At 70.1% G+C, this 228513-nt stretch carries 199 protein-coding genes, 4 tRNA genes, 2 rRNA genes and 5 pseudogenes (1 of these 210 only partly in view); 114 read left to right on the forward strand and 96 right to left on the reverse strand.

The genetic code is table 11. From position 1 onward, the window contains the following. The 4 genes from AC21LY_RS10705 to AC21LY_RS10720 all read left to right on the forward strand — a co-directional run. Window positions 1-1383, forward strand: a 23S ribosomal RNA gene (locus tag AC21LY_RS10705); the annotation flags it as partial. Between the two features lie 150 nt (window positions 1384-1533). Continuing rightward, window positions 1534-1650: ribosomal RNA gene (gene rrf / locus AC21LY_RS10710) — 5S ribosomal RNA — on the forward strand. 177 nt (window positions 1651-1827) lie between these two features. Beyond that, entirely contained in the window at window positions 1828-2523 is a 696-nt protein-coding gene (nucS, locus tag AC21LY_RS10715; RefSeq protein ID WP_489046456.1) for an endonuclease NucS, read from the forward strand. Then, a complete protein-coding gene (locus tag AC21LY_RS10720; RefSeq protein WP_489046457.1) occupies window positions 2523-2816 on the forward strand; it encodes a hypothetical protein in 294 nt (97 codons plus the stop codon). Before nucS ends, AC21LY_RS10720 begins: the two co-directional genes overlap by 1 nt. On the opposite strand, the gene AC21LY_RS10725 is transcribed toward AC21LY_RS10720, so the two are convergent. Further along, window positions 2817-3947 carry a hypothetical protein gene (locus AC21LY_RS10725; protein ID WP_489046458.1) on the reverse strand — a complete coding sequence of 377 codons (1131 nt, stop codon included), beginning with the start codon at window positions 3945-3947 and terminating at the stop codon, window positions 2817-2819. A 75-nt stretch (window positions 3948-4022) separates the two neighbouring features. After that, a complete protein-coding gene (gene mce / locus AC21LY_RS10730; protein WP_489046459.1) occupies window positions 4023-4526 on the reverse strand; it encodes a methylmalonyl-CoA epimerase in 504 nt (167 codons plus the stop codon). 52 nt (window positions 4527-4578) lie between these two features. Between mce and AC21LY_RS10735 the strand changes: the two genes are divergently transcribed. From AC21LY_RS10735 to AC21LY_RS10765, 7 genes are all read left to right on the forward strand, one after another. Beyond that, window positions 4579-5805, forward strand: a complete 1227-nt coding sequence (locus tag AC21LY_RS10735) for an acetyl-CoA C-acetyltransferase (RefSeq protein ID WP_489046460.1) — start codon at window positions 4579-4581, stop codon at window positions 5803-5805. A gap of 8 nt (window positions 5806-5813) precedes the next feature. Further along, on the forward strand, window positions 5814-6173 hold the full coding sequence (locus tag AC21LY_RS10740) for a DUF3817 domain-containing protein (RefSeq protein ID WP_489046461.1): 360 nt from the start codon (window positions 5814-5816) through the stop codon (window positions 6171-6173). 68 nt (window positions 6174-6241) lie between these two features. Next, entirely contained in the window at window positions 6242-9187 is a 2946-nt protein-coding gene (locus AC21LY_RS10745; RefSeq protein WP_489046462.1) for an alpha/beta fold hydrolase, read from the forward strand. 57 nt (window positions 9188-9244) lie between these two features. Continuing rightward, window positions 9245-10222, forward strand: a complete 978-nt coding sequence (locus tag AC21LY_RS10750) for a tetratricopeptide repeat protein (protein ID WP_489046463.1) — start codon at window positions 9245-9247, stop codon at window positions 10220-10222. 56 nt (window positions 10223-10278) lie between these two features. Then, a complete protein-coding gene (locus AC21LY_RS10755; RefSeq protein ID WP_489046464.1) occupies window positions 10279-11535 on the forward strand; it encodes an ABC transporter substrate-binding protein in 1257 nt (418 codons plus the stop codon). After that, complete coding sequence (locus tag AC21LY_RS10760; protein ID WP_489046465.1) at window positions 11535-12476, forward strand: carbohydrate ABC transporter permease; 942 nt, start codon at window positions 11535-11537, stop codon at window positions 12474-12476. Before AC21LY_RS10755 ends, AC21LY_RS10760 begins: the two co-directional genes overlap by 1 nt. After that, a complete protein-coding gene (locus AC21LY_RS10765) occupies window positions 12473-13297 on the forward strand; it encodes a carbohydrate ABC transporter permease (RefSeq protein ID WP_489046466.1) in 825 nt (274 codons plus the stop codon). Before AC21LY_RS10760 ends, AC21LY_RS10765 begins: the two co-directional genes overlap by 4 nt. Before the next feature lie 68 nt (window positions 13298-13365). On the opposite strand, the pseudogene AC21LY_RS10770 reads toward AC21LY_RS10765, so the two are convergent. The 6 genes and pseudogenes from AC21LY_RS10770 to AC21LY_RS10795 form a co-directional block, all read right to left on the reverse strand. Beyond that, window positions 13366-14691 (reverse strand): annotated as a pseudogene (locus tag AC21LY_RS10770) (amidase family protein); the annotation flags it as partial. 44 nt (window positions 14692-14735) lie between these two features. Continuing rightward, on the reverse strand, window positions 14736-16217 hold the full coding sequence (locus AC21LY_RS10775; protein WP_489046467.1) for a flavin-containing monooxygenase: 1482 nt from the start codon (window positions 16215-16217) through the stop codon (window positions 14736-14738). Continuing rightward, window positions 16214-16495: an acyl carrier protein gene (locus AC21LY_RS10780; RefSeq protein WP_489046468.1), complete on the reverse strand. Its 282-nt coding sequence runs from the start codon at window positions 16493-16495 to the stop codon at window positions 16214-16216. The genes AC21LY_RS10775 and AC21LY_RS10780 overlap by 4 nt, the downstream gene beginning before the upstream one ends. Beyond that, entirely contained in the window at window positions 16492-17226 is a 735-nt protein-coding gene (locus AC21LY_RS10785; protein ID WP_489046469.1) for an O-methyltransferase, read from the reverse strand. The genes AC21LY_RS10780 and AC21LY_RS10785 overlap by 4 nt, the downstream gene beginning before the upstream one ends. Window positions 17227-17251: 25 nt before the next feature. Beyond that, the gene (locus tag AC21LY_RS10790; protein WP_489046470.1) at window positions 17252-18301 is read right to left on the reverse strand and encodes a type III polyketide synthase; all 1050 of its coding nucleotides are present in this window, start codon (window positions 18299-18301) and stop codon (window positions 17252-17254) included. Window positions 18302-18331: 30 nt separating this feature from the next. Next, window positions 18332-20047 (reverse strand): AMP-binding protein, encoded by a 1716-nt coding sequence (locus AC21LY_RS10795; protein ID WP_489046471.1) that lies wholly within the window; start codon window positions 20045-20047, stop codon window positions 18332-18334. Between the two features lie 451 nt (window positions 20048-20498). On the opposite strand from AC21LY_RS10795, the gene AC21LY_RS10800 reads away from it, so the two are divergent. Beyond that, complete coding sequence (locus AC21LY_RS10800) at window positions 20499-21929, forward strand: acyl-CoA synthetase (protein WP_489046472.1); 1431 nt, start codon at window positions 20499-20501, stop codon at window positions 21927-21929. A 107-nt stretch (window positions 21930-22036) separates the two neighbouring features. Next, window positions 22037-22483, forward strand: coding sequence for a lipoprotein LpqH (locus AC21LY_RS10805; RefSeq protein WP_489046473.1), 447 nt, complete (start codon window positions 22037-22039; stop codon window positions 22481-22483). Between the two features lies 1 nt (window position 22484). Here the strand turns inward: AC21LY_RS10805 and AC21LY_RS10810 are convergent, their stop codons facing one another. From AC21LY_RS10810 to AC21LY_RS10840, 7 genes and pseudogenes are all read right to left on the reverse strand, one after another. Then, entirely contained in the window at window positions 22485-23822 is a 1338-nt protein-coding gene (locus tag AC21LY_RS10810) for a CHAT domain-containing protein (protein ID WP_489046474.1), read from the reverse strand. Continuing rightward, entirely contained in the window at window positions 23819-25456 is a 1638-nt protein-coding gene (locus AC21LY_RS10815) for a hypothetical protein (RefSeq protein WP_489046475.1), read from the reverse strand. The genes AC21LY_RS10810 and AC21LY_RS10815 overlap by 4 nt, the downstream gene beginning before the upstream one ends. After that, window positions 25453-26487, reverse strand: a complete 1035-nt coding sequence (locus AC21LY_RS10820; protein ID WP_489046476.1) for a hypothetical protein — start codon at window positions 26485-26487, stop codon at window positions 25453-25455. The genes AC21LY_RS10815 and AC21LY_RS10820 overlap by 4 nt, the downstream gene beginning before the upstream one ends. Then, window positions 26484-27773 (reverse strand): serine/threonine-protein kinase, encoded by a 1290-nt coding sequence (locus AC21LY_RS10825; protein ID WP_489046477.1) that lies wholly within the window; start codon window positions 27771-27773, stop codon window positions 26484-26486. Before AC21LY_RS10825 ends, AC21LY_RS10820 begins: the two co-directional genes overlap by 4 nt. A 525-nt stretch (window positions 27774-28298) precedes the next feature. Further along, window positions 28299-28766 (reverse strand): hypothetical protein, encoded by a 468-nt coding sequence (locus AC21LY_RS10830; RefSeq protein ID WP_489046478.1) that lies wholly within the window; start codon window positions 28764-28766, stop codon window positions 28299-28301. A 439-nt stretch (window positions 28767-29205) separates the two neighbouring features. After that, window positions 29206-29610: a hypothetical protein gene (locus AC21LY_RS10835; RefSeq protein WP_489046787.1), complete on the reverse strand. Its 405-nt coding sequence runs from the start codon at window positions 29608-29610 to the stop codon at window positions 29206-29208. Between the two features lie 141 nt (window positions 29611-29751). Further along, window positions 29752-30744: pseudogene (locus tag AC21LY_RS10840) on the reverse strand (matrixin family metalloprotease); the annotation flags it as partial. Window positions 30745-31096: 352 nt separating this feature from the next. On the opposite strand from AC21LY_RS10840, the gene AC21LY_RS10845 reads away from it, so the two are divergent. After that, on the forward strand, window positions 31097-31990 hold the full coding sequence (locus AC21LY_RS10845; RefSeq protein WP_489046480.1) for an MspA family porin: 894 nt from the start codon (window positions 31097-31099) through the stop codon (window positions 31988-31990). A 43-nt stretch (window positions 31991-32033) separates the two neighbouring features. Here the strand turns inward: AC21LY_RS10845 and AC21LY_RS10850 are convergent, their stop codons facing one another. After that, a complete protein-coding gene (locus AC21LY_RS10850) occupies window positions 32034-32324 on the reverse strand; it encodes an AbrB family transcriptional regulator (RefSeq protein WP_489046481.1) in 291 nt (96 codons plus the stop codon). A gap of 34 nt (window positions 32325-32358) precedes the next feature. On the opposite strand from AC21LY_RS10850, the pseudogene AC21LY_RS10855 reads away from it, so the two are divergent. Together AC21LY_RS10855 and AC21LY_RS10860 are read left to right on the forward strand one after the other, a co-directional pair. Next, a pseudogene (locus AC21LY_RS10855) lies at window positions 32359-32577 on the forward strand (malate:quinone oxidoreductase); the annotation flags it as partial. A gap of 106 nt (window positions 32578-32683) precedes the next feature. Further along, entirely contained in the window at window positions 32684-33133 is a 450-nt protein-coding gene (locus AC21LY_RS10860; protein ID WP_489046482.1) for a lipoprotein LpqH, read from the forward strand. Here the strand turns inward: AC21LY_RS10860 and AC21LY_RS10865 are convergent. The 5 genes from AC21LY_RS10865 to AC21LY_RS10885 form a co-directional block, all read right to left on the reverse strand. Beyond that, window positions 33120-33860 carry an MBL fold metallo-hydrolase gene (locus AC21LY_RS10865; RefSeq protein WP_489046483.1) on the reverse strand — a complete coding sequence of 247 codons (741 nt, stop codon included), beginning with the start codon at window positions 33858-33860 and terminating at the stop codon, window positions 33120-33122. The two genes, AC21LY_RS10860 and AC21LY_RS10865, sit on opposite strands and share 14 nt — an antisense overlap. Further along, complete coding sequence (gene glgB, locus AC21LY_RS10870; protein ID WP_489046484.1) at window positions 33860-36070, reverse strand: 1,4-alpha-glucan branching protein GlgB; 2211 nt, start codon at window positions 36068-36070, stop codon at window positions 33860-33862. Before glgB ends, AC21LY_RS10865 begins: the two co-directional genes overlap by 1 nt. 42 nt (window positions 36071-36112) lie before the next feature. Next, a complete protein-coding gene (locus tag AC21LY_RS10875) occupies window positions 36113-38113 on the reverse strand; it encodes an alpha-1,4-glucan--maltose-1-phosphate maltosyltransferase (RefSeq protein WP_489046485.1) in 2001 nt (666 codons plus the stop codon). A gap of 120 nt (window positions 38114-38233) precedes the next feature. Next, the gene (locus AC21LY_RS10880; RefSeq protein WP_489046486.1) at window positions 38234-40285 is read right to left on the reverse strand and encodes an ATP-dependent DNA helicase; all 2052 of its coding nucleotides are present in this window, start codon (window positions 40283-40285) and stop codon (window positions 38234-38236) included. Window positions 40286-40434: 149 nt separating this feature from the next. After that, window positions 40435-41085: a GntR family transcriptional regulator gene (locus AC21LY_RS10885; protein ID WP_489046487.1), complete on the reverse strand. Its 651-nt coding sequence runs from the start codon at window positions 41083-41085 to the stop codon at window positions 40435-40437. 170 nt (window positions 41086-41255) lie between these two features. Here AC21LY_RS10885 and AC21LY_RS10890 point away from each other — a divergent pair, with 170 nt between their 5' ends. Next, the gene (locus tag AC21LY_RS10890) at window positions 41256-42425 is read left to right on the forward strand and encodes an MFS transporter (RefSeq protein WP_489046775.1); all 1170 of its coding nucleotides are present in this window, start codon (window positions 41256-41258) and stop codon (window positions 42423-42425) included. Here AC21LY_RS10890 and AC21LY_RS10895 read toward each other — a convergent pair. Continuing rightward, a complete protein-coding gene (locus tag AC21LY_RS10895; protein WP_489046488.1) occupies window positions 42341-43297 on the reverse strand; it encodes a LysR family transcriptional regulator in 957 nt (318 codons plus the stop codon). The two genes, AC21LY_RS10890 and AC21LY_RS10895, sit on opposite strands and share 85 nt — an antisense overlap. 71 nt (window positions 43298-43368) lie before the next feature. On the opposite strand from AC21LY_RS10895, the gene AC21LY_RS10900 reads away from it, so the two are divergent. Next, on the forward strand, window positions 43369-43743 hold the full coding sequence (locus AC21LY_RS10900) for a nuclear transport factor 2 family protein (protein ID WP_489046489.1): 375 nt from the start codon (window positions 43369-43371) through the stop codon (window positions 43741-43743). 46 nt (window positions 43744-43789) lie between these two features. Here the strand turns inward: AC21LY_RS10900 and AC21LY_RS10905 are convergent, their stop codons facing one another. The 8 genes from AC21LY_RS10905 to uraD all read right to left on the reverse strand — a co-directional run bounded on the left by AC21LY_RS10905 (window position 43790) and on the right by uraD (window position 51975). After that, entirely contained in the window at window positions 43790-44914 is a 1125-nt protein-coding gene (locus tag AC21LY_RS10905; RefSeq protein WP_489046776.1) for a glycerate kinase, read from the reverse strand. Between the two features lie 24 nt (window positions 44915-44938). Next, entirely contained in the window at window positions 44939-46759 is a 1821-nt protein-coding gene (gene gcl / locus AC21LY_RS10910) for a glyoxylate carboligase (protein ID WP_489046490.1), read from the reverse strand. A 34-nt stretch (window positions 46760-46793) separates the two neighbouring features. Next, a complete protein-coding gene (locus tag AC21LY_RS10915; protein WP_489046492.1) occupies window positions 46794-47675 on the reverse strand; it encodes a 2-hydroxy-3-oxopropionate reductase in 882 nt (293 codons plus the stop codon). A 50-nt stretch (window positions 47676-47725) separates the two neighbouring features. Then, window positions 47726-48565, reverse strand: coding sequence for a hydroxypyruvate isomerase family protein (locus tag AC21LY_RS10920; protein ID WP_489046493.1), 840 nt, complete (start codon window positions 48563-48565; stop codon window positions 47726-47728). 243 nt (window positions 48566-48808) lie between these two features. Further along, complete coding sequence (locus AC21LY_RS10925) at window positions 48809-50185, reverse strand: nucleobase:cation symporter-2 family protein (protein WP_489046494.1); 1377 nt, start codon at window positions 50183-50185, stop codon at window positions 48809-48811. 13 nt (window positions 50186-50198) lie between these two features. Further along, window positions 50199-51104: a factor-independent urate hydroxylase gene (pucL, locus tag AC21LY_RS10930; protein WP_489046495.1), complete on the reverse strand. Its 906-nt coding sequence runs from the start codon at window positions 51102-51104 to the stop codon at window positions 50199-50201. 5 nt (window positions 51105-51109) lie between these two features. After that, a complete protein-coding gene (gene uraH, locus AC21LY_RS10935; RefSeq protein WP_489046496.1) occupies window positions 51110-51457 on the reverse strand; it encodes a hydroxyisourate hydrolase in 348 nt (115 codons plus the stop codon). Beyond that, the gene (uraD, locus tag AC21LY_RS10940; RefSeq protein WP_489046497.1) at window positions 51454-51975 is read right to left on the reverse strand and encodes a 2-oxo-4-hydroxy-4-carboxy-5-ureidoimidazoline decarboxylase; all 522 of its coding nucleotides are present in this window, start codon (window positions 51973-51975) and stop codon (window positions 51454-51456) included. The genes uraH and uraD overlap by 4 nt, the downstream gene beginning before the upstream one ends. A gap of 112 nt (window positions 51976-52087) precedes the next feature. On the opposite strand from uraD, the gene AC21LY_RS10945 reads away from it, so the two are divergent. From AC21LY_RS10945 to AC21LY_RS10960, 4 genes are all read left to right on the forward strand, one after another. Continuing rightward, window positions 52088-52330 carry a thiamine-binding protein gene (locus AC21LY_RS10945; RefSeq protein WP_489046498.1) on the forward strand — a complete coding sequence of 81 codons (243 nt, stop codon included), beginning with the start codon at window positions 52088-52090 and terminating at the stop codon, window positions 52328-52330. Continuing rightward, window positions 52323-52712, forward strand: a complete 390-nt coding sequence (locus tag AC21LY_RS10950) for a helix-turn-helix domain-containing protein (RefSeq protein WP_489046499.1) — start codon at window positions 52323-52325, stop codon at window positions 52710-52712. Before AC21LY_RS10945 ends, AC21LY_RS10950 begins: the two co-directional genes overlap by 8 nt. An 82-nt stretch (window positions 52713-52794) precedes the next feature. Continuing rightward, a complete protein-coding gene (locus tag AC21LY_RS10955; protein WP_489046500.1) occupies window positions 52795-53082 on the forward strand; it encodes a type II toxin-antitoxin system Phd/YefM family antitoxin in 288 nt (95 codons plus the stop codon). A gap of 5 nt (window positions 53083-53087) precedes the next feature. Then, window positions 53088-53534 carry a type II toxin-antitoxin system VapC family toxin gene (locus AC21LY_RS10960; RefSeq protein ID WP_489046501.1) on the forward strand — a complete coding sequence of 149 codons (447 nt, stop codon included), beginning with the start codon at window positions 53088-53090 and terminating at the stop codon, window positions 53532-53534. 3 nt (window positions 53535-53537) lie between these two features. On the opposite strand, the gene AC21LY_RS10965 is transcribed toward AC21LY_RS10960, so the two are convergent. Together AC21LY_RS10965 and AC21LY_RS10970 are read right to left on the reverse strand one after the other, a co-directional pair. Continuing rightward, window positions 53538-54113, reverse strand: coding sequence for an isochorismatase family protein (locus AC21LY_RS10965; RefSeq protein WP_489046502.1), 576 nt, complete (start codon window positions 54111-54113; stop codon window positions 53538-53540). After that, on the reverse strand, window positions 54110-55411 hold the full coding sequence (locus tag AC21LY_RS10970; protein WP_489046777.1) for a nicotinate phosphoribosyltransferase: 1302 nt from the start codon (window positions 55409-55411) through the stop codon (window positions 54110-54112). The genes AC21LY_RS10965 and AC21LY_RS10970 overlap by 4 nt, the downstream gene beginning before the upstream one ends. 51 nt (window positions 55412-55462) lie before the next feature. Between AC21LY_RS10970 and clpS the strand changes: the two genes are divergently transcribed. From clpS to trbK, 11 genes and pseudogenes are all read left to right on the forward strand, one after another. Beyond that, window positions 55463-55795 carry an ATP-dependent Clp protease adapter ClpS gene (gene clpS, locus AC21LY_RS10975; protein WP_489046503.1) on the forward strand — a complete coding sequence of 111 codons (333 nt, stop codon included), beginning with the start codon at window positions 55463-55465 and terminating at the stop codon, window positions 55793-55795. After that, a complete protein-coding gene (locus tag AC21LY_RS10980; RefSeq protein WP_489046504.1) occupies window positions 55796-56404 on the forward strand; it encodes a DUF2017 domain-containing protein in 609 nt (202 codons plus the stop codon). Window positions 56405-56447: 43 nt separating this feature from the next. Next, window positions 56448-56855: pseudogene (locus tag AC21LY_RS10985) on the forward strand (M67 family metallopeptidase); the annotation flags it as partial. 6 nt (window positions 56856-56861) lie between these two features. Beyond that, entirely contained in the window at window positions 56862-57134 is a 273-nt protein-coding gene (locus AC21LY_RS10990) for a MoaD/ThiS family protein (protein ID WP_489046778.1), read from the forward strand. Beyond that, window positions 57131-58099, forward strand: coding sequence for a PLP-dependent cysteine synthase family protein (locus AC21LY_RS10995; RefSeq protein ID WP_489046505.1), 969 nt, complete (start codon window positions 57131-57133; stop codon window positions 58097-58099). The genes AC21LY_RS10990 and AC21LY_RS10995 overlap by 4 nt, the downstream gene beginning before the upstream one ends. A 34-nt stretch (window positions 58100-58133) precedes the next feature. Next, window positions 58134-58790, forward strand: a complete 657-nt coding sequence (locus tag AC21LY_RS11000) for a rhomboid family intramembrane serine protease (RefSeq protein WP_489046506.1) — start codon at window positions 58134-58136, stop codon at window positions 58788-58790. A gap of 28 nt (window positions 58791-58818) precedes the next feature. Beyond that, complete coding sequence (locus AC21LY_RS11005; protein ID WP_489046507.1) at window positions 58819-59580, forward strand: cyclic nucleotide-degrading phosphodiesterase; 762 nt, start codon at window positions 58819-58821, stop codon at window positions 59578-59580. 34 nt (window positions 59581-59614) lie between these two features. Beyond that, on the forward strand, window positions 59615-60397 hold the full coding sequence (rph, locus tag AC21LY_RS11010; protein ID WP_489046508.1) for a ribonuclease PH: 783 nt from the start codon (window positions 59615-59617) through the stop codon (window positions 60395-60397). After that, window positions 60394-61038 (forward strand): RdgB/HAM1 family non-canonical purine NTP pyrophosphatase, encoded by a 645-nt coding sequence (gene rdgB, locus AC21LY_RS11015; RefSeq protein ID WP_489046509.1) that lies wholly within the window; start codon window positions 60394-60396, stop codon window positions 61036-61038. The genes rph and rdgB overlap by 4 nt, the downstream gene beginning before the upstream one ends. A gap of 9 nt (window positions 61039-61047) precedes the next feature. Beyond that, window positions 61048-62286 (forward strand): LCP family protein, encoded by a 1239-nt coding sequence (locus tag AC21LY_RS11020; protein ID WP_489046510.1) that lies wholly within the window; start codon window positions 61048-61050, stop codon window positions 62284-62286. 68 nt (window positions 62287-62354) lie between these two features. Then, window positions 62355-62636 (forward strand): entry exclusion lipoprotein TrbK, encoded by a 282-nt coding sequence (gene trbK / locus AC21LY_RS11025; RefSeq protein ID WP_489046511.1) that lies wholly within the window; start codon window positions 62355-62357, stop codon window positions 62634-62636. A gap of 63 nt (window positions 62637-62699) precedes the next feature. Here the strand turns inward: trbK and AC21LY_RS11030 are convergent, their stop codons facing one another. After that, on the reverse strand, window positions 62700-63056 hold the full coding sequence (locus AC21LY_RS11030) for a hemophore-related protein (RefSeq protein WP_489046512.1): 357 nt from the start codon (window positions 63054-63056) through the stop codon (window positions 62700-62702). 598 nt (window positions 63057-63654) lie between these two features. On the opposite strand from AC21LY_RS11030, the gene AC21LY_RS11035 reads away from it, so the two are divergent. Beyond that, window positions 63655-63864 (forward strand): cold-shock protein, encoded by a 210-nt coding sequence (locus AC21LY_RS11035; protein ID WP_489046513.1) that lies wholly within the window; start codon window positions 63655-63657, stop codon window positions 63862-63864. A gap of 62 nt (window positions 63865-63926) precedes the next feature. Here AC21LY_RS11035 and AC21LY_RS11040 read toward each other — a convergent pair. Beyond that, window positions 63927-64008 (reverse strand) — tRNA-Leu (locus AC21LY_RS11040). An 87-nt stretch (window positions 64009-64095) separates the two neighbouring features. Between AC21LY_RS11040 and AC21LY_RS11045 the strand changes: the two genes are divergently transcribed. Continuing rightward, window positions 64096-64545, forward strand: coding sequence for a transcriptional regulator (locus AC21LY_RS11045; protein ID WP_489046514.1), 450 nt, complete (start codon window positions 64096-64098; stop codon window positions 64543-64545). Then, complete coding sequence (locus AC21LY_RS11050; RefSeq protein WP_489046515.1) at window positions 64542-64919, forward strand: DUF3817 domain-containing protein; 378 nt, start codon at window positions 64542-64544, stop codon at window positions 64917-64919. The genes AC21LY_RS11045 and AC21LY_RS11050 overlap by 4 nt, the downstream gene beginning before the upstream one ends. A 67-nt stretch (window positions 64920-64986) precedes the next feature. Here the strand turns inward: AC21LY_RS11050 and AC21LY_RS11055 are convergent, their stop codons facing one another. Beyond that, window positions 64987-66765, reverse strand: coding sequence for an AMP-dependent synthetase/ligase (locus tag AC21LY_RS11055; RefSeq protein ID WP_489046516.1), 1779 nt, complete (start codon window positions 66763-66765; stop codon window positions 64987-64989). 106 nt (window positions 66766-66871) lie between these two features. Between AC21LY_RS11055 and AC21LY_RS11060 the strand changes: the two genes are divergently transcribed. The 3 genes from AC21LY_RS11060 (at window position 66872) to AC21LY_RS11070 (ending at window position 74136) form a co-directional block, all read left to right on the forward strand. Continuing rightward, complete coding sequence (locus AC21LY_RS11060; RefSeq protein WP_489046517.1) at window positions 66872-68677, forward strand: DEAD/DEAH box helicase; 1806 nt, start codon at window positions 66872-66874, stop codon at window positions 68675-68677. 108 nt (window positions 68678-68785) lie between these two features. Beyond that, window positions 68786-73003, forward strand: coding sequence for an AAA domain-containing protein (locus AC21LY_RS11065; protein ID WP_489046518.1), 4218 nt, complete (start codon window positions 68786-68788; stop codon window positions 73001-73003). A gap of 122 nt (window positions 73004-73125) precedes the next feature. After that, window positions 73126-74136 carry a PDDEXK nuclease domain-containing protein gene (locus AC21LY_RS11070; protein ID WP_489046519.1) on the forward strand — a complete coding sequence of 337 codons (1011 nt, stop codon included), beginning with the start codon at window positions 73126-73128 and terminating at the stop codon, window positions 74134-74136. Between the two features lie 6 nt (window positions 74137-74142). Here AC21LY_RS11070 and AC21LY_RS11075 read toward each other — a convergent pair whose 3' ends face one another. The 3 genes from AC21LY_RS11075 to AC21LY_RS11085 all read right to left on the reverse strand — a co-directional run bounded on the left by AC21LY_RS11075 (window position 74143) and on the right by AC21LY_RS11085 (window position 76001). Further along, window positions 74143-74949 (reverse strand): shikimate 5-dehydrogenase, encoded by an 807-nt coding sequence (locus tag AC21LY_RS11075; RefSeq protein WP_489046779.1) that lies wholly within the window; start codon window positions 74947-74949, stop codon window positions 74143-74145. Between the two features lie 72 nt (window positions 74950-75021). Then, window positions 75022-75624 (reverse strand): DUF3558 domain-containing protein, encoded by a 603-nt coding sequence (locus tag AC21LY_RS11080; RefSeq protein WP_489046520.1) that lies wholly within the window; start codon window positions 75622-75624, stop codon window positions 75022-75024. After that, a complete protein-coding gene (locus tag AC21LY_RS11085) occupies window positions 75621-76001 on the reverse strand; it encodes a hypothetical protein (RefSeq protein WP_489046521.1) in 381 nt (126 codons plus the stop codon). The genes AC21LY_RS11080 and AC21LY_RS11085 overlap by 4 nt, the downstream gene beginning before the upstream one ends. Before the next feature lie 123 nt (window positions 76002-76124). Between AC21LY_RS11085 and AC21LY_RS11090 the strand changes: the two genes are divergently transcribed. After that, complete coding sequence (locus AC21LY_RS11090; RefSeq protein WP_489046522.1) at window positions 76125-77405, forward strand: hypothetical protein; 1281 nt, start codon at window positions 76125-76127, stop codon at window positions 77403-77405. Here AC21LY_RS11090 and AC21LY_RS11095 read toward each other — a convergent pair. Further along, complete coding sequence (locus AC21LY_RS11095) at window positions 77380-78198, reverse strand: SIR2 family NAD-dependent protein deacylase (RefSeq protein WP_489046523.1); 819 nt, start codon at window positions 78196-78198, stop codon at window positions 77380-77382. The genes AC21LY_RS11090 and AC21LY_RS11095 overlap by 26 nt on opposite strands. A gap of 307 nt (window positions 78199-78505) precedes the next feature. Between AC21LY_RS11095 and AC21LY_RS11100 the strand changes: the two genes are divergently transcribed. The 3 genes from AC21LY_RS11100 to AC21LY_RS11110 all read left to right on the forward strand — a co-directional run bounded on the left by AC21LY_RS11100 (window position 78506) and on the right by AC21LY_RS11110 (window position 93731). Next, on the forward strand, window positions 78506-87811 hold the full coding sequence (locus AC21LY_RS11100) for a fatty acid synthase subunit beta domain-containing protein (RefSeq protein WP_489046524.1): 9306 nt from the start codon (window positions 78506-78508) through the stop codon (window positions 87809-87811). Between the two features lie 17 nt (window positions 87812-87828). Next, on the forward strand, window positions 87829-88212 hold the full coding sequence (gene acpS / locus AC21LY_RS11105; RefSeq protein ID WP_489046525.1) for a holo-ACP synthase AcpS: 384 nt from the start codon (window positions 87829-87831) through the stop codon (window positions 88210-88212). Window positions 88213-88277: 65 nt separating this feature from the next. After that, complete coding sequence (locus AC21LY_RS11110; protein ID WP_489046526.1) at window positions 88278-93731, forward strand: ATP-binding protein; 5454 nt, start codon at window positions 88278-88280, stop codon at window positions 93729-93731. Between the two features lie 63 nt (window positions 93732-93794). Here the strand turns inward: AC21LY_RS11110 and AC21LY_RS11115 are convergent, their stop codons facing one another. Continuing rightward, window positions 93795-95090: an MFS transporter gene (locus AC21LY_RS11115; RefSeq protein ID WP_489046527.1), complete on the reverse strand. Its 1296-nt coding sequence runs from the start codon at window positions 95088-95090 to the stop codon at window positions 93795-93797. Continuing rightward, entirely contained in the window at window positions 95087-96277 is a 1191-nt protein-coding gene (gene argE, locus AC21LY_RS11120) for an acetylornithine deacetylase (RefSeq protein ID WP_489046528.1), read from the reverse strand. The genes AC21LY_RS11115 and argE overlap by 4 nt, the downstream gene beginning before the upstream one ends. 122 nt (window positions 96278-96399) lie before the next feature. Here argE and AC21LY_RS11125 point away from each other — a divergent pair, with 122 nt between their 5' ends. After that, the gene (locus AC21LY_RS11125) at window positions 96400-97437 is read left to right on the forward strand and encodes an Lrp/AsnC family transcriptional regulator (RefSeq protein ID WP_489046529.1); all 1038 of its coding nucleotides are present in this window, start codon (window positions 96400-96402) and stop codon (window positions 97435-97437) included. Window positions 97438-97561: 124 nt separating this feature from the next. Here AC21LY_RS11125 and AC21LY_RS11130 read toward each other — a convergent pair whose 3' ends face one another. The 3 genes from AC21LY_RS11130 to AC21LY_RS11140 are packed head-to-tail and all read right to left on the reverse strand — an operon-like array spanning window position 97562 to window position 100091. Continuing rightward, window positions 97562-98707 (reverse strand): acyl-CoA dehydrogenase family protein, encoded by a 1146-nt coding sequence (locus AC21LY_RS11130; RefSeq protein WP_489046530.1) that lies wholly within the window; start codon window positions 98705-98707, stop codon window positions 97562-97564. 17 nt (window positions 98708-98724) lie between these two features. Continuing rightward, on the reverse strand, window positions 98725-99198 hold the full coding sequence (gene bcp, locus AC21LY_RS11135) for a thioredoxin-dependent thiol peroxidase (protein WP_489046531.1): 474 nt from the start codon (window positions 99196-99198) through the stop codon (window positions 98725-98727). A gap of 17 nt (window positions 99199-99215) precedes the next feature. Further along, complete coding sequence (locus AC21LY_RS11140) at window positions 99216-100091, reverse strand: LysR family transcriptional regulator (protein ID WP_489046532.1); 876 nt, start codon at window positions 100089-100091, stop codon at window positions 99216-99218. Between the two features lie 122 nt (window positions 100092-100213). Between AC21LY_RS11140 and AC21LY_RS11145 the strand changes: the two genes are divergently transcribed. Further along, on the forward strand, window positions 100214-101524 hold the full coding sequence (locus AC21LY_RS11145) for an NAD(P)/FAD-dependent oxidoreductase (RefSeq protein WP_489046533.1): 1311 nt from the start codon (window positions 100214-100216) through the stop codon (window positions 101522-101524). Here AC21LY_RS11145 and AC21LY_RS11150 read toward each other — a convergent pair. After that, window positions 101465-102679, reverse strand: a complete 1215-nt coding sequence (locus AC21LY_RS11150; RefSeq protein WP_489046534.1) for a L,D-transpeptidase — start codon at window positions 102677-102679, stop codon at window positions 101465-101467. The genes AC21LY_RS11145 and AC21LY_RS11150 overlap by 60 nt on opposite strands. 102 nt (window positions 102680-102781) lie before the next feature. On the opposite strand from AC21LY_RS11150, the gene AC21LY_RS11155 reads away from it, so the two are divergent. The 5 genes from AC21LY_RS11155 (at window position 102782) to AC21LY_RS11175 (ending at window position 108147) form a co-directional block, all read left to right on the forward strand. Then, entirely contained in the window at window positions 102782-103027 is a 246-nt protein-coding gene (locus AC21LY_RS11155; RefSeq protein ID WP_489046535.1) for a hypothetical protein, read from the forward strand. A gap of 221 nt (window positions 103028-103248) precedes the next feature. Continuing rightward, the gene (locus AC21LY_RS11160; protein ID WP_489046536.1) at window positions 103249-104727 is read left to right on the forward strand and encodes a serine/threonine-protein kinase; all 1479 of its coding nucleotides are present in this window, start codon (window positions 103249-103251) and stop codon (window positions 104725-104727) included. A gap of 1326 nt (window positions 104728-106053) precedes the next feature. Beyond that, window positions 106054-107019 carry a DUF2971 domain-containing protein gene (locus tag AC21LY_RS11165; RefSeq protein ID WP_489046537.1) on the forward strand — a complete coding sequence of 322 codons (966 nt, stop codon included), beginning with the start codon at window positions 106054-106056 and terminating at the stop codon, window positions 107017-107019. A gap of 152 nt (window positions 107020-107171) precedes the next feature. Then, complete coding sequence (locus AC21LY_RS11170) at window positions 107172-107828, forward strand: hypothetical protein (RefSeq protein WP_489046538.1); 657 nt, start codon at window positions 107172-107174, stop codon at window positions 107826-107828. A 19-nt stretch (window positions 107829-107847) separates the two neighbouring features. Next, entirely contained in the window at window positions 107848-108147 is a 300-nt protein-coding gene (locus AC21LY_RS11175; RefSeq protein WP_489046539.1) for a hypothetical protein, read from the forward strand. Window positions 108148-108219: 72 nt separating this feature from the next. On the opposite strand, the pseudogene mihF reads toward AC21LY_RS11175, so the two are convergent. The 4 genes and pseudogenes from mihF to AC21LY_RS11195 form a co-directional block, all read right to left on the reverse strand. Continuing rightward, window positions 108220-108529 (reverse strand): annotated as a pseudogene (mihF, locus tag AC21LY_RS11180) (integration host factor, actinobacterial type). A 62-nt stretch (window positions 108530-108591) separates the two neighbouring features. Then, window positions 108592-108762: a hypothetical protein gene (locus AC21LY_RS11185; protein ID WP_489046540.1), complete on the reverse strand. Its 171-nt coding sequence runs from the start codon at window positions 108760-108762 to the stop codon at window positions 108592-108594. 113 nt (window positions 108763-108875) lie between these two features. After that, window positions 108876-108948, reverse strand: a tRNA-Lys gene (locus AC21LY_RS11190). A 104-nt stretch (window positions 108949-109052) separates the two neighbouring features. Continuing rightward, window positions 109053-110222, reverse strand: a complete 1170-nt coding sequence (locus tag AC21LY_RS11195) for an acyl-CoA dehydrogenase family protein (protein ID WP_489046541.1) — start codon at window positions 110220-110222, stop codon at window positions 109053-109055. Between the two features lie 59 nt (window positions 110223-110281). Here AC21LY_RS11195 and AC21LY_RS11200 point away from each other — a divergent pair, with 59 nt between their 5' ends. Further along, window positions 110282-110806, forward strand: a complete 525-nt coding sequence (locus tag AC21LY_RS11200) for a PH domain-containing protein (protein WP_489046542.1) — start codon at window positions 110282-110284, stop codon at window positions 110804-110806. Continuing rightward, complete coding sequence (locus AC21LY_RS11205) at window positions 110793-112289, forward strand: PH domain-containing protein (protein ID WP_489046543.1); 1497 nt, start codon at window positions 110793-110795, stop codon at window positions 112287-112289. The genes AC21LY_RS11200 and AC21LY_RS11205 overlap by 14 nt, the downstream gene beginning before the upstream one ends. On the opposite strand, the gene AC21LY_RS11210 is transcribed toward AC21LY_RS11205, so the two are convergent. Together AC21LY_RS11210 and AC21LY_RS11215 are read right to left on the reverse strand one after the other, a co-directional pair. Then, complete coding sequence (locus tag AC21LY_RS11210) at window positions 112276-112755, reverse strand: nitroreductase/quinone reductase family protein (protein ID WP_489046544.1); 480 nt, start codon at window positions 112753-112755, stop codon at window positions 112276-112278. The genes AC21LY_RS11205 and AC21LY_RS11210 overlap by 14 nt on opposite strands. 39 nt (window positions 112756-112794) lie before the next feature. Continuing rightward, on the reverse strand, window positions 112795-113460 hold the full coding sequence (locus AC21LY_RS11215; protein ID WP_489046545.1) for a chymotrypsin family serine protease: 666 nt from the start codon (window positions 113458-113460) through the stop codon (window positions 112795-112797). Here AC21LY_RS11215 and AC21LY_RS11220 point away from each other — a divergent pair. Together AC21LY_RS11220 and putP are read left to right on the forward strand one after the other, a co-directional pair. Then, window positions 113453-113722 carry a hypothetical protein gene (locus AC21LY_RS11220; protein WP_489046546.1) on the forward strand — a complete coding sequence of 90 codons (270 nt, stop codon included), beginning with the start codon at window positions 113453-113455 and terminating at the stop codon, window positions 113720-113722. The genes AC21LY_RS11215 and AC21LY_RS11220 overlap by 8 nt on opposite strands. A gap of 172 nt (window positions 113723-113894) precedes the next feature. Further along, a complete protein-coding gene (gene putP / locus AC21LY_RS11225; protein WP_489046547.1) occupies window positions 113895-115394 on the forward strand; it encodes a sodium/proline symporter PutP in 1500 nt (499 codons plus the stop codon). 141 nt (window positions 115395-115535) lie between these two features. Here the strand turns inward: putP and AC21LY_RS11230 are convergent. Continuing rightward, a tRNA-His gene (locus AC21LY_RS11230) sits at window positions 115536-115608 on the reverse strand. 101 nt (window positions 115609-115709) lie between these two features. Continuing rightward, window positions 115710-116306 (reverse strand): oligoribonuclease, encoded by a 597-nt coding sequence (orn, locus tag AC21LY_RS11235; protein ID WP_489046548.1) that lies wholly within the window; start codon window positions 116304-116306, stop codon window positions 115710-115712. 33 nt (window positions 116307-116339) lie between these two features. On the opposite strand from orn, the gene AC21LY_RS11240 reads away from it, so the two are divergent. Further along, window positions 116340-117884, forward strand: coding sequence for a helicase HerA-like domain-containing protein (locus AC21LY_RS11240; protein ID WP_489046549.1), 1545 nt, complete (start codon window positions 116340-116342; stop codon window positions 117882-117884). A gap of 96 nt (window positions 117885-117980) precedes the next feature. On the opposite strand, the gene AC21LY_RS11245 is transcribed toward AC21LY_RS11240, so the two are convergent. The 4 genes from AC21LY_RS11245 to AC21LY_RS11260 form a co-directional block, all read right to left on the reverse strand. Then, window positions 117981-119096 (reverse strand): hypothetical protein, encoded by a 1116-nt coding sequence (locus AC21LY_RS11245; RefSeq protein WP_489046550.1) that lies wholly within the window; start codon window positions 119094-119096, stop codon window positions 117981-117983. Between the two features lie 139 nt (window positions 119097-119235). Then, complete coding sequence (gene cmrA / locus AC21LY_RS11250; protein ID WP_489046551.1) at window positions 119236-120042, reverse strand: mycolate reductase; 807 nt, start codon at window positions 120040-120042, stop codon at window positions 119236-119238. Between the two features lie 80 nt (window positions 120043-120122). Continuing rightward, the gene (locus AC21LY_RS11255) at window positions 120123-121277 is read right to left on the reverse strand and encodes an MFS transporter (protein ID WP_489046552.1); all 1155 of its coding nucleotides are present in this window, start codon (window positions 121275-121277) and stop codon (window positions 120123-120125) included. A gap of 92 nt (window positions 121278-121369) precedes the next feature. Further along, window positions 121370-121699, reverse strand: coding sequence for a carboxymuconolactone decarboxylase family protein (locus AC21LY_RS11260; RefSeq protein ID WP_489046553.1), 330 nt, complete (start codon window positions 121697-121699; stop codon window positions 121370-121372). Between the two features lie 137 nt (window positions 121700-121836). Between AC21LY_RS11260 and AC21LY_RS11265 the strand changes: the two genes are divergently transcribed. Further along, window positions 121837-122709, forward strand: a complete 873-nt coding sequence (locus AC21LY_RS11265) for a helix-turn-helix transcriptional regulator (RefSeq protein ID WP_489046554.1) — start codon at window positions 121837-121839, stop codon at window positions 122707-122709. Between the two features lie 187 nt (window positions 122710-122896). Further along, complete coding sequence (locus tag AC21LY_RS11270; RefSeq protein WP_489046555.1) at window positions 122897-123634, forward strand: LmeA family phospholipid-binding protein; 738 nt, start codon at window positions 122897-122899, stop codon at window positions 123632-123634. Window positions 123635-123731: 97 nt separating this feature from the next. Here the strand turns inward: AC21LY_RS11270 and AC21LY_RS11275 are convergent, their stop codons facing one another. Beyond that, entirely contained in the window at window positions 123732-124745 is a 1014-nt protein-coding gene (locus AC21LY_RS11275; RefSeq protein WP_489046556.1) for a zinc-binding dehydrogenase, read from the reverse strand. A gap of 130 nt (window positions 124746-124875) precedes the next feature. On the opposite strand from AC21LY_RS11275, the gene AC21LY_RS11280 reads away from it, so the two are divergent. Beyond that, window positions 124876-126336, forward strand: a complete 1461-nt coding sequence (locus AC21LY_RS11280) for an aldehyde dehydrogenase family protein (RefSeq protein WP_489046557.1) — start codon at window positions 124876-124878, stop codon at window positions 126334-126336. A 101-nt stretch (window positions 126337-126437) separates the two neighbouring features. Here AC21LY_RS11280 and AC21LY_RS11285 read toward each other — a convergent pair whose 3' ends face one another. From AC21LY_RS11285 to AC21LY_RS11315, 7 genes are all read right to left on the reverse strand, one after another. After that, window positions 126438-127406, reverse strand: a complete 969-nt coding sequence (locus tag AC21LY_RS11285; protein ID WP_489046558.1) for an aldo/keto reductase — start codon at window positions 127404-127406, stop codon at window positions 126438-126440. 7 nt (window positions 127407-127413) lie between these two features. After that, entirely contained in the window at window positions 127414-127755 is a 342-nt protein-coding gene (locus AC21LY_RS11290) for a carboxymuconolactone decarboxylase family protein (protein WP_489046559.1), read from the reverse strand. Between the two features lie 8 nt (window positions 127756-127763). Further along, window positions 127764-128309, reverse strand: coding sequence for a cupin domain-containing protein (locus AC21LY_RS11295; RefSeq protein WP_489046560.1), 546 nt, complete (start codon window positions 128307-128309; stop codon window positions 127764-127766). A 92-nt stretch (window positions 128310-128401) separates the two neighbouring features. Next, complete coding sequence (locus tag AC21LY_RS11300; protein WP_489046561.1) at window positions 128402-128788, reverse strand: cupin domain-containing protein; 387 nt, start codon at window positions 128786-128788, stop codon at window positions 128402-128404. 13 nt (window positions 128789-128801) lie between these two features. After that, window positions 128802-129782 (reverse strand): alpha/beta hydrolase, encoded by a 981-nt coding sequence (locus AC21LY_RS11305; protein ID WP_489046562.1) that lies wholly within the window; start codon window positions 129780-129782, stop codon window positions 128802-128804. Between the two features lie 75 nt (window positions 129783-129857). Beyond that, complete coding sequence (locus tag AC21LY_RS11310; RefSeq protein ID WP_489046563.1) at window positions 129858-130730, reverse strand: NAD(P)-dependent oxidoreductase; 873 nt, start codon at window positions 130728-130730, stop codon at window positions 129858-129860. Between the two features lie 60 nt (window positions 130731-130790). Continuing rightward, complete coding sequence (locus tag AC21LY_RS11315; RefSeq protein WP_489046564.1) at window positions 130791-132074, reverse strand: NAD-dependent epimerase/dehydratase family protein; 1284 nt, start codon at window positions 132072-132074, stop codon at window positions 130791-130793. Here AC21LY_RS11315 and AC21LY_RS11320 point away from each other — a divergent pair. Next, window positions 132054-133517: an aldehyde dehydrogenase gene (locus AC21LY_RS11320; RefSeq protein ID WP_489046565.1), complete on the forward strand. Its 1464-nt coding sequence runs from the start codon at window positions 132054-132056 to the stop codon at window positions 133515-133517. The genes AC21LY_RS11315 and AC21LY_RS11320 overlap by 21 nt on opposite strands. Before the next feature lie 85 nt (window positions 133518-133602). Here AC21LY_RS11320 and AC21LY_RS11325 read toward each other — a convergent pair whose 3' ends face one another. Together AC21LY_RS11325 and AC21LY_RS11330 are read right to left on the reverse strand one after the other, a co-directional pair. Further along, window positions 133603-134592 carry an aldo/keto reductase gene (locus AC21LY_RS11325; RefSeq protein ID WP_489046566.1) on the reverse strand — a complete coding sequence of 330 codons (990 nt, stop codon included), beginning with the start codon at window positions 134590-134592 and terminating at the stop codon, window positions 133603-133605. Window positions 134593-134604: 12 nt separating this feature from the next. After that, the gene (locus AC21LY_RS11330) at window positions 134605-135795 is read right to left on the reverse strand and encodes an acyl-CoA dehydrogenase family protein (RefSeq protein ID WP_489046567.1); all 1191 of its coding nucleotides are present in this window, start codon (window positions 135793-135795) and stop codon (window positions 134605-134607) included. Between the two features lie 78 nt (window positions 135796-135873). Here AC21LY_RS11330 and AC21LY_RS11335 point away from each other — a divergent pair, with 78 nt between their 5' ends. The 12 genes from AC21LY_RS11335 to AC21LY_RS11390 all read left to right on the forward strand — a co-directional run bounded on the left by AC21LY_RS11335 (window position 135874) and on the right by AC21LY_RS11390 (window position 146268). Beyond that, window positions 135874-136617, forward strand: coding sequence for an SDR family NAD(P)-dependent oxidoreductase (locus AC21LY_RS11335; protein WP_489046568.1), 744 nt, complete (start codon window positions 135874-135876; stop codon window positions 136615-136617). Between the two features lie 3 nt (window positions 136618-136620). Next, window positions 136621-137841: an acetyl-CoA C-acetyltransferase gene (locus tag AC21LY_RS11340; RefSeq protein ID WP_489046569.1), complete on the forward strand. Its 1221-nt coding sequence runs from the start codon at window positions 136621-136623 to the stop codon at window positions 137839-137841. Between the two features lie 5 nt (window positions 137842-137846). After that, the gene (locus AC21LY_RS11345) at window positions 137847-138668 is read left to right on the forward strand and encodes an aspartate/glutamate racemase family protein (protein ID WP_489046570.1); all 822 of its coding nucleotides are present in this window, start codon (window positions 137847-137849) and stop codon (window positions 138666-138668) included. A gap of 15 nt (window positions 138669-138683) precedes the next feature. After that, window positions 138684-139040, forward strand: a complete 357-nt coding sequence (locus tag AC21LY_RS11350; RefSeq protein WP_489046571.1) for a carboxymuconolactone decarboxylase family protein — start codon at window positions 138684-138686, stop codon at window positions 139038-139040. 109 nt (window positions 139041-139149) lie between these two features. Continuing rightward, complete coding sequence (locus tag AC21LY_RS11355) at window positions 139150-139926, forward strand: SDR family NAD(P)-dependent oxidoreductase (protein ID WP_489046573.1); 777 nt, start codon at window positions 139150-139152, stop codon at window positions 139924-139926. A gap of 70 nt (window positions 139927-139996) precedes the next feature. Next, a complete protein-coding gene (locus AC21LY_RS11360; protein WP_489046574.1) occupies window positions 139997-140785 on the forward strand; it encodes an SDR family oxidoreductase in 789 nt (262 codons plus the stop codon). Between the two features lie 4 nt (window positions 140786-140789). Continuing rightward, entirely contained in the window at window positions 140790-142400 is a 1611-nt protein-coding gene (locus AC21LY_RS11365; RefSeq protein WP_489046575.1) for a class I adenylate-forming enzyme family protein, read from the forward strand. A 1-nt stretch (window position 142401) separates the two neighbouring features. Beyond that, window positions 142402-143232 (forward strand): enoyl-CoA hydratase/isomerase family protein, encoded by an 831-nt coding sequence (locus AC21LY_RS11370; protein WP_489046576.1) that lies wholly within the window; start codon window positions 142402-142404, stop codon window positions 143230-143232. A gap of 87 nt (window positions 143233-143319) precedes the next feature. Beyond that, window positions 143320-143886 (forward strand): GNAT family N-acetyltransferase, encoded by a 567-nt coding sequence (locus AC21LY_RS11375; protein WP_489046577.1) that lies wholly within the window; start codon window positions 143320-143322, stop codon window positions 143884-143886. Beyond that, window positions 143883-144854: an alpha/beta fold hydrolase gene (locus AC21LY_RS11380; protein ID WP_489046578.1), complete on the forward strand. Its 972-nt coding sequence runs from the start codon at window positions 143883-143885 to the stop codon at window positions 144852-144854. The genes AC21LY_RS11375 and AC21LY_RS11380 overlap by 4 nt, the downstream gene beginning before the upstream one ends. Before the next feature lies 1 nt (window position 144855). After that, window positions 144856-145176 (forward strand): hypothetical protein, encoded by a 321-nt coding sequence (locus tag AC21LY_RS11385; protein ID WP_489046579.1) that lies wholly within the window; start codon window positions 144856-144858, stop codon window positions 145174-145176. Beyond that, complete coding sequence (locus AC21LY_RS11390; RefSeq protein WP_489046581.1) at window positions 145177-146268, forward strand: alpha/beta fold hydrolase; 1092 nt, start codon at window positions 145177-145179, stop codon at window positions 146266-146268. Between the two features lie 80 nt (window positions 146269-146348). Here AC21LY_RS11390 and AC21LY_RS11395 read toward each other — a convergent pair whose 3' ends face one another. Then, entirely contained in the window at window positions 146349-147812 is a 1464-nt protein-coding gene (locus AC21LY_RS11395; RefSeq protein WP_489046582.1) for a 3-hydroxyacyl-CoA dehydrogenase, read from the reverse strand. Window positions 147813-147963: 151 nt separating this feature from the next. Between AC21LY_RS11395 and AC21LY_RS11400 the strand changes: the two genes are divergently transcribed. The 7 genes from AC21LY_RS11400 to AC21LY_RS11430 are packed head-to-tail and all read left to right on the forward strand — an operon-like array spanning window position 147964 to window position 155247. Then, entirely contained in the window at window positions 147964-148734 is a 771-nt protein-coding gene (locus AC21LY_RS11400; RefSeq protein WP_489046583.1) for an enoyl-CoA hydratase-related protein, read from the forward strand. Next, complete coding sequence (locus AC21LY_RS11405) at window positions 148731-149663, forward strand: acyl-CoA dehydrogenase family protein (RefSeq protein WP_489046584.1); 933 nt, start codon at window positions 148731-148733, stop codon at window positions 149661-149663. The genes AC21LY_RS11400 and AC21LY_RS11405 overlap by 4 nt, the downstream gene beginning before the upstream one ends. After that, window positions 149653-150882 carry a CaiB/BaiF CoA transferase family protein gene (locus AC21LY_RS11410; protein ID WP_489046585.1) on the forward strand — a complete coding sequence of 410 codons (1230 nt, stop codon included), beginning with the start codon at window positions 149653-149655 and terminating at the stop codon, window positions 150880-150882. The genes AC21LY_RS11405 and AC21LY_RS11410 overlap by 11 nt, the downstream gene beginning before the upstream one ends. Beyond that, a complete protein-coding gene (locus tag AC21LY_RS11415) occupies window positions 150870-151649 on the forward strand; it encodes an enoyl-CoA hydratase/isomerase family protein (protein WP_489046586.1) in 780 nt (259 codons plus the stop codon). The genes AC21LY_RS11410 and AC21LY_RS11415 overlap by 13 nt, the downstream gene beginning before the upstream one ends. After that, a complete protein-coding gene (locus AC21LY_RS11420; RefSeq protein WP_489046587.1) occupies window positions 151646-152812 on the forward strand; it encodes an acyl-CoA dehydrogenase family protein in 1167 nt (388 codons plus the stop codon). Before AC21LY_RS11415 ends, AC21LY_RS11420 begins: the two co-directional genes overlap by 4 nt. Further along, window positions 152809-154020 carry a CoA transferase gene (locus AC21LY_RS11425; RefSeq protein ID WP_489046588.1) on the forward strand — a complete coding sequence of 404 codons (1212 nt, stop codon included), beginning with the start codon at window positions 152809-152811 and terminating at the stop codon, window positions 154018-154020. Before AC21LY_RS11420 ends, AC21LY_RS11425 begins: the two co-directional genes overlap by 4 nt. 54 nt (window positions 154021-154074) lie before the next feature. Beyond that, the gene (locus tag AC21LY_RS11430; RefSeq protein WP_489046589.1) at window positions 154075-155247 is read left to right on the forward strand and encodes an MFS transporter; all 1173 of its coding nucleotides are present in this window, start codon (window positions 154075-154077) and stop codon (window positions 155245-155247) included. Window positions 155248-155377: 130 nt separating this feature from the next. On the opposite strand, the gene AC21LY_RS11435 is transcribed toward AC21LY_RS11430, so the two are convergent. From AC21LY_RS11435 to AC21LY_RS11445, 3 genes are all read right to left on the reverse strand, one after another. Beyond that, a complete protein-coding gene (locus AC21LY_RS11435; RefSeq protein WP_489046590.1) occupies window positions 155378-156775 on the reverse strand; it encodes an MFS transporter in 1398 nt (465 codons plus the stop codon). 105 nt (window positions 156776-156880) lie between these two features. Continuing rightward, window positions 156881-157867, reverse strand: a complete 987-nt coding sequence (locus tag AC21LY_RS11440) for an NAD-dependent epimerase/dehydratase family protein (RefSeq protein ID WP_489046591.1) — start codon at window positions 157865-157867, stop codon at window positions 156881-156883. Window positions 157868-158007: 140 nt separating this feature from the next. After that, entirely contained in the window at window positions 158008-158730 is a 723-nt protein-coding gene (locus AC21LY_RS11445; protein ID WP_489046592.1) for a FadR/GntR family transcriptional regulator, read from the reverse strand. A gap of 204 nt (window positions 158731-158934) precedes the next feature. Here AC21LY_RS11445 and AC21LY_RS11450 point away from each other — a divergent pair, with 204 nt between their 5' ends. From AC21LY_RS11450 to AC21LY_RS11515, 14 genes are all read left to right on the forward strand, one after another. Next, window positions 158935-159927: a MaoC family dehydratase gene (locus tag AC21LY_RS11450; RefSeq protein WP_489046593.1), complete on the forward strand. Its 993-nt coding sequence runs from the start codon at window positions 158935-158937 to the stop codon at window positions 159925-159927. Continuing rightward, entirely contained in the window at window positions 159924-160790 is an 867-nt protein-coding gene (locus AC21LY_RS11455; RefSeq protein ID WP_489046594.1) for an HpcH/HpaI aldolase/citrate lyase family protein, read from the forward strand. Before AC21LY_RS11450 ends, AC21LY_RS11455 begins: the two co-directional genes overlap by 4 nt. Before the next feature lie 171 nt (window positions 160791-160961). Further along, window positions 160962-162623 carry an AMP-binding protein gene (locus AC21LY_RS11460; RefSeq protein ID WP_489046595.1) on the forward strand — a complete coding sequence of 554 codons (1662 nt, stop codon included), beginning with the start codon at window positions 160962-160964 and terminating at the stop codon, window positions 162621-162623. Window positions 162624-162766: 143 nt separating this feature from the next. Further along, complete coding sequence (locus tag AC21LY_RS11465; protein WP_489046596.1) at window positions 162767-164014, forward strand: MFS transporter; 1248 nt, start codon at window positions 162767-162769, stop codon at window positions 164012-164014. 81 nt (window positions 164015-164095) lie between these two features. After that, on the forward strand, window positions 164096-167497 hold the full coding sequence (locus AC21LY_RS11470) for a pyruvate carboxylase (RefSeq protein ID WP_489046597.1): 3402 nt from the start codon (window positions 164096-164098) through the stop codon (window positions 167495-167497). Between the two features lie 221 nt (window positions 167498-167718). Then, on the forward strand, window positions 167719-169707 hold the full coding sequence (locus tag AC21LY_RS11475; RefSeq protein WP_489046598.1) for a beta-glucoside-specific PTS transporter subunit IIABC: 1989 nt from the start codon (window positions 167719-167721) through the stop codon (window positions 169705-169707). Window positions 169708-169720: 13 nt separating this feature from the next. After that, a complete protein-coding gene (locus AC21LY_RS11480) occupies window positions 169721-171136 on the forward strand; it encodes a glycoside hydrolase family 1 protein (RefSeq protein WP_489046599.1) in 1416 nt (471 codons plus the stop codon). A gap of 20 nt (window positions 171137-171156) precedes the next feature. Further along, on the forward strand, window positions 171157-172023 hold the full coding sequence (locus AC21LY_RS11485) for a PRD domain-containing protein (protein WP_489046600.1): 867 nt from the start codon (window positions 171157-171159) through the stop codon (window positions 172021-172023). Between the two features lie 113 nt (window positions 172024-172136). Then, window positions 172137-173210, forward strand: a complete 1074-nt coding sequence (gene surE / locus AC21LY_RS11490) for a 5'/3'-nucleotidase SurE (protein WP_489046601.1) — start codon at window positions 172137-172139, stop codon at window positions 173208-173210. A gap of 160 nt (window positions 173211-173370) precedes the next feature. After that, a complete protein-coding gene (locus AC21LY_RS11495) occupies window positions 173371-174954 on the forward strand; it encodes an MFS transporter (protein ID WP_489046602.1) in 1584 nt (527 codons plus the stop codon). 247 nt (window positions 174955-175201) lie between these two features. Beyond that, window positions 175202-175822: a class I SAM-dependent methyltransferase gene (locus AC21LY_RS11500; protein WP_489046603.1), complete on the forward strand. Its 621-nt coding sequence runs from the start codon at window positions 175202-175204 to the stop codon at window positions 175820-175822. 68 nt (window positions 175823-175890) lie between these two features. After that, window positions 175891-177270, forward strand: coding sequence for an NAD(P)/FAD-dependent oxidoreductase (locus AC21LY_RS11505; protein WP_489046604.1), 1380 nt, complete (start codon window positions 175891-175893; stop codon window positions 177268-177270). Between the two features lie 279 nt (window positions 177271-177549). Further along, window positions 177550-177672, forward strand: coding sequence for a hypothetical protein (locus AC21LY_RS11510; RefSeq protein ID WP_489046605.1), 123 nt, complete (start codon window positions 177550-177552; stop codon window positions 177670-177672). A 299-nt stretch (window positions 177673-177971) separates the two neighbouring features. Continuing rightward, on the forward strand, window positions 177972-178460 hold the full coding sequence (locus tag AC21LY_RS11515) for a DoxX family protein (protein ID WP_489046606.1): 489 nt from the start codon (window positions 177972-177974) through the stop codon (window positions 178458-178460). A 6-nt stretch (window positions 178461-178466) separates the two neighbouring features. Here the strand turns inward: AC21LY_RS11515 and AC21LY_RS11520 are convergent, their stop codons facing one another. Both AC21LY_RS11520 and AC21LY_RS11525 read right to left on the reverse strand, forming a co-directional pair. After that, entirely contained in the window at window positions 178467-180497 is a 2031-nt protein-coding gene (locus AC21LY_RS11520; protein WP_489046607.1) for a 2,4-dienoyl-CoA reductase FMN-binding domain-containing protein, read from the reverse strand. 10 nt (window positions 180498-180507) lie between these two features. Then, the gene (locus AC21LY_RS11525) at window positions 180508-181068 is read right to left on the reverse strand and encodes a PadR family transcriptional regulator (protein ID WP_489046608.1); all 561 of its coding nucleotides are present in this window, start codon (window positions 181066-181068) and stop codon (window positions 180508-180510) included. A gap of 49 nt (window positions 181069-181117) precedes the next feature. On the opposite strand from AC21LY_RS11525, the gene AC21LY_RS11530 reads away from it, so the two are divergent. Then, window positions 181118-181783 carry a hypothetical protein gene (locus AC21LY_RS11530; protein ID WP_489046609.1) on the forward strand — a complete coding sequence of 222 codons (666 nt, stop codon included), beginning with the start codon at window positions 181118-181120 and terminating at the stop codon, window positions 181781-181783. A 52-nt stretch (window positions 181784-181835) separates the two neighbouring features. Here the strand turns inward: AC21LY_RS11530 and AC21LY_RS11535 are convergent, their stop codons facing one another. From AC21LY_RS11535 to AC21LY_RS11545, 3 genes are read right to left on the reverse strand one after another with little or no spacing between them, the layout of a single operon-like run. Further along, entirely contained in the window at window positions 181836-182426 is a 591-nt protein-coding gene (locus tag AC21LY_RS11535) for a gamma carbonic anhydrase family protein (protein ID WP_489046610.1), read from the reverse strand. Beyond that, the gene (locus AC21LY_RS11540) at window positions 182413-183876 is read right to left on the reverse strand and encodes an MFS transporter (protein WP_489046611.1); all 1464 of its coding nucleotides are present in this window, start codon (window positions 183874-183876) and stop codon (window positions 182413-182415) included. Before AC21LY_RS11540 ends, AC21LY_RS11535 begins: the two co-directional genes overlap by 14 nt. A 1-nt stretch (window position 183877) precedes the next feature. After that, window positions 183878-184759, reverse strand: coding sequence for an acyl-CoA thioesterase (locus AC21LY_RS11545; RefSeq protein WP_489046612.1), 882 nt, complete (start codon window positions 184757-184759; stop codon window positions 183878-183880). A gap of 58 nt (window positions 184760-184817) precedes the next feature. On the opposite strand from AC21LY_RS11545, the gene AC21LY_RS11550 reads away from it, so the two are divergent. Beyond that, on the forward strand, window positions 184818-185312 hold the full coding sequence (locus AC21LY_RS11550) for a winged helix-turn-helix transcriptional regulator (protein ID WP_489046613.1): 495 nt from the start codon (window positions 184818-184820) through the stop codon (window positions 185310-185312). Window positions 185313-185428: 116 nt separating this feature from the next. Then, window positions 185429-185505, forward strand: a tRNA-Arg gene (locus AC21LY_RS11555). A 16-nt stretch (window positions 185506-185521) separates the two neighbouring features. Here AC21LY_RS11555 and AC21LY_RS11560 read toward each other — a convergent pair. After that, window positions 185522-185848: a protease inhibitor I42 family protein gene (locus tag AC21LY_RS11560; RefSeq protein ID WP_489046614.1), complete on the reverse strand. Its 327-nt coding sequence runs from the start codon at window positions 185846-185848 to the stop codon at window positions 185522-185524. A gap of 83 nt (window positions 185849-185931) precedes the next feature. Then, window positions 185932-186747: a C1 family peptidase gene (locus tag AC21LY_RS11565; protein WP_489046615.1), complete on the reverse strand. Its 816-nt coding sequence runs from the start codon at window positions 186745-186747 to the stop codon at window positions 185932-185934. Between the two features lie 270 nt (window positions 186748-187017). On the opposite strand from AC21LY_RS11565, the gene AC21LY_RS11570 reads away from it, so the two are divergent. Continuing rightward, entirely contained in the window at window positions 187018-187284 is a 267-nt protein-coding gene (locus tag AC21LY_RS11570; protein ID WP_489046616.1) for a hypothetical protein, read from the forward strand. Window position 187285: 1 nt separating this feature from the next. Next, window positions 187286-188974 carry a redoxin domain-containing protein gene (locus AC21LY_RS11575; protein ID WP_489046617.1) on the forward strand — a complete coding sequence of 563 codons (1689 nt, stop codon included), beginning with the start codon at window positions 187286-187288 and terminating at the stop codon, window positions 188972-188974. A 12-nt stretch (window positions 188975-188986) separates the two neighbouring features. Here the strand turns inward: AC21LY_RS11575 and AC21LY_RS11580 are convergent, their stop codons facing one another. Then, a complete protein-coding gene (locus tag AC21LY_RS11580) occupies window positions 188987-189385 on the reverse strand; it encodes a hypothetical protein (protein WP_489046618.1) in 399 nt (132 codons plus the stop codon). A 76-nt stretch (window positions 189386-189461) separates the two neighbouring features. On the opposite strand from AC21LY_RS11580, the gene AC21LY_RS11585 reads away from it, so the two are divergent. From AC21LY_RS11585 to AC21LY_RS11595, 3 genes are all read left to right on the forward strand, one after another. Then, the gene (locus tag AC21LY_RS11585) at window positions 189462-191087 is read left to right on the forward strand and encodes a sensor histidine kinase (RefSeq protein WP_489046619.1); all 1626 of its coding nucleotides are present in this window, start codon (window positions 189462-189464) and stop codon (window positions 191085-191087) included. Further along, complete coding sequence (locus AC21LY_RS11590) at window positions 191080-191739, forward strand: response regulator (RefSeq protein ID WP_489046620.1); 660 nt, start codon at window positions 191080-191082, stop codon at window positions 191737-191739. Before AC21LY_RS11585 ends, AC21LY_RS11590 begins: the two co-directional genes overlap by 8 nt. A gap of 91 nt (window positions 191740-191830) precedes the next feature. Continuing rightward, a complete protein-coding gene (locus AC21LY_RS11595) occupies window positions 191831-193015 on the forward strand; it encodes an alpha/beta hydrolase family protein (protein WP_489046621.1) in 1185 nt (394 codons plus the stop codon). A gap of 47 nt (window positions 193016-193062) precedes the next feature. Here AC21LY_RS11595 and AC21LY_RS11600 read toward each other — a convergent pair whose 3' ends face one another. The 3 genes from AC21LY_RS11600 to AC21LY_RS11610 form a co-directional block, all read right to left on the reverse strand. After that, window positions 193063-194280: a Fic family protein gene (locus AC21LY_RS11600; protein ID WP_489046622.1), complete on the reverse strand. Its 1218-nt coding sequence runs from the start codon at window positions 194278-194280 to the stop codon at window positions 193063-193065. Window positions 194281-194417: 137 nt separating this feature from the next. After that, window positions 194418-195296, reverse strand: a complete 879-nt coding sequence (locus AC21LY_RS11605; RefSeq protein WP_489046623.1) for an ABC transporter permease — start codon at window positions 195294-195296, stop codon at window positions 194418-194420. Beyond that, window positions 195293-197746 (reverse strand): alpha/beta fold hydrolase, encoded by a 2454-nt coding sequence (locus tag AC21LY_RS11610; RefSeq protein WP_489046624.1) that lies wholly within the window; start codon window positions 197744-197746, stop codon window positions 195293-195295. Before AC21LY_RS11610 ends, AC21LY_RS11605 begins: the two co-directional genes overlap by 4 nt. A 367-nt stretch (window positions 197747-198113) precedes the next feature. On the opposite strand from AC21LY_RS11610, the gene AC21LY_RS11615 reads away from it, so the two are divergent. Next, entirely contained in the window at window positions 198114-198779 is a 666-nt protein-coding gene (locus AC21LY_RS11615; RefSeq protein ID WP_489046780.1) for a slipin family protein, read from the forward strand. On the opposite strand, the gene AC21LY_RS11620 is transcribed toward AC21LY_RS11615, so the two are convergent. Next, window positions 198760-199143 carry a MarR family winged helix-turn-helix transcriptional regulator gene (locus AC21LY_RS11620; protein WP_489046781.1) on the reverse strand — a complete coding sequence of 128 codons (384 nt, stop codon included), beginning with the start codon at window positions 199141-199143 and terminating at the stop codon, window positions 198760-198762. The two genes, AC21LY_RS11615 and AC21LY_RS11620, sit on opposite strands and share 20 nt — an antisense overlap. 109 nt (window positions 199144-199252) lie before the next feature. Between AC21LY_RS11620 and AC21LY_RS11625 the strand changes: the two genes are divergently transcribed. Then, window positions 199253-199897, forward strand: coding sequence for a maleylpyruvate isomerase family mycothiol-dependent enzyme (locus tag AC21LY_RS11625; protein ID WP_489046625.1), 645 nt, complete (start codon window positions 199253-199255; stop codon window positions 199895-199897). A 9-nt stretch (window positions 199898-199906) separates the two neighbouring features. Here the strand turns inward: AC21LY_RS11625 and AC21LY_RS11630 are convergent, their stop codons facing one another. The 4 genes from AC21LY_RS11630 to AC21LY_RS11645 all read right to left on the reverse strand — a co-directional run bounded on the left by AC21LY_RS11630 (window position 199907) and on the right by AC21LY_RS11645 (window position 204559). Next, window positions 199907-200932, reverse strand: a complete 1026-nt coding sequence (locus AC21LY_RS11630; protein ID WP_489046626.1) for an Atu2307/SP_0267 family LLM class monooxygenase — start codon at window positions 200930-200932, stop codon at window positions 199907-199909. Window positions 200933-201100: 168 nt separating this feature from the next. After that, entirely contained in the window at window positions 201101-202315 is a 1215-nt protein-coding gene (locus AC21LY_RS11635) for an SfnB family sulfur acquisition oxidoreductase (RefSeq protein ID WP_489046627.1), read from the reverse strand. Then, window positions 202312-203421 carry a dimethylsulfone monooxygenase SfnG gene (gene sfnG / locus AC21LY_RS11640; protein ID WP_489046628.1) on the reverse strand — a complete coding sequence of 370 codons (1110 nt, stop codon included), beginning with the start codon at window positions 203419-203421 and terminating at the stop codon, window positions 202312-202314. Before sfnG ends, AC21LY_RS11635 begins: the two co-directional genes overlap by 4 nt. A 19-nt stretch (window positions 203422-203440) precedes the next feature. Beyond that, window positions 203441-204559, reverse strand: coding sequence for an LLM class flavin-dependent oxidoreductase (locus tag AC21LY_RS11645; RefSeq protein WP_489046782.1), 1119 nt, complete (start codon window positions 204557-204559; stop codon window positions 203441-203443). A 231-nt stretch (window positions 204560-204790) separates the two neighbouring features. Between AC21LY_RS11645 and car the strand changes: the two genes are divergently transcribed. Further along, window positions 204791-208126 carry a carboxylic acid reductase gene (gene car / locus AC21LY_RS11650; protein ID WP_489046629.1) on the forward strand — a complete coding sequence of 1112 codons (3336 nt, stop codon included), beginning with the start codon at window positions 204791-204793 and terminating at the stop codon, window positions 208124-208126. Here car and AC21LY_RS11655 read toward each other — a convergent pair. Beyond that, window positions 208081-208431: a hypothetical protein gene (locus AC21LY_RS11655; protein WP_489046630.1), complete on the reverse strand. Its 351-nt coding sequence runs from the start codon at window positions 208429-208431 to the stop codon at window positions 208081-208083. The genes car and AC21LY_RS11655 overlap by 46 nt on opposite strands. A gap of 145 nt (window positions 208432-208576) precedes the next feature. Here AC21LY_RS11655 and AC21LY_RS11660 point away from each other — a divergent pair, with 145 nt between their 5' ends. Further along, a complete protein-coding gene (locus tag AC21LY_RS11660) occupies window positions 208577-209467 on the forward strand; it encodes a LysR family transcriptional regulator (RefSeq protein WP_489046631.1) in 891 nt (296 codons plus the stop codon). Between the two features lie 28 nt (window positions 209468-209495). On the opposite strand, the gene AC21LY_RS11665 is transcribed toward AC21LY_RS11660, so the two are convergent. The 7 genes from AC21LY_RS11665 to AC21LY_RS11695 all read right to left on the reverse strand — a co-directional run bounded on the left by AC21LY_RS11665 (window position 209496) and on the right by AC21LY_RS11695 (window position 216753). Beyond that, a complete protein-coding gene (locus tag AC21LY_RS11665; protein ID WP_489046783.1) occupies window positions 209496-209825 on the reverse strand; it encodes a DUF1214 domain-containing protein in 330 nt (109 codons plus the stop codon). Then, a complete protein-coding gene (locus AC21LY_RS11670; RefSeq protein ID WP_489046632.1) occupies window positions 209750-210799 on the reverse strand; it encodes a DUF1254 domain-containing protein in 1050 nt (349 codons plus the stop codon). The genes AC21LY_RS11665 and AC21LY_RS11670 overlap by 76 nt, the downstream gene beginning before the upstream one ends. Further along, window positions 210796-211701: a TetR/AcrR family transcriptional regulator gene (locus tag AC21LY_RS11675; protein WP_489046633.1), complete on the reverse strand. Its 906-nt coding sequence runs from the start codon at window positions 211699-211701 to the stop codon at window positions 210796-210798. Before AC21LY_RS11675 ends, AC21LY_RS11670 begins: the two co-directional genes overlap by 4 nt. After that, window positions 211698-213893 carry an arylsulfatase gene (locus tag AC21LY_RS11680; protein ID WP_489046634.1) on the reverse strand — a complete coding sequence of 732 codons (2196 nt, stop codon included), beginning with the start codon at window positions 213891-213893 and terminating at the stop codon, window positions 211698-211700. Before AC21LY_RS11680 ends, AC21LY_RS11675 begins: the two co-directional genes overlap by 4 nt. Before the next feature lie 149 nt (window positions 213894-214042). Further along, window positions 214043-215017, reverse strand: coding sequence for an ABC transporter substrate-binding protein (locus tag AC21LY_RS11685; RefSeq protein WP_489046635.1), 975 nt, complete (start codon window positions 215015-215017; stop codon window positions 214043-214045). A gap of 55 nt (window positions 215018-215072) precedes the next feature. After that, on the reverse strand, window positions 215073-215855 hold the full coding sequence (locus AC21LY_RS11690; protein ID WP_489046636.1) for an ABC transporter ATP-binding protein: 783 nt from the start codon (window positions 215853-215855) through the stop codon (window positions 215073-215075). A gap of 40 nt (window positions 215856-215895) precedes the next feature. After that, window positions 215896-216753 (reverse strand): ABC transporter permease, encoded by an 858-nt coding sequence (locus tag AC21LY_RS11695; RefSeq protein WP_489046637.1) that lies wholly within the window; start codon window positions 216751-216753, stop codon window positions 215896-215898. A gap of 296 nt (window positions 216754-217049) precedes the next feature. Between AC21LY_RS11695 and AC21LY_RS11700 the strand changes: the two genes are divergently transcribed. From AC21LY_RS11700 to AC21LY_RS11745, 10 genes are all read left to right on the forward strand, one after another. Continuing rightward, complete coding sequence (locus AC21LY_RS11700) at window positions 217050-219386, forward strand: sulfatase-like hydrolase/transferase (RefSeq protein WP_489046639.1); 2337 nt, start codon at window positions 217050-217052, stop codon at window positions 219384-219386. A gap of 266 nt (window positions 219387-219652) precedes the next feature. After that, window positions 219653-220009: a helix-turn-helix domain-containing protein gene (locus AC21LY_RS11705; protein ID WP_489046640.1), complete on the forward strand. Its 357-nt coding sequence runs from the start codon at window positions 219653-219655 to the stop codon at window positions 220007-220009. Between the two features lie 35 nt (window positions 220010-220044). Further along, entirely contained in the window at window positions 220045-220335 is a 291-nt protein-coding gene (locus AC21LY_RS11710; protein WP_489046641.1) for a hypothetical protein, read from the forward strand. A 121-nt stretch (window positions 220336-220456) separates the two neighbouring features. Next, window positions 220457-221980: an AMP-binding protein gene (locus AC21LY_RS11715; RefSeq protein WP_489046642.1), complete on the forward strand. Its 1524-nt coding sequence runs from the start codon at window positions 220457-220459 to the stop codon at window positions 221978-221980. Window positions 221981-222010: 30 nt separating this feature from the next. Next, window positions 222011-223450, forward strand: a complete 1440-nt coding sequence (locus AC21LY_RS11720; protein WP_489046643.1) for a WS/DGAT/MGAT family O-acyltransferase — start codon at window positions 222011-222013, stop codon at window positions 223448-223450. Next, the gene (locus AC21LY_RS11725; protein ID WP_489046645.1) at window positions 223447-224232 is read left to right on the forward strand and encodes an esterase/lipase family protein; all 786 of its coding nucleotides are present in this window, start codon (window positions 223447-223449) and stop codon (window positions 224230-224232) included. Before AC21LY_RS11720 ends, AC21LY_RS11725 begins: the two co-directional genes overlap by 4 nt. A gap of 156 nt (window positions 224233-224388) precedes the next feature. Next, a complete protein-coding gene (locus tag AC21LY_RS11730) occupies window positions 224389-224952 on the forward strand; it encodes a single-stranded DNA-binding protein (RefSeq protein WP_489046646.1) in 564 nt (187 codons plus the stop codon). 199 nt (window positions 224953-225151) lie between these two features. After that, entirely contained in the window at window positions 225152-226564 is a 1413-nt protein-coding gene (locus AC21LY_RS11735) for a nitrate/nitrite transporter (protein ID WP_489046647.1), read from the forward strand. A gap of 29 nt (window positions 226565-226593) precedes the next feature. Beyond that, entirely contained in the window at window positions 226594-227721 is a 1128-nt protein-coding gene (locus tag AC21LY_RS11740) for a uroporphyrinogen-III synthase (protein WP_489046648.1), read from the forward strand. 1 nt (window position 227722) lies between these two features. Continuing rightward, window positions 227723-228439 (forward strand): sirohydrochlorin chelatase, encoded by a 717-nt coding sequence (locus AC21LY_RS11745; protein WP_489046649.1) that lies wholly within the window; start codon window positions 227723-227725, stop codon window positions 228437-228439. A gap of 19 nt (window positions 228440-228458) precedes the next feature. Here AC21LY_RS11745 and AC21LY_RS11750 read toward each other — a convergent pair whose 3' ends face one another. After that, on the reverse strand, window positions 228459-228513 hold the 3' portion of the coding sequence (locus tag AC21LY_RS11750; RefSeq protein WP_489046650.1) for a protein kinase family protein. Its footprint extends 566 nt past the window's final position; only the last 55 of its 621 coding nucleotides appear in the window; its start codon lies off the right edge, out of view; the stop codon is at window positions 228459-228461.

Here is a 228513-nt window from a genome sequence, read left to right on the forward strand (position 1 = left end):
TGAGAGGTGATGCGTAGCCGTTGCGGTGAATTCCATGATCCTATGCTGCCGAGAAAAGCCTCTAGCGAGATCTGATGTGGCCCGTACCCCAAACCAACACAGGTGGTCAGGTAGAGAATACCAAGGAGATCGAGAGAACTGTGGTTAAGGAACTCGGCAAAATGCCCCCGTAACTTCGGGAGAAGGGGGACCTCGCATGGTGACCGGACTTGCTCCGTGAGCTGTGGGGGGTCGCAGAGACCAGAGAGAAGCGACTGTTTACTAAAAACACAGGTCCATGCGAAGTCGTAAGACGATGTATATGGACTGACGCCTGCCCGGTGCTGGAAGGTTAAGAGGACCGGTTAGCCGTAAGGCGAAGCTGAGAATTTAAGCCCCAGTAAACGGCGGTGGTAACTATAACCATCCTAAGGTAGCGAAATTCCTTGTCGGGTAAGTTCCGACCTGCACGAATGGCGTAACGACTTCTCTGCTGTCTCAACCACAGACTCGGCGAAATTGCAGTACGAGTAAAGATGCTCGTTACGCGCGGCAGGACGAAAAGACCCCGGGACCTTCACTATAGCTTGGTATTGGTGTTCGGTTCGGTTTGTGTAGGATAGGTGGGAGACTGTGAAGTGGGCACGCCAGTGTTCGTGGAGTCGTTGTTGAAATACCACTCTGATCGTATTGGATACCTTAACCTCGGACCATGATCTGGTTCAGGGACAGTGCCTGGTGGGTAGTTTAACTGGGGCGGTTGCCTCCCAAAATGTAACGGAGGCGCCCAAAGGTTCCCTCAGCCTGGTTGGCAATCAGGTGTTGAGTGCAAGTGCACAAGGGAGCTTGACTGTGAGACTGACAGGTCGAGCAGGGACGAAAGTCGGGACTAGTGATCCGGCACCGGCAAGTGGAAGCGGTGTCGCTCAACGGATAAAAGGTACCCCGGGGATAACAGGCTGATCTTCCCCAAGAGTCCATATCGACGGGATGGTTTGGCACCTCGATGTCGGCTCGTCGCATCCTGGGGCTGGAGTAGGTCCCAAGGGTTGGGCTGTTCGCCCATTAAAGCGGCACGCGAGCTGGGTTTAGAACGTCGTGAGACAGTTCGGTCTCTATCCGCCGCGCGCGTTAGAAACTTGAGGAAGGCTGTCCCTAGTACGAGAGGACCGGGACGGACGAACCTCTGGTGTGCCAGTTGTTCCACCAGGAGCACGGCTGGTTGGCTACGTTCGGAAGGGATAACCGCTGAAAGCATCTAAGCGGGAAGCCTGTTCCAAGATTAGGTTTCTCACCACCTTGAGTGGGTAAGACCCCCTACAGACTATGGGGTTGATAGGCCAGAACTGGAAGCGCAGTAATGCGTGTAGGTGACTGGTACTAATCGGTCGAGGGCTTACCACACACATAACATTCGCCAAAACGAACACCCCAAGCAGGGTGTTTGCGCAACGAACAAGCGTGTAACATACTACAGAAACCAGCTTGCTGCTGGTTCGCGTCCACTATGCAATGTCTGAGACAACACACCACTGTGTGGTTGTTTCGCAGTGTTACGGCGGCCATAGCGGAGGGGAAACGCCCGGCTCCATTCCGAACCCGGAAGCTAAGCCCTCCAGCGCCGATGGTACTGCACTCGTGAGGGTGTGGGAGAGTAGGACACCGCCGGACTACAATTAGATACAGGATGAAGGCCCCCGAGGCCGGTGAGCACACACAGAGTGTGCTCCCGGCACGGGGGCCTTCTCTGTATCCGGGTACAGGCAAACACCCGTCGCACCGCCCAGCCACCGAGCCCGGCAGCCGGCCCGGCCGGCACCGTCGAACCGGTGCCGTAAGGTGGAGTGCGTGCGTGTCGTGATTGCCGAATGCCAGGTCGACTACGTGGGCCGGCTGACCGCCCATCTCCCCATGGCCCGGCGCCTCATCCTGGTGAAGGCCGACGGTTCCGTCAGCATCCACGCGGATGACCGTGCCTACAAGCCCCTGAACTGGATGAGCCCGCCGTGCTGGCTCGAGACGGCACCGTCGGAGAGCGAGACCGAGGGGCTCCCCGAAGGGCATCAGTTGTGGATCGTTCGCAACAAGACCGACGAGCAGCTCCGGATCCTCATCGGCGAGGTCGAACACGACAGCAGCCACGACCTGGGCGTCGACCCGGGCCTCGTCAAGGACGGCGTGGAGGCGCATCTGCAGGAGCTCCTAGCGGAACACACCCACACGTTCGGGGAGGGCTTCACGCTCATCCGGCGCGAGTACATGACGGCCATCGGCCCCGTCGACCTGCTCTGCCGGGACGCGGACGGCGGCACCGTCGCGGTGGAGGTCAAGCGCCGCGCCGAGATCGACGGCGTCGAGCAGCTCACCCGCTACCTCGAGCTCCTGAACCGGGATCCGCTGATCGCGCCCGTGACGGGCATCCTCGCGGCCCAGCAGGTCAAGCCCCAGGCCCGTACCCTCGCCGAGGACCGGGGCATCCGGTGCGTCACCGTCGACTACGACGTGCTGCGCGGCACCGAAGACACGTCGTACAAACTCTTCTGATGGGCCGCAGGCCCGTCTCCCGGAAACGCGCGGCGGCGCGGGACGGGCACCGTCCGCTCAGCGCCGGGGGCTTCGGCTCTCGCGTGGAGTTGGGCGACGGGGCCTTCCAGGTGCGCACCGTCACGGGCGCGGGCGCGGTGAAGGACTACCGCTGCCCCGGTTGCCACCAGGTGATCCCGTCGGGAACGGCGCACAAGGTGGTGTGGCCCTCCGCGGAGAGCGGCGGCGTGGCCGACCGGCGACACTGGCACAGCGGATGCTGGGCGCGGGAGGCCGGCCGGCGGGCGCGGTGACTACCGCTTGACGGTCTCGATCGCGACGGTGTCCTGCGTCGCGGTGGTGTCCTCGGGCGGCGTCGAGGAGGGAGCGGGGCGGCCGGGCCCCGTCGTGATGGCGACGGTGTCGGCGGAGGCGAAGTCGTTCGAGCCCAGGACCTGTTCGGCCCGCTGCGCGGCGGTCGGGCCGTCGTCGGTGAGGTGCTCGGCCCGGGGCGCGGGAGCGGAGGTGTACGGCGCCGGATCGATGCGCTTGTCGACGACCTCGGACTCGTCGTCGCCGGTCGCGAGCGCCTCCGGCACCAGCGAGAGCTGGCGGCGGACCGTCTCGAGCTGATCCAGGATGGATGCACGCAGGGCCTGCATGTCCTCGGTGATCCGCCGGGCGTTCGCCACCTGGGTCGCGATGCGGGTGTTCGTGTCCTCGAGCTTCTGCTCTGCGGTGGCGTTCGCGGTGTTGAGCGTCTGCTCCGCCCGCTCGTTCGCCGAATCGATGCGCTCGCGCGCCTCGTTCTTCGATGCCTCTTCGAGCTCGGTGATGGTGCGGATCGCCTTGTCGCGCCGCATCGACATCGCCATGTCGAAGTCGTTCTGGACCCGCTCGCGGTTGTCCGCGGCCGACTGGGCGAGCCTGTCCGCCTCGGCCTGAGCCTCCGCCCGGATCCGCTCGGCCTCCTCGTGCGCCTGCGTCATCGTCTTCTCGTGCTCGCGCTCCATGGCCTCCCGACGGGCGGCCATGTCGGCGCGGAGCCGGTCGGCCTCCCGACGGGTCGCCTCCGCCTCCTGGCGCGCCAGGGAGCGCATCTCGGCGGACTCGCTCTCGGCGGCCGCCCGGATCTCCGAGGCCTCGTCCGATGCGAGCCGCATCATGCGGGCGATCCGGTCGCTCATGCCCTCCGCGCTGGTGGGCGGGACGCTCAGGCGGTCGACCTCGCGGCGCAGGTTGTCGATCTCGTCCTGCGCCTCGTCGAGCAGGTCCGTCAGCTCACGGGCGTGCGCGGATGCCGCATCGCGGTCCGCGGCGAGAACTCGCAGTTCGGCCTGGTACCGGTGGAACTGCGCGCTGACCTGCTCCCGGTCGTACCCGCGCAGGACCACCGCGAACGGTGCGGGCGCCGGGCCACCCGATACGTTGTCCGAATTCGCCATGCTCCGATGGTACGTGGATAGTCCGGGTGGGCGGCGTCAGCTCTGGTACAAGGTCCGATTCGGGAGCCGTGCCGGTCAGGAGGCGGGTTCGACCAGTTCGACCAGGATGCCGCCGGCGTCCTTCGGGTGCAGGAAGTTGATCCGCGATCCCGCGGTGCCGCTGCGCGGGGCGTCGTAGAGCAGGCGCACGCCCTGCTCCCGCAGGTGCTCCGTGACGGCCTCGAGGTCGGAGACCCGGTAGGCGAGCTGCTGCATGCCCGGGCCGTTGCGGTCGAGGAACTTCGCGATGGTCGACTCGGGGGTCAGGGGCGCGAGCACCTGCAGCTGGGCCGCGCTCGACGGTGCGCCGCCGCCGGCCAGGAGCGAGGCGGGGGAGAGCATGCCCTCGCGGACGCCCTGCGCCTCGTTGATCTCCTCGTGGGTGCACACCATGCCGAGGACGCGGGCGTACCAGTCAAGGGCCGCATCGAAATCGGACACTGCGACACCCACGTGGTCGATGCCCAGCAGGTATTCGGCGGGGACCGCGTGCGCGGACGGGGCGGTGTGCTCGGCGGGAAGCGATTGGCTCTCTGTCATACCTCGAATGTAGCTTTGAGGTGGAAGACCCATGCCCACGAGGAGGAACTAAGTGGCTCCGTCCGCATCTCATCAGGATCCCAGTAACGATCCGACGGTCATCGTCGCCGGCGCTCGGACGCCCTTCGGCAAGCTGCTCGGCTCGCTCAAGTCGCTGTCCGGTACGGACCTGGGCGCGGTCGCCATCCGCGGCGCGCTGGAGAAGAGCGGAGTGGACCCGCAGGCGATCGACTACGTGATCATGGGCCAGGTGCTCACCGCCGGTGCCGGGCAGATGCCCGCCCGCCAGGCCGCGATCGCGGGTGGCGTCCCGTGGGATGTGCCCACTCTCACGATCAACAAGATGTGCCTGTCGGGCATCAACGCCATCGCCCTCGCGGATCAGCTGATCCGCGCCGGTGAGTACGAGGTCGTCGTCGCCGGCGGCCAGGAGTCGATGACGCAGGCGCCGCACATCCTCAAGGGCAGCCGCGAGGGCCACAAGTACGGCAGCGTCGAGATGCTCGACCACACCGCCTACGACGGGCTGCACGACGTCTTCACCGACCAGCCCATGGGCGGCCTCACCGAGCAGCTCAACACCACCGACACGGTCACCTACTCCCGCGAGGAGCAGGACGCCTTCGCCGCGGCCTCGCACCGCAAGGCCGCCGAGGCGTGGGCCGCCGGCAAGTTCGCCGACGAGGTCGTCCCCGTCGAGATCCCGCAGCGCCGCGGCGAGCCGATCCGCGTCACGGAGGACGAGGGCGTCCGCGGCGACACCACCGCCGAGTCCCTCGCCAAGCTGCGCCCGGCCTTCGCCAAGGACGGCAGCATCACCGCCGGCAACGCCTCGCAGCTCACCGACGGTGCCGTCGCCGTCGTCGTGATGCGCAAGAGCAAGGCCCAGGAGCTGGGCCTGGACTACCTCGCCGAGATCGGCGCGCACGGCGTCGTCGCCGGCCCGGACTCCTCGTTGCAGCACCAGCCCTCCAACGCCATTAAGAAGGCCTGCGAGAAGCAGGGCATCACGCCCGCCGACCTCGACCTGCTCGAGATCAACGAGGCCTTCGCGGCCGTCGGCCTCGCCTCCACCGCGGACCTCGGTGTCGACGCCGAGAAGGTCAACGTCGACGGTGGCGCGATCGCCATCGGTCACCCGCTCGGCGCGTCCGGCGCCCGCATCGTCCTGCACCTCGCCCTCGAGCTCGCCCGTCGCGGCGGCGGCATCGGCGCCGCCGGCCTGTGCGGCGCGGGCGGCCAGGGCGACGCGCTGATCATCACCGTCCCCGGGAAGTAGAGAAGAGCATGAACGAATCCCTCGCGTCCAAGATCGTCACCGCCTTCAAGGTCGTCGCCTTCGTCGAGGCGCTCACCTGGGTGTGGCTGCTGATCGGCATGTACGGCAAGTGGGTCGGCGGAGACGTCACCGCGGTCCGGGTGCCGGGCATGACCCACGGCATCGTCTTCATCGCGCTGGTCGTCCTCACGCTCGCGGTGGCGCGGGTGCGCGCCTGGGACGTCAAGACCGTGGTCCTCGGCTTGGCCGCCTCGGTGCTGCCGTTCTGCTCGGTGGTCTTCGAGGTCTGGGCGCAGCGCGCGGGCAAGCTCGACGCGCCGGCGGTCGCGGCGCGCGCGGACGAGCCGGCCGACGCGATCGGCGGTTAATCCGGCATGGCGCCCCGCCTACAGGTACGTTGATGCGCTGACCGGCGCGAAGGAGAGGTGGGGCACACATGGTGGACATCCTGGGCGGGCTGCCCGGCGGGAGGACGCTCGAGGCGTCGGTGAACCGCCTGGCCGCGACCGCGCGCAACGGATTCGAGGTGCTCACCCAGGGCGGCCTCGAGACCGGCGCGAAACCGTCGCAGTTCACCGTGGTCGAGCGCTCGCCGATGTACCGGCTGCGTCGCTACTTCGCGGACGCGGCGCCGCCCCCGGCGCAGGACGAGCGCCCGGTGATCCTGCTGGTGCCGCCCATGATGGTCGATGCGAACGTCTTCGACGTCACGCAGAACAACGGCGCCGTCTCGGTGCTGCACCGGGCGGGCCTCGACCCGTGGGTGATCGACTTCGGCGCGCCCGACCGCGAGGAGGGCGGCCTCGAACGCAACCTCGCGGACCACGTCGTGGCCATCTCCAAGGCGATCGATCAGGTGGCGGCGCTGCGCGGGCGCGACGTGCACATCGGCGGGTACTCGCAGGGCGGCATGTTCTGCTACCAGGTGGCGGCGTACCGGCAGTCCCGGTCGATCGCGAGTGTGGTGACCTTCGGCAGCCCCGTCGACATCTCCGCCGGCCTGCCCCTCGGCGCGCCGCCCGCCCTGGTCAACAAGGGCGCCGAGTTCGTGGCCGACCACGTCTTCAACCGCTTCTATCTACCGAGCTGGATGGTGCAGCGCGGGTTCGAGATGCTAAACCCGGTCAAGGCGGTGCGCTCGCGGCTCGATTTCGTGCGCCAGTTGCACGACCGGGACGCGCTGCTACCCCGGGAGGACCAGCGCCGGTTCCTCGAGGCCGACGGCTGGGTGGCCTACGCCGGCCCCGCGGTGGCCGACCTGCTCAAGCAGTTCGTGGTGCACAACCGCATGCTCACCGGAGGTTTCGCGATCGATGGTGACGCGGTCTCGCTCGCGTCGATCACCAGCCCGGTCCTGGCCTTCGTCGGCCTCTCCGACCAGATCGGCCGGCCCAGCGCGGTGCGCGGCATCCTGCAGGCCGCCCCCAAGGCGACGGTCTACGAGGCGCAGGTCTCGGCCGGGCACTTCGGTCTCGTGGTCGGCAGCAAGGCCGGCAGCGTCACCTATCCGACGGTCTCGCAGTGGATCCACTGGCTCGAGGGGAGCGGCGAGCGGCCCGAGAACGTCGACGAGATGCAGCCCGACGACGGCCGCGGGGTCGGCGTCAACCCGCTGGTCGCGGGGCTGGGCGGGATCGCGACGGTCGGCTTCGTCGCCGCCCGTGACGTCCTCGACGCGGCGTCGGGCGCCGCGGCCGGCGCCTCCGCCGTGGCCCGTGAGGTCACCCGCGGCCTGCCCAAGTTGGCCCGTCTCGGTCAACTGCAGGCGCACACCCGCGTCTCGCTGGGCAAGCTGCTCGCGGAGCAGGCGGCGAGCGATCCGCACGGGGAGCTGTTCCTCTACGAGGACCGGGTGCACACCAAACAGGCGGTCAACGAGCGCATCGACCGCGTGGTCAGCGGCCTGATCCAGGTCGGGGTGCGGCAGGGCGAGCACGTCGGCGTGCTGATGCACACCCGCCCGTCCGCGCTGGTCGCGATGGCCGCGCTGTCCCGGCTCGGCGCGGTCGCGGTCCTGCTGCCGCCGGGCACCGACTACGCGGCGGCTCTGCGCCTGGGGGAGGCCACGGCGATCGTCACCGACCCCGAGCACGCCCGGGACGCGGTGGCCGTCGCGGAGCGCGTCTTCGTCGTCGGCGGTGGTGACCGCCGCGACCGGCCGGGTGCCGCTCGGCAGGACCTCGGCGCGGAACTGGTCGACCTCGAGCAGGTCGACCCCGACAACGTGCGGATCCCCCGCTGGTACCGGCCCGATGCCGGTCTGGGCCGGGACCTGGCGTTCGTGATGTTCTCCGAGGTGGGCGGGCGGCTTCGGGCCAAGCGCGTGACGAACGGCCGGTGGGCCCTGTCGGCCTTCGGTACCGCGTCGGCGGCGCGGCTCTCGCAGAGCGACACCGTGTACTGCCTGACCCCGCTGAGCCACAGCTCCGGCCTGATGACGAGCCTGGGCGGTGCGCTCGCAGGCGGCTCGCGCATCGCGCTGACCCGCGATTTCGACCCGGACCGGTTCATGGCCGAGGTGCAGCGCTACGGGGTGACCGTGGTCTGCTACACGTGGAATCTCATGCGGGCCGTGCTCGACGCCCCCGGCCTCGAGATCCCCCGCTACCACCCGGTGCGTGCCTTCATCGGCTCCGGCATGTCGGCGGAGCTCGCCCAGCGCGTGGGGGAGGCCTTCGACGCGCAGGTCATCGAGTTCTACGCCTCGACCGAGGGGGAGATCGTGCTCGCCAAGGTGCGCGGCGGCAAGCCGGGCGCGAAGGGCCGGCGGCTGCCGGGCACGGCCGAGGTCGCGCTGGTGGACTACTACGTCGACACCGGCCGGTTCGTCGAGGACGGCGACGGCTTCCTGCAGGAGGTCGCACAGGGCGAGGTCGGCGTGCTCATCGGCCGCGCCGACCCGGACGTGACCCACCTCGACGTGCTCCTGAGGGGCGTCTTCCGGCCGGGCGATGCGTGGTTCTCGACGGGGCACCTCTTCCGCCGCGACGAGGACGGCGACTTCTGGCTGGTCGACGACGTCCGGACGGTCGCGCTCACGGATCGCGGCCCCGTCTACTCGATCCCCGTCGCGGACGTGCTCGAGCAGCTCGGACAGGTGGAGCAGGCCGTCGTCTACCAGGTACCCGCTGACGAGCCCGGAGGTGCGCCGCGCGTGGTCGCCGCCGTCACCCTGCGGGGCGACGCGGAACTGACGGCGGACGACATCACCGACGCCTTCGCCGGCCGGCACGGCCAGTACCCGGACGCGGTGCACGTCGTCGACGACGTACCGCTCACCAGCTGGTACCGGCCGCGACGGCGCGCGCTCGCGGCGGCGGGCATGCCGGAGCCGGGCCCGGCGTCGTGGCGTTTCGATCCGGAGCAGCAGCGCTTCCACTGATCCGCCACCGGTGGTCGCCGCGGGCGGCGGCCGGAACGGGCGTGTCAAGATGGAGGGGTGACGACACCTCGAGGCGCATCCAGGCAGGCACAGGAACAGGCGCTGCGCACCGCCGCGGCGATGGCGGGCGCGGTCGATCTCTCGGGCCTCAAGGCCCGCGCGGAGGCGAAGGCCGCGCAGCAGGCGCGCCCGGCACCGTCGGGCGAGGCCGGGGCGGCGGGCGGCGCGCCCGGCCCCGGGGTCGTGGACGTGACGGATCAGAGCTTCCCCGTCGAGGTCATCGACCGATCCGCCGACCAGCTCGTCGTTGTGCTGCTGGCGGCGTCGTACAGCGAGCAGTCGCAGGCGATGTCCGCGGTGCTGGAGAAGCTCGCCGCCGCCGACGGTGGGCGGTGGACGCTGGCGCGAGTGGATGTCGACGGTGCGCCGGGCGTTGCCCAGGCCTTCGGGGCGAAGTCGGTGCCGATGGTGATCGCGGTCGCCGGCGGCCGCGCGGTCACCGCCTTCGCCGGTGCCCAGCCGGAGCCGGCGGCGCGGCAGTGGCTCGACGATGTGCTCGCCCAGCTCCCGCCTGAGTTCGGTGGCGGCGGTGCGGCGGCCGGGGCACCGTCGGACCCGCGGCGGGAGGCGGCCGAGCAGCTCGCGGGTGAGGGGGACTACGAGGGCGCCCGCGCGGCCTACGAGGCGATTCTGCACGCGAACCCGGGCGATGCCGAGGCCGCCGCCGCGGTCAAGCAGATGGCCTTCTTCGCCCGCGCGACGAAGGCGGAGCCGGGTGCGATCGAGCGGGCGGACGCCGCCCGGGGCGCGACGGGACCGGAGGCGGTGGAGCTCGCGCTCGCCGCGGCCGACGAGGAACTCCTGGCCGGGACGCCCGCACGGGCCTTCGAGAGACTGATCACCACGATTCGAACCTCCTTCGGCGACGACCGCACCGCGCTGCGCACCCGCCTGATCGAGCTGTTCGACCTGTTCGACCCGGCTGACCCCGCCGTGGTTCAGGCGCGCCGCGACCTCGCCGCCGCACTGTTCTGAGGCGGGCCCGTCCGGCCCGGACCGCGTCGGCGCCCCGGGTTTGCGATACTGAGCCGGTGTCCGATCATGGTGTCTCCCGGCGGGCGTTGCTGGCGGGCCTGGGCGGCCTGGGCATCGCGGGCACGCTCGCGGCGTGCGGCGACAACACCGGACGCGGCGGCAGGGGCGGGGACCTGCGTGCCTGGTACCACCAGTACGGCGAGCAGGGCGCCTCCGAGGCGCTCGCCCGCTATGCAGCCCAGTATCCCGGCCACGGTGTGCGGGTGGACTCCTTCCCGGGCGACTTCGACCAGAAGATCTCCTCCGCGCTGGTCAGCGGTGACGGGCCCGACGTCTTCGAGTTCGCGAACGGCCCGACGATCGACATGATCGAAGCGGGTCAAGTCGCCGATCTCACCGACCTGCTGGGCGACGCGCGGTCCGACTTCACCCCGGCGCTGCTCGACCGGATGACCCACGACGGCCGGGTGTACGGGATCCCACAGGTCACGGACATGCAGTTGCTGGTCTACCGGCGTTCGCTGCTGGAGCAGGCCGGGGTCGTGCCGCCCCGCACCCTCGACGAACTGGTCTCGGCCGCGCAGGTGCTCTCGCGGGGCACGATGAAGGGCCTGTTCCTGGGCAACAGCGGCGGCGCCGATGTCCTCGGCGGCGTCCTGCTGTGGTCCGCGGGCCACGACTATCTGACGCCGGACCGCCGGCCGGGCTTCGTCGACGAGGAGGTCGCGGCGGGGCTGCGCGTCATGCGTGGGCTGTTCACGTCGGGCGATCTGCTGCTGGGCGCCCCCCAGGACTGGTCCGACCCGGGTGCCTTCATCGCGGGCCAGACCGCGATGCAGTGGACGGGGCTGTGGGCCCTGCCGGCGATCCGGGCGGCGCTGGGCGACGACGTCGGCGTGCGGCCCTTCCCGGCCATCGGCCGCAACGGTGGTACGAGCGTCCCGTTCGGTGCCTACGGCGCGGCGGTCAACGCGGCGGGCGACGTGGACCGGGCGAAGAAGTTCGTGCAGTGGCTGTGGGTGCAGCGCACCGACCTGCAGCTCGACTGGGCGCAGAGCTACGGGCTGCACGTCCCCGCGCGCCGGTCGCTGATCCCGCAGGCCACGAAGCTCGCGACCGGCCTGTACAACGAGGCCGCCGATCTGGTGAACACCGTCGGGCATCCGCAGAGCCCGCTGCTGTGGACCCCGCGCAGCGCCACCGCCTACCGCGACGCGCTGGACCGGGTGATCCGGGCCGGTGCGGATCCGATGACGGAGCTGAGGGCCGTCGCAGCGGTGGTCGAGAAGGAACTCGAGCGGTTCCCGAACTGATGTCCGTCCTCTCGGATCGGCCCGCCCGGACCCGTGCGTCCGTGCGGGATTCCCCGCACCTGTGGTTCTGGGTGATGACGGGGCCCTTCCTGGCCGGACTCGGGCTCTTCGTCGTCGTGCCGATCGGCTGGAGCGTGTGGCTCAGCCTGTTCGACGCCCACAACACGGTCACCCCGACGGACTTCGTGGGGCTCGACAACTATCGGGACATGCTGGGGGATCCCGCGTTCCGGTCGAGTCTGCTCACCTTCGTGGTCTTCGCCGCGATCGTGGTGCCGCTGACCTTCGCCGGCTCGCTGGCCCTGGCGGTCCTGGTGAACGGGGTCCGGCGCTTGCAGCCCTTCTTCCGGTCGGTCTTCTTCCTGCCGGTGGCGTGCAGTTACGTCGCGGCGTCCTTGATCTGGCGGGGCGCGATCTTCCCCGGCGTGCCGACGGGGGTGGCCAACGCGGCGCTCCGCGGGGTGGGCGCCGAGCCGATCGCCTGGCTGTCGGTGGTCGATCCGCCCTGGTACTGGCTCGTCCTGGTGACGCTGCGTCTGTGGTTGCAGCTCGGCTTCTACATGATCCTGTTCCTCGCGGCGCTGCAGCGCGTGCCCCGGGAGCTCTACGAGGCGGCGGCTCTCGACGGCGCGTCCGCGTGGACGGTCTTCGCGCGGATCACCTTTCCACAGCTCCGGGCGGTCTCGGTGGCGGTGCTGCTGTTGGCGACGGTGAACGCCTTCCAGGCCTTCGACGAGTTCTACGGGGTGATGGCCACGGCGCAGGGCTATCCGCCGTACGCCCGTCCGCCGCTGGTCTACCTGTACTACGTGGCGGTCGGCAACGGCCAGGACTTCGGGCACGGCGGCGCGGGCGGGGTGCTCCTGACGGTGCTGATCGGGCTCGTCGCGCTCGCTCAGGGGCGGCTCACGGGCGCCCTCCGCCGGAGGGAGTCGCGGTGAGCGGCGCGGCGGCGGTGCGCGCGGGCCGGTACCTGCTGCTGGCGGGGCTGACGGTGCTCTTCCTGCTGCCCGGGTACCTCCTCGTGCGGGGCGCGATCGGCACGTCGTTGGACGTCGCGACGGGGGACTGGCTGCCCCGCGCGCCGGGCGGCGACGCCTTCCGGCGGATCTTCTCCGACGATGCCCGGCCGCTCGGCCGGGCCCTGCTCACGTCGACGACGGTGGCTGTCCTGCAGACCGCGGGGACGATCGCCGTCGCTCTGCCCGCCGGCTATGCCTTCGCCCGCATCCGGGTGGCGTACGCGGGCCGGGTCTTCGCGCTGGTGCTCGCGACGCTGCTGGTCCCCGCGGCCGTGACCTTCGTCCCGACCTTCGTCATGGTCTCGACGCTGGGCTGGGTCTCCTCGCTGCGCGGGCTGGTGATTCCCGGCCTGTTCCAGGCGACGGCGGTCTTCCTGTTCCGGCAGCACTTCCTCGGCTTCCCCCGGGAACTGGAGGAGGCCGCCCTGCTCGACGGTGCCGGGCCGGGCCGGATCTTCGCCGCGGTGGCGCTGCCGGGGGCGGGCCCGGTGACGGCCGCCGTCGCGACGATCACCTTCGTCGGGAGCTGGAACGCCTTCCTGTGGCCGCTCGTGATCGCGCAGGATCCGCAGTCCTGGACGGTGCAGCTGGTGCTGTCGAGCTACGTCACGGCCCAGTCGGTGGACGTGCCCGCGATGTTCGCGGCCGCGGTCGTGTCCATCGCACCGCTCCTGGCGTTCTTCCTGGTGGCGCAGCGGTGGATCGCCGCGGGCGTGGAGCGGACCGGCATCTCCGGCTGAGCGTCCGGGCGCCACCGGTCCCACCGGACGACGGTCTCCACCGCGGCCACCACGGAGAGCAGGTCCGCGTCGGATCCCGCGCGCGACCACAGCTGGGTCCCCACCGGGTGCCCGAGCGGGCCCTCCCGGAGCGACGGTGTGCTGACGGCGGGCGTCCCGGTGACGTTCGCGAGGGAGACCAGTGGACAGGCGAGCATCGTCGCCAGCAGGTGCTCGCGGCCCGAGAGGCCGCCGTCGAGCGCGGCGGGCGGGATCGCCGGCACGGCGTGGTCGGTGGTGACCGGGCTCACGACCACATCGACCTCCTCCACCGCGGCCAGCACGTCGCGGCCGATCTCCGCGAGGCGGTCGAGGCGGTCCAGGTAGCGCCGCTCCGGGATCCCGCGTCCGTAGTCGTCGATCGCGATGATCCGGTCGCTGAGGACGGTCGCCGGATCATCGACGGCCAGATCGTCCACGGTGCGCCGGATCTGGGTGGCCCAGACGTCGACGAAGGCGTCCAGGTACTCCGTCCACGGCACCGGCAGGCGCACCCGCGCGGCGCGCACGTCGTAGCCCAGCGCGGCGAGCGTCTCGACGGTGTGCGCGGCGGCCCGGGCGCAGGCGTCGTCGGGCGTACGGGGCAGGGCCGACGAGTCCACTGCCGCCACGGTGCGGAGACGTCCGCGGCCGTCGCTCGGCGCCGCGGCGACCGACTGCGGGGAGAAGGCCCTGAGCAGCCGGAGCGAGTCCCGTGCGGTCCGGGTGAGGAAGAACTGTTCGGCGAAGCCGCAGAAGGGCGCCGGGTCCGGTGCGGAGGAGAGCGTGCCGCGCGTGGGCTTGAGCCCGACCAGGCCGCACCGCGCGGCCGGGACGCGGATGGATCCGGCGGCGTCGGTCGCGTGCGCGATCGGTACCGCCCGGGCCGCCACGAGCGCTGCGCTGCCGCCGCTCGAACCGCCCGGACTACAGCGCAGGTCGTAGGGGTTGCGGGTCGGCCCGTGGGCCGGACTGTAGGTGGCGACGTCGGCGGCCAGTTCGGGCACGGTCGACCGGCCCAGGACGACCGCGCCGGACGCCAGTAGCTGCGAGAACAGCGCCGAGTCCGAGGCCCCGGACCGGCGCGGGAGCGGCGGCAGGCCGTCGCCGGCGGGGAACCGGGCGCTGTTCGCCCCGAGGTCCTTGAGCACGATCGGCACCGCGCGCAGCGGCGCGTCGGACCGGAGCGGGGCGGCCCGTGCGTCGGCAGTGACGGGCGGTGCGTAGCGCCGGGCGAACGCGTTCATCTCCGCGGCATCGTCGATCGCGGTCAGCGCGGCGGCCAGCACGGCGTCGGCGGCGAGGCCTCCGCCGGCGACCCGCCCGGCGATCGCGGTCGCGTCGAGCGTGCGGTACTCGGCGGCGTCGAATCCCATGGCGGATGGTGCCTTCCGTGCGTGGTCGGGCGGGGTGAGCCGGGCTACCGAGGCCCGGGTGGGAGGCGGTGGTGGTCGGACGGGTGGTAGCGGGAGAGCATCGACCGGTAGCTCCGCGCCGATCCGGGGAAGACGAGGGTCTCCTCGGTGCTGTCGCGGCGGAACCAGGATGCGCAGCCGCTGAGGAACGTGGTGCGGCGCAGGCCCGCGGTCATCGCGTCCACGTGCCGCCGCGTCGCCCGGTGCGTGACCTCGGCGACGGCGCCCGCGCACTCGCGGACGGCGCGCACGATGTACTCGGCCTGGGCCTCGATGAACAGCAGCTCGGAGCTGTGGCCGAAGGATCCCGGCCCCATCATCACGAAGAGGTTCGGGAAGCCGGGGACCTCGACGCTGCGGTAGACGCCGTCGGTGCGCGCGGCGTCGCCGAGGCGTCGCCGGTCGCGCCCGGTGACGGGGAACTCGGCGAGCCGGTCCAGCGCGCGGTAGCCGGTCGCGAGCACGAGGCAGTCCAACTCGTGCGCCTGCCCGTCGCGGGTGATCGCCCACGCGGGGCCGAACCCGACGATCGGCTCGTCGACGACGGTGCACGCGGCGTCCGCGAGGGCCCGGAGGAAGTCGTTCGACGACAGGGGCCGCTTGCAGCCGATCCGGTACCGCGGAGTGAGCTTGCGCCGCAGGACGGGGTCCTGCACGGTGCGGCGCAGGTGCACGGACGCGATCAGCTCGAGCAGCCGGGTGAGCGCCGTGGGCTCGATCAGCGCGTAGGACACCAGCTCCCAGGTCCGGAAGCAGAGCGCGCGGGCGGCGCGCTGGGCCCACGGATGGGCGGCGAAGGCGCGCCGGATGTTCCCCGGGATCGGCGCATCGAACCGGGGGAGCACCCAGCTTGGGGTTCGCTGGAAGACGACGAGCCGGTGACCCGCCGCGAGCAGTTCCGGGACGAGTTGCGCTGCGCTCGCTCCCGTTCCGATCACGCCGATGGTGCGCGGTGACCGCGCCACCTCCTCGAATCCTGCGCGGTCCCAGCGCGCGGCGTGGAAGACGGGACCGCCGAAACCGTCGATCCCGGGAACGCCGTCGGTGTTCGGGTTCGACAGCAGTCCGGTCGCGTGGACGAGGAACCTTGAGCGCCAGCAGGTTCCGTCTGCGGTCCGGGTCTCCCAGCACCGGAGACGGGCGTCGTAGTCGCAGGCCACGACCTCGGACCGGAGCCGGATCCGCTCCTGGACGGCCGATCCGGCCACCACCGCGGTGATGTACTCGAGGATCTCCGCCTGGCCGGCGTTGACCTGCGTCCACTCGGCGTTGGGGGCGAAGCTGAGGCTGTAGAGCACCGAGGGCACGTCCACCGCGGCGCCCGGGTAGCGCGCGTCGCGCCAGGTGCCACCGACGTTCTCGCCCCGTTCCAGGACCACCACGTCCTCGATCCCGGCCTCGTGCAGGCGGATCGCGGCCGTGATCCCCGCGAAGCCGGCGCCGATCACGACGACCGCGTGGGGCTCGGCCGCACCGCCGGAGGTCATGCGCCGGCCTGTCGTGTCCGACGGATCCGGCCGAGAACCGTCGCCACGAGCGCGCCGACGGTGGTGACGCCCATCAGCTCGCCCTCGGCGAAGGGGGCCAGGCCGTACCGGTCCTCGAAATCGATGAGCAGTTCGAGCACGCGCAGGGAGTCGAGGCCGAGGTCGTCGACCAGGCGGGTGTCCGCGGCAACGTCGGCCGTCCGGACGGGGGATTTCAGGCGGATCGCCTCCGCGACGTCGAGCGCGACGTCGTGCGTGAGGTCCGGATCGGAGGTCATGCCGCGTCTCCTTCCCCGGCCACGTACTCGGAGACGAGCACGACGTCGCGCAGCGCTGGCGCCGCGGTGTGCGGCAGGCGGTGCTCCGCCGACCTCCAGTCGATCCCCTCGTGCTCCTGCATGAAACGCCGGTACTCGGGCGCACCGGGGAAGCGAATGTTGTCCGCGACGACGGTCGTTCCGGTGCCGACGATCCCCGTCGCCACCAGAGTCAGCAGGTCGGCGAGGTAGCAGTCCTTGTCATGGTCGAGGAGCACCACGTCGACCGGGGCGCCCGCCAGTTCGGAGCGGATCGCCGCGATGGTCGGCGGGTCGGCGAGGCGACCGCGGAGGAGGGCGATGTTCTTCGCGGTGGCGCCGGCGTGGGCCCAGACCTCGCGGGCGACGTCGCCGTAGGTCTCGTGGGGTTCGATCGAGAGCACGGTGGCAGCGGGCGCAGCCTGGGCGACACCGAGCGCGCTGTATCCGCAGTAGGCGCCGATGTCGAGGACGGTGCTCGCGTTCTTGCGGGCGACGATCTCGGCGACGAACTCGCGTTTGGCCCTGCCCATGATCATCAGGAAGAGCCGGGTGCGGGAGAAGGATTCGATGGCGCTCAGAATGGCGGCGCTGTCGTCGAGCGTCCGCGGGGTGAGGGTGGCGTCGGCCATGGCGACGACCCGGCCGTCGTCGTCCCGGCCGGCGAGAGCCGTGTAGACGGAGAGGGTTCGCGTGACGGTGTGCTTGAACATCGCGGGCTTCCTGAGGTCGTGGTGGTCATCGGATGCTGAAGGTGAAGGTCTCCGCGGCGAGCCCGGGGCCGAAGCCCATGGCGCACCCGTCGCGCACCGTCCGTCCCTGGGCGAGAATGGAATCCAGGACGAAGAGGATGGTCGCGGAGGCCATGTTCCCGTAGTCGGCGAGCACCTTCCGGGAGACGGCGAGATCGTCCGGGGTGAGCTCGAGGCTCTCCCCGACCGCGTCGAGGATGGAGCGTCCGCCCGGGTGGATCGCCCAGCAGGTGACGTCGCGTACCGAGGATCCACCCAGGATCTGTTTCTGCAGTGCGGGATCGGCGAGCGCCCGGCCCAGCGCGATCGGGACCTGGCCGGAGAGGAACATCTGGATCGTCTTGTCGCCCACGTTGAGGGTCATGAGCTCCTCGCTGTCCGGCAGCAGCGCGCTCCGGAAGGCGTCGAGCGCGATCCCGGTGGGGGAGGCGGAGACGATCGCGGCGGCGGCGCCGTCGCTGAAGATCAAGTAGGAGAGCAGTTCCTCCAGGGACTCCGAGCGCTTGAGGTGCAGTGAGCAGATCTCGAGGGTGAGGACCAGCACCATTGCAGCCGGATCCGAGCGCACGATGTGGTGCGCCGCGCGGAGCCCGTTGACGCCGGCGTAGCAGCCCATGAACATGATGTCGGTCCGTTCGACGTCCGGCGACATCCCGTACCGCTTCATGAGGTGGACGTCGAGGCCGGGGGTGAAGAAGCCGGTCGACGAGACGACGATGACGTGGGTCACCGCGTCGAGGTGCACCACGTCGGCGAGTCGGTCGACGGTGGCGTCGGCCAAGGGGATCGACTGCCTGCGGTACTCGCGGATCCGCTCGTGCAGGCCCACGGAATCGGGGTCGTCGTGGTAGAACGCGTGCAGGTCGGGCATCCCGGCCCAGCGGTGGGCGATGCGGGACCGCTCCACCATGCGCTCGAAGACCCTGCGTTGGGAACCGCCGAGATTCGTCACGGCGTACTCGACGAAGGCGGCGTGCACGTCGTGCTCGGGAACGGTGGTCGTGATGTGGTTGATGTACGCGGTGGGGGCTTGCATGGTGGTGGGCCTTTCGGTGCCGCCTGCGGGTCAGTCGCGGCGGAAGACGGTTCTGGAGTCGAAGGGGTTCTCGGACCGGAGCATCTGCCACATGACCGCGCGGCGGGGCTTGCCGCTGGACGTCCTGCGGATCGTTCCGGCGGGTACTTCGAGGATGCGCAGGGGTAGTGGCTCGGGCACGGTGAGATCGATCGCGCCGACGACCGCGTCGACCAGATCCTCGGTCGTCGAGGTCTCGAGGAGCACCACGATCTCGGGGGCACCCGCCGGGGCGCCGAGCAGTACGGCAGTTTTTCCCGACGGGGCGGGGCTGCGGTTGCGGACGGCCGCTTCGACGTCCTCGGCGAACAGTGCCTTGCCCCGGATCTTGACGCTGTCGCCGGCGCGCCCCAGGACGTACAACTCGTCGTCGTGGACGAAACCGATGTCGCCGGTGCCGAGCCGGCCCGAGGGCGCGATGCGGGTGGCGATCCGGTCCGGGCTGGCCGTGTGGTACCCCGGTGCCACCGTGGGGCCGGCCACGTGGATCTCGCCGATGTGCTCGTCAGGCAGCGGATCGCCGGACTCCGCACGGATCGAGACCTCCGTTCCCGGTGCGCTGGTGCCGCACGAGGCCACCCAGACCGCGTTGTCCGCGGTTTCCAGGTCGGGGCTGAGCAGTCCCTCGGCGGTGATCCGTACGGGCTCACCGAGCCCGGTGCGCGTGGTGTCGATCGCGGCGAAGCGGATCGGTTGTCCTCGACGGGTCGCGGTGACGGTGAGCGTCGCCTCGGCGAGGCCGTACGCCGAGGCGAAGGCGGTCGTCTGGAATCCGAGGGGCTGCGCGAACGCCAGGAACCGCTGCAGGGCGCGGGGATCGGTCCGCTCGGCCGCGACGATCGCGGCGCCGCAGCGCCCGAGGTCGAGTTCCGGGCTGAACTCGTGGGTCCGGAGCCTCCGGGCGGCGTAGCCGTACCCGAAGCTGGGCGCGGCGGTGTAGGTCGGTGGTCCCGGGGCGCCGAGAGCCTCCAGCCAGGTCTGCGGATGGCGCAGGAACTGCGCGGGCGTCATGAGCCGGATCGAGTGCCCGGCAGTGATCGGGGCGAGCAGCATGCCGATCAGGCCCATGTCGTGGTAGTGGGGCAGCCAGGTCACGGCCACCTGTTCTCGTGGTCCGGCCAGCATGGCGAGATTCGACCGGGTCATCTCCCAGAGGTTCGCCACGCTCACGCGGACCCCCTTCGGCGTGCCGCTCGAACCCGAGGTGAACTGCAGCAGGCCGATGGCGGACTCGTCCTCCTGCGCCGTGGACGGCAGGGGGAGGCCGCCGGCCGGGCGCTCGGTGAGGTCCGATGCGCACAGGAGCGGGCCGTGGCGGCCGCTCAGCGCGGCCTCGAGTCCCGGCCGGTGCTCGTCGTCGACGATCGACGATCCCGGCAGGATCCGCTCCGCGAGCGCGGTGATGTGGGCGCGATGCGCCTCGGGACTGGCGAAGGTGAGCGGGGTCGCCAACGGGCACGGGACCCCGCCGGCGGCGAGCGTGGCGTAGAAGGCGGTGAGGAACTGCAGGGGCTGCGCCGCCAGAATGAAGACGGGGGCGCCGGTCCCGCGCTCGGCGAGGACCTCGCGGAGACCATCGGCGGCCCCGGTGATCCTGGCCGCCAGGCTGCGATAGCTCACGAACCGCCACGCGGTGGTCGAATCGCGGTCGAGGAGGTGCACGCCGTGCTCGTCGTCGGCGTTGTGCGTCCATTCCAACAGTTTCATGACGACTCCTAGGGATCCCGTCGAGGTGGTTCGGTTCCTTCGTGTCTTGAAATCTGAAGCTACGCGCAATCTTTCGGTTGTTCCCGTGAGCTGCGTCACCGCCGGTGTTACCAGAACGTTAAGCGAACTAACGACTTATCTGAACGGCGCCGCCCGAGGTCGAGGGCGAGCGGCTCCCCGGGTGCGAGGGCTCGGAGCCGGCGTGCGCGACACGATTTCCCGAACGGCCGACGGCGGGGTGGCGCAGCGGTGCGGCGATGCCGCGAATGCGCGCCGCGGGCCGCGCCGTCCCCCCGCTGCCACTCCGCCCCGGCGCGCGGGCGAATCGTCCGGTTAACCGTCGCGACACCTGCGCGTCCGCGCGCCGGCCGGACGTGCGGTTGTGGGCTTGGTCACGCGGGCCCGCCGGAGTGCGTCCGACGGGCCGCGCGTTCGGCCTACGCTGAAGGTCATGCTGCTGCCTCACACCATGACCCCCGTCCCGCCCGGCTCGGACGGTGCGCCGGCCGTCACCGTCGGCGGACGGACCCTCTCGCGGACGGAACTGATCGGCGCCACGACGGCGGTCGCGGAGCGGCTCGGCGGCCTGGGTGTGCGCGGTCCGGTCGCGGTGTGGGCGGAGCCGACGCTCGCCACCGTGATCGCGATCATCGGCGGGATCCGTGCCGGCGTCCCCGTCGTTCCCGTCCCGCCGGATTCGGGGAGTACCGAGATCGCCCACGTGCTCACCGATTCGTGGGCGCAGGCCTGGCTCGGCGCCACACCGGCCGATCCCCACGGGCTGCCCGCGGTCCCCGTCCGCGAGCACGCCCGCGGCTGGCACGCGCTGCCCGAGCCGCCCGCGGCGGCGACCGCGCTGATCATGTACACCTCCGGCACGACCGGCGCCCCGAAGGGGGTCCCGATCCGCAGGGAGGCGATCGCCGCGTGCATCGACGGCCTCGCGGAAGCGTGGGCCTGGACCGCGAACGACACGCTCGTGCACGGCCTTCCGCTCTTCCACGTCCACGGGCTGATCCTGGGCGTCCTCGGACCGCTGCGCGTCGGCAGCCCGCTGGTGCACACCGGCAAGCCGACGCCCGAGGCCTACGCCGCCGCGGCCGGGACGATGTACTTCGGGGTGCCGACGGTGTGGTCGCGGATCGCCCGCGATCCGGAATCCGCAGCGGCGCTGCGCGATGCTCGACTGCTCATTTCGGGAAGCGCGCCCCTGCCCGCCCCCGTCTTCGAACGGATCCGCGAGCTCACGGGCCACGAGATCGTGGAGCGCTACGGCATGACGGAGACCCTGATCACCGTGAGCGCCCGCGTCGACGGCGAGCGTCGCCCCGGCTGGGTGGGCCTGCCCATCGCCGGCGTCGAGTCCCGGATCCTCTCCGAGACGGGGGAGCCGGTCCCGCACGACGGCGAGTCCATCGGCGCGCTGCAGATCCGCGGCCCGATGGTGGGCACGCAGTACCTGAACCGGCCCGACGCCACCGCCGAGGCCTGGGTGGGCGAGGGCTGGTTCGACACCGGCGACGTCGCGGTGATCGACGCCACCGGCTTCCACCGCATCGTCGGCCGCGCCTCCACCGACTTGATCAAGACCGGCGGCTTCCGCGTCGGCGCCGGCGAGATCGAGGCGGCGCTGCTCGGCCACCCGGACGTTCGTGAGGCCGCCGTGGTCGGACTGCCCGACGAGGACCTCGGGCAGCGACTGGTCGCCTTCGTCGTCCCCGACGGTGCGCCGCCCGCGGACCCCGACGCTGCCGCCGCCGCGCTGATCGAGTTCGTCGGCGCGACCCTCTCGAAGCACAAGCGTCCGCGCGAGATCCGCTTCGCCCCGGACCTGCCGCGCAACCCGATGGGCAAGGTGCAGAAGAAGCTGCTCCTGGGCTGATCGGCGCCGTCGCGGCCGACAAAGCTGTGATCGGTAGGCCGGCCCGGGGCGATGTGATGGTTCCAGCGCCGCACCAGACGAGGTGCGGCAGAGGAAAGGACATCGCCATGAACCGTTCGCTGATCGCCGCCGTCACCGTTCTCGCCGCCGGCTCCTTCGCCCTGACCGCCTGCGGCGGCTCGGACGCGACCCCGTCCGCGACGACGGGCGGCGCCGCCACCGTCAAGGTCGACGGCAAGGACCTGCCCGGCCTGGACCTCGGGAGCGTCACCTGCGTCAAGTCCGGCGGCAAGATCACCATCGGCAGCGCCGCCATCGGCGGCCAGCAGGGCGTCGGCATCGTGATGACCGACGCGAAGCCGCCGAAGGTCGAGTCGCTCGGCATCGTCTTCGACGGGACCGCCCTCGCGGTCACCCAGGGTGTGGGGAAGGCCGAGGTCAAGGTCGACGGCTCGCGCTACACCGTCACGGGCGAGGCGCAGGGTGCGAGCATGAGCAACCCGATGGCGGGCATGGTGAAGAAGAGCTTCGAGGTCGCCGTCACCTGCAAGTAGCTCATCGGGGCAGGCCGACGGGCGGCGCGGGTGACCAGGTGGTCGCGAACGCCGCCCACAGGACGGGGGAGAACCGGGGATCGCCGGTCGAGGTCCAGCGGCGCCGCCGAGCGCGCTGCCAGTCGCCCAGCGCGCGCACGGGATCCGGCGCCCGCTGGACTGCGTCCACCGCGACGACGACCTCGGCGAGCATCCCGTCCGCCCGGTCGCTCAGCGCCGGGTGGAGGCGGCGCAGTCCGGCGTCGGTGGGGAGGGTCCACCGCGTCGCCGTGACGTACTCGGCGCCCCGGTGTGCGAACGCCGAGACCAGGCCGGTGGGTTCGGCGAAGCGGAGATCGCCGCCGGAATCGCAGGCGACGAGGGCCACGCGATGGGGGGAGTCCATCGGCTCCGAGTCGGGCGAGCCGAGCGCGATGTCCGCGGCGGAGAGGGGCCGGTGCGGACCCGCGGCGATCGCGCGCCCGGGGGTCGCCGCGGTATCGCACAGGTGCATCCGAGCGTCCAGGGCGTGCGTCGACGAGGTCACGTGACCCACGTAGAGCAGTCGCGAGGCACCGCGCAGAGCGTCCGCGACCGCCGTCCGGCCCAGGTCGGTACGGCGGAACGCGGCCGACGGGGTCGCCGCGCGGGGGCGCAGGCGGTCGCCGAGCCCGGCGACGAGGGAGGCGAGCGGGGAGTCGTCCGCGACGGGGCCGAGGACGCTGCCGAGCGCGCCGTGCGCCGGATGCCCGGGGATCGCGGGGTCGAGGACGGCCACGACCGGGCCGTCGGGGTCCCAGGGGGCGACGGTGCGGCGCGGGTCGTTGCGGAGCGACGCGGGCAGCAGCAGGGAGAGGTCCACCGCGTCGACGATCCGCTCCGTGCCGGACGTGCCGAGCAGCTCCCACGGGACCTGCGCGGTGCTCGGTGAGGGCTGGATGCGCAGGTGGGCGCGGTGCCCGGCCGCCTCGAGGGCGTTGAGCTCGAGCCCGAGCCACTGGGGGATCAGGGCACGGGTCAGCGCGTCGGCCAGGGCCTGTTCGCGGAGGGGATCGAGCAGGGCGCCGGCGCGAAGCGCGCGGGCGAGGGCCTCGTCGCCGCTCTCGCCCGGGAGGGGGCTCGGGAGCGCGGCGGCGAGGGCGTCCAGCGTGGGCGCGACCAGATCGCGCCCGAGGACGCTCATCCGCGGCGCGCCCGGCTGGTGCTCCCAGACCCAGTCGAGGTACAGGTCGCCGGCGTCCACGAGCCGCAGCCGGGCGGTGGGCTGCGCGGTACCGAGGTCGCGGAGCACCTCGGTGCCGTCCACCCTGCCGCGCACGTCCGGTGTGGGCAGCAGCTGTTGCTCACGCCACCCCGTCACCAGGACGCCACCGCCAGGTCCGAGCGCACCGGTACGCCGTAGACGGACTCGGCGCGCTCGATCCACGCCGTGAGCGCGGGCTCCGCGCCGGGGTGGGGGAGCACGCGGGGCGGCAGGGCGAACCGCAGCGGCGGTCCGGTGTCGCCGGGACCGGCGAGGCCCGCCGCCGCGGAGGGTAGGCGGTCGGCACCGTCGTCCCGCATCGACGTCTCGGCGTCGACGGTGCCGGCCCGCGCCCGGAAGTCCGGCGTCAGGACGGTTCCGCCGGCCTCCAGTCCCTCGGTGTGCAGCGTCGCGGAGGCGGAGGCGTTCTCGACGAGCTCGTGCAGCAGCTGGGAGCCGCCCAGGACGACGGCGAGCCGGAAGGCCAGTTCGCGGGCGGGAGCGGTGATCCGCCGTGCCCAGGCCTCGCGCGCGGGACCCGCCGGGAAGTCCTCGCGGAGCGCCTCGGTCGCCAGGTGCACGGGGACGGCCAGCGTCAGCGCGGTCTGCAACAGGCCGCGCCGTGCCCCCATATCCGGTGTCTCGGCGGCCTGTTCGGCGAAGGCCTCCGCGCGCCGCAGGTCCACGCGGCAGCGCTCGTGCACGGAGCGGGCGAGCTCGCGGGCGCGGGAGTAGGTCGCCTGGGCGTCGTCGTAGCGGCCGAGCGCGCACAGCCCGTCGCCGAGGAAGCCGTACGCCTCGCGGAGCTCGCGCACGGCGCCCACTGCGCCGAGTTCGTCGATCAGGCCGCGCAGCGCCTTCACGGCGCGTCCCGCCCGGCCGCGCCGCAGTTCGATCGCCGCGGCTCCCGTGCGGCAGGCGGCGATCCGGGGGATCAGCCCCGCCGCCCGGGCCATCTCCTCGGCGTGCGCGAAGAGTTCGGCCGCCTCGTCGTCCCGGTTCTGCTGCAGCGCGGAGCGGGCGAGGTTCTCGGTGACGAGTTGGCGCGCGGCCGGATCCGCCGTGTCCCCGTGCAGCGCGGCGGCGAGCCGCAGGTACTCCTCCTCCGACGGGGCGCCGGTCGCCTGCGCGATCGCCGCGAGGTTCGCGTAGGCGTGGGCGGCGAGTTCCGGCGCGACCATCACGGCCGCCTCGATGGTGCGGTGCGCCTCCGTCTCCGCCTCGTGGATCCGCCCCAGGGTGATCAGCGCGGCCGTGCGCACCGTGTGCAGGGTGGCGGTCAGCAGCTCGCGTTGGTCCAGTTCGGTTCCGGTGGCGGCCAATTCGTCCTCCGTGGCGCCCAGCTCGGTGAGCACGTCCCCGGCCCGGTCCAGTGCGAGCAGGGTCTGTGCTCGCGCCAGCCGCCCGTTGAGACCGACGGTCCGGGTGGCCCGCTCGTCGCCGATGAGCGCCACGGCGGCGTCCGCGGCGGCGATGCCCGCCTCGCCGAGCGCCAGCGCCTCGGCGAAGGCGCCCTGCCATTCCCGGGCCGCGGCGAGGTTGAGCAGCGCGCGGGCGCGCAGGTCCAGTGCCTCGCCGTCGGCGTCGTGGCCGCGGGTCTGCGCGATGGCCCGCCCCAGCAGATCGGTCGCGCGGGGAAGGTCGCCCGCATGCATCGCGGCGGCCCCGGCGTTGTTGAGGTCGCGCACCGGCCGCCACCGCGGCGAGGCGGTCAGGCGCCCGCGGACGGCGGTCACGGGCTCGTCGCTCACGGACGGTGCCCGGCCGCGAATCGCTCCGCCAGTACCCAGGGCCGGGCGAGGCGCGCGGCGGCGAAGTCCAGCACGGCCGCGCGCTCCGCGGCGGGTTCCGGCTCGGGTGCCACGGCGGCCATGCGCGGGTCGTGCACGCGCAGCACCCGCTCCGCGGCCGGTAGGCGGAGCAGATCGAGGGAGGCCGGCGCCTCCCCGGTGTAGGACGGCCCGTCGTAGGCGAGGGGGACGGTGAGCCCGCCGTGCTGCCCGTCCCCGTCGGGCCCGAACCGCGCGACGGGCCGCGCCCCCGGCCCCGCCGCGGGCGCCGTGACGCGGAGCGTGAGGGCTCCGGCCCGCTGCAGCAGTGACCAGGTGGCGACACCGTCGGCGGCGAGGGTCTGCGCGGGGACACCGGCCCAGGCCACCTCCGCGGTCCCGGTGGCCACCGGAAAAGATCCGTCGGCGGCGGGGCCGCCCGCGGCGAGGGCCCAGTCCTCCCGCGTGGTCTCCGCCCGGGTCTCCGCCGCGGTGAATCCGTTGTCCTCCAGTAGGTTCTGGAGTGCGGTGGCGAGTCCCTCGTCAGCGGCACCGGCGGCGGAGAGGGTTCCGGTCGCGGCGCCGAGGGCGCGGTCCAGGGCATCCGGATCGTCGAGCAGATGCTCGACGTCCGCGGTGAGGACGGCGGTCTCCGCCGCCAGGAGCTCCGGCGAGAGCCGCGGCGTCGCGAGACCCGCGGGCCACCACGCGCCGCACCACGCGAGGTGCGCGAGAAGCCGCGCCCGGGCAGCGAGGTCCGGTTCCCGCGGGCGTTCGGCCCGCGGGTCGCCGTGCAGCAGGGCCTCGGCGGCCTCCGGCCCGTAGATCTCGGGCAGCCACTCGAGAGCGGCCGCCGGATCGTGGATCAAGGCCTCCGGCAGGGGCTCATCGACGTCGACGCGCCAGACGAGCAGGGCCCCGCGCGCCTCGACGACGGCCGCGAGGTGCGGCGGCGCAGGCTCGGGGGCGGCATCAGTGAGCAGCAGGTGATCGGACCGGGGGAGGATGTTCATGCCGACTCCGCCCGGTCGTCGGTGAGGGCCCGCTTGAGGCGGTGCCGCTGGTCCATGATCACCGAGCGGAGCACCCCGTCGAGGACGTCCCAGACGTCGCCGGATTCCGCACCGCGCTCGCGGATCTCGCGGCCGTGCAGCCGGGCCCAGAGGCGGCGCAGGTAGTTCCGGTGCACGTCGCCGATGTCGGCGCGGATCTCCTCCGGGACGCCGCTGGACTCGCCGGGCAGACGCAGGGCGCGGCGCACGTAGGCCTCCCGCTCCCACCGCTCCCGCAGCCGCAGCTGCGCCGCGGAGGCGGCGGACGGCGGTACCGGCTCGAGCCCGCGCGCGACCTCGGCGCCGAGCAGCATGAGGACGCGGCCCTCCTCGTGCGCCAGCTGCCAGGGCTGCGCCGAGCGGGCGACCTCGTCCTCGATCAGGTCCCCGGCCTCGGCGTACACCTCGCGGTTCGAGCCCGACGCGAGGTCGGCGAAGAGCCGCTCGAAGATCGAGCGGTCGAACGGGCGGGGGAGGTCGCGCTTGGCCGCCGAGCCGCCGACCGCGGGCGGGGCGATCCGGTCCCGCACCGACAGACCGAGAGCCCGTGCCGCACCGTCGTTCTCGAGCGCGTCGGCGCCCGCGGTGCCGGCCAGCGCCCGGGCCAGCTCGTCGACGCCCTCCGGGGCGCCGGCGGCGGCATCGTCGAGGACGGTGCGCACGCGGGCGGCGTCGACGCTCCGGCCCGACGGCGTGCGCGCCGCCCAGGCCCGCTCGAGCGAGCGTCGAATGCGGTCCGCGGCGGCCGGTTCGCCGAGCAGGGCGCGGACCTGGGCCAGCAGTGACTCGCCCGCCGAGCGGTGCACGTCGAGCACCGTGTCCTCGGCGATCTCGTCGGCGTCCGCCGCGGGCGGGCCGTGGACCGTGCCGAGCTCGAAGCAGCGCTGAAAGTAGAGGTCCTGCGGATTGCCGTCGGTGATGCCGAGCGACCGGCGCGCCCGCTTCAGGTCCAGGAACCATGCAGCGGTGGCTCCCAGCACGCCTTCGGCGGCGCGGAGGCGCTCGGCGAGGGCCGCGGCGGGCTCGGACTCGAGGAAGCCGCCGGCGAGGTCGGGGTTCTGCACCGGACGGATCACGAGCGGGTCGAGGATCAGCTTCGCGGTGCGGGCGGACGGGCGGCCGGCGGCGTTGCTCAGCGGCGCGACGGCGGGCCCGAACTCCTGCCAGACCTGCGCGATCACGGCGGACCGCGCCACCCGCCCCTGGGCTCGGGGCGGCGCGGCCGGGGTCGCCGGTCGGGGAGCCATGTGACCAGACTATCCGGGGTGCCCGGGCGCGGTGTCGAGGAGGAAGTCGTGAAGCCGGCTTGGAGGTATTGTCGGCTCTGGCGCGCTCGTAGGCTAGGAACGTGCTGTGGGCGGAAGTGGATCAGTCATGGCCTCGCAAACGAGCTTTCCGGGCCCTGCCCTCCGCCCGGCTCCGCGGCCATCCGCACCGCCCGCGCCTTCAACTCAGCCGGGTACCGACTCGATGTACTCCTGTGACTCCAACCTTCCAACATTCGGAGTCTCCCGACTCCGGACTACCCGGGCGCGGTTCATGACTACCCGCCGTTACCGCAGAATCGAAGTCCAATCCGGACAGCAAATGATCACCGCAGTCGACCCCATCGCGCCGATACTGAACGTAGCAGTTTACGCGATCATTGCGTATAAAATGAGCTATGTTGGGGCTAACAATCTGACAATCAGATTGGGTGCTAGACGGCTCGGCGCGCATGCGTCTCCCACTTCAACCATCGGAACGAACCCGACAGGGCTCAACACTCGCCACTAGGAAAGACCGTCGATATTCGCGACTTTCCATCCGTTCTCTGAATTTTCCGAATCGAGGTAGAAAACAAACGCCAAGGGCTCGATGCGTCTAGAATACTTCACTTGAGTCCGAACCGAAATTTGATCACGCCGATCCAGTTCATACTGGCTGTAAATTGACTTAAAAGTTTGGTACTCGCCGTTGGCTTCGCGGAAATTCCCTGCTTGGGTCTTCCAACCCGCTTCTCCTAGATTGCGGATCTTCTCTCTAAATTGGCTTGAGCACGCAGAAGTGAATGTATCGAAGTCGAGCGAGGAGTATGCCTTCAGAAATTTCTCAATCTCGGACTTGGCTCCCTCGGGCAGGATGGCCGGTAGGGCGCCTGCCGCTCCCTCCGAAGAGCTAGGCGACGAAACTCGGTTTTCGCTGGGCGTGCCACCACCTCCACAGGCTCCTGTTGCGATTAGCAACGAGACTAGCAGCATGAGTGTAAGATACCGAGAGTAACTTTGCTGATACACTATCTTCCTCCGTCGCTCGGCCTCATTCGACCGTAAAGTAGAATGACAGTCGCCACCGGGGCCAACCCGCACGCGGCGATTGCAGCAGTCAGGAGTGCAAATCCGAAATTTCCTCCGGCTGCTTGCATATTCAACACTGCTGAAACGGCGGCTGCAGTCGCTATGATCAAACCGAGTATAGCCGCGAAGCGTAGATATCGATTTGCCCGCTTGACAACACTGGGATGTTCTCGAACGTCTGGCGCGAATCTATCCCCGTACCCTTCGTGCCTATCGGTTGCATTGCCATTCAATCCTATTCGGAGAGACGCCAAATTGAAGAGTGTCACGATCAGTGTGGAAATCAGACTAACGATGGACGGGTAGTTCACTATTCATCCCTTCGTCTCTCGCTTAATGTCTACTACTTCGGCTTCAATGGTGTGTACTTGATTACTATTCCTATAACGGTCGTGATGATTTTTTCCTTGACGGCAGGCGATAGAAGTCGAAATGCGGTTCCGCCAATTTCACCAGCTATGCAACTGACAGCCATATTTCTCAGGTAGTCGCCGCCGCCTTCGCCTCGGTTGAGGATATCGGATACCACAGAAACCGGCAACGAAAACAGTGCGCCCTTTACACACCATGCGGCTGCTGCGGCAACTATCGCGAGAGGGGCGACATGCTGACGGCCGTTCGGATTGGCCTTCTCCGTCGCCCGCGCAAGCTCGTCTGAAACACTCTGGTCGGAAGTACTATTGATGTCTTCGACGAGCTGCCGCGTCAACTCGCCACCCAAGTCGGGGGTGCGACCAGAGCTGCTCATACAGTTCGCGGGCGTCCCTATGAGGCATGGTCTGGGAGGCGCAGGTGGCGATGTCGGTGACTGGCATGCAGAGTTCCGCTGAAGGGAACCAGCGGCCGCGAGATCTGCCGAAGATGGCCCGAGCGGTAGTTCCGTGGTGTTGCGCATGATGGACGCCGGATCCGAGTTGTGTCGCAAACCTAAGAGGTGACCAAACTCGTGCATCACGAGCGATGCCATCGCCCTCTTGTCCGCGGGGGCGTATGCCATATTCACGGTGATCTTACGCTGAGGTCCGGGTGTGTACGCACCTGCGTAAGGTTCGGAGGGGTCGTTGATTACTTCAAGGTCAAAATCTGGTGTGTTGCCTCCCTGTGATGTTTGGAAGGCGATCCCATTCGCATTTCCCCAGGCGACGCGGGCAGCGCTTACAGCGTCGACAAGTTCCGGCGGAACCGATGCCGGTACGACGATGGGCGTAGCCCGGACCCTCGTGGCCGACTGCATGGTGCATTGCTTAGCATCCTGTTCGCCAGGCTGCGCGGTGGCCGGTGACGACGTTGCCACTTGGTCGGTTTCAGCAGTAGGTATTGCTGTGGTCGGTATCTGATTGGACGTCGTTGGCTGCGGATAAGCCGTCGGACCGAAAATGCCGTTAGGGTTTGTTGTCGCCGGCTGGTTTGGGGTTTGGACGTTCATGCCGTTGCCGCCCTGGTTGGGCGTGGGCTGGGATGGTGTCTCTGGTTGCTGACCCGGGATGGCTGTGGTGGTGGGCGCCTGTGCGGCGGTTGTCGGTGGTCCAGTCGGCACGTCCACGGTTGGGCGAGGGCCCGGACCGGGCGGGCACGTAGGCGACGAGCCGGGGATGCACGGCTCGGCCGCGGCCGGGGGCGGCGCAACAACCGCGCTGTAGACCATTCCGCTGGCGACTAGTGCTCCGGTGAGCACGACAGCCGTCAATCGTCGGAGGACTGGCGCTCCCCGCTTCAGGTTGCCCTGGCGGGATTTCCTGGTGTTCGCCATGCCGTTCCTTCTTCTAGAGCCCGGTCGGGGGTGCCGCTCCCCACGCGAGCGGCAGCGAAGCCCGACGCGCAGGTCAGGCAGTCCTCTGCAAGCTATTCGATCGCGCAGGACAAAATCGTGCGTTTGAGACATTTTACGGTATCTGGACTGATCGAGGATTCGGGACCGCCAGTTGGAAATAGTTCGTGCCGGGCACTAAACAATATCCTCGCGCCCATAGTGCCCGGGTGGGAGGGTGAGGCTTGACTGTCACGACAAAGTCTGATTTGGTCGACCTTGTCCTGTTACGGAAGTTGCGTATGTGACTGTCGTTACTCGTGAGGTTCGGGCTTGAAGGATTGTCAGCGATGGGGAGTGTGCGATGGCTATGAGGTGGACCGGAGCGGCTGCACGGTGGCGCGGAGGAGTTTTGGAGCCGGCGCGGCGTGGTTGTGGCGCCGGACGGCGACTCCGTACGGGCGGGGCTCTCGCAATCGTGGTTGCGATGGCGGGCGTAGGCATTGCCGGCTCGGCGTACGCCGAGCCGCCGGGGGCAGATAAAGCTCCGGTTCCGGGCGGAATTCCTACGGGGCAATTCGCCGATACTTCGCGGGCTTTGGAAATCCCCGAGGGGTACACCATACGGGTGTGGAAATTCGGTGAAAACTTGCGTTCGACTTTGCCTCTGGGGCGCGCTCTCAATTCATACGAGGCGTGGAGTCAATTGGCGGGCCGGGCGGAGATTACGTACACCGATCCTAAGAAGATGCCGAAGGTGGCCGTCAAGGGCGGGAATGTAACAATTGGGCTCCAATTGGGATGTGCCGCCCAAGCTCAATCCTTGTCTATTTCTGGAAATGGTAATGTTGCAATCAACACCAGTGTAACTCCTAGTGTGACCGGCACTGTTGGTGTTTCCGGGACCGGCACGGGAGGGTCGGGTGGAGGTCAGGGCGGCGGCTCCGTGAATGCATCCGTGAGTCCCGGCATTTCTGCCACGGCTGGACAAACAACCACCTTGGGTGGCTCGATCACAGGAAATCTCGGCCCCGGTCAGACGCGCGACATGCCCATCGCTCAGAAGGATCTCAAGGGCCAGAAAGCGTACATCATCGCTCGGGAGACCCGGGTGAGCGTGGACGGGTGTCTAGGCGGGGCGATGGTGAGGTCCTACGCCACGGCGACCATTGTCACAGATGAGGGAACGTCCAGCATTTCGACTTTCGGCAAAGCGCTTTTCATTGAGCGGGATAAGCCGGGCGAGGCGAAGGTGCCACCGCCGATCAAGGAAGCGCCGGTACAGCCGGGTGAAGTCGCTGCGAAGCCCGAGGCCACACCGGTGAAGCCGGCGCCCGCACCGGACAAGCCGGCGCCTGCGCCGGCTGCCTCGAAGCCGTAGTTGTCGACCCCACTCTGTGGGGCCTCACGCCGCCCGTCCTCGGTCACCGATGGCGGGCGGAGTGCGTTAGTGCCTCTTCGGCACCGTCGACCATGCGGCGGGCGCGGAAGCGCTGGAAGCCCCGGGCGGCGGCGGGGGCGAGGAAGAGCATCAGTAGCACGTGGATCAGCTGTGCCGCGACGACAAAGGTGATGTCGACGTTCGACGACGCGGCCACGGCGAGCACGGCGTAGATGCCGCCGGGCGTGGTCGCGAGGTAGTCGTTGAGCGCGGAGACGCCGGTCATTGCCGAGAGCGCGAATCCCAGCCCGGCGCAGCCGACGCCGACGCCCACGATGAGCAGCGTCGCCCACGGGCAGGAGCCGCGCCAGCGCGCTCAGCTCGTCACGCCCGACCGCCGCCGGATCGGCGTGCTCCAGCAGGGCGCCGAACTGGTCACCGCCGCGGACGGCACCATCGCCGGGCTCCTCGGCGCCTCGCCGGGCGCGAGTACCGCGGTCCCGATCATGCAGGAGCTGCTCGCACGCTGGGGCATCGAGCGCGATGGTGCCGCGTCCGACGACGGCGGCCGGCTCCGCTGCGGATGATCCCGCGTAAATCTCCTGCGATTCCCCGACCAGTGGGGGTGGACGTGTGCTTTCCTCCACTCGGGCGTCCCGCCCGCTCTCGGTTCCGTGCCTAAGGAGGCTCGCTATGAATCGCACCCTCGCTCTCACATCAGCGATAGTTTTCGCGTCGATCGGACTCGCCGCATGCGGCGGTGGATCCGACAAGGGGTCCGACTCGACGTCGGCGAGTACGGACACCAAGACGGTGGTCAAGGTGGACGGCAAGGACCTGACGGGCACCGACCTCAGCAACGTCGGGTGCACGAAGCAGGGGGATACCATCATGATCGGCTCCGGCGGCGCGTCGGGCGGCGTGGGGGCCACGCTCAAGGACGGCAACCCGCCCACCGTGCAGACGGTCGGGCTCACCGTCGACGGGAAGGCCCTCGGCGTCGCGCCCGGCGTCGGCGAGGCGAAGGTCAAGGTCGACGGCAAGCGCTACACGATCACGGGTACCGCGCAGGGCGGCGATATCACCAACCCGATGGCGGGCGTCATCAAGAAGCCCTTCGAGATCGTCGTCACCTGCAAGTAGCGCGCGCCCGCGCCACGGCGTCGGCCGGGTCCCCGCGCCACGGTTCGCCGTGGCCGGGGGCCAGCTGATCCGCGTCCAGCGCGGCGATCGCATCGAGCGTCGCGACGGTGCGCGGCAGATCGTGGCTGAAGAAGCCGGGAAGCAGCTGCGGGCCGGCCCTGCCGGACAATGGGTGACCGGTGACCAGCGCGTCGCCCGTCGCCACCACGCCGCCGGGGAGCAGGAACGCGGTGTGCCCCGAGGTGTGCCCGGCGCACGGCACCGGGACGGGCGCGCCCGGGAGATCGAGCGGCTCGCCCGCGGCCGGCACCGGGAAGCCCTGGGCATAGGGCATGGCCACGTGCCCGAGGACGCCGACGCGGGCGACGTCGGCCATCCAGCGCAGAGTCCGGGGCCGCCACGCGATCGGTAGCAGGTCGAGGGGCTGCGCCTGCTCGTGCGATTCGCCGCGGGCGTGCGCGATCTCGTCGGGATGAACGAGAACCGGTGTCCCGTACCGCTCGTGCAGCTTCGCCACCCCGCCCACGTGATCGATGTGCGCGTGCGTCACGAGGATCGCCCGGACGTCCTGCGGCCGGCGCCCGATCGACGCCAGCGCGGCCTCCACGCGATCCACGTCGCCCGCCCAGCCCGCATCGATCAGCGTCACGTCGGCACCGTCGACCAGCGCGAGGAAGTTGACGTGCGTGCCGGTGCCGAACCAGACGCCGGGCGCGAGTTCGCGCATCAGCGGTCGGTTTCGGGCTGCCCGTCGAAAGTCAGCCACACCGCGGAGTTCGGCCCGAGCACGACCTCGACGGAGGCCTCCCGGCCGTGCCAGGACCGCGGCTCCGCCGTGACCCCGCCCATGTTGCCCGCGCCGGTGCCCTCGTAGTCCGTCGAATCGGTGTTGAGGATCTCCCGCCACTCCCCGGCGAACGGGACGCCCACGCGGTAGCGCTCGTGGGTGCGGCCGGAGAAGTTGTACAGGCACAGCACCACGGAACCGTCGCTGCCCCACCGCAGGAAGCTCAGGACGTTGTTCTGCGAGTCGTTCGCGTCGACCCATTCGTAGCCCGACGGGGTGGTGTCCTGGCTCCAGAGCGCGGGGTGCGATCGGTAGGCCGCGTTGAGATCCCGGGTGAGCGCCTGGATCCCGGCGTGCAGTTCGCCCTCCCAGCCGTCGAGGCTGTCCCAGTCCAGCGAGCGCTCCTCTGACCACTCGCGCACCTGGCCGAACTCCTGCCCCATGAACAGCAGCTGCTTGCCCGGGTGCCCCCACATGTAGGCCAGCAGGGCGCGGACCCCCGAGGCCTTGGTGTGCGCATCGCCCGGCATGCGGGTCCACAGTGTTCCCTTGCCGTGCACCACCTCGTCGTGGCTGATGGGGAGTACGAAGTTCTCGCTCCAGGCGTACATCAGCGAGAAGGTGACCTCGTGGTGGTGGAAGTTGCGGTGCACCTGATCGCGACCCAGGTAGCCCAGGGTGTCGTGCATCCAGCCCATGTTCCACTTCATGGTGAAGCCGAGGCCGCCCAGGTTGGTGGGCCGGGTGACACCCGGCCAGCTGGTGGACTCCTCGGCCACGGTCACCACGCCGGGGAAGGTCTTGTGCACGGTGGCGTTCATCTCCTGGAGGAACTCCACCGCCTCGAGGTTCTCCCTGCCGCCGTAGACGTTCGGGCTCCAGCCGCCCTCGGGGCGCGAGTAGTCCAGGTAGAGCATCGACGCCACGGCGTCCACGCGCAGCCCGTCGACGTGGAACTCGTCGAACCAGTACAGCGCGTTCGCCACCAGGAAGTTCCGCACCTCACGGCGACCGAAGTCGAAGACGTAGGTGCCCCAGTCCAACTGCTCGCCGCGCTGCGGGTCGCCGTGCTCGTAGAGCGGCTTGCCGTCGAACCGGGCCAGCGCCCAGGCGTCCTTGGGGAAGTGTGCCGGCACCCAGTCCACGATCACGCCGATGCCCCGCTCGTGCATCACGTCGACGAACTCGCGGAACTCGTCCGGCGTGCCGAACCGGGAGGTGGGCGCGTAGTACGAGGTGACCTGGTAACCCCACGAGCCGCCGAAGGGGTGCTCCGCCACGGGCAGCAGCTCGACGTGCGTGAAGCCCGTCTCGGTGACGTAGTCGGCCAGCTCGTGCGCCAGGTCGAGGTAGCTCAGGCCCTGCCGCCAGGAGGCGAGATGCACCTCGTAGGTGCTCATCGGCCGGTCCGTCGGGATCTGCTTGGCCCGTTCGGCGATCCAGGCGGCGTCGCGCCACTCGTGGGTGCTGTGCGTGACGATCGACGCGGTGGCCGGGGGCACCTCGGTGCGCCGCGCCATCGGGTCGGCCTTCTCGACGGTGCCGCCGTCCTCGGTGAAGATCCGGAACTTGTACGCGGCACCGTCGCCGACGCCGGGCACGAAGACCTCCCAGACGCCGGAGGAGCCGAGCGTGCGCATCGGGTAGGACTCGCCCGCCCAGTACTCGAAATCGCCGATCACGGTGACGCCGCGGGCGTTCGGCGCCCACACCGCGAAGGAGGTGCCGGTGACCTCGCCGTCGGGGGTGGTGTAGCTGCGCAGGTGCGCGCCCAGCACGTCCCACAGGCGCTCGTGCCGGCCCTCCGAGATCAGGTGCTGATCGAGCTCGCCGATCGTCGGCAGGAAGCGGTAGCCGTCGGCCACGACGGTGCTGGTGGTGGGGTAGAGCACCTCGTACCGGTAGTCGGCGAGGTCGCTGATCGGGACCTCGGCGCCCCACAGTGCGCCGGTCAGCCGCGCCAGGGGGTAGCTCTCACCGCCGATCACGGCCGCGACGGCGGTGGCGCCGGGCTTGAGCGTGCGCAGCACGGTGCCCCGCGGGGTGGGGTGTGCGCCCAGGATCGCGTGCGGATCGTGGTAGGCGCCGGAGAGCAGACGCGCGGTGGTGGCGGGGTCGACGGCCGCTGCCGCGGCGGAGTTGTCGGTCATTGCAGGTGGCCTTCCTCAGCAGTGTCAGGGGACGTTGCGCCGCTAGGGCTCCCGGTAGGACAGTTCCCGTCGCTGCTGGGGGTCGAGTTGCGGAAGTACGAGGATGTGCGCCACGTTGCGCCAGGGCTCCAGCCGCACGAAGTTCGCCTGGCCCCAGTGGTACACCTCGCCGGAGACCTCGTCGCGGACGGGGAAGCGCTCGTGCCAGTCCCGGCCGAGCGCCGGCATGTCCAGCCAGACGGTGCCGGCCTCGGCCGCGAACGGGTTGAGGTTCACCACCACCAGGACCAGGTCGCCCGTGGCCGCGTCGTGCTTGCTGTAGGCGATCAGGGATTCGTTGTCGACGGCGTGGAAGTGCAGATTCCGCAGCTGCTGCAGCGCGGGGTGGCGCCGGCGGATCTCGTTGAGCCGGGTGATCCAGGGCTCCAGCGTCTCGCCGCGGCTCTGCGCCGCCTTGTAGTCGCGGGGGCGCAGCTCGTACTTCTCGGAGTCGAGGTACTCCTCGCTGCCCTCGCGCACCGCGCGGTGCTCGTACAGCTCGTAGCCCGAGTACATGCCCCAGCTCGGCGCGAGCGTGGAGGCCAGCGCCGCGCGCAGTGCGAACATGCCGGGGCCGCCGTACTGCAGGTGCTCGGGCAGGATGTCCGGCGTGTTCACCCAGTAGTTGGGGCGGCAGTAGTCCGCCTTCGCCGCGTGCTCACTGGCGAACTCCTCCAGCTCCCACTTCGCCGTGCGCCAGGTGAAGTAGGTGTAGCTCTGGGTGAAGCCCAGCTTCCCGAGGCCGTACATCCGTGCGGGCCGGGTGAAGGCCTCGGCGAGGAAGAGGACGTTCGGGTTGACCTTCTTCACTTCGGCGATCAGCCAGTGCCAGAAGTCCGGCGGCTTGGTGTGCGGGTTGTCCACTCGGAAGATCTCGATGCCGCGCTGTACCCAGAACAGGGTGACGCGCAACAGTTCCCGGTAGATCCCCGTCCGGTCGTCGTCGAAGTTGATCGGATAGATGTCCTGGTACTTCTTCGGCGGGTTCTCGGCGTAGGCGATGGTGCCGTCCGGCAGCACGGTGAACCACTCGGGATGCTCCCGGGCCCAGGGGTGATCGGGCGCGGCCTGGAATGCGAGGTCCAGCGCGACCTCCATGCCGAGGTCGCGGGCGCGCTGGACGAAGTAGTCGAAGTCGTCGAGCGTGCCGAGCTCGGGATGCACCGCGTCGTGCCCGCCCTCCGCAGAGCCGATGGCCCACGGGACGCCCACGTCATGCTCGTCGGGAGTGAGAGTGTTGTTGCGGCCCTTGCGGTTCACCGTGCCGATCGGATGGATCGGGGGGAGGTAGACGATGTCGAAGCCCATCTCCGCGACGCGGGGCAGCTCCTCCGCCGCGGTGTGGAAGGTGCCGTGCACCGGCTTGCCCTCGGCGTCCCACCCACCGGTGGAGCGCGGGAAGAGCTCGTACCACGAGCCGAACAGCGCGCGCGTGCGATCCACCCAGAACCGGTACGTGCGCGACTTCGTGATCAGCTCGCGCACCGGGTACTGCTGGAGCAGTCGGTTGATATCGGGATGCAGTGCGGCGCCGGTCCGTTCGACGAGGCTGCGATCGCCGTCGCGCAGCGCCACGGCCGCGGCGAGGACGGCGGCACGGTCACCGTCGGGCACGCCCTCCGCGGCGCGCTCGAGCAGGCGCGCACCGACCTCGAGATCGTTCGCCAGCTCCGCGGCGCCCTGCCCCGCGGCGAGCTTCTTCTCCACCGCGCTGCGCCAGGTGGTGGCCGGGTCCGACCACCCCTCGATCCGCATCGACCAGTAGCCCGTGAGGTCCGGCCGGAAGAGCGCATGGAACCGGTCCGGCTCGGCGGCGGGCGACATCCGGATGTACGTCGCGGTGCCGTCCGGTGCCGTCACGACCACCGACGCGGCGACGGCGTCGTGCCCCTCGCGCCACACCGTCGCGGAAACCGGCACGACCTCGCCGACCACTGCCTTACTGGGATACTGCCCGCCCGACACCACAGGTTCGATGTCGTCGATTCCGATGCGCCCTGTCACCGGACCAACGGTAGTCGACACGACGGGATTCCGGGCCGGTACTCGGGCGAGCAGACGGTCTCGAAGGTCGGGGGCCTGCGGCCCCTTCCGGTTGCTTCCGAACAGGTCCGCCGATCCGGCTCAGGCCTGCGCCAGCCGCTCCAGTGCCGCGACGGCGACATCGCGATTCGCGGTCTCCCAGAACGGGGGTAGGGAGGCGCGGAGGAACCCGCCGTACCGCGCCGTCGCGAGGCGCGAGTCGAGAACCGCGACCACGCCCTTGTCGTCGGTCGACCGCAGCAACCGGCCGACGCCCTGCGCCAGCAGCAGCGCGGCGTGGGTCGCCGCGACGGCCATGAAACCGTTGCCGCCCCGCGATTCGACGGCGCGCTGCCGGGCCGTCAGCAGCGGATCGTCGGGGCGGGGGAACGGGATCCGGTCGATGAGTACCAGGGACAGCGACGGACCCGGCACGTCCACGCCCTGCCACAGGCTCAACGTGCCGAACAGGGAGGTGGCGGGGTCGGCGGCGAAGTCGCGCACCAATTGGCCGGTGTTGCCCTCGCCCTGGCACAGGATCGGGGTGTCGATCCGCTCGCGCAGCGCCTCGGCGGCGGCCTTCGCCGCGCGGGTGGAGCTGAACAGGCCCAGGGTGCGGCCGCCGGCCGCGGTGATCAGCGTCTCGATCTCGTCGAGGACCGCGGGGTTGGTGCCGTCGCGGCCCGGCGGCGGCAGCTTCGTCGCGACGTAGAGGATGCCCGAGCGCGGATAGTCGAAGGGCGAGCCCACGTCGAGGTGGCTCCACTCGATCGAGGCATCCGGCTTCTTCCCCGTCGCGAGCGCCGGGTCCCGGTCCGGTTCCTTCGACGGTGCGGCGTCCGCGCCGCCGGCGCGCGGGAGGCCCCACGAGCCGGCCACTGAGTCGAAGGCGCCGCCCACCGCGAGCGTCGCGGAGGTGAGGATCACCGTCGACTCGCCGAAGAGGCGGGTGCGCAGCAGCCCCCCGACGGATAGCGGGGCGACGTACAGGGTCCGGCGGAAACCGCCGCCGCGGGTGGGCACGTCGGAGGTCCAGACCACGTCGCGGCGCTTCGCCTCGTCCGGCTCGTCGAAGGCGGTGAGCACGCGGACCGCGGTGTCGTGCACGTCGTCGAGCGCGGTCAGCGCCGCGCTGCGCGCCGCCGCCGCGTCCGAATCGAGGCCCGCGCCGCGCGCGGGACCGATGGCGGTGCGGGTCGCCCACGCGGCGTCGCGGACGGCGGCCAGGGCGGGCCCGGCACCGTCGGGCAGGCCGAGCCAGCGCCGCGTGCCGGAGTCCTCGAGGAGATGGGTGAGTCCCTCGGAGGCTGCGACGAGGGCGTCGGCGATCTCCTCCTCGACGAGCTTGCCGGCGCGCCGGGCCGCGGCCGCGACGGTGGCTCCGGTGAGCTCCGCGGTGGCGACGGAGGTGACCCGGTCGACCAGCTCGTGCGCCTCGTCGACGACGACGGCGTCGTGGTCGGGCAGGACCTTGACCTCGGTCATGGCGTCGATGGCGAGCAGGGCGTGGTTGGTGACCACCACGTCCACCTGGCCGGTGCGTTTGCGGGCGGCCTCGGCGAAGCAGTCCTGGCCGTAGGCGCAGTTCGTGGCGCCGAGGCACTCGCGGGCGCCCACGCTGACGAGGCGCCAGGACTGATCGCTCACGGCGGGGGTGAGCTCGTCGCGGTCGCCGGTCTCGGTGTCGCTGCTCCACTCGCGCAGGCGCTTCATCTCGCGGCCCAGTCGCGAGGCGGCGAACGGATCGAAGAGCTCCTCACTGTCCGGCTCGGAGGCCACCGAGCTGTGCAACTTGTTCAGGCACAGGTAGTTTCCGCGCCCCTTGAGGATGGCGAACTCCGGCTCGCGGCCCAGGTCCTTCTTCAGCGTCTTCGCCAGGCGCGGCAGGTCACGATCGACCAGCTGCTGCTGCAGGGCGATGGTCGCGGTGCTCACCACGACCGTCTTGCCGGAGGTGACGGCGTGCCGGATCGACGGCACCAGGTAGGCCAGCGACTTGCCGGTGCCGGTGCCGGCCTGCACGGCGAGGTGCTCGCCCGTGTCGAGGGAGTGGGCGACGGCCGCGGCCATCCGCATCTGGCCCTCCCGCTTGCTGCCGCCGAGCGCGGTGACCGCGGTGTCCAGCAGTTTCGGCACGATCGGCGGTTCGGTCACCCGGAGAGCCTACCGGTCCGGTGGTGTGACGATCTCGCACTGCGGCCCGGTGGCGCGGGCGAGTCGGTGGTCGAGGGTGACTCGGATGAACGGAACGACCTGGACCGGAGGCGCATGTGGCGCCGGTTCTCGCCGCTGCCGCGAGGGTTCTAGAGATGCGGAGCGCCGGTGCCGTAGCTGTCGCGCTGGTGGGCGTCGAGGAGCCGCGTGAACTCGACGGTGTCACCGGCGACCGCCGCAGCGAGAACCGCACGGTGATCGGCGAGCACCTGCTCGGCGTCGCCGATGATCCGGCCGGAGTGGTGCGTCAGCGAGAACCGCTGGCGGTCCCGCAGCCGGGCGTAGGTCGTCGACATCAGCTCGTTGTCCGCCAGGTCGACGAAGGCGTTGTGGAAGGCCATGGCTGCCTCCGCGAAGGCCGCGAAGTCGCCCGCGTGGAGCGCGCGTTCCTGCTCCCGGAGGTTGGGTCGCATCCGTTCGGCGAGCGCGCGGCGCCCGGCCTCGTCGGAGTGGAAGACGCCGGCGGATTCGAGGGCGAGGCGCACCTGCGCGGATTCGCGGATCTCCCGTGGCGAGAGCCCCTGCACCTGCGCGCCGCGCTGGGCGTAGATGCGGACCCAGCCCTCCTCCTGCAGCCGCGCCAGCGCGGCCCGCACGGGGGTGCGGCTCATCGAGAGCTCGGCGGCCAGTGCGTTCTCGCTCAGCATCGCGCCGGGCGCCAGGTCGCCGCCGACGATCGCGTCGCGGATGTGCGCGTGTGCTCGTTCCGCGGCCGTCGGGGCACCGTCGGTCGTCGGCATGCCGCACCTCCACTCGTCGATCCGTCCGGACCCCTGGACGGTACCGGGGTCAATGGGATACAACTAGGATACAAGTTGAGACGAGGTGGGAAGTGGATACGACGAAGCTCGACGTCGAAGCGGTGGAGGAGCTGCGCGAGCGCGTGCAGCGGCGGACGCTGGCGGTGGTCATGGCCGGGCAGGTGCTCGGCGGCGCGGGACTCGCCGCCGGTATCACCGTCGGCGCGCTGCTCGCGCAGGACCTGCTCGGCGCGGCGTCGCTCACGGGACTCCCGGTCGCCATGTTCACCATCGGCTCGGCGTTCGCGGCGTACCTGGTGGGCCGGATCAGCCAGCGCGTGGGGCGCCGGGTAGGGCTCGCGGCGGGCTTCGCCGCCGGCGCCGCGGGTGCGGCCGGCGTGGTCCTCGCCGCGGCGATCGGCAATGTGCCGCTGCTGTTCGCCTCCTTCCTCGTCTACGGCGCGGGGACCGCGACGAACCTGCAGGCCCGCTACGCCGGCACCGATCTCGCGACGCCGGCGCGGCGGGCGACGGCGATCAGTCTCGCCCTCGTCTCGACCACGATCGGCGCGGTCGCGGGGCCGAACCTCGTCGCGCCGCTCGGCACGCTGGCCCGCGCTCTCGGGCTCCCGCCACTGGCGGGCCCCTTCCTGCTCGCCGCGGCCGCCTACGCCGCCGCGGGCGTCGTCCTGTTCCTCTTCCTGCGGCCCGACCCACTGCTCCTGGCCCGCGACCTGGGTGCCGCGCCGGGTGACCGGATCGCCGCCGAGCGGCCCGCCGGCGGCACGCACCCGGCGGCCCACCTCGGGGCGGCGGTGATGGTGGTGACCCAGGTCGCGATGACCGCGATCATGACGATGACGCCGGTCCACATGCAGGCGCACCATCACGGGCTGGGCGCGGTCGGCATGGTGATCGGCCTGCACGTCGCGGGTATGTACCTGCCGTCGCCGGTCACGGGCCTGCTGGTCGACCGCGTCGGGCGGATCCCGATGGTCGCGGTCTCGGCGGCCGTGCTCGCGGCCGCGGGCCTGCTCGCCGCGCTCGGCCCGGGCGAGAGCCTGTGGGCGAACATCGTCGCGCTGGTGCTCCTCGGAATCGGCTGGAACATCGGCCTGGTGGCCGGCACCGCGCTGGTGGTCGACGGCACGGAGCTTCCCGACCGCGCGCGGGTGCAGGGCAAGGTCGACGTGCTCATCGCGCTCGCGGGCGCCGGCGGCGGCCTCGCCTCCGGCGCGGTCGTCTCGGCGTGGACCTACCCCGCGCTCGGCCTCGGCGTGGCCGCGCTGACGGTCGTCGCGCTCGCCGCCGCCGCGGCCCGCTGGCGGCCGGCGGCCTGATCCGGGGCGAGGTGCTCCAGGAGGGTCCTGGTCATCGCGCCCGCTGCGGCCGACGGTGCCGCCCCGGTCGCGAGGGACAGGTGGGTGCGCGCGGAGCGCGCCAGCGGCACCGTCGTCAATCCCGGGCGACCGGCGCTCATCGTGGGGGTGAGGACGGCGACGCCCGCGCCGAGCCCGGCCAGGGTGAGCAGGGCGTCGGGGGAGTGCGCCTGCACCGCCGGGGTGACGGTGACCCGCTCGGCCCCGCAGGTGGCCTCCAGCGCCGCGCGCACCCCGGTACCGGCCGGCAGGCACAGCACGGTCTCGGTGGCGAGATCGGCGCAGCTCACCGAGGCCCGGCCGGCCCAGGGGTGGGTATCCGGGACCACGGCGGCGAGCGGTTCGCGGATGAGCGTGGTGGTGGCCGGGCCCGCCGGCAGCGGCGCGGCGTGCGCGACCAGCGCGACGTCCAGGTCACCGGTTCCCAGGTCGTCGATCAGCCCGTCGGAGTTGCCCTCGATCACCTCGACGGTGACCGCCGGGTGAGCCGCTCGGAAGGCGGTGAAGCCGCGGAGGTAGCCGGGGATGGTGCACCCGATGACGGTGCCGAGCCGCACGTGCCCGCGGACCAGCCCGCTGAGCTCCTCGGCGGTCGCGGCCAGGGAGGCCGTGGCGGCGAGCGCGGCCCGCGCGTGCGGGAGCAGGGCCAGGCCCTCCCGGGTGGGCGTGGCGGTGCGCGGGCCCCGGCTGAGCAGGCGGTGCCCGACCTCCCGTTCCAGCTTCGCGATCTGCGCCGACACCCCGGACTGGCTCACGTGCAACTCCTCCGCGGCCCGCGTGAACGAGCCGCGATCAGCCACCGCGACGAGGTAGCGCAGCTGGTGCAGTTCCATATCCATTGATGCTAGCTGTCATAAGATCCAGCTGTTGGACGTATGGAACGCGCGGCCGCAGGATGAATCACATGACCGAGAACACGAACGCCCCCGCCCGTACGCCCCGCGAGATCGCGGAGCTCTACCTCGACTGCTGGCAGCGCAAGGACTTCGGCCCGCTGCGCCCGTATCTCGCGCCCGATGTCACGTTCGACGGCGTCTTCGGCTCCACCCGGGGCGTCGACGACTTCCTGGCCGGTCTCGCCGGGATGGCCGCCGGGATCACGGCCGTGGCGGCGCGCCTGCGCCTCGCCGATGACACCGACGTGATCACCTGGTTCGACCTCACCATGGGGTCCGCCCCCGCCACTGCGACGGTGAACTGGACGCACGTGGAGAACGGGCTGATCACCGCGGTCAACGTGACCTTCGACCCGCGCGAGATCCTCGCGGCCTCAGCCTGATCCGCCCGCCCGGCAGGGCGGGCCCGACGGTCGACCGTCCGACCGGTCAGACCCGCTCCGCGGTCCCGGCGATCGAACGCCCGACCTCGCGCAGCAGCGCGGCGGCGTTGGCCATCGATCGGGCGGCGTCGGGTTCGAGGCTCGCCAGCGCCACGGCATCCCTGAATCCGGCGGTGCGGATCTGCTCGGCGGTGAGCGCACTGCGGCCCGCCACCGCGATCACCGGCACGTCCGCCGCGCGGGCCGCGGCGGCCACTCCGACCGGCGCCTTGCCGTGCAGGGACTGCTCGTCGAGCGAGCCCTCGCCCGTGATCACCAGGTCCGCCTGTCGCACCTTCGCGTCGAAATCGGCGAGCTCCAGGACGATCTCGACGCCCGGCCGGGCGGACGCGCCGAGCACGGCCATCGCGCCGAAGCCCGTGCCGCCGGCCGCGCCCGCGCCCGGCACGTCCCGCAGGTCGCTGCCGGTGGCCGCCGCCACGACGTCCGCCCAGGTCTCCAGGGCACCGTCGAGCAGAGTGACCTGCGACGGGTCGGCGCCCTTCTGCGGACCGTATACGGCGGCCGCCCCGTGCGGTCCGAGCAGCGGGTTGTCGACGTCGCACGCGAGGGTGAACCGCGCGGTCCGGGCGGCGGGCAGTAGGCCGGACAGGTCGAGCCGCGCCGCCTGCAGGAGCGCGGTGCCGCCCGGGCGGACGCTCTCCCCGGCGCGGTCGACGATCCCGGCACCGAGCGCCTGCAGCATGCCGGCGCCGCCGTCGGTCGACGCGCTCCCGCCCAGGCCGAGGACGATCTCGGTCGCGCCGTGCTCGAGGGCGTGCCGGATCACGGTCCCCAGGCCGAAGGTGGTGGCGCCCAGGGCGTCCTGCACGCCGTCGGGCAGGAGTTCGAGGCCGACCGCCGAGGCCAGCTCCACCACCGCCGCCGGGCCGCGGCGGGCGTAGGACGTGGTGTGCGCGGCCCCGGTCGGCCCGGTGGTCTCCACCTCGACCCGATCCCAGCCCGCGGCGACGGCGGCGTCGACGGTGCCGTCGCCGCCGTCGGCGATGGGGGCGCGCACGCACACCCACTCGGGGGCGACGTCCGCGATGCCGAGCGCCAGGGCGTCGGCGACACCGGCGGCGGACAGCGAACCCTTGAACTTGTCGGGCGCGAGCAGCACCCGTGTCACCTGGCGGGTCACGTCACCGTCCGCCTAATCCAGCAGGAGCAGGGCGGTGGGGGCGTCGGCGCCGGCGGACGCCAGCTCCTCGAACTCGGCGACGTTGTCGAGCTCGGTGCCCATCGCGATGTTCGTGACCCGCTCCAGGAAGATCTCGACGACGACCGGCACCTTGTGCTCGCGGGCCAGCTCCTGCGCACGCACGAGGGCGGGCGCGATATCGGCCGGATCGGTCACACGCAGTGCCTTGCAGCCGAGCCCCTCCGCCACCTTCACGTGGTCCACGCCGTATCCCTTGGGCGCCATCGGCATCGGGTCCGAGCCGTCGGTGCTGTGGGCGTCGCTGACCTCGGAGTTGATGTTGTCGAAGCCGAGCTGGACCTGGAAGTCCATGTCGAAGGCGCGCTGCGCCTGGCGGATCAGGCCCAGGTAGGAGTTGTTCACCACCACGTGCACGTAGGGCAGGTTGAACTGCGCCGCGACCGCCAGTTCCTCGATCATGAACTGGAAGTCGTAGTCGCCCGAGAGCGCCACCACGTCGGTGCCGGGCTGCGCCTTCACCACGCCGAGCGCGGCGGGGATGGTCCAGCCGAGCGGGCCGGCCTGGCCGCAGTTGATCCAGTGCCGCGGCTTGAAGACGTGCAGGAACTGGCCTCCGGCGATCTGCGAGAGCCCGATGGTGCTCACGTACCGGGTGTCCCGCCCGAAGACCCGGTTCATCTCCTCGTAGACCCGCTGCGGTTTGACGGGGATGTCGTCGAAGTGGGTGCGGCGCTGCATCGTCCGCTTGCGCTCGGCGCACGAGAAGACCCAGTCGGAGCGGTCCGGCAGCGTGCCCGCCGCCCGCCGCTCGCGGGCCACCTCGACCAGGGCCTCGAGGGCGGCGCCGGCGTCGGAGACGATGCTGTAGTCGGGGGCGAAGACCCGGCCGATCTGCGTGGGGTCGATGTCGATGTGCACGAAGGTCCGGCCCGCGCGGTAGACGTCGAGCCCGCCCGTGTGCCGGTTGGCCCACCGGTTGCCGATGCCCAGCACGAAATCGGAGGCCAGCATCGTCGCGTTGCCGTAGCGGTGCGCGGTCTGCAGGCCCACCATGCCCGCGGCGAGCCGGTGGTCGTCGGGGATGGTGCCCCAGCCCATGAGGGTGGGGATCACCGGGACGTCCAGCAGTTCCGCCAGCTCCACCAGCTTGTCGGAGGCATCGGCGTTGATGATGCCGCCGCCGGCCACGATGAGCGGACGCTCCGCGGCGGCCAGCAAGTCCAGCGCCTTCTCGGCCTGCGCGCGGGTGGCGGTCGGCTTGTGCACGGGCAGCGGGGTGTAGGTGTCCGGGTCGAACTCGATCTCGGCGAGCTGCACGTCGATGGGCAGGTCGATGAGGACCGGGCCGGGCCGACCCGAACGCATGAGGTGGAAGGCCTGTGCGAAGACGCCCGGGACCTGGGCGGGTTCGAGCACGGTGACGGCCATCTTGGTGACGGGCTTCGCGATCGACGCGATGTCGACCGCCTGGAAGTCCTCCTTGTGCAGGCGCGCCACCGGCGCCTGCCCGGTGATCGCGAGGATCGGGATGGAATCGGCCATCGCGGAGTACAGGCCGGTGATCATGTCGGTGCCTGCGGGGCCGGAGGTGCCGATGCACACGCCGATGTTGCCGGCGGCGGCGCGGGTGTAGCCCTCGGCCATGTGCGAGGCGCCCTCGACGTGGCGGGCGAGCACGTGGCCGATGCCGCCGTGCGCGCGCATCGCGGCGTAGAAGGGATTGATGGCGGCGCCCGGGACGCCGAACGCCTGGGTGGCGCCCTCGAGCTCCATGATCTTGACCGCGGCTTCGGCGGCACGCATACGAGCCATGATGGTTACTCCAATGGTCTTGAACTGGAAGGGGTTACTGGGCGCGGCCGGAGAGGCGCTCGACGCCGCGGAAGAGGCCGGAATGGTCCAGCCCGCCGTCGCCGACGGCGCGGGCCGAGGCCATCAGCTGGGCGACGACGGCGGCCAGCGGGGCGATCACGCCGGCCTCGCGGGCGGCGGAGGTGTAGATGCCGAGGTCCTTGTGGTGCAGCTCGATCCGGAAGCCGGGGTCGAACGAGCGGTCCAGCATCTTCTGCGCCTTCTGGTCGAGGACGGCCGAGCCGGCCAGTCCGCCGCCGAGCACCTTCACGGCCGCGTCGGTGTCCACGCCGTACGCCTCCAGGAAGACGATGGCCTCGGCGAGCAACTGGATGTTGCCGGCCACGATCAGCTGGTTGGCCGCCTTCACGGTCTGACCGGCACCGTTCGGACCGACGTGCACGATGGTCTTGCCGACGACGTCGAGGACGGGCCGTGCCGCGGCGAAGTCCTCCTCGCTGCCGCCGACCATGATCGACAGCGCGGCGTTGACCGCGCCGGCCTCCCCGCCGGACACGGGTGCGTCGATCAGGCGGAAGCCGCGCTCGGCGGCCTGCGCGGCGAGTTCGGTCGTGACATCGGGCCGGATGCTGGAGAAGTCGATGACGAGGGCACCGGCCGGGGCGCTGTCGAAGACCCCGCCCTCGCCGGCCAGGACGGCCTGGACGTCGGGCGAATCCGGCACCATCACGCAGACGACCTCGGCGTCCGCCACCGCCTCGGCGATGGAGGCGGCCGCGCGGCCACCCGCGTCCACGAGCGGCTTGGTGCGCTCCGGGGAGCGGTTGAAGCCGGCCACGGTGTGTCCGGCGTTCGCGAGGTGGACGGCCATGGGGCTGCCCATGATGCCGAGTCCGATGAAGGCGATGTTCGTCATGAGGTTCCTTGTCGGGTCGATCGGAGGGGATCGGATGTCTGGGGGCGGGCTCAGGAGGACGCGGCGGCGATGCGCGCTCCGCGCTGCTCGCGGGGGAGCCAGGCGAAGGGGTCGGCCTGGGTCTGCTTGTACTCCAGGCTGATCGGTCCGGCGTAACCCACGCGTGCGAGGTGGGCCAGGTGGCCGTCCAGGTCGAGGGTGCCCGTGCCGGGCTCGCCGCGGCCGGGATCGTCGGCGATCTGGACGTGCCCGATCAGGCCGGCGTGCGCGTCGATGGCGGCCGAGACGTCGTCGCCGTTGGCCTGCAGGTGGTACAGGTCGGCGAGCAGGCGCAGCGAGTCGACACCGGACTGCTCCCGGACCCGGTCGATCACCGCGACCGCGTCCGCCGCCGTGAGCAGCGGGTACCGCGGGGCGCCGCTCACGGGCTCGATCAGCACGATGGAGTCGCGCTCCGCCGCCGCGCGGCCGGCCACGGCCAGGTTCTCGGTCGCCACCGCGTCCTGCTCGGCCGGATCGACACCGTCGATCCGGTTGCCGTACAGCGCATTGAAGGCGCGGGTGCCGAGGCGCTCGCCGATCCCCAGGGTGACGTCGATGTTGTCGCGGAACTCGGAGACGCGGGCGGGGTCGGAGAGCAGGCCGCGCTCGCCGCCCGGCATGTCGCCCGCGGCGAAGTTGAGGCCCGTGAGCTGGACGCCCGCATCGGTGATGGCGGTGACGAAGGCGTCGACCTGGCGGTCGGTCGGTACCGCGGTGGGGAAGGGCCACCAGAACTCGACGGCGTCGAAGCCGGCCTCGCGGACCGCGCGGGGGCGCTCGAAGAGGGGGATGTCGGCCAGCAGGATCGAGCAGTTGACCGTGTACTTCGCGGGTGCGTTGGCGCTCATGAGGGGCTCCTTCTTCAGACAGACGTACGGTGGTGCAGGTTCTGGCGAGGTCTGTACGACCTGCTAGCTTTCGCCTGTTGGAATGACCTGTTCCGTACAATGGAATTGTGGCATGTGATGGGGGTCACGTCAACACCTTCCGGCAACTTTCCGCGGCGGACTGCCGGCGCCGGGGACGACGAAGCCGGAGTGCGCGAGGGGCGCACTCCGGCTTCTGCGGGGTCGACGGTGCCGGGCCGGCGGTCAGTCCCCGTCGGGCACGGGATTGCCGCGTTCGTCGCGGGCCGCGGCGAACACCGAGACGTCGGGCCGATTGCCCGCCGTGATCTCGTTGAAGACGATGTTGAGCAGTACCGCGACCACGGCGGCGGCGCTGATGCCCGAGTGCATGACGGTGCCGACGGCGGTGGGGAAGGCGTCCCAGAACTTCGGTGCCGCAACGGGGATCATGCCCACGCCGATCGCGACGGCGACGAGCACCATGTTGAGATTGCCGTCGTAGTCCACGCGGGAGAGGGTCTTGATGCCGCTCGCGGCGACGGAACCGAAGAGCACCAGGCCCGCTCCGCCCAGGACCGGATAGGGGATCGCGGCCACGACGCGGCCCACCACGGGCAGCAGCCCGAGCAGTCCCAGGATGACGCCGCCCATCGCGACCACGTACCGGCTCTTGATCCCGGTGAGGGCGACCAGGCCCACGTTCTGGGCGAAGGCGCTGCACGGGAAGGCCCCGAACAGCGGCGCGATCGTGGTGGAGGCCATGTCGGCCCGGAGGCCGTTGGCGACGCGCTTGCTGTCCACGGGCGACTTGATGATCTCGCCGATCGCGATGATGTCCGCCGTCGTCTCCGTCATGATCACCAGGATCACAATGGTCATCGAGATGATCGCGCCGAGCTGGAAGACGGGAGTCCCGAAGTGCAGCACCGGCGGGGGCGAGAAGATCGGTCCCGAGCCGACCTTGGAGAAGTCGACCTTCCCGAGCGCGGCGGCCACGAGCGTGCCCACGATGATGCCGATCAGGATCGACAGCCGGGAGATGGCGCCCTGGAAGAGGCGACTGATCACGAGGATGATCAGGACCGTGAGACCGGCCAGCCCGATGTTGGCCATCGTGCCGAAGTCCTTCGCCCCCGCCCCGCCCTGCGCCCAGGTGAAGGTCACCGGAAGCAGGGACAGGCCGATCACCGTGATGATGGTGCCGGTGACCACGGGTGGGAAGAAGCGCACCAGTTTCGCGAAGACCGAGCTGAGGACGAGGCCGATCAGGCCGGCGACGATGATCGCGCCGAAGATCGCGCGCACGCCGCCGTTGTTGGCGATCGCGACCATCGTCGAGACACTGGCGAAGGAGAGTCCCTGGACGATCGGGAGTTTCGCTCCGAACGGGCCGAAGCCGATGGTCTGCAGGATGGTCGCGAGCCCGCTGACGAAGAGGCCGGCGGTGACCAGCAGGCCCACGTCGGTCGCGGAGAGCCCGGCGGCGGTGCCGACGATCAGCGGCGGCGCGATGACGCCGCCGTACATCGTGAGGATGTGCTGCGTGCCGTAGAGGAGGAGTTTGCCGAAGGGCAGCTTCTCGTCCTCGGGGCGCTGGACGGTCTCGGTGGCGGTGGTCATGGTCGTCGCCTACCTAGCAGAATCCGGGAACGCCGTGCCACGCCGAGCCGGCGTCGGGGGCGTCGTCGCGGACGACGCTGGCCTCGATCAGGCCGTACGGGCGGTCGGCGGCGATGAACACCTCGCCGGGGTTCTCCACACCGAAGGGGGAGAGGTCCACCAGGAAGTGGTGCTTGTTCGGCGCCGAGAACTTGATCTCCGCGACCTCGGGGTGATTCTCCAGGACCGCCTCGCCCATGCCGTACAGGGTCTGCTGCAGCGCCTTGCTGTGGATCTCGGCGAAGCGCTGGAGCATGATCGCGCGGATCGAGTCGAAGGAGGCGTCCCAGTCCACGTCGGTGTGGGCGTAGCGCCACTTGGCGACCAGGGAGGTGGCGAGGATCCGGTCGTCGGTCTCCTGCAGCGTCGTGTACTTGTCCTTGAGGAAGCCGTGGAACTCCGAGCCGGTGGACTTGAGCAGCGTCAGATCGTGGATACCGGAGACGACGTACGCGCTGCGGTCGGCGCCGCGCCCGTCGACGTTGACCACGGTCGACCGGACGCCGCCGCCGGCGCGGACGAAGGCGTGGTCGTGGCCGGCACCGTCGACCTGGATGCGGTCCCACGGGTACTCGTGCACCTCGATGCGGGCACCGTCGGCCTTGGGGGTGGAGTCGATGAAGTGGCCGCCGAGCGTGAGGGCGTAGTCCTCGATCGCGCCGATGCCCTTCTCCTTGGCGAAGGCGAAGGCGGTGTTCTTCTGGGTGTCGGTGGGCAGGACCGCCCCCTGGTCGCCGCTGATGTGCGCATCGCGGAAGTCGCCGCGCAGAGCCGAGGAGACGTTGAGGTCGCGGATCGTGTGCCGCGGGGTATCGCGGTAGATCCGCACCACGCGGTTCTCCGCCTTGCCGTACTGGTTGGGGCCCAAGTGGATTGCCATGGCGGTCAGCTTCCTTTGTAGGTGGAGTAGTGGAACGGGCTGAGGAGGAGGGGGACATGGTGGTGGGGCACGGCACCGTCGACCGCCTCGAGGCGGAAGACGATGGAGACCTCCGGGAAGAAGTTCTCCTGGCCGGTCGCCGCGGCGTAGGCCGCGGTGTCGAAGGTCAGGCGGTGGACGCCGGCGGGCAGGTCGTCGGGACCGAGGTCGCGGATGCGGCCGTCGTCGTCCGTGACCCCGTGCGCGACGGGCAGGGCGGTGCCGTCCGGCCCGATCCGTTCGAGCCGGATCGGGACCCCGGCGGCGGGGACACCGCGTGCGGTGTCGAGGACGTGGGTGGTGACGGTGCTCATGGGCGCCTTTCTCCGAGTTCGTCTTCCAGTTCCAGTACGCGGGCGAGGCGGCGCAGTGCGATGCCGCGCAGTTCGGCGGCCACCTCGGCGGCCTCGGTCTCCGGCGTGTTCTCCAGGCGCCGGTGCAGCTGCGTGAGGACAGTCTGCGCGTCCAGGCCCGCCGCGTTGATCAGGAAGACGCGGTCGAACCGCTCCTCGTACGCGCGGTTGCCGGCGAGCAGCGCCTCCCGGGTCTGCTCATCGGTCGCGACGCCCGACTGCTCCTTGCGGGACCAGGCCGCCTCGGTCGAGGCGCCGGCGGCGCGTTCGCCGATCCGCGGGTGCGCCGCGAGGGCGCGGTCCACGTCGGCGGGGGTGAAGTCGAGTGCTGCGGTGCCGGCTACCCGGAGGACGTCGGAGGCGTCGGCGTAGGGCCGCCCCGCAAGTACCGCGTCGCTCCACGAGCGCACATCGCAGCACGCGAGTAACGTCGCCCGGAGTTCGCCTTCGGGCGCCGAGTTGAAGTCTTCAAGGTCCATCTGACCTGCCTTCTTTCGGTCTGCGGAAGATGTTTTCCACTGAATGAAGAATGACATGTGATCTGAGTCACGTCAACAGTTTGTTGAAAATTCGTCCGGATACCATGCTGACATGCGTCTGAGCGCGGAGTTCACCAGCGAACCCTTCGAGGGTGAGGGCGAGATCCCCTCGCATGCGGTGCGGGCCGTCGAGGTGCTCCGCGCCCGCGGCCTGGAGCACGACTTCGGTCCTCTCGGCACGTCGGTGGCGGGGGATGCGGCTGCGGTGCTCGATGCGCTCCGCGAGGCCCTGGCGGGATCGTTCGCCGGTGGCGCCACGCGGATCACGATCCAGATCGACCGCGCCGATGACTGAGCCGAGGGCGGATCCGAGCCTCGAACATCCGCTGGTCGAGGCGGTCCGTGAGCTCGTCGCGCGACTGGATGCGCAGTTCGTCGCGCCGGACGCGCTGCGGCGCGGGGACATTCCCCTGGTGTGGGACGGGGAGACCGTGGCCGGAGTGCGGTTGCCGGCGGTCGAGGTGCAGGCCGGGGATCTGGACTCGCTGCTGGCCACGCTCGCCGGCGAGATGGGCTCCCCGCTGGGCGAGCTGGACCGAGCCGGGAAGCAACGGGCCGTGCGGCTGCTCGAGGAGCGCGGCGCCTTCGCCTATCGCAAGTCGGCGGAGGCGGTCGCCGAGGCGCTCGGCGTGACCCGCTTCACGGTCTACAACTACCTCAACCGGATCCGGGGCTGAGGCCGGCGAGGTTTCGGACCTGGGCCTCGGCCTCCGGCGTGAGTCGATTGTACCGAGCTGTACAGTGTCGTACGATCGAAGGGTGATCACCGTCAGTGCGAGCGAGGCGCGGCAGACCCTGCCCGCGCAGTTGGATCGGGTCGAGGCGGGGGAGCAGGTGCGGATCACCCGGCACGGCAAGGTGGTCGCGGTGCTGGTCTCGCCGGATGATTTGCGTTCCCCCCGCGCCGCAGCTCTCCGGGCGGAGGCGGACGAGATCGGCCGGCGCCTGGAAGAGGCGCGGTGCCGTCCGCTGACGACGGCACCGCTCTCCGACGCCCGCGCTGAGGAACTCGTGCGTGCGGTACGTGAGTCCCGAGAGTCTCGGTAACTGCGATGTTCGCATTCGACGCCGATGTGCTGATCTATGCCGCGATCACGGACCATCGGCTCGGCCGGCGGGTGTCACCGTTGTTCGGCGAAGCGGCCGGCGTGGATCCTGCCGGTATCGGCTCGGTTCTTCTTCTCGCGGAGGTTCTCACGAAACCGATGCGGTCCGATCCGCAATCAGCGGAGACGTTCGCGTTGACCGAGTTGCTCGGCCGGCTCGACCTGTTGCCGCTCGATGAGACGACAGTGCGTGCATCGCTGACACTCGCGGTGAAATACGGGCTCAAAGCGCCGGACGCTGCCCACCTCGCGACAGCGATCCTCGCCGGCGCCGACCGCTTCCTGACCAACAACCGCAAGGACTTCCCGAAGTCGATCAGTGAGATCGACATCGTCTATCCGGACGATCTTCCGGACCCTGTCGACGATCCCGACAGCGGCCCGGTCGAATGATCGTCAGGCCACGGTGATGCCGGCGGCGGTGAACTCCGCCAGGGCGGCGCGGGTCGACTCCTCGGCGACGCCCGCGGTGTAGCCGGCGAGCACGCGCACCGTCAGGCCCGCCGTCCGGGCGTCGAGGGCCGTGGCGCGCACGCAGTAGTCGGTGGCGATACCCACCACGTCGACCGACGAGACCTCGTGCGCCGCGAGCCATTCCGCGAGTGAGGCGCCGTCGGCGTCGTGGGCCTCGAAACCCGAGTACGCCGCCGAGTACGCGCCCTTGCTGAACACCGGGACCGGCGCGGGCAGCCGCAGGTTCGGATGGAACGCCGCGCCCTCGGTCCGGGCCCGGCAGTGCACCGGCCAGGAATCCACGAAATCGGGCGTCGCGGAGAAGTGCGCGCCGGGATCGATGTGCCAGTCCCGGGTCGCGACGACCAGGGGATAGGAGTCCAGCAGATCGTCGTGGATGCGGCGCGCCACCTGCGCCCCGCCCGCGACGGCGAGTGAGCCGCCCTCGCAGAAGTCGTTCTGCACGTCCACGACGATGAGTGCGTCGCTCCGCTCCGCGGCGATGAGTGCCGTGCTCATGAGCGCTCCTCGAACCGGGTCGGGATGGCGGGCTCGCCGTTCGACAGGCCCAGGCCCTCCCAGGGGAGGGAGACCAGGGCGTCGCGCAGGTGCGCGCGGGCGTCCTCGAGGCCGGGCAGGCCGTCGACCTGCTCGCCTCCGCGCACCAGCGGGATCTGCAGCGGCGTCGCGGTCAGGTGCGCCGGCACCGCGGGCGTGGTGCCGGGCCGGTGCAGCACCTCCTCGACGATCGTGCCGGTGCTGCGCGCGAAGCGCGTCGCGCGCTTCTCGCCGCCCTGGGTCTCCTTGTGCGAGCTGCGCTTCGCGACCGGCAGGCCGTCGACCTGCACGAGTTTGTAGACCATCCCGGCCGTGGGCGCACCCGAACCGGTGACCAGCGAGGTGCCCACGCCGTAGACGTCGATGGGCTCGGCCCGCAGGGCACCGATCGCGTACTCGTCCAGATCGCCGGAGACGACGATCTTCGTCTTCGTCGCGCCCAGGCCGTCGAGCTGCGAGCGCACCTGCCGCGTGATGATGCCGAGGTCGCCCGAGTCGATCCGGACCCCGCCGAGTTCGGGGCCCGCGGCGCGGACGGCGCGGTTGACGCCCTCCGTGATGTCGTAGGTGTCCACCAGCAGCGTGGTCCCCGGCCCCTGCGCGGCGACCTGGGCCGCGAAGGCGGCCTCCTCGTCGGCGCCGTCCGGGCCGGTGTGCAGCAGGGTGAAGGCGTGCGCCGCCGTTCCGCCCGACGGCACGCCGTAGGTCCGGGCCGCCTCCATGTTCGACGTCATCGTGAACCCCGCGAGATACGCGGCGCGAGCGGCGGCCACCGCGGCGCGCTCGTGCGTGCGCCGCGAGCCCATCTCGATCAATGGGCGCCCGGCCGCGGCGGAGACCATTCGTGCCGCGGCGGAGGCGATCGCGCTGTCGTGGTTGAGAATGGACAGGATCAGCGTCTCCAGGATCACGCCCTCCGCGAAGCTGGCGCGCACCGTCAACAGGGGAGAGCCCGGGAAGTACAGCTCGCCCTCGCGATAGCCGTCGATCTCGCCCGTGAACCGGTAGTCCCGCAGCCAGGCCACCGTCTCGGCGTCGAGGAAACGCTCGACGATCGCGAGCTCGTCGGGCCCGAACCGGAACCGGCGGAGCTCGTCGAGGACTCGCGCCGTGCCCGCCACGACGCCGTACCGCCGACCCGCGGGCAGGCGTCGGGCGAAGACCTCGAAGACGCACGGGCGGTGCGCCGTGCCGTCCCGCAGCGCCGCCGCCAGCATCGTCAGCTCGTACTGATCGGTGAGCAGGGCCGAACTCCGCAAGGGGATGTCGGTCCCGTTTTCATCTACCGTCACACTGGGTACCCTAGAACCATGACCGACAGCAGCGCAGCGGCACCGGGAGGTCCTGGAGGCGCCGCCGCCCAGCCCGGCACGTCAGCGGTGCTCGAACGCGAGACCGACGAGGCGATCGACAAGCCCTGGGTCACCGTCGTCTGGGACGATCCCGTCAACCTCATGTCGTACGTGACCTTCGTGCTGCGCAAGCTCTTCGGGTTCAGCACGGCCAAAGCCAAGGAACTGATGATGCAGGTGCACACCGAGGGGAAGGCCGTGGTCTCCACGGGCGACCGCGACAAGGTGGAGGCCGACGTCCGCAAGCTGCATGCGGCCGGCCTGTGGGCGACGATGCAGCGCGACGGCTGAGTGCGTAACTGGCAGGCGAAGCGGGGCGTGCGCGGCGACGTCCGCTTCGTCTCGAAGATGGATCCGGAGGAGGTCGGCCTCGTCCGGTCCCTCGTCGGCTCCCTGATCGAACTCTTCGACGAGCGGGAGGACTCGGCCCCGCACGACGACCTCGCCGAGCTCACCGGGCTGCGCACCGGCCACGCCGAGCCGCCGCAGGAGGCGGTGCTTCAGCGCCTGCTGCCCGACTTCTACCGGACCGACGCGAACGCGCCGGGCGCGACCGACGCACCGTCGGGCGAGCTGGCGCGCGACCTGAACGGGGCACTGCGGTCGCTCAACGAGCCCGAGGTGATCGACGCCAAGCGGGCCGCCGCGCAGACGGTCCTCGCCACGCTGCCCGAGCGGGCGGGCACCGTGACCCTCACCGAGTCCGAGGCTCAGGACTGGTTGACCTGCATCAACGACCTACGGCTCGCACTCGGGACCCTGCTCGGGATCACCGCCGATCTGCCGGACGGTCCGTCCTCCGACGACCCCGGCCGGGTCGGTCACGTCGACGTCTACCACTGGCTCTCGGCGATGCTCGACGTGCTGGTCTCGGTGATGCTCGAGCGCGAGGCGGAATAGCCCCGGGCCCGGCGCGGTTGTTCGGGTCGTGACCGAGACGGGCCTGACCATCCGGCGTGAGCTGGTGGAGAAGATGATCGCGCATGCGCGCCGCGACCACCCCGACGAGGCGTGCGGCATAATCGCCGGGCCCGAGGGCTCCGACCGGCCCGAGCGGCTGATCGAGATGGTCAACGCCGAGCGCTCGCCCACCTTCTACCGGTTCGACTCGGCCGAGCAGCTGCGCGTCTGGCGCGAGATGGAGGCGCGCGACGAGGAGCCGGTGGTCGTCTACCACTCGCACACCGCGACCGAGGCGTACCCGTCGCGGACGGACGTGAGCTTCGCGTCCGAGCCGAACGCCCACTACGTGCTGATCTCCACCCGCGACGAACTCGGCCCCGAGGCCGAGGTCCGCAGTTACCGCATCGTCGACTCCGTGATCACCGAAGAGTCCGTCCACATCCTGGAGGAAAAGATGTCCGTCACCGTCTCCATCCCGACCATCCTGCGGCCGCTCACGGGCGATGCGAAGCGTGTGCCCGCCGAGGGTGCGACGCTCGCCGCCGTCATCGACGACCTCGAGACCCGGCACGCGGGGATCAAGGACCGGCTCATCGCCGACGGGGCGTTGCACCGGTTCGTCAACGTCTACGTCGACGACGAGGACGTCCGGTTCACCGGCGGGCTGGACACCCCCGTCGCCGACGGCGGCACCGTCACGGTGCTTCCCGCGGTTGCGGGCGGATGAGGTTCGACTCCCTGCTCGACTCGCTGGGCGGGACGCCGCTGGTCGGGTTGCCGCGCCTGTCGCCCCGCTGGGCGGACGCCGACGGCGAGCCGCACGTCCGGCTGTGGGCCAAGCTCGAGGACCGCAACCCGACCGGGTCGATCAAGGACCGCCCGGCACTGCGGATGATCACCGAGGCCGAGAACGACGGCAGGCTGCACCCCGGCGACACGATCCTCGAACCCACCTCCGGCAACACCGGGATCAGCCTCGCCATGGCGGCCAAGCTCAAGGGCTACCGGCTGGTGTGCGTGATGCCGGAGAACACCTCCGCCGAGCGGCGGCAGCTGCTCACCATGTACGGCGCCGAGATCATCTCCTCGCCCGCCGCCGGCGGGTCGAATCGGGCCGTCGCCGAGGCGAAGAAGCTTGCCGCCGAGCACCCCGACTGGGTGATGCTCTACCAGTACGGCAACCCCGCGAACGCCCGCGCCCACTACACCGGGACGGGGCCGGAGCTGCTCGCCGATCTCCCCGAGATCACGCACTTCGTGGCCGGGCTCGGCACCACCGGCACGCTCATGGGTACCGGGCGCTACCTGCGCGAGCACGTGCCCGGCGTGCAGATCGTCGCGGCCGAGCCGCGGTACGGCGAGCTCGTCTACGGCCTGCGCAACCTCGACGAGGGCTTCGTCCCCGAGCTCTACGACGAGTCCGTGCTCACCCGCCGGTTCTCGGTGGGCGCGTACGACGCGGTGCGCCGGATGCGGCAGCTCATCGACGACGAGGGGATCTTCGCCGGCGTCTCCACGGGCGGTGTGCTGCATGCTGCGCTGGGCGTCGCGAACAAGGCCCTGGCGGCCGGGGAGCGAGCGGACGTGGCCTTCGTCGTGGCCGATGCGGGATGGAAGTATCTGTCGACCGGGGCGTACGACGGTACGTTGGAGGACGCGGAGGACGCCCTCGACGGCCAGCTCTGGGCGTGAGCCGATCGGCCTCCGCTCGCGCGAGGAGGTCGCCATGACGGTTTCTCAGAACGACGGTGTCCGGCGCTCGGTGACGAGCCGGGTCGCGGGCAGTACGGGCGGCAGGTCCGCGATCGCCGTCGTGATCTTCGTCGCGGCGCTGTGGTTGATCGAGGTCGTCGACACGGCCGCAGGCAACTCCCTCGACCAATGGGGCATCCATCCCCGCGAGAGCGGCGAAGCCATCCGCGGTATCGCGCTCGCACCGCTGCTGCACGGGGGCTGGGAGCACCTGGCGGCGAACAGCGTTCCCGCCCTGATCCTCGGCTTCCTCGGCCTGGTCGCCGGCGCGGGCCGGTTCCTCCTCGCCACCGCGATCATCTGGCTCTTCTCCGGGGTGGGCGTGTGGCTCACCGGCGGTACGCACACCGTGGTGATCGGCCTCTCGGGTGTGCTCTTCGGGTGGATGACCTACCTCGCGGCACGCGGGCTGTTCACCCGCAAGCCCCTCGACCTCGTGGTCGGGGTGGTGCTCATGGTGCTCTACGGCGGCATGCTCTGGGGTGTCCTGCCCGGTCAGCCGGGCGTCTCGTGGCAGGCGCACCTGTGGGGAGCGGTCGGCGGCGTCCTCGCCGCGGTGCTCCTCGGCCGCCGGGCCCGCAGCGGGTCGGGACCGGACAATTCTCGTCAGCTCGGCGCGATTGCCTCGTGAGGATCGCGGATCTGGCAGCATGTGCTTCATGCGTCTCACCATCCTCGGGTGTTCCGGCAGTGTCGGTGGTCGACGATCGGCATGCTCGGGGTATCTCCTGGAGGTGGACGGCCACGAGCCCGTGGTGATGGACTTCGGCCCCGGTGTGCTCGGTGAGCTGCAACAGCGCGTCGACCCGAACACCGCCACGGTGATGCTCTCGCACCTGCACGCCGACCACTGCCTGGACCTGCCCTCGCTCCTGGTGTGGCGCCGCTACCACCCGCAGCCCGCGTCCGGTCGGGCGCGGCTGATCGGGCCCGCGGACACGCCCGAGCGGATCGGCCGCGCGTCCGCCGAGACGGCGGCGATGCTCGACGACATCTCCGACACCTTCGACTTCTCCGCCTGGGCGGAGGGGGAGGACCACGCGGTGGGCGGATTCACGGTGCGCCCGTTCCGGATGTTCCACCCGCCGGAGTCGCACGGGCTCCGGATCACCGCGCCCAGCGGGAAGGTGCTCGCCTACACCGGCGACACCGGCGTGTGCGACAACCTCGTCGAGCTGGCCCGCGGCGCGGACGTCCTGCTGGCGGAGGCCAGTTGGACGCACGACCCCGACAACCGGCCCGTCGGCGTGCACCTGTCCGGCGTGGAGGCGGGGCAGGCGGCGGCCGATGCCGGCGTGGGGCGGCTGCTGCTCACCCACATCCCGCCGTGGACGTCGCGCGAGGCGGTGCTCGCGGAGGCGCGGTCGGTCTACGACGGCCCGGTCCACGCGGTCAGCGGCGGCGACGTCTTCGAGCTCTGAGGCCGGCCTCGGCCGGAGACGATAGGCTGGGCGCGTGAGCAGACGCGCAGACGGCAGGGCCGACGACGAACTCCGCCCGGTGACCATCACCCGGGGATTCACCCAGAACCCCGCGGGATCGGTGCTGGTGGAGTTCGGGAACACCAAGGTGCTCTGCACCGCCAGCGTCGAGCTGGGGGTGCCCGGATGGCGCCGCGGTTCCGGCCAGGGCTGGCTGACCGCCGAGTACGCGATGCTGCCCGGCGCCACCCACGAGCGCAGCCGCCGCGAGTCCACCAAGGGCAAGGTCGGTGGCCGTACGCACGAGATCTCGCGCCTGATCGGGCGGTCCCTGCGCGCCTGCATCGACCTCGCGGCCCTCGGCGAGAACACGATCGCGATCGACTGCGACGTGCTCCAGGCCGACGGTGGCACGCGCACCGCGTCGATCACGGGCGCCTACGTCGCACTGTGCGATGCCGTCACCTACCTGGGGGCGGCCGGCAAACTGACCGACCCGCAGCCGATCTCGTGCGCCATCGCCGCCGTCTCGGTGGGCGTCGTGGACGGCCGCGTCCGGCTCGACCTTCCGTACGAGGAGGATTCGCGCGCCGAGGTGGACATGAACGTCGTCGCCACCGATACCGGCACGCTCGTCGAGGTGCAGGGCACGGGGGAGGGCGCGACCTTCGCGCGCACCACGCTCGACTGGATGCTCGACTCGGCGATCGCCGGCGCGGAGAAACTCTTCGCCGTGCAGAAGGAGGCGCTCGCCGCGCCGTATCCCGGTGTGCTGCCCGAGTCCGGCGGCGAACAGAAGAAGAAGTTCGGTCAGTGACCGCGCGGCTGCTGCTCGCCTCCCGGAACGCCAAGAAGCTCCGTGAGCTGCGGCAGGTGGTCGCGGACGCGGGCATCGTCGGGCTCGAGATCGTGGGCCTCGACGAGGTACCGCCCTTCGAGGAACTGCCCGAGGACGCACCGTCGTTCGAGGGGAACGCACTGATCAAGGCCCGACAGGGCTACGAGCGGACCGGACTGCCCTGTCTCGCCGACGATTCCGGCATCTGCGTCGATGCCCTGAACGGGATGCCCGGCGTGCTGTCGGCGCGCTGGTCGGGTCGGCACGGCGACGACGCCGCCAACACCGTGCTGCTCCTCGCGCAGATCTCCGATACCCCCGACGAGCGGCGGGGCGGGGAGTTCGTCTCGGCCTGCGCGCTGGTCAGCGGTCCCGGAGAGGCCGGCCAGGTCACGGTGCGCGGCACCTGGCGGGGCACGATCCTGCGCGAGCCCAGGGGCGACGGGGGCTTCGGATACGACCCCGTCTTCCTGCCCCTCGGCTCGGACCGCACGGCGGCCGAACTGAGCGCGGAGGAGAAGAACGCGATCAGTCACCGGGCGCGGGCGCTCGCGCAGCTGGTCGAGCCGCTGCGGGCGCTCGCGGCGCGCATCCCCGAGGAGGGCCCCTCCACGCGGTAATGTCGCCGCGTGAGGAGCAGACCGTCCGGGATGCGTGGTGGCCGCGTGGCCGTCGCGCTGCTGTCCGTCGTCGTGCTCGCCGTCACCGGGACCGTCTGGTGGAGCACCAATCTGGTGATCGGCGGGTTCAACGTCTCCCGCGCGCTGGCCGAGGCGAAGGTCGCGAGATCCACCGGGGGCGCGAAGAACATCCTGCTGATGGGCCTGGACACGCGGCGCGACCAGAACGGTGACGCGCTGCCCGCGGACGTGCTCCGGCAGTTGCACGCCGGTACCAGCGACAACGGCGGCTACAACACCAACACCCTGATCCTGATGCACGTGCCGGCCGACGGGAAGAAGGTCACGGCCTTCTCGATCCCGCGCGACGACTACGTGACCTTCGTCGGCGTCGAGTCGCGGAAGAAGGGGAAGATCAAGGAGGCCTACGGCACGCGGAAGGCCGAGGTCGAGGACAAACTGGTGGCCAAGGGCGTCAAGGACCGCAAGGAACTCGAGAGCAAGGCCCGGGAATCCGCGCGCGCAGCGACGATCGCCACCGTCGGCCGGCTGGTCGGGGTGCCGATCGATCACTTCGCCGAGGTCAGCCTCGTCGGCTTCTACGACCTGGCGCAGACGCTCGGCGGCGTCGAGGTGTGCCTTAACAAGCCGGTGCACGACAGCTATTCCGGCGCGGCCTTCCCCGCCGGCCGGCAGAAGCTCAATGCGGCGCAGTCGCTCGCCTTCGTCCGTCAGCGGCACGGGCTCGCCGACGGCGATCTCGACCGCACCCACCGGCAGCAGGCCTTCATCGCCGGGGTCATGGTGCAGTTGCAGAAGCAGGGCGTCTTCGGCGACATGCGCAAGCTCCAGTCGCTGATCGCCGTGGCGCAGAAGGACGTCGTGGTCTCCGACGGGTGGGACCTGCAGGAGTTCGCGCAGCAGGCCGGGCAGATCGCGGGAACGAACCTCACGTTCACCACGCTGCCGGTGCTCGGCTACTCGATGATCGACGAGCAGTCCGTGAACCTCGTGGACCCCAAGGCCATCCGCGCGCAGGTGCAGAAGGCCTTCGGGCAGTCCGTGCCGACGCCGGACGACGCCGACACCGCTGCCGAGCCCACGGCCGACGCGACCCCCGCCCCGCACCCCGTCGGCTACACCGTGCCGCGGGCCCCGAGCACCACGACCGCGGCGCCGACAGCGGCAGGCCCCGTGCCCGACGCGGGAACCACCCTGCGCGGCGGTGAGATCCCCTGCGTGGACTGATTGGTTTCGACGGTTCGCGGGTACGGTCTACAGGTCCGAAACCGACGAGTGTGAAGCAGGTGCAGATCATGACGCGATCCACAACCAGTGTCCGAATCGGAGCGGCGGTGCTCGCCGTCGCGGCGCTCACCCTGACCGGGTGCACGAAGCAGGGCGGCGACACCACGTGCGAGAACTACCAGAAGATGTCGGACTCGGATCAGCGCGAGCAGGTGACCAAGCTGTACAAGGATAAGCACGGCGACGAGCCCTCGGCGATCATCGTGAGCGGCCTGCAGCAGCAGGCGATCGTCTTCTGCAAGACCACGGGTAAGCCCGATTCCAAGATCAAGGAGATCCCGATCTCCTGATCCGCCGCGACGAAAGGCGCCGCCTCCCTGGGGAGTCGGCGCCTTTCGCGGCTCCGGGGCCGGTCAGTACTGCGAGCAGGTGGCGGCCACGACGCCGATCGTGTGATTGATCCTGCCCTCGTTCTGCGTGTAGTACGCCGCGAGCTGCGGGTTCTGCCGACCGAGTTCATGGATGCGCGCCGTGCGCTCGGCCGGTGGCAGGGTGAGGATCCGCTCCGCCTCGGCGCGGCCGCCCGGGACCCGGTTCACGGCCGTGGCCGCCTCGGGTGCGACGGCCATCAGGGCGCGTTCGACCTGTCCGACGGTGCACTTCGTCCCGGGTACCGGGTCCGACGGTGCCGCCTGCGCCATCGCGGCGGGGGCGAGGATCAGCGCGCCGGCGGCGCCGGCGGTCGCGGCGATCTTCCAACGAGTGAGCATGGTGTTCTCCTTTCGGTGGTCGCTCGGCCGGTCTGTGGACGCGGTCCGAGCTACGGAATCGAACGTACCCAGGCGGTACTGAGTCCAAACGAAGAGAACTCATAGGCATTCACAGACGGTGACATCGCGGCCGGACGAAAAACCGGCGTCGCCTGGGGTTTCTTCCATGAGAAACTGTGAGAAGGATTTTTCGAACGACATCCTCCGTCGTCGTTTTCGCTCTGTCGATTGAACCGCAGTGTGGTAGCGGGGCGCGGCGTGCCCGGTCCTGGTAGACAGGGGTGATGAGAGAACAACGAGATGGGGCGCCCCGGCGTCGACGGAAGTGGCCGTGGATCGTCGGTGCCGCGGTCGCTGCGCTGCTGGCGTGGAGCATGAGCTGATCGACCGTGTGCTGCGGCCGCCTGGCCATCGTGCTGTGTTTCTGTTATGGTGGAGTCGGTTGATTTTCTTGGTGGTTCGTTTTCGCGAAGATTTTCCGCGGCGGACAGATCCCGAACTCCGTGAGTAGTTTCCGGTTGCTTTGTTTCGCGTACCTCCGCACACCCAGGGCCGAAAGATTCGGTCCTGCACCTTTGATACTCAGGAGAGTAATCGCATGGCTCAGCAGGGCACCGTCAAGTGGTTCAACGCCGACAAGGGCTTCGGGTTCATCACCCCGGACGCCGGCGGCAAGGACCTCTTCGTCCACTTCTCCGGCATTCTCGGCAACGGCGGCTTCCGCAGCCTCAACGAGAACGACCGCGTCAGCTTCGAAGAGGAGGCCGGCGACCGCGGCCCGCAGGCCGTCGCCGTGCAGACCGTCTAGCACAGGCTTCCACGCCCTTCGGCGTAGCCGGGGTGGACACCGGTACTCCGCGGGATGGACGGTGCGCCCGGGGAGACTTGAACTCCCACACCCGGAGGTACTGGAACCTAAATCCAGCGCGTCTGCCAATTCCGCCACGGGCGCATGCGGCAGGGAGGAAGCCACCTGCTGCGGCGCACGTCACCCTACCGTCATTCGGGCATCGGCGCCGTGACGGGTACCTTCGAAGGCGTGAAACGTCGTCGCCATCGTCCCGCGCTGATCGCGTTCGTGGTGATCGCGGCCGCGGCGTGCCTGGCACTGGGCTGGTGGCAGTGGGGGCGCTTCGAATCGACCGCGGGCTCCGCGCGCAACCTCGGCTACGCGATGCAGTGGCCCCTGTTCGCCTTCGCCTTCCTCTGGGGCTACAAGCGCTTCGTCCAGCTCGAGGACGAGGCGGAGCTGCACGACCAGCTCGCCGCCGAGGGGGAGACGGACACCGTCGACGAGCGGACCGCCCCCGGGGCGCGGCAGGCGACGACGGCGCCCGCGCCGCTGACGGCGATTCCCGAGGGTTTCCTACCGGGCCGGGCGGCGGCACCGTCGGAACCGGACGCCGCGCCGGACGACCCGGCGCACGACGAGTACAACCGGCTCCTCGCCGAACTGGCGCGGAGTGAGAACCTCGAGGAGAAGAAGTGACCGACGCACCCGCGCCGACGGCGGAGAAGCTGGCGGCCAAGCGCCGCGACCAGGTGAAGGGTGCCCTGGGCCGGTACCGGTTCATGGCGAACTTCACCGGCTACTTCCTGCTCATCCTGTGCGCCGAGATGATCTACAAGTACCTGCTGGCGCCGGCCTTCGACTGGCCGATCCCGGGCTGGATCGGCCTGATCGCGATCATCCACGGCTGGGGCTACTTCATCTACCTGATCCTCACGCTCGACCTGGGCGTGAAGGTGCGCTGGCCGGCCCCTCGCTTCCTCCTGACGCTGCTCGCCGGCACCATCCCGCTGCTCGGCTTCTACTTCGAGAAGAAGAACTCCGACGAGATCCGCGCGAAGTTCGACCTCTGACGCGCGGTAACGAGAACGCCGCCCGCTCCCGGAAGGGAACGGGCGGCGTTCGTGGTAGGGCAGCGGCTCAGGCGTAGATCTCGGCCACGTCGTCGGCGTACTTGTCCATCACGACATTGCGCTTGACCTTGAGCGTGGGGGTGAGCTCGCCGCCGTCGATCGTGAAGTCGGTGGCGAGCACGCTCCACTTCTTGACCTGCTCGGCCTTGGAGACGAGCGCATTCGCGGTCGCCACGGCGGAGGCGATCTCGGCGAGCAGCGTCTCGTTCGCGGCGGCCTCCTCGATCGTCATATCGGCGCGCAGGCCGTGCGCCGAGAGCCACCCCGGCAGGGCCTCCTGGTCGAGCGTGATCAGAGCGCCCACGAAGGGCTGCTTGTCGCCGACGAGCATCGCCTGCGAGACCAGCGGGTGCTGGCGCAGCGCGTCCTCGGTCTGCGCGGGCGCCACGTTCTTGCCCGCGGCCGTGACCAGGATCTCCTTCTTGCGGCCGGTGATAGTCAGGTAGCCGTCGGCGTCGAGCGAGCCGAGGTCGCCGGTGTGGAACCAGCCGTCCTGCAGGGCCTCCGCGGTCGCCTCGGGCAGGCCCCAGTAGCCGCCGAAGACGACGGGGCCGCGCAGCAGGATCTCGCCGTCGTCGGCGATCGCCACCTCGTTGCCGGGGACCGGCCGGCCGACGGTGCCGATGCGCTGCTCGGTCGGCGTGTTGCAGGTGATCGCCGCGCTGGTCTCGGACAGGCCGTAGCCTTCGTAGACGGTGACCCCGGCACCGCGGAAGAAGTGGCCCAGGCGGGCGCCGAGCGGGGCGCCGCCCGAGACGGCGCAGGTGCAGTTGCCGCCGAGCGCCTCACGGAGCTTCGAGTACACCAGCTTGTCGAACAGGGCGTGCTTGAGCCGCAGGACGAGACCCGCCCCGCCGGTGTCCCGGGCCTTGCTGAACTCGATCGCCGTCTCGACCGCGGCCTGGAAGATCTTGCCCTTGCCGCCCTCCTCGGCCTTGGCGCTCATCGTGTTGTAGACCTTCTCGAAGACGCGCGGCACGCTGAGGATGTAGGTCGGCTTGAGCTCGCCGAACAGACCGGTGAGGTTCGACAGGTCCGCGGTGTGCGCGACCCGGATGCCGTGCTGCACCGCCGCCACCGAGATCGCGCGGGCGAAGATGTGGGCCAGCGGCAGGAACATCACCGTGCTGGCGTTCTCGCCGGCCATCTTGTCGAGGCCCTCGTGGATGGCGTCGTACTCGCTGAGCAGGTTGTCGTGGGTGAGCACGACGCCCTTCGGCTTGCCGGTGGTGCCCGAGGTGTAGACGAGAGTCGCCTCGGCGTCGGACCCGACGGCGTTCGCCCGGGTGAGGTAGTCCTCGTCCGCGACGGCGGCACCGTCGGCGATCAGGGCGTCGACCAGGCCCTCGTCGATCACCCACACCTGCGTGTCGGCGGGCACGCCCTCGGCGATCCGGTCGGCGGTGGCGCGCGTGTCGGTGATGAGCGCCACAGACGCCGAGTCGGTGAGGATGTGCTCGACCTGTGCCGCCGAGTTCGATTCGTACACCGCCACCGTCGAGCCGCCGACGGACCAGTTGGCGTAGTCGAGGAGCGCCCACTCGTACCGGGTGGGGCTCATGATCGCGATCCGGGTGCCCGGCTCGACGCCGCGGGCGATGAGCCCCTTGCCGACGGCGGTGATCTGGTCGTTGAACTGCGCCGCCGTCACGGGTGACCAGCCGGAACCCGAGGGGCGCAGGAAGAGCTCCGTCGACGGGGCCGACGCCGCGAGGGTGCGGACGCGGGTGGTCAGGTTGTCGGACGGTGCGTGGGTTCGGGTCGGTTCCGTGGACTCGATGCGCAACTTCATCTCCTCGTGCAGATAGTGGAATGCCCACAACCTATCGGACCATGTCCGAATCCGATAGTGTTTCGCGTGCGCGACGGATAGCGCATATGCTGGGGAAACAATGTCTGATGAATTCGGTGCCGAGCGCACCGCCCCCGCCGCTGTCGAGACCGACGTGCAGGCTTCCGAAAGTGTGACCGATCCGGTGTCGTTCCTGGACCTCGGGATCGATGAGCGCGTCCTGCGAGCCCTCGCCGAGGTCGGGTACGAGAGCCCGTCGCCGATCCAGGCCGCCACCATCCCGCCCCTGCTGTCCGGCAGCGATGTCGTGGGCCTCGCGCAGACCGGCACCGGTAAGACCGCCGCGTTCGCCGTGCCCGTGCTCTCCAAGATCGACGGCGAGAACCGCACGCCGCAGGCGCTGGTGCTCGCGCCCACCCGCGAGCTGGCGCTGCAGGTGTCCGAGGCCTTCGGCAAGTACGCCGTGCACATGCCGAACATCACCGTGCTGCCCATCTACGGCGGCCAGAGCTACGGCGTGCAGCTCTCGGGGCTGCGCCGCGGCGCGCAGATCATCGTGGGCACGCCGGGCCGGGTGATCGATCACCTGTCCAAGGGCACGCTCGACCTGTCGAACCTCGAGTTCCTGGTGCTCGACGAGGCCGATGAGATGCTGACCATGGGCTTCCAGGAGGACGTCGAGCGGATCCTCGCCGACACCCCGGAGTTCAAGCAGGTCGCGCTGTTCTCGGCGACCATGCCGCCGGCGATCCGCAAGATCTCCAAGAAGTACCTGCACGATCCGGTCGAGGTCACCGTCAAGTCCAAGACCGCGACCGCGTCGAACATCACGCAGCGCTACCTGCAGGTGGCGCACCAGCGCAAGCTGGACGCGCTCACCCGCCTCCTCGAGGTGGAGGAGTTCGACGGGATGATCATCTTCGTCCGGACCAAGTCCGCCACCGAGGAACTCGCGGAGAAGCTGCGCGCCCGTGGGCACGCGGCCGCCGCGATCAACGGCGACATCGTGCAGGCGCAGCGCGAGCGCACGATCGGCCAGCTCAAGGACGGCAAGGTCGACATCCTGGTGGCCACCGACGTCGCGGCCCGCGGTCTCGACGTGGAGCGGATCAGCCACGTCGTGAACTACGACATCCCGCACGACACCGAGTCCTACGTGCACCGCATCGGCCGCACCGGTCGCGCCGGCCGCAAGGGCGACGCGCTGCTGTTCGTGACGCCGCGCGAGCGGCACCTGCTGCGCGCCATCGAGAAGGCCACCCGGCAGCCGCTCACCGAGATCGGGCTGCCGTCCGTGGAGGACGTCAACGCGCACCGCGTGGAGAAGTTCGGCGAGTCCATCACCGAGAACCTCAGCAACGACCATCTCCAGATGTTCCGCCGGCTCATCGAGGACTACGTGGGCGCCAACGACGTGCCTCTGGTCGACGTGGCCGCCGCTCTCGCGCTGCAGTCGCGCGACGGTGCCTCGTTCCTGCTCAAGCCCGACCCGCCGGAGCGTGAGCGCAACGCCCGGGACCGCAAGGACCGCGACTTCGGTGATCGCGACGCGCGTCCCGCGCGCGGCCGGGACCGGGATCGCGAGCCGTCGACCCATCGCAAGACGGGCCGGCCGATGGTGCCCTACCGGATCGCCGTCGGCAAGCGTCAGCACGCCACCCCGTCGCAGATCGTCGGTGCCATCGCCAACGAGGGCGGCCTGCGGCGCAGCGATTTCGGCCACATCAGCATCCGGCCGGACCACAGCATCGTCGAACTGCCCGACGATCTCGGGCGCGACGTCTTCGACGCGCTGGAGCGCACCCGCATCTCCGGCCAGTTGATCAACCTCGAACCGGACCCGGGCGCACCGTCGGGCCGGCCCACCGCGGGCAAGCAGCGGTTCCGGGCGGGCCGCAAGCGGTGACGACCGGGTCGGCGTTCGTCGAGGGTTGTATTAACCTTTAGTCAAGGTGTAGTCCGAATGGGTGCGCCGCCTGTCGGTTGCAGCCGACCCGAGAGACTCGAGGAGCGCATGACCGCCGCCGGTGACCAGGGCGACGGCCCGGGTGGCCGTCGGGATCGCGTCGTCCGCCTGCTGCAGTACCTGGACGAGCTGATCCGGTCCCGCTCCGTGGTCGCGCGGGACCTCGACGATCACCTCGCGGTGCTCCCGCTGACCGGCGACGGGGCACTCACCGACACCTGGGACGCGGACGCCAAGCCCGGCGCGACGATCTTCACCGTCCCGCGGGACGACGCCCCGGACTCGCCGTACGCGCGGCTGCTCCGCGTCTTCGACGAGCTCGCGGACCATCCCGAGTCGGTGGAACTGGTGCTCGCCTCGGGTCTGCTCACCGCCCGCGACGGCGACACCGCCATCCGGGCGCATCTCCTGACCCAGCCGGTGCTGCTCGAGCGCGACCGCCGCGGCAAGCGGTTGACGGTGGTGCTCCCGCGCGACTCCGTGCCGCGTGTCGAGGACTCGCTGCTGCTCGCCGGGCTCCCGTCCTTCGACCTCTCCGGGTCCGCCGAACTGCAGGCGCAGCTGCGCGAGAACGCCCGCACCGTGCTCGATCCCGCGTGCCAGGAGTACACCGCGACGTGGCTCGGCGCCGCCACGAAGGATGCGGGCGCGCACATCGCGTTCGCGCCCGCGCTCCTGCTCCGCACCCGCGGCTCGGCGCCGCTGCTCGGCTTCTACGACGCCATGAAGGCCGACGTCGCCGATCCCGGCCGGGACGTGCCGATCGGGCTCGCGCAGCTGGTGGAGGGGATCAGCCCGGACGAGCGGATCCGGCAGCTCGCCGCCGACGGCGCGATGAGCCCGCTCGAACTGCTCGACGAGGCGTACTACGTGCTGCCCTCCAACGTCGAGCAGCGGGACATCCTCGCGCATATGGGCGCCGACTCCGGCGTCGTCGTCGAGGGACCGCCCGGGACCGGCAAGACCCACACCATCGCCAACCTCCTCGCCGCGCTCCTCGCCAAGGGCCAACGGGTGCTCGTCGTCTCCGAGAAGGCCCAGGCCCTCGCCGTGCTCGAGGAGAAGCTGCCGCCGGACGTGCGCCAGCTCGTCGTCTCCGTCACCGACGTGACCAAGGACGGCTCCGCCTCCCTCGCGGCGTCCGTCACCGAGATCGCCACCCGCAAGTCCACGTACTCCGAGGCCCTCGCCGACGCCGAGATCCGGGACCTGCGCGCCAAGCGCGACCGGGCCGTCGAGCGGCGCGAGGAACTCGTCCGCCGGGTCTGGTCGCTGCGCACCGCCGAGAGCGAGGAGTCCGACTGGGTCACCTCCGCCTACTCGGGCAAGCCCGCGGAGATCGTCGCGCAGGTGCGGCGGGACGCCGAGAAGTACTCCTGGCTGCCCGGTCCGATCGACGGTGCCGTGCCCCCGCTCGACACCCGCGAGTTCGATCGGCTGGTCGCACTCCTGCGCCGCAACGACGAGCTCTTCTCTCGCCGCCTCGCGCACAACCTGCCAGACCTGTCCGAGATCCCCGACGCCGACGAACTCGAATCGCTGTGTGCGGTCCTGGCCGACTCACCGCTCGCCGGCATGGACGGCGGGGCACTGGCCCACGTCCTCGGCGGCATGGACGCCGACCGGCTGAGGGCGGTCCGGGCCCGGGCGGACCTGATCGCGGAGCTCGTCGACCGGGTGCGCCGGTACCCGCCGTCCGCGCAGCTGCTCGCCGAGGACATGCTGCTCGGCGACCGCGCGCACCTCGCCTCGCGCCTGACGGGGCTCGAGGAGAAGATCGCCACCGCCCGCAACGCCGACGACGAACTCGGCGGCGCCGTCGTCGAACTGAGCGACAACCCGGACGCGCATGACCGCGCCGCCATCGAGGAGTACGCGCGTCACCTCGCGATGGGCAATGAGCCGCGCAAGCGATTCCGTAAGCCCGAGCAGAAGCGGTTCGAGGAGACGGGCCTGGGCATCGTCGTCGACGGTGCCGAGGGCGCCGACAAGGCGCACCTGCGCGCCGCCGTGCAGCACCTCAAGGTCGAGGACGTGATCGGCCGCGTCGGCGAGGTCCTGCGGGCGCTCGGCCTCGAGGCGCCGGATGCCGACCCGTCCGGGCGCACCTCCGCGCGGGGCCGCAGCGAACGGCTCAGCCAGGCCGCGGACCAGTTGCTGCGCGCCCGCACCGTCGTGCGGCTCGTGTCCGAGCGCGACCGGCTGGTCGAGGCGATGCGGGCACTGTCCGAGCACGCGCCGCACCCGAAGGACCTCGCCGAGACGGAGCGGACCGCACGCCAGGTGATCGCGATCTCGGCGGCCGCGGGTGCCCGCGACGCGCACAGCCGGCTCGACGCGGTCCGGGTCCAGGTGCAGGAGATCGTCGAACGCGGGCCCTCGCCCGAGGGCGACGCCCTCGTCGCCGCCCTGCGGCAGTACCGGTACGGACCGATCCGCGACGCCCGCCGCGCGTGGGACGCGGCCCGCGCGGAGCGCGCCGATCGCGGCGCCCTGGACCTGCTCGCGCTGCGCCTGCGCACCAAGGCGCCGGCCCTGTTCGACCTCGTCGCGCGTACCGCCGACGACCCGGTGTGGGACGTCCGCGTCCCCGAGCTCGCCGACGCCTGGTCGTGGCGCCGCGCGGTCACCTGGGCGGCCTCCCGGGTGCACCCGGCCGACGACGCCCAGCTCGAGGCCGACCTGCAGGCCGCCGAACAGGACGTCACGCACTACACCACCCGGATCGCGACAGCGAGCGCGTGGCGGCAGTGCCTGCGCCGCATGACCTTCGACGAGATCCAGGCCCTGCATGCCTACCGCGACCACGTCGCGTCCATCGGCCGCGGCTCGGGGCGGCACGCGGAACGCTTCCGGGTCGCGGCGCGGGAGGCGATGCGCCAGGCACAGTCCGCGGTGCCCGCGTGGATCATGCCCATCTCGCAGGTCGTCGCGTCGATCTCCCCGGAGCGCAACGCCTTCGACGTCGTCATCGTCGACGAGGCCAGCCAGGCCGACATCACCAGCTCCTTCCTGCTGTGGCTGGCGCCGCGGGTGATCGTGGTCGGTGACGAGAACCAGTGCGCGCCCTCGTCGTTCACCGGAGTGAACCTCGACGACGTCTTCGCCCGCCTCGACGCTCGGCTCCCGGACATCCCGCCCTATCTGCGGGACTCGCTGACTCCCCGGTCGAGCCTGTTCACCCTGCTGCGCACCCGGTTCGGGCACACCGTGCGGCTGCGCGAGCACTTCCGGTGCATGCCGGAGATCATCGACTTCTCCTCGCGCCAGTTCTACAGCGACGCGCCGCTGATCCCGGTGCGGCACTACGGCGCCGACCGCCCCGTCCCGCTGCGTGTCACGCATGTGCCGAACGGGCGGGTCGTCGGCGAGGGCGCGCGGATCAGCAATCCGGTGGAGGCGCAGGCCATCGTCGACCAGCTGGTCCGGTGTTTCGCCGACCCGCACTACGCGGGGCGCACCTTCGGCATCATCGCGCTGCAGGGGCAGGGCCAGGTCGACGAGCTCTACCGCCGGCTGCGGGAGGCCATCGATCCCGACGACTGGGACGCCCGTCGTCTCCGCGTGGGTACGCCCCCCGACTTCCAGGGCGACGAGCGCGACGTGGTGATGCTGTCGATGGTCGTCGCGCCCGACTACCGCTTCCGCGCGCTGACCGGCCGCGACTTCCAGCGCCGGTTCAACGTGGCCGCCTCGCGCGCCCGGGATCAGCTGTGGCTGTTCACCTCCGTCGACGAGCACGACCTCAAGCCCAACGATCTCCGGGCCTCCCTGCTGCGCTACGTCACGCGGGCGGATGTCGAAGTGGCGCAACCGATGCCCGTCGACGTCCCCGCCGATCGCCGCGTGGAGCCCTTCGACAACCTCTTCGAGCAGCAGGTCTTCGTGCGGCTGCGGGACATGGGCTATCACGTCAACCCCAAGGTCGTCGTCAACCACCGGTCCATCGACCTGGTGGTGACGGGGGAGCAGGGCAAGCTCGCCGTGGAGTGCGACAGCGCCGACTTCGCCTCGACGCCGGAGCAGGCGCGGTCGGACATCGAGCGCGAGCGGGAGCTTCGACGGTGCGGTTGGGAGTTCGTTCGCGTGCGCGAGTCCGTCTTCGCCACGGACCCCGACGCCGCCATGTCCGTCGTGGTGCAGGCCCTCGACCGGCGCGGCGTGCACCCCCTCACCCTGCAGCGCGCGCTCACCGTCGGGGAGCGGGCCTCCGACGGGTCCGTCGAGGTGTGGGAGCCCGTCGGGCTGGACATCGATACGGAGTAGACGGCTCGAAAACTTGTCGGTGGCTTCGGCGAGACTCGGGTGAGTCGATGCACCCGGGGGAGGCCGAAATGTCCGAAGGATCTGGAGGAGGCGGGCGGGATCGCGTACCGCCTGCGAGTGACGTGCCGGTCGGCTACGCCGATTGGCTCGGCGGCCTCAAGCAGCGGATAGCGCAATCGCAGCAGCGCGCAGTCGTCGCTGTGAACACCGAGCTCGTCCTGCTGTACTGGCACATCGGACGTGAGATCCTGGAGCGCCAGTCGGCGCACGGTTGGGGACGTAAGGTGGTCGAAAGACTGTCGCAGGACCTTCGCACGGCGTTCCCTGAGATGAAGGGATTCTTGCGCGCGAACCTGATGTACATGCGCGCTTTCGCTGCTGCGTGGTCGCAGAGCGAAATCGTCCAACAGCCTGTTGGACGAATTCCGTGGAGTCACAACATCGTGCTCTTGACCAAGCTGAAGGACACAGACGCGCGTGTCGCTTACGCGCGAGCGGCCCTGGAGTACGGATGGTCCCGGACGTCGCTCGAGTCCCATATTGCGAAGAGGACGATCGAGCGTCAGGGCCTGGCGGTCACGAATTTCGACCGCACGCTACCGCCGGACCAATCCGGGTTGGCACGGGAAGCGCTGAAGGACCCTTACAAGCTCGACTTCCTCGGGTTGGGAGCGGAGGCGGAGGAGCGGGCGATCGAGAAGGCGCTGGTCGACCACATCACCGAGTTCCTGTTGGAGCTGGGCGCCGGGTTCGCGTATGTGGGGCGTCAGGTGCACCTGCGGGTGGGGGAGGAGGACTTCTTCCTCGACCTGCTCTTCTACCACCTCAAACTGCGGTGCTACGTGGTGATCGAACTGAAAGCGACGCGGTTCAAGCCGGAGCACATCGGGCAGCTCGGTTTCTACATGACCGCGGTCGACGCGGACGTGAAGCATCCCGACGACGGCCCGACCATCGGGCTCCTCCTCTGCAGGGGCGGCGACAAGGTCGTCGCCGAGTACGCGCTGCGGGACACATCGAGGCCGCTGGGAGTGTCCGACTACGACCTGGTCCGGTCCCTCCCGGACGAACTGCGCACCGAGCTGCCGACGATCGAACAGCTCGAGCGGGAGCTGGGGGATCCGTCGGGCTAGCCGGGGCTAGGAGCGGGAGTACTCGGAGGCGCGGCGAACGAGCTCGGCGTCGGGACGCACGCCCGTGTACAGCACGAACTGTTCGGCGGCCTGCAGCGCGATCACCTCGGCTCCGGTGATCACCTTCCCGCCCGCGGCCCGGCCCGCGCGCACGAGGGGCGTCTCCGGCGGCATCGCGACCACGTCGAAGACGGTGTCCGCCGCCTCGATGAGCGAAGCGGGGAAGGAGAGCTCCTCCGCGGCGGGGCCGCCCGCCATCCCGACCGGTGTCGCATTGACGAGGACCCGGGCACCGTCGGGCGTGGCGGTCGCGTGCCGGAAGCCGTACAGGCCTGCGAGCGCACCGCCGGTCTCGGCGTTGCGGGCGACTACGGTGACGTCGGCGCAGCCGTGATCGCGCAGCGCGGCGACCACCGCCTTCGCCATACCGCCCGAGCCCCGCACCGCGACCGGCAGTGCCGGATCCACCTCGTGCGATTGGAGGAGGGAGGCGACGGCCGCGTAGTCGGTGTTGTACGCGTGCAGCACGCCGTCCTCGTTGACGATCGTGTTGACCGAGTCGATCGCGGCGGCGGACGGCTCCATCACGTCGATCAACGCGATCACGTCCTCCTTGAAGGGCATCGAGATCGCGCAGCCGCGGATTCCGAGCGCCCGCACCCCGCCGATCGCCGCGGGCAGGTCCGTCGTGCTGAAGGCCTTGTAGAGGTAGTTCAGGCCCAGCTCGCGGTACAGGTAGTTGTGGAAACGGGTGCCGATGCTGCTGGGGCGGCCGGAGAGCGACATGCAGAGCACGGTGTCGCGGTCGGGCATGGCGATCGAATCGTTCACCCGGTCGACCCTAATCGGATCGTCGCGCCGTCGTGGTCGCTCCGTGCCGTTGGCCTACTCGGGGGCCTTGGTGATGGCGAGGGAGGCGAAGGCGACGGCCTTGTCGCATTCGACGGTGCGTCCGGGGGAAGGGTCGACGGGTTGGGCTGCGGTGGTACTCACGATGGCGAACTCGGAGACGAAGACCGCGATGCAGTACTCGCTTTCGATCGCGACGGCGAGGGGGCGGCCGTGGACCGTGCGATCCGGCTGCCAGGGGAGCATGCGCATCTTCTGCTTGTACTCGTCGAGGGTGAGCTTGTTGCCGACGAGTTGTGAGTAGCGGATGCCCTTCCCCGTGGCCCTGCTGAAGCCAGTGGACTGCCAGTGACAGCCGCGGTAGTTGGCGCCATCGATCTGGGCGGCGTCGCTGACGGTGGACGGGTCGATGCCCAAGGTGCGGAGTTCGTCGTTGGTGTAGGCGCTGCAGGGCTCGAACGTGGTTCCGTCGGTGCGCTCGTTGGTGCGGTTCTTGATGGTCGGCGTGAACGGCAGTGGTTTCGGCGACGTCCGCGGTGACTTGAGCGCCGAGGTCGCCTCGCCAGCGACGTTCGTCGCGCACCCGGTGATCGCGATCGACGCCGCGAGGAAGACCGCCAGCGTGGTGCGGCGGTTCATGCGCGGATCACGCGGTTGATCTGTTCCTCGCTGACGCCCTCGGTACGCAGGATCTCCCGGCCGATCTCGCGGATGGCGGTGGCCATGGTGCGCGCCTCGGCTGCCTGCGCCAGGTACGTCTTGCGGATCGACCGCTCGTGCTCGACGACCCCGAGCCGGATATTGAAGGTGGCGTCCTCGCCCTCCGTGGTCGGCCCGAGGTGGTTCTGCGAGCCGACGTCACGGATTTCGTCCGCCGCAGCCTCGACCCGGTCGGCGTGCCGCTCCAAGGCCCGCGCGAGCTCCTCCTGGACATTGCCGTCCGAGACCATGTTCGGCCGGTCCTTGATGCGCTCCTCGGCCTCGTCGATGATCTTCGCGAGTGTTCCGTCGGACATGCCGCTCCCTCATCCTCGACAGCTCCCTATGGATTGGACGCACCAGCACGGCGATCGGTTCCCCATCGGCGCGGGAGAAGATTCTCGGAACCGCGCGCCCGCCTGATGCGTCCAACTGATGTGGTGGATTTTCGCGCGGTGGGCGGCACCGACTTCATGACGCATTCCTACGCGGAGATCCGGGCGATCGCGCGGAAGAACTCCCGGAGCGGGCTGGATGCGGACGCGCAGGCGGTCGGCAAGGCGATGGCGAACCACGCCCAGAGCGTCGCCGAGCTCGCGCGGGACGCCGCCGCACTCAGGCGGCGGTGGACCGGGGACGCCGCTACCGCGAGTTTCGGTGAGGTCGGCGGCTTCGTCTCGTCGTCGTACCTGATCGACCGCGAATCGACGGGGGCCGCGGGCCGCTTGTCCGGCCTCGCGGGCACGGCGGGAACCGTCAACGAGAGGTTCAGCGATCTCGAGGAGCTCCCGCCCGGGACGACCCCGCTGATCGCGCGGACCTTCCGGGCCACGGTCGCCGCCGAGCTGTCCCAGGTCTACACGGTGCCCGTGCAGACGGACGCGAGCTCGATGCCGCTCGCCGCGCAGACGCAGAAGGTGACCTTCGCGACGGGCGACGGCGAGATACCCCAGAAGCAGGACGGCTCCATGGGCACCGAGGCTCCTGCGCCGGACTCGGGCGGGAACGGCGCCGGGGACGGGACTGGTGCCGGGGACGGGGCGGGCGGCGCACCGTCGGACACGGGAACGCGAGCGGAGCCGACCTCGGCGACCACCGACGACGCCTCGACCGCCCCGGGGGACGGAGAGCGAGCAGGGACGGGCGCCGGGGGCGCGCCGGCGACGGGTGCGGGGACCGGGACCGGGTCCGGCGGCCAGGGCTCGGGGGCCGGGGCGGCCCCGTCGTCGTCCGGCGCGGAGGAGGCGGGCGGATCCCCGACCGACGCGGGGGCCTTCGACCCGGCCGCGGACCCGGAGCAACCCTCGTCGCTGCTGTCCCCGGCGGCGGCCGTCCCGCACACGTCGACGGGGCGGACCGGCGCCGGGGTGTCCGGCCTGTCCGGAGGGCGTGGGGGCGTCGGGCAGGTGGCCTCTCCGCTGGGCCTGCGGCAGGACGCGGCCGTCGCCCGCGCCGCCGCCCCGGCCGGCACGGGAGCGACGGGCACCGGGGCGCGCCCCGCGTCCGGTCCCTACGGCGTGCCTCCCGCCGGCGCCGGCGGCCAGCGCGGGCAGGGCGACGGGCGGCACCGCGTGCCCGCCTACCTCATCGACCGGAAGAACGGAGAGGAACTGGTGGGGGACATGCCGCTCGTCGGGCCGGGCGTGATCGGCCAGTGGAGGTCCGACGGTCCGCCGGACGCCCCGCGTCCGCCGGCTACGCCCGGGCCGCGTCCGCGTTGACCGCCGCGACCAGCGCGGGGAGCGTGGTCGCCGCGGTGCCTCGCCAGTGGTACGAGGCGGCCGCGCTGAGCGGGGTCCACTCCAGGTTGATCTCGATCACGGGGATGCCGGCGGCGAGCGCGGATTCCGGCAGACGGGCCGCGGGGTGGACGAGGCCGGACGTACCGACGACGAGTACCGCGTCGGCCATGAGCACCGCCGCCTCGGCCCGGCTCCAGGCGTCCAGCGGCAGCGCCTCCCCGAACCAGACGATGCCCGGCCGGACCGCGGACAGGCACTCCATGCACGTGGGCGGCGCCGCCCGCAGCGCGGGCGAGACGTCGGCACCGTCGGGCAGGAAGGCGTCGGCCCCGCGATAGGGCCTGCCGCAATGCTCGCACCGGGGCGCGAACAGGCTTCCGTGGAGATGGGACAGGACGGTCGAGCCGGCGCGTTCGTGCAGGTCGTCGACGTTCTGGGTGATGATCGAGACCCTGCGGCTCCGCGCCAGCTCGGCGAGGGCGAGGTGTCCGGCGTTCGGCTCGGCCCGGCGTGCGATGTGGGCGCGCCACTGGTACCAGCCCCAGACCAGCGCACTGTCCCGGCGCCAGCCGTCCACGGACGCGATCGCCTCGGGGTCGTACTGCTCCCAGAGTCCGGTCTGCGCCTCCCGGAACGTGGCGATTCCCGATTCGCGGCTCATGCCCGCGCCGGTGAGCACGGCGATCGATTCGGCGGAGCGGACCCGGTCCAGGACCTCGGCGGGAACGGACGGCGCGTCGGAGCGGTCGACAGGGGGCGGTCCGGGCTGCATCGGCTCAGCCTACCGAGGCGCGACGGGGCGATCGACGAGATAACGATTCGGTAACAACTCCTACTCGCGGGAAACATCGGTGACCGCCATCACCCGCCGGAAGACCTGCGTGGATTCATGGGTGTATCGGCATTCGAATACACCCGTGAATCGATATGTCCAAGCTACTGGCCGGTATACCCACTGGTTACATATCCGCACGTCAGAGGTAGTGCGAATCCTGTGGTCTCATGGGATACGGGTTTCCGCGGGCCTGCCGCGGACGCGCCGTCATTCGGCGCGCAGTGACCTGATCCGAGGGAGATTCATGACTGTCGACGACTTCGTCACCGCCAATGCACGCATCGCCAAGGGACCGCGGAGCAACGACGCACTGGTGGACAGGTTGGCGGCGGGGGAGCAGTACGCCCTCACCTTCGGTGGCCAGGGCGGCCCCTGGCTCCCCGGCCTCGTCTCGCTCCTCGAGCAGACCGGCCTGGCCGACGATCCCGAGTACCGCGAGCTCTTCGACGGCTTCGTCGCCCGCGCCGACAGCGTGCTCGAGCCCGTCCGCGCCGAGCTGCTCCGCGCCCAGGCGCTGACCTTCGACCCGATGCGCTGGCGCGACGCCTCCATCGCCGCCTCCGAGGCCGAGACCCCCGACGAGGAGGACGAGGACGGTGCCCAGCCCGCCCCCGGCTCGCGGCGCGTGCTCGCCCCGCAGGTCGACGGTGCCGTCTTCTCCGTGCCCGGCGTCCTGTTCGCGCAGCTCGTCGCGCTGTACGGCCTCGAGGCCCAGGGGCTCGACCCCTGGGACGTCCCGCCCGTCGCCGCCATCGGCCACTCCCAGGGCCAGCTCGCCGTCTCGGCCTACGCCTCGCGCGGCAACGAGGGCGACCTGCTCGCCATCGCCCGCCTGATCGGTGCCGCAGGCCGGGTCGTCGCGCGCCGCAAGGGCCTCGTCGCCCTCGGCGGCGCCACCCCGATGATGGCCGTCTCCGGGGTCCGCCAGGACAAGCTCCAGGCGCTGCTCGCCGACTTCACCGCCACCGTCGCCTTCGACGCCTGCGGGCCCGTGCTCGCGGTGCGCAACAACCGCAACGCCTTCGTGCTGACCGGCACCCCGAAGCTGCTCGCCGGCTTCCGCGAGTTCTGCGAGTCGGTCGCCGAGGCGGAGGAGGAGCAGCGCAAGGAGAAGCTCACCGGCGGCGCCGCCTTCGCGCCGAAGTTCGAGGACGTCGCGGTCGACATCGGCTTCCACCACCCGGCCCTCGCGGAGGGCGTGACGCTCGTCAGCGAGTGGGCCGAGCGCTGCGGCCTCGACGTCGAGACCGCGCGCCGCCTCGCCGCGGCCGTGCTCGTCGAGCAGGTCGACTGGGTCGCCGACGTGGACGGTGCGATCGCCAAGGGCGCGCGCTGGCTGATCGACCTCGGCCCCGAGGACATCGCCACCAAACTCTCCGCCGCGCCCGCGCGCGGCCGCGGCGTGGGCCTCGTGCCCGCGACCACGCTGCGCGGCGCCCGCAACCTCTTCTCGCCCGGCGGCGTCCCCGAGCTGCCGCTCGCCTGGTCGGAGTTCTCGCCCCGCGTGGTCTCGCTGCCCGACGGCCGTACCGTGCTGTCCACGCGCTTCACCGAGCTCACCGGGCGCAGCCCGATCCTGCTCGCCGGCATGACGCCGACCACCGTCGACCCCGGTATCGTCGCCGCGGCCGCCAACGCCGGCCACTGGGCCGAGCTGGCGGGCGGCGGGCAGGTCACCGAGCCGATCTTCGCCGACAACGTCGCCAAGCTGACCTCGCTCCTCGAGCCGGGTCGCGCCGCGCAGTTCAACTCGCTCTTCCTCGACCCGTACCTGTGGAAGCTGCAGCTCGGCGGCAAGCGGATCGTGCAGAAGGCCCGCGCCGCGGGTGCCCCGCTCGACGGCGTGATCATCACCGCCGGCATCCCCGAGCTGGAGGAGGCCACGGCTCTCGTCGAGGAGCTCACCGAGGCCGGCATGCGCCACGTCGCCTTCAAGCCCGGCACCGTCGAGCAGATCCGTCAGGTGGCCCGCATCGCCGCCGAGGTCCCGCAGTACCCGATCATCGTGCACGTCGAGGGCGGCAAGGCCGGCGGCCACCACTCCTGGGAGGACCTCGACGAGCTGCTGCTCGTCACCTACGCCGAGCTGCGCGACCGCAACAACATCGTGCTCGCGGTCGGCGGCGGCATCGGCACGCCCGAGCTGGCGGCCGAGTACCTCTCCGGCGAGTGGTCGCGCAAGTACGGCGCCCCGGCGATGCCGGTCGACGGCATCCTCGTCGGCACCGCCGCGATGGCGACCCTCGAGGCCACGACGTCCGACGACGTCAAGCGTCTGCTCGCCGAGATCCCGGGCACCCCGGACTGGATCGGCGCCGGCCACGCCGGCGGCGGCATGGCCTCCGGCCGCAGCCAGCTGGGCGCCGACATCCACGAGATCGACAACACCGCCTCCGCCTGCGGGCGCCTGCTCGACGAGGTCGCCGGCGACGCCGACGCGGTCGCCGCGCGCCGCGACGAGATCATCGCCGCCATGGCCGGCACCGCGAAGCCCTACTTCGGCGACGCCGACGCCATGACCTACGCGCAGTGGCTCGAGCGCTACCTCGAGCTCTCGGTGGGCACCCGCGAGCAGGTCGCCGCCGCCGATCCGAACCGGTTCGGCGACTACGGCTGGCTCGACATCACGCACCAGGACCGGTTCCTGTCGATGCTGCACCGCGCCGAGGCCCGCCTCGCCGAGGAGGACCGCGGCCCCATCGAGACCGCCTTCGCCGACGTCGCCGCCACCGACGACGCCTACGCCGCGCTCGATGCGCTGCTGCAGCGCTACCCGGAGGCATCGTCGACCCGCCTGCACCCGGCCGACGTGCCCTTCTTCGTCTCGCTCTGCCGCACCCCGGGCAAGCCCGTGAACTTCGTGCCCGTCGTCGACAAGGACGTCCGCCGCTGGTGGCGCTCCGACTCGCTGTGGCAAGCCCATTCGCCGCGGTACTCCGCCGACGAGGTGTGCATCATCCCCGGCCCCGAGGCCGTCGCCGGCATCACCCGTGTCGACGAGCCGGTCGGTGACCTGCTCAATCGCTTCGAGGCCGAGCTCGTCCGCCGTCGCCTCGGCGAGGGCGTCGTCGCGGAGGCTGTCCCCGGCCGCCGCGTGGTGCCGGGCGTGGAGTCCGTGCCGCTCGCGCGGGCCCTGGCCGCCACCAACGTGCTGTGGGCGGGTCGCCTCGTGCACAGCCCCATCGCCCGCCTCGGCGCCGGCAGCACCTGGACCGTCGAGGCCGACGGTGACTCCGCGCTGCACGCCGGCACGGGCGCGCGCCTGCGGGTGACCGGCCCGAACGCCGTCGTCCTGGAGATCCCGGTCTCGGGCACCGACCTCGTCATCCCGATCCAGGTCCCGGACAGCTGCGCCGACGGTGGCGTGCCCGTCATCGAGCTCGGCGAGGCCAGCGAGGCCATGTCTAAGCTGGTGGCCCTGGCCGCTGCGGGCGACCTGCCGGCCGTCACCGAGGAGAACGGCGCTGCCGCCGCCTCCATCGAGTTCGAGTTCCGCGCCGAGGACGCCGCAGACCACGCGGCCATCACCGCGGACAGTCTGCCGGTGGGCCTGTCGGCCCTGTACGGCGACGAGCAGCTGGCCGTGCCGGACGCCTTCGTCGGCCTGTGCTGGCCCGCCTCCTTCGCCGTGGTCGGCGCCGCCACCACGGCCGAGGGCCGCCCCGTCGTCGAGGGCATGCTCGACCTGGTGCACCTCGATCACGCGATCGAGCTGGCCGCGAACCCGACGCCCGGCGCGTACCGCGCCACCGCGCGCCTCGAGGACGTGACCGCCACCGACATCGGCACCGTGGTCACCATCGGGATCGACGTCCGCGCCCCCGGCGCCGACGCCCCCGCGGTCACCATGACCGAGCGCTTCGCGATCCGCGGCCGCACCGGCGACGCCGAGCTGGCCGACCCGCAGCCCGCGGGCGGCGCGCGCGGCGAGACCGCCACCGAGACCCCGCGCAAGCGGGTCCGCCAGGCCGTCGTGAACGCTCCGCAGGACATGAGCGGCTTCGCCGCCGTCTCCGGCGACCACAACCCGATCCACACCTCGCAGGTCGCCGCCAGCCTGGCCGGCCTGCCGGGCCCGATCGTGCACGGCATGTGGCTCTCCGCGGCCGCGCAGCAGGTCGCCTCCGCTTCCAACGGCGACGTCATGCACCGCAAGATCCGCGGCTGGACCACCCGGTTCCTCGGCATGGTCCTCCCGGGCGACGAGGTGCAGTTCACCGTCGAGCGCGTCGGCATCGACCGCGGCGGCGAGCTGCTCGAGATCACCGCCCGCGTCGGCGACGATCTGGTGATGGCCGCCTCAGCGGTGGCCTTCCCGGCCGTCACCGCGTACGTCTTCCCCGGCCAGGGCATCCAGGGCAAGGGCATGGGCCTGAACCAGCGCTCGCGCAGCAAGGCCGCCCGCGAGGTCTGGGACGCCGCCGATGCGCACACCCGCGAGAACCTCGGCTTCTCCATCCTCGCCGTGGTCCGCGACAACCCGCTGTCCATCCGCGCCAACGGCACCGTCTACAGCCACCCGGACGGTGTGCTGTACCTGACGGAGTTCACCCAGGTCGCGATGGCGACCGTGGCGTGCGCGCAGCTGGCCGAGCTCACCGAGATCGGCGCCCGCGTGGACGATCCGATCATCGCCGGCCACTCCGTCGGTGAGTACAACGCGCTGGCCTCGGCGGGCGTCCTGCCGCTCGGCACCATCCTCGAGACCGTCTTCCACCGCGGCCGCATCATGCAGCAGCTGGTGCCCCGCGACGAGCAGGGCCGCAGCCCGTACGCGATGGCCGCGCTCCGCCCCGAGCTCTTCGACGTCGATGACGCCGAGATCGCGCAGTGGGTCGAGGGCAACCTCGAGGGCGCGGACGAGTTCGCCGAGATCGTCAACCTCAACCTGCGCGGCGCGCAGTACGTGGTGGTCGGCAACCAGGCCGGGCTCGCCGCGCTGGAGAAGGCGATCGCCGAGCGCACCGGCAGCCCGAAGGCCTTCCAGCTGGTCCCGGGCATCGACATCCCGTTCCACTCTTCGGTGCTGCGCGACGGCGTGCCCGAGTTCGCCGAGCGCCTGCAGGAGCTGGTGCCCGCCGAGTTCGACTACACCAAGCTGGTCGGCAAGTACCTGCCGAACCTGGTGGCCCGCCCGTTCGAGCTGACCGCCGACTTCGCGCTGTCGATCCTCGACGTGGTGCCCAGCGAGCCGGTACGCGAGCTCGTCGCCGATTGGGATCGTGCCACCGCTCCCGCGGAACTCATGGCGACGGCCCGCACGCTGCTCATCGAGCTCCTGGCGTGGCAGTTCGCCAGCCCGGTCCGGTGGATCGAGACGCAGGATCAGCTGCTCATCGACACCGACCACGGCGGCCTCGGCGTCGAGCGCTTCATCGAGGTGGGCCTCGCGTCCGCCCCGACGCTCGCGAACCTCGCCAGCCGCACGCTGGCGCTGGCCTCGTACCAGCGGGCGGCGGCGACCGTGCTCAACGCCGAGCGCGACGCCGCGAAGGTCTTCGCGACCGACGAGGACGTTCCGGAGAACGACGGTCCCGACACGGCCGAGGCCGCGGCACCCGCCGCTGCGCCGGCGGCCGCCCCGGCCGCCGCTCCGGTGGCGAGCGCACCGTCGGGCGGCCCCCGTCCGGCCGACCTGACCTTCGACGCCGCGGACGCCACGCGCGCCATGATCGCCATCTGGACCAAGATGCGTCCGGACCAGCTGGAGAAGACCGACACCATCGAGACGCTGTGTGACGGCGTGAGCTCGCGCCGCAACCAGCTCCTCCTGGACCTGGGCAGCGAGCTCAACCTCGGCGCCATCGACGGTGCCGCGGAGGCCGACCTGCCCACCCTGGCCGGCACCGTCACCAAGCTGGCGCGCACCTACAAGCCGCTCGGCCCGGTGCTCTCCGAGACCGTCGGTAACCAGCTGCGCAAGCTCCTCGGCTCCACCGGCAAGCGTCCGAACTACATCACCGAGTACGTGACCGGCACCTGGGAGCTGGGCCCCGGCTGGGCGCAGCACACCGTGCTCGCGCTGGCCACCGGCACCCGCGAGGGCGCCTCGGTCCGTGGCGGGGACCTCGCGACGCTGCTCGACGGTCCGGTCTCCAACGCGGCCGCGCTCGACGCGCTGATCGACCGCGCGGTCGCCGAGGTCGGCGCCGCGCAGGGAGTGCCCGTGGGCAAGCCCTCCGCCGGCGGCGGGGGCGGCGGCGCCACCGTCGACGCCGCGGCGCTCGCCGAGTTCACCTCCGCCATCACGGGCGAAGACGGTGCGCTCGCCGCCTCGGCGCGCGTGCTCCTGCAGAAGCTGGGGCTCGAGAACGAGGAGGGCGGCCTGCCGGAGCTCGACGACGAGTCGGAGAAGCTCGCGAACCTGATCGCCACCGAGCTGGGTGACGACTGGGCGAGCACCGTCGCCCCGGCGTTCGACGCGAACAAGGCGCTGCTGCTCGACGACCGCTGGGCCAGCGCCCGCGAGGACCTGCTCCGCGTGTGGAACATGGACCCCGCGACGTTCCCGACCTTCAGCAAGCACATCCTGGAGACGGCCAAGGGCGCTGGCCAGGTGCTCGTGAACCAGGCGCGCTGGTGGGAGGCCAAGGCGATCGAGACCGGCCGGACCGAGCACGCCCAGGCGTACAAGTTCCTGGCCGAGCTCGCGGAGTCCACGCCGGAGCCCGGTGAGTACAACGGCGAGGTCGCCGTCGTCACCGGTGCCTCCGCCGGGTCCATCGCCGCGGCGGTCGCCGGACGTCTGCTGGCCGGCGGCGCCACGGTCATCTGCACCACGTCGCGCCTGGACGACAAGCGGATCACCTTCTTCAAGGAGCTCTACCGCACCAGCGCCCGCACCGACGCGGCGCTGTGGGTGGTCCCGGCCAACATGGCGAGCTACGCCGATGTCGACGCGCTCGTCGCGTGGATCGGCGAGCGCCAGGCCGAGACGGTGGGCCCGTACACGACGGTGCACAAGGAGGCCCTGGTCCCGACGCTGCTGTTCCCGTTCGCGGCGCCCCGCGTCTCGGGTGACATGTCCGACGCCGGCCCGCGCGCCGAGCTGGAGATGAAGATCCTGCTGTGGTCGGTGGAGCGGCTCATCGCCGGCCTCGCCGCCATCGGCAAGGACGTCGACCTGGCCTCGCGGCTGCACGTGGTGCTGCCCGGCTCGCCGAACCGCGGCATGTTCGGCGGCGACGGTGCCTACGGCGAGGCGAAGGCCTCGCTGGACGCGCTCGTGACCCGCTGGAACGCGGAGAAGTCCTGGTCGGAGCGCGTCACGCTGGCCCACGCCATCATCGGCTGGGTCCGCGGCACCGGCCTGATGGGCGGCAACGACCCGCTGGTCGAGGCCGTCGAGGCGGCGGGCGTGCGCACCTGGTCGACCTTCGAGATGGCCGACCAGCTGCTGAAGAACGCCACCCCCGAGGCGCGGGAGCGGGCCGCGACGGCCCCGCTCTTCGACGACCTCACCGGCGGTCTGGGCGGCGTGAGCCTGGACATGAAGGCGCTGGCCGAGCAGGCCATGGAGGCGCGTCTCGCCGAGGCGGCCGAGGCCGACGACGAGGGCACCATCCCGGCTCTGCCGGGCGCCCCCGTCGCCACCCTCGCCGATCCCGAGTGGGGCTCGATCGAGGCGCGGCCGGAGGACATGGTCGTCATCGTCGGCGCCGGCGAGGTCGGCCCGTACGGCAGCTCGCGCACCCGCTTCGAGATGGAGGTCGACGAGCGGCTCTCCGCCGCGGGCGTCGCCGAGTTGGCCTGGGTGACCGGCATGATCACCTGGGAGAACGACCCGGAGCCGGGCTGGTACGACGCCGAGTCGGGCGACCTGGTGCCCGAGGCCGAGCTGGCCGACAAGTACCACGACGCGGTCGTCGAGCGGTGCGGCATCCGCGAGTTCAGCGACGACGGCGACATGATCGACCAGACCGCCCCGCTGCTGGTGTCGGTCTTCCTGCCCGAGGACATGTCCTTCGTGGTGGCCAACGAGGCCGAGGCCCGCGCCTTCGTCGACGCCGACGCCGAGAACACCGTCGCCGTACCGATGGAGTCGGGCGAGTGGCGGGTCACCCGCAAGGCGGGCACCGAGATCCGCGTGCCGCGCCGCACCAAGCTGCTGCGCAGCGTGGGCGGTCAGGTGCCGGACGGCTTCGACCCGACCCACTGGGGCATCACGCCCGAGATGATGGAGTCGGTCGACCGCCTGGCCCTGTGGAACCTGGTGGCCACCGTCGACGCCTTCATCTCCGCGGGCTTCGAGCCGGCCGAGCTGATGGAGTACGTGCATCCCTCGCACGTGGCGAACACGCAGGGCACGGGCATGGGCGGCATGAGCTCGATGCGCGACCTGTTCATCAACACGCTGCTGGGCGAGCCGAACCAGAACGACATCCTGCAGGAGGCCCTGCCGAACGTCGTCGCCGCGCACGTGGTGCAGAGCTACATCGGCAGCTACGGCGCGATGATCCACCCCGTCGCGGCGTGCGCCACGGCCGCGGTCTCGGTCGAGGAGGGCGTCGACAAGATCAAGGTCGGCAAGGCGCTGTTCGCCGTCACCGGCGGCTTCGACGACCTGTCCATCGAGGGCATCACCGGCTTCGGCATGATGCAGGCCACCGCGGACAGCGAGAAGATGCTGGCCAAGGGCATCAGCCCGCGCCGCTTCTCCCGCGCCAACGACCGCCGTCGCGGCGGCTTCGTCGAGTCCAACGGCGGCGGCACGATCCTGCTCGCCCGCGGCGACATCGCGGCGAAGATGGGCCTGCCGGTCCTCGGCGTGGTGGCCTGGGCGCAGAGCTTCGGCGACGGCGTGCACACCTCCATCCCGGCACCGGGTATGGGCGCGCTGTCCGTGGCCGCCGGCGGCCCGGAGGCGCCGATGGCGCGCAGCCTGCGGCAGCTCGGGGTCTCGGCGGACGACGTCTCGATCATCAGCAAGCACGACACGTCGACCAACGCCAACGACCCCAACGAGGCGAACCTGCACGAGCGGATCGCGGCCTCGATCGGCCGTTCCGAGGGCGCCCCGCTGTTCGTCGTCTCGCAGAAGTCGCTGACCGGCCACGCGAAGGGCGGCGCCGCCGCCTTCCAGCTGATCGGCATGTGCCAGATGCTCAACAACCAGGTGGTCCCGCCGAACCGCAGCCTCGACTGCGTGGACGACGAGATGCGCAAGTTCCCGCACCTGGTGTGGTTGCGCGAGACGCACCGCTTCGACAACAGCTTCCGCCCCAAGGCGGGTCTGCTCACCTCGCTCGGCTTCGGCCACGTCTCGGGCCTGATCGCGGTCGTGCACCGCGACGCCTTCCTGGCCTCGCTCGACGAGGCGGCGCGGGCGGAGTACCTGGCGACGGCGCGGGAGCGCGAGGTCGCGGGTGCCCGGGCGGTGCTCTCGGCCATGTGCGGCCGGTCGGCCCTCTACCGCAAGCCCCCGGCGGGCCGGCGCTTCGGCGCCGACGCCACGTCGGAGGCGACGGATCGTAGTGAGGCGGCTCTGCTCCTCGACGAGGCCGTGCGGCTGGGACCGGACGGCACGTACTGCGCCGACGGGTGCCGGTAGCCCGATAGGCTTCCGCCATGGCCGTGGTGGGAGTCGGGATCGACGTGGTGCACGTGCCCGGGTTCGCCGAGCAACTGGCGCAGCCCGGGACCACGATGCTCTCGTCGTTCAGTCCCGCCGAACGGCGGGACGCCGCAGGGGACGTGCGTTCCTTGGCCGCCCGGTGGGCGGCCAAGGAGGCCGTCTTCAAGGCCTTCTCGTCGAGCTTCTACGCCCAGCGGCCGGCCGAGAAGGAGGTCGGTGCGCGGGAGGTGGAGGTGGTCTCCGATGCCTGGGGGCGTCCGGCGGTCCGGGTGTACGGCAGGATCGCCGACGATCTGGGGCCGGGGGTGACGATCCACGTGTCACTCACCCACGACGGTGATACCGCGGCGGCGTTCGCGGTGATCGAGAGAACGTAAAGAGCACGACGGTCCGGGATCGGACTGCAGTCGGGCAGAGGATTGAGCCGAAAGGGAACAAGCGAGTGTTCAGCCGAATCGCCATCGTGAACCGAGGTGAGGCCGCGATGCGCCTCATCCATGCGGTCCGCGACCTGGCCGCCGAGACCGGGCAGCAGATCGAGACCGTCGCCCTCTACACCGATGTCGACCGGACTGCGACCTTCGTCCGCGAGGCGGACATCGCCTACGACCTGGGGCCCGCCGCGGCGCGGCCGTACCTCAACTACGAACTGCTCGGCAAGGCCCTGCAGGAGACCGGTGCCGACGCGGCATGGGTCGGCTGGGGCTTCGTCGCCGAGGACCCGGTCTTCGCAGAGAAGTGCGCCGAGATCGGCGTGACCTTCGTCGGCCCGAGCCCCGACGCGATGCGCCAGCTCGGCGACAAGATCGGCGCCAAGCTGATCGCCGAGGAGGTCGGGGTCCCCGTCGCTCCGTGGAGCCGCGGCCCCGTCGAGACGCTGGAGGAGGCCAAGGCCAAGGCCAAGGACATCGGCTACCCCCTGATGCTCAAGGCCACCGCCGGCGGCGGCGGTCGCGGCATCCGCATGGTCGCCTCCGACGCGGACCTCGAAGAGGCCTACGTCCGCACCCGCGACGAGGCCGAGCGCGCCTTCGGCAGCGGCATCGTCTTCCTCGAGCGCCTGGTCACCGGTGCCCGCCACGTCGAGGTCCAGGTCATCTCCGACGGCGAGACCGCGTGGGCCCTCGGCGTGCGCGACTGTTCCGTGCAGCGCCGCAACCAGAAGGTGATCGAGGAGTCGGCTTCCCCCGTGCTCGGCGCCGAGCAGGTCACGCGGCTCAAGGAGTCCGCGGAGCGGCTCGCGATCAAGGTCGGCTACCGCGGCGCGGCCACCGTCGAGTTCCTGTACCACCCGGGCGACGATCTGCTCGCCTTCCTCGAGGTGAACACCCGTCTGCAGGTGGAGCACCCGATCACCGAGGTCACCAACGACTTCGACCTGGTCCGCGCACAGCTGCACGTCGCCTCGGGCGGCAAGCTCGACGGGGTGCGCCCCGTCGAGCGCGGGCACGCCATCGAGGCGCGCCTGAACGCCGAGGACCCGGACCGTGACTTCGCGCCGGCTCCCGGCCGGATCGCGCTGCTGGACCTGCCCGCCGGCCCCGGTATCCGCATCGACACCGGCGTCTCCCAGGGCGACACCATCCCCGCCGACTTCGACTCGATGATCGCTAAGGTCATCGCCTACGGCAGCGACCGCGAACAGGCCCTGGGCCGCCTGCGCCGCGCGATGAACGAGACCCGCGTCATCATCGAGGGCGGGGCCACCAACAAGAGCTTCGTGCTCGACCTGCTGAACCAGCCCGAGGTGATCGACGGCAGCGCGGACACCGGCTGGATCGACCGCGTGCGCGGCGAGGGCCGCCTCGTCGCCGACCGGCACACCGCGGTGGCGCTCGCGTCCGCGGCGATCGACGCCTACGAGGACGAGGAGCACACCGAGCTCACCCGCCTGCTCACCACCGCGTCGGGCGGTCGCCCGCAGGTGCAGCACGAGAGCGGCACGCCGCTGGACTTCAAGCTGCGCGGCGCGAGCTACCGCGTCCGGGTCGCCCGCACGGGCGCCCACAGCTTCCGGCTCGTCATCGACACCGGTGCCGAGACCCGCACGGCCGACGTCGATCTGGAGCGCTTCGACAACCACACCGGCCAGGCCGTGGTCAACGGCGTCCGGTACCGGCTCACCACCGGCACGCACGGCCCGGTGCACGTGGTCGACGTGGACGGCGTCACCCACCGCGTCAGCCGCGACGAGGGCGGCGTGGTCCGTTCCCCCGCCCCGGCCCTCGTGGTCGCGGTGCCGCTCGCGGTCGGCGACGAGGTCGAGGCGGGTGCCCCGATCCTCGTCCTCGAGTCGATGAAGATGGAGACGGTGCTCCGCGCCCCGTTCTCCGCGCGCCTGAAGGAGTGCGCGGTCACCGTCGGCAGCCAGGTCGAGGCCGGCGCGCCGCTGCTGCGCCTCGAGCCGATCGGCGACGGCGACGAGGACGCCGCGGGTACCGCGGCGGGGCCGATCGACCTGCCGGAGGAGCCCGCCCAGGTCGGTGCCCTGCAGCGGGCGGCCGCGGGCCGGGAGGCGCTACGCAGCCAGCTGCTCGGCTTCGACGTCGATCCGGCGGACGAGAGCCGCCTACTGGACGAGTACCTCGTGGACCGCGTCGCCGCCGAGCTGGAGGGCGAGGTCCCGGCCGCCGAGGAACTCGCGCTGGCCGGCGTCTTCGCCGATCTCGCCGAGCTGGGCCTGCGCCGGTCGGTGGCGGGCGACGAGGAGGTGCACAGCCCCCGCGAGCACTTCCACACCTACCTGCGGAGCCTCGACGCCGACCGCGCCGGCCTGCCGGACTCCTACCGCGCCAAGCTGACCGCGGCGCTGGGCCACTACGGCGTCACCGAGCTCGAGCGCACGCCGGACCTCGAGTCGGCCGTCTTCCGGATCTTCCTGGCGCAGCAGCGCCCGAAGGTCGGGGTGCGCGTGATCACCGCGCTGCTGCGCAAGTGGCTGCGCGAGCCGGCACCGTCGGCCGAGCAGGGCGCCGACGCGCGCGCCGTGCTGGAGCGCCTCATCGACGCGACGCAGTCGCGCTACCCCGTGATCGCCGATCTGGCCCGCGGCGTGGTCTTCGCCTGGTTCGGCCAGCCGCTCCTGCGCGCCAACCGCGAGGGCGTGTACTCGGCCGTCCGGGAGCACCTGACGTACCTGGACGCGAACCCCACGGCCGCTGACCGTGCCGAGCGCGTCGCGGAGATGGTGCGCAGCACCGAGCCGCTGGTCCTGCTCCTGGGCGAGCGCCTGGCCGGCGATCACCCGACGGACAACGCGGTCATGCTCGAGGTCCTGACCCGCCGCTACTACGGCAACAAGGGCCTCACCGAGGTCCGCACGCAGGACGTCGCCGGTGCCGAGTGGGTCGTCGCCGAGCGCGACGGTGCCCGGCTCGCCTCCGCCGCCGTCGCCTACGACGGGCTCAGCGACGCGGTCGCCGGCCTGGCGCAGGTCGCCGACGGTGCCGCCTCCGTGGACGCCGACATCTACCTCAGCTGGGAGCAGCAGCCGCAGGACCAGGACGAGATGGTCGCGGCCTTCGACAGCGTGCTGTCGGCGCATCCGCTGCCGGCGCAGGTGCGTCGCGTGACGATCACCGTCGCGGGCAGCGGCGGAGCGGTGATGCACCACCACTTCACCTTCCGGGCCGCCACGAACGGCGTCGCGGAGGACCGCCTGATCCGCGGCCTGCACCCGTACATCGCGCAGCGCATGCAGCTCGAGCGGCTGCGCCGCTTCGACCTGACGCGCCTGACCTCGTCGGACGACGAGGAGGTCTACCTGTACCGCGCCGTCGCCAAGGACAACCCGGCCGACGACCGCCTGGTCGCCTTCGCCCAGGTCCGCGACCTGGCTGCGGTGCGGGACGGCAGCGGGCGCCTGCTCGCGCTGCCGACCGCGGAGATCGCGCTCGCCACGTGCGTGGACTCGATCCGCCGGGCCCAGGCCGCGCGCCCCAGCGCGAAGCGGCTGCCCACCAACCGGATCGTCATGTACATCTGGCCGCCGGTGGATCTCAGCGATGCGGAGCTCGAGGCGCTCGCCGGCCACATCGAGTCGACCACGGAGGGCGCGGGCCTCGAGGAGGTGCTGCTGATCGGCCGCCGCCGTGACGCGGAGACGGGCGACCTGGTCAAGACCGAGGTGCGCGTCTCGTTCAGCCCCACGGGCCGGGCCGACCTGCACATCGGTGAGCCGATCGAGGACACGGTGGAGCCGATCGACGGTTACCGCCAGAAGGTGCTCCGCGCCGCGAGCCGCAACACCGTCTACCCGTACGAATTGACCGGCGCGCTGGGCGATTTCGTCGAGTACGAGCTCGCCGAGGGCGACATCGCCGACGTGCTCGTGCCGACGGACCGGCCGAAGGGCCGCAACACCGCGGGCATCGTCGTCGGCGTCATCTCCACGGCGACGGACCTCTACCCCGAGGGCGTCAAGCGCGTTCTGCTGCTGGGCGATCCGACGAAGTCGCTGGGCGCGCTGGCCGAGGCGGAGTGCCGCCGGATCAGCGCGGCGATCGACCTCGCGCACCGGATGGAGCTGCCGGTCGAGTGGTACGCGCTCTCCGCGGGCGCCCGCATCTCCATGGACTCGGGCACCGAGAACATGGACTGGGTCGCGGCGGCACTGAAGAAGATCGTCGAGTTCACCCAGCAGGGCGGCGAGATCAACATCGTCTCCGCGGGCATCAACGTCGGTGCGCAGCCGTACTGGAACGCCGAGGCGACGATGCTCATGCACACCAAGGGCGTGCTGATCATGACGCCGGAGTCGGCGATGGTGCTCACCGGCAAGCAGTCGCTGGACTTCTCCGGCGGCGTCTCCGCGGAGGACAACTTCGGCATCGGCGGCTACGACCGCATCATGGGCCCGAACGGCCAGGCGCAGTACTGGGCGGCCGATCTCATGGGTGCGCACCGGATCCTGATGGAGCACTACGCGCACACCTACATCGCCCCCGGCGAGCAGGCGCCGCGGCGTGCCGCGACGACCGACCCGGCCGATCGCGACATCACGACCTACCCGCACGTGCTCGCCGACAGCGACTTCACGACGGTCGGGGACATCTTCTCCGCGGAGAAGAACCCGGATCGCAAGAAGCCCTTCGACATCCGCACGGTGATGCGCGCGCTGTCCGACCAGGACCACGAGGTTCTCGAGCGCTGGGCCGGCATGGCCGACGCCGAGACCGCGGTGGTGCAGGACGTGCACATCGGCGGCATCCCGGTCTGCCTGCTCGGCATCGAGTCGAAGTCGGTTCCGCGCCTGGGCTTCCCGGCCACCGACGGCCCGGACACCTACACCGCCGGCACGCTCTTCCCGCAGTCGTCGAAGAAGGCGGCCCGCGCGATCAACGCGGCGAGCGACAACCGCCCGCTGGTGGTGCTCGCCAACCTCTCGGGCTTCGACGGTTCGCCGGAGTCGCTGCGCAAGCTCCAGCTGGAGTACGGCGCCGAGATCGGCCGCGCGATCGTCAACTTCGAGGGCCCGATCGTCTTCTGCGTGATCTCGCGGTACCACGGCGGCGCGTTCGTGGTCTTCAGCAAGCAGCTGAACCCGAACATGACGGTGCTGGCCATCGAGGGCTCCTTCGCCTCGGTGCTCGGCGGAGCCCCCGCCGCCGCAGTGGTCTTCTCGGGCGAGGTCAACGCCCGGACCGCGGGCGACGCCCGGGTCAAGGACCTTGAGGCGCAGCTGGCCGAGGCCACCGGTACCGAGCGGGCCGCGCTGCTCGCCGAGCTGGACGAGGTGCGGGGCTCGGTGCGCGCCGAGAAGCTGGGTGAGGTCGCCTCCGAGTTCGACGGGGTGCACAGCATCCGCCGCGCCGTCGAGGTCGGCTCGGTCGACGAGATCATCGCCGCCGCCGACCTGCGCCCGAAGATCATCTCGGTGATCGAGGCCGCGCAGTAGGTTCGTACGAACGAAGGGCACCGTCGGGATTCCCGACGGTGCCCTTCTTTCGTCCGGCCCGGGTCAGCGCGCCCGGTAGACCTTGCGCGCGAAGAACAACCCGACCAGGGACAGCGTGGCGACCGCCATGTAGTAGAAGCCGGGTGCGGTCTTCGAACCGGTCTGCTGGATCAGCCAGGTGATCACCAGCGGTGCGATCCCACCGAGTGAGCTCACGCCCACGTTGTACGCGATCGAGATGCCGGTGCCCCGGATCCGTTGCGGGAAGAGGTCGCTGAGCATCGCGGGAAGGCAGCCGAAGTAGAACGCCATGATCACGCCCAGCAGCGCGATCACCACGACGAAGCTGGTGACCGTGGGCCTGCTGATCACCAGCTGCATCAGCGGCACGATGACGACGATGGCCGCAGCGGCCGCGAAGGTCATGATCCTCGCCGGCCCGACCCGGTCGGCCAGCCTGCCGACGAACGGCACCCCGACCAGCCCGACGGCGCCCGCGACGATGCCGCCCAGGTACGCCGCGGACGCGGGCACGTGCAGGCTCTTCACCGCGTAGGTGGGCATATACAGGATGAGGTAGACGGAGATGGTGCCGAGACCCACGCACGCGATGCCGGTGACGATGCGGCCGAGGTGCTGGGTGAGGGCGGCCCGGATCGGGGCGGACTCCTTCTCCGCGGTCGCGAACTCCTCGGGTTCGGACAGCTTGGCCCGGATGTACAGGCCGACGGGACCGATCAGGAGGCCCACGAAGAACGGGATCCGCCAGCCCCACGTGTACAGCTGCTCGGTGGTGAGCGCCTTGAACAGCACGTAACCGAAGGCCGACGCCATCATCATCGATGCGCCCTGGCTCGCGACCTGCCACGAGGCGTAGTAGGCCTTGCGGTGCGGCGCGGTCTCCACGAGGAAGGTGGTGGACGCGCCGAACTCCCCGCCGCCGGAGATGCCCTGGATGATGCGGGAGAGCAGGATGATCAGCGCGCCCCAGACACCGACGGTGGCGTAGGTGGGCGCGACGGCCATGATCAGGGTGCCGAGCACCATGAGGCCGAAGGTGAGAGTGAGCGCGTTCTTACGGCCGTGCTTGTCGGCGTACGCGCCGATCAGGGTGCCGCCGATCGGGCGCACGAGGTACGAGATCGCGAACGTCGCGAAGGTGAGGATCAGGCCGAGGGTCTCGTCGTCGCTCGGGAAGAAGTTCTTCGAGATCACCACCGCGAACGACGCGTAGACGATGATGTCGAACCACTCGAGCGCGGCACCGATGGAGCTGCTGATCACCGCCTTCCTGGCTGCTTTGAGCCGCTCGGGGGTCACCTGGGGGCGGGGCGATGCCCCGGGCGCGGTGGTCGTCATGCGCGCACCTCCGCCAGCAACTCGTCGAGGAACCGCTCGCACAGCGCGAGCTGCTCGAGGGCGATGAACTCGTCCGGGGCGTGCCCCTGCGTCATGTCGCCGGGACCGCACACCACCGTGGGGATTCCCGCGGCCTGGAAGAGGCCGGCCTCGGTCGCGTAGCTCACCTTGGTGCTGCTGGGGATGCCGCCCCAGCGCGCGACGACGTCGACGACGTCCTCGGTCGACGGGGTGTCCAGGCCGGGCGCGGAGGCGACGATCTCGACGTCGACGGACGCGGCCGGGTTCTCCGCCTTCATGGCGGCCTCGATCCGGGCGATCTCCGCGCGGAACTCGTCGATCACGGCGTCGACGTCGACCGCGCCGACGGACCGGAACTCCAGGCTCAGCGCGCAGTCGGCGGGCACGGTGTTCACGGCGATCCCGCCCGCGATCTGGTTCACCGAGGCCGTGGTGAAGGGGACCTGGTAGTCCTCGTCGTACGGTCCGTCTGCGCGGAACTGGTCGGCGATCGCGCGGGAGAACCGCACGAGCTCGGCCGCGTACTCCACGGCGTTCACACCGTTGGGCGTGAGCGAGGAGTGGGCGGCGACGCCGTGCAGGTTCACGCGGAGCAGGGTGATCGCCTTGTGGCCGCGGACGACCTCCATGGTCGTGGGCTCGCCGACGACGCAGGCGCGCGGCTCGAGACCGGTCCGCGTCATGTGCTCGACCAGCGTGCCGACACCGGCGCAGCCGACCTCCTCGTCGTAGGAGAGCGCGATGTGCAGGGGCTCGCGCAGGTCCGCCGCGACGAAGTCGGGCAGCTTCGCCAGGACCGTGCCCACGAAGCCCTTCATGTCGCAACTGCCGCGGCCGTACAGGCGGCCGTCGCGGATCTCGGCGACGAAGGGATCGGAGCTCCACGGCTGGCCGTCGACCGGGACGACGTCGGTGTGACCGGAGAGGACCACGCCGCCCGTGCGCGTACCGTCCGCGGCGGGGACGGTGAGGAGGAGATTCGCCTTGGTCCCCTCCGCGTTGGGGATCACCACAGGATCGAGGCCGAGGTCGCCGGCGAGGGCGCTCACAGCGTCGATGAGGGGGAGGTTGCTGTTGCGGCTCGTGGTGTCGAAGCCGATCAATCGGCTGACCCATTCCACCGTGCGGTCCGCGGGGACCGTGGGCGTTGGTTGTGCTGTCGACATGTCTTCTATCTCGTGGGATGGAGTGCCTCAGGGGGCGAGCAGTGGCTTGAACTCGCCACCGCCTGAGTCGAGAATGGCATCATGCTCCAGATTTCAGCCGTCTCCGCAGGATATCGATCGTGATGTCTGATTCTCTGCGCGAAACCGTCGTCGACGAGATCGACTTGGCCATCGTCAACTGCCTGCAGATCGCGCCCCGAGCGCCGTGGTCGCTCGTGGGCGAGGTCGTCGGGGTCGACCCCGCGACGGCCTCCCGTCGGTGGTCGCGGCTGAGCGGCGACGGCACGGCCTGGGTCGCGGGCCGGGCGGCGGGCCACGGCGGCGCCGAATCGTGCCTCGCGGTGATCGAGGTGAGCTGTGACGCGCCGTCCGCCCGGGCGATCGCGCAGCGGATCGCCCGGTTCCCCCACGTGCTCAACATCGAGCACACGAGCGGCCCGCGCTCGCTCATGATGCTCGCCGACATGCGCGACATGGCCGCGTTGTCCGACTTCCTCCTGGGCGACCTCGCGCGGATCCCGGGCGTCGCGGGGACGCGCAGCCACGTCATCATCCGCGTCGTCACGATGGGCGATCAATGGCGGCTCAAGGCACTGGACCGTGCGCAGGTCGCGGCGATGAGCCGGCACCGTCGGACTCCGGAGGCGCCGCGGGCGTCCGCGCGCCCGTACGACGCGATTGACCGGAGACTGATCCTGCTGCTCGGCGAGGACGGCCGGATGCCGGTCGGCGAGCTCGCGCGGCGCTGCCGCATCGGCGAGAGCACGGCCCGGCGCAGGCTCTCCGACCTGATCGCCACCGACCGGGTCGTCCTGCGGTGCGACATGTCCCTGGCTGCCTCCGGGTGGCCGTTGATCCTATGGGTCTGGGGCACGATCGACGGTGACGACTCCGCGACGGTCGATGCGCTCCTGCGGCACGTGCCCGGGCTCCGCGTGCTGTGGCGCATCGTCGGCGGGCGCGCCGATACCCTGCTCGCGGTCGCGGCGCACTCGATCCAGGAGGTGCCGGCCGTCGAGGCCGCTCTCGCCGAGCACGCCCCGGGCCTTACGGTGCTCGACCGGTCCGTGGTGCTGCGCTCGATCAAGCGGGTGGGGCGGGAGCTCGACGCGTCGGGCCGGGCGGTGCGGGCGGTTCCGATGGACATCTGGTCCACCTGAGACGGCCCGTCCGACGGTGCGTCGGGTCGCCGGCGCGGATCGCGTGCGGCGGCGATGATCGAACGGCGGCACCTCGCGCTGCAGCGCGAGGTGCCGCCGTCGCCGAACCGGCCAGTGGCCGGATCTACAGCGCGAGGTCGCGCCCGATGATCTCCTTCATGATCTCGGATGAGCCGGCCCAGATGCGGGTCACGCGGGCGTCCATCCAGGCGCGGGCGGCGCGGTACTCGCGCATGTACCCGTAGCCGCCGTGCAGCTGCACGCAGGAGTCGAGCACCTGGTTCTGGATCTCGGCGGAGACGTACTTGACCTTCGCGGCGTCGACGGCCGTCAAGGTGCCCTCGGCGTGCGCGGCGACGGCCTGGTCGACGTAGGCCTGCACCATCTCGATCTTGGTCACCAGCTCGGCCAGCAGGAACTTGTTGTGCTGGAACGAGCCGATGGACGCGCCGAAGGCCTTGCGCTCGCGCGCGTACTCGATGGTCTCGGCGAGGATCTGCTTGGCGTGCGCCACGTTGCCCACCGCGGAGCCGATGCGCTCCTGCGGAAGCTTCTCCATCATGTGGTAGAAACCGCGGTCCACCTCGCCGATCAGGGCGCTGGCGGGCACCCGCAGGTCGGAGTAGAAGAGCTCGGCGGTGTCGGCCTCGGGCTGGCCCACCTTGTCGAGCTTGCGGCCGCGCTCGAAGCCGGGCAGCGAGCAGTCCACGGCGAACAGGGAGATGCCGCGGGCCTTGGCGTCGGGGTTGGTCTTGGCGGCGATCACGGCGACATCGCAGGTGTAGCCGTTGGTGATGAAGGTCTTCGAGCCGTTGAGGATCCAGTCGTCGCCGCTGCGCACGGCGGTCGACTTGATCCCCGCCAGGTCGGAGCCGGCGGAGGGCTCGGTCATGCCGATCGCGGCGACGGCCTCACCGGCGGCGATGGCGGGGAGCCACTGCTGCTTCGCCTCGTCGGTGCCGAGCTGCACGATGTACGGCGTCGCGATGTCGAAGTCGATGCCCACCGAGCTGGCGAAGGCCATGGCCACCGCCGCGAGTTCCTCCTGGGCCACGGCGTTGAATCGGTAGTCGCTGGCCTCGCCACCGCCGTAGGATTCGGGGATCTCGAGACCGAGGACACCCTGCTCGCCGAGGCCGCGCCAGACCTCGCGCGGGATCAGCTTGTCGTCGATGTACTCCTCGGCGTGCGGGATGACGTGCTTCTGCAGGTAATCCCGTACCGCCGAGCCGAACTGGAGGTGATCCTCGGAGTAGATGGTGCGTTCCACGTCGGTGGGCTTCCTCTCTAGAGCTTCAGGTCGCGGCGCAACTTGGCGACATGCCCGGTCGCGCGCACGTTGTACTGCGCCACCTCGATGGCGCCGTCCGCGTCGATCACGAACGTCGATCTGATGACACCTGTCACGGTCTTGCCGTACATCATCTTCTCACCGAAGGCTCCGTACTCGCTAAGCACCCGCTTATCGGGGTCGGAGAGGAGGGGAAAACTGATCGCATCGCGCTCCTGGAACTTCTTGAGTTTCTCCGGCTTGTCGGGGGAGACACCGAGGACGGTGAGCCCGGCGTCGCCGAAATCCGCGAGGTTGTCGCGGAAGTCGCAGGCCTGCTTGGTGCAGCCGGGCGTCATCGCGGCGGGGTAGAAGTACAGGACGACGCGCCGGCCGCGGTAGTCGGACAGCGAGACGGGATTGCCGTCCTGGTCGGGCAGGGTGAACGACGGTGCCGGATCGCCCGGCTGCAGACGCGCTGAAGTAGTCATGCCGGTTACCGTATCGGTCAGGGCTGACCAGTACGGCGGTAGCCGTTCGACAGGCCCACGAGGAGCTCGGCCACCAGCGGGTTGGGGGCGGCGTCGGTGCGCAGCACGGCGGAGACGGGCAGGGTGAAGCCCGGCGCGGGCCGGCTGGCGATCCCGGGCTGGCGCGGGTCCTCGTACAGCAGGGTCCAACCGTCGGGGTGGTTGATCAGTTCGAAGGCCACCGGGTGATCGTCGCGGATCTCGGGCCCGAGGAGCACGTCGAGGCCGTCGGCGGCGAAGACCTTCTCCACCAGGCGGTGCAGCAGCACCTGCCGGTGCGGGGGTGGCAGGAGCAGGGGATAGCGCGCCAGTTCCGCGGTCGACGGTGCCCGCCCGAGCGCCGCGAGGGGGTGCCGGGTGGAGAACGCGATGAGCGGGTGGTCGACCCAGAGCGGCTCCAGGTAGAGCCCGGGTTCGTCGAGCCGGCCGCGGATCAGGGCGAGATCGGCCTCGCCCGACTTCACCGCGGCGATGCGCTGCGCGAAGGGCTTGATGAGGAAGTCGATCTCCGCGCCCGGGTGCCGCTCCCGCACCGCCGAGGCCGCGGCGAGGGCGGATCGGGCGAAGGACATGTTCGCCGCGAGGCGGATCCGGTCCGGCCGCGGGCGGACGGCATCGATCGCCTCGTCCCGCTGCCGCAGTAGCTCCCGAGCGCGGGGAAGCAGGGCCTCGCCCGCGTCGGTGAGACGCACCCGCCGACCCGCACGCTCGAAGAGTTCGGCGCCCAGCTCCTTCTCCAGGGCTGCGATCTGATGGCTCACCGCGGACTGCGAGACGAAGCACTGCCGCGCCGCCCGGGAGAAGCCGCCGTGATCGGCGACCGCGACGAGGTACTCGAGCTGGCGGAATTCCATTCCACCATTCTATGAACAGAACAGATGGTTCGCATCAACAGGAAGGCGATCTACCAGGTTGAAGCCAGTCGATCCATGCAGCAACCTGGTAATAGACAACGACGTCCGGAAGAGGAGACATCATGCGCAGCACCCACGTGGTGGTGATCGGCTCGGGATTCGGCGGCCTCGCCGCCGCGAAGCAGCTCGCGAAGTCGAACATCGAGACCACCCTCATCTCGGCGAACGGCACCCACCTCTTCCAGCCCCTGCTGTACCAGGTGGCGACCGGCGTCACCGCCGGCGAGCGCATCGCGCCCCCGATCGCCGATGTCCTGCGCCGCCGCCGCACCGTCGACGTCGTGACCGGGTACGTCACCGAGGTCGACGCCGAACGCAAGGTCGTGACCTACGCCACCGAGGACGGGATCGAGCAGATCGGGTACACCTACTTGATCGTCGCCGCCGGCGCGGCGCAGGCCTACTTCGGCCACGACGAGTGGGAGAGCCGCACCTTCGCCCTCAAGACCCTCGAGGACGCCGAGAATCTCCGCGTGCGGCTGCGCGCCGCGTTCGCCGCCCCCGCGGAGAGCCCCGCGCGCACCGTCGTCGTGGTCGGCGCAGGCGCCACGGGGGTCGAGGTGGCCGGCCAGGTCGCCGAGCTCGCCCGTCGCTTCCACCGCGGTGCCGAGATCCGGATCCACCTGGTCGAGGGCGCCGACGATGTCCTGCCCTTCTACGGCGGCACCCTCTCGGGCTACACCCGCGCGACCCTGGACAAGGCCGGCGTCACGGTGCACACCGGCACCGTCGTCACCGCCATCGAGGACGGTGTCGTCACGGTCGAGGACGGGGCCGGAGTCGCGCGCGAGATCGCCGCGGGCACCGTCGTCTGGTCGGCCGGCGTCAAGGCCACCCCGCTCGCGGGCGTGATCGCCGAGGCCACCGGCTGTGACACGGACCGCAACGGCCGTCTCCTCATCAACCGGGACCTCACCGTCGGCGGCCGCGCCGATGTCTTCGCCCTCGGCGACATGACCAACTTGGGTGGCCTTCCCGGGCAGAGCCCCGTCGCCATGCAGCAGGGCCGGCACGCCGCCGACATCATCCGCGGCGCGAAGGGGCCCGGCACGCACTTCCGCTACCTGGACAAGGGCAGCATGGCGATGATCGACACCCCGCATGCCGTGATCGCGCCGCCGCTCGGCCTGCCGGGCATGACCGGCATCGTCGCGTGGGCCGGCTGGCTCGCCGTGCACCTCTACTACCTGGCCGGCATGGGCAACCGCGTCGCGGTCCTGCTCGACTGGTTGCGGGCCTTCGTCGGCACCGCCCGTCCGGGCTTCGACGGTGCGCCGACGGTCACCGTCGACGCCCCGCAGACGGACGCCGCGCTACCCGACCTTCGTGTTGCCGGCGCGCCACACGGACCACGGGATGTTCCAGTCGCCTAGCCCGTCGGTGCCCTCCAGTGCGGGGCCCGAGGTGTCGGTGACCTTGACGATGTCGCCGCGCTTGGTGTTCTGCAGGAACCACAGGGCGTTCTCGGTGCTCACGTTGAGACACCCGTGGCTCACGTTGGAGTAGCCCTGCTGGTTCACCGACCAGGGGGCGCTGTGCAGGTAGATGCCGCTGTAGGACATCTGGACCGCGTAGTCCACCTGCGTGCGGTAGCCGTTGGGGGAGTTCACCGCGACGCCGTAGGTGGACGAGTCCATGATCATGTTCTCGCGCTGGTCGCCGATGATGTAGACGCCGTTCGGGGTCTCGTTGCCGGGGCCGCCCATGGAGGTGGGCATGGTCTTGATGAGCTTGCCGTTCTTCGTGACCCGGACGATCTTGTCCTTGTCGGAGACGGTGGTGATCACCTCGTCGCCCACGGTGAACCGGGTGGAGGCGTCCTTCTGGCCGAAGGTGCCGTTGCCCAGGTCGACGCCGTAGATCTTGACGTCGACGCTGACCTTGGTGCCGGGCTTGAAGTAGCTCTCCGGGCGCCACCGCACCTCGGACTGGCTGATCCAGTAGAACGCGCCCTCGACAGGCGGATCGGTCACGATCCGGATGGCCCGCTGCGCGGCCGCGCGGTCGACGATGCGCTCGTCGAACTTCACGCCGACGGTCTGGCCGATGCCGACGGTGGAATTGTCGGCGGTGGTGAAGTAGGCCTGCACCAGGTTGTTCGGCGACTGCGTGCTGAAGGTCTCGTTCGCGACGTTCACGCCGCCGATGCCGTTGGCCTCGGCGCGCAGCTTGTAGGTCTTGTTGTAGCCGAGCGGCTCGGTGTTGCTCCAGGACCGGCCGTCGTCCGCGAGCCTGCCGGAGACCTCTTTGCCGTCCGCGTTCGTCATCACGACCTTCGTGAGGGTGCCGCCGCTCGCGTTGACCTTGACCGGGACGCCGGGCTGCACGTCGACCGCGCCGTTCGTGACGGTGGAGGTGATCTGCGGGCGCAGCAGGTCGAAGAAGGGCGTCGAGTCCGTGATCTTCTGGTCGACGCCCGGCAGTGCGACCTTCTCCGACGACGTGCAACCGGCGACCAGTGCAGCGGCGACGGTCGTGACTGACACCGCCGTGAGGGTGCGTCGGATCACGGCAGGACGAATGCGCATGGCTCAGCTCCAGAAGAGTCGATCGGATGTCGGTCGACTCGCGACCGATTGCTCCTGATTCTACCGGGGTGCGGCGGGGCCTCCGCCGGTACGGTGCGGGGTGTGAGCAACGACGATGACGCCCCCGAATCCGGCGCCCGGGGTGAGGGCGATCGAGCCCCCGGGCCGTGGAGTGACAAGGGCTACAACAAGCTGGCGCTGGGGCTGGCGATCGGCGTCGTGCTCGGGGCCGGCATCGGGACCGTGCTGGGAAATGCGACCGCGGGCATCGGGGTCGGGCTGGCGCTCGGCATCGCTTTCGCCATGGCGCTCGGCTACCGGGGTGGCAAGGACGACGAGGACGACTGAATCGCCGCCCCCGTCGTCCAGCCGTGGGTGAGAGCGCGGGGAGGATCTGCGGACGGCAGGTGAGGTTGGTTGCTCCTCGCACTCAATCTCATAATAACTTAGCGCAACTAAAATTAGAAGCCTAAAACCTCGCCGTCGCTCGGCCCCTTGCCGAGGCGAAAAACCTGTTGGCCTGCGCGGCCGCCACGGGACTTGTCGGCACCGCATGACACACTCGCCGGGTGAGCATCACCGAGATCGCCGGGTACCGTGTCGTCCGCCAATTGGGTGCCGGTGGCATGGGGCAGGTCTTCCTGGTCCAGCATCCGCGGCTGCCGCGGCGGGACGCGTTGAAACTGCTCGATGCCGGGGTCTCGCGTAACGACGATTTCAAGGTGCGGTTCCAGCGTGAGGCGGACCTGCTGGCGCAGCTGTCGCATCCGAACATCGTGACGCTGCACGACCGCGGGGAGTTCGACGGCCGGCTGTGGATCACGATGGAGTACGTCGACGGCACCGACGCCGCCGAACTGCTCAAGGCCGGTGGTGCTCTCGATCCCGCTCTTGCGGTGCAGCTCATCGCCGGTGCGGGCGCGGCCCTGGACTACGCGTGGCGCAAGCAGCGGATCACGCACCGGGATGTGAAACCCGCCAACATCCTGCTCGGCGTCGACGGATCCGAACTCGAGGCCGTCAAACTCGCCGACTTCGGCATCGCCAAGGCCGCGGGCGAGGCCACGTCGTTGACCTCGACCGGGATCACGGTCGGGACGATGCAGTACATCTCGCCGGAGGCGATCGAGGGGGAGGACCTCGACAACCGCGCCGATGTCTACTCTCTGGGCTGCACCGCGTTTCATCTGCTCACCGGGCAGCCGCCGTTCTCGGGGAAGTCGATCACCGCGTTGATGAACGCGCACCTGAACCAGGCCCCGCCTTCGGTGAGCGAGGTTGCGCCGCAGCTGCCGGCGGAGCTGGATGCGGTGTTCGCGAAGGTCCTGGCGAAGCGGCCCGAGGAGAGGTTCCAGAGCTGCTCCGAGTTCACGGACGCGGTGCGGGTCGCGATGGACGGGCTGCTGGGCGACGCGGCTGCGGTCGTGGTGCCGGCTGTGCCGAAGCGGGAGATCGCGCCGGACGCGGTCACGGAGTTGCGAGCGCTTTCCGGATCGGCGAACGATCCGGATGCCACCCATCTGCGTCCCGCGGTGGCACCGGGCAGGAAATCACGCACCGTACCGATCCTCGCCGCGGTCGTCGCCGTCCTGGCAGTGGCGGCGACGGTGCTCGGCGTGTACGTGGGCAGGTCCGGTGAGGGAGAGGCGCCGGCTGCGGTGACGAGCTCGACGTCGACGGTGCCGGCGGCGCCGCCGGTAACTGTGAGCGTGACGCCATCGACGCCCACGACCACCACGGTGCCCGTGACGACAGCGACCACAACCGTGCGAGTGGTGCCGACGGCCACTTCTCCCGCAGCCGCCCGGCCGGAAGTCGCGGGGGCGACTTGCAACCCGGGCATACAGCAAGATTCCGCGGACGGAACGATGTATTGCAGCGGCCTCGACGGCGTGTGGATCAGCAAGACCGCCAGCCTCCGGCCTTCAGTGAGAATCGGTACGGCCTGCTCGAGCCCGGGGGCTCAAGCGCCCGCGGCGGGGACGAACGGAGAAGGTACCGCGATCTGCAAGGTCGGCCCGACCGGCGCCTACACCTGGGGATTGTGACGTATGTTCGGCTCGGACCGAACTCGCGGGCGCGCTGCACTCGCTGGTATCGAACGTTGAGGTCCTCGTCCGAAACTCCAAGAACCGGGCGCTTGCAGACTGGAACACAGCCCAAGGTAGTCCTGCGGAGTGGTCTCTCCAGCATCAGACGGGACAGCTCGTGTATGACCTGTCAGGTCGCGTTCCGCACCGTGCACGCAACTACGCCCAGGCGGAGTCCAACACCCGGCGTGTGGGGCACGCGCGGAAGGGGCTCCTCCCACGCACGACGTGATCGCGCAGTTGACCCTGGGGTCGGGGTCGGTTCTCCTGGGGAAACTTCGAACCCGGACCAGACCAAGGTGCTGGCTCTGTGGACGCAAGGGTGCACGCAGCGTTCCCGGGCGTGCCCGCCGACGATGCTGGCCGTTACGTCATCGGATCACGCATGGACGGCTTCGGGGCCTGCGTAATCGCGTATCTTATAAGGAGAATCTGCTCAGGGTCAAGGTCAAGAATCGTGTCCTGGACATGGCGTTCATTCTCGGCAAGATCGACAAGGACTACCCCGGCTCGGCCATGTATCAGAGTCGGGTGCGCGCTATCGCGGCGCAGGACCCTCGCCGGACGAGGGATCGGTAACCCCGTCGTGGCCGTCGCTCTCCGGCGAAGCGGCTGCGTTCAACGCGGGCGAGCTGAAGGGCATCGGGTATGCGGCTTCGAAGGCTGCTGAGACCAGCGTGACCACCCGAGGGGTGTAGAGCGCCATGCGCGCCATCATCAGCCGCCTCCAGGCTGCCGGCGGCGCGGAGAAGCCGGGCTGCCCGTTCCTGGTTCGGCCAGACCAACCCCCTGCCGAAATTCCACCGTCCGAGTCGGCACTCGTTCGTGAACTGTTTGGAGCGGCAGGCCTGAGTGATGCACCGGACCTGGCTGCCGCTCCCTACTCGATCTTGTCCGCGAGTGCACATGGAAGGTTCCGCAGAAGCGGCGTCGCCACCTATTCGGAAGGGAGGACGTCGGATATCGGAGCGCGAACATCCTCGATGTACACGCCGGCGAACGCCACGGCCGGTCACATAATCTACGCAGCGTGGGCGACATTGACCTACCTTCATGCTCTGGCCCGCTACACGGCGGTAGACGAGCAACTGGTCCTCGATCGACTCGAGTCCGCGATCACGGCCTGGTCAACGCTCGCGAAGCCGGGCAGTAGTTGGTAGGTCGGCGGCGCATCACCCGTCGCGGCAGCGGCAGCTTATGAGTTGCATGACGGAGTCGTGCACCAGCTACCCGCTTCAGGCGAACCGACGGGAGGTGGCCTGAGAGTGTCTGTACGTTGACCTCGTGGGACAGACTCTCTTTCACTACACCAACTCGGCGGTCCTCCAAAGCATTGCTCGGACCCGCGTTCTCCGCGCCACTGACTATCGATATCTCAACGATTCCCAAGAACTGCGGTACGTCTGGGATGCCTACCTTCAGGAGCTACGTCGGCTGCGGGACTCAGAAATCAGCGACGGGTACTCGCAGGCGTACCGGGCCCAGCTGGAGAACATCGAACGCCTTGATGCAGTCGACCTCACGAGCTTCGACGCCGCGATGTTCGTCGTCTGCTTCACCGAGCTCGACGACGCGCTCAGCCAGTGGAGTCGGTACGGCGACGAGGGGCGAGGAGTCGCCCTCGGGTTCGACTCGACGAAAATTGAGGTCCTTGAGGCGCCCGTCGTGACACATTTGACCGGCGGGCGCACGACACCGCTGAAGTACTGCAACACGGGGGAACAGGCCCGTGAGCGTGGGAGTCTGACGAAAGTCCGATATGGTGACGACGCTCGGCGCGCAGCGGTCGAAGGGCTCCTGAGTATTGCGCGCGACGTAGCTGGCGCGGACGGTGATGAGTCCTACGAGTACGTGCTGGGCAACACGATGGCCGCAACTCACGCCTGGATACGAGCTCTGCCGGGAGTCAAGCACGAAGCGTTCAAGGATGAGCAGGAGTATCGGATCGCGATCGCTGAGCACTTCAGCGGTAGATCGACGAAGCAGCGCGAGGCCCTCACTGCCCTTGACGATCCGTTCCGCCGGCTGGCCATCGGCACCCTAGACACTGTCGATGTACAGTTTCACCCCGTATCGGGAACCCTGTTCAAGCCCTACATCGAGCTGCAGTTCCCCCCGGACGCTCTAGTCGAGGTAGTACTCGGCCCAAAGATCACGCATCCCCTTGCCGAACCGACCGTTCGACGACTCCTCGACAGGTTCGGATTCCGCGAGGTGTCCATTAGACGATCGGCCGCGCCGTATCAATGACTTCGCCCGAACCCGCCAACGCGGACCTGTTCTCCCGTTGCGGTCGATCCCGAGCCGCGGAGCAGTACGGCCGCTGCGCCGCTACTCCCAGGCTTCCTTGAAGAAGTTGATCATCGCGGTGCGGCCGTCCACTGAGCCCGCATCGGGTCCGGGTGACGCACCGCGACGGAACGAGCGCGGGGCACGTTTTCCAGCCCGGCGACTTCGGAGCGTCGGACTCGGACTTCGCGGTCCTCGACGACCCGGCTGTCTTCGCGACGGCGCAGGTCGTCGAGCCGGCGAACCCCGGCTGGGATCTCGGAAACGGCTTGGTCTACGACGTCTGCTCGGACGGACTCTGGGCGCACGCGCACGGCTGGTGCCCCGACCGGAGCCATGACCTGGCGCAGGAGGTGGAGGATGCGCGGGTCGAGCTCGCGGCGGCGTGCGTGATCGACCTGCACGTGCGGATGCGGGCGCTGCTGTATGCGGGCTGGCGGATGAGCGAACTGGTGAAACCGGTACTGGAGGGCAACGGGACCAACGTCACGGCGACGTTCGTGCGCGGCGAGCTGACCGGCGGCGAGAAGCGGATTGCACAGACGCCGGGTCTGGCGGAGAAGTTTGACGGGACAATCGTGACGTCGTGGGATGACGTTCGCCGCGAATTGGTTGCGACGCCGGAGCAGGAGCGGGCGATCGCGGCGGTGCGGCAGCGGATGGAGCTGACCTCGCGGCATACGCGGCGGCGCACCGGGGGCAGCCGGCGCCGAGCTGGGAGCAGCTGGGGGAGTGGCTCGGCAGCGGGTAGCCGCGCGCTGCCGTGGTGAAGAGGTAGCGTCTGCTGTCGTGAAGAAGTTTGCTGTCGCCGCCGGAATGTCGTTGCTGGTCGGACTCGCTGCTGCCCCTGCGAATGCCGAGCCGTCGCCGACGCCGACCACGGAGAAGGTTCAGGGGCTGCAGCCGAGTCTGACATCGGTCCAGGCCGCGGGGCTGGCTATCAAAGCGCGGGACGCGTGCAACTCGGAGATGGCGTACCAGGTACTGGGCGGAGATCGGGACTGGAACGCGTTCTTCAAGGAGCAGGGAGCGAACAACGCGGTCGCGAAGCTCCTCACTGAGTACACGCAGAGCTGCCGAATCGCCTAGACCCATCTAGACCAGGAGCAACGCAGGGCTCGCCACCATCCCTGGTGACGGGCCCGTTGCTGTCTCAGCGGTCTACGCCGCGAACTTCGCCAGCTGCCCCTTGTACTGCCGGTCACCGAGGCCAGCGATCCGTCGCGTCGGTGCGATGACCAGCTCGGTCATCAGCTCGAGGCCTTGACCTTGCCGACCTTGGGCAGGGACTCGAGCAGCGCGGAGACCTTCATCTTGCCGACGGCGGGCTCCTCGGCGCGGCCGAGGACGGCAGCGAGCGTGAGGTTGCCGGCCTTGAGCTGGCCTTGATCGGGGCGCGTGCGGTACGTGCCTCGGCGGCCTTGGCCAGGGCGGCGGTGCGATGCTCGGCGGTGAGTACGGGTAGAACCATGTGAATCTCCTTGTTCGGGTTTCGAGGGGGTTGGTTGGTCGGGACCCGGGGAGACTCGGCGGTCAGGCGGAAGCAGCCGCGCAGATCGCCCGCCAGTTCGCGGTCACGCACGCTTCGGCGGCGGGGCCGGGCGTGACGAACTGTCGGAGCTGCGGGTTGTTGTGCGAGGCTGCGGCGACGATCACGCGGCCGACCTCGGAGACAACGAGGCGGCAGTACGTGAAGCCGCTCAACCGCGCACCGGACAATCGAGCTGCGCTGAACGGGTTTTCATGCCCAATCCACGCCCACAAGCCCCAGAAACGAGAAAAGACCGGGTAAGAAACCCGGTCTTCTCTCGATATTGTGCGCCATCAGGGACTCGAACCCCGAACCCGCTGATTAAGAGTCAGCTGCTCTGCCAATTGAGCTAATGGCGCCTGCCTGCCCGCTGCTCGCTCGCTGCGTGCTGGAATACAGTAGCAAGGACTGCGGCGAAACGTGAAATCGGCAGGTCAGGGACGGTTTTCGAGCTATCGGCGGGTCACTGGAAGGCGCTCTGCCCGGTGAGCTTCTGGCCCAGGATCAGGGTGTGCATCTCGACGGTGCCCTCGTAGGTCAGCACGCTCTCCAGGTTGTTCGCGTGCCGGATCACGGGGTACTCGAGCGAGATGCCGTTCGCGCCGAGGATGGTGCGGGCGGTGCGGCAGATGTCGATCGCCTCGCGCACGTTGTTCAGCTTGCCGATCGAGATCTGCTCGGGGCGGAGCGTTCCCGCGTCCTTGAGTCGCCCCAGGTGCACGGCGAGCAGCACCCCCTTCGTGTACTCGAGGGTCATGTCGGCCAGCTTCTGCTGGGTCAGTTGGAAGCCGCCGATCGGCCGGCCGAACTGCTCGCGCTCGGCGGCGTATCGCTGCGCGCACTCGAGCGCAGTCCGCGCGGCGCCCATGGCGCCCCAGACGATGCCGTACCGTGCCTCGCTCAGGCAGGAGAGGGGGCCGCGCAGGCCGCGGACCTCCGGGAAGGCGGCCGAACCGGTGACGCGCACACCGTCGAGCACGAGTTCCGCGGTGACGGACGCGCGCAAGGACATCTTGTGCTTGATCGTGTGCGCGCTGAAACCCGCTGTTTCCGTGGGGACGGCGAAGCCGCGGATCCCCTCGTCGGTCTGCGCCCAGATCACGGCGACGTCCGCGAGGGAGCCGTTGGTGATCCACATCTTCCGGCCGTCGAGGATCCAGTCGGCGCCGTCACGGCGGGCCCGGGTGCGCATGTGTGCGGGGTCGGACCCGTGATCGGGCTCGGTGAGCCCGAAGCAGCCGATCAGCTCGCCGGCGGCCATGCCGGGCAGCCAGCGCTGCTTCTCCTCCTCGCTCGCCCACTTCCAGATGGCGTACATGGCGAGCGAGCCCTGCACGGAGACCATCGAGCGGAGCCCCGAATCGCACGCCTCCAGCTCCAGGCAGGCCACGCCGTACTCGGTGGCGGTGGTTCCGGCGCAGCCGTATCCGTCGAGGTGCATGCCGAGCACGCCCAGCGCGCCGAGTTCGCGCATCAGTCCGCGGGGATCGTCGATCTCGCCGCGCTCGAACCAGTCCGCCACGTGCGGCTCGACCTCGCGCGCGGTCAGCGCGCGCACCGACTCCGCGATCGCGCGTTCCTGATCGGAGAACAGGCCCGTCAGGCCCGCCAGTTCATCTGGGTGTGTCGTCATCGCGCCACCCTATCGCCGGGTGGTGGCAACGGAGCCGAATGTCGTGCTTAGCTGGGCGCATGACCCATCCCGGAACCCCCGACGTCGTGGGCGCCGCCGAAGTGCTCAGGCCGCCGGCACACCAGGTCTCGCCCCGCGCGAAGACCTGGTGGACGGTGCGCGCCGCGATCCGCTGGGTGGTCGTGATCCCGCTGGTCACAGTGGTCCTCGCGGTCGTCCCCGCCGTCCCGTGGTTCCTCGCCGCGGCCGCCTTCCTCGTCCTCGCGGCCGCCGCGGCGGCCCACCTGGTCGTGATGCCGCGGTTCCGCTACGCCTTCCACCGGTGGGAGATCAACGCCGTCGCGGTGTACTCGCAGGCGGGCTGGCTGACGCGGACGCGGGTCCTGATCCCGGTCTCCCGCGTGCAGGTCATCGACACCGTCGCGGGCCCGTTGGAACGCGCCTTCGGGTTGTCGACGGTGACGGTCACCACCGCCTCGTCGGCGGGCACCGTTCGGATCTCGGGCCTCCCCACGGAGACGGCGCAATCGATCGCTGCCGGTCTCACCGTGAGTGCCGCGGAGGACACCGATGACGCGACCTGACGAGGCGGACTGGAACCGGCTCTCGCCGTGGGGCATCGGTACCCGGGTGATCAAGGCGATCCCGTCGCTGATTCCGGCACTGATCGGGGTGTTCTTCCTCGGCCGCACCGCCGGGCCGATGTTCTTCGTCCTCGCCGGCGTCGCGATCAGTGTGTTGGTGGGCCTCCTGCCGTGGCTCACCACGCGGTGGCGGGTCACCGGGGATCAGCTCGAACTGCGCCACGGCCTGGTGCGCAAGGTCTCGGCCACCGCTCGGCGCGACCGGATCCGCAGCGTCGACGTCACGGCCGGGCCCATCGAGCGCGCGCTGGGCCTCCGGAAGGTCGTGGTGGGCACCGGTGTCGGTGGCAAGGAGTCGGCGCTCGTCCTCGACCCGATCCCCACCGCCGTCGCGGATCAGCTCGGCCGCGATCTGTTGCGCCGCACCCAGGCACCGTCGCCCGCGGACCCGCGCGAGGCGGGGGAGGGCGTGATACCCGCCGCCGCGGAGCCGGAGGAGGAACTCGCCCGGCTCCGCCCGGAGTGGATCCGCTTCGCGCCGTTCTCGCTCACGGGCTTCGCGGTGGTCGGGGCGGGCGCGGGCATCGGCTTCCGCATCCTCGACGAGGCGGGCCTGCGCGACCGCGGCTCCGAGCTCGCCGAGTCGTGGTTCGCGAAGATCTTCGACCTCGGTGCCGCAGTAGTGATCCCGTCCGCGGTGGGGCTTCTCATCGTGGTCTCGATCCTGGTCTCCGTGCTGGCCTACGTGCTCGCCTTCTGGGGCTTCCGCCTGGTCCGCCGCGCCGACGGTGCCCTGCACACTAGCCGCGGCCTGGTCTCCACGGTGGCAGCCACGATCGAGCGCAAGCGGGTGCGCGGCGTGCAGCTGCACGAGCCGGTCCTCATGCGGATCCCCGGCGGCGCGAAGCTCCGGGCGATCGCCACGGGCACCGATCGCAATCCCACGCTGCTTCCGCCAGCGCCGCGCTCGGAGGCCGTGCAGGTCGCCGACGAGATCCTCGGCCGGCCGGGCGTCGTGGAGACCGCTCTGACGGCGCACGGTCCGGCGGCCTCGCGCCGCCGGTACACCCGGTCCCTGCTCGCAGCGGTCGTCCCGGTGGCCGTTCTGGTCGCGCTGGCCGCGGTCGCCCCCGGTGGGTGGAAGGCGCTGCCGATCGCAGGGGCGATCCTGGTGACCGTGCTCGCCGTCGCCTGCGCCAGGCTGCGCTACGCCCACCTCGGCACCGTCACCGAGGGTGACACCGTCGTCCTCGGGGCGGGCACCGTCTCGCGTACGCGCACCGTCCTCGAGTTCGACGGGGTGATCGGCTTCGTCGTGCGGGACACCTTCTTCCAGCGCCGCGCCGGGGTCGCGACCCTGACGGTGGCCACCGCAGCGGGAGCCTTCGGCGCCGTCGACCTGACGCCCGGGCGCGCGGCCGAGGTCGCGCGCACCGTCGAACCCGAGATCGTGCGGGACTTCCTCGCCGTCAGCGAGGCGTGAGCCGGTACAGCTTGATGGTGCGATCGCCCGCCCACCGGATGTAGTCGTCGTACGCGGGCCAGATCGCGATGATGCTGGGCCACAGGCGCTTGCGGTCCTGCTCGGAGAGGAGGCGTGCGCGCACCGGGATGCGGCGGGTGCCCAGGAGGACTTCGGCGTCGGGCGTGGCCTCGAGGTTGTAGGACCACGCGGGGTGGTGCTTCTGCCCGAAGTTGGACGCGATCACCACGAAGTCGTCGCCGTCGCGCACGTACAGCAGGGGAACGGCGCGGGGGACGCCGCTGCGCCGGCCGATCGTGGTCAGGGTGAGCTGCGGGAGCAGCGCCTCGGGGATGAGGTGCACGCTGCCGCGGCTGATCCGCGTGACCGCCTTGTCCAAGGGGACGGTGGCGCGCACCATCCGGGAAACCGCTCGATGCCGCCCGAGCTGCAGAAACCGTGTCTTGACCACGTCCAGGATCGCCATGGCGGCAGTGTAGTGAACTCCGCGCGCCACCGAGCGGGATCAGTTGGTCGCGAGTCGCGCCCCGCCCGTGGCGCGGAGGACGGCACCCAGCGAGTAGTACTGCGTCTGCTGCTGCGTGACCCGACCGGTGTGACGATCAGTGAGCGTCACGGCGTCGGTGATGATGCCCAGCGCGGCGTTGTCGGAGGTACGGATCAGCGGTCCGCCGCTGTCGCCCTGGGTGGTCACGATATCGGCGACCATCCAGTCACCCATCACCTTGGTGACCTTGCCGCACCGTCGCCCGTTCACAGAACCCAACTGGCACACCGGATCCCCGATGCGCGCGGTCCCCACCGAGCGCGGTGCCATCCCAGGTGCCGAGGAGAGGAGCTTCACCTGCGGGTCCGTCAGCCGGAAGGTGCCCCAGTCCGGGCTGTACGGGTCGACGGGGGAGTAGTGCCCCGGGCGGTTCGGATCCTCCTTGACCTCCGGGGTCTTCGACTGCACGACCTCACCGACGATCCACTTCTTGACCCCGACCGGCTGCTCCGGCGCACCGCAGTGCCCGGCGGTCACGCCGAGACGCTCGCCGTTCGGCGCGGTGACGGCGAATCCCATGGTGCACTGCAGCGATTCGAAGCGTCCGCCGCCGAGCGAGCGCTGCAGGATGTCGATCCGGTCGCCCGGAGCGACCGACGTCGGGGCCGGCGTCTGCGTGGGCACGGGGGCGCTCGGTTTCACGGGTGCCGACGGTGCCGCGGGCGCGGACGGGCCGGCCGGCGCGGGCTTCGGCGTAGCCGGAGCACCCGGGTTGGCGGGCGCGGCGGGACGCGGCGACGGGCTGGGCGACGGCGTCACCGGAGCTGCCGATGCGGCTCCGGGCGTGAGCAGCGATCCCGATGCCAGGACGGCGATCACCCCGATCACGCAGCGTCGTAGTGTCGCACCGATGCGCGTCCCGTCGGTCAAGGTCGCACCCTCCTAGGGCGTGGTCGTGTGATCGAGGAGCGCCCGGACAGCGCCGCAGAAATTCGTGTCCGAGCCTACCATTTCGCTTGATCCGATCGACCGAGATCAGTTTGTCGAAATGCGATTTCACTGACTCTCATAGATCATGTCTGAACAGTGAGTTTCGGTTCCTGGACCAGAGGAGACCCGTGTCGGACCAGACGTATCAGACCATCGCGGTAACGCTGTACTTCGCCGCCATGTTGTACATCGGTTGGAGTGCGTACCGGAAGACGCGCGACAGCCTCGACGACTACATGCTCGCCGGCCGCGGCCTCAGACCCTGGGTGGCCGCGCTCAGTGCGGGCGCGTCGGACATGTCGGGCTGGCTGCTCATGGGGCTGCCCGGCGCGATCTACGCCAAGGGGCTCGTCGAGTCCTGGATCGCGATCGGCCTGACCGTCGGTGCCTGGCTCAACTGGAAGTTCGTCGCGCCGCGCCTGCGTTCCTACACCGAAGTCGCCGGGAACTCGATCACCATCCCCAGCTTCCTCGAGCATCGGCTGCGGGATCGGTCGCGGTCCCTGCGGATCGTGTGCGGCCTGATCATCCTGGTGTTCTTCACGTTCTACGTCTCCAGCGGTATGGTCGCGGCCGGCAAGTTCTTCGACAGCACCTTCGGCGTCCAGTATCTGCACGGGATGCTCATCGTCGCCGTGGTGACCATGGTCTACACGCTCTTCGGAGGCTTCCTCGGAGCGACCCTGACCGACGTCGCGCAGGGGCTGCTCATGCTCGCGGCGCTCGTCGCCGTGCCGATCGTCACTCTGATCGAGGTCGGCGGCCCGTCAGTCACCGCCGATACCGTGAACTCGGTGAACCCCGACTTCTTCAGTCTGTTTGCCGGCGGCACGGCGCTCGGGGTCATCTCCGCCGCTGCCTGGGGCCTCGGGTACTTCGGTCAGCCGCACATCATCGTGCGGTTCATGGCGTTGCGGTCGCCGCAGGAGGCCGTCACCGCGCGTCGCTTCGGCATCAGCTGGATGATCGCGACGGCGCTCGGTGCGATTTCGACCGCGTTCATCGGCATCGCCTACTTCGCACTGCACCCGGAGAAGGCACCGAAGGACCCGGAGACGGTGTTCCTCGTCCTCGCGCGGGTCCTGTTCCACCCGTTCGTCGCCGGCCTCGTGCTCGCCGCCGTGCTCGCCGCCATCATGTCGACGGTGTCCTCGCAGCTGGTCGTGTGCTCGTCGGCGCTGGTCGAGGACCTGTTCAAGATCTTTGCCGAGAAGTCGGGCCGGGACGCGCAGATCAGCGACAGGACCTACGTGCGGCTCGGCCGGCTCGGTGTGCTCATCGTCGCGGTGATCGCGGTGCTGCTCGCCATCGACCCGTCCGACAGCATTCTCGAGCTCGTCGGCTTCGCCTGGGCGGGGTTCGGTTCGTCCTTCGGTCCCGTCGTGATCCTCGCCCTGTTCTGGCGCAGGCTCACTGCGGCGGGCGCGCTGTCCGGCCTGATCGTCGGCGCCGTCGTCGCCTTCGTGTGGGGTCAGTGGCCCCCGTTCGCGCTGTACGAGATCGTCCCCGGCTTCGCGGCGAACCTCGTCGTCGCGATCGCCGTCAGCCTCGCCACCCACAAGCCTGACGCCGCCGTCGACGCCGAGTTCGACGAGGCCGCCAGCTTCGCGGAGAAGCAGCCGGTGTAGCCGGAAGAGGTCTTCCGGCTACAGCGTGATCATCCGCCCGCGGATCAGGACTCGCAGCCGCTCCGGTCGCGCTACTCGGCTGGACACGAAGAAGCCCGGCCTCGCAACGAATCTTGTTGCAAGACCGGGCTTCTCATCCGGGGTGGATGACGGGACTTGAACCCGCGACAGCCAGAATCACAATCTGGTGCTCTACCAACTGAACTACATCCACCAGGTGCCTGGGATCGCCAGGCTCGGAGAACTTTACCCGACGGATGCGACGGAATCCAATCGGTATGGGCTCGCCGAGGCCGACGCGCCTGACCTGCGGCTTCAGGCCGGACCGAGTTCCCCGACGATCTCGGTGATCTGCTCGGTCGACGGTCCGGGGTCGGGGACGAAGGCAGTCCGCCGGTAGTACTTGAGTTCGCGGATCGACTCGCGGATGTCCGCGAGTGCGCGGTGGGCGAGGCCCTTGTCGGGCTGACCGAAGTAGATCCGCGGGTACCAGCGGCGGCACAGCTCCTTGATCGAACTCACGTCGACCATCCGGTAGTGCAGGAATCCGTCCAGCTCCGGCATCTCCTGGGCGATGAACCGCCGGTCCGTGGCGATCGAATTGCCGGCCAGTGGCGCGGCGCCTGCTTCGACGTGCTCGCGAAGGTAGGCGAGCACCGCCTCCTCGGCCTCGCGCACCGTCACCGTCGACCTGCGGACCTCCTCGGTCAGGCCCGAGCGGGCGTGCATCTCCTGCACCACGGGCGGCATGGCGGCGAGCGCGGCGTCGTCGACGTGGATCACCAGGTCCACCCCCTCGCCCAGGACGTTCAGGTCCCCGTCGGTCACCAGCGCGGCGATCTCGATGAGGCGGTCGGAGGTCAGGTCGAGGCCGGTCATCTCACAATCGACCCATACGAGTTTGTCGTCCACGCGGTTCAGCGTATCCAAGCTAGGGTTTGCACCGTGACTGACAACGCGAACTCTCCGGCGCAGACGATCGCGGCCGGCTACGACTTCCCGGGCCCCGCGCTGGAGCTCGGCACCGTTCTGGTGGACGGCACCGTCGACCCGTCGGCGAAGGTGCGCATCCCGCTCGCCATGATGAACCGGCACGGCCTCGTCGCAGGCGCCACCGGCACCGGTAAGACGAAGACGCTGCAGCTCATCGTCGAGCAACTGTCGGCCAACGGCGTGCCTGTCGTGCTCGCCGACATCAAGGGCGACCTCGCGGGCCTGTCCAAGCCCGGTGAGCCCAGTGACCGGACCACCGCGCGCGCCGCCGACACCGGCGACGACTGGCGGCCCTCCTCTGTCCCGACGGAGTTCGTCTCCCTCGGAACGAACGGTATCGGGGTACCGATCCGCGCGACCATTTCGTCGTTCGGTCCGATCCTGCTGTCGAAGGTACTGGGGCTCAACGCCACCCAGGAGTCCACGCTCGGCCTGATCTTCCACTGGGCGGATCAGAACCAGCTCGAGCTGCTGGACCTCAAGGACCTCCGCTCGGTCATCGCATACCTGACCTCGGCGGAGGGTAAGGCCGACCTCGAGGGCATCGGCGGCGTCAGCAAGCAGACCGCCGGCGTGATCCTGCGCGCACTGGTCAACCTCGAGGCCGAGGGTGGCGACACCTTCTTCGGCGAGCCCGAGATCGACATGGGTGATCTGCTGCGCACCGCGGGCGGACAGGGCGTGGTCACGCTCGTCGAGCTCGGCGACCAGGCGGCGCGGCCGGCCCTGTTCTCGACCTTCCTGATGTGGGTCCTGGCGGACCTCTTCCAGTACCTGCCCGAGGCCGGCGACCTGGACAAGCCCAAGCTCGTCTTCATCTTCGACGAGGCGCACCTGCTCTTCGCCGACGCCAGTAAGGCCTTCAAGGACCAGGTCGAGCAGACGGTGAAGCTGATCCGCTCGAAGGGCGTGGGCGTCTTCTTCTGCTCGCAGCTGCCGACGGACATTCCGAACCCGGTGCTCAGCCAGCTCGGCGCGCGCATCCAGCACGCGCTGCGGGCCTTCACGCCCGAGGACCAGGCCGCGCTGACCAAGACCGTCAAGACCTATCCGACCTCGAAGGCGTACAAGCTCGACGAGGCGCTGACCAGCCTCGGCATCGGCGAGGCGATCGTCACCGTCCTGTCCGACAAGGGCGCGCCGACGCCGGTCGCGTGGACCCGGTTGCGGGCCCCGCGCTCGCTCATGTCGGCGATCGGCGACGATGCCATCCGCTCCGCCGCGCAGGCCTCGCCCCTGTGGGCGAAGTACTCGCAGACCGTCGACAACCTGTCGGCGTTCGAGAAGCTCGCGGCGCAGGCGCAGCAGGCCCAGCAGGAGAACGCGCCCGCCGAGCAGGCACCGCCGCCTCCGCCGGCGCCCAAGAAGGAGAAGGAGGAGTCCTCCTGGGTCTCGGACGTGATGAGCAACCCGGCGGTGAAGTCCTTCCTGCGGTCCGCGGCCTCCAGCGCCGGCCGGGAGCTCTCTCGCAGCATTTTCGGCACCAAGCGCCGCTGATCTCCAGGACGCAGAGGTCCGGTCGGTCGGTGCCCTGATCGTGGGAAGCGATCGACCGGACCTCTCGAGAGGTGACGGCGTGGTCCGTCGGCGGAGCTACCGTTGCAGTCGGCGTAGGCCCAGCGATTCGAAACCGACGACGTAGATCAGCGTCCACAGCACCAGCCAGTCCACGAAACCCAGCGCGTTGCCACTGATGCCGGACGCCACGGCGGGCTCGTGCAGGACGTGCGCTGCGAGGAAGCGGTAGTAGAGCAGGAAGGTGGCGATCGCGAGCGCGAACGTCAGCGCCGCCCGCGCCACCGGGTTGAACCGGTTCCCGAAGCCGTTGGCCCAGAAGATCATCCAGAAGGCCCAGCACACCCCGATCTGTGCGGGGAACTGGTTGATTCCGCGGCCCAGCTCGGCGGTCGCCTCGGCACCGAGGAGGAGTCCGGCGAGGGGGATCGCGAGGACGTAGATCACCGTCCCGAGCAGGACGTTTCCGACCGTTGCGGCTAACGCCGTGCGGCCTGCGCCGCCCGCGAGCCGCCACGGCCAGTTGTCGAGGGTCTGGCCAGTGAGAAGTACGGCGACGACGATCGAGTAGAACCAGCCGAGCACCGTGTCGATCGACATCGGTCCGGACGCGGTGTCCGAGACCGCCGGGAGCCCGAAGACGATGTACAGCGCGAGTGTCGGTAGCGCCACGAAGGCGATCTCGCACAGCCCGACCATCGGCTGTTTCAGGCCGAGGGCGGGCCACGGCCAGTGCCCCCAGTTCAGAACGGACATGACCCATGTGATGAAGCCGAACAGCACGAACAGTGCGCCGGCGAAGTAGCCGATTCCCCCTGGGCGGGACGCCGCGAAATCCGGATAGACCGCGCCGAGGCCGATGCCGAGCAGCCAGGTCACCGCGACCGCGAAGACGGCGGTCGTCACCGTGATGGCGATGCCGCGCCAGGGCTGCGGCAGCCGCGCGAACCCCGCGAACTCGCAGGCGAACCCGGTGAACACGATGAACAGGATCGCCCAGAACAGTGCGGTGTTGAAGGGAAGCGGGTAGAAGTGCCACGGGCTCGTCGTCGGGTCGGCGAGCAGGTACCACCCCGCCAAGGAGAGGATCGTCACGACGACGAGGTTGGCGACTCCGAATACGAACCATCCGCCGCCCGGTGGCGCGGTCGTCGGAGTGGTCTCAGCGGGTTCGGCACCGGCGATCGCGGTCATGGATGCTCCTCAGTCGGGATGATTACCTGCTGAGTGTGATGAGCGTCACGATCCAGGTTCGGGCGTTGCCCCGGGTTGCAGTGGGTGCCAGGGCGGCGCAACCCACCGCATCCGTTGTCCGACGGGGCCGGGCCCTACCTCAGTTGCCCGCGAGCTTCTTGTACATCTCGCCGACGATCGGCGCCATGATGGCGCGCGGGGTGTAGTTGCCCGCCATCGACATGCCCTTGGAGAGCAGCCCCGGGACGACCCGCATCTTGTTCTTCTCCAGCGCGTCCAGGGTCACCCGGGCCGTGTATTCGGTGTTCACCCAGAGGAATTCGGGGACGACCTTCTCGACCGTCGAGCGGTCCTCGGGATCGGGGAGCTCGGTGCGCACCGGGCCGGGCGCGAGCAGGGTCACGTGGACGCCGGTCTTCTTCAACTCGCCGCGCAACGACTCCGAGAAGGTGTTGGCGAAGGCCTTCGACGCCGCGTAGGTGGCGTTGTTCGGGATCGGCATGTTGCCGGCCGCGGAGCCGGTGATCATGATGCCGCCGCTGCCGCGCTTGACCATCTGGGGGAGCACGGCCAGGGTCAGGTCGTGCACCGCGTTCGCGTTGAGCTCCAGCTGCGCGCGCTCGTAGTCGAAGTCCAGGTCGATGACGCGGCCGAAGGTCGCGGTGCCGGCGTTGTTGCAGAGGATCGAGATCTCACGGGAGGCGAGTTCCTCGCAGAGTACGGCGCGGGCGGCGTGGTCCGACAGATCGACGCCGCGGACCTCGGCCTCGACGCCGAACTCGGCGCGCAGCTTCGCGGCGAGCTCCTCCATCGGGCCGGTGCTGCGGGCGACGAGGATGACCGAGTGGCCGCGCCGGGCGAGCTCCGTGGCCAGGGCGACACCGATGCCGGAGGAGCCGCCGGTGACGACGGCGCGGGCGGACGTAGTGGGTGCGGGTACAGGCATGGCTGAAGATGCTATCCGAGGGGCCGAGGGATTCTCGATCACACAGGTCGAGATGTGACGGGAGAAGACGCGCCGACCGATCACGATGGAGAAGTCTCCGAATCACGGTCCGGCGACCGGTGGGCCGACAGAGTGAACACAGTGACAGCGCCGATGATCGCGAGTGTCGCGTAGCCGAGCGAGACGGTCTCGAGCGAGAGACCCCACGCCGTCAATCGCCCCGAGACGAGGCTCGGCAGCGCCGCGCCACCGTAGGAGAAGAGGAAGACGGTGGCCATCAGTCCCGCGCGTTCGTCCGCACGCGTGCGCTCCAGGAGCCGGCGGATGGAGCCGGTGAAGGCGGCGCCCTGCGCCGCTCCTGCGACGATGCCGCAGAGGATCACCGTCAGCACGGTGCCGGTGCGCAGGCCGACAACGACCCCGACCACCGCGACCGCGAAGACCAGGATCCCGGCCCGCTGTGCGCCTGCCGGCTTCAGGCCTCTGGTGAGCAGGCCACCGAATGCGTAGGGCGCCATGAACGAGGCGAAGACGATGCCGGCGACGAGGGTGCTCGTGGTGTGCAGGCTCTGCGCTGAGATCGTCGGGCTGAAGGCCTGATAGAAGCCGCCGAGCGCCCAGGTCGCGATGAACACCGCGATCGACGCGGGGAGCAGGGGCCGGATAGCACGGGGAACGTGCACCTGTGGTGAGAGAGACGCGAGGGCGCCGGCGGTCCGGGCGACCGGCTCGGGGCTCACCAGAACCAGGAGCGCGCACCCGACCAGGGCGATGAGCACGGCGAAATAGGGGGAGCGCTCCGGTGCCGGTGCGTATTCGGCGAGCGCTCCCGAGCCGACGGAGCCGAGGGTCAGGCCGACCAGGGGAGCCGCCGCGACGACCGTGGCGGCGAGCCAGCGCGGACGGTTCGGCGCGAGGTCGATCGCGTACGCGGTCGTCGCCGACGATGCGAGGCCGCACGCGATGCCCTGAAGGACCCGGCCGGTGACCAGTGTGCCTAGGCCCGCCACATCGAGGAGCACCAGCGATCCGATCGCAGCGAGAAGCACCGCGGCGAGCGTCATGACTCGACGTCCGATGTGGTCGGACACGCGCCCGAGGGTGACGAGCGTGATCATGACCGCTATGAAGTACCCGACCGCTGCGATCGACAGGTCGCCCGTGGTCAGGCCCGCCGCGGTGCGATACCGCTCGTACAGCGGGATCGGAGCGCCCGAGGCCGCGAACACCGCCACCAGGGACAACGCGGCAGCGGCGAATCCGAGGCACCGTCGGGACAGTGGCGCAGGTGCATCGGGGTCGGTTGTGGCAGAGGGACTCTCCGGGGTCACGCCTCGCCGCCGAAGACCTGCTTCGCCACGGACATGGCGCTCATACCGTTCGGCCACCCCGTATAGAAGGCCAAGTGCAGGATGGTCTCCTTCAGTTCGTCCTCGGTCACTCCGTTCTGCCGCGCGAAGTCGAGGTGGAACTTCAGCTGGTCGGTCTTGCCCATGGCCGTCAGCGCTGCGACTGTCACCAGACTGCGGTCGCGCTTGGACATGGCGTCGCGCTCCCACACCTCGTCGAAGAGCACGCGATCGGTGTAGTGCACCAGGCCGGGTGCGAAGTCTCCGAAGGCCTTCTGGCCGCCCGTCCAGCCGGTGTTCTCGGTCATGTCGTCTCTCCTGCTCGTCGCGGTGCGGAACTGAACCGGTCCTATGAGACCTCGTCGCGGCAGGGTGTGGGAGTCTCGGTCGAAAGGTGTACCGGCGGAGCATCCCTCACCGCGTCGTGCGGTCGTAGTGTTGAACCGTGGAGAACAGGACCGAAGCGCGGGAGTTCCTCATGTCCCGTCGGGCGAACCTCACGCCGGAGCGCGCGGGCCTGACGGTGTCCGGGCATCGGCGCGTAGCCGGGCTCCGGCGCGCGGAGGTGGCGGCGCTCGCCGACGTGAGCGTCGAGTACTACTCGAAGATCGAACGGGGCAATCTGGTGGGCGTCTCGGACGCCGTTCTCGATGCCGTGGCGCGGGCGCTGCAACTCGACGATGCCGAACGCGAGCACCTCTTCGATCTCGCCCGGGCGGCGAACGGGGCTGCCCACCCCGTACGGCGTCGGAGGGCCAAGACGTGGGCTCCCCGCCGCAGCCTGACGCAGGCGTTGAACGCGATCGTGTACGGGCCTGCGTTCGTGCGGAACGGCCGCATGGACATCCTCGCGACCAATCCGCTGGGCCGCGCGTTCTACGACGAGGTCTTCAGCGGCCCCGGCCGCGGCAACCTGGCCCGATACTGCTTCCTCGACGAGCGGGCCAAGGAGTTCTACCGGGACTGGGACGCCGCATCCGACATCACGGTATCCATCCTCCGGACGGAGGCGGGCCGCGATCCGCGGGACAGGCAGCTGCACGACCTCATCGGGGAGCTCTCCACCCGCAGCGAGGAGTTCCGCACGCGGTGGGCGGACCACAATGTGCGACGCCACGGCTCCGGCACGAAGGAGTTCCACCACCATGCGGTCGGCGACCTCACCCTGACGTACGAGGGAATGGAGCTCACGGCCGAGCCGGGATTGTCCTTCCTCGTCTACACCGCTGAACCGGGGTCGGCGAGCGAGGAGAGCCTGAAACTGCTGGCCAGCGTGGCCGCCACTGAATCGGCCGGTCGGCTCGCAAGTGCCGAGTAGCAGTCCGCGCTACTGGCTGAAACACTGACGGTCAACGTAGTATTGTCGTACATTTACACGGCCGTCCGAGGTGGTTGAGCCTTCGCCGTGTCGGCACGATCGAAGTGGAGACGGATGTGACCATGCGGGGCGCCGCTCCGATCGACAGGTCGGCCTGATGGGGTCCGACCGGGGCGGTCCGTGGCCCATGAGCGGATGGATCGCCGATTGGAGCGCGCTTCTGCCTCCCGTCGCCGGCTACCCCGGTGCCAAGGGATGGGGGATCAAGTCTCCGCTGGAGCCCTTGCTCGACGCCGCCCGATCGACGCTGATCGGGCGCCGAGTGGAGACCGCCGTCGACGGGAGGCGCTGCGCGTTCGTTCTCGCCGAGTTGAACGCGCGATTCGAGCCCTTCGGTGCCGCCGCGGGCCAGGCCGAGGACGTCTCGTTCGCCGCGAACGAGGTCGAGTACGACGGCCTGCGGGTCGATCGAGTGAGCGTCACGGCCGGCAACGTGCACACCAGGATCGGAGTCAACCCCGTCCTCGTCTCGGCGCCGCTGGACTTCGCGCTCTCCGGGGACTGGGAACAGGTGAACGCGCTCCTCCGGCGGTACGCGGGCGACGTCGCGATCGAGCCGACGGGGCCGCAACGCGCTCGGGTCCGACTCGCGAGCCACGTCCGCTGGGGATGGCTCGATGTGCTCGTCGAGGCGGGAGACGGCGCGGTCGGCCTGCGTCCGCTGCGAATCGGTCGGGGCGCGCGGGCGCTCAGCCGAGGAGGGCGACGCCTCCCCATCGTCCCGTTCCCGGCTGATCTCGGCTCCGGAATCCGGATCGTCGATCTCACGATCGATCGCGAGACGGTGACGGCGGTGATCCGTGTGGACGAGATCCGCGTCGACTACAGCAGACTCTGGGCGCTGGTGCGACGACCGGTTCGTTGACTCGGGGAACGGCCCGCCCCCACGTGCCGGGGGCCGCTCCCATCGTGCCGGGTCTCGTGCGCGGCCCACGCGTACGTGCCGCGCAGCGAACTCGCGGCTACGGGACGAAGGCCGCCTTGCCCGACGTCTGCCGGTCGAAGTCCGTGTACGCCTCGACGCACTGGTCGAGCCGCCAGAAGTCGGTGAACAGTCCGTCGACGTCGATCCCGCGGTCCACGACGAAGCGTGCGCAGTCCGCCATCTGTGATTTCGACAAGGTCCACGACGGCTGTGCGGTGATCTGCTTGTACAGGTGTTCGGTGAGGTCGAACTGGATCGTCGAGCCGATTCCCACCCACGCGACGGCGCCCCAGAGATCGAGGACATGCAGCGCATCCCGCGCGGCGGACGATGCGCCGGAGGTCTCGAGGCTCTTCGGAACGCCACGGCCGCCCGTGAGATCTCGGACCGCGTCGGGCACCGAATCGACGGCGCTGGGGTTCAACACCTGCCACGCCCCCATCTCGCGGGCGCGTTCGAGGCGGTCTGGTGAGATGTCGAGGGCGATCACCCGGGCGCCCGAGGCGACCGCGAGTTGCGTGGCGCTGAGGCCGACGGGGCCCTGTCCGAAGATGACGATCGTCTCGTCGCCGCTGAGGGCGATCCGCTTCAGCGCGCCCCATGCCGTACCGGTGCCGCAGCTGATCGCGGCGGCCGCCAGGTGGCTCAGGCCTTCGGGCGCCGGGAGGATCGTGGTGAACGGCACCGTGATGAGGTCGGCGTGACCGCCGTGCGCGGTGTTGCCCATCGCCTGCGCGCCGCGCCGACACATCTGCGTCCAGCCGGCGTGACACTGATCGCAGACGCCGCAGCCGATGTAGTGGTGCACCATGACCGCGCGGCCGATCCATTCGCGGGACACGCCGGAGCCCACGTCCGCGACGACCCCCGCGGGTTCGTGGCCGGCGACCTTGCCGTGCACTCCCGTCTCCCCGCCGCGGTACATGTGAAGGTCGGAACCGCACAGGCCGGAGGCCTTCACCTCGATAACCACCTCGTCCGGTCCAGGGGCAGGGTCCGGCAACTCGACGAGGTCGAGACGACGGTTTCCGCGGAAGACGACTCCGTGCATGACTTCTCCTGTTCTGCCGACCGCTTCGCCGGCGGTGAAGGGGCCCTGGGTTGATGCGAGCACTGTTGACCGCAGAGTCAATCTGAATATAGTCTGACATTTGTCGTGACGCTAGGCGGCAGGAGCGCATATGGAGACAGCAATGAAGCACTACGGGCAGTTCTACATCGACGGTCAGTGGGTATCGCCCTCGGGTGAGGGCTCGCGCCCGCTGATCGATCCCGCGACCGAAGAGGCATGGGCCACCGTCGCCACCGGCGGCGGCATCGAGGACGTGGACCTGGCCGTCGCTGCGGCGAAGCGCGCGTTCCCGAGCTTCGCTCGCACCACGGTCCAGGAGCGGATCGATCTCATCGACCGCATCATCGCCGCGTACGAGCGGCGTGTGGACGAGCTACCGGAGTTGCTCGCCTACGAGGATGGCATCCCAGTCTCCTTCAAGGGGCAGGTCACGTCGTCGATCGGGCATATGACGATCGCCCGGGATGTCATCCGGGACTACGCCTTCGAGCGGCGCATGGGCGATACGATCGTGCGCCGCGAGCCGATCGGCGTGTGCGGGCTGATCTCGCCGTGGAACTGGCCGATCCAGACCTCCGTCGTGAAGGTGATCTACGCGATCGCCGCGGGCTGCACCATGGTGCTCAAGCCGGCGGATGCCTCCCCTGCGTCGGCCGTCGCGCTCGCTGAGGTCATGGACGAGGCGGGAACGCCCCCTGGCGTCTTCAACCTCGTCATCGGGCGCGGAAGTGTCGTCGGTGACCGCATTTCGCGCCACCCCGACGTCGACTTCGTCTCGTTCACCGGTTCCACCGACGCGGGGCGCCGCGTGGCCGAGGCCGCGGCGCAGACCGTCAAGCGCACCTGCCTCGAGCTGGGCGGGAAGTCCGCGAACATCGTTCTGATGGACGCCGACCTCGAGAAGGCGGCGCAGTTCAACATCCAGCGCGGGTTCTCCAATTCGGGTCAGTCGTGTCATGCCCCCAGCCGGCTGCTCGTGCACGAGAGCCAGCAGGAGGAGATTCTCAGGCACCTGGTCGACGCGATCGGTCGCACCACGTTCGGTGATCCCCGCGATCCGAGCACCACCCACGGCCCGATGGTGCACGCGCAGCAGTTCGAGAGCGTGCAGCGGCACATCGAGATCGGGCTCAACGAGGGCGGCCGACTCGTGACCGGTGGCCTTGGACGAATCGAAGGCTTCGATCGGGGCTTCTTCTGCAAGCCGACGGTTCTCGCGGACGTGACGCCGGACATGACGCTCGCCAAGGAGGAGATCTTCGGACCGGTCCTCGTGGTGATGCCCTACCGGACCGAGGAGGAGGCGCTCGAGATCGCCAACGACTCCATCTTCGGGCTCGGCGGCTACGTCTTCAGTGCGGACCGCAAGCGCGGCTACGAGTTCGCGAGCGGGATCCGCGCGGGCCGGATCTGCTACAACGGCGCCAACGCCGTCCCGTCGACCCCGATGGGCGGCTACAAGGAATCCGGCATCGGCCGCTCCATGGGCGTGTACGGGCTGGAGGAGTACCTCGAGGTCAAGTCGGTCTACGGCTTCGCCGACGAGGCTACCGAGTTGCCCGAGCACTGACCGGGCCCGTCGAGCGGAAAGAGTCCCTGCCGTCGAATGCGATGCGAATCGCGTTCGACGGCAGGGACTCTTCGTCGTTCCGGCCAGGCGCGGCCGGGGCGCTACCAGGCGTAGTCCTCCGGGGCGGTGCGGTAGCCGGGGAAGATCGCATCGAGCCTCTCCAGGGCGGCCGGTTCGAGGTGGATCCGCGTGGCCGCGGCCGACGAATCGAGGTCCTCCCGGGTCCGCGGGCCCACGACCGGACCTGTGACGCCGGGCCGGGCGAGCAACCACGCGAGAGCCACCTGCGCCGGCGGGGCGCCGATTTCGCGGCAGAGGCCCTCGTACTGTTCGAGTTGCGGGCGGTACTGCTCGAGCTGTTCGGCGTTGTACCGGGTGCCCGCGACGTCGCTCTGGAGGACCCCGGCGAGCAGGCCGCGATGCAGCGGGGCCCAGGCGAGCACTCCGATGCCGTACGCCTCACACGCGGGAATGACCTCGCGCTCGATGTCGCGGATCGCCAGGTTGTAGATCGACTGCTCGCTGACGAGGCCCAGCATCGATCGGGCCATCGCGGCCTCCTGCGCCTGCGCGAGATGCCAGCCCGCGAAGTTGGAGGAGCCCACGTAGAGGATCTTCCCCTGCGAACGCAGGGCGGACATCGCCTCCCAGATCTCGTCCCACGGTGTCAGCCGGTCGACGTGGTGCATCTGGTAGATGTCGATGTAGTCGGTCTGGAGTCGCTGGAGGGATGCGTCGCACGCCCGGCGGATGTGGAGCGCGGACAGGCGGCCGTCGTTGGGCCAATCGCTCAGCGGCTCGAAGACCTTCGTCCCCAGGACGGTGCGTTCGCGGCGGCCGCCGCCCTGCGCGAACCAACGACCGATGATCTTCTCGGTGGCCGACTCGGACGGCTGGCCGGGCCACTGCCCGTAGACGTTGGACGTGTCGAAGAAGTTGATCCCCAACTCGTGCGCGTGGTCCATCACCGCGTGCGACTCTGCTTCGGGCGTGTTGAAGCCGAAGTTCAGGGTGCCCAGGCAGAGCCTGCTCACCTTCACTCCGCTGCGACCCAGCTGTGTGTATTCCATGGCGGTATCAGACGCCGAAGACGCGCTTCGCCACGGCCATCGCGGCCATCGCCTTCGGCCAGCCGGCGTAGAAGGCGAGGTGCGTGATGACCTCCACGAGCTCGTCCTGGGTCGCACCGTTGCCCCGTGCCCGCCCGAGGTGGTACTCGAGCTGGTCGACGTTGCCGCTGGTCACCAGGCAGGCGACGGTGACCAGACTGCGCTCCTTGGGGCTGATGTTCTGGCGCTCCCACACCTGCCCGAAGAGCACCTCGTCCGTGAAGCCGATGAGTGCGGGGGCGATCCCTCCGAGAGGGTGCTGATCGCCGCTCGGCCGCGAATCGTTGTGGGGCTGAACTGGACTGGACATACTGCTCCTCAGCTCGGGCGATGCGCCGGAAGCATCGTGGTGACGACCGTCGTGGGCTTGTCGCTGCGGTTCTGCCACGCGTGACGGGTGCCGCGCTGGACCATGCTGTCGCCCTTGCGCAGCACCGTCTCCCCGTCCTCCATGACGCACCAGATCTCACCCTCGATCACCGTCATCACGTCGATGGTCTCGGTGCTGTGCATTCCGGGTACCGAGTCGGCCGAGCCCTCGTTACCGGCGCCGTAGATGTCCTTCATCGCGGCCTTGAACGCCGCGGCGGCCTCCGGTGAGATGGAGCTGTCCGGCGGGAAGACGGTGGTGCGCACCGCGACTCCGTGGGCCGGCGGGGCGAGCACGACCTCGTCGCCGAGGGTCGAGTCGTCGTCGACCGAGATCGGGAGCGCGTCCGCGCGCCACAGCTCCATGACCAGCGTGCCGGTGGGCCTGCGGACCCATGGGGTCGCGGGCCCGTCGCTGGTGATCGTGGACCGGCCGTCCTCGGCGACGCCGGTCACCACCACCCGGGCCAGATTCGGTTCGTCGTTGTCGGACATCGTCGTTTCCTCCTCGATGCGCGGGCCGTCGCTCGCGCGGTTTCAGTGCGGCGCCCGGTCGGGCGGCGCGGTCGTCGTCGAATGCTCCGCCCTCAGGCGCGAGCGGCCTCGTACTGCAGATCGCTCACGGCCTCTTCCCAGTTCGTGGCGCCGAGCGTGACCGAGGTGTGCAGCATGTACCGGTCGTGAGCGGCGCCGTGCCAGTGCCGGATCCCGGGCGGCGTCCACACCATGTCACCCGCCCGAACGGTGACGATGCCGTTCTCGTCGGAGACGTGGCCCTCGCCGGCGAGGACGATGAGGAGCTGGCCGCCCACGTGTGAGTGCCAATAGGTCCGTGCGCACGGCGAGAAGAAGTTGTTCCCGACCGCGACACCGTCGGTGGGGGCCATCAGCATGTCCCGCCACGCGTCGCCGGTGAAGGTGCCTTCGGCCAGGGCTGACGGCTCGCTGTTCGCGCCTCGGATCACTGTGAGCATGGGAGTTTCCAATCTAGTCGGTGGTGGTGCATCGAAGGTCTGTCTCGGACGGGATCGTTCGACGGGGCAGCAGCGGGCGCAGCCGCGTCGCGGTGTCTCGGACCAGGGCTGCGGCCGTGGGGATCCGGGAGGTGTGATTGGCGAATCCGTGCATCTGATCGGCGGCGTGGACGATCTCGGCCGGCACGCCCGCGCTGCGTAGGCGCTCGGCGAAATCGAAACACTCGTCGCGCAGGACGTCGTACTCCGCGATGCAGAGCACGGTGGGCGGAAGCCCGCCGAGTTCGCCGTGCAGCGGGAAGAGGTACGGATCGTGCCGGTCCCACGTCGCGGGGAGGCACGCGTCCCAGATCCACTGCATGAACTCGCGCGTCACGGCGAAGCCCGGCCCGCGCTCGTCGTACGACGGTGTCCCAGGGTCCCAGTAGTCGAGGACCGGGTACAGCAGCAACTGCGCGCGGATCGCCGGCCCGCCCTCGTCGCGGATTCGCTTCGCGACGGTGATCGCGATCTGTCCGCCGGCGCTGTCGCCCGCGAGCGCGATCGTGGCGGGATCCCCGTCGACCGATGGGGCGTGCGCGGCGACCCATGCCAGCACCGCCAGGCCGTCGTCGATGGCCGCGGGGTAGCGGTGCTCGGGACTACGGCGGTAGCCCACGGAGAGCACCAGGCAGTCCGCGACCTCGGCGAGGATTCGACACAGCGTGTCGTGCGTGTCGATGTCGTTGAACACCCACCCTCCGCCGTGGAAGAAGACCAGCACGGGCCGGGGTGCCCCGAGTGCGGGATGGTAGCTCCGGACCGGAACACCGCCGTCCGCGGTCGGGATAGCGAAGTCCTCGACCGCGAGTGTCGTGAGTCCGATCGGCGGCGTCTTCTCCACAAGGCTCTCCCGCATCGTCGCGCGGGCCACCTCGATCGGCAGCGTGTGGATCGCGGGCCGGGCCGCGGCGCGCGCCACGAGCGCTCTGGCCTCGTCAGCGAGTTCGGCCATCGCGGACTCCGGACGGCCCTCGCCAGTGCCCGCGGTGCCGGGCGTGAGGGGACGGGTTCAGGGCGTTCATCGCGCTCAGCGCTGGGGATACCACTCGGCCATAAGCTGGCTCTGATCCGCATCCGGGCCGAATCGGTCGATGGCCGCCCGGGTCAGCTCCTCGACGAGGTGCCCGATCGGGGTGGCGTGCTCGTAGGCGTCGGCCAGTTCGTTGGCCAGGTGGACGTCCTTGACCATCAGCTCGAGCGTGAAGCCCTGCTTCTTGTAGGTCTCGCCGCTGAGCAGCGTGGGGAACGTGTACTCGGTGGTGTAGTTGCGCCCGGTGGACGAGTTGAGGACCTCGACGATGGTGCCCTGATCCATGCCTGCCGCCTGGCCGAGCCGGATGCACTCCAGCGCCGCGAACCGGTTGCACGAGTTGAGTAGGTTGTTCACCAGCTTCATCGCGTGTCCCGCGCCGGACGGCCCCACCCGGAAGACGTTGGGGGTGATCGAGTTCAGGATGGGCAGCGCGGCCTCGAAGACGTCGGCGTCGCCGCCGACCATCAGCGTGGAGGTGCCGTCCGCAGCCCGGCGAACGCCGCCACCGATCGGGGAGTCGAGGAACTTCACGCCGCGCTCGGCGAGCCCCGCCACGATCTCCGCGTCGCTGGTCGGGGTGCCCGTGGTGATGTCGATGACCACGGTCCCGGGCTCGAAGGAGTCGGCGATCCCGTCATCACCGAACAACAGGCCCAGGACGTGCGCCGGCGCAGGCAGACACAGGAAGACGTACCGGCACTGTCGTGCGATCTCGTCCGACGGGGCGAAGGTCGCGCCCATCTCGACGAGGCCGTCCGTCGAGGCCCGGTTCCGATCGTTGACGTACAGGTCGTAGTCGCTCACCAGGCGGCTCGCGATCGCCGAGCCCATGGCGCCGGTGCCGATGAAGCCGATCTTCTCAGTCACTGTTGGTTTCTCCCGATGTGGTGGTGGAGCCGCTCGGCGCGATGCCGGCGAGCGGTGTCGTCAGCCGCGGCCGGCGGCCGAGCCGGCGAGGTGCCAGTCGATGAAGGCCTGCAGACCCTGGTCGATGGGGGTGCCGAGGGAGGCGCCGAAGCCCATCGCCAGCATGCGATCCCGGCACACCTGCTGGTACCGGACCAGTTCCGCGGTCCACTCGACCGACGGGTTCTCCGCACCGGTGAGTGCGATCAGACGCCCGAACAGGTCCGTCGTGGTGATCGGCTCGCCGACGATGTTGACGGCCTTCTCAGTCGCCGGCACCGTCAGCGCCTGGGCGATCGCGGCGGCGGCGTCGTCGACGTACACCAGGTCGTGCAGCGCGTCGGGCGCCCACCGGACCACCGCCTGCCGGCCGTCTCGCACAGCGTCGATCACGTCCATCATCATGCCGCCGAGGGAGTTGTCGCGATTGACGCCGGGACCGTAGATCGTGCCGAGGCGCAGCGAGAGGAATTCGGCGCCATCGCTGTTGGCGTGCGCTTCGAGGTAGGCCTCGACGGCGAGCTTGCTCGCCCCGTACATCCCGATGCCCCGTCCGTCGGCCGTCTCGTCCTCGCGGTGCCGGTACGGGCGGAACGTGGCGAAGGAGCCGTAGACACTGTGCGAGGAGCCGTAGACGATCCGGCGCACGCCGTGCCGCTTCGCGGCGTCCATCAGGTCGTAGGCGGCGACGACGTTGACGTCGAAGGCGGCCCGGGGATCGCCGGCGCCGGCCACGGCGCGGATGGCAGCGAGGTGGATGATGTGGCCGGTGCGGCTGACGAGGGACTCGACCGCTGCCCGGTCGCGGAGATCGATCTCGCAGAACTCGACGTCGGGGAGCGTGTCCAAGGCGGACGATCGTTCGGTCCGCACCGCGTCCGCGGCGAGAACCCGGTACTGACCGGTGGCGCTCAGCCGCTCAACCACGCGCGATCCGATGAATCCCGAACCGCCCGTGACGAGAACCGTTTCCTTCGTCGACACTGCCGTCTCCCTCTGCCTGATCGATCCGCGTCCGCGTACCGCGGCGCCGGTCCGGCGCGGCCCGGGACCGGCGCATGACGTACCCGAATGCGCGCCCCGGGTTCCTCCGCCGCCCGCGGTGGTGTGATGCCCGACACCGCAATCAAACCAAGCGGCTATCTGACTGTCAACTATCTTACTTATGAGCAGGTGTAAGATCGGATCGGGTCGCCACCGAACATGCGAGGGCGGGTGAGCTGTAGAAGCGGCAGTCCACCCGCCCGGCGCGTCCCCGTTCCCCTCATGGACCAAGGAGTACAGATGCTCGTAGAACACCGGCACGGAACCGTTTTCGTCGACGGGCGGTGGATTCCCGCGACTGGGGAGAGCATTCCGATCGTCTCCCCGCTGACCGAGGAGCTCCTGGCCGAGGTGGCATCGGCGTCCGCCGCGGATGTCGACGCCGCGGTCGCGGCCGCCCGCCGGGCGTTCGATTCGGGACCCTGGCCGACCATGCCGCTGGAGGATCGGATCGCCGTCGTCGAGCGGCTCCGCCAACTGCTCGAGCAGAACCAGGAGCGGATCGCCGGCCTCATCACGACCGAGATGGGGTGCCCGATCGCGCAGTCCCGCACGATCCAGGCTGCGAACCCGGTGCGGGTGATCGACGCGTACCTCGGGTTCATCCGCGAGTACCCGTTCCGCGAGGTCCGCAGGACGGCGACCGGGAGCGCGCTGGTCACCCGCGAGCCGGTCGGGGTCGTCGCGGCCGTCGTGCCGTGGAACGTTCCCATGGGGATCAGCATGCAGAAGATCGTCCCCGCGGTGCTCGCGGGGTGCACGTTCGTGCTCAAGCCCGCTCCGCAGACGACGCTGGACGGGTACCTCCTCGGTGAACTCATCGAGGAGGCGGGCTTCCCGCCGGGAGTGATCAACATCGTGCCGGCCGAGAGGGAGGCGGCCGAGCACCTCGTCACCCACCGCGGCGTCGACAAGGTCACCTTCACGGGCTCCACTGGCGCCGGCAGCCGGATCGCCTCGCTCTGCGGTGCAGACATCCGCCGCGTGACGCTCGAGCTGGGCGGGAAGTCCGCCGCGATCGTGCTCGAGGACGCCGACCTCGACCAGGCGGTCGAGTCGCTCCGGATGGGGTCTTTCCGGAACAACGGGCAGGTCTGCACGCTCAAGACCAGGCTGCTGGTGCCGGCTTCGATCGAGGCGGACTTCGTCGAGCGCTTGAACGCGATGATCGACACGATGCCGGTCGGTGACCCGAACGACGACGCCACCCAGATCGGCCCCCTGTTCAGCGAGCGCCATCGGGACACCGTCGAGCGTTACATCCGCATCGGTCGTGAGGAGGGCGGCGTCGTCGCCAAGGGCGGCGGCCGACCGACCGGCGTCGACCGCGGGTGGTACGTCGAGCCCACCGTCTTCAGCGGTGTCGATCCGAGGTCGACGATCGCCCGGGAGGAGATCTTCGGGCCGGTCGTCGCGGTGATGACCTACCGGGACGAGGACGAGGCCGTCGCCCTGGCGAACGACTCCGTGTACGGCCTGAACGGCGCGGTGTTCACCGCCGACCCGGCCCATGGTCTTGAGATCGCCGGCCGCATCCGGAGTGGTGTGGTCGAGCTGAACGGCAACGCGATCGGACTGCAGGCGCCGTTCGGCGGCTTCAAGCAGAGCGGCATCGGCCGGGAGAACGGCGCCGAAGGGCTCGACGCCTACACCGAGCTGCGGTCGATCGGTCTACCCCCGGACTTCGCGCAGTCGCTGACATAGCTCGGAATCCCGCTACGCCGGAACGACATCGGCCCCGGAACCTGATCGGAGGTTCCGGGGCCGATTCGTTGCTACGACGGTGCGGCTACCAGGCGTAGGCGGCCGGGGCCTCGCCGCCGGGGCCGGGCCAGATCTCGTCGAGCCGCGCGAGGACCTCGGGGGAGAGGGTCACGTCGAGCGTCTTCGCGCTGTCCGCCAGCTGCTCGCACGTGCGCGGGCCGCAGATGATCGTGCTCACGACGGGATTGGCGAGAAGCCAGGCCTGGGCGACGTGCGCGGGCGGCGCGCCGATCTCCTTGCAGAGCGCTTCATAGGCTTCGAGCTGGGGGCGGATCGCCTCGATCCGGGCCTGCATCTCGGGCCTACTGCGCCGGCCGGTTCCCGCGTTCTCCAGCACGCCGCCCAGCAGGCCGCGTCCGAGCGAGCTCCACGGGATGAGGCCGATCCCGTAGTAGCGCAGCGCCGGAATCACTTCGAGCTCGATGGTGCGCTCGGTGAGGTTGTACAGGCTCTGCTCGGACGCGAGCCCCAGGAAGCCGCGGGAGTTCGCGATGGTCTGGGCCGTCGCGATGTCCCAGCCCGCGAAGTTGCTGCTGCCGACGTAGCTGATCTTGCCCTCGCGGATCAGCTGCTCGAAGGCTTGCCAGGTCTCCTCCCACGGGACGTTCCGGTCCACGTGGTGCATCTGGTAGAGGTCGATGTGATCCGTCTGCAGGCGGCGCAGGCTCGCCTCGCAGGCGCGGCGGATGTGGTACGCCGACAGGCCGCGATCATTCGGGCCGGTCTCCATCGGCTGATACACCTTGGAGGTCAGCACGATCCGGTCGCGGCGCGCGGGATCCTGCGCGAGCCACCGTCCGATGATCTCCTCGGAGGTGCCGAAGCCCTTCTCCATGTCGGGCGTCTGCGGACCGCCGTAGACGTTGGCGGTGTCCACGAGGTTGATGCCGTTCTCGACCGCGTAGTCGAGGATCTCGAAGCTGGCCTCCTGGTCCGTGACGAAGCCGAAGTTCAGCGCCCCCAAGCCGATCCGGCTGACCTTGACGCCCGTCCTACCGAGCCTGTTGTACTGCATAGTCCGTCTCCCTTAGATCTTGTAGTCCTTGAGCAGCGACCGGCCGATGATCATTTTCTGGATGTCCGACGTACCCTCGCCGATCAGCATGAAGGCGGCCTCGCGGTAGAGCCGCTCGATCTCGTACTCCTTTGAGTAGCCGTACCCGCCGTGGATCCGGAACGAGTCCTGGACCACCTCGTTGCAGTACTCGCTGGCGATCATCTTCGCCATGCCGGCCTCGACGTCCATCCGCTCGCCGGCGTCCTTGAGGCGCGCGGCCCGGACCACCATCGCATGCGCGGTCTCGACCTTGGTCGCCATCTCCGCGATTCGGAACAGGATCGCCTGGTGCTGCGCGATGGGCTTGCCGAAGGTCTCGCGCTGCTGTGCGTACTGAACGCCGAGCTCGAAGGCGCGATTGGCGATGCCGACGGCACGTGCGCCCACGTTCACCCGGCCCACCTCGACCCCGTCCATCATCTGGTAGAAGCCCTGACCGGGGGTGCCGCCGAGGATCTGGTCCGCCGAGGTCCGGTGGTGGTCGAGGATCATCTCCGTGGTGTCGATGCCCTTGTAGCCCATCTTCTCGATCTTCCCGGGCACCGTGACGCCCTGGGCCGTCTCGCCGAAGCCCGCCTGCTTCTCGACCAGGAAGGTGGTCATGTTCTTGTACACCGAGTCGGAGCCCTCGTTGGTCTTGCACAGAACCGCGACCAGGGTGGAGGAGCCGCCGTTGGTCAGCCACATCTTCTGGCCAGTGATCTCGTAGCCGTCGGCCGTCTTCGTGGCCTTCGTGGTGATCGCCGCGACGTCCGAGCCGAGGCCGGGTTCGGACATGGAGAAGGCGCCGCGTACCTCCCCGGTGGCCATACGCGGCAGGTACTTCCGCTTCTGCTCCTCGGTGCCGTGCTGCTTGATCATGTGGGCCACGATGAAGTGGGTGTTGATCACGCCGGACACGCTCATCCAGCCGCGGGCGATCTCCTCGACCACCAGGGCGTAGGTGAGCAGCGATTCGCCGAGCCCGCCGTACTCCTCCGGGATCATCAGGCCGAAGATGCCGAGCTCCTTGAGTCCCTCGACGATGTCCGTCGGGTACTCGTCGGCGTGCTCCAGCTCTGTGGCGACCGGGATGATCTTCTTCTCGACGAACTGCCGGACGACGGTGAGGATCTCTTCCTGTTCCGCGGTCAGGCCCTCGGTGCGCACGAGACGTCTCATGATGAAGGTGGAACTCCTCTGCGATGAGTCTGTGATGGTGGCTTGACTACTAGGCCAGCTGTCAGACATATTACATACATGTCTAATCCAGTGGTAGTCGTCACAGGGGCCGGCCGCGGCATCGGCGAGTCCGTCGCGCGTTCGCTCGCCAAGGAAGGTGCCCGCGTCGTGCTCTCGGGGCGCACCGTCTCCGCGCTCGAGGGCGTCCGGGACGCCATCGAGGCCGAGGGCGGCACCGCCCTCGTCCGCCCGACGGACGTCATGGACCCGCAGTCGATCGCAGGGCTCTTCGACGATGCCGTCGCGGAATTCGGCCGTCTTGACGTGTTGGTGAACAACGCCGGGATCGCCACCCAGACCAACATGATCGACCTCGACGAGGCCGAATGGGACCGGATCTTCAACACGAACGTCCGTGGCCTGTTCCTGTGCAGCCGGGAGGCGGGGCGTCGCTTCCAGCAGGCCGGAAAGGGCCGGGCCATCAACATCGCATCGGTCTTCGGCCTCGTCGGCCGGCCGGGCTTCTCGGCCTACTGCGCTTCGAAGGGCGCCGTCATCAACTTCACCCGGTCCGTGGCCGCCGAGTGGGCGCGCTTCGGCGCGCAGATGAACGCGGTGGCCCCCGGCTACATCGCCACCGATATCAACGCCGAGATGCGCGCGGACGAGAAGGCGTACAAGAAGGTGCTGCGGGGCATTCCCGCGTACCGCATGGGTACTCCGGAGGAGCTCGCGAACGTGGTCACGTATCTCGCTCTGAACGCACCGGACTTCCTCACCGGGCAGACCATCGCGGTCGACGGCGGAGAGTCGAGCGTCTAGACCATGACCACCACAGTGGAAGCCGTCATCTGTGAGCCGGTCCGAACCCCGGTCGGCCGCTACGGCGGGGTCTTCAAGGACGTCCCCGTCACCACCCTGGCGTCGACGGTGCTCTCGGGTCTCGTCGAACGGACGGGGATCACCGGGGCCGATATCGACGACGTCATCTTCGGTCAGGGCTACGCGAACGGCGAGGCTGCGGCCATCGGGCGCATCGCGGCGCTGGACGCCGGCCTCGACGTGACGGTGCCGGGGCTGCAGATCGACCGGCGTTGCGGCTCCGGCCTGCAGGCCGTCCTGTACGCGTGCATGCAGGTCGCCACCGGCGGCTCGGACCTGGTCCTCGCGGGTGGCGCCGAGAGCATGAGCCAGGCCGAGTACTACATCCCCAACGGGAGGTGGAACAACGGCGGCCAGCCGAAGCTGCTGGACCGGCTCGCGGCGCCTCGCCGGAACTCGGGCGGATGGCGGTATCCCGTGGAGGGCGGGATGATCGAGACCGCGGAGAACGTCGGTCGCGCGTACGGCATCTCGCGGGAGGAGCAGGACGCGTGGGCCGTGCGCTCCCAGCAGCGGGCGGGAGCCGCGATGGCGGCGGGCCTGTTCGACGCCGAGACCGTTCCGGTCGCGGTCCCGCAGCGCAAGGGCGATCCGCTCGTCGTGACCCGGGACGAGCACCCCCGGCCCGATACGACCGTCGAATCCCTGGCGCGGCTGAAGCCGATCATGGCCGCGACGCGCTCGGACGCCACCGTCACCGCCGGCAACTCGAGCGGGCAGAACGACGCCGCCGCCGTCGCGATCGTGACCACGCCCGCCAAGGCCGAGAAGCTGGGCCTGCGGCCCTACGCGCGGCTCGTCAGCTGGTCCCTCGCGGGCGTGGAGCCCAAGCTGATGGGCATCGGCCCGGTGCCGGCCGCCGAACGGGCCCTCGCGCGTGCCTCGCTGACCTGGTCGGACATCGACCTGATCGAGCTGAACGAGGCCTTCGCCGCGCAGGTTCTCGGCTGCTTCAAGGGCTGGGGTCTGTCCGACGGGGATCTCGAGCGGGTCAACGTCAACGGCTCCGGTATCTCCCTCGGCCACCCGATCGGCGCCACCGGGGGACGCATCATGGCGAACCTCCTCCGCGAGATGGAGCGTCGCGGATCGCGTTACGGCCTGGAGACCATGTGCATCGGCGGGGGACAAGGGCTCGCCGCGATCTTCGAACGAGTGGAATGAGAGAGATGAAGATCCTCTATCTGAGCATGTCCCGCGAGGAGTACTCGCCGAACTACTTCCCGTACTTGCGGTCCTACATCGAACAGGTCACATCGCCGGGGACGGAGGTGGAGCTGCGCGGCACCCGGGTGGGTCGCATCGACAGCTTCCGCTTCTTCGAGGTCCTCGACTGGGTCTCGATCATGGACTCCGCGATCAGCGCGCAGCAGGACGGCTTCGACGCGGTGGCGATCGGCAACATCCTCGATCCCGCTCTGCGCGAGGCCCGTTCGATGGTCGACATCCCCGTGCTGGGCCTGGGGGAGACCTCGATGCTCACCTCGTGCATGATGGGCAGCCAGTTCTCGCTCGTGGGTGTGAACCCCTACTTCGGAGGTCGATTCGAGGAGAACGTGGCCAAGTACGGCCTGCGCGAGCGCCTCGCCAGTATCGAGTGCATGGGGCTGACCCCGCACGAGCTCGATGCGGCCTTCTCGGATCCTGCGAAGCGACAGGCCGCCGTCGACTCCTTCGTCGCCGCGGCGCGCGCCTCACTCGACAAGGGCGCCGAGGTCGTGATCCCCGCGGGCGGGCGGCTCACCGCCTTCCTCAACAAGCTCGACATCCGCGAGGTCGACGGTGCCCCGCTCCTCGACGGGACGGTCTCCCTCGTCGCAGCGGTCGAGGCCGCGGTGCGTGTGCGCCGGCAGTCCGGCTCGTTCGTGAGCCGGCGCCGGCTGTACGCGCGTGCGCCCGAGGCCGCGATCCGGCAGGCCGGCGCCGAGTACGCCGAGGGCTACCGGATCCCCGCGCTGGGCCGCCTCGCCGATGAAACCACCACCGACTGAGAAGGAATGACGATGATGGCGAAGATCGATGCGACGAACGTCGACTACCCGCTGAGCAAGCACGAGAGTTTCCGCTCGAACGTCGACCACCTGCGCGACGTCTCCCCGGCGCTGGCTGACGCCTTTCGCGCCGTCCGCGTCGCCCAGGATGCGCACGGGCCCCTGGACGACAAGCAGCGCGAGCTGATCCTGCTCGCCGGCTTCGCCGTGACCCGGAACGAGAGCGGTTTCCGCGTGCACACCAACAGGGCCCGCGACGCCGGTGCCACGGTCACGGAGATCGAGCAGGTGGTGATCCTGATGCTGGGTACGAGCCTTGGCCTCGTGCCCGTCGTCGAAGCCATCAGCTGGGCGCACGACGAGCTGCTCTGATCAACAGTCAGACAATTGATTTTCTTGATAGCTTTCTTGCACATGCTGGGTACGGGCCGCAGATCGTCGCGTCCGGGCCCCGCCTTCAACCCCGAGGAGACCACAACCCATGGCAGGTAGCACCGAAATCCGAACGGCCCTGGTGGTCGGCGCCGGATCCGGCATCGGCCGCGCCACCGCGCTCGAGCTCGCGACGTCCGGCGTTCGCGTGGTCGTGGCGGACCTCAACGCCGAGGCCGCGGCTGCCGTCGCCGGCGAGCACGAGAACATCGCCGCACTGGGCGAATCCTTCGACGCCACCCGGCCCGAGGACTGCGACCGGCTGGTCGCCGCCGCCGTCGCGGAGGCCGGGCACCTCGACTCGGTGATCTCCACCGTGGGCTGGACCGCGATCACCAGGTTCCTGGACGAGACTCCGGAGTACTGGCAGCGGATCATCGACGTGAACCTGATGTCGGCGATCTACCTCTCGGCCGCGGCGGCGCGGGCGATGCGCGAGCGCGGCGGCACCCTCGTACTGACCTCGTCGGAGGCCGGCACCGTCGGCACGTCCGGCGAGGCGGTGTACTCCGCGGCCAAGGCCGGCGTCATCGGACTGGTCAAGTCCCTGGCCCGCGAGTGGGCGCGGTACGGCATCCGCGTCAACGCCGTTGCGCCGGGGATCACCTCGACGCCGTTGCTAGTGGAGCAGGGGATCACCGGCGGTGACGAGGCCGCCGGGGAGAGCGGCGCGGTCCTGAAGAGCATCCTCCGCGGGGTGCCCCTGCGGCGACTCGGCGAGCCCGCCGAGATCGCGACGGCGATCGCCTTCCTCGCCGGCGACGGCGCCAGCTACATCACCGGTCAGACGCTCTGCGTGGGCGGCGGACTGACCATGGGCTCCTAGCCCACCCGAAATCCGGCCGACCCGAACCACAGCGCACGGCGCTCGGCATCGAAGACATCGAGAGGCATCCATGGACATGCAAGGAAAGACGGTCCTCATCACCGGCGGGTCGCGCGGAATGGGGCGGGAACTGGCCCTGAAGCTGGGGGCCCGCGGTGCGAACGTCGTCGTCAACTACCGCCGTGACGAGGAGTCTGCGAAGGACGCCGTGGCACGGATCGAGGCGGCCGGGGGCACGGCGCTCGCCGTGCAAGCGGACGTCGCCAACACCGACGAGGTCGAGGCCATGGTGGCCGCGGCCGTCGAGCGGTTCGGCCGGCTCGACGTCGTGGTCGCGAACGCCGCCGCCAGCGCCTTCAAGCCGCTCATGGACATCCGGGCGCATCACATCGAGAAGACGATGGGTATCACCATCCAGGGCTTCCTCGACCTGGTGCGGTTCTCCCTGCCGCACATGCAGGGCGGTGGTCGGGTGCTCGCCGTCAGTGGGTGGGACAGCTTCCGCGCCCTGCCGCTGCACGGCCTGCTCGGTGCGTCGAAGGCCGCGATGGAGTCGCTGGTCCGCAACCTCGCGGTGGAGCTCGCCGGTGACGGCGTGACGGCGGTCGGCATCTGCCCCGGCGCGATCGACACCGATTCCTTCCGGCTGTACGCCGCGTCCGGCACCGGCTCGTGGGAGGAGTACGAGAACCGGTGGCTCGCTCTGACCCCGTCGGGCGCGTACCCCACCCCCGCCGAGGTCGCCGACGTCATGGCCTTCCTCTGCTCGCCGGCCAGCAGGTCGATCAACGGGCAGACGATCGTGGTCGACGGTGGCCTGTCGGTGGCGACCATGCCCATCGGATACGGGCAGGAATAGCGACATGAGTGCGGATTCCTCGGCGGTCGCGCAGACCGTCGTGCAGCTGATGAGCCAGGTGCAGCGCCGGCTCGGTCACGAGGTCGCGGTCGAGGACGTCGACGGTACTCGGAGTCTGACGATCGATCAGCTGATCGACGCGTCGAACCGGCTCGCCAATGCCTTCCTCGGGCTCGGCCTCAAGCCGGGCGGCCGCGTTGCCTGGGTGTCGCAGAATCACGTCGAGTACGTGATTCTGGAGTTCGCCCTCCTCAAGGCGGGGCTGGTGAAGGTCCCGCTGAACAACCGGTTCGCCCCGAATGAGCTCCGACGATGTGTCGATCTCGCGGAGGTCGCTCTCGTGGTCGCCGATCCATCGTCCGCCGAGGTTCTCGACGGCGTGCTCGAGGGGTCCGAGGTGCACCGCGTCGTCATCGGCGCCCGGGACGGCTGGACTCCGTTCGATCTGCTGGTCGCGGGCGGCGCACCGACCCCGGTGCAGGTGGCGACCGGGCCGGACGACTACTACCACATCCGGTTCAGCTCGGGATCGACCGGAAAACCGAAGGGCATCCCGATCACCCACCGCGGCGCGCGCGCCGCGATCCTGGGCAATACCTGGGTGATGAGCACCAGTGCACCGACCGCAACGCCGCGGACATTGCAGGTCGCGCCACTGGTCTATGCCGGCGGCTGGAGCGTGCTTCCGACGCTGCTGTGCGGTGGCACCAACGTGATCATGTCCAAGTTCGATCCCGAGCGGATGCTCGACGTCATCGTCAGCCGCGGGATCACGTGGATGTTCGCCGTCCCGACCATGTTGCGTCGGCTGGCCGAGGTCGACGGCTTGGACCGGCTGCGGACCTCGTCGCTCGGCTGTCTCATGCTGGCCGGTGAGCCGGCGGCCCTGCCGGCGCTCGAGGTGCTGACGCAGTACACCGATGCGATGATCAACTGCTGGGGCCAGACCGAGGCGCCTGCGTCGACGACGCTGCTGACTCGCGCCGAGATGCGCGACAGCGCGTTGTGGTCGTCGATCGGCCGCCCCGTGCCGGGCGTCGAGTTCGGTATCTACAGCGACGGTGCCGTCCTGGACCGGCCGGAGCCGGGCGTCGACGGTGAACTCGCGATCCGTACGCCCAGTGTCGCGCCGACCCTGCTGGGCGGCGAAGCGGAGCACGCGGACCGCACACTGCCCGACGGCTGGTGGCGAACCTCCGACCTCGGTCGATTCGACGAGCAGGGACGCATCTTCATCGTGGGCCGCGCGAGCGAGACGATCATCACCGGCGGAACGAATATTCAGCCCGTGGAGATCGAGCGCGCCCTCGAACAGCACCCGATGGTGCGCGAGGCGGTCGTCGTCGGCGTACCCGACGCGAAGTGGGGCGAGACGCCGGCGGCCTACGTGCATGTCGACGCGATCTGGGCGGACCTCGCCAAAGATCTCGACGGCGTTCTCCGCGAGAACCTCGCAGGGTTCAAGCGACCCGGCCACATCTACGTTTCGACCGATCCGATTCCCCGCGCCTCCAAGGCGTCGAAGATCGCCCGGGGCGATATCAAACGCCTGGTGCGGTCCTGGGTCGCGGACGCGACCGTCGTACCCCGTACCGTGACGAAGCTGGAGAAGTGAAGTGACTGAGCCGACTAACGAGACCGCTGACATCGTCGTCGACATCACCGACGGTGTCGGCACCGTCCGGCTCAACCGCCCGGACCGCGGCAACTCCGTCACCCCCGATGTCGTCACCCGGATGGGCGACGCGATCGCGGGGCTCGCCGAGAGCGCCGAGGTCGGCGCCGTGGTGCTCACCGGGACCGGCAAGGTCTTCTGTGCGGGCGCCGACGTGCAGGACATGTACGCCGTGCGGTCCGCGGACGGCGCCGACGGCCTCATGGACTACTTGGGCGAGACGTGGATGCCGGCTGTACAGCGCACCGTCCGGCTGCTCTGGAACGCCCCGGTGCCGGTGGTCGCGGCGTACAACGGCTCCGCGACCGCGGGCGGGCTCGACTTCGGGCTCTCGTGCGATGTGCGGCTCGCGGCATCCTCCGCCAGGTTCGCGGAGAGCTACGTGAACCTGGGCATGATCCCCGTTGCCGGCGGGGCCTACCTGCTGCCCAAGCTGGTCGGTCTGGCGAAGGGCTCGCACATGATCGCCACCGGCGCGTTCATCGATGCGGAAGAGGCTCTGGCCGCGGGCATGGTGAGCGAGGTCCTCCCCACCGAGGAGCTGGCGGCGCGGGCCGCCGAGGTGGCCCGGGGCATGACCCATGGCCCCAAGGCGACGTACGCGCACGCGAAGCGGATCGCGCGGGCAGCGGCCACCGCCGAGCTCGACGCGGCACTCGATGCGAGCCTCGCGGCGAACATCGACGTGTTGGGCAGGCCGGAGGTGCGCCGCCGGGTCCTCGACGTGATGGAGCGCTACAGCCTCGCCCGGAACGCCGACGACCGCCGCTGATCGAGGCCGCGCGTCGCGAAATGTATGACCTAGGTGTAATTGTCAGAACTGGCTCATTAAGAGATATTGTTCTACTAGAATTCGGCTATGACAGATACCCAGAATGTGCCCGGTGACGGCTGGGCGATCCGATCGCTGGCGGATGCGGATCCCTCCGCGTTCGTGCGCTTCGTCGCCCAGGTCCCCGACGGTGAGCGGCGGTTCCTCAAGGAGGATCTCGAGGATCCGGTGAGTGCGCTCGCCGGCTTCCGCAAGGACGTCACTGCGCGGCGGATCGTCCTCGTCGACCCGGGCGGTGAGATCGCGGCCCTCGCGGGGGTCTATCCCGGGTCCGGTTGGTCCGCGCACGTCGCGGAGATCAGGCTGGTGGTGGGGGAGGACTTCCGCGGCCGCGGTTTCGGTCGCGTCCTCGCGAGGGCCGCGCTCCTCGAGGCGGTCCGGGCCGAGTGCTCGCACGTCTTCGTCGAGCTGATCGCCGAGCAGGAGGCCCTCGTCACGATGTTCCAGGACCTCGGCTTCGAGCCCGAGGCCCTCCTGGCGGACTTCGTCCGCGACGGCGACGGTGACTACCGCGACCTGATGGTGCTCACCCATCGGGTCGACGCGAATCAGGCGCGCTCAGCGCTCCTGGGGCTGACCGAGGTGATGGCATGAGGACGGAGGCGGCACGGGTGGACGAGAGGTTCGTAGAGATCTCGGGCCGGACGGTCAGGGTCCGAATCAGCGGCGTCGGCGAGCCCTTGCTGCTGATCAACGGCCTCGGGGCGAACGTCTCGATGTGGGACGCGGCGGTGCCGGACTTCGAAGGCTTCCAGGTGATCTCCTTCGACGCCCCCGGCGCGGGGAAGTCGGAGGCGCCCTTCTTCCCGTACACGCTCGCCCACGTCGCCGACGTCGCGGAACAGGTCCTGCTGTCCTGCGGGCACGAGTCGGCGGACGTCCTGGGGTACTCGCTCGGCGGCGCTGTAGCCCAGCAGCTGGCGCACCAGTCGCCGAAGCGGGTACGCCGTCTCGTGATCGTCAGTTCCACGTGCGGCAGCGGCGCGGTTCCCGGGAGCCTTCTCGCGCTCATGGCGGTGATGACGCCTGCGCGCCATCACTCCAAGGCCGCCTATCGGGCGACGATGAAGATGGTGAATCTCGCCCCCGCGGAGCGGGACAGCGAGGCACTCGCGAAGCGGATGGTCAACTGGCATCACGGCGCGGCTCCCACCATGCGCGGGTACACGCTGCAGATGATGGCCATGTCGCGGTTCAACAGCCTGCCCTGGCTCTCCTCGGTGCAGCATCCCACCCTGGTGGTCACCGGAAACGACGACCGGATCATCCCCGCGGCGAACGCGGGGATCATCGCCGGCTACCTGCCCAACGCCAGACTGCTCACCTTCGATCGGTGGGGGCACTACCTGCTCCAGGACCCGTCCTCGGGAGCCGCGTTCGCGATCGCGGAGTTCCTCCGCGCGGATGCGCCCGAGGACTCGGAGTCGTGGCAGAAGGCGCGGACCGTGGACCGAGCGACGATGGACGGCATGGTCCGGTCGGCGCCGCGGAGCGCTCACTACACGGCGCTCACCAGCGCGGTGGTGCGCAAGCGTTACCCGCTGAAGTCCGGACGGAGCTGATATGGCCAAGGATTCGCCGTTGTGGCGGAAGGCATTCGACGGGGTGGAGCGCCGCATCGGAGGGCCTCTCGAGAACGCGACCAGTTCGGCGGACTTCCAGGTGCTGTCCCTCAAGGTGGGGCGCGTGAAGAAGGCCGTCGTGGCGCCGGTCGAGGCGGTGGTCGGCTTCGGGCTGCATCTGGTGGGCATTCCGTCCAATGCCGAGGTGCGCGACCTGCGCAAGGAACTGGCGCAGGTGCAGCGCGACATGCTGGCCATGCGCCGCGAACAGGCCGAGACGGACGCGGAGATCACTCCCGGCCCCGAGCCGACGGAGCGGTAGATGAGCCCCATCGATCCCGTCTTCGACGTGGCGCGCGGCCTGATCCGCGAGGTGGAGCGCACGCAGTTGCGCGCCCGCAGAGGCATCGATCTCATCGCGCGGCGGCCGCCGCCGCAGGTGGGCGCCGCACCGAAGGACGAGGTGTGGTCGTTGGGCAAGGCGAAGCTGTGGCGGTACCGGAACGACGACGTGCGGCAGGGCCCGCCCCTGCTGCTCTTCCTGGGACTGGTGGGCGATTCCGCGATCTTCGACCTCTTCCCGGGGAACTCCTGGGCGGAGAAGCTGGTCGCCGAGGGCTTCGACGTCTTCCTGTTCGACTGGGGCCGGCCCGAGGCCGCTGAGGGCGACCACGATCTCGGCACGTACCTCGACGGGTACTTCGTCCCCGCGATCGCCGCCATCCGCCGGCTCACGGGCGCGGACTCGATCTCGACCGGCGCGTACTGCATGGGTTCGATGATGCTCACGCTGCTCCTGGGGAGCAGGAGCGACGTGCCCGTGCGGAACGCGGTCCTGTTCGCGCCGCCCTTCGACTACCAGCACGCGCCGCCGTTCATCAGTGCCTTCCAGGACGGACGCATCGGGCCCGACCAGGTGGTCGACGAGACGACGGGACTGGTTCCCGAAGGCGCTATCCGGGGCATGTTCCGGATGTTGCAGCCGACCTCGGACCTCGTCCAGTACGTCACGCTGTGGGAGAACCTGTGGAAGGACGATTACGCCGACGCGCACCGCGCGATCAACCACTGGGCGTGGGACCACAGGGCGATGGCCTCCCCGTCGTTCATCGAGTTCGTCGACAACTACGTCAAGGAGAATCGGCTCGTCGCCGGCACCGCCACACTCGCGGGCCGGGCGGTGCGCGCCGAGACGATCACGGCGCCGCTCCTGCTCGTCATCGCCGAGAACGACGAGTTCGTTCCGCCGGAGAACTCGGCGCCTCTGGCGGAGGCGGTGGGATCGAAGGACCTGGAGATTCTCCGGATTCCCGGGGGACACGCGGGCGCCATGATGGGCTCCGCGGCCCGGAAGGTGACGATGCCCGGCGTCGTGGATTGGCTCAAGCGGCATTCGGACCCGCTGCCGTCGTAACCGGCGGTGGCTGCGACCCGGTGAGGGGTCGTGAGTGCGCAGGGGGCGCTTCCTACCGGAAGCGTCCCCTGCGTCGTTCCCTACTGCGATCGGGCGTCGACGGCTTCGACGAGCGCCCGGCTGGCCCGGTACCGGGTGTCGTGGTAGCCGGCCCACAGTGCATCGAGCAGTTCCCGGACCGCACCCGCGCCCCAGTCGGCCGTCCAGGCGAACGGGCCCGCCGGATAGTTGGTACCGAGTCGCATGGCGACGTCGATGTCGTCGGCCGTCGCGATTCCGTGCAGGGTCGTCTCCCACGCCTCGTTGGCGATCACGGCGAGCGTGCGAGCCACGATCAACCCGGGTGCGTCATCGACCGCGTAGGCGGCGATCCCGGCGCGCCCCAGGACGGCCGCGACGGGGGGCAGGGCGTCGGAATGCGACGCAGCCACCGCGAGTCCCTGCACGGTGTCAGGGGAGATGCACCGGTCCACCACGACGACCGGGGCGCCGCCGCGCGCCCGGGACTCGGCTCGTGCGGTGCGGCCGCGGGTGACCAGCACTGTGACGCCGTCGAGGGTCAGGCCCTCGCCGTCGGACGGCGCCACCTCGAGTCCGGTGCGCTCCATCAGGATCTCGAACTGGTCGCACTTCCCCAGACGGATCGTCCCGGGAAGAGCGCCCGGGGCGACGACGGCGGGCTCGGGCGCGGCGACCCCGTCGGCGTAGGAGTAGAACCCGTGACCGGACTTGCGCCCGAGCCGCCCGGCGTCGACGAGCTCGTCCTGGATCCGGGACGGCTCGAACCGTGGATCGAAATGGAACGAGGTCCACACCGACCGGGTGACCGCGGCGTTGACGTCGTTGCCGATGAGGTCCATGAGCTCGAACGGACCCATGCGGAAACCGCTGCCGCGCAGGGCCGCGTCGATCGTGGCCGGGTCACCGACCTGCTCCTGGAGCAGGCGCAGCGTCTCGCCGTAGAAGCCCCGCGCCACTCGGTTGACGATGAAACCGGGCGCGTTCTTCGCGCGCGCCGGCGCCTTCCCCCAGTCGACCGCGAGGTCGTGGATGAGATCCGCGACCTCGGGCTCCGTCTGGATTCCGCTGATCACCTCCACGAGCTTCATCACGGGTACAGGGTTGAAGAAGTGCATTCCCACCACGCGGTGCGGCAGGGGGCTGCGGGCGGCGATCGCCGTCACCGACAGGGAGGAGGTGTTGGTCGCGAGGACGCACGAGCTTCCGAAATGCTCCGCCGCGGCCGCGAAGACGGCCGCCTTGACGTCCAGGGACTCGAGCACGGCCTCGATCACGACGGTGCCGGGGTGCACGGGGGCCTGATCGACGGAGGTGAAGGTGTGCAGGCGGTCGTCCAGTGCCTCGGCGATCTCCGGGGAGCGCCGGGCGAGCCGGTTCGCGACATCCGCCCTTGCTGCGGCGAGCTGGGCCTCCTGCGGGTCGACGAGGCTCACGGTGTGTCCCGCTGCGAGTGCCACCTGGGTGATGCCGCGGCCCATGGTCCCGGCGCCGATGACGCAGATCGGTGTCGCAGCTGTGGTCATCGTGGCTCCTCGTCCTCGGGCGCGGAGGGGCTGTTCCGCCGCCGCTGATCCCTTGCATCTATCTGTAAGATAATATAACTTGTTGTCAACAAAGTACCAACTAGAGAGGGGCTGTGCTGTGCGGCCCTGTAGTCGTGGAAGTGGTAGTGATATGACCTACGAGGACATCGTCGTCACCGTCGACGACGGAGTGGCGACCATTGCGATCAATCGCCCGGAGAACGCGAACAAGCTGCGCTTCGAGACTGCGCGTGAGCTGCTGGACGCCTTCCGGATGGTGCGCGAGACCCCGTCGATCGACGTCGCCGTGCTCACCGGCACGGGGGACAAGTTCTTCTGCATCGGCGGCGAGCACGAGGAGCTGTCCTCGCTCGACTACTCCAGCGTGATGCCCGTGATCGACCTGTACGAGTTCATCGACACCATGCCCAAGCCTGTGATCGCTGCGGTCAACGGCTACGCGGTCGGCGGCGGGAACGTGCTTCAGGTGGTGTGCGACCTGTCCGTCGCGGCGCCCCACGCGATCTTCCGGCAGGTCGGTCCGATGGTCGGGAGCTTCGACGCCGGGTACGGCACCTGGTACCTGGAGGAGACCGTCGGCCGCCGCCGGGCCAAGGAGATCTGGTACCTCAACCGCAAGTACACCGCCGAGCAGGCCCAGGCGATCGGGCTCGTCAACGACATCGCGGAGGACCCGGTCGCCCACGCGCAGGAGATCGCGCAGACGCTGCGGAACCGGGGCCCGTTCGCGATCGGCGCCCTCAAGACCGCCTTCTCCGGCCGGCACACCGGCGTCGCCGGGCAGGCGAGGCTCGCTCATGACCTCCTGCTGACGGCGTACCGGAGCACGCAGGAGGCCGAGGAGATGTCGCAGTCCTTCGAGCAGCGGCGCGAGCCCGACCGGACGAGGTTCTACAAGTGACGTCGATCAGCCCGGAGTTGGCGGACTTCCTCGAGGTCGTCGACCGCGTGGCCCAGGCATCGGGGGAATCGGGCGATGAGCTCGCCGGCGCGCGGAACTCCCTGCGCGACACCGGCCTTCTCGACCTGGGGCGCGACACCGTCGACGAGGCGGACGCCGTGTACTGGCTCGCGCACACCGTACGCACCGCGGCCGAGTACGATCCCTCGCTGGCCTTCGTCCTCGCCGGCAGGTACGTCGCGGACCGGGCTCTCGGCAGGGACGAGCACGGGCCCACCTTCGCGCTCGCGGTGCCCGGGAGCAGTCCCGTCGTGGCCTCCGCGTTGGCGCCGGATCAGGTCGTGGTGCTCGACGTGGCGAAGACGACGCTGCACGCCGTGCCGTGGGCAGCGCTGTCGCAGGCGGACGACCGCCGCACGGGGTTGCGCCGTGCGGGCCTGGTGTCGGTCGCGGTGCCCGACGGTGCCGCCCAGCTGACCGGTGACGCCGGCGACGTCGCCTATCTCTGGGATCTGTTGACGGCGGCCGCCCTGGTGGGCGTGGCCCGCAGGGCCTTGACCCAGACCCAGTCCTATGTCCTCGAGCGTCACCAGTTCGGCGTCCCCATCGGCTCGTTCGCGGGGCTCCGCGCCCTGGTGGCGGACATGGACCTCGCCGTGGCGGGGATGGACACCGCCCTCGATCGTGCGCTGCAGGACGCGTCGGCCATTCACGGCCTCGCCGCCACTGCGGGCCGCGCCGCGGTCGGCGTGTGCATCGACGCGATCCAGGCGCACGGCGGCTACGGCTACATCGACGAGTACCCGCTCGCGGGACTGCTGCGCGATGCGATGGGGATTCAAGCGCGAGCCGGCGGCAGGCGTTTGCACGCCGCCCGGGTCGCGGAGCGTGGGCTGGGCCCACGGAAGGGAGGTTCCAGTGACCGATGAGGATTCGCCCGGCGCGGGCGCGAAGACGGGGCCGCTGCACGGTATCCGCGTGATCGACATATCGTCGTCGTACGCGGCGCCGACGACGTCGATGTACCTCGCGGACATGGGCGCCGACGTGATCAAGATCGAGCCGCTGAGCGGCGACGACGCCCGAGGCTGGGGGCCGCCCTTCCTCAACGGCGAGGCGGCGTGGTTCCTCTCCGTGAACCGGAACAAGCGCAGCCTCTGCCTCGATCTGCGGAGCGAGGCGGGCATGAACGTGCTCTTCCAGCTGCTCGAAACAGCGGACGTGTTCATCGAGAACATGAACCCGGTCAAGCTCGACAAGCACGGGCTCGGGCTCGAACGCCTCCGCGAGCGATTCCCGAAGCTCGTGATCTGCGCGTTCTCGGGGTTCGGCCTCACCGGGCCCGACGCCGGCCTACCCGGATACGACCTGATCGCCCAGGCCCGCTCCGGGATGATGAGCGTGACCGGTGCGGACGGGATTCCGCAGCGCGTGAGCACGGCCCTGTCGGACGTGGCCGCAGGCACGGTCGCCGCTTTCGCGGTCGCGGCGGCGCTGGTCCGCCAGCAGGCCTCGGGCGAGGGAGAGATCGTCGATGTGGCGCTTCTCGAGGCGGACCTCGCGTTCATGTCGCCGCGGATCGCCAGCTTCCTCGCGGGCGAACCCGAACCGAAACCGTGCGCGGGGCAGGACTCCGTGGTTGCGATCTACCAGCGGATGCAGACCGCGGACCGGCCCATCGTGATCGCGATCGGCAACGACCGGCACTGGCAACGATCCTGCGCGGCACTGGGGCTGGACGACCTGGCCGCGCGGGAGGATCTGGCGACGAACGCCGACCGCCGAGCCAGCCGCGAGGAGGTCGTCGGCGCCTTCCAGGAGCGGCTCGAGAAGCTGAGCTCGGCGGAGGCGCTGAAGCTGTTAGAGGAGGTCGGCGTTCCGTGCGGCCGGATCAACTTCCTGTCCGAAGTGGTGACCGATCCGCAGGTCGAGGCCCGCGGGGCGATCGTGGACTATCAGCATCCGGTCGCGGGCGTCTTCCGCGGGGTGGGTGCGCCGTGGCGCCTGTCGTCGGACCCGCAGGACCGGCAGGCGCGGATCCCCGCACCTACTCGTGGCCAGCACGGCCGCGAGATCCTGGCGGAGATCGGCCTGGAGAACGAGGCCGTGACAGAACTCGTGGAGAAGGAGGCGGTGTGGGTTCCCTGACCGTGACCGAACACAAGGGACGCGTGCTGACGATCGAGATCAGCCGTCCGGCACAGCTCAACGCGCTGAACTCCCAGGTCCTGCGCGAGATCCACGCCGCACTCGACTGGGCCCAGTCCGACCCCGGGATCGGGGCCGTCGTGATCCGCGGGAGCGGTGACCGCGCCTTCAGTGCGGGGGCGGATCTCGACGAGATCCGGGGCCTGGCGATCGATGATTCCCAGGCGTTCATCAAGGCCGGCCACCGCACGATGTCCGCGATCGCGGACTCCGTCGTCCCCGTGATCGCGGAGGTCGATGGCTACGCCCTCGGCGGCGGATTCGAGCTCGTGCTCGCGTGCCACATCGTCGTGGCCTCGGACCGGAGTAGGTTCGGGCTCCCGGAGGCGCGAATCGGATGCATCCCCGGCTTCGGTGGTACGCAGCGGCTCGCGCTGTCTGTCGGGAAGCCGGCCGCGATGCTCCTGATGCTCGGCGGCGAGCGGATCGACGCGGAGCGGGCCTGGCAGATGGGCCTGCTCTCCGTCCCTCCGCTCGCACCCGAGGACGCGGCGGCCGAAGCACGGCGGATCGCCGAACTCATCGCTTCCGGCAGCCGACGGGGAATCGCCAACATCCTCGACGCCGCGCGGCCCGCGTTCGCGGAAGCGGCGCTGGCGCACGAGGCCGCCGTCGCGGGGATCGCGATCGCCTCCCGGGACGGCCAGGAGGGGATCAATTCCTTCGCCGAACGCCGTGAGCCCGTCTTCGAGAGGGGCGAGGGATGAGCGCGCCCCGGAAGCTCTGGAGTTCGGTCGATCCGGAGGTGATCGGCACCGTCGACCGGGTGGTCGAGCGGACGATCGCGCCGCAGGCGCCGTTCGTGGACGGTTCCGCGGAGTTCCCGAGCGCGGGCCTCGCCGGCCTGTGCGAGGCGGGGCTGGGCATCATGCAACTGCCGGCCTCCGTCGGCGGAGCGGAGACGAGCACGGCGACGTACGCCGAAGCGCTGTCTCGCATCGCCGCGGCGTGCGGATCGACGTCCACCGTGTACATGACGCAGATGCACGCCGCTCACCCCATTCACCTGCAGGGCTCCGACGAGCAGATCCGGACGTGGGTGCCGCGGCTGTGCGACGGCACGGCGGTGGGTTCGATCGCGCTCACCGAGCCCGAGGCCGGCTCCGACGTGGGCGCCATGCGGACGGTGGCGCGCCGCGACGGTGACCACTACGTCGTGAACGGGGAGAAGACCTTCATCTCCAACGGCGACCGCGCGGACGTGATCGTCCTCTTCGCCAGCGTCGATCCCGCTCGTGGCAAGGACGCCGTGACGGCCTTCCTCCTGGATACGGCCGCGCTGTCGGGCTTCCAGCCCGGTCCGCCCATGCACAAGCTGGGACAGAAGGGCGCGTCGACCGTGACGCTGTCGTTCCAGGACTGCCGGATCCCGGTGAGCGCGCGGATGGGGGAGGAGGGCGAGGGCTACCCGTTGCTGCTGCGCTCGGTGGTCCGGTCCCGCATCAGCGCGGCCGCGCAGGGGGTCGGTTTCGCGCAGGGCGCCTTCGACGCCGTCGTCGCGTGGGCCATGGAGCGAGACCTGCTGTCGTCGAAGATCGCCGAGGCGCAGGACCTGCAGTTCGAGCTCGCCCGGCTGCGCGGCGATATCACCGCGGCGCGGGCCATGCTCATGTCGGTCTCCGATCTTGTGGACACCAGCGAGGAGGAGCCCGTCGCGGAGGTCTCGCTGCTGAAGATGCACTGCACCACGCTGGGCACCACGGTCGCGGCACGCTGCGTCGAGTTGCTCGGTCCCGACGGGGATCTGGTCTCGGCCGGCGCGGAGCGCCGCCTCCGCGACGCGAAGATCACCGAGATCTACGACGGCACCAACCAGGTGCAGAGCATGCTCGTCGCGCGCGACATCCGCCTGTCGGCCGGCACACGATGAGCACCGCGACGCCCGGACCGCTCAGCGGCGTCCGCGTGGTGGAGGCGTCGTCCTTCGTCGCCGGACCGTCGGCGGGCCTGGCGTTGAGCCAGCTCGGCGCCGAGGTCATCCGGGTGGACCCGCCCGGCGGCGGCAGCGACGCCGGGCGGTGGCCGCTGTCCCGGACCGGAGCCAGCCTGTTCTGGGCGAACCTCAACCGTGGCAAGCGCTCGGTCACCATCGACCACCGCTCGCCGCAGGGGCGCGAGCTGTTGCTCGCGCTCGCCACCACGCCCGGGCCGAACGGTGGTGTGCTCGTCGACAACATGGTGGGCGGCAAGCGGATCCGGTACGAGGAACTCACCGCCCGGCGCGCGGACGCGATCGGCGTGCACATCGAGGGCAGGTTCGGCGGCGGCCCGGCCGTCGACTACTCGATCAACGCCGAGGTGGGCGTGCCGCTCATGACGGGGCCCCGCGAGCTGGTCGGCCCCGTCAATCACGTGGTCCCCGCGTGGGACCTGGTGACCGGGATGATCGCCGCGAACTCCGTCTCGGCGGCCCTACTACGGCGCGAGCGCACGGGCGCGGGCTCGAAGGTCGACATCGCGCTCGCGGACGTGGCTCTGGCCGGCGTGGCCGAGATGGGCTGGCTGGCGGAGGTGTACGAGTCCGGCGCGCCGCGCGAACGGGTCGGCAACCACATGTTCGGCACCTTCGGCGTGGACTTCGTCACCTCGGACATGCGCCGGGTGATGGTGGTCGCCCTGACGGTCGGCCAATGGCGTGCGGTGCAGAAGGCCACCGGCACGACCGAGATCTTCGCGGCCCTCGCGCAGAGCTTCGAGATCGATCTGGACGACGAGGGGCAGCGCTTCCGGTTCCGGGAGACCATCGAATCGGTCCTGCGGCCGTGGTTCGCGGCCCGCGACTTCGCCACCGTCGAGCGGGAACTCGACGCGGCGCGGGTGCTGTGGAGTCCGTACCGGGACCTGCACGAGGCGGCGCACATCGCGCTCGCCGCCCCGGAGGGTATCGCCGCGCGGATCGAGCAGCCGGGTGTCGGCGAGATGCTCACCGCGGCCGCGCCCTGGCGCTGGGGCGACGAGCGCGCACCGTCGGTGCCCGCCCCCAAGCTGTCGGCCGACACCGACGAGGTGCTCTCGGAGTTCCTCGGCCTGACCGGGGCGGACCTCGGACGGCTGCGTGCCGACGGCGTGATCGGATAGTCGCCGCCGCGATCGGACGCGCCCCGCCGCGCCGGGCGAAGTGAGGAGCGCACAATGTTGTCCGGCTGGTTCCCGAGACTGATCGTCGTCACGATCACCACGCAGGTCGTGGTGTACATGCTGCGGCCGCTGCTGTCGTACCAGGCCATGGACCAGGGGATCGGGGCGTCCGGCCTCGGTGTGATGGTCGCGGCGTTCTCGGTGCTCTCGCTGCCCCTCGCCGTCCCGGCGGGCCGAGCCGTCGACCGGTGGGGCGAGCGCGGCGTCCTCGCGCTCGGCGCGGTGATCCTCTCGGCGACGGTGGCGGTCCTGGCCCTTCTTTCGGGGTTCGCGGTACTCGTCGTGGGCAGCGCCCTCGTCGGGCTCGGCCAGATGTTGACGATGGTCGCGTGCCAGACCCTGATCGCCAACGATCGCGACGCTCCCCGGCGCGATCAGCGCTTCGCACACTTCACCGTGGCCACCTCTGTCGCCCAGTTCGGAGCGCCGGCGGCGGGTGGGCTCCTCATCGTCGAATCCGCGGGCGGAGGACGGAACTGGGCACCGTCGTACGTGGTCCTGACCGCGTGCGCGCTGATCGGCCTGGCGTTCTCCCTGTCCCTGCTGCTCCGGCCCGGGGCGTTGGCGGCGCGGCCGCAACACTTCGGGAAGGCGGCTCCCGGAGCCCTGCGCGAGGTGCTGAGCTCGCGGACGGTCCTGGTGGGGCTCACCGTGGGATTCGCCAGTCTCTCGGCGATCGACCTGCTCACCGCGTTCCTGCCCGCGTACGGGGAGAGCCGCGGGATCTCGCCGCGGGTGGTCGGCTTCCTCATCGCCACCTACGGCATCGCGTCGATCGCCGCCCGGCTGGTCCTCCAGCGGCTGATCGCGGTGCTGGGGCGTAGAAGGCTCCTGATCACCTGCCTGTCCGGCGCAGCGACGTGCCTCGCGCTGACACCGGTACAGGGCTCGGTCCCGGTCCTCGTCGTCCTCATGGCGCTCGGTGGGGCGACTCTCGGCCTCTGCCAGCCGATCGCGCTCGCATGGGTGGCGAGCGGAGTCCGCCCGGAGGTCCGGGGCACGGCGATGAGCATGCGCCTCGCCGGCAACCGGCTCGGGCAGACCGTCGTGCCGCTGGGCGTGGCCGCGCTCGCCGGGCCCGCGGGTCTGGCTGTGGCCTTCGTCGGCCCGGCGGTCCTGTTGGTGGCCGCCGCGGCGCTGGTCTTCCGTTCCGCGGCACCCGAATAGCGGCCCGATACGCCCGGCTGCTACTCCGGCGGCCGGCGCATTCGTCCGCGCCGCGTGCCTCGCTCCGCCCCGGAGACGACGAAGGCGTCCATCGACGGTCACCCGTCGATGGACGCCTTCGTGCCGGTTCTCAGCTGGTCACAGGAGCCTTGCGGTACCGCTCGTACTCCTCGAGCGAGGCCTGCGGAGCGTGCTTCTGGCCGAGGTCGTCCAGCCGCACCCGCGACGTCTCCCGCGAGAAGTACGCGCCGATGGCCGCGATCACACCGAAGCCGAAGACCACCGATCCGACGATCACCGGGACGTTCGAACCGGGCGGGGCGATGGACGCGAAGACGAGGGCCATGATCGCGGTCGCCATTCCGGCGACGTTCTGGGGAATGGCGAATCCGGTGACGCGGGTCCTGGTGGGGAACTGCTCCTGGCACAGGCTCGGGAAGACGCCCTGGAACCCCTGGAAGGTGATGCCGTAGGAGAGGAGGCCGAAGACGACCATGAGTGCCATGTTGTGGATGCTGATCGCGTAGAGGTACACGAAGGCGAGCGCCGTCGAACTGAGGCAACCGACGATCATGACGGGCCGCCGGCCGAACTTGTCGGAGAGCCTCCCGGCCACCGGGACGAGGAGCGCCGCCAGGGTGTTGCCCGCCAGGGACAACCAGAGCAGGTTCGTGGCGGTGAAGCCGTTCCCGTAGGCCTTGTTGGTGGCGTAGGTCGCTCCGAAGACCAGGATGACCACGGGGATCACCGTCATGAGCATGATGCAGAAGACGCGCACCATGTCGGCGCCGTTGTTACGCACCGCTTCGACGATCGGCGCCGGCGGGATCTCGGCCTCTTCCTTCTCCTCGAGGAAGGCCGGCGGCTCGTCGACCCGGCGCCGGATGATGATGCCGACGAGAACCACGACGGCGCTCAGCAGGAACGGGATGCGCCAGCCCCACGTGTGGAAGGCCTCGTCCGGCAACCACGTCGCCATGGGGAGGAAGGCCGCCGCCGCGATGATCTGACCGGCCGCGACGCCCTGCATGATGAAGCTGGTGTAGTAGCCGCGCTTGCCGAACGGCGCGTGCTCCATGACCATCGCGCTGGCGCCCGAGACCTCGCCGCCGACCGCGAACCCCTGGATCAGGCGGAGGAAGACCAGCATGGCCGGGGCCCATAGCCCGATCGTGGCGTACGACGGGATCAAGCCGACGCAGAAGGTCGCGACCCCGATGAGCAGCATGCACAGGACGAGGACGTTCTTGCGGCCGAACTTGTCGCCCCAGTGCCCGAGGACGAAGCCGCCGACCGGCCGCGCGACGTAGCCGACGCCGTAGGTCGCGAAGGACGCGATGATGGCGACGGTCGGATCGGTCTTCGGGAAGAAGAGGGTGGGGAAGACCAGTGCTGCGGCCTGCGCGTAGATGAAGAAGTCGTAGTACTCGAGGGCGGAACCCACCCAGCCGCTCGCGGTCGCCTTCTTGGGCGTCTTGCGGTGCTCCGGTTCGTCGGGCCGTACCCGCCCGGCCACGTCTTCACTCAATGGAATCCTCCTCGGACTGTGACTCCCAGCACCGTAGCTGTAGCCATGTGATCGCCAACACGAACAACCTAGCGGATGAGTGACAATACAGCAATAGTCAGATATTTACGCGGTGTGGATTGCAGATGTCACTGAGTCGGGCTGGGACGCTGTGGGCACGTGCCCGTCGATCACCGAGGTGAGCCCGTCCTCGAGGCCGACCTCGGGACGGAAGTCGAGCACCGTCGTCATCCGGGTCTGGTCGACCACCTGGTGGCGGGTCCGGCTCTCGTCGTAGACGATCGAGTCCGGGTCGCCTCCGGCGAGCCGCGCGAGCGTGCCGTAGATCTCGGTGGACGTCAGCGGCAGGCCGGAGACGTTGACGGCCATGCGTGTCGCCGTCGAGAAGGCGGCGCGCCGTAGCGCCTCGGCGACGTCGTCGACGTGGATGAGTCCGTGTCGGGCGGTGGCGGCCCAGGGGACCGTGAGCGGCTCACCGGCCCCGATCGCGGTCAGGACGTCGGTCATCAGAGCGCCGTTGGAACCCGCGCTGCTGCCCGGGCCGTAGATGGTCCCGAGGCGCAGTGCGAGGTACTCGGGACCGCCGGCGCCGGCGAACGCCTCGAGATAGGCCTCGGCGGCCAGCTTTGTCGCCGCGTACATGTTCACGCCTGCCGGGACCCACGGCTCGTCCTCGGTGATCGGGGCGCGGTGCGGGTCCTGGAACGCGCCGTAGACAGTGTGCGAGGAGCCGAAGACGATCCGCCGGGTCCCAGCGTCCCGGGCGGCGGTGAGCAGGTCGTACATCGCCCCGACGTTGACCTCGTGTGCCAGGCGCGGATGCTTCGCCGACGCGCTGGTCCGCACGGCGGCCAGATGGACGACGACATCGGCGTCGCGCACCAGTGCGCGGAGCGCGTCCGGGTCCCGCAGGTCGGCGGCCTGTGTCGTCACGGAATCCAGTGCGGACAGCTGCTCCAGGCGTTCCGGAGCGCCCACGTCGGTGGCGGTCACCGTCGAACGGGGATCGGTGGCGAGGAGCTCGACGAGGCGGGATCCGACGAACCCTCCCGCTCCGGTGACGAGGACGTGCTGTCGGGGTTGCGCAGACATGGCGGGGGACTCTCCATCGCTCGGTGACCGCCCGGGGTCGACGGGGCGGCGTGATCGGATGATGGAGAGAATCTAGCAGCACCGCTAATGTCTGACCGAGAATCGGCGTGCTCACCCTGCTCGATGCGAGCCGGGGTCGGTCAGTACGGCAGTGAGTACTTGAGCACGTAGTCGAGGTGCTCGCGCATGGCCTCGGCGGCCTTCGGTCCGTCGCCGGCCTCGATCGCGGTGGTGATGTCGATGTGCTGGCGCAGCGCCTTGTGGGCGACCTCCTGGGTGACGTGGAGGTACTGCGCCGGGTGGGAGCAGTTGTGGACCGACGCGATGAAGGCTGCGAGCAGGCGGTTGCCCGATGCGTATCCGATCGCCGTATGGAAACGCAGATCGTATTCCGGGATGTCGGGATCGTTGATGCTGATCTTCTTCTGCTGTTCGATGACCGATTTCAGCTTCGCGATGTCCTCGTCGGTGCGATTCTTGGCCGCCCACTCCGCGGCGGGGATCTCCAGTACGCGTCGGACCTCGGTGATCTCGCCGATGTCCAGCGCGCCGATGCGGACGATCGTGTCCATGGACTCGCTCAGCATCTGGCTGAGTGAGTCCGGGGTCACGGTGTTGACGAAGCTGCCGCCGGCGACGCCCGGGATCTTGCGGATCAGGCCCGCACTGACCAGTGCGCCGAGCGCCTCGCGCACGGTCGGCCGACTGACACCGAACTGCTGTGCCAGCTCGGTCTCCGGCGGGAGCTTGTCGCCCTGCGCGAAGCGGCCGTCGAGGATCGCTTCCCGCAGCTGTGCCTCCACCTGGTCGCGCGGCCGGGTGACCTGCCGTGCTGTGAACGACTTGGGTCGCGAGGATGCCATCTGTTCTCCGGAGGTTAGCGGGCTACGACGATACGGCCTTCGATAATTGTCCTACAGTCTCGCACAGTGTAGGCCGATGTGCTGCGATGTGGCCCCGCGCGGCGGCGTCCGTCGAGTTCGGCGCGCCGGAGGGCGAGCGACTGCTATTGGTAGCCTGTAAATCATATGACAATATGTTGCTTATCAACGAAAGGCGGTCGGGTCATGGAGAGCCGTTCCAAGAGTGTTCGGAGCCCCTATTTCGACGAGCTCCGGGTGGGGCGGGTCTTCGACACCGCACCGGCGGTGACGCTGACGGAGGGGATGGCGGCCGTGCACGCGAGCATCGTCGGCAACCGCCTGTCGCTGTCGCTGGACGCGGACCTCGCGCGCGGGGTAACCGGCCGTCGCGTCGTCAGCCCCGCGCTCGCCTGGGACGTCTCGATCGGTCAGTCGACGATCGCGACGCAGCACGTGCGCGCGAACCTGTTCTATCGAGGCCTGTGCTTCTCCCGCCTGCCCGCGATCGGCGATACGCTGCGCACCACGACGACCGTGGAGGCGCTGCGCGAGAACACGCGCCGTCCGGATCGCCCCGCGACCGGGCTGGCCGTCCTGCGGATCGTCACCGTCGACCAGGAGGGGCGCACCGTCCTCGACTACCGGCGCTGCGCGATGCTCCTGCTGTCCGCGGACGCGCCGGCGACGGGCTGTGCCGACGAGCTTCCGGGCGCCGTCGACCTCCCGGACGATGACGCCATGTTCTCCTCCGTCGACGGTTGGGACCTCGGCGCCACCGGCGGCATCCGGGCCGACCGGCGCGTCGGCGACGTCCTCCAGGTACTGGGCGGCGACGTCGTGACGAATGCCCCCGAGCTGGCGCGGCTCACCGGCAACGTCGCGCGCGTGCACCACGATGCCGCCGCAGGCGGGGGCACCCGCCTGGTGTACGGCGGACACGGCATAGGGCTCGCCTTCCATCACCTCTGCCAGGCCCTGCCGGAGATCGTCACCGTGGCCGGGTGGCATCAGTGCGATCACGTGGGGCCCGTGCACGAGGGTGATCTCCTGGCGTCGACGGTGCGCATCGAGAGCGTCCGGCGGTCCGACGGTGCCGGCGCGACCGCGCTCGGGCTCCACGTCGTGACGGTCCGTCGCGACGACGACGGCTCCGAGCACGAGGTGCTCCGGTGGCGCCCGGTGGTGATCGTCGCGTGAGCGGCCCGCACGAGCTGACGCAGACGATCGGCGCCGCCCGGTCTTTCCTCTTCGTCCCGGGCTCGCGGCCCGAGCGCTTCGCCAAGGCGCGGGCCGCCGGTGCCGACGTGGTGATCATCGATCTCGAGGACGCCGTTGCGCCGCAGGCGAAGCCGGAGGCGCTCGCGGCGGCCGTGGATCGGCTCGGTGACGTCGACGGTGGCCCGCCGGTCATGGTGCGCATCAACGCGATCGATACGCCGTGGCACCTGGCCGAGGTGGAGGCGCTGCGGGACACCGGCGTCGCGCTCATGGTGCCGAAGGCGGAGAACGCCGACGATCTGGGCCTCGTGCACCGCCGGGCCGGTGGGGCGGCCGTGGTTCCCCTCGTGGAGACGCCGCGCGGAGTTCTGGGCGTCGAGACGATCGCGGCGGCGGAGGGAGTCGTGCGCCTGGCGCTCGGCCACATCGATCTGGCCGCGGCCCTCGGTGTCGACCCGGAGTGCCGCGACGCCTTCCTGCACACCCGCACTCGCCTGGTGCTGGCGGGGGCGGCCGCCGGGCTGGCGGCACCGGTGGACGGCGTGACGACGGTGCTCGACGATGCGGATCCGCTGCGCCGCGACCTCGACCACGCGATCGCGCTCGGCTTCGGTGCCAAGCTGTGCATCCACCCGAGCCAGGTCGCGGCCGTACATGCGGCGCTCCGCCCGAGTCCGGAGGCGACCGCGTGGGCGGAGCGGGTGGTCGCGGTGGCGGAGACGGCCGGCGAGGGCGGCGCCGTTGCCGTCGACGGGCGGATGGTGGATCCGCCCGTGATCGCCCGGGCCTATGCCGTTCTCGCGTGCGCTGAGACGCGCCGCAATGACCAACGAGGTTATTGACTAACAGTTGTCTACCGGGCACCATGTGACAACGGTCACCCATGGATCGAGTCCGCGTCGCCGCGCCCGCCCGGGGTGCGGCGCGGCGCCGATCGTGGGGCACCGGATCATGCGATCAGTCTTCGAACGTGACGAGGGCCGCGCGGGAGCGCGGTACCAGTGGAGGTAATGATGAGCTCGGGAAACGTCCAAGCCGCGGGGTCGCTCCCGGTCGGCAGCTTCCTGTCGGACGCCGAGGGGCGCAGCCGGATCGAATCGGGCACGTGGGAGCAGGTCTCGCTCGCCGGGTATCTCGACGATGCCGTGCGGCAGTATCCGGACCGCGTCGCGGCGGTCAGCGTCGACGCCGCGGGAGAGGTTGCGGGGCAGATGACCTACGCGGAGGTCGATCAGTACAGTCGTCGCATCGCTGCAGGTCTACGCGCCCGCGGCATCGGACGGCGGGACGCCGTGTCGGTGATGATGACCAATTCCGCCGAGTTCCTCGGGGTGGTCTTCGGTGTGCTGAGGGCGGGTGCGACGTATTCGGGTATCCCGATCACCTACGGGGCGCACGAAGTCGAGTACATGACGCAGCAGGCCGGCAGCAAGGCCCTGATCGTCTCGCGCTACTACGGCGGGAAGGACGTGCTCGCGACATCGATTCCCGAATCCCTGCTTGTAGGCGATCACCTGGACGTGATCGTGGTGGGCGAGGCGATCGAGGGGACCGTCGGCCTCGACGACGTACTGCGACCGGATTCGTTCTACGCCCCGGTTCCGGCGGATCCGTTCGGCATCGCCCAGTTGGCCTTCACGTCCGGTACCACGAGCGCGCCCAAGGCCGTGATGAACCTGCACGCGACGCTCGACGCGATGGTGCGCGGCTGGGCGGATCACGTCGGCCACGCCGCCTTCGGGAAACCGCTGGTCAATCTCGTCATGTCGCCGGTCGGGCATTCGACGGGCTTCTTCTGGGGCACGCTTCTGACCGTCTACCTCGGTGGTACCGCGGTCTACGTCGAGCGCTGGAGTCCCGAGGTGGGAGTCAAGGTCATCGACGAGCAGGACATCACCTTCATGATCGGCGCGCCGACCTTCCTCATCGACCTCATCCGCACGGCGGGCCTGACCAAGGAGCGGGCGAGGGCGCTCGAGCTGGTCGTCGTTGCGGGAGCGCCGATCCCACGGCCGCTCATGCGCGAGGCCGAGGACGCCCTCGACTGCGCGGTCGTTCCCGCGTGGGGCATGACGGAGTTCGGCATCGCGGTGTCGGGACGCCCCGGTGCGGACGCGATCAACCATTCCACCGACGGTGTGCCGCTGGCCGCGGCGGAGGTGAGCATCCGGGACGAGTCGGGGGCCGAGAAGCCGGCCGGCGTGGAGGGCGACCTCTGGATCCGCGGGAGCGGCCTGTTCGTCGGCTACGCCGGGCGGCCCGACGCCACGGCGGAGGCGTTCGACTCCGAGGGCTGGTTCTCCACCGGCGATACGGCCGTCCGCGGCGAAGACGGCTCCGTGACCATCACCGGCCGCACCAAGGACATCATTATCCGGGGCGGTGAGAACATCCCGGTCGGCACCGTCGAGAGCCTGATCTTCAAGCATCCGTCGGTGACCGATGTCGCGGTGGTGGGTTACCCGGACGAGCGGCTCGGCGAGCGGGCCTGCGCCTTCCTGCGCTGCCGGCCCGGTGAATCGCTCGACGTCGAGGCGCTGCGCGACTTCCTCGTGGATGCGGGGCTGGCCAAGCGATACTGCCCCGAGCGGGTTCTGGTCGTCGGCGAACTGCCGAAGACCATGAGCGGGAAGATCCGGAAGGTCGAGCTCCGGGAGCAGCTCAGCCGCGGCTGACCGACAGACCTGCCGGGCAACTAGGTAATTGTCGGACAGATGAGATATTGTCATACTCGTCAAGGTCCGGCCTAACCCTGGAGGCTCCGATGAGCAGGTCGATTCCCAGATCCGATGTGCGGCGGGTAGGACTCGCCAGCCTGATGGGCACGACGATCGAGTACTACGACTTCTTCGTCTACGGCACCGCCGCCGCCCTGGTGTTCGGGAAGGTCTTCTTCCCGGGCTCCGACCCGCTCACCGGGGCGCTCCTGTCCTTCGCGACGTTCGGCGTGGCCTTCGTCGCCCGGCCCCTCGGCGGCGTGCTCTTCGGGCACGTCGGCGACCGGGTGGGCCGCAAGGCCGCCCTGGTCACCACCCTGCTGATGATGGGCCTCGCCACCGTCGCGATCGGCCTGGTCCCGTCGTACGCCGCGATCGGTGTCGCCGCGCCCCTCCTGCTGGTGGCGCTGCGGTTCGTGCAGGGCATCGCGCTGGGTGGTGAGTACGGCGGCGCCGTGCTCATGACCGTCGAGCACAGCCCGCCCGAGCGGCGCGGCTTCTACAGCTCCTGGGTGCAGACGGGGGCGCAGTTCGGCCTCATCATCGCCAACGTCGTCTACCTGATCATCGGCTCGGTCACCGACGACGAGCAGTTCCTCAGCTGGGGCTGGCGGGTGCCCTTCTGGCTCAGCGCCCTACTGGTGATCCTCGGCCTCGCCATCCGCCTGCGTCTGGAGGAGAGCCCGGAGTTCACGGCGCTCAAGCAGTCCCAGGAGATCGTGCCGGCCCCGGTCGTGGTGGTACTGCGGCGCCACCTCAAGGAGGTTCTGCTCATCGCCGGGGCCGCGGTCGGCAACTCGGTGACCTTCTACGCGGCCACCGTGTTCGGCCTGTCCTACGGCTCGACGCACGGCTTCACCCGGAACCAGATGCTCACGGTCATCATCATCGCCGCGGCCTTCGTGATCGTGGCGAGCATCGCCATGGGTGCGCTCAGCGACCGGTTCGGGCGCAAGCCCGTCTTCGTCGTCGGCAACCTCGCGATCGCCGTGACGGTGTTCCCGTGGATGCTCGCCTTCGACACCCGCAGCCTCCCGGTGGTGATCCTCGCCTATCTGGTGCTGCTGTCCGGCTACTCGATGACGTGGGGCACCATCGGCGTCTTCTTCTCCGAGGTCTTCCAGGGTGCGGTGCGTTACACCGGCCTGTCCATCGGCTTCACGATCGGCGTGATCGTGGGCGGCGCGGTCACCCCTCTCGTGCTCACCAAGCTCGTCGCCCAGTACTCGTCGGCCGTGCCGGTGATGCTCTGGGTCGCCGCGGCCACACTGCTGTCCGCGCTCTGCGCGATTCCCATGCGCAGCGCGGCGGAGAGTCCCCGCGTGCCCGCGCACCGCGCGTCCGTCTGACCCTGCGCGGCCCGGGCGCCTGCCCGGGCCGCGATCACATGTCCGCGAACCACTCGACCGACCACGAGGTTTCTCCGAATCATGTTGCAGAAGTTGCTCGTCGCCAACCGTGGCGAGATCGCCATCCGCGCCCTGCGGGCCGCCTATGAACTCGGCATCGCCACCGTCGCGGTGTATCCGCACGAGGATCGCACATCGGTCCACCGGCTCAAGGCCGACGAGGCGTACCTGATCGGGGAGGAGGGGCACCCGGTCCGTGCGTACCTGTCGGTGGACGAGATCATCGGCGCGGCGAAACGTTCGGGCGCCGACGGTGTCTACCCCGGCTACGGATTCCTGTCCGAGAACCCCGAGCTGGCCGCGGCCTGCGTGCGCGAGGGCATGACCTTCGTCGGACCGTCCGCGGACGTTCTCGAACTGGCCGGGAACAAGGCGCGCGCGGTCGCCGCCGCGCGCGCCGCGGGCCTGCCCGTCCTGGCCTCGTCGGCACCGTCGGACTCCGTCGACGAGCTGGTGGCCGCGGCCGAGGCCATGACCTTCCCGGTCTTCGTGAAGGCCGTGGCGGGCGGCGGCGGCCGCGGCATGCGGCGGGTCGACGAGCCCGAGGCGCTGGCCGAGGCGATCGAGGCGGCGTCGCGGGAGGCGGCCTCGGCGTTCGGCGACGCGACCGTCTTCCTCGAGCAGGCGGTGATCAACCCCCGCCACATCGAGGTCCAGATCCTCGCCGACACCTACGGCAACGTGATCCACCTCTACGAGCGGGACTGCTCGCTGCAGCGGCGGCACCAGAAGGTGATCGAGCTGGCCCCGGCGCCGAACCTGGATCCGGCACTGCGGGAAAGGATCTGCAACGACGCGGTGGCGTTCGCGAGGGCGATCGGCTACTCGTGCGCGGGCACCGTCGAGTTCCTGGTGGACGAGAACGGCCGGCACGTCTTCATCGAGATGAACCCGCGGATCCAGGTGGAGCACACCGTGACCGAGGAGATCACCGACGTCGACCTGGTCCAAGCGCAACTGCGCATCGCCGCAGGCGAATCGCTCCCGGACCTGGGCCTGACCCAGGACGCGATCCGGGTGCACGGCGCCGCGCTGCAGTGCCGCATCACCACGGAGGATCCGGGCAACGACTTCCGCCCGGACACCGGCCGGATCACGACCTACCGTGCCCCCGGTGGTGCCGGCGTGCGGCTCGACGGCGGCACCGTCCTCGGCGCCGAGATCAGCGCGTACTTCGACTCGATGCTGGTCAAGCTCACCTGCCGCGGGCACGACTTCCCGGCGGCGATGGCCCGCGCCCGCCGCGCGGTCGCCGAGTTCCGGATCCGCGGCGTGGCCACCAACATCCCGTTCCTGCAGGGGGTCCTCGACGATCCCGACTTCCGCGCGGGACGGGTCACCACCTCGTTCATCGCCGAGCACCCGGATCTTCTCGGGACGCGGAGCTCGGCCGATCGCGGGACCCGCATCCTGAACTACCTGGCGGACGTCACCGTCAACCGCCCCCACGGCGAGCGTCCCTCCGCGGTGTACCCGCACGAGAAGCTGCCGGCGGTGGACCTGACGCTGCCGCCCCCGCCCGGCTCGCGGCAACGCCTGCAGGAGTTGGGGCCGGCCGGCTTCGCGGCGGCGCTCCGGGAGCAGCGGGCCCTCGCCGTCACCGACACCACGTTCCGCGACGCGCACCAGTCGCTGCTCGCCACGCGGGTGCGAACCCGGGACCTGTTGGGTGTGGCGGGCCACGTCGCGCGCACGACCCCGGAGCTCCTGTCGCTGGAGGCATGGGGCGGCGCGACCTACGATGTGGCGCTGCGCTTCCTGCACGAGGACCCGTGGGAGCGGCTCGCGGCGCTGCGCGAGGCGGTGCCGAACATCTGCCTGCAGATGCTGCTGCGGGGCCGTAACACGGTCGGGTACTCCCCGTACCCCACGGCGGTGACCGACGCCTTCGTCCGTGAGGCCGCCGCGACGGGGATCGACATATTCCGGATCTTCGACGCGCTCAACGACGTCGACCAGATGACGCCCGCGATCGACGCGGTCCTCGCGACGGGAACGGCGATCGCCGAGGTGGCGATGAGCTACACCGGCGACCTCATGGATCCGAACGAGACCCTCTACGACCTGGACTACTACCTGCGTCTCGCCGACCGGATCGTCGCCACCGGGGCGCACGTCCTGGCGATCAAGGACATGGCGGGCCTGCTGCGCCCGCCGGCCGCCACGAAGCTCGTCGGCGCCCTGCGCGAGCGGTTCGACCTCCCGATCCACGTGCACACGCACGACACCCCAGGCGGACAGCTCGCCACCTACCTCGCGGCGCTGGCCGCGGGGGCGGATGCGGTCGACGGTGCCAGCGCGCCACTGTCCGGCACCACGAGCCAGCCGGCGCTCTCGTCGATCGTGGCCGCCACCGCGCACACCGACCACGACACCGGGCTCGACCTGCAGGCGGTCTGCGACCTCGAGCCCTACTGGGACGCCGTGCGGCGGGTCTACGCGCCCTTCGAATCGGGCCTCCCCGCGCCGACCGGCCGGGTGTACCGGCACGAGATCCCGGGCGGCCAGCTGTCCAACCTGCGGCAGCAGGCGGTGGCGCTCGGACTGGGGGACCGGTTCGAGGACGTCGAGGGCGCCTACGCCGACGCGGACCGCGCACTCGGCCACCTGGTCAAGGTGACGCCGAGCTCGAAGGTGGTCGGCGACCTCGCGCTCGCCCTGGTCGGCGCGGAGCTGCCGGTGGGCGAGTTCACCGCCGACCCGTCGAAGCTCGACATCCCCGAGTCCGTCATCGGATTCCTCCAGGGCGAGCTCGGCACCCCGCCGGGCGGATGGCCCGAGCCGCTGCGGACCCGAGCCCTCGAGGGTCGCGGTGCGCCGCGACCGGCACCGTCGCTCTCGGCGGCCGACGAGGCCGGCCTCGTCGGCACCTCCGAGGAACGTCGGGCGACGCTGAACCGGCTGCTGTTCCCGGGACCGGCGCGGGAGTTCGACGAGCACCGCGAGCGCTACGGCGACACGTCGAGACTGTCGTCGAACCAGTTCTTCTACGGGCTCCGCCAGTCGGAGGAGCACCACGTCGAGCTCGCGCCGGGGGTGACCCTGCTGATCGGCCTCGAGGCCATCGGTGAGCCGGACGACCGCGGCATGCGCACCGTCATGTGCCTCCTCAACGGCCAGTTCCGGCCGGTGCAGGTGCGTGATCGATCGGTGGTGAGCGAGCATCCGACGTCCGAGCGGGCCGACCGGACGAACCCGGCGCACATCGGCGCCCCGTTCGCCGGAGCCGTCTCGCTGACCGTTGCGGCGGGCGACAAGGTGGCCGCGGGCGACGTCGTGGCCACGATCGAGGCGATGAAGATGGAGGCGTCGATCACGTCTCCACGCGCCGGCGTGGTGCAGCGCACCGCGATCGCCGCGGTGCAGCAGGTGGAGGCGGGTGACCTGATCGTGGTGCTCGCCGGGCCGGACGCTGCGGACTGATCTGCGCCGCTCGCGGACGAGAGCCGTCCGGTCCGGATGGACCGGGCGGCTCTTGACATCGAGATCTAAGTCATACATATAATGCTAAGTGAGTTAGTTCACATGAGACCCAGGATGTTATTCGTCTGACGCGAAGCAGGACCTGAGCTCTGATACCTCGCCCGGGTGTCGTTGCTCGGGTTCTTTGCACGTATCGAGTCAGAAGGTGAGGTCATGCGATCATGAGCTCGAAATATGCGCCGTTGGCGTCGGAGATCATCGACCTGCTCGGTGGTCCCGGGAACATCCGGTCCGCGTACCACTGCCAGACGCGTCTGCGGTTCGAGTTGGCCGACGAGGCGCGGGTCCAGGTCGAGAAGCTGAACGCGACCGACGGGGTCGCCACCACCCGCAGCTCCGGGGGAACGTTCCAGGTCGTCATCGGCACCCATGTCAAAGACGTCTTCGACGCGCTCGAGCCGATGCTGCCGGGCGCCGGAGCGGCCGCGCCCGTTCGGGATGCGGGCGAGGCGGAGCCCGAAAAGAAGCGGCGGAACCCGCTGACGGCGCTCATCGATTTCATCGCGGGTACCTTCCAGCCGATCGTCCCCGCGCTGTCGGGCGCCGGCATGATCATGGCGCTGCTCGCGGTGCTGACCACCACGAACGCCATCAGCAAGACGTCGCAGACCTACATCGTGCTCGCCTTCATGTCGAACGCGGTGTTCTACTTCCTGCCGGTGTTCGTCGCGATCTCTGCGGCGGACAAGCTCAAGACGAACCGGATCCTCGCCGGTGTGGTCGCCGCGATGATGCTCCACCCGACCTGGGTCCAGATGGTGGCGGACAAGAAGGACGTCAAGCTCTTCGAGATCGTCCCGGTCACGCTCGCCTCGTACGGCTCGACGGTGATCCCGATCATCCTGATCATCTTCGTGCAGGCCTACTTCGAGCGCTGGCTCGACCGGGTGGTGCCGAACGCGATCAAGCTCGTGATCGTGCCGATGGTGGTCTTCCTGGTGATGGGTGTCCTCGCGTTCACCGTGCTCGGCCCCATCGGCTCCGTGATGGGTGGCTGGCTCGCCTCGTTCTTCACCTTCCTCACGCACAGTGCCCCGTGGGCGCCGCCGGTCATCGTCGGCGCGCTGCTCCCCGTGATGGTCATGTTCGGCGTGCACAACGCGATCGCCCCGCTCGGCTTCGCCCAGCTCGCGCAGATGCGCTTCGACAGCATCTTCGGCCCGGGAGCGATCTGCTCCAACATCGCGATGGGCGTCGCGAGCCTGGTGGTGGCGTTCCGCACCAAGGAGAAGAAGGTGCGCCAGATCGCGACCGCCGGTGGCATCACCGGACTGATGGGCATCACCGAGCCCGCCCTGTACGGCGTTGCGCTGCCGAAGAAGTACCCGCTGATCGCCGCCATGATCGGTGGCGGAGCCGGTGGTCTGTTCGCGGGCCTCACCTCGACGCACCGCTTCGCCGTCGGCACCTCCGGCCTGCCCGCCGTCTTCCTCTACATCGGCGACGACACGCTGCGATTCTTCTACCAGATCCTCATCTCGCTCGCGATCACCGCGGTGGTCACCGCGGTCGTCGCCTTCGGTCTCTCATTCCGGTTCGAGAAGGCCGATCCGGAGCAGGACGCGGTCCTGGGCGCCGGCCTCGAACTCGAGCCGACCGCGCCGGCACCGGTCGCGGCGACGGCTGCGGCTCCGGCCGGCGGAGGGGCTGCGGGGGGCGGAGTGGCCACCGTCGTCCGAACCGGACTGACCGAGATCACCTCGCCGGTGCAGGGCACCGTCGTGCCGCTCGACTCGGTGGCGGACGCGGCCTTCGCCTCCGGCGCGATGGGGCCGGGCGTCGGCATCGAACCGGCCGGCGGAACGGTCGTGGCGCCGGTCGGCGGGCGCGTCGTCGCGGCGATGGGCACCGGTCATGCCTACGGCATTCGCACCGATGAGGGGGTCGAGGTCCTCGTGCACGTGGGCATCGACACCGTCCGGATGAAGGGGGAGGGCTTCTCGCCCGCGGTCGCCCAGGGGGACCGGGTCGAGGCCGGTCAGCTGCTGGTGCACGCGGACCTGGACGCGATCCGCGATGCCGGCAACGAAGCCACCGTGATCCTGGTCGTCACCAACGCCGCCAAGGCCGGCACCGTCACCACATCGGTGGACGCCGGCACCGTGGTCGCCGGGGAGCCGGTCCTCGCCGTCACCGCTCACGAGAACTGAGGAAGCACAGGTCATGCAGTACCAGAAGCCACTCTCTTTCCCCGACGACTTCCTCTGGGGCGCTTCCACATCGGCCTACCAGGTCGAGGGCGCGTCCGACGTGGACGGCAAGGGGCCGTCGGTGATCGACGTCCTCGGGCACCGTCCCGCCGGCATCGCGGACTTCACCGTCGCGTCGGATCACTACCACCGCTTTCGCGAGGACATCGCCCTGTTCGGCGAGCTGGGCCTGCGCGCCTACCGCTTCTCGATCGCCTGGACCCGGATAGTCCCCGACGGTGACGGCGCGATCAACCCCGCGGGCATCGCCTTCTACCACGACCTGATCGACGAACTCCGCGCGCGGGACATCGAGCCGATCGTGACGCTCTACCACTTCGACCTGCCGGCGGCGCTCGACGATCGGGGTGGGTGGTCCGACCGGGCGACGATCGACGCCTTCGAGCGGTACGCCCGGATCCTCTTCGAGGAGTTCGGCGGCAAGGTCCGCTACTGGTTGACCATCAACGAACAGAACATGATGGTCCTGCACGGCAAGGCCATCGGCACCACCGGACGCAGCGGGGACGCCGATCAGAAGACCATCTACCAGCAGAACCACCACATGTTCCTGGCCCAGGCGCGGGCCATGGCGCTGTGCCACACGATGCTGCCGGAGGCGAAGATCGGACCGGCGCCCAACATCGTCTCGGTGTACCCGGCGACGTGCGCGCCGGGCGATGTGATCGCCGCCGACGACTGGGATGCGATCCGGAATCTGATGTACCTCGACGTGGCGGTGCGCGGCACCTACCACCCGCTGGCGTGGGCGTACCTGAGCGAGCGCGGCCTGGCGCCCCGGTTCGAGGAGGGCGACGCGGAGACGCTGCGCGGTGCGCATCCGGACTTCATCGCGTTCAACTACTACTCCACGCAGACCGTCGGCGAGTCCCGCGGCGATGCCTCGGACATCCAGACCCGTGGGGGCGACCAGCAGATCGTCCGCGGCGAGGTCGGGTTGTACCGCGCCGTCAAGAATGAGCATCTGCCGACCAATGCGTTCGGCTGGGAGATCGATCCCATCGGGTTCCGCACCACGATGCGCAGGCTGTGGGACCGGTACCGGCTGCCGCTCGTCATCACGGAGAACGGGCTGGGGGCGTTCGACGAAGTCGTCGACGGTCGCGTGCACGACGACTACCGGATCGACTACCTGCGCCGGCACATCGAGCAGATCCAGTGGGCGATCAGCGACGGGGTGGAGGTCTTCGGATACTGCCCGTGGACGGCCATCGACCTGATCTCCACACATCAGGGCATCCGGAAGCGCTACGGATTCGTCTACGTCGACCGGGACGAGGAGGACCTCAAGGATCTCGCGCGGATCAAGAAGGACAGCTTCTACTGGTACCGCGGGGTCATCGCCGGCAACGGCGCGGACCTGTCCTGAGCGGCGACACGAGGACGGCGATGACTGGCTCCGAAGCCATGGTGGTCACACGGGTGATCGGCAACAACGCGGTGGTCGCGACGAGCGAGGACCACCGTGAGTTCGTCGTGCTCGGGCGCGGAGTGGGCTTCGGGGTGCGTCCGGGTTCGCCGGTGGCCCGGGAGCGGACCGAGCAGGTCTTCCAGGCGAGTTCGCACGCGGACGGGGCGAGGACGATCGACATGCTCGCCGATATCCCGATGGTCTGCATGCGCGCCGCCGGCAGGATCGCCGAGTGCGCGGCCGACGAGCTCGGGCTGCGAGTGACCCAATCGCTGATCCTTCCGCTCGCGGACCACCTGCACTTCGCCATGGAACGGGCGGCGAGCGGCGTGACGATGGAGTTCCCGCTGCTCGGCGAGGTGCGCCACCTCTACCCGCGGGAATACGAGATCGCCCGGTCGGGGGTGCGGCTCGCCGATGAGATCATGGGCGTGACGCTCGATCCGAACGAGGCGGTGGCGCTGGCGATGCACCTGGTCAATGCGCAGTTCGCGACGCCGGGGCTGACCTTCACGATGCAGATGACGGAGACCATCTCGCGCAGCTTCGACGTCATCGAGAAGGCGTTCGGCGTCACGGTGGACCGCCGGTCGATGAACGCCGCTCGATTCATCACGCACCTGCGTTACGTATTCGCCCGGGTCTCGGCGAACGACCAGCTGAGCGAACCGCACCCCACCCTGTTCGACGCCATCTCCAACGCGCATCCCGAGGCGATGGCCTGCGCCGTGAAGGTCCGCTACTTCATCGAGATGACCTTCCAGGCCACTCTCACGGCCGACGAGACCGCGTACCTCGGCCTGCACATCGCGCGCCTGACAATGGATCTCCGCCGATCCGAGTAGTCCCTCGTGCCGTGCTCATCGGCGTTCCTCCTTCTCCTTTTCTTTCCCCACCTCCCTCCTCGCACCGTTTCGGTGTGATCCGGGACCCACTACACCGACAGGAGTCCTTACCCATGAGAATCCCGATGAAGGCGGCGCTGGTCGCGGCGTCCGTCTCGGCGTGCGTACTCGCTGCCTGCTCTCCGAGCGAAACCGGGTCTGCCGCACAGTCCTCCACGGGGGCCGCGCCGGCTGCCGGGCTGCACGGCATGAAGATCCTTCTCACCAACGACGATTCGATCCAGGCGTCGAAGCCGAACAACTCGGACGGGCTCGGTCTGTACGAACTGCGCCGGTCGTTGTGTGCGGCCGGTGCGCAGGTCGTGACGATCGCCCCGTGGGCCGTGCAGAGCGGCAGGGGCACGGCGGTGACGAACAGCGGCGTCATGCGGTCGGGCACCGTCGCCCCGCCCGCGGGCCACGAAGGGGACTGCCAGGGCGGTGCGCCGAGCCCTGTGGTCGGTTTGTGCCTGGGGGACGGCCCGTGCGGGCCCGCCAGTGAGAGTGCGACGCCGTCGGACACGGTCAGGTTCGCGCTTCGCGGCGGCCTGCGCGACATCGTCGGTTGGGACCGTCCGGACCTCGTGGTCAGCGGCATCAACTCCGGGCACAACGTCGCGAACTCGGTGAACGATTCGGGCACCGTCGCCGCAGCGCTCACCGCGATCGAGGCGGAGCTCCCGGCGGTGGCCTTCAGCACCACGTCCAACGCCGAGCGGATCTTCGACGTTCGGAACTACCGCGCGACGGCGGAGTGGGGCGCGCGGTTCATCGCGGGACTCCGGTCGAAGAATCTGCTCGATCAGCATGCCTTCGCGTTGAATGTGAACTACCCCGATGTGACCTCCGGCAAGGCGCCGAAGAAGGCCGTGTGGACCTCCGTCGGCACCGGGATGTTGGCGTGGCACGGCTACGAGAAGCAGGCCGACGGTTCGTACCAGGTCGGCCTGTCCGTGTGCCGGGATCGTCCCGAGTGCACCGAGTCGCGTGCCGATGCCGACGTGCCGACGGTGAAGGGGCTGAGCATCTCCGTCACGCCCCTGGGCGAGGACCGCACCTTCGGGCACGAGGTCTCGGCCCAGGACAGGCGGCTGCTCGGGGAGGTCAAGGCGTACGTCGACGAGGACGCCCCGGCGCCCGTCGAGTGACGACGGGCGCCCCGGTACGCGTCGTCACGCAACCAGTCGCTACATAACGTAAAATGTATGACGATAGTGAGCCGTGCCCCGTCCGGAAGGATCCGGCGGGGCACGGTGACGAGGCGCGACCTCTCGACGGGCGGGCTCGTCGGGGCTGAAGGAGGTAGGAGTGCGTCCCGAAGACCGGCCGGCCTCCCCGCTCGCCGACAGGCGCTTCGCGCTCCTGTGGTCGTGCGTCGCCGCGGCCTATCTGGCGCAGTGGATGCTTCCCGTCGCCGCGCAGTGGTTCCTGATGGGGCGCCCCGGCGGGGAGGCACTCGTGCCGGTCGTCGCCGTCGTGTCGACGCTGCCCATGGCGTTGATGGCGATCCCCGTCGGGGTGCTGGCGGACCGCGTCGATCGGCGAAAGCTGGTGTTGGCGGTCCAACTGCTGGTCCTGGTCGCAGAGGTCGCGCTCGTCGCGCTCAGTCTCGCAGGCCTGCTCCAGCCGTGGTCGCTGTTCGCGTTGTTGGCGATCATGTCGATCGGAATCGTCACGACCTTCAATTCGCTGAGTTCGATGGTTCCCGACCTGGTCGACAAGGAGATGATCCCCGCGGCGTCCGGGCTGTTGACGATCGCGACCAACTCCACCCGCGTGATCGGTCCGGCGCTCGCCGGGTTCATTCTCGCCGCCGCCGGTGTCGGCGTCGCGTTCGCTGCGGCGATCCCGGCGACGGTACTGCTGTTGACCGTGCTGAGCCGGATGAAGTCACCTCCGGTGACCGACCACGGCGATGAAGGGCTGCTCGCCGCGGCGGCCGTCGGAATTCGATATGTCCGGCTTTCGCCGCAGGCGCGAAAGCTCGTGCTTCGGACCTTCTGGTTCTCGGCAGCCGTCACATCGATGCTGGCGGTCCTGCCGGTCCTCGCGACCGCCCTCGGGGCGACCGCCACCGGGCTGGGCATCGTCCTCGCCGCCCAGGGGGTCGGTGCCGTCCTCGGAGCGATGACGCTCCCGAGGATGACGGCGCGGTTCCAGCAGAACGCGATCGTGGCGGTCGGCTTCTGCGTGGCAGCAGCGGGTCTTGGCGTCGGGGCTGCGGCGCCGAACCTGGCTGTCCTGGGCGCGGCGACGACTCTCGTGGGGTGGGCCTGGACCACGGTCCTCGCCACCGATCAAGCGGCGATGCAGATGTATCTCCCCGCGTGGGTCCGGGCGCGGGGACTGTCGGTCATGATGATCGCGACGTTCTCCGGGCAGGCGCTCGGTGCGGCACTGTTCGGCTGGATATCAGGGGCATGGAGCCCGACGGGGATGCTGGCCCTCGCGACCCTCGTCATGCTCGGCGGCGTGTCCCTCGCGTTCCTGCTCCCGCTCAAGGACCTCGATCAGGTCGATCGGTCGGCGGTACAGGGCTGGGTCTCTACCGAGTTCGTTCTGTCGCCGCACGAGGCGCGACGTCCGGTGCAGGTCAGTGTGCAGTACGACGTCACGGACGCCGACCTGGCGGCCTTCCTCAAGCGGATGGTCGAGTTGCGGATCATCCGATCGCGCACGGGCGCCCGGCGGTGGCAGCTCCTTGCGGATCCGGAGGCGGAAGGGCGTTACCACGAGCAGTACATGGTGCGGTCGTGGATCGAGTACGAGATGCAGATCAAGATGCGCGGCACCGTGCACGACATCGGCGTCAGTAGAGCCATCGCCGGGTTCTGCCGTACCGAGCCGGTCACCACCTATTCGTTCCGGGTGCCCCTGCGGATCGCCGGGTAGGCGACCGTTCCGGCGGGGTTGATCCGACTCGGCATAAGTCTTACAATTATCTATATGTTCATGGGTTGCTCGGGATGCGAGTCGTGCCGCGGGGGCATCGGGAGGCGCGGTGCCTGAGGGCGGCGACGTGCTCGACCTGGCTGAGGCGTTACTGGATCGGTCGCGGCTCGCGGATGTGCCGCGGCGGGTATCGGGATATCTGGACGTTCGCCCGTCGGATACGGCGCGCCCCGTGAGTCTGAGCAGGATGGTCAGCACCAGCGCGGTGTTCGCCGCAACGTATCAGCACCTGTGGCGGCCTGTTCTCCTGCGGATGAGCGGATCCGGCGGCACCGAGGTGCGCGACGCGCAGAGCGAACTCGTGCGTGCTCTCGCGCACAGTGGCCCGACAAGGATGCTCGACGTCGGTTGCGGCCCGGGCTCGCACACCGTCGACCTCGCGGCGAACCTGGCCGCGGGCGGACTCGCCGTGGGCGTCGACCCCGCTGAGGCGATGGTGCGCCGTGCGGCGTCGCACAATCCGGGCGAGAGGGTCGCGTACATGCGCAGTAGCGTGGCCGATCTTCCGTTCCCCGACGACACCTTCGATCTCGTGGTCAGTATCGGATCGCTCTGCGTCGTGGAGAAGCCCTACCGGGTGGTGCGGGAGATGGCCCGGGTCACCGCGCCGGGTGGCCGGATCGCGATCTTCGCGTCGCTGCGCACCGGGTGGACTGTGCATGTCAAGCCCGGAACCATCCGGCGGCTCACAGGGTTCCATATGTTCACCTACCGCGAGCTGACCGAGTGGCTCCGCGCCGACGGCTTCACCGACATCGAGCGTGCTGTTCAAGGTCAGGCGCAGATCGTCACAGCCCGCAAACCCTGAGCCACTGCAGGTGCACACCGAACCATCGGGTGCCGATCAGTACTTCATCACTATCCAAGGAGTCAGCGATGGAACGTCGCGACAGCACGCCCGCCCGCCGCCACCGTGTGGTCATCATTGGATCAGGGTTCGGTGGACTCACCGCCGCGCGCACCCTCAAGCGCGCCGACGTCGACGTCACTCTCATTGCGCGCACCACGCATCATCTCTTCCAGCCCATGCTCTATCAGGTCGCCACCGGGGTGATCTCGGAGGGGGAGATCGCGCCCGCCACCCGAACGATCCTGCGGAAGAACCTGAACACCGAGGTCCTCCTGGGCGACGTCACCCACATCGATCTCGAAGCGAGGACCGTCGAATCGACCTTGCTGGGGCACTCGTACACGACCCCGTACGACAGTCTCATCGTTGCAGCGGGCGCGGGGCAGTCGTATTTCGGCAACGACCGGTTCGCGGAGTTCGCACCGGGGATGAAGACGATCGACGACGCCCTGGAACTCCGCGGGCGCATCCTCGGCGCCTTCGAACAGGCGGAACGGTCGAGTGACCCGGCGCGCCGAGAGAAGTTGCTGACGTTCACCGTCGTCGGTGCCGGGCCGACCGGCGTCGAGATGGCGGGGCAGATCGCCGAGCTGGCGAGGCACACCCTGCGCGGGAGTTTCCGCAGCATCGACACGGCGCGAGCGCGCGTGATCCTGCTCGACGCCGCTCCCGCGGTTCTCGCTCCGATGGGGGAGAAGCTCGGTAGGCGGGCGCAGGCTCGCCTGGAGGCGCTGGGCGTCGAGGTTCAACTCGGTGCGATGGTCGTCGACGTCGACCGGAACGGGTTGACGGTCAAGGACTCCGACGGCCGGCTCCGCAGGATCGAGTCCGCGTGCAAGGTGTGGTCGGCCGGCGTCGCGGGCAGTGAACTCGGGCGGGTCCTCGCCGAGCAGTCGGAGGTCGAGCTCGACCGGGCGGGCCGGGTCAAGGTACTTCCCGATCTGACGATCCCGGGCCACCCCAACGTCTTCGTCGTCGGCGACATGGCGGCGGTGGACGGAGTCGCCGGTGTCGCGCAGGGCGCGATCCAGGGCGGCCGGTACGCGGCGAAGCTCATCGCGAAGGAGCTCGATACCGCCGGGGCGGACCGTGCCCCGTTCAGCTACTTCGACAAGGGATCGATGGCGACGGTGTCCCGGTTCTCGGCCGTGGCGAAGGTGGGGCCGCTCGAGTTCAGCGGCTTCTTCGCCTGGCTCTGCTGGCTGTTCCTGCATCTGATCTACCTCGTCGGGTTCAAGACGAAGGTGGTCACGCTGATCTCCTGGGCGGTCACCTTCCTCAGCACCCGGCGAGGGCAGCTCACGATCACCGAGCAGCAGGCGTACGCACGGACCCGACTGGAGGCGCGAGAGAAGGCCGCCGACCAGGAGAGGGACTCGGACCCCGACGCGCGGGTCGCACCGTGACGGCCCGGTCGCAGCGGCCGCGCGGGGTGATTCGCTCACGGCGACCCCGCAGGCCTGCGGCCTTCACGAATACAGGAGACGCGCCCAATGTCACAGCCTGGCCACGGCGGGGTTGGGGAGGTCTTTTCAAGGCGCCTCTTGTTGGACGGGGTGTGTGCCGCATCACTGTATAGGCGGGCTGTGGCTGAGTTCATGTCGCCGCGGTAGGCGACGTTTCGCTGCACGCCGTATTCTCGAAGCGTCAGTCAGTCGAAACGTTTCGAAGGAGTCGTTGAAGTGATGAACACCAAGACCGATACCACCAGCATGCTGCCCCGTTTCGTAGCTTTCCTGGGGGCGGTTGCGCCGTTCGGTACGGTCCCGCCGCAGATCGTGGCTGAGCTTGCCGCAGGGCGTCGGTGACCGGTGCTCGCCGGCCGGTCCGTAGTCCTCGCCTCACTGTGGAGTCGAAATGACTCCACAGTGAGGCGTTTGCGTGAGGGGGCAGACCTGTAGCTTCGGTGCGATGTCTGTGACGCCCGTCTTCGCGGACAGTGAGAAGGGCTCGGACCCTGAAGCGCGGATCGCGCCGTGATGGTGGAGCAGCGCCGGCGTGACGCGATGCCGCTGACGGCGGTCCTGCGCGATGCGGTTCGAGTGGCGAACCCCGAGCAACAATATTAGGTTAGCCTCACTATATTTCCGAGTGGAAGTTGTGAGCCATGAACCGCTACGCCCTCTACTATCTGTCCGTGCTCCGGATCGTCACCGGGGTGCTGTTCGCGCTCCACGGCGCCGCGGCCTTCTGGGGCTTCCTCGGTGGGCACAGATCGAGCCCCGATCTGTTCGCGTGGCCGAGCTGGTGGGGTGCGATGATTCAGCTGGTTGGAGGGGCCCTCATCGCCGTCGGCGCGCTGACGCGCCCCGCTGCGATCGTCGCCTCGGGGTCGATGGCGTACGCGTACTTCGTCTTCCATGCCGGAGACGGGCTGTCGCCGCTGGCGAACGACGGCGAACTCTCCGTCCTCTACTGCTGGGTGCTCCTGCTCTTCGCCTTCACCGGTTCCGGGCCGATCGGCATCGACGCCCTGGTCGCCCGGGTGCGGTCGGGGCATCGGCCGACCCGGTCCGCGCACCCCGAGATCGATCGTGCCGGAGCGTGCGGCGGGTCGCGTCGCGATCCCGCCGCGTCTGGCCCGGCGACGTCGTGAACAGCGCTACAGCGCGGCGGCGACCTCGGTGCCCTGCTTGATCGCCCGCTTGGCGTCGAGCTCCGCGGCGAGTGCGGCGCCGCCGATGACGTGCGCCTTCACCCCACGCGCAGCGAGGGCGTCGTCGAGGCCCCGGACGGATTCCTGCCCTGTGCACAGGATCACGGTCTCGACGTCGAGCACGCGCGGGTCCGTGCGCTCCTCGCCGAAGGTGATGTGCAGGCCTGCGTCGTCGACCTTCTCGTAGTTCACGCCGCGGAGCTGCTCGACGCCCTTCATCTTGACCGAGGCGCGGTGCACCCAGCCGGTGGTCTTGCCCAGGCCGATGCCCTGCGGGGTGCTCTTGCGCTGCAGCATGTACACCTTGGACCGGGTCGACGGCGCCGGTGCCGGCTTGGTGACGAAGCCGGGCACGTCGCCCTGCCGGGTGACGCCCCACTCCGCGTTCCACTCGTCCAGGTGAAGGGTGGGGGACTTGTCGGTGGTGACGAACTCGGCCACGTCGAAGCCGATGCCGCCGGCGCCCATGATCGCGACGGTGTCGCCGATCTCCTTGGCGCCGCTGATGGCCTCGGCGTAGGTGATGACCTTCGGGTGGTCGACGCCGGGGAAGGACGGGACGCGGGGCACGACGCCGGTCGCGATGATCACCTCGTCGAACTTGCCGGCCAGATCGTCGACGCCGGCCTCGGTATTGAGGTGGACGGTGACCTGGTTCCGGTCCAGCATGGTGGTGAAGTACCGGATGGTCTCGGTGAACTCCTCCTTGCCGGGGATCTTCGCGGCGTACCCGAACTGCCCGCCGATCTTCTCCGACGCCTCGAACAGGTCCACCTTGTGTCCGCGCTCCGCGGCGCTCACGGCGGCGGCCAGCCCCGCCGGGCCCGCGCCGACGACGGCGACGCGCTTCGCGGAACGGGTCGGGGCGAGAACGAGATCCGTCTCGCGGCCGGCGCGCGGGTTCACCAGGCAGGAGACCTTCTTGTGCACGAAGGCGTGATCCAGGCACGCCTGGTTGCAGCCGATGCAGGTGTTGATCTCCTCGGCGCGCTCCTCGCGGGCCTTGTTCGCCCATTCGGGGTCGGCGAGCAGCGGGCGGGCGATCTGCACGAGCTGAGCGTCGCCCCGCTCGAGGAGCTCCTCGGCGGTGGCGGGCATGTTGATGCGGTTCGCGGCGCAGACGGGGATGTTCACGGCGCGCGTCACGTCGGCGGTGAAGGCGGCGAAGGCGGCGCGGGGGACCGAGGTCACGATGGTGGGGACGCGGGCCTCGTGCCAGCCGATATCGGTGTTGAGGATGTCGACGCCGGCGTCCTCGAGCTTGTGCGCCAGGGACAGGATCTCCTCGCGGGTCTGCCCCTCCTCGACGAAGTCCGCCATCGACAGGCGGAAGACGACGATGAAGTCCCTGCCGCAGCGCTTGCGGATCTCGCGCACGATCTCGACGGGGAAGCGCTGCCGGTTCTCGGCCGACCCGCCCCACTCGTCGGTGCGCTTGTTGGTCCGCGCCGCGAGGAACTGGTTGATCAGGTAGCCCTCGCCGCCCATCACTTCGACCCCGTCGTAGCCGGCCTTCTGCGCGGTGCGCGCGGCGTTGCCGAAGTCCCGGATCGTCTTGCGGACCTCGAAGCCCGACATCGCGCGCGGCTTGAACGGGTTGATCGGCGCCTTGATCGCGCTGGCCGAGGCGCTGAGCGGGTTGTAGGAGTACCGGCCCGCGTGGAGCAGCTGCATCGCGATCTTGCCGCCCTCCTTGTGCACGGCGTCGGTCACGCGCTTGTGCAGGATCACATCGATCGGCGACGACATCTTCGCGCCCGCGGGCAGCAGCCAGCCGGTGATGTTGGGGGAGTAGCCGCCGGTGATGATGAGCCCGACGCCGCCCTTCGCGCGCGCCGCGAAGTAGGCCGCGAGCTTGCCGATGTCCCACGGCATGTCCTCGAGGCCGGTGTGCATGGAACCCATCACGACGCGGTTCTTGAGCGTCGTGTGGCCGAGGTCGAGGGGCTCGAACAGGAGGGGGTACTTGGGAGACATGGGCTGATCCTTACTCGGCTGATGCGGTGCTGGGGCTGTGCTGGGGGAGGGCGGCGAGGACCTCGTCGAGCCATTCGACGGTGCCGTGTTCGGACAGCACTCCGCCGCGCAGCACGAGGTACTGCTGGAGCGCCGTGCCGGTGAGGCTCGTGGGGTCCGGGTAGTCCCGTGCGGCGAAGCCGAGGAACATCGCCTCGCGCTCCGCGTGCAGGTCCCGGACCCGACGGATCTCGGCGCGCAGGCCCGGGAGGTCGTCCGGGCCGGCTCCGCGGATCTTGACCGCCAGTTCGCGCTGATCGGTGGAGTCCTTGCCGGGGGTGCGGATCCATGCGGACAGCGCCTCGCGGCCCGTGTCCGTCACGGAGTAGACCTTCTTATCCGGTTTCCCGTCCTGCGCCTGTTCGACGTAGGTGACGAGGCCGTTCTCGGTCATCCGCGCCAGGGTCTTGTAGATCTGCTGGTGGGACGCGCGCCACCAGTGCCCGATCGAGCGGTCGAAGCGCCGGGTGAGCTGGTATCCGGTGCCCGATCGCTCGCTCAGGGAGACCAGGAGCGCGTGTTCGAGTGCCACGTGACCGACGGTACCTCCGCATCGACGTTTATGCAACAAGTTGCAGTGCATGTGGATGCGCTACCCGCTCGGGCCGCGAGACCTACCGACTACCCTGGACGGGACCACCGGCGGGGCGGCGCGCCCGGCACCGTCGATGCCGACCGACGACGAGGAGCTCATGAGCTACTACGACCCCCACGACGACCGCACCCGTTCGTACGGCCCGGCGGACGGCTACCGGCAGGGGTACGAGGACGCGTACGGACAGCAGCCCGACCCGTACGCGCAGCCGGAGCGTCCGCGGCAGAGTCCGCCGCTGGACATCGGGAAGTACGTGATGGGCGCCGTTCTCGTCGCCGTGGTGGTGGGCCTCGCGGCGTGGCTGCTGACCGCCGCCCTCAACGCGATCTACCGGCTGTCGGACGCGCCCGCGTTCGCCGCCGCGGAGCGGCCGTTCACCGTGACCATCGTGTCGGCCACGTTCCTCACACTGATCGGCGCGGCGCTGCTCGCGGTGCTGATCGTGTCCGCGCCTCGGCCGGGCCTGTTCTTCGGGTTGATCGCCACCCTCGCGGGCCTGGTGATCACCGCCGGACCGCTGCTCTCCGGCGCCACCAGCTGGCAGATGTGGATCTCGACGGGGCTCATCAACGCGCTGCTCTCCGTCCTCATCCCGGTCCTGTTGCTCCTGGTCGGTCGCGCCACCGTCGACCAGGCCCGCGTGCGGCTGTAGTCGTGCCCGTGCCGCCGGGCCGCCCGACTGCGGGGACGGGGCCCGGGCTCGGCTAGGAGGTGCCGGTCAGGTCCGCGCGATAGGTCCGCACCTGTTCGAGCATGATGTCGCGCATGCTCGTGCCCCTCGGAACTCCGTAGGCGGTGCCGGGGAAATCGAGGCCCTTCTGGATCTCCCAGATCTGCTCGTGCCGATCCGGTGGGAGTATCTGTGCCGGACTTCCCACGGCGACCCAGCCGATGGGCACCACCGCCCCCGGCGCCAGATCGGTGTTGACCTGGACCACCGAATTGATCCGCAGCTCCGCGCCGGCCCCGATCGTGGCGCCGGGGAAGACGGATGCGCCTGTCGCCACGAACACCTCGTCGTCGATCGTGGCGCCGTTGATGTGCGTGTGCGGACCGATCATGACGAAGTCGCCGATCACGGTGGGGTGCAGGGCGCGGCCGCGGATCAGCGAGTGCTCCATGACGAGGACGTTCTCGCCGATCCGCACCGTGCCGTCGTGCGCGTCGATCACCGCGTGCGTCAGCACGCACGTCCCCGCACCGATCGTGACGTCCCCGATGATCACCGCTCCGGGGGCGACGACCGCGGTCGGATCGATGTGCGGGCGACGGCCGCGCGACTCAACATGGCTCATCGATCTCCCTCGTTCTCACAGCGGAGGTGGACTGGTCCTCATCCTGACACGCCGGCACGCGCGGTGACGAGGGCGCACGGCCGATCCTCAGCGACGCACCGGCGGCCGCGACGGCCAGGACGGCGGCGATCCACCACGCGATGCCGAAGGCGGTCCTCGGTGCGAGTGCGGGCGCGGCCAGGACGGCGATGAGAAGGCTGACACCGAAGACCGAGCCGAGCTGCCGCGTCACGTTGACGACCGCGCTGCCGGAGGAGGCGAACCGGGCCGGCAGGCCGGTCGTCGCGGCGACGAGCATGGCGGGCATCGCGATCCCGACCCCGGCTCCGGCCACCATCCACCCCGGAAGGATCGCGACGACGTAGCCGGACGATCTGCCGACGGAGACGAGGATCATCACGGTGCCGAGGGCCCAGAGCGCGCTGCCGACCGCGGCGCGTGCCCCCGGCGGGAACCGATCGAGGAATCGTCCACCTGCCAGCGCGAAGACGGGAACCATGAGGGGGCCGGGCGCGATCGCCAAGCCCGTCTGCAGCGCGGAGTATCCCCACGTCTGCTGCAGCCACAGGCTCAGGGCGAGCAGGCCGGCGGCGAAGGACATGCTGAACAGCAGCATCGCGATCGTCGCGCGCACGAACGACGGAACCTTCCACACGGCCGAGGGGACCGGAGGCGTGCGGCCGGACCGCGAGTGGGCGACCAGGCCGATCGACGCTGCGGCGAAGACCAGCAGGCAGGTCAGTGTGGACGCGCTGAGCCAGCCCCACGATCCGCCCTGGACCAGGGCGAGGCACAGGGCACCGGCGGCGATGGCGATGAGCAGGGACGCGAGGATGCCGACCGGCTCGGTCGCCGTTCGGCGATCACGAGGCAGGCAGGTGAACGCCAGGGCCACGAGCAGGACGCCCGCGGGCGCGTTGATGATGAACACCCAGCGCCAGGAGAGTTCGGTGAGGAGGCCGCCGAGCGTCGGTCCGAGTGCCGAACCGAGCGCGCTGGAGGCGACCCAGATCCGCACGGCCGCAGCTCGTTTCTCCTCGGGCGCGATCGTCAGGAGTAGGCCGAGGCTGGCCGGCGTCAGTGCGGCGCCACCCACCGCTTGCACGATCCGGGCTGCGATGAGGACGGGCAGGCTCGGACTCATCGCGGCTGCGACGCTCCCGCCGGTGAACAGGATCAGGCCGAGAATGAGGACGCGGCGCGCCCCGAGGGCGTCGGCGCATCGTCCGGCGGGGAGCAGCAGTGCGGCGTACGTGATGACGTAGGCGTTCAGCACCCAACTGAGATCGCTGAGCGAACTCGTCGGGAACTCTGCGCCGATGGCGGGGAAGGCCACGTTGACCACGAAGAGGTCGAGGCCGACCAGGAAGGGTGCGCCGCACAGGACGAGGAAGCTCAGCGGCATCGACGGACGGGTCCGTCTCCGTCCCACGATCAGGTCGTCGGTCATGTCATGCGTCCTCTTGGGCGGAGTCGGGTGTCGGGCGGCGCGCCGCGGGCGTCCGGATGACGCGGAGTTGTCGGGCCGCGGCGAGGTGCGAGCCGTCGACATCCCACAGATCGAGGTCCTCGGTGATCCAGCCCTCCGCCGTGGCGGAGCTCGTGCGCGCCCGCATGAGCACCCACGGCGTCGACGCGTGCGCGCCGGAGAGATGCACCGACAACTCCACGGTGGGAACGGGTCGGAGCTCCGTCAGCACCGCCGCGTACGACGGTGCGAGCACGTCGGTGAGGAAGACCAGCGTGAAGGCGTCGGGCGGGAGGTCGCTCGCGGTGCGCACCCAGGCCGTGAGTTCGGCGAGGTTCCCTCCGCCGAAGGGGAGTGGGCCCCCGGCGTTGCGGATCTCGGCGTGCCGAGCGAACGGGGCGAAGCCCGCTGGAACGTCCACCGGGGCGCAGTCCGACGGTGCGGCGACCTCCGGCATCCGGGGCGCCAGGAGCGGGCCCGGTAGCCCGCGGTCCCTGCCGAAGACGGCGGTCGCGGTGGCGGCGGTGATGCGGTCGCCGGTCGTCTCGGCGCGAATCGCGGCGGACGCGTGACTGCCGCTCGCGGCGACCCGCTGCGTGGTGAGTGCGAACGCCTCACGGATCGGTCGATGGAACTGGGCCGAGAGGGACCGCAGGGCCAGGGGCCGCTCACCGGCCGGATCGACGACGGTGCCGCTCGCTGCGGCTGCCATGGAGGCGAGGATCAGGCCGCCGTGCAGGCCGCCGAAGCCCCAGAGGTGTTCCGGCGCGTCCGCCGTACCTCGCCCGGCCCGGGTGATGAAGGTGCGGATCGGCTCGGTATCGAGGCGCTGTGGAGGGTTCGCCATCTGACTATGTATTGCCATAGTCAGAGGCTAGTCCTCTGGCTATGCGGGACACAAGCCAGGCGCGTACCATGGGGGAATGTCCGTCACACTCGAAGGTGGGCTGGCCGATCGGTCCGCCTGGCGCGCCGATGAATGTTCGATCGGTAAGGCCATGGAGGTCGTCGGCTCGCGCACCGTCATGCTGCTGTTGCGTGAGGCCTTCTACGGAACGACCAGGTTCGAGGACTTCGCCCGTCGCGTGGGGATCACCGATGCGGTGGCTGCGAAGCGGCTCAAGCAGATGTGCGATGTGGGCGTTCTGGTCAAGCGCCCCTACCGGGAGCCCGGGCAGCGGACGCGGCACGAGTACGTCCTGACCGAGATGGGGCGCGACCTGTTTCCGGTGGTCCTATCGCTGATGCAGTGGGGCGACAAGTACCTTCAGCACAGCGGCGGCCCGCTCAACGTGGTCGAGGAGCGCTCGGGGCGCCCGGTGACCGTAGCCCCGTACGCGGGATCCGGGAACCCTCTTGCGGTCGAGGAGGTCGCGATCACCGCCAACGACACCTGGCTGGCACGGCGGAAGGGGTAGACCGATGGACGCGGCGGATCGCTACAGCATCGACCCGGCCGTCGTGCGGCCGCGACCGTCCTCGCGCCGTTGGGCTACGGCGACGGGATCCGGCTCGGCTACGATGACTGGGCCATGCCTCCGTAGCTCAGTTGGATAGAGCAAGAGCCTTCTAATCTCTAGGTCGCAGGTTCGATTCCTGCCGGGGGCGCCAGGGACCCGACGTGAGGTCACGAGCGTGGTCTCGCCTCGACCTCGACGGCGAAGCGTTTCAGAACGCCCTCTTCGCCCTCCCAGTGCCGCCAGTATTTGAATCGCAGAGGGGCGGTTCCCGGGGCACGGACGGTGATGGTGAAGTACGCCATCCCGCCTGATCCGGACCCGTCGTTCGGATAGTCGGCTCCGGTCTCGGCCGCCTCGAACAGGCGCGGTTCGAGGTCGTCGGGGGCCCACCGATAGCCGGCGGCAGCGTTTTCGGGCAGGCGCAACTCGATCGTGTCGCCGACATGGGCATCGACACGGCCACCGTTGTCGCGCTCGGTCAGGGCTATCGTCATCGTCGTCTGTGCGGAATGCTACTGGCGTTTCGCTGCCCGGGGCGTGGCCGTCGGCAACGTGCGGGGCGTCGCGTTCGCCTCTGTCAGAGTGTCACTCCGTAGCTCTCGTCGTAGAAACCCGCATTGATGTAGGCCTCGCTGGCATAGCCGAAGCCTTTGTCCCCCCAGCCGGTGCCCCAGCTGTTACGCAGGATGAACCGCCTGTCCGCGGTGTAACCGACCACGGCCACCGCGTGGCCGCCGCGCACCGTGTCGGGCTTGAACGTGTCCAAGGTGCCGCCGGTCGCGGTTGCGTTGTCCCACGTCGCATCGACGTTGAGGCCGACGAGGATAGGCCCGTGTTGGGCGAGCCAGACCCGCCAATTATCGAGGTTGCGTCGTAGATTGAAATAAGCGGTGATCTTGCGCGTCGCGGCAGTTGCGTAGAAGACGTTCTCGTTGCCCGTGTACATCGTCGTATCGACCTTGAACGGAAGCAGTGTTTCCGGGACCGCGCCGTAATTGCGGAGGATGTCGGCCGCTGCCTTCAACGTCGTGCCCGCACTCTCGATCATGGTTGAGGGCCGCGACGTGATCTGGTCGGTCTCCTTCGACGCCATCCAGGTGAAGCGGGGTGAGAGCCGGGTCGCCTGCGGCAACCGGTTCGCACTGACGAACATGTAGCGCGCCACTCCATCGGTCGAGGCCCAGCCGACACAGGACCCGGTATCGGCCTGATCGCCAACGCTCCACCAGGGCTCCCGCAGGTCGACGTTGGCGGGCAGCGCAGCGGGAGCCGCGAGGGTTCCGGCTCCGAGCGCATCGGCGAAGCGCCAGTCGGTTTCGGTGCTTTCCCCGGGGGTGGGCAGCAGGTTGCAGACGCGTCCCTGCTCCGGACGTGTTTTTGACGTATTCGGCATGTGAGCTTCTCTCGTCGAGTGGGTGAGTGGACGAAACCTCGTTCGTGCTCAGTAGATTGCGAAAGGCGCATCTATTTAGCGTGAGTAATAGAATACGTGGAATCGCGGTGCTGGGTGTGGGTGAGACTCGACACAGTCCCGACGAGTGTGAATCAGCGTGTACGCGTACGACATCTGACCTGCAAAAATCGGTCGATAAGGGGTGTCGCCCGCGCCGCGGACGGCGTTACGATCATCAAGGACGTGGGGGCATCGGCAGGAGGTGCTCGGATGAAGCGGACAACGAGAATCTTCGCGGTCGCGGCGTGCGCGGTCGCCCTGTTCGGCAGTGGCGGTACGGCGCTGGCGGACCCCGCGCCGCCGCCCCCTCCGGTCGGATCCAGTTGCGGCAAGCCCGCCGAGAACAAGGTGATCACCACGATCCACACGTGCGCGACGATCAACTCCTCGTGCACGGGCTACGACATGATGATCATCGGCCGCGTCGACAAGTGGGGTCACTGCGTGATCCCCGGGATGAACGGGACCACCTGGTGACGTGACCGATCTGGCCCTGCCGCTGGTCGGGCTGGTCGGCGGCGCTCTGGCAGGGGTCTCGCCCTGCGTGCTCCCGGTGCTCCCGGTCGTTCTGCTCGGCAGCGCCGGGACGGGGACCGACGGTGCCCGGACCTCCCGTGCCCGGCCGGTCGCCGTGGTGGCCGGCCTGGTGCTGAGCTTCTCGCTGTTCACGCTCTTCGGCACCGTCGTCCTGTCGCTTCTGCACCTGCCCACCGGGCTGATCCGCTGGGTCGGGATCGGCGCGCTGCTCCTGCTGGGCGCGGCCATGCTGTACCCGCCGCTCGAGAGCCTCATCGAACGGCCCTTCGCCCTGATCCCGCAGCGCGTTCCGGGATTCAAGGGCGACGGTGCCGCGGGCGGGTTCGCGCTCGGTGTGGCGCTCGGCGCCGTCTACGTGCCCTGCGCCGGGCCGGTTCTGGCGGCGATCGCGCTGGCCGGGGCGAGCGATGCGATCGGCCCGCGCACGCTGCTCCTCACGGCGTCCTTCGCCGTCGGGACCGCGATCCCGCTCCTCGCCATCGCCCTGACCGGGCACCGTCTCGCCGACCGGGTCCGCGCGCTGCAGAAGCGGCAGCGGACCGTCCGGGCGGTCGGCGGCGTGCTCGTGATCGCTCTCGCCGTCGGCCTCGCGCTGGGCGTCACCGACGTGATCCAGCGCCGCGTGCCCGACTACACGCAGGCCGTCGGCGACCGGCTGGGAGCCGCCGCACCGCTGGTCGCGGGCACGGGATCGCTGCAGCAGTGTCAGCAGGCGGCCTTCACGGGGTCGGCGCAGCTCGCCGACTGCGGCCGCGCGCCGGAGTTCACGGGGGTGGGGCCGTGGCTCGGATCCGCGCCCCGCACGATGGCAGGGCTGCGCGGCACCGTCGTCCTCATCGACTTCTGGGCCTACTCGTGCATCAACTGCCAGCGCGAGCTGCCGCACGCCGAGGCCTGGTGGAAGAACTACCGCGACCTCGGTTTCGAGGTCATCGGGGTGCACACCCCGGAGTACGCCTTCGAGCACGACACGGACAACGTCATCGCCGGGGCGCGCAAGCTCGGCCTGACCTTCCCGATCGCCGTCGACAACCGGTCCGCGACCTGGGCCGCGTACCGCAACGTGGCCTGGCCGGCGGGCTACCTCGTCGACGCCACGGGCACCGTCCGGCTGGTGACCCTCGGCGAGGGGCACTACGACAGGACGGAGACCGCGATCCGCTCGCTCCTGCTCGCCGCGCACCCGGGCGCGACCCTGCCGCCCGCGACCGACGTCCCCGACGCCACGCCCCGCAACAAGGACCGGACGCCCGAGCTCTACCTCGGTGCAGAGAAGCAGCAGGGCTACGATGGCCCTGGCGGCTACGAACCCGGCACGCGCGTGTTCAGTCGACCGGATACCGTGCAGCCCAACAGGTTCGCCCTCGACGGGACCTGGACCGTCGGCGCCGAGGACATCCGCGCGGGCGAGCGGGCCGCGCTCACGCTCGCCTACACGGCGCAGCGGGTCTACCTCGACGTCGGCGGCACGGGCACGCTCACCGTGACCGAGGGCGGGGCCACCCGCACGATCCGGGTCGACGGCCCGCCGGACATCCGCACCGTCGTCGACCGTCCGGACTCCGGGACCGGGACGGTCACCGTCGGCCTCAGTCCGGGCCTGACGGCCTACTCGTTCACCTTCGGTTGACGAGCCCGGCCGCTAACGCCTGTACGCAGGCTCCGGCAGGGGTACCGGGCGGGGGTTGGCGCACACCCAGGCGACGGCGAACTCGCTCAGCGGGTACACCTGCGACTTCTCACCGGAGCCCGCCATCAGCACACGCACGAGCCGCCGGGCCTCGTCGAGATCGTTGGCGGACAGTGGGTTTCCCTGCGCGAGATACTCGGGCACTGCGGCGAGCATGGCCTGGAAATCGGCATCCCAATTGAGTCCGCCGTTGTCGAGGATCTCCCGCGCCAGACGACCCGTGAGGCGGATCACCTCTCCCTGGATCGTCTCCGCGTTGCCGGCGGGCGGGACCAACAGATCCCACATCGCTCGGTGCTGATCCGGCCACGGACCGGCGGGGACCACGATGGGCGAGATTCCGTCGTGCATGCTGCCACGGTAGCCGCCGGGAGAGAACGTTCCGGATCCGAGCCGCACGGCGTCACACATGACCTAGGCTCGGACGATGCCCGGCATGCGGCTGCGCACGCAGATCCTCCTGTTCCAGGTGGTGATCATCATCCTCAGCCTCGCCGCCGGGTTCGGCATCGTCGTGCATCGCGTGGACACCGAGACCCGCACCGAGTACGGGCACCGGGCGAAGGCGATCGCCGAGACGGTCGCCTCCGACGCGGAGGTCCGCGCCGGGGCCACCGCGCAGTCGGCGGCGCGCCGCGCGGGCCGGCCCGCCACCCAAGGGGAACTCGCCGCCGGGCCCCTGCAGCGACAGGCGACGGAGATCACCGAGCGGACCGGCGTTCTCTTCGTGGTGATCGCCGACGATGCCGGCTACCGCATCGCCCATCCCGACGCGACGCAGCTCGGGCTCCCGCTGAGCACCGACCCGTCGACCGCCCTGAGCGGCGACGTCGAGGTGACGCAGCAGCGCGGCACCCTCGGGGACTCCGTCCGCGCGAAGGCGCCCCTGCTCGACGACCACGGCACCGTCGTCGGACTGGTCTCCGTCGGGATCTCCACGGAGACGGTCGCCGCGGCCGCGCGCCGGACCGTGCTGCTCCTGGCCGCCCTGGCCGCGCTCGCTCTCGCCGTCGGGATCGTCGGCTCCGCGCTCCTGGCCCGACGGTGGCGGCGCCTCACGCTGGGGCTCGAGCCGGAGGAGATGGCGGAGCTGATCCGGGAGCAGAACGCCGTCCTGCACTCGGGCTCCGAGGGAGTGATCGCGATCGACGCCGGGGGCGTGGTGCGCGTCATCAACGACCGCGCGCGGGAACTCCTCGGCGTCACCGCCGACGTGGGTACGCCGCTCGCGGACCTCGGGCTGACGGGGCGGGTCGCCACCGTCGTGGAGACGCCCACCGAGGTGCCCGTCGCCGCCGCGGTGAACGAGCGGGTCGTGCTGGTGGCCTCGCGGCGGGTGCACCGCGGCGACACCGATCTCGGCACCGTGCTGACCGCCGTCGACCGCACCGACGTCGAGGCGCTGACCCGAGAACTCGACTCCGTGCAGGCCATGAGCGCGGCCCTGCGCGCGCAGCGGCACGAGTCCGCCAACCGGGTGCACGTCGTGGCCGGGCTCCTGCGCGACGGCCGCACCGACGAGGCCGTCACCTACCTCGACGAGATCGCCGGCCGCACCGGCGTGCTGCCGGTTCCCGGCCTCGACCTCCTCGACGAACCGCACCTCACGGCCTTCGTCGCCGCCAAGGCCGCCCGCGCCCGCGAACGGGGTGTCGTGCTGCGCGTGGGTGAGGACACCTCTTTCGTCGGGGTGCTCGAGCACCCGGTGGACACCACCACCCTCGTGGGCAACCTCCTCGACAACGCGATCGACGCCGCCGCGGACGGCCCGGAGCCGCGGGAGGTGGAACTCGACGTCCTGCGCGACGGTGACGATCTGGCGATCATCGTCGTCGACTCCGGTCCCGGCTTCTCCGTCGCGGATCCGTTCGTCGAGGGCGTGACCACCCGCACCGATCCGACCGTGCCCGGGGGCAGAGGCCTCGGGCTGGTCATCGCCCGGCAGGTCGCCCGAGGGCACGGGGGAGACGTCGTGGTCGTGGCGTGCGGACGGGGCGGCGAGCCCACGACGGTGATGGCGACCGTCCCGGAGGGAGTGCGCGACGATGCCTGAAGACCTGCGGATCCTGGTGGTGGACGACGACTTCCGCGTCGCGGCGCTGCACGCGAAGATCGTGGACGCGATGGTCGGCCTCCGCACGGCCGGGTCGGCGCGGACGCTGGCCGAGGCGCGGGCGCTCCTCGCCCGCGAGCGGATCGACCTGGCGCTCGTCGACGTCTACCTGCCCGACGGTTCCGGCATCGACCTCGTGCGCGAGATGCGGTGCGATGCCTTCATCCTCGGCGCCGCCGACGATGCCGCCAGCGTGCGCGCGGGTCTCGCCGCGGGTGCGCTCCAATTCCTGATCAAGCCCTTCCCGACCGCCGAGCTCGCCCGCCGGCTGGGCGCGTACACCGCGTACCGGCGGATCCTCGGCGCCGCCGAGGTCACCCAGGAGCAGGTCGACGCCGCCACCTCCGTGCTGCGGAGCGAGCGCCCGGCCCCGCGCCGCGACGAGGGCGGGTCGGTCACCGAACGGCGGATCGTCGAGGCGCTGCGCGCGTCCGGCGAGCCGATGCTCGCCGACGAGATCGCCGCGGAGGTCGGCATCTCACCCGCCACCGCGCGCCGCTACCTCGCCGAACTCGTGCGCGAGGGCACGCTGGTGATGGCCCTGCAGTACGGGACCACCGGCCGCCCCCGCCAGCGCTACACGCTCAGTTGACGGCGCGTCGATGTCGCCGGTCGCCTCAGGACTCGGGTGGATGTCGGACTTGCCGGGTGGTACGCCGACGGTGGGGCTAGAGTCCATAGCCATGAAAAGCACTCGGCTCGCGCTCGCTGGAATCACCGCTCTGCTGGGAGTAGGCCTGGTCGCGGCACCCGCCGTCGCCGCCCCCGACTGGTCCGGTCTGGACGCCGTGAACTACGCCGGGCCGATCCCGGGTAAGAGCGGTCAGCAGATCCGGTCCGTGACGCTCGATCCGGCGCTCTCCCTCCCCGGCGCCGGTACCGCCAAGCGCGTGCTGTACTCGACCACCGACCAGCACGGCAGGGCGGCGACCAGCACCGGGGCGATCTTCCTGCCGCAGGGAACCGCGCCGGCGGGCGGCTGGCCGGTGATCGCGTGGGCCCACGGCACCGTCGGCCTGGGCGACGACTGCGCGCCCTCGGCGAATCCCCGGTCCGAGCGGGACAAGCAGTACCTGGGGCACTGGCTGTCGCAGGGCTATGCGATCGTCGCGTCCGACTACGCCGGACTCGGCACGCCCGGCCTGATGAGCTACCTCAACAGCGTCTCGACCGCGCACAACGTGGTCGATTCGGTGGTGGCGGCGCACGCCGACCGTTCGCTGAACCTCTCCCGGAAGTGGGCCATCGTCGGCCAGTCCCAGGGCGGTGGCGCCGCCGTCAACAGCGCGCGCTGGGCCACCCAGTTCAGTGCCGGTAGCGGCCTTGACTACCGCGGCGTCGTCGCCACGGGCACGCCGTTCAAGATCGAGGAGGTCGTCAAGAGCTTCGGGCCGGGCTCGAATCTGCCGGGCGGTCTCAGCGCCGCGGCCACGTCGTACACCGCCTACATCCTGGCCGGGTTCCGCGAGGCGAACCCGAGTGTCGACGTCGACTCGGTGCTCACCCCGAGCGGCAAGCAGGCCGTCGCGAAGGCGGAGGTCCAGTGCTACACGCAACTGAGCCGCACCCTCGCGGGGCAGAAGCCGACCGATTTCGTCAGCGCGAAGATCTCGACCGTCCCCGGTGCGAGCGCCGCCCTCGACCGGTACATGGGAACGCCCACCTCGGGGTACGACCGGCCGGTCTTCCTGGGTGTGGGACTGAAGGACACCGACGTCCCGGTGCAGTCCTCGATCGCCCTCGCCGCCGCCCTGAAGAAGAGCGGCGCGCAGGTCGAGCTGCACGAGTACCCGAACGCCGACCACAGTGGGGCCGTGCTCGAGTCGATGAAGGATTCGACGCCCTTCCTCGCCCGCATCTTCGCCTGATCGCCGACGACTGAACGCAGGGACAGGGCCGGCAACGCGCGGGGTCGTCATTCGGCGATCGCGCACAGCTCCCGGCCCGCTCGGGTGAGGCGGAATCGCAGCGGTTTGCGGGACGTGGTCTCGACCAGGTCCGCCTCGACGAGGGCTTGAGTCTTGGTTCGGACGGTGCGCTTGGATCGGGGCCCGGCGTCCGTGAGCTCATCGAGTGTCAAGGTGCTGGTGTAGCCGAAGAGGGTGGCCTGGCCGAGTGCGTACAGAATGCCTCGGTAGTCGTCGTCGACGGGGACTCCGACCGGCGCGACGTCGTTGATGGCCTCGATGAGCCTGTCGAGAGCTGTCCGCCGTTCGGCGAGATCGACCGCGAGCCGGTGAAGTGCCTCCGCGATGATCTCCAGCATGGTCTCGATGAACGGCGTGGCGTCGGCGCGGTTGAGTGGGTGTTCGAGGTCGGTGAAAGCGCGGTAGTACCGGTCGCGGTTCTCGAAAATGGTTGCGGACAGTGAGAACCACGAGATGGGGGACAGTCGCTCGGCGAGGTCGAGGGCCAGGAGGAAACGGCCGGTTCGGCCGTTTCCGTCGTAGAACGGATGGACGACCTCGAAGATCAGGTGGGCGACGGCCGTACGGATGAGGTGGGGAACTTCGTCGTCCCTCCGTCCCGCGAGCATGACGGTCAGTCCGGCGTCGATCGCGCTCTCGGGCGCGAATCCCGTGTGGACCACCTTCTCGCCCGATGTTATTCGGACGCTGCCCGCGCGGAATCGCGTGCCGTCTGGTGCGTTGCTCGGATCGACTTCGCCACTCATGACAGCGTCGTAGAGGCTGCGTACGTCGTCGAGAGTTTTCGGCGCGGATACTGCGCGATCGCCGAGTGCGGCGTACAGCCGAACCATCTCGCGGAAGCGGCGGTCGCCTGCTGGCTCGTCTTGCAACGACTGCAGCGCATCGGCGATTTCGCGACGCGTCGAGTTCACGTTCTCGATATCGTTGGTGGCCTGAATCTCCTCGATGATCCTCGAGGAGAAGTAGTGACTCCGAGCGATCGGGGGTAGGTCGGACCAGGTGTCTCCAGCTCCTGTGTCGAGCGACATGATCCGCTCGGCCAGCGCCATGATGCGCGGCGTGGTCAGGCAGAACAACTCGTGATCGCCGATCCGGAACTCCCACTCGAGTGCGCTGGGCGATGCGCGGCGTGACGCCTTCTCGGCGTCGGCCCCGGCGGTGTCGCGCTGATGGAACACGGACTTGAGTGTGCGATAGGCCACCGCTCACCTCCTGCTGTCCGTCGAACACGCCGTCGAGGGAAAAATATGCGACCCGATTGAGGCGGCTATCTGTAAGAAACTCCCCATAATGACAAATGTGCCCGCATGTGGCTGTCCAGCGTCGATCCCGTACCTCGTCAGCTGACGATGTCCTTCGTGCGGAAGCTGCGCACGGCGAGGGCGACGAAGACGACGGCGATGCTCACGGACAGGGATACGCCCTGGATCATCGCGGCCCACTCGATGCTCGGCTGGAGGAGATCGGTCCAGGCGTACTGCCAGTGCGCGGGGAGCGCGGCGCGCAGGCCGCCGAGCGCGGTCACCTGGTCCAGGACGCTGCCGATCACGGTGAGGCCCACGGCCCCGCCGACAGCCGCAAGGGGCGCATCGGTGCGGGTGGAGAGCCAGAGCGCGAGCCCGGCGGTGGCCAGCTCGGAGACGATGATGAAACCCGCCGCGAGCAGCAGCCGCCACAACGCCTCCCAGGCGGGGATCGCCGAGTTCGCCGGGGTCTGCAGCGGCCCCCAGCCGTACGCGAGGGTGCCCGCGACCAGCGCGACGGCGACCAGCAGCGCCACCGACGCGACGGACAGGATCAGCGCGACGATCGCCTTGGTCGCGAGGAGTCGGGTCCGCGGAACCGGCGCGGCGAGGAGGTAGCGCAGCGAGGACCAGTCGGCCTCGGAGGCCACCGCGTCGCCGAAGTACAGCGCCACGGGGATCACCAGGAGAAAGCCGGTGCCCGCGATGAGTACGGTGGCCGTGAGATTCAGGCCCGACGCCGTCGCGACGTCGAACATCGACGGCCGGCCGCTGCCGCGGCCCCCGTCGTCGGTGCCGACGGCGAGCGCCACGATGAGCACGATCGGCAGGGACGCGAGCAGAGCGGCCATCACCAGGGTGCGTCGGCGGCGCAGTTGCCGCGCGAGCTCCACGCGGACCGTGAGGGTCCGGCCGGGCCCGTAGCCGGGTGCGGCGCCGTCCCGCGCCGTCACCGAGGGGGTCGTCGCTGTCATGCCTCGTCTCCCGTCAGCTGGAGGAATGCGTCTTCGAGGCTGCGGGGACCGCCGTGCTCGCCGCTCTGCACGATCTCGTCGACGGTGCCCGCCGCGATGAGTTCGCCGCGCCGCAGCACGACGACGTGCGTGCAGGTCTGCTCGACCTCGGCGAGCAGGTGGCTGGAGACGATGACGGTGCGGCCCGTGGCGCCGTAGCGGACGATCGCGTCCCGCATCTCCCGGATCTGCGAGGGGTCCAGACCGTTGGTCGGCTCGTCGAGCACCAGCACGTCCGGCAGCCCCAGCATGGCCTGCGCGATGGCGAGCCGCTGCCGCATGCCCTGCGAATAGGTGCGGACGGGGCGCTCCAGCGCGCTGCCGAGGTCGGCGATCGCGAGCGCCTCCTCGAGATGCGCCTCGTCGGCGGGTCGGCCCGTGGCGCGCCAGTACAGGTCCAGGTTGGCGCGGCCGGACAGGTGCGGCAGGAAGCCTGCGCCCTCGACGAAGGCGCCGACTCGGGAGAGCACCGGCGCGCCGGGCCGGATGGCATGGCCGAAGACCCGGATCTCGCCCTCGTCGGGTGTGATGAGGCCCATCAGCATCCGCAGGGTGGTGGTCTTGCCGGCACCGTTCGGCCCGAGCAGGCCCAGGACCTGGCCGCGGTCGACGCGGAAGGTCACATCCCGCACGCTGTAGCCGTCGCCGCCCGCGTACTTCTTGGACAGGCCCGTCACCTGCAGCGCGACGTCGGCCAAGTCCGGGTCGGCGGGCGGCGCGGGCCACGGGCGGCGCACGAGGAGCAGCGCGGCGGCGATCACCAGCGCGCCGAGCGGCGCCACCCACACCCACGTGGGCAGCGGAGCCGGCGCGGTCTTGAGGGCCGGTACCTCCGGCAGCGTGAGCGGGCCGGTGACGGTGATGGTGTGCGTCGCGGGCGCGTCGGGGGAGAGATACGCGAGGTCGGTGGTGGCGAGGGCGAGCCGCAGGCGGTGTCCCGCGGCGAACTCGTGGTCGATGACGGGCAGCCGGATCGTGGTGGTGGCGGTGCCGCCGGCCAGGGGGATGCGGATCGGGGCGGCCAACTGCTGCGGCAGGATCTGCGTGCCCTCCGGACCCACGTCGTAGAGCTTCGCGAAGAGCACCGCCTCCGGCGCGGTGGAGTCGACCTTGATCGTCACCGTCGGACCGCCGGTGACGGTAACGGGGCCCGCGAGCGGCGCGGAGTCGACGACGGCGGCCTGCGAGGGCAGGTCGCGGGACAGGCCCCCGGAGCCGAGCGCCGCCGCCGACGAGGCCAGGGCGCCGAGGCCCGGGACGCTGGAGATAGACGGGGGAGCGCCCCCCGGCGGGTTCTCGGCCCGCTGCGGGGAGCCCGGCAGTGCGACGGTGCGCGTGATGATCCCGCCGAGTCCCGGGTAGGCGTCGGTGCTCGACGCACGGACGGTGCGCTCGCCGGTCTCGCGGTCGATGCCGCCGGACCGCGAGACCTGGAAGGCCGGGACCGCCGGCGCGTCGACGTTCTTGAGGTAGCGGTCGAACCAGTCGACGGTGCGGGCGTTCACCCTGGCGTCCTCCGCGCTGCCGGCGTCGTGTCCGCCCGCGATCCAGTCCACCGCCACCGGGGCGCCGTTGGCGGCGATGCGCCGGGCGGCCTCGTCGGCGTGCTCGAGCGGGAAGAGCGAATCCAGCTCGCCCTGCGCGAGGTAGGTGGGGACGCGGATCTCGGCGCCCACGGATGCGGGGCTGCGCGCGGCGAGCAGCGCGCGATCGCCGTCGGTGAGGGCGCCGCCCTGCGCGATCCGGGTGTACATCTCGCACACCGCCGGCTCGAACTTCGCGCAGCCGCCGCCCATCGTGAACAGGATTCCCGCCCACTGCTTCTTGTAGACCCCGCCGGGGAAGAGAGCCTGCTGCAGGTCCCAGTAGGTGATGCGCGGGGCGATGGCGTCGACGCGCTTGTCGTGCCCGGCGAGCAGGAGCGCGAGGGCGCCGCCGTAGCTGCCGCCGGCCACACCGACGCGCGGATCGCCCGGCCGGTCCTGTTGCACGTCCGAGCGGCCGGCGAGCCAGTCGACGAGCCTGCGCGCGTCGGCGACCTCCGCGTCCGGCGCGTCCAGGCCGACGAGCCCCGTCGACTTCCCGAACCCCCGTGCCGTGTACGTCAGTACCGCGTAGCCGCGGCCGGCCAGCTGCTCGGCCTCATCGCGTACGTCCTCCTTGGAACCGCCGAAGCCGTGCGCGAGGAGCACCGCCGGGAAGGGGCCGCCACCGTCGGGCCGGAAGAAGGAGGTGTCCAGGCTGACCCCCGCCCCGTCGATCTGCTGATCGGTGCGCTGGTACGACGGCGCGCTCGTCCCACCCAGCCCGCAGGCGGCGAACGCGGCGAGGATGATCACGACGGCGGCCAGCGCCGCACCGGTGACGAGGGGCCGCTTCGCGGCGCTGCGCAGAGCGCGAGGTGGGGGCACCCGACCAGGATATGTGCGGTTCCGCGACTGCGCCGCTGCGTCGAGTCCGCCCACGGCGAAAATACTTTGCGATCCGCCACCCACGGCTGCCATGGTGGACCCGGCACTGATCGGGGAGCGGCCGGAGCGGGATACCGCCCACCGGTTCCGCGCGTTCGAACCGGCAGAACCGTCCAGTGGCACGGCCCTTCCGGGCCCAGGGGGTTCGAGTCCCCCGCACGCCGACCCGCCGGGAGCGCGGGCGGCGCCGGCCCTGCGATGCCCCGGCCATTACCCGGGACATCCCGCCGTCGCCGCACACCCGGCGGTGCGGTGCACCACCCACAGGCCCTCGGGCCACCCACGAGAGGAGAGTGCCGTGTCCGTCATGACCATCGTCCGCGGCCGCCGCATCGTGGTGCCGGTCGGCCGTCGGGCCGTCGAGTACCGCGACGGTGTCGCCGTCCGTGTGCTCGCACCCGGTTCCCACCGGATGCGCCGGGCGCATTCCGTCGTTCCGGTCGTCGTCACCGAGCGGATGATCGCCGTTGCGCCGCAGGAGATCGTGACTGCGGAATCGGTGCCCGTCCGGGTGTCGGCGACGCTGCGTGTGCGGGTGAGCGACCCCGCCGCATATCTCGAACGCGCCGCCGATCCGGACGCCCTGGTCTACCTCGCCGCGCAGATCGCGCTGCGGGAGTCTTTGGGCGGCATCGGCGTCGACGACCTGGTTCGCCGGACCGACGCCGTCGACGGCGAGGCGCTCCGTGCGGCCGTGAACACGGCGGCTGAGGCGGTGGGCGTGGAGGTGCTCGCGGTCGTCGTCAAGGACATAGTCCTGCCGCCGGAGATCCGTCGTGCGGCGGTCGACCTGATAACCGCCAAGGCGCGCGGTGCCGCGCGGCTCGAGGAGGCCCGCTCCGAGACGGCCGCGCTCCGCGCGCTCGCCAACGCCGGGCGCATGCTCGACGCGTCACCGGCGCTCGCGCGGCTGCGCATGATCGAGGCCGCGCCGGCCGGCGCGAAGATCGTTTTCAGCGATACGGGTCGGTGATCTCGCGCAGTTCGAGCAGCGCGGCGCGCATGTCGCGATAGGCGTCGGCGCCGAGGTGGTCCTCCCATTCCCGCTCGACCCGGGCCACCTCGGCGTTGGCGACGGCGGCCACGTCCACGCCGCGGGGGGAGAGGCGGATGAGCCGGGCGCGGCCGTCGGCGGGGTCGGGGACGCGCTCGACGTAGCCGGCGCGTTCAAGCTGGTCGACGAGGAATCCCGCGGTCTGCTTGGTCACCTGCGCCTGCTCTGCGAGGTCCGTGAGCCGGGTGCCGCCGGGGCCGATGCGCTGACCGATCCGCGCTTGGGCGAGCGTGATGTCGGTGTAGCCGGCGTCCCTCGCGGCGGTCATCGCGCGATTCTCCATCGCGCGATAGGCGACGAAGAGCAGCACCCCGGTTCCGATCTCCACTCTTGAAACAGTACAAGAGGCTGACTAATATTGGTCAGAGAAGCTGATCAAATTGGAGGTCGCCATGGACGAGCAGCAGGCCTGGCGGGTGATCGCGGCGCAGGGCATCGCCATCGCGGACGTCCTCGACGGGCTCGCCCCGGAGCAGTGGTCCGCGCCGTCGCTGTGCGCGGGCTGGACGGTGAACGACGTCGCGGGTCATCTCGCGGCGGTGCCCCGGCCGGCCCCCGTCGGCGCGATGGTCTCAGCGGCGGTTCGCGCCCGCGGGCGGCTGCACGGCATGATCGACCTGCTCTCCCGGGAGGCGGCCGCCGAGTACGGCACTCGGTCGGCCGTGATGCTGCGGGAGGAGGCTGACAATACGGCCCTGCCGCGAATGACGAACTGGCGCAACATCCTGTTCGACACCCAGATCCACGCTCAGGACATCGCGCGCCCGCTCGGCGTGGAGATGCTGGTGGATACGGCTGCGGCGGCGCAGGGGGCCGAGCGGATCTGGCGTGTCGGCTACCTGTTCGGCGCGCGGAAGCGGTTCGCGGGGCTGCGGTTCGCCGCCACCGACGTCGATTGGTCGGCTGGTGACGGACCCGAGGTGCGCGGGCCGATCGCCGACCTGCTGCTGGTGCTCTCCGGCAGGCCCGCCGGGCTGTCCGGGCTTGACGGTGCCGGTGCCTCCCTGGCCGCGCAGCGGCTCGGTGTTACAGGCTGACCAGCGGCGTCAGTCGCTGAGCATTTCCTTGACCATCGGAACGACCTGCTCGCCGTAGAGCGAGATCGACTCCACCAGGTCGGCGTGGGTCACCGGCTGGTCGTACTTGAGGTCGAAGCGGTCCACGCGCAGAGTGCGGATCGTGGCGGCGATCCGACGGGCCACCGTCTCCGGCGAGCCGATGTACAGCGAGCCCGTCTCGACTTCGCGCTCGAAATCGCCCACCGCGGGCGGCGGCCAGCCGCGCTCGGTGACCATGCGGCGGCGCATCCGCATCCAGCCGTCGAAGACGAGTTCCATGGCCCGCTCGTCGGATTCCGCGACCAGGCCCGGCGAGTGCACGGCGATCGGCCTGCGGGGGAGGCCGAACTCGTCGAGTGCACGGGCGAACAGGTCGGTGTACGCCACGAACCGGTCCGCCGGCCCGCCGATGATCGCGAGGAAGAGGCCGAATCCGTAACGGGCCGTGCGGACCACGGACTCGGGGCTGCCGCCGACGCCCACCCAGGCGCGGATGCCGTCCGCCGTGGTCGGGTACACGCGCTGCTCGGACAGCGGGGCGCGGGTGCTGCCCGACCAGGTGACGGGCTCCTCGGTGAGGAGTGCGGCGAGCAGCTCCAGCTTCTCCTCGAAGAGCACCTCGTAGTCCTGCAGGTCGTAGCCGAACAGGGGGAAGGACTCGGTGAACGAGCCGCGACCCGCGACGATCTCGGCGCGGCCGTTCGACACGGCGTCGAGCGTCGCGAAGCGCTCGTAGACGCGCACCGGATCGTCCGAGCTCAGCACCGTGACCGTCGAGCCGAGGCGGATGGTCTCCGTGCGGGCGGCGACCGCCGCGAGCACCATCTCCGGACTCGAGACGGCGAAGTCCGCCCGGTGGTGCTCGCCGACGCCGAAGAAGTCCAAGCCCACCCGGTCCGCGGTGACTGCTTCCTCGACGAGGTCGCGGATCACCTGCGGATGCGGCAGGGGCTCGCCGTGCGCGTCCTTGGTGACGCCGCCGAATGTATCCACACCGAACTCGGGAATCGTCATGGATGCCATCGTACACCGATAACCGGACTATGGTCCGAATCGCTTCTCGGCGGACGCCGCGAGCATTCCCCCCGATTCGTTCGACGCCCACCGCAATGCCGGGCGAATGGGTGGGAACGGGACGAGCCGGGTGGGAGGGTGGCGGTGGGGGTGCACGAATCGGGGGCGTCAGACGACGCCGTGCAGCGGCGGGCGCTCCTCGTTCAGCGTGAACCGGCCCAGATGGTGGACCTTGTAGCGCACCGGGTCGTGCAGGGTGTGCGTGCGCGCATCGCGCCAGTACCGGTCGAGACCAGCATCGCCCGCGGCGCTGCGGGTACCGCTGACCTCGAACAGCGCGGAGGGAACCTCGGTCGCCGCTCGGTCGGCGAGCACTTTCGCGGTGGCGACGGCGAGGGAGGCCTCGGCCGCGGTGTCCGGACCGGGGGCTGCGAAGGCGTCGTCCACGGCCGCGCCGGCGACGGCGAGCGCGGCCTCGGCGGCGCGCACCGCTACCGTCAGCTCCCTGAAGCGCTGGACCACGAGCGGATCGTCCTGCCCTCGCTCGACGCCGGCCTCGAACCAGGGCCGGGATCGCGTGCGGACGAAGTCGGCCGCGGCCTCGAGCGCGCCGCGGGCGATGCCGGCGTCGATCGCCACGTGCAGCAGCTGCGCGAAGGCGCCGTAGCCGGTGGGTTCGGACACCGCGGGGGAGCGGGGCAGGACCGCGTCGAGCGGCACGGCGACGTCGTCGAAGCGGACGGTGCCGCTGCCGGTCGTGCGCTGGCCCAGGCCGTTCCAGTCGTCGAGCACTGTGATGCCCGGGGAATCCGCGGGCACGAAGGCGATGACCTGCTCGCCGGTGTCCGCGTCGCGGGCGAGGACGGCCAGGAGGTGCGCGTAGGGCGATCCCGTGCAGTAGAACTTCTCGCCGTCCAGGTGTGCGCCGCCGTCGGCGCGGGTCAGCGTCGTGGCGACCTCGGCGACCGTCCTCCCGCCGCGCTCGGACTGCGCGTTGGCGATCCGCGCGCCGTCGAGCACCTGACCGAAGATCCTGCGCTGCAGGTCCTCCGGGGCGGCGAGGCGGAGGGCGGTGAGGTAGACGTAGTGGCTGTGCGGGATCTGGGCGAGCGATCCATCGGCGGTCGCGAGGGTGCGGAAGACCTCGGCCACGACGGACGGCGGTAGGTCGGGTCCGCCGAAACGGGCCGGCACCGTCAACGCGAAGAGCCCTGCGTCGGAGAGGTACTCGACCTCCGCGTGCGGCAGGCGCCGCCGCCGGTCGCGCTCGGCGGCACCGTCGGCGAACCGCGCCGCGAGCTCGCGCGCGGCGGCGACGGCGGCGGCCTCGGCGGTGTCGATAGCCGCGGCGGGCCGCGAGTCGACTACCGGCGCGACCGTCACACCAGCGCCCCGGCGCGACTCGCCTCGATCTCGCGGACCAGCGGCAGCACCTTCTCGCCGAAGTACTCGATCTCCTCCTGGAAGTGCAGGAAGCCGCCCAGGATGAGGTCGACGCCCAGCTCCTTGTACGCGACGATCCGCTCGGCCACCTGCTCGGGCGTGCCGATGAGCTGCGTGCGGAAGCCGTCGTTGTACTGGACCAGGTCCTCGAACGACGAGTCGGCCCACATGCCGCGGCCGTCGCTGGTGGACTTACCGGCCTGCTGCACCGCGTCCCGGAATCCCTCCACCGCGGGCTTGTTAGCCTTCTCGACGATCTCGCGCAGGGTGTCCCGCGCCTCCTTCTCGGTGTCGCGGGCGATGATGAAGCCGTTGAGGCCGAACTTGACCTCGCGCTCGGCCTCTCGGGCGACGCGCCGCAGGTCGTCGAGCTGGTCGGTGACCCCGTCGAAGTCCTTGCCGTTCGAGAAGTACCAGTCGGCGTACTTGCCGCCGTTCACGCGCGCCGCGGAGGAGTTGCCGCCCTGGAACAGTTCGGGATTCGGCCGCTCCGGGGTGTTCAGCGGCTTGGGCTTGAGCGTGAAGTCGCGGATGCGGTAGAAGTCGCCGCCGAAATCGACGTTGTCCTCGGTCCAGATCTTCCGGATCACCTCGAGGAACTCGGCGCTGCGGCGGTAGCGCTCGTCGTGCTCGAGCCAGGGCTCGCCGAGCGCGCGGAACTCGCCGGCGAACCAGCCCGAGACCACGTTGATCGCGAAGCGGCCGTTCGACAGGTGGTCGGCCGTGGCGCCGAACTTGGCCAGGACCGCCGGGTGCCACAGGCCGGGATGCACGGCCGCGATGACCTTGAGCTTCTCGGTGGCGCCGAGCAGCGCAAGGCTGAACGACGTCGACTCGTGCTGGTACTCCGCGCCGTAGCTGGCCATGTACCGCACCTGGGAGAGGGCGTACTCGAAGCCGACGCGCTCGGCCGTCTGGGCGAGCTTGCGGTTGTACTCGAAGTCCCAGTTGGTGCGCTGCTCGATGTCGCTGGTCACCAGGCCGCCGGAGACGTTGGGCACCCAGTACGCGAACTTGATCTCGTCGGCGATCTTCTCGGTGGTCATGTGCGGTCCTTCTGTACGGCTAGGAGGTGGGGGAGAGGTCGGGCAGGAAGGCGCCGCGGACCGGCTCCGACGATGCCGCGCCGGCATCGAGCAGGCCGCGCGCCGCGAGGCGGGGGCGGACGCCCTCGCCGAAGTGGTACGCCTCCTCCAGGTGCGGGTATCCGGAGAGGATGAAGTGGTCGAGGCCGAGCGCCGCGTACTCGGCGATGAGGTCGGCGACCTCGTCGTGCGAGCCGACCAGCGCGGTGCCGGCACCACCGCGGACCAGACCGACACCGGTCCACAGTCCCGGGTACACCTGCAGCGAACGTGCGTCGGCGGCCTCGTCGAAAGCCGCACCGCCGCCGTGGAGTTCGCGCATCAGGCGCTGCCCCTCGGACTCGCTCCGCGCCAGGTTCGCCTGCGCCGCGCGCACCGTCGCCGGGTCCAGGTTGTTCAGCAACCGGTTGGCCTCGGCCCAGGCCTCCTCGCTGGTGTCGCGGGAGATCACGTGCAGGCGGATCCCGTAGCTCAGCGTCCGGCCCTGTTCGGCGGCGAGGCCGCGCACCCAGTCCAGCTTCTTCTTCACCTGCGCCGGCGGCTCGCCCCAGGTGAGGTAGGTGTCGGCGTACTTGGCGGCGACATCGCCGGCGGCCGGAGAACTCCCGCCGAAGAAGATCGGGGGCGCGGGATCGGGACGGCGGGCGAGGACCGCGTTCTCGGCGGAGACGTACTTCCCGGCGACGTTCACCGGCTCGGACGAGGTCCACAGCTGCTTGGTGATGTCGAGGAACTCGCCGCAGCGGGCGTAACGCTCGTCCTTGCTCAGGGTGTCGCCGAAGGCGCGCTGCTCCGAGGATTCGCCGCCGGTGACCACGTTGAGCAGGACGCGGCCGCCGGACTGCCACTGCAGGGTGCTGGCCATCTGGGCGGAGAGGAGCGGGCTGACCAGCCCGGGGCGCAGCGCCACGAGGAACTTGAGCGACTGGGTCGCGTCCGTCAGCAGCGCGGCCGTGAGCCACGCGTCCTCGCACCACAGCCCCGTCGGGATGAGCACCGCCTCGAACCGGTTCGCCTCCGCCGCGAGGGCCAGTTGCTTGAGGTAGTGCAGGTTCGCGGGTCGGTCGCCGCTCATCGAGCTCCCGTGGCCCCCGGCCATGAGGTTCCGCGAATCGCCGTAGGTGGGCAGGAACCAGTGCAGGTGGAGGGGGTTGGGCGAGGTCACGGTGGCCTTCCGTCGACGGGGCTGGATTACGGATGGCCAGTGCACCACGGTGGGCGCGTGAGGGCCAGGGTTCGACTCGCGATGCGTCGAACGTGCGGACCTACTCGGGAGTAGCTACAGTGGAGGAAGAGTTAGTTAGACATTCTTAATGAAATGAGGTGTCGAATGTCTGCAGAGCATGTACAGAACAACGAATCACGAGTCGACGATTCGACGCGGGACGATGCACAGGTCGAGCGCCTGCCGCGAGTGATCGAGGAGGTCTTCGCCCGATTTGCGGATCGCCCTGCGTTCGCGACGCGGGATGGTGGACCCGACGGTCCCTATGTCACCGTGAGCTACGCCGAGATCTGGCGGCGGGTCACCGCGTTGGCGGCTGCCTGGCGCGGCGAGGTGGAACCGGGGGACTTCGTCGCCATCCTGGGCTTCACGAGCGCGGATTTCGTGACCGCCGACCTCGCCGCAACCCTCCTCGGCGCTCCCAACGTGCCATTGCAGGCCGGTGCCCCGGCCGCGCGTATCGCCGCGATCCTCGACGAGACCCGACCGAAGATCTTCGCCGTGAGCGCGGACCAGGTGGGCGTGGCCGAACAGGCGCTCGGCCAGTCCTCCGCGACCCCGCGGGTGGTGGTCTTCGACGGTGAGCACGAGGGCTACGCGGACATCGAAGCGGAGATCCGGGCGGGCGAGGCGCTGCCCGTGCCCGAGTTCTTCACCCCCGAGCCGGGCACCGACCCGCTGGTGACCCTGATCTACACCTCCGGCAGTACCGGGACGCCGAAGGGCGCGATGTACACCGAACGGTTGATGGTCGACGCCTGGCTCAAGCTGCACAGCGTCATCGGCACCGAGACGCCGTCCGCATCGCTGCTGCACTACCTGCCGATGAGTCACATGTACGGCCGCGGCTGGCTGATCGCCGGACTGGCGGCGGGCGTACCGGGATACTTCGCCAGCGCGTCCGACATGTCCTCCCTCTTCGACGATCTCGCCGCCGCGCGGCCCACCGCGATCGGTCTCGTGCCCCGCGTCTGCGAGCTGGTCCACCAGCGCTTCCTCGCGCTGGAGGCGGAGACCGACGCCGAGACCGCGCGCGCCGAACTGCGGGACAGGGTGCTGGGCGGCCGCGTGGAGGCGGCCGTGTGCGGCAGCGCCGCGCTGTCCGCAGAGCTGCAGACCTTCATGGAATGGCTGCTGGGCATCGACATCCTCATCGGCTACGGCTCGACGGAGGCCGGTAGTGTCCTCCGCGACGGCGTCATCGCGCGCCCGCCGGTGACCGACTACAAGCTCATCGACGTGCCCGAACTCGGCTACTTCGTCACCGACTCCCCGCATCCCCGCGGCGAACTGCTGGTCAAATCGGACCAGCTGATCCCGGGCTACTACCACTCGGACAAGCGGATCCGGGACGACGAGGGCTTTTACCACACCGGCGACGTCATGGCCGAGCTCGGACCCGATCGACTCGAGTACGTGGACCGCCGCGGCAACGTCATCAAACTCGCACAGGGCGAGTTCGTGCCGATCGCGCAGCTCGAGGCCACGTACGGTGCCGGGCCCGATGTGCGCCAGATCTTCCTCCACGGCACCAGCGAGCGGTCCTACCTGCTGGGCGTCGTCGTACCGTCGCCGGGTCCCGAGGGCGAGACCGACGCCGAGGCGCGTACCCGGGTGCTGGACGGCCTCGCGGTGATCGCGCACGAGAACGACCTCGCCGGCTACGAGTTGCCGCGCGACGTGATCATCGAGCACCAGCCCTTCTCCCAGGAGAACGGGTTGCTCTCCGGGGTCGGCAAACTCGTGCGCCCCGCTCTGGTCGCACGCTACGGCGCCGAGCTCACCGCTCTGTACGACGCCGCGGAGGAACGCCGTCGCGACGGCCTGCGCCACCTCGATGCGGACGCCCCGGTCGCCGAGACTGTGCTGCGCGCCGCCGCGCTGACGCTCGGCGTGCTACCCGAGGAACTCGATGAGACGACCCGGTTCGTGGACCTGGGCGGCGATTCGCTCTCGGCGCTGTCGCTGGCCACCACGCTCGAGGGGGTCTACAGCCTCCCGGTGCCGGTGCAGGCGATCGTCGGTCCCACTGCGACCCTCGGCGGCGTCGTCCAGCACATCGAGGCGGCGCGCGCGGGCGTCGTGCAGGCCCCGACGGCGGCGGCGATCCACGGCGCCGATGCGACGGTGGCCCGCGCCGCCGACCTGCGCCTCGATCGCTTCATCGACCCCGAGCTGTTGGCCGCGGCACCGTCGATCCCGGCGGCGCACGGGGAGCCGTCGACCGTCCTGATCACGGGTGCCACCGGCTACCTCGGGCGCTTCCTGCTGCTGGAGTGGTTGCGCCGGGTAGCGCCGCGCGACGGCACCGTCGTCGCACTGGTACGTGGCGAGGACGCCGAGGACGCCCGCCGTCGCGTCCTCGATGCGATCGGCACCGCCGATCCCGCGCTGACGGCGGAGTTCGCCGGCCTCGCCGAGCGGCACCTCGAGGTCCTCGCCGGTGACTTCGGCGAACCGTCCCTCGGGCTCGATGCGCAGGCCTGGGACCGGCTCGCGCACGGCGTCGACCACATCGTGCACTGCGGCGCGATGGTGAACCACGTCCTGCCCTACGATCAGCTCTTCGGCCCGAACGTGGTGGGGACGGCCGAGATCGTCCGGCTGGCCCTCACCGTGCGACGGAAGTCGGTCGATTACGTCTCCACCCTGGCCGTGGTCCCGCAGGACGACGGTCGCCTCCTCGTGGAGGACGACGACGTGCGGGTCGCCGGCTCGGAGCGCCGGATCGATGCGGACGTCTACGCCAACGGCTACGCGGTGAGCAAGTGGGCCGGCGAGGTCCTGTTCCGCGAGGCGTCCGATCTCGCGGGGCTGCCCGTGCGGGTCTTCCGGTGCGACATGATCCTGGCGCACAGTCGTTTCCGGGGTCAGTACAACCCGGTGGACCAGTTCACCCGACTGCTCCTGAGCATCGCCGAGACGGGGCTCGCTCCGGCCTCCTTCTCCGCGGACCCGACTGGGAGGTGCCCGCACTACGACGGCCTGCCGGTGGACTTCATCGCGGAGGCGATCGTCACCCTCGGCGCCGCGGGGCGCGAGGGCTTCCGGACCTTCCACGTGCTCAACGTCGACGAGGGAGGCGCGGGGCTCGACGACTTCGTCGACTGGATCGCCGAGGACCGTCCGATCGAGCGGATCGCCGACTACGGCGAATGGTTCGCCCGGTTCGAGGCCGCGCTGCGGGCCCTGCCCGCGCAGGACCGACAGCGTTCGGTGCTCCCGCTGCTGAAGTCCTTCGCCCGGCCCATCCGGGCCGATGCGGGAACGGCCATGACCGCCGACCGGTTCCGAGAGGCGGTGCGCGAGGAGAAGGTCGGGTCCGGGGACATCCCGAACCTCGACCGGCCGCTGATCGAGCGGTACCTGGACGGGTTCGTGGCGACGGGGTGGCTTCAGCCCGCCGACGCTCGCGTCCCCGACCAGCCGTCGCCGAAGTAGTCCCGGACCTCATTGACGGAGACGAGCACCGAGTACGGCACTCCCAGGCGATCCGCGAGTGCTCCGATCGGGCCGGTCGATCGGGTCGACCGCGTGGCCGTACGCGCCCAGGCCAGGGCGTGGGCGAGATCGCGGAAGCCTGCTTGCCGGGATACCCTGTCCCACCTCGGCGACGTCCGGGCGAGGAAGCGCTCGTCGAGGACGTCGCTGGGGCGAACGTCACCGGGATGCGCGCTCCCGGGCGTCGGGTGCCGGCCGACGGTGGTGCGAGGGGGAGCGGCGGTGGGAGTCTGCAAGTCGATCACGTCGGCCTCATCGGGTGGGATTCAGGGGCGGTGGTGCTCTTCGCCGGGCCGCCTGCCGCGTCGGGGCAGGCATCGGGCCGGTTTGACCAGTCTCGTTCACCTGGAGGTTCACCGGAAGTGCATAGTTTCGATCTAGTCTATGCACGTGGTGAATGTTGCGACGATGGACCTGAACCTCCTGCGTGTCCTGGGGGAACTGCTCCGCGAGCGGAACGTCACCCGGGCGGCGGCGCAGCTCGGACTGAGTCAAGCCGCGACGAGCCACGCACTCGCGAGGCTCCGCAAGACCTTCGGGGACCCGCTGCTCGTCCGCTCGGGGCAGAAGCTGCAGCTGACACCGGAGGCGGAACGACTCGCGCCGATCGTGGAGGACATCCTGCGGCTCGTCAGCACGAGTCTGTCGGCGCCGGACTTCGACCCGAGTACGGCCACGACGACGTTCACCGTGGCGATGCCGGACTTCCTCAACTCGATGATCGTTCCGGAACTGGCGGCGGTCGTCGGTGAGCAGGCTCCGCACGTCGTCCTTCACGTTCGGGGTACCCCGGTCCGCTCCGATGCGCGGCTCGACGGCATCCTCGATGCGATCGCGCTCCCCGCGCAGCGCGTGGATGCCGGGAGTCCGTCGCTACGGCTGGGCTCCGTCAGCTGGACGGGGATCGCCGCGGCGGGCCGGCAGGGGCTCGACGGGCCGCTCACCCCTGCCGACTACGCCGCCATGCAGCACGTCTCGTTCCCCCGCGCGCTCGTGGAAGTGCTCATCGACGAGAAGCTGGCGGACGCCGGCCTGCGACGGACCATTGCGGTCACGGTGAACAACAGCGATCTGGTCCCTCCCATGATCGCCGGGTCCGAGCTGGTGTCCGTCGGATGGGTCGGCTTCGACAAGCCGGGGGTGCGGACCTTCCGCCTGCCCGTGGACATCCCGGACTTCGACTACCACATCGCGTGGTCGCGGCGCCTCGCGAACGACCCCGCGAGTATGTGGCTTCGACGGCAGATCGTGGACATCGCCTCCCGCCGTCTCGCCCAGTGATCGGTTCACCGCGGCGGGCGTTGCTCTTTCACCCGACCCGCTGCATCGACGGCGGCGTCCAGTCGCCCGACACGGCCTCGGGCGCCGGGAGGTACAGCCGCACGTTCATGCTGAAGGGGCCGCGCGGGGCCGGCAGCCAGTTCGCCTCGGCAGAACCGGGATCGTCGTGCTGGATCACGATGTCGAGCGATCCGTCGGCGCCGAAGACCAGTTCGTCGCGGTCGCCGATCGCGAACCTGTTGATCGGGTTCGGGACCAGGAACTGCTGCTCGCCGTACATGGTCAAGGACCAGAACGCGCGTGCCGGCGGAAGTGCGTCCGCGGCGAAGTGGATGCGGTAGCGGTGTTCGCCGGACAGTGCTCGGCCCTCGCTGTCGACGGTGACGCGCGGGTATACCGCCTCCTGCGGGGGCAGGGCGCCCAGACCAGCGAAAGCGACGGTCGCGCGTGTTCGGTAGTCGATCCCGTAGTTGCCGGTGCCGGGGCGCATGGTCCAGCCGTTGAGATTCCACGAGTGGCGCGTATCGGCGGTGCGGATCCGGCGTACCGCTTCGGGCAGCGCGTCCTCCAGGGCGTCCCGGACGCGGGGTGACATGTCGGCGAACGAGAACCGCGTATCGGGGTCGAGGCCGAGAGGAGCCAGGCGTGCGAGCTGCGCCTATCGGTCAGGTGCGGCTGTGCGACGGTGAGCAGCTCGGAGAACCGTTCGAAGAACTCCTGCGCGTTCATCTCGTCGACGGCGATCACCGGCGGCGTGTCCGTCCACGGACCGGCCGTGGGCTCGGGCGTCGGCGCGGTCGTACCTGCTGTGACCGGCTCCGCGGAGAAGCCGCGTTGGAAGGCGTGTACCGCAGGGTAGTCCGCAGGGCCGTTCGTCTGCGTCCGGCCGACGATCCAGCCCCAGGTGGTGGGACTCTCGATGACGGTGGCGCCCTGCGGTGCGGTGCCCGCCCAGCCGGGACCGACCAGAAGGAAGTCACCGGCGTCCGTGCCGGTCGTCCGTGGGCCGACGGAGGCGAAGACGTCCGTCCACATGTCCATGAACGGGAGGACGTAGTAGCGATCGCCCGCGTCGGGCACGTGGATCAGCAGCGGCCCGTCGGAGAGATCGAACCAGATCTGCGAGTACAGGGTGTCCACGTTGGGCCGCACGACATCGGTGAACGTGTGGTCGGGGAAGGTGGCATGGTGGTGGAAGGCGTTGGTGAAGGGCTCGTTCGCCTGCTGCGCACGACGTTCCGCAGCTGCGCGGGTTGCGTCCATCAACACCGCGGGATAGGCGTAGACGTACGCCTCCACCGCGCGCTCGTACAGGTCCTGGTCGTCGATCATGAGTCGTCCTTCGTCGTGTCGTTGTCGTTGTCGTTGCCGACGGAGATCCGGAGGGTCCGCATCCAGACCTCCGTCGAGATCTCCACCAGCTCGTCCACGTCGGCCGTCCCGGACCGGAGGCCGAAATGGAAGTGCGCCAATCGGCTGACCATGGCGCTTAGGGCGCGTGAGGTCAGCGTCGGGTCCATGGCGGGGTCTGCCGTCCCGTCCGTCTGCAGGCGCGCGATCCACTGCGCGTTCCGGTTGACGAACTCCTCGGCCCGCCGCAGTCGCAGGTCGCGGAACGCGGGGTAGACGAGCGCCGCCTGCTCGAGCAGGACCATCAAGCGGGCGTTGCGCGAGTAGGACGCGAGATAGTCGCGGTGGCGGGATGCGATCTGCTCGCGAATCCCGGCAGGCCGGGCCTCGGCACTCGGATGGAGCATCTCCTCGCGGGTCGCGTCGAGAACGGCGGCGAAGGCTTCGGAGGTGTCCGCGAAGTGGTCCTCGAACGCTCGCAGCGACAGTCCCGCCTCGCCGGCGATGTCCTCCGCTCGCGCGTCCGCGAATCCCGTCCGGAGGAAGACCGATCGCGCGGCGTCGACGAGCCGCGCGCGTACCGGATCGGGTGGCGGGCGGAGTGCGGCGCCCACCGGATCCAGCGAGTCGTGCACGACCGCGTGCAGGATCTCCTCGAGGTCCGCGAAGTACGTGTAGAACGTGGCACGGGATACGCCGGCGGCCAGCGCGATGCTCGCAGGGCTCACGTCGATGAGGCCGTCTCGCTCGAAGATCTCGCGCGCCGCGCGCACGAGCGCGGCCCGGCTGCGTGCCCCGCGGACCGTCAGTGCCTCGCTGCGCTCCCGGGCGCCGTCGCCCGCGGCGACGGGGGCCGTCGGGCGACGGCGACGGGACGCGGTCATTGCCGGACGTGTGCCGTGTCCGCCTGCGGCGCAGCGTCAGCGGGCTCGACGGTGACGTCGACCGAACGCAGTACCCCGGTGAAGCGGAACGGGGAGCGGTAGTCCGTGGAGACCGGCGAGACGCTGTCGCCGCCCACCTGCAGCCCGGACCCGATCGACCAGATGATCGGATTGGTGCGCACGTCCGGTAGGTGCGCCACGACCGCCGAGCCGTCCGACATCGTGACCGACCCCGCGGCGGGCCCCGTGCGATCGAAGCGCAGGACGATCCGGTGCGCGCCCTCCGTCAAAGGCTCCGCGGCCGCGGCCCGGAAGTGCTCGCGGCCGAGGTATGCGAAGTCCACGGTGAGCCGGCCGTCGAGGACGTACAGGCTGAATCCGCCCGCGCCTGAGCCGTAACTGACCAGCGCACCGTCCGCTCCGTCGGCGTACTCCAGGTCGACGGTGACCGTGAACCCGCGATCGCGCAGATCGGGAGAGGTGCCGGGGCTCAGCATGATCGGAGCGCTGTAGTGGAACTCGGAACGACCGCGGCGTGCGGACGGGCGAGGGTCCTGCGCGCGCACGCCGCCACGATCGTCGAGCGGCAGCACCCGGTACCGGCCTGCTTCCGCCCACCACAGCTCGATCAGTTCTGCCAGCAATTCCGGATGGTCGGCACTGCGGTCGTGCACCTCGGAGAAGTCCGTGGCGAGGTCGTAGAGCTCCCAGACGTCGCCGGCGTAGTCGCCGTCGCGGGCCTCGCTGAGCGGCATGCGCACGCGATGGGCGTGCATCGTCGAGGGGTGGATCGCGACGGCCTTCCATCCGTCCTTCCACATCGCGCGGTGGCCGAAACACTCGAAGTGCTGGGCGGTTCGAGGAGCGCGCCCGGGCGGATCGGCGAGCACGTCCCGGATGCTGGCACCGTCGAGCGGCCGTTGCGGGGTGCGGCGCACGCTCTCGGGCGGATCGATGCCCACCAGGTCCAGAATCGTCGGAGCGAGGTCGATGACGTGCGTGTACTCCGTGCGCACGGCACCGGGATCGGGGATGCCGGCCGGCCAGTGGACGATCAGCGGGACCCGCGTGCCACCCTCGTGGCATGTGGTCTTGTACCACCGGGTCGGCGTGTTCCCGGCCTCCGCCCAGCCTGATGCGTAGTGCGGGTGGCTCGCCGGGGTGCCCCACTCGTCCAGGCGCTCCGACATCTGCGCGAAGGTCTCGGGACTCCGGTTGAAATAGCTGAGCTCGTGGAACAGCCCGTGCTCGCCGCCTTCGGCACTGGCGCCGTTGTCGCTCAGGAAGAGGACCACGGTGTTCTCGAGGCGGCCGGAATCGGTGAGATGGTCCAGCAGACGGCCGATCTGGTGGTCGGTGTGCGAGAGGAATCCCGCGAAGACCTCCATCTGTCGGCACAGCACGCGACGCTGGTCCTCCGGAAGGTCCGCCCACGCGGCGACATCGGGGTTGTGCGGCGGCACCTCCGCGTTGCCCGGCACCACGCCGAGCTCACGCTGCCGGGCGAGGGTCTCCTCGCGGATGACGTCCCAGCCCGCGTCGAAGACGCCGCGATAGCTGTCCGTCCATTCCCGGGGTGCGTGATGCGGGGCGTGCATCGCGCCGAACGCGAGGTACAGGTAGAACGGGCGGTCGGGAGTGACCGCCACGTGTTCGCCGGTCCACGCGATGGCCCGGTCGACGAGATCCTCGGACAGGTGGTAGCCGTCGGGGCGGTCCGAGCCGTCGATCCGGTGGTTGTCCTGCCACAGTTCCGGCGCCCACTGTGAGGTCTCTCCCGGCATGAAGCCGTAGAACCGGTCGAATCCCTTGGCCAGGGGCCACCGGTCGAACGGTCCCCACGGGCCGTTCTCCCAGTCGGGCGTCAGATGCCACTTTCCCAGTGCCATCGTGGAATAGCCCGATTCCCGCAGAACCGCAGGGGTCATCGCCGCATCGTCCGGGATCATCGAATCGTAGCCCGGGTACCCCGTCGCGTACTCCATGATCGTCCCGACGCCCACGGAGTGCGCGTTACGTCCGGTCAGTAGGGCCGCGCGCGTCGGCGAGCACAGGGGAGTGACGTGGAAATCCCGGAACCGCAGGCCGTTCGCCGCCAGGCGGTCGATGTTCGGGGTCGAGATCCGGCCGCCCAGGCCGCCGAAGCAGCCCAACTGCGCGAAGCCCATGTCGTCGAGCACGATGGTAATCACGTTCGGCGCTCCGGGTGAGGCACTCGGGGTCGAGGGCCACGCCGGCGTCGACTCCGGGGCGGTGCCTCGGATGACGCCGGTGAACCCCTCCGCCGGGGTGTATGTCCGTAGGTCGTTCGGCATGTCGTGTCCTTTCGGTACCGGCGGGATCAGTGCTGACCGCAGGTGTTGACGACCTTGTCGAAGGACACGGGCTTACCGCCCGCGAACTCGACGTTGGCCTTCCAGCGCGCCTCGTCGAGCGTGTTGAACCAGGACTTGTGCTCGGAGCCCCAGACGATTTCGGCGTTCGGCTTCGGCAGCCCGACCCACGTCGAGATGTAGCCGACGACCTTCTCCTTGTTCGCGGGGTCCGCGATGAACGAGGCCGCCTTGATCATCGCCTTGCAGAAGGAGTTCACGGTCTTCGGGTGGCTCTCGAAGTAGGCCGCCGTCGTGGTGTTGAAGCCGGAGAGGCCGACCTTGCCACGGTTGCCCGCCGTGTTGTCCTGCGGCGCGGCGATCACTTTGACGTCCGCTCCCTTGGACCGCATGAGTTCGGCGCTCGAGACGGTGCCGATGGCGCCGTCGACCTCGCCGTTCATCACGGCAGCGGCGATCGCCGGGGGGCCTCCGGCGGCCACATAGGTGATGGTGCTGGGGTCCGCGCCGCCTTCGCGGATCACCTCGTTCGCGTAGGTCTCGGCATCGCCGCCGCGCACCGGGATCGCGAGGCGCTTGCCCGCGAGGCCGGCGAGCGAGGTGATACCGGACTTGCCGGTGACCATGATGACCTTGGACTCGCCCTGGAAGACGGGGAGGACCCGCAGGTCCTGGCCCTGTCCGAGCGCGGGGATGACGGTGCCGGTGGATCCGCCGGCGATCTGGGTGGTGCCGCCGATGAGGGCGGAGACGATCTCCGGGCCGGTCTTCGCGTCGACGCGAGTGACCTTGAGCCCCTCCGCCTCGAACATCTTCTCGCCCTCGGCGACGGCGGTGGGAAGGGAGAGGATGCTGTTCGGGTACGTGCCGAGGGAGAAGGTGCCGTCGTCGGCTCCGGTGTCCGAGCCGCCGCAGGCCGTGAGGGCCGATGCTGCGAGCACGCCGGCGACCGCGCAGGTGACGATCCGCTTGCTGAGGTTCATGGGGGTCTCCTTGATGGTGCCCGGCCGGAATCGGCTCGGGCGAGGGGTGAGTCGCTCAGATCGCCGAGCGAAGGCGGTGGTGGATCTCCTGGTAGCGCGGGTCGGCCGCGATGTCCTGGACGTTCCGGGGGCGCTCGATGCCGACCTCGACGTCGTACTGCACCACGCCTCCGTTGAGGAGGACGATCCGGTCCGCGAGGGCGATCGCCTCACCGAGGTCGTGGGTCACGAAGACCACGGTCTTGCGCCGCTCGCTCTGCCACAGGCGGAGGAACTCCTCCTGCACGGCGACGCGGGTGGTCACGTCGAGCGCGGCGAAGGGCTCGTCCATGAGGAGCACGTCGGGGTCGAGCGCCCAGGTCCGGGCGAGGGCGACGCGCTGGCGCATGCCCTGCGACAGCTGCCACGGCCAGAGGGACTCGGAACCCTTGAGGTGCACCGCATTCAGCCATCGCGCGCCGATCTCGCGTCGTTCCTTCTTGCCGACGCCGCGGAGCTCGAGGCCGTACTCGACGTTCCCGAGCGCCGAGCGCCAGGGGAGCAGCGCATCGCGCGCCGGCATGAAGCCCAGGTGCTCGCGCGCCGCTCGCGGTTGCTCGCCGTGCACGGTCAGCGAACCCGAGGTGGGCTGGACCAGTGCGGCGATCGTGTTGAGCAGAGTTGTCTTCCCGCATCCGCTCTTCCCGACCAGGGCGATGAACTGGCCGGTCGGCACGGTGAGGGAGATGTTGTCGAGGACGCGCTTGGTGTCCCCGTCGGGGCTGGTGAACTCGACGACGAGGTTCTCGAGTTCGATGTCGGCGCTGGTGCGGTCCTCGACCGGCGTGGATGGGGTCACTTCGGGTCTCCTGATGGTGGCGAGGGTGAGTGGTCGGGACTTACATGTCCGACGGTGCCTGCCAGCGGAGGAGCCAACGCTCCGCGGCGAGCATGATCTGGTTGAGGAGCACCGCGACGACGGCGAGGAGAATCAGCATCGCGTACACGGCCTCCATCTGGAACAGCGAGGAGTACTTCGAGATCAGCTGTCCGAGACCGTCCTTCGCGGAGATGAGCTCCGAGCCGATGACGGCGAGCAGGGAGAAGATCAGGCCCAGTCGCAGCGCGGCGAAGATCGCGGGCGTCGCGACCGGGAACAGGATCTTGAGGAAGACCTGCAGCTTGCTCGCTCCCATCACCGCGGACATGCGCAGCCACTCCTGATCCACCGTGCGCACGCCGGCACGGGCCCCGGACAGCACGATGAAGAAGACCACGGTCACGCCGAGGGCGACCTTGGCCGTCATGCCGATGCCGAAGGCGACGATGAACAGCGGCGCGAGCGCGATGCGCGGCATGGCGTTCAAGGCATCGAGGAACGGGGCGACGATCCGTTCGAGCGTGGGCAGGAGTCCCAGGCCGAGCCCGCAGACGGTGCCGACGACGCTCGCCAGCACCCAGGAGACGATGACCGCGCTCATCGTGGCGACCGTGTTCGACCACAGCTCACCGGATTCCGATGCGGTGACCAGATAGTCCCAGGCCTGCTTGGGCGACTTGTTCAGGACCGGATCGAGGAGCTTCTGATCGGCGGTGAACTGCCACAGCGCGAGCCAGCCGACGAGGATGACGACCTGGATCGCGCGGACCTTCACAGTGAGTCGGCGTTCCGCGCGGCTCGCGCTGCGTTTCGGGGGCTGTGCCCTATCGGTTCCGTCGTCGCGAGCTGCCGTCGCCGTCGAAGCATCGTCTGTCATCGTGAGTTCTCCCTGCGAAAAGACCTTGGGGGGTATGTGATTGGGTTCACACGCTATATCCGGCTCGACGGATCGCCAACGGAGATCGACGGATGGTCAGAAACTAGGGTGCGCCAAGGTAAATAGACTATTTCGAATCGCATGCCCGATCGGGCGCCGCGTGATAATTCATGGCGTGCATGACTGTCATGTCGACCATGCACTTCCGGTGTGGTGCGACGGGGCTCACACTGGACCGGGTCGTAGCAACAGCAGCGACGGACGCTCGTATCCGCCGACCCTCCGAGGTGACCTCTGTGAACCCACCCGACCGTGCCCACCTGCCCCTCCGCGACGAGGAGCCGCCCACCAGTAATCGCCTCGACGTGCGGGGCACCTCGTACGAGAAGCTGGCGCCGCTCAGGCCGCCTGCGGGCGCGCCGAACGTGGTGGTCGTGCTCCTCGACGACATGGGATTCGGTACCTCGTCCGCGTACGGTGGGCCGTGTTCGATGCCGACCGCCGAGCGCCTCGCGGGCACGGGGGTCGCGTTCAGCCGGTTCCACACCACGGCCCTCTGCTCGCCGACGCGCGCGGCGCTGCTGACCGGCCGTAACCACCACGCCGTCAACATGGGGACGATCACCAACCTCGCGACCTCTGTTCCGGGCTACACCTCGGTACGTCCCAACACCGCGGCGACGCTGGCCGAGGTGCTGCGCATGAACGGGTACAACACGGCGGCGTTCGGCAAGATGCACCAGACTCCGGAGTGGGAGGTCAGCCCCGCCGGGCCGTTCGACCGGTGGCCCACGGGTGAGGGTTTCGAGAAGTTCTACGGGCTGATGGGCGGCGAGACCGACCAGTGGTCGCCGCTCCTGCACGAGGGGACCACGCCGGTGGACGTGCCCGACGACCCCGACTACCACTTCAGTGTGGACATCACCGATCGTGCGATCGAATGGACCCGTAACCAGCGCGTCCTGGCGCCGGACAAGCCCTTCTTCGTCTACCTCTCCTTCGGTGCGACCCACGCACCGCACCACGTGCCGCGGGAGTGGATCGACAAGTACCGCGGACGTTTCGATCACGGCTGGGACGTCGAGCGAGAGCGGATGCTCGAGCGGCAGAAGGCGCTCGGCGTGGTGCCGCAGGACTGCGAACTCACCCGCCGACACGACGAACTCCCCGCGTGGGACAGCCTCTCCGACGACGAGCGGACCGTCGCGACCCGCCTGATGGAGGCCTTCGCGGGGTTCGCCGAGCACACCGACCACCAGGTAGGGCGATTCGTCGACGCGATCGAGGCGGCCGGCGAGCTCGAGAACACGATCATCCTCTACATCCTCGGTGATAACGGCGCGTCCGGCGAGGGCGGCCTGGCCGGCAACTTCAACGAGATCGCCGCGCTCAACGGCATCCACGACACCACCGAGAACATCCTCGACCGGTTGGACGAGATCGGTTCTCCCACTGCGTACAACCACTATCCCGCCGCGTGGGCCCACGCCATGGACGCGCCGTACCAGTGGACCAAGCAGGTCGCCTCGCACTGGGGCGGCACCCGCGTGGGAATGGTGGCGCACTGGCCGGAGGGGATCGGCGGCGCGGGAGCGGTACGTCATCACTGGCAGCACGTCATCGACGTCTATCCGACGATCCTCGAACTCGCGGGCCTCCCGATCCCGGAGACCGTCAACGGCGTACCGCAGCAGCGCGTGGACGGCCACAGCTTCGCCGAGGTGCTCCGGAGCCCGGACGCCCCCGAGCGGGTCGTGACCCAGTACTTCGAGATGTTCGGCAATCGCGGCATCTACCACGACGGCTGGTCGGCGTGCACCAAGCACGCCACGCCGTGGGACCAGAACAACATTCCGGCCCTCGAGGACGACGACTGGGAGCTGTACGCGCCGGACGACTGGAGCCAGGCGCGGAACCTGGCGCGAGACATGCCGGAGAAGCTGGCCGAACTCCAGCAGATGTTCCTCGTCGAGGCGGAGCGCAACCACGTTCTTCCCCTTGATGATCGGCGCTCCGAGCGGTTCAACTCCGACGTGGCCGGGCGGCCCGATCTGCTGCGTGGCCGCACGTCGATGCGGCTGTACCCAGGGATGGTGCGTCTCGCGCGGGAGGCCGTACCGAACGTGAAGAACAAGTCGCATCGCGTGACCGCGTCGATCACGGTTCCCGATGGTGGCGCCCGCGGTGTCATCTTCGCGCAGGGGAGCAGGTTCTCCGGATGGTGCCTTCGCACGGACTCCGCCGGCCGGCTCGTGTACACCCACAACTATCTTGCGATCGAATCGACCGACGTCGTCGGTGTCGCGGCGGTGCCGCCGGGCGAGCACGTCGTCGGGTTCGTCTTCGAGGTCGACGAGGCTCCGGGCTTCGGGCGGGGAGGGACCGTCACCCTCGTGGTCGACGGTGCCGCGGCCGGCTCGGGCCGGATCGCCCGTACGGTGCCGTTCCTGTACTCGGGGAGTACGGATGTCGGCTGCGACATCGGAAGTGGGATCGTTCCCTCGGGCTACGACACCCCGCGCGGGGAGTTCACCGGTGCGATCTCGTGGGTCGACGTGGACATCGATGGGGGCGCCGAAGCGCCGGAGACTCCGGCGAAGGTCCTGCACGACATCGAGGTCACGATGCAGTGAGTCGCTCGACGGGGGTGCGGGCGGAATGTCCTTACCCAGTCGTAGCAACGATTCCCGGCTCTGCATTCCGTCTATTCCGTTGTGAATGCAACCTTTTCGGTAACCGGTACGCGGTCCCGGGTGCGTGAGTATGTTCGGGTGAGGGTCGGCGTGGCGGTGCAGAAGAAAGAGAAAATGCGTTGTAGACCACGCAAGTGCGTGATATAGTTCGGATGCGCAGGTTCGATCACTGAGATCGGCGACCAGGCCGGCGTGGAGAGGGTCCGATGACCAGTCTTTTCGATGACGAGGCGATCGACGATCTGGGGCGGTACATCAAGGCGCAGCGCGAGATCGCGCAACTGTCCGTCCGTCATCTCGCACGGATGGCGGAGGTCTCCGATTCCTACCTCAGTCAGATCGAACGAGGGCGGCACCAGCCGTCCGCGCAGGTCCTCACGAGTATCGCCAAGAGCCTCGGCCTGCCCCCGGACGTCCTGTTCCGGATGGCGGGTTGGCTGCCGCCCGAGGGGAGCCCGGACAAGAACGCCGTGATCACCGCGATCGAGGCGGACCCCAGGCTCAACGGCAAGCAGCGATCGGCGCTCGTGCAGACCTACAAGTCCATGGTGGGCGACGACTGATGCCCACCATGTCCATCCCAGCAAGGAGATAACGAATGTCCAGCTACACCGAGATCACCGAGAAGTTGACCGACCAGTGGGTCGCCGCCGTCGAGAAGGCGGCGCAGTCGCTGCCCGCCGGTTTCGATCCCGCGGCGCTCAAGCCGGCGTCCTTCGAGCTGCCGGACCTGAAGACGCTGGTGCCCAGCGCCGTCGTCGCGGGCCTGCCGGACGTCAAGGAGGTCGTCGAGTCCAACTACCGCGTGGCCGAGCGCCTGCTGGCGGCCCAGCGTGACTTCACCCTTGCGGTGATCGAGAAGTCGGTGCCCAAGGCCGCGGACGCCTGACGTCCCGCGGCCGGAAGGCCGAACAGTTTCATCAGGGGCTGCCACCCCTGAAGTGATGCCCCCGTCGCCGCTGCCACGGCGACGGGGGCGTTGACACCATCCCAGCAAGGAAAGCAGCAACATGCCCAGTCTAGTGGCCTCGGTGGCGAAGCACGCCGCCGCCGCCCCCGAGTCCGCTGCCCTGCGCGGTCCCGGCGGCATCATCACCTACCGCGACCTCGCCCGACGGGTCCTCGAATACGGCGCCATGCTGCGCGCGAGGGGCATCGCGCCCGGCGACCGCATCGTCTTCATCGCGCCGTCGGTCGACGAATTCGTCATCGCCTACCTGGGTATCCAGGCCGCAGGGGCGACCGTGGTCCCCGTCAACCCCCTGTGCACGGCGAGCGAACTCGGGTACTACATCGAGGACTCGGGTGCGCGCCTGATCATCGCATGGGAGGGTGTCGACGCGGCCGCCCGCGCCGCCGCTGCCGAGGCGGACATCGATTTCCTCGCACTCGGCCCGGGCGCCCCGACGGGCGGCGCGGAGCCGCTCGCCGAGCCCCACGATCGTGGCGACGACGATGTCGCGGCCATCCTGTACACCTCGGGGACCACCGGCCGGCCCAAGGGAGCGGAGCTGACCGTCGGCAACCTCGAAGCGGCGGCCCGCATTTCGGGACGGCTCTCCGAGTCCACCGCCGAGGATCGGATGGGCACCGCGCTGCCGCTCTTCCACGTCTTCGGCCAGGCCTCCGTGATGCTCGCCGCGCTGCGCACCGGCGGTTCATTGACCCTGGTCTCCCCGTTCACGCCCACCGCCCTGATCGATGCCGTGGTGCGTGAGGAACTGACCGTCGTCTGCGGCGTGCCGACGATGTGGAACGCGATGCTCCACGCCGCGAGCGACGTCCCGAGCGATGCCTTCGCCCGCCTGCGGCTCGCGGTCTCCGGCGGCGCCTCCCTCTCACCCGAGATCAACGTCGCTTTCCAGAAGCGCTTCGGCTGCCTGATCAGCGAGGGCTACGGACTGACCGAGAGCACCGCCATCGCGACCTTCTCCGCCCCCGGGGTCCCCGCGCCGACGGGCACCGTCGGGCCTGCGGCCCCGGAGATGGAGATCCGGCTCGGAGCCCCGGGCACCCCGGACGTTCCGGCCGGCGAGCGCGGCGAGGTGTACGTGCGCGGCCCCGTGGTCATGCGCGGCTACCACGGCCGTCCCGAGGCGACCGCGGAGACCATCGTCGACGGCTGGCTGCGCACGGGCGACATCGGCGAGATCGACGCGGACGGGAACCTCCGGATCGTCGACCGGGCCAAGGAACTCATCATCCGCGGCGGGTACAACGTCTACCCGAGCGAGGTGGAGAACGTCCTCTACGCCCACCCCGATGTGGTCGAGGTGGCCGTTCTCGGGATCCCCGACGAGCACCTGGGGGAGGAGATCGCCGCCGTGATCGCCCTGGTCCCCGGCTCGGCGACGGACGCGAGCGCCGTCCGCGCCTTCGCCGCGGAGCGCCTCGCCGCGTACAAGCACCCCCGCGTCGTCCATTTCGTCGGCGCTCTCCCCAAGGGCGCCTCGGGCAAGATCCTCAAGCGCGCCATCGAGATCGAACCGTTGGCGGCCGCGCTCGCCGACTACCGTGCGACGCGTCGCGCGTGATCACTCCATTCCCGTGAGATGAGTCAAGCAATGCAACAGTTAACCGGTCTCGACGCCTCCTTCCTCAACATGGAATCCGGCCCCGTCTATGGTCACGTCAGCAGTCTGTGCGTCTACGATTCCCCGAACGCGGCGCAGCCGCTGACGGTGGATCGGGTGCGCGCCCGGCTCGCCGCGCGCCTGCACGTGCTGCCGATGTTCCGGCGCAAACTGCTCGAAGTCCCGTACCACCTGGATCACCCCTACTGGGTGGACGACGAGAAGTTCGACATCGATGATCACGTCTACGGAGTGGGTCTGCCCGCGCCGGGCAGCCGTGCCCAGCTGGTGGACCTCGTCGCGCGGTTGGTGGCGAAGCCGCTCGACCGGTCGCGGCCGCTGTGGGAACTCGTGGTGATCGACGGCCTCGATGACGGAAAGGTCGCCGTTCTCACGATGGTCCACCACGCCCAGATCGACGGGGCGTCCGGAACGGACGTCCTGAGCACGCTCCTCGACAGCGATCCGGAGTTCGAGGTGGACACCCCCGCGCCGCAGCCGTGGCAGCCCGAACCCGCGCCCGAACCGATGGCGCTCCTCGGCTCGGCCATGGCGGCCAATGCGATGCGCCCGCTCAAAGCGGCGCAGATGCAGTGGGAGATGTTCACCCACTTCGCGGCGTGGCCGCCCGGTGGTGCCATGTCGGAGCTGCTCAGTCGCCCGGTCAGCAGCGCGAGCGGACCCCGTACTCCCTTCAATACGCGCCCGACCAATCGGCGCAGTTTCGCACCGTTCCAGATTTCCCTCGCGCAGGTCAAGGCGGTGAAGAGCAAGTACGGCGCGACCGTCAACGACGTGGTCATGGCGATCTGCGCGGGCGGCGTGCGGCGTTGGCTGGCCGATCGGGGAGAGTTGCCCACCGGCCCGCTCAAGGCGGCGGTGCCGGTGTCGATCCGGACGGCGGGTGACAAGAACTCGATGGGCAACAAGGTCTCCATGATCATGGCCGACCTGCCCACCGATCTCGCGGATCCGCTCGACCGGCTGGCCGCGGTGAACAAGGCCATGGCCGTCGCCAAGACCGAGCACGCCGCGCTCCCCGTGGAGACGATCATCGGTTTCAGCGATTTCGCGGTACCCGCGATCGCCGCGACGGCGGCCAGGGAACTCCAGCGCACGAACCTGTCCGGGCGGGTGATGCCGGCCAACGTCGTGATCTCCAACGTGCCGGGCCCGCAGAAGCCGATGTATCTCGCCGGTGCGGAACTCGTCGAGTTCTATCCGGTGTCGATGATCGCGGACGGGCAGGCGCTCAACATCACGCTGCACAGTTACAACGGCAGCCTCGACTTCGGGCTCATCGCCTGCCCGCGGGCGGTACCGGACATCGAATCGATGGCCGAGTACATCCAGGACGACTTCCGCATCCTGTGGGAGCGCATTTCCGACGAGCCGGACCAGCCGGCGCCGCCGACATCGGAGGAAGCATGACCACGACGAACGTACGCGCCCCGCGCCTGATCGACTACCTCACCGAGGGACAGCGAGCGGGCATCGACTACGCCGCGTTCGCCGCGGGCCGTGGCCTGCTGACGATGGGCAGGGTCGGGGACGGCAGGGCGGTCCTCGTCCTCCCCGGGTTGATGGCCGACGATCACAGCACCGCGCCGCTGCGACGGCTGCTCAGCGATTCCGGGTACCGGCCGCACGCGTGGCGCCAGGGCAGGGTCATCGGTCCCACGCGCGGGGCGATCGACGGGATTCTCCGGCGTGCGGAGGAACTCGCGGACCGGAGCGGTGGGCCGATCAGCGTGATCGGGTGGAGCCTCGGCGGGCTGCTCGCCCGCGAGGTGGCGAATCTGCGACCGGGCGTCGTCGATCGCGTCATCACCCTGGGCAGCCCGCTCGGCATCGTCGACAAGGTGCAGTCCCGGGCGACGGCCGTCTACGACCTGTTCGCCGATCGGCACCTGCCCGAGTACGCCTTCGAGCAGTGGTCCGCACGCCGGACGATGCCCGACGTCCCGTTCACGTCGGTCCACACCCGGGCCGACGGGATCGTGCACTGGGAGTCCTGCCTCGTCCCGGAGGGCCCGATCGCCGAGAACGTGGAGGTGTACGGCAGCCACTGCGGGCTGGGCTTCAACGCGGCCGCCGCCTACGTCATCCTCGACCGTCTGGAGCAGCCCATCGAGGGATGGCGTCCGTTCCGGGCTCCCGGGCACCTGCGGGCGGCGTTTCCGCAGCGAGAGGGCGTGCGCGGGGCGGCGTGAGGGGCGGCCGGCGCCGCCTTCATCCACAGATGAGCGTATGTAACTTGTTTTCTCCACAGGTCCCGCCTCGGACGCCGTCCGGGGCGGGACCTGTGCGTGACACTCGTCGATGACGGCCGGGATCCGCCGGCCGCGGCACCGACGAGGAGGGGCGCGATGCCCGGGGTACTTGTTTTCGCAGCAGGCAATGTCACGAACGACCTGACCTACCGGGAGTCCGCCCGGGATCAGCGGCACGACTTCCTGAGCTTCACGATGGCCGCCAATAACGGCTACCTGGACGAGAACGGCGAGTGGAAGCAGACCGGCACCGTCTGGCTCAACGTCAAGGCCTTCGGCGCGCTCGCCCGCAACGCGCGGGCCGTGATCGCGAAGGGCCGCCCGGTCATGGTCCACGGCGAACTCAAGCACGAGACCTTCGACGGTGCGGACGGGCACCGCCACAGCTCCCTCGACCTCAAGGCCGATGCGATCGGGCTCAACCTGCGGATGTGCGCGAGCCAGTACGTGGGCAGGGGCGAGGCGTACCGGGAGATCGCATCGGCGCCGATGGAGACCGTCGCCGGGGCACCGGCCGACGTGCCGGGCGGTGGTGTGGCGGGGGACGGCGCTGCGGTTGTCGCCGGGTACGACGAGTCGGTCGACGTCCTGGACTTCGCGGAGCACGAACAGGACGGCGAGCGCTCGGTGGCCGCCGTGGGCGGGGCGCCGGGCTTCTAGCCGTCGCGCGCGGTCGGCCGACGGTGGCGGGGTCGCCCTCGCCGCTTCGGGGAACGGTGTGCCGTGGCCTCGACCTCACGCCCGGCGGTGCGGTGGCGTGAGGTCGAGTTCACGGGGTGGACATCGCGGAAACCGGCGGCGCAACATCGGCTGCCTACCTTCGACGCGAAAGGAGTTCGCGACACACGGGAGGTCTGGAATGAGCCGATCACACACGATCACGCAGTGGGATCCGGAGGACCGGCAGCAGTGGGAATCCGGCGGAGAGGCGATCGCGAAGCGGAACCTGCTGTGGTCCGTGATCGCGGAGCACGTCGGCTTCTCGGTCTGGTCCCTCTGGTCCGTCATGGTGCTGTTCATGCCGCAGGACGTCTACGGGCTGGGCACGGCGGACAAGTTCCTCATCGGCGCGACCGCGACGCTGGTCGGCTCGTGCCTGCGCATCCCGTACACGCTGGCCACGGCGCGTTTCGGTGGCCGGAACTGGACGATCTTCAGCGCGCTGGTTCTCGCGGTCCCGGTGATCGCCACGATGCTGATCCTGGCGAATCCCGGACAACCCCTGTGGGTCTACCTGGCCTGCGCCGCGCTCACCGGTTTCGGTGGCGGCAACTTCGCCTCGTCGATGACCAACATCAACGCCTTCTTCCCACAGCGGCTCAAGGGCTGGGCGCTCGGGCTCAACGCCGGCGGCGGCAACATCGGCGTGCCCGCGATCCAGCTGGTCGGCCTGCTGGTGATCGCGACCGCGGGCAACCGAGAGCCCTACTGGGTGTGCGCCGTCTACCTGGTGCTGCTGGCGGTGGCAGGCCTCGGCGCGGCGCTGTTCATGGACAACCTCCAGGTCCCCACGGTCGACACCGCGGCGATGCGGGCGGCCATGCGCGACCGGGACACCTGGATCGTCTCCCTGCTCTACATCGGGACGTTCGGCTCCTTCATCGGCTTCTCCTTCGCCTTCGGGCAGGTGCTGCAGGCCACGTTCCGCGCGGGCGGCGAGTCGGTGGCGCAGGCCTCGCTGCACGCCGCGCAGATCGCCTTCCTCGGACCACTGCTCGGGTCGCTCTCCCGTGTCTACGGCGGCAGGCTCGCCGACCGGCTCGGTGGCGGCCGGGTCACCCTCTACGTCTTCGCGGGGATGATCGCGGCCGGCGGCGTCCTCATCGCCGCCGCGACGACGGCGGGTGCCGGCGCACCGTCCGGGGCCGTGCTCGGCGCTTACGTCCTCGGCTTCATCGCCCTGTTCCTGCTCAGCGGGCTGGGCAACGGCTCGGTGTACAAGATGATTCCATCGATCTACGAGGCGAGGGCCCGGTCGCTGGACGCCGACGAGGCCACCCGGACGCACTACTCGCGGGCGATGTCCGGCGCGGTGATCGGGATCGCCGGCGCGATCGGCGGCCTCGGCGGTGTCGGGATCAACCTGGTCCTGCGGGCGTCGTACCAGTCGTCCGGCACCGCGACGACCGCGTTCTGGGTGTTCGGCGCCTTCTACGTCGTCGCCGCGCTGGTCACCTGGAAGGTCTACGTGCGTACGCCCGCCCCGCACGGGCATGGGACGCTTGATCCCACGCCGTGCGACGGTGCGCTCACCGTCGCCGACACCCGATGACCGTCGCAGACGAAGGAGTCCCATCCGATATGACCGAGGCGCCGGCCCGCCCCCTTGTCGGATTCACCGTGGCCGTGACGGCCGCGCGCCGCGCCGATGAGCTGGGCACCCTGCTCGAGCGGCGCGGCGCCGCCGTACTCGCCGCACCCGCGATCGCGATGGTGCCGCTCTCCGATGACGCTCGGCTGCGCGCCGCGACCGAGGAACTGCTCGCGACCCCGCCGGACCTGCTGGTGGCCACCACCGGGATCGGCTTCCGCGGCTGGCTCGAGGCGGCCGAGGGATGGGGGCTCGCGGAACGGCTGATCGCGGCGCTCGGCGGCGGCCGCGTCATCTCCCGCGGGCCCAAGGCGACCGGTGCGCTCCGGGCGGCGGGCCTGCGGGAGGAGTGGTCGCCGGAGTCGGAGTCGTCCGCAGAGGTGCTCAGCCACCTGTCCATGTCGGACCTCACCGGCCTGCGCGTCGCGGTGCAGTTGCACGGCGCCACCGACAAGTGGGACCCGAATCCGGGCCTGCTCGACGGCCTGCGCGGCCTGGGCGCGGAGATCGTCGAGGTCCCCGTCTACCGCTGGGAGCGTCCGGCCGATCTCGCCGGCCTGGACCGGATCATCGAGGCGCTCGCGACCTCCGCCGTCGACGCCGTCACCTTCACCTCCGCTCCCGCCGTCGCCTCTGTTCTCGAGCGCGCCGCCGAGCTCGGGCTCGACGGTGCCGTCCACGCCGCGCTGACCGGACCGGTCGTGCCCTACTGCGTGGGGCCGGTCACCGCCACGCCGCTCGACCGCCTCGGCATCGCGTCCGTCACGCCCGAGCGGATGCGGCTCGGGGCGCTGGCGAGGCTCGTCGAGCAGGACCTACCGGCCCGTCGCCCGGACCTCGTCGTCGCGGGACACGTGCTCGGCCTGCGCGCGCGGGGCGCGGTCGTCGACGGCGAGGAGCGGGAGCTCACGCCCACCTCGATCGTCCTGCTGCGCCTGCTCTCCCGCGAACCCGGCGCGGTGGTCTCCCGCGAGGACCTCCTCGCCGCGCTCGGCGGTGACGATCCGCACGCCGTCGAGGCCGCCGTCGCGCGGCTGCGCTCCGGGTTGGGGCACAAGGAGATCGTCGCCACCGTGGTGAAGCGGGGCTACCGTCTCGCGATCGATGAGGAGTACTGACATGGGAACCCTCCTGGTGGCGCACGGTACCCGCAGCGAGCACGGTGTGGCGATGATCGGCGACCTCGCCGCCGCGATGGCCGCACGGCTGTCCGAGACGGTCCGCGTGGCCTTCGTCGACGTCCTCGGCCCCACCCCGGCGGAGGTTCTCACCGCGCTCGACCACGAGCCCACGGTGGTCGTTCCCGCGTTCCTGTCCAGCGGCTTCCACGTGCGTCATGACCTGCCCCGTGGGGTGGCCGAGTCCGGTCACCGCGCCGCCACGGTGACCGCCGCGCTGGGGCCGTCGCCGGAGCTCGCTCGCGCGATGCTCGGCCGGCTGAAGGAGGCCGGCTGGCAGCGTGGCGACGCCGTCGTCATGGCCGCCGCCGGTACCCGGGACGTGCACGCGCAGGGTGAACTCCGGCGCACCGCGGCCGCCCTCTCCGCGCTGGTCGGCAGCCGGGTCGCCATCGCTTTCGCCGCGCCCAGCCAGCAGAGCGAGGGCTACCCGTCGGTCCCGGAGGTCGTCGCCCGGGTCCGGTCCGACGGTGCGCCGTCCGTCGCCGTCGCGTCCTACCTGCTCGCGGAAGGGCTCTTCCAGGAGCGGCTCCGGAGCGCGGGGGCGGACGTCGTCGCCGCGCCGTTGGGCCTGCATCCGTCCGTGGTGCGGCTCGCATGCCTGCGCCGCAGCCACGCGGGCCTGGCCGCGCGCCCGGGAGCGGTCACCGGCGGCTGAACCGTCGACGGTGCGCAGGTCAGGACACGAGTCGGACGACTGAGAGCGCCACCACGATCAGGACCGCGGCCACG

The organism is Tsukamurella sp. II2bb, assembly GCF_057815145.1.

What these genes read in the sequence shown, in the direction of transcription:
- AC21LY_RS10720 (WP_489046457.1), top strand. Translation starts at nt 2,523, where the DNA reads ATGGGCCGCAGGCCCGTCTCCCGGAAACGCGCGGCGGCGCGGGACGGG.
- AC21LY_RS10725 (WP_489046458.1), bottom strand. Translation starts at nt 3,947, where the DNA reads ATGGCGAATTCGGACAACGTATCGGGTGGCCCGGCGCCCGCACCGTTC.
- mce (WP_489046459.1), bottom strand. Translation starts at nt 4,526, where the DNA reads ATGACAGAGAGCCAATCGCTTCCCGCCGAGCACACCGCCCCGTCCGCG.
- AC21LY_RS10740 (WP_489046461.1), top strand. Translation starts at nt 5,814, where the DNA reads ATGAACGAATCCCTCGCGTCCAAGATCGTCACCGCCTTCAAGGTCGTC.
- AC21LY_RS10745 (WP_489046462.1), top strand. Translation starts at nt 6,242, where the DNA reads ATGGTGGACATCCTGGGCGGGCTGCCCGGCGGGAGGACGCTCGAGGCG.
- AC21LY_RS10760 (WP_489046465.1), top strand. Translation starts at nt 11,535, where the DNA reads ATGTCCGTCCTCTCGGATCGGCCCGCCCGGACCCGTGCGTCCGTGCGG.
- AC21LY_RS10775 (WP_489046467.1), bottom strand. Translation starts at nt 16,217, where the DNA reads ATGACCTCCGGCGGTGCGGCCGAGCCCCACGCGGTCGTCGTGATCGGC.
- AC21LY_RS10780 (WP_489046468.1), bottom strand. Translation starts at nt 16,495, where the DNA reads ATGACCTCCGATCCGGACCTCACGCACGACGTCGCGCTCGACGTCGCG.
- AC21LY_RS10785 (WP_489046469.1), bottom strand. Translation starts at nt 17,226, where the DNA reads ATGTTCAAGCACACCGTCACGCGAACCCTCTCCGTCTACACGGCTCTC.
- AC21LY_RS10790 (WP_489046470.1), bottom strand. Translation starts at nt 18,301, where the DNA reads ATGCAAGCCCCCACCGCGTACATCAACCACATCACGACCACCGTTCCC.
- AC21LY_RS10795 (WP_489046471.1), bottom strand. Translation starts at nt 20,047, where the DNA reads ATGAAACTGTTGGAATGGACGCACAACGCCGACGACGAGCACGGCGTG.
- AC21LY_RS10800 (WP_489046472.1), top strand. Translation starts at nt 20,499, where the DNA reads ATGCTGCTGCCTCACACCATGACCCCCGTCCCGCCCGGCTCGGACGGT.
- AC21LY_RS10805 (WP_489046473.1), top strand. Translation starts at nt 22,037, where the DNA reads ATGAACCGTTCGCTGATCGCCGCCGTCACCGTTCTCGCCGCCGGCTCC.
- AC21LY_RS10820 (WP_489046476.1), bottom strand. Translation starts at nt 26,487, where the DNA reads ATGAACATCCTCCCCCGGTCCGATCACCTGCTGCTCACTGATGCCGCC.
- AC21LY_RS10825 (WP_489046477.1), bottom strand. Translation starts at nt 27,773, where the DNA reads ATGGCTCCCCGACCGGCGACCCCGGCCGCGCCGCCCCGAGCCCAGGGG.
- AC21LY_RS10830 (WP_489046478.1), bottom strand. Translation starts at nt 28,766, where the DNA reads ATGCTGCTAGTCTCGTTGCTAATCGCAACAGGAGCCTGTGGAGGTGGT.
- AC21LY_RS10835 (WP_489046787.1), bottom strand. Translation starts at nt 29,610, where the DNA reads ATGAGCAGCTCTGGTCGCACCCCCGACTTGGGTGGCGAGTTGACGCGG.
- AC21LY_RS10845 (WP_489046480.1), top strand. Translation starts at nt 31,097, where the DNA reads ATGGCGGGCGTAGGCATTGCCGGCTCGGCGTACGCCGAGCCGCCGGGG.
- AC21LY_RS10860 (WP_489046482.1), top strand. Translation starts at nt 32,684, where the DNA reads ATGAATCGCACCCTCGCTCTCACATCAGCGATAGTTTTCGCGTCGATC.
- AC21LY_RS10865 (WP_489046483.1), bottom strand. Translation starts at nt 33,860, where the DNA reads ATGCGCGAACTCGCGCCCGGCGTCTGGTTCGGCACCGGCACGCACGTC.
- glgB (WP_489046484.1), bottom strand. Translation starts at nt 36,070, where the DNA reads ATGACCGACAACTCCGCCGCGGCAGCGGCCGTCGACCCCGCCACCACC.
- AC21LY_RS10885 (WP_489046487.1), bottom strand. Translation starts at nt 41,085, where the DNA reads ATGCCGACGACCGACGGTGCCCCGACGGCCGCGGAACGAGCACACGCG.
- AC21LY_RS10890 (WP_489046775.1), top strand. Translation starts at nt 41,256, where the DNA reads ATGGCCGGGCAGGTGCTCGGCGGCGCGGGACTCGCCGCCGGTATCACC.
- AC21LY_RS10895 (WP_489046488.1), bottom strand. Translation starts at nt 43,297, where the DNA reads ATGGAACTGCACCAGCTGCGCTACCTCGTCGCGGTGGCTGATCGCGGC.
- AC21LY_RS10900 (WP_489046489.1), top strand. Translation starts at nt 43,369, where the DNA reads ATGACCGAGAACACGAACGCCCCCGCCCGTACGCCCCGCGAGATCGCG.
- gcl (WP_489046490.1), bottom strand. Translation starts at nt 46,759, where the DNA reads ATGGCTCGTATGCGTGCCGCCGAAGCCGCGGTCAAGATCATGGAGCTC.
- AC21LY_RS10915 (WP_489046492.1), bottom strand. Translation starts at nt 47,675, where the DNA reads ATGACGAACATCGCCTTCATCGGACTCGGCATCATGGGCAGCCCCATG.
- AC21LY_RS10920 (WP_489046493.1), bottom strand. Translation starts at nt 48,565, where the DNA reads ATGAGCGCCAACGCACCCGCGAAGTACACGGTCAACTGCTCGATCCTG.
- AC21LY_RS10925 (WP_489046494.1), bottom strand. Translation starts at nt 50,185, where the DNA reads ATGACCACCGCCACCGAGACCGTCCAGCGCCCCGAGGACGAGAAGCTG.
- pucL (WP_489046495.1), bottom strand. Translation starts at nt 51,104, where the DNA reads ATGGCAATCCACTTGGGCCCCAACCAGTACGGCAAGGCGGAGAACCGC.
- uraH (WP_489046496.1), bottom strand. Translation starts at nt 51,457, where the DNA reads ATGAGCACCGTCACCACCCACGTCCTCGACACCGCACGCGGTGTCCCC.
- uraD (WP_489046497.1), bottom strand. Translation starts at nt 51,975, where the DNA reads ATGGACCTTGAAGACTTCAACTCGGCGCCCGAAGGCGAACTCCGGGCG.
- AC21LY_RS10945 (WP_489046498.1), top strand. Translation starts at nt 52,088, where the DNA reads ATGCGTCTGAGCGCGGAGTTCACCAGCGAACCCTTCGAGGGTGAGGGC.
- AC21LY_RS10950 (WP_489046499.1), top strand. Translation starts at nt 52,323, where the DNA reads ATGACTGAGCCGAGGGCGGATCCGAGCCTCGAACATCCGCTGGTCGAG.
- AC21LY_RS10960 (WP_489046501.1), top strand. Translation starts at nt 53,088, where the DNA reads ATGTTCGCATTCGACGCCGATGTGCTGATCTATGCCGCGATCACGGAC.
- AC21LY_RS10965 (WP_489046502.1), bottom strand. Translation starts at nt 54,113, where the DNA reads ATGAGCACGGCACTCATCGCCGCGGAGCGGAGCGACGCACTCATCGTC.
- clpS (WP_489046503.1), top strand. Translation starts at nt 55,463, where the DNA reads ATGACCGACAGCAGCGCAGCGGCACCGGGAGGTCCTGGAGGCGCCGCC.
- AC21LY_RS10990 (WP_489046778.1), top strand. Translation starts at nt 56,862, where the DNA reads ATGTCCGTCACCGTCTCCATCCCGACCATCCTGCGGCCGCTCACGGGC.
- AC21LY_RS10995 (WP_489046505.1), top strand. Translation starts at nt 57,131, where the DNA reads ATGAGGTTCGACTCCCTGCTCGACTCGCTGGGCGGGACGCCGCTGGTC.
- AC21LY_RS11000 (WP_489046506.1), top strand. Translation starts at nt 58,134, where the DNA reads ATGACGGTTTCTCAGAACGACGGTGTCCGGCGCTCGGTGACGAGCCGG.
- AC21LY_RS11005 (WP_489046507.1), top strand. Translation starts at nt 58,819, where the DNA reads ATGCGTCTCACCATCCTCGGGTGTTCCGGCAGTGTCGGTGGTCGACGA.
- trbK (WP_489046511.1), top strand. Translation starts at nt 62,355, where the DNA reads ATGACGCGATCCACAACCAGTGTCCGAATCGGAGCGGCGGTGCTCGCC.
- AC21LY_RS11030 (WP_489046512.1), bottom strand. Translation starts at nt 63,056, where the DNA reads ATGCTCACTCGTTGGAAGATCGCCGCGACCGCCGGCGCCGCCGGCGCG.
- AC21LY_RS11035 (WP_489046513.1), top strand. Translation starts at nt 63,655, where the DNA reads ATGGCTCAGCAGGGCACCGTCAAGTGGTTCAACGCCGACAAGGGCTTC.
- AC21LY_RS11060 (WP_489046517.1), top strand. Translation starts at nt 66,872, where the DNA reads ATGTCTGATGAATTCGGTGCCGAGCGCACCGCCCCCGCCGCTGTCGAG.
- AC21LY_RS11065 (WP_489046518.1), top strand. Translation starts at nt 68,786, where the DNA reads ATGACCGCCGCCGGTGACCAGGGCGACGGCCCGGGTGGCCGTCGGGAT.
- AC21LY_RS11075 (WP_489046779.1), bottom strand. Translation starts at nt 74,949, where the DNA reads ATGCCCGACCGCGACACCGTGCTCTGCATGTCGCTCTCCGGCCGCCCC.
- AC21LY_RS11080 (WP_489046520.1), bottom strand. Translation starts at nt 75,624, where the DNA reads ATGAACCGCCGCACCACGCTGGCGGTCTTCCTCGCGGCGTCGATCGCG.
- AC21LY_RS11085 (WP_489046521.1), bottom strand. Translation starts at nt 76,001, where the DNA reads ATGTCCGACGGAACACTCGCGAAGATCATCGACGAGGCCGAGGAGCGC.
- AC21LY_RS11095 (WP_489046523.1), bottom strand. Translation starts at nt 78,198, where the DNA reads ATGCAGCCCGGACCGCCCCCTGTCGACCGCTCCGACGCGCCGTCCGTT.
- AC21LY_RS11100 (WP_489046524.1), top strand. Translation starts at nt 78,506, where the DNA reads ATGACTGTCGACGACTTCGTCACCGCCAATGCACGCATCGCCAAGGGA.
- acpS (WP_489046525.1), top strand. Translation starts at nt 87,829, where the DNA reads ATGGCCGTGGTGGGAGTCGGGATCGACGTGGTGCACGTGCCCGGGTTC.
- AC21LY_RS11115 (WP_489046527.1), bottom strand. Translation starts at nt 95,090, where the DNA reads ATGACGACCACCGCGCCCGGGGCATCGCCCCGCCCCCAGGTGACCCCC.
- argE (WP_489046528.1), bottom strand. Translation starts at nt 96,277, where the DNA reads ATGTCGACAGCACAACCAACGCCCACGGTCCCCGCGGACCGCACGGTG.
- AC21LY_RS11125 (WP_489046529.1), top strand. Translation starts at nt 96,400, where the DNA reads ATGTCTGATTCTCTGCGCGAAACCGTCGTCGACGAGATCGACTTGGCC.
- bcp (WP_489046531.1), bottom strand. Translation starts at nt 99,198, where the DNA reads ATGACTACTTCAGCGCGTCTGCAGCCGGGCGATCCGGCACCGTCGTTC.
- AC21LY_RS11140 (WP_489046532.1), bottom strand. Translation starts at nt 100,091, where the DNA reads ATGGAATTCCGCCAGCTCGAGTACCTCGTCGCGGTCGCCGATCACGGC.
- AC21LY_RS11145 (WP_489046533.1), top strand. Translation starts at nt 100,214, where the DNA reads ATGCGCAGCACCCACGTGGTGGTGATCGGCTCGGGATTCGGCGGCCTC.
- AC21LY_RS11150 (WP_489046534.1), bottom strand. Translation starts at nt 102,679, where the DNA reads ATGCGCATTCGTCCTGCCGTGATCCGACGCACCCTCACGGCGGTGTCA.
- AC21LY_RS11195 (WP_489046541.1), bottom strand. Translation starts at nt 110,222, where the DNA reads ATGACGACACACCCAGATGAACTGGCGGGCCTGACGGGCCTGTTCTCC.
- AC21LY_RS11200 (WP_489046542.1), top strand. Translation starts at nt 110,282, where the DNA reads ATGACCCATCCCGGAACCCCCGACGTCGTGGGCGCCGCCGAAGTGCTC.
- AC21LY_RS11205 (WP_489046543.1), top strand. Translation starts at nt 110,793, where the DNA reads ATGACGCGACCTGACGAGGCGGACTGGAACCGGCTCTCGCCGTGGGGC.
- AC21LY_RS11210 (WP_489046544.1), bottom strand. Translation starts at nt 112,755, where the DNA reads ATGGCGATCCTGGACGTGGTCAAGACACGGTTTCTGCAGCTCGGGCGG.
- AC21LY_RS11245 (WP_489046550.1), bottom strand. Translation starts at nt 119,096, where the DNA reads ATGACCGCGATCGCCGGTGCCGAACCCGCTGAGACCACTCCGACGACC.
- cmrA (WP_489046551.1), bottom strand. Translation starts at nt 120,042, where the DNA reads ATGCCTGTACCCGCACCCACTACGTCCGCCCGCGCCGTCGTCACCGGC.
- AC21LY_RS11260 (WP_489046553.1), bottom strand. Translation starts at nt 121,699, where the DNA reads ATGACCGAGAACACCGGCTGGACGGGCGGCCAGAAGGCCTTCGGAGAC.
- AC21LY_RS11270 (WP_489046555.1), top strand. Translation starts at nt 122,897, where the DNA reads ATGAGCGGATGGATCGCCGATTGGAGCGCGCTTCTGCCTCCCGTCGCC.
- AC21LY_RS11275 (WP_489046556.1), bottom strand. Translation starts at nt 124,745, where the DNA reads ATGCACGGAGTCGTCTTCCGCGGAAACCGTCGTCTCGACCTCGTCGAG.
- AC21LY_RS11280 (WP_489046557.1), top strand. Translation starts at nt 124,876, where the DNA reads ATGGAGACAGCAATGAAGCACTACGGGCAGTTCTACATCGACGGTCAG.
- AC21LY_RS11285 (WP_489046558.1), bottom strand. Translation starts at nt 127,406, where the DNA reads ATGGAATACACACAGCTGGGTCGCAGCGGAGTGAAGGTGAGCAGGCTC.
- AC21LY_RS11290 (WP_489046559.1), bottom strand. Translation starts at nt 127,755, where the DNA reads ATGTCCAGTCCAGTTCAGCCCCACAACGATTCGCGGCCGAGCGGCGAT.
- AC21LY_RS11295 (WP_489046560.1), bottom strand. Translation starts at nt 128,309, where the DNA reads ATGTCCGACAACGACGAACCGAATCTGGCCCGGGTGGTGGTGACCGGC.
- AC21LY_RS11300 (WP_489046561.1), bottom strand. Translation starts at nt 128,788, where the DNA reads ATGCTCACAGTGATCCGAGGCGCGAACAGCGAGCCGTCAGCCCTGGCC.
- AC21LY_RS11305 (WP_489046562.1), bottom strand. Translation starts at nt 129,782, where the DNA reads ATGGCCGAACTCGCTGACGAGGCCAGAGCGCTCGTGGCGCGCGCCGCG.
- AC21LY_RS11320 (WP_489046565.1), top strand. Translation starts at nt 132,054, where the DNA reads ATGCTCGTAGAACACCGGCACGGAACCGTTTTCGTCGACGGGCGGTGG.
- AC21LY_RS11325 (WP_489046566.1), bottom strand. Translation starts at nt 134,592, where the DNA reads ATGCAGTACAACAGGCTCGGTAGGACGGGCGTCAAGGTCAGCCGGATC.
- AC21LY_RS11330 (WP_489046567.1), bottom strand. Translation starts at nt 135,795, where the DNA reads ATGAGACGTCTCGTGCGCACCGAGGGCCTGACCGCGGAACAGGAAGAG.
- AC21LY_RS11335 (WP_489046568.1), top strand. Translation starts at nt 135,874, where the DNA reads ATGTCTAATCCAGTGGTAGTCGTCACAGGGGCCGGCCGCGGCATCGGC.
- AC21LY_RS11340 (WP_489046569.1), top strand. Translation starts at nt 136,621, where the DNA reads ATGACCACCACAGTGGAAGCCGTCATCTGTGAGCCGGTCCGAACCCCG.
- AC21LY_RS11345 (WP_489046570.1), top strand. Translation starts at nt 137,847, where the DNA reads ATGAAGATCCTCTATCTGAGCATGTCCCGCGAGGAGTACTCGCCGAAC.
- AC21LY_RS11350 (WP_489046571.1), top strand. Translation starts at nt 138,684, where the DNA reads ATGGCGAAGATCGATGCGACGAACGTCGACTACCCGCTGAGCAAGCAC.
- AC21LY_RS11355 (WP_489046573.1), top strand. Translation starts at nt 139,150, where the DNA reads ATGGCAGGTAGCACCGAAATCCGAACGGCCCTGGTGGTCGGCGCCGGA.
- AC21LY_RS11360 (WP_489046574.1), top strand. Translation starts at nt 139,997, where the DNA reads ATGGACATGCAAGGAAAGACGGTCCTCATCACCGGCGGGTCGCGCGGA.
- AC21LY_RS11365 (WP_489046575.1), top strand. Translation starts at nt 140,790, where the DNA reads ATGAGTGCGGATTCCTCGGCGGTCGCGCAGACCGTCGTGCAGCTGATG.
- AC21LY_RS11375 (WP_489046577.1), top strand. Translation starts at nt 143,320, where the DNA reads ATGACAGATACCCAGAATGTGCCCGGTGACGGCTGGGCGATCCGATCG.
- AC21LY_RS11380 (WP_489046578.1), top strand. Translation starts at nt 143,883, where the DNA reads ATGAGGACGGAGGCGGCACGGGTGGACGAGAGGTTCGTAGAGATCTCG.
- AC21LY_RS11385 (WP_489046579.1), top strand. Translation starts at nt 144,856, where the DNA reads ATGGCCAAGGATTCGCCGTTGTGGCGGAAGGCATTCGACGGGGTGGAG.
- AC21LY_RS11390 (WP_489046581.1), top strand. Translation starts at nt 145,177, where the DNA reads ATGAGCCCCATCGATCCCGTCTTCGACGTGGCGCGCGGCCTGATCCGC.
- AC21LY_RS11395 (WP_489046582.1), bottom strand. Translation starts at nt 147,812, where the DNA reads ATGACCACAGCTGCGACACCGATCTGCGTCATCGGCGCCGGGACCATG.
- AC21LY_RS11400 (WP_489046583.1), top strand. Translation starts at nt 147,964, where the DNA reads ATGACCTACGAGGACATCGTCGTCACCGTCGACGACGGAGTGGCGACC.
- AC21LY_RS11420 (WP_489046587.1), top strand. Translation starts at nt 151,646, where the DNA reads ATGAGCGCGCCCCGGAAGCTCTGGAGTTCGGTCGATCCGGAGGTGATC.
- AC21LY_RS11425 (WP_489046588.1), top strand. Translation starts at nt 152,809, where the DNA reads ATGAGCACCGCGACGCCCGGACCGCTCAGCGGCGTCCGCGTGGTGGAG.
- AC21LY_RS11430 (WP_489046589.1), top strand. Translation starts at nt 154,075, where the DNA reads ATGTTGTCCGGCTGGTTCCCGAGACTGATCGTCGTCACGATCACCACG.
- AC21LY_RS11440 (WP_489046591.1), bottom strand. Translation starts at nt 157,867, where the DNA reads ATGTCTGCGCAACCCCGACAGCACGTCCTCGTCACCGGAGCGGGAGGG.
- AC21LY_RS11445 (WP_489046592.1), bottom strand. Translation starts at nt 158,730, where the DNA reads ATGGCATCCTCGCGACCCAAGTCGTTCACAGCACGGCAGGTCACCCGG.
- AC21LY_RS11450 (WP_489046593.1), top strand. Translation starts at nt 158,935, where the DNA reads ATGGAGAGCCGTTCCAAGAGTGTTCGGAGCCCCTATTTCGACGAGCTC.
- AC21LY_RS11460 (WP_489046595.1), top strand. Translation starts at nt 160,962, where the DNA reads ATGAGCTCGGGAAACGTCCAAGCCGCGGGGTCGCTCCCGGTCGGCAGC.
- AC21LY_RS11465 (WP_489046596.1), top strand. Translation starts at nt 162,767, where the DNA reads ATGGGCACGACGATCGAGTACTACGACTTCTTCGTCTACGGCACCGCC.
- AC21LY_RS11470 (WP_489046597.1), top strand. Translation starts at nt 164,096, where the DNA reads ATGTTGCAGAAGTTGCTCGTCGCCAACCGTGGCGAGATCGCCATCCGC.
- AC21LY_RS11475 (WP_489046598.1), top strand. Translation starts at nt 167,719, where the DNA reads ATGAGCTCGAAATATGCGCCGTTGGCGTCGGAGATCATCGACCTGCTC.
- AC21LY_RS11480 (WP_489046599.1), top strand. Translation starts at nt 169,721, where the DNA reads ATGCAGTACCAGAAGCCACTCTCTTTCCCCGACGACTTCCTCTGGGGC.
- AC21LY_RS11485 (WP_489046600.1), top strand. Translation starts at nt 171,157, where the DNA reads ATGACTGGCTCCGAAGCCATGGTGGTCACACGGGTGATCGGCAACAAC.
- surE (WP_489046601.1), top strand. Translation starts at nt 172,137, where the DNA reads ATGAGAATCCCGATGAAGGCGGCGCTGGTCGCGGCGTCCGTCTCGGCG.
- AC21LY_RS11500 (WP_489046603.1), top strand. Translation starts at nt 175,202, where the DNA reads ATGGTCAGCACCAGCGCGGTGTTCGCCGCAACGTATCAGCACCTGTGG.
- AC21LY_RS11505 (WP_489046604.1), top strand. Translation starts at nt 175,891, where the DNA reads ATGGAACGTCGCGACAGCACGCCCGCCCGCCGCCACCGTGTGGTCATC.
- AC21LY_RS11510 (WP_489046605.1), top strand. Translation starts at nt 177,550, where the DNA reads ATGAACACCAAGACCGATACCACCAGCATGCTGCCCCGTTTCGTAGCT.
- AC21LY_RS11515 (WP_489046606.1), top strand. Translation starts at nt 177,972, where the DNA reads ATGAACCGCTACGCCCTCTACTATCTGTCCGTGCTCCGGATCGTCACC.
- AC21LY_RS11520 (WP_489046607.1), bottom strand. Translation starts at nt 180,497, where the DNA reads ATGTCTCCCAAGTACCCCCTCCTGTTCGAGCCCCTCGACCTCGGCCAC.
- AC21LY_RS11530 (WP_489046609.1), top strand. Translation starts at nt 181,118, where the DNA reads ATGTGGATGCGCTACCCGCTCGGGCCGCGAGACCTACCGACTACCCTG.
- AC21LY_RS11535 (WP_489046610.1), bottom strand. Translation starts at nt 182,426, where the DNA reads ATGAGCCATGTTGAGTCGCGCGGCCGTCGCCCGCACATCGATCCGACC.
- AC21LY_RS11540 (WP_489046611.1), bottom strand. Translation starts at nt 183,876, where the DNA reads ATGACCGACGACCTGATCGTGGGACGGAGACGGACCCGTCCGTCGATG.
- AC21LY_RS11545 (WP_489046612.1), bottom strand. Translation starts at nt 184,759, where the DNA reads ATGGCAATACATAGTCAGATGGCGAACCCTCCACAGCGCCTCGATACC.
- AC21LY_RS11550 (WP_489046613.1), top strand. Translation starts at nt 184,818, where the DNA reads ATGTCCGTCACACTCGAAGGTGGGCTGGCCGATCGGTCCGCCTGGCGC.
- AC21LY_RS11560 (WP_489046614.1), bottom strand. Translation starts at nt 185,848, where the DNA reads ATGACGATAGCCCTGACCGAGCGCGACAACGGTGGCCGTGTCGATGCC.
- AC21LY_RS11565 (WP_489046615.1), bottom strand. Translation starts at nt 186,747, where the DNA reads ATGCCGAATACGTCAAAAACACGTCCGGAGCAGGGACGCGTCTGCAAC.
- AC21LY_RS11570 (WP_489046616.1), top strand. Translation starts at nt 187,018, where the DNA reads ATGAAGCGGACAACGAGAATCTTCGCGGTCGCGGCGTGCGCGGTCGCC.
- AC21LY_RS11580 (WP_489046618.1), bottom strand. Translation starts at nt 189,385, where the DNA reads ATGCACGACGGAATCTCGCCCATCGTGGTCCCCGCCGGTCCGTGGCCG.
- AC21LY_RS11585 (WP_489046619.1), top strand. Translation starts at nt 189,462, where the DNA reads ATGCCCGGCATGCGGCTGCGCACGCAGATCCTCCTGTTCCAGGTGGTG.
- AC21LY_RS11590 (WP_489046620.1), top strand. Translation starts at nt 191,080, where the DNA reads ATGCCTGAAGACCTGCGGATCCTGGTGGTGGACGACGACTTCCGCGTC.
- AC21LY_RS11595 (WP_489046621.1), top strand. Translation starts at nt 191,831, where the DNA reads ATGAAAAGCACTCGGCTCGCGCTCGCTGGAATCACCGCTCTGCTGGGA.
- AC21LY_RS11605 (WP_489046623.1), bottom strand. Translation starts at nt 195,296, where the DNA reads ATGACAGCGACGACCCCCTCGGTGACGGCGCGGGACGGCGCCGCACCC.
- AC21LY_RS11615 (WP_489046780.1), top strand. Translation starts at nt 198,114, where the DNA reads ATGACCATCGTCCGCGGCCGCCGCATCGTGGTGCCGGTCGGCCGTCGG.
- AC21LY_RS11620 (WP_489046781.1), bottom strand. Translation starts at nt 199,143, where the DNA reads ATGGAGAATCGCGCGATGACCGCCGCGAGGGACGCCGGCTACACCGAC.
- AC21LY_RS11625 (WP_489046625.1), top strand. Translation starts at nt 199,253, where the DNA reads ATGGACGAGCAGCAGGCCTGGCGGGTGATCGCGGCGCAGGGCATCGCC.
- AC21LY_RS11630 (WP_489046626.1), bottom strand. Translation starts at nt 200,932, where the DNA reads ATGACGATTCCCGAGTTCGGTGTGGATACATTCGGCGGCGTCACCAAG.
- sfnG (WP_489046628.1), bottom strand. Translation starts at nt 203,421, where the DNA reads ATGACCACCGAGAAGATCGCCGACGAGATCAAGTTCGCGTACTGGGTG.
- AC21LY_RS11645 (WP_489046782.1), bottom strand. Translation starts at nt 204,559, where the DNA reads ATGGCCGGGGGCCACGGGAGCTCGATGAGCGGCGACCGACCCGCGAAC.
- car (WP_489046629.1), top strand. Translation starts at nt 204,791, where the DNA reads ATGTCTGCAGAGCATGTACAGAACAACGAATCACGAGTCGACGATTCG.
- AC21LY_RS11670 (WP_489046632.1), bottom strand. Translation starts at nt 210,799, where the DNA reads ATGATCGACGACCAGGACCTGTACGAGCGCGCGGTGGAGGCGTACGTC.
- AC21LY_RS11675 (WP_489046633.1), bottom strand. Translation starts at nt 211,701, where the DNA reads ATGACCGCGTCCCGTCGCCGTCGCCCGACGGCCCCCGTCGCCGCGGGC.
- AC21LY_RS11685 (WP_489046635.1), bottom strand. Translation starts at nt 215,017, where the DNA reads ATGAACCTCAGCAAGCGGATCGTCACCTGCGCGGTCGCCGGCGTGCTC.
- AC21LY_RS11695 (WP_489046637.1), bottom strand. Translation starts at nt 216,753, where the DNA reads ATGACAGACGATGCTTCGACGGCGACGGCAGCTCGCGACGACGGAACC.
- AC21LY_RS11705 (WP_489046640.1), top strand. Translation starts at nt 219,653, where the DNA reads ATGACCAGTCTTTTCGATGACGAGGCGATCGACGATCTGGGGCGGTAC.
- AC21LY_RS11710 (WP_489046641.1), top strand. Translation starts at nt 220,045, where the DNA reads ATGTCCAGCTACACCGAGATCACCGAGAAGTTGACCGACCAGTGGGTC.
- AC21LY_RS11715 (WP_489046642.1), top strand. Translation starts at nt 220,457, where the DNA reads ATGCCCAGTCTAGTGGCCTCGGTGGCGAAGCACGCCGCCGCCGCCCCC.
- AC21LY_RS11720 (WP_489046643.1), top strand. Translation starts at nt 222,011, where the DNA reads ATGCAACAGTTAACCGGTCTCGACGCCTCCTTCCTCAACATGGAATCC.
- AC21LY_RS11725 (WP_489046645.1), top strand. Translation starts at nt 223,447, where the DNA reads ATGACCACGACGAACGTACGCGCCCCGCGCCTGATCGACTACCTCACC.
- AC21LY_RS11730 (WP_489046646.1), top strand. Translation starts at nt 224,389, where the DNA reads ATGCCCGGGGTACTTGTTTTCGCAGCAGGCAATGTCACGAACGACCTG.
- AC21LY_RS11735 (WP_489046647.1), top strand. Translation starts at nt 225,152, where the DNA reads ATGAGCCGATCACACACGATCACGCAGTGGGATCCGGAGGACCGGCAG.
- AC21LY_RS11740 (WP_489046648.1), top strand. Translation starts at nt 226,594, where the DNA reads ATGACCGAGGCGCCGGCCCGCCCCCTTGTCGGATTCACCGTGGCCGTG.
- AC21LY_RS11745 (WP_489046649.1), top strand. Translation starts at nt 227,723, where the DNA reads ATGGGAACCCTCCTGGTGGCGCACGGTACCCGCAGCGAGCACGGTGTG.